Raw genomic sequence first — 183,024 nt, forward strand, 5'->3', positions numbered from 1 at the left:
ATAAAAACCAAAAAAAGGACTGTTCTCACAGTCCTTTTTTAATAAATAATCTAGACATTAAATAGTTCTCGATCTGCCTTTGCCGGCAGGCTACGCTCAAACAATTTTAAATGTCAATAGTGTTATAAGTTCACCGCAGGACAGTTACAACTCCATCTGTCTTTAGTACAAAGGAAATCGATACCTAAAGTAATCTGGTGGAATCCACCGCTTGCAAATTTAATATCACCAAACTGGTAACTATACGTGTAAGCAAATGTGAAATTCTTGTGTTTTATACCCAATAATGGAGATAGTAATGATAGGTTTTGCTCTTGAATACTTGTTCCATCCACATACTCTGCACCGTCAAAACTCTGGCGGTAAGAAGCTCCTAGATATAAAACGCTGTTATCGTTAAGGTCGTAATATGCTTTTGCATTGAAATCCATGAACTGCTCTTCTGTACGGTCTGTACGTTGATACAATACTGATGGTTCCCATTGCCACTTAGAATTACGTGGAGCAAATAAATATCCTAATGTTGCGATGTAACGACGCTGGTTTGTACTTTCAAAACCTTCGGAATAAATCTCACGGTTCTGGAAAATGGCATTCTTTACCGTTAAGTGTGCATAAAATTCCTTGTAGAAGTATGATGCACCAAAATCAACATTAAAGTAAGAGTCTGACCTCAATACTCCTGTGATAATAGGATCAAAATCTGTAAGGTCAAAGTCTGACTCATCAAGTCTACTCTGAACTAATCCTACATTTACACCAAATGAAAGTCTATTTAAATCTTCATATCCACCACCTACTTGTAAGTGATAAGCATAAGATAAATATCCACCTGTCTGTGAGTGATATCCATTTTTATCATTAAAAAGGATGGCACCTATACCACTGTTCTGACCTATTGCGGTGTTGAAACTAAGTGTTTGTAAGTTAGGAGCATCTTCCTGATCGAACCATTGTTGTCTAACAGTTGATCTTACTTTACCACAACTAGCGGCACCTGCCATGGATGGATGTAACAAATAATAGTTATCTGTTAAATAGTCCAGGTAAACTGGCACACCTTCTTGAGCTAACGCAAACTGACTGCTAAAAGCTACTGCCAGTACTATTAAAATTTTTCTCATGTTCTATTAAATCTATCTCTTTAACGCAAAATGACCGCCAAATGTTTTACTGCTTCCATTTTCTATATATTCAACTTGGAACCAATAATCTGATGAAGGTAGCGGTTGCCCGTTAAAAATTCCATCCCATCCTGGTCCATCAGGATTCATTTGCTTAAGCAATTTTCCGTATCGGTCAAATATATAAATTTTTGTAGTAGGTTCATCGTTTATTCCAATGATGTTCCAAGTATCGTGATATCCATCGTTGTTAGGCGTGAAATATCGTGGATAACCGATGACATCTACTGGCACTTCAACGGTATTACAACCATCTAAATCTTGAATAAAAACGGTATGTGGACCTGGACTTACATCGTTAAAGAACCCATTATATTGCCATGGACCGTCATCTACACTAAAAATATATTGCGTTGCAGGACCATTTGCAAAGGCTTCAATCCTATGAATTTCATCAAAATATCGAGTTGTTACAGTAGCTCCAAAGTTATCTGGCGGACCTAATTGTCTCACCTCAGTCGTTTGTGAACTGCTGCAACTTGTGGCAGAATTTGTAACTGTAACCGTGTACATTCCTACTGCAGTTGCGGTAAGTGTTGCTCCAGTTTCAGAAGGTAACGTCACATTATCAAGTGACCAGCTGAAATTTAATCCTGCTGCAGATAAAGAAGTATCCAGTGTAGGTGGAGAATTATCAGTACTTAAAATGTTTCCATTTTCATCCAGACATAAATAATACAAATCAAACAGTTGAGGAACCGGAACCTCATTTACTATAATGTCAAAACTTGTTGTATTAAAACAACCGGTAACATTCTCAACTCTTACATAAATAGTTTGCGTAGTTGAAGAATTATCAAAACTCGTCGGGTTTCCTATGGCATTTGAACTGCTATCAGCATCGGCTTGTGAGTTGTGATAGGTTAAGGTGATTCCAGATTGTCCATTAAGAATGGTTGCTTCATTATCTGTAAGATTAAAAGTCTCTACCAGATCTCCTGTATTATTATCATCACATAAAATAATCGCTTGTGCTGTTGCAGCCTGTGGTGCATCGATTACCTCAAGGTCTAGCGTTGTAAAGTTTTCACATCCAGTAGTATCATTTTCAACCACAACAAACAGCGTTTGCGGATTCACCGTATTTGTAAAAGAACCCGTCAACTCATTCATTCTATTGTCAGCATCGAGCTGTGTGGCATAATAGAAAACGGTAACACCAGATGTTCCACCGGTGATTTCGTTATCTTTTGTAGAAAGATCAAATGCTGTAAAACCATCAATCGTATTATCATCACATAAGTCATATAATGATGGTGCCGTTACCACAGGTAAATCGTTTACTATTAAATCAAAACTAGTGTCTGTATTGAAACAAGTGGTCGTGTTATTCTCAAGTCTTATAAAAATAGTCTGAGGATTTGAAGTATTATCAAATGCTGCTGGATTCATAATTGCCGCTAGATTCATATCGGCATCGTTTTGAGAAGTGTGGTAGCTTATTGTTACATCTGCAAAGTTTTGTGAACCTGTAATGGTTCCAGCAACCGCTGTTAAATCAAAAGTCTCTGTGCCATCTCCTGGATTATTATCATCACATAACTCTAGGTTTGCAGGCGCTGTTGCTGCGACTGGAGTTTCATTTAATATCAAGTCAAATGTTATCGTGTCATCAAAACAAGTGTCGTTCTGATCATTTTCTAATCTCACAAAAATAGTTTGTGGAGACGTCGTGTTTGAAAACATATCTGGTAATGATCCGGTATTTGCGGCAGCATCTCCAGCAGTTGGGTGAAATGTAACTATAAACGACGCTGGATTATTTGCTCCTATAATATCACTGCGCACTTGTGATAAGTCATACACCTCAGTTCCATCATTAGTCGCATCATCACACAATACCAGATCCGTTGTAGCATTTGCAACTGGCTGCTGATTCACTACAAGATTAAAAGTTCCCGTACTTACACAGTTTCCTATCGTGTTTTCTAGACGTACAAAAACAACTTCGGGATTTGAAACATTTGCATATCCATTAGGTAATGGGTTTGCACCTATGTCTGCATCCATTTGAGAGCTGTGATAACTTACTGCTACGTTAGCCTGTCCGTTTAAAATTTCTGTGTCTTTATCGCTTAAAGCGAAAATCGTTGTGTTAGCATCAATAGTGCTACAACCTACAAAATCTGTAATCGTAGGAACTACTGGAGTAGGATTAAGAATTAAATCAAAACTCGCGGTATCGTAACAACTCGTATCTGTAATCAATTCTACACGTCCGTAGATAGTTTCTGGCGACGTAGTATTAGTATAAATAGGACCTATCGCTCCAGTTCCTGCATCAGCATCTGCTTGTGATAAATGGTAGGTAATATTTACAGATCCAGCAGCATTAGTTCCTGCCATGTCTGCATCTTGTGTGCTTAGATCAAAGTCAAATAACCCATCATTATCTACATCACAAGCGATCATATCCATAGGAGTTCCTGCCGTAATGTTTGAAATGATTAAATCAAACGGCTCAATAGAAGCACAACCAAAAGTATTCTCTGACACACGAGCATATACCGTTTGAGGATTAACTGTGTTAGTATAAGCAGCAGGATTAGGAATAGGATTTATTCCAGCTTCAGCATCAGTTTGCGATTCGTGATAAGTGACTATGTGATTTGCAGGATTGAGTGCTCCTAGGACTTCGGGAGTTTTTGAAGACAAATCAAACACTGCTGATCCACCAGTGCCACAGGCTTGCATATCTGTAGGTGTAGTTGAGGCAGGACTTGTGAATTCTAGAAATACACTAGCAATCGTACTACAAGTAGCTGTATAATTAATGTTTACAGAATAATTACCAGTTGTAGTTGCTGTGTAGGTAGCATTTGTTGCACCAGCAATAGGCACCGCATTACGATTCCACTGGTAACTCAAAGCCGCTCCAGCTACTGATGCATCAAGTGTATAAGTATCTCCTTCACATAAAGGGTTTCCACCTACTAGCGTACGATCTAGACCTAGATCAGCTCCTACATCAAAACTACCACCAGCGATGAATACTGCGGAGTCGTAGATTTGATCAGTCGCATCGGCTATTACTAATTTAATGTTATAATTTCTATTTGTTATTACTGTACTTTCAGCTCTAAAAATTTTAGTTTGACCATTAAATTGAATTGGACTACTTGCCGCAGGTGAACCTACATTAGGAATAAATGCACCAAACGTATGGTTTAATAAATTATACTGTCCAAAAAATGTTGGATTTACCGGATTACAAGTGGCTGATGCCGGAGGATTACGCACAGTAGTCACTTGAATAGGGCTTGTTGTCCCAGGTACAATAGCAAGATTAGTAACCGTTCCAGTAATTGTATCTGTCAATATAAAAGCAAAAGCATCAGAAAAAGAACATTCAAAGTCGCCATTGTATTCTTCACTAGCAAATAAAAATTCAAAAGATATAAATCCAGCCTGTGGCACAAAATCAAAAGAAAGCCAAGTAACATCAGAATAAGTAGCTGCAGGCGAACCTGCCGCGGCCATTGCGGCAACTAAGTCTGGATCTGATGGAGTTCCAATAGTGTCTCCAGAATCAACATTATCATTGGGTCCAGCCGCATTTAATGCGTTTCCAGTAGATAAAATAATACCTTCTCGAATAGGAAATCCAGAAAAATTATGAGTAAAATAAGCGATACCGTTTTGATTTGCAGCAGCTCCTGTGCTCCAAGCAATATTCCTTACGCCAGCACAAGTACTGTTTACCAAGACGTCTTCAACTAATTCTGTATTTGTATAAGTGGTATTATCTACTATAATTTGAGCCTCAACTTGAGTATAAAAAAGAAGGAGTGTTATTATGAGGAAAGCTTTTTTCATTTCATCTATGCTTAAAAGAAAGTAAATATATGGTTTTAAGAATAACTTAACGATGGAATCATAGCACTATCAATAGAAACAATCATTTCTATGAGCAACTATCTATGGAGCGCATCGTATCTTTGTAATCTATAATAGAATTATCATGAATCCACATATTATTACCATTACTCCTACTACAAATGAGTCGATCATAAAATTTGAGAGTAATCATTTTCTAGTAAAAAACGAAAGCTACGAGTTCAAAAACATAGATGAGGCAAAACCATCTCCACTGGCACAACAATTATTCTATTTACCATTTGTAAAAACGGTTTATATCACTCAAAATTTTATCGCCATAGAACGCTATGATATCATTGAGTGGAGTGACGTGCAAGAAGAAGTAAAAGAACAAATTGAAAATTACCTCAACAGTGATGCACCATTATTAAATGTAGAAAGCACTCAAAAGAAAATTCCCGTAACTGTGTATGCAGAGGCTACTCCTAACCCAGCGGTTATGAAATTTGTTGCAAACAAGAAGTTAGTCGTAAACAGCACAGAATTCAAGTCTGTAGCAGATACGTTTGAGAACACACTCGCGCGTAAATTGTACAATTTCCCGTTTGTAAAAGAAATCTATGCCGACGAGAATTACATCTCTATTCAAAAGCATGATATCGCATCCTGGGATGAAGTGACTTTTGAGATTCGTTCTTTTATTAAAGAAGCGATTGAAAGTGGCGCTGTAGTAGGTGATTCAAAACATGAAGTTGGAACAGTAAAAAAAGAAGGAGAAAATATAGAGCTGCCTAAATTTGAGAATCTAGATGATGTTTCAAAAAAGGTCGTTGAAATCCTAGATGAGTATATCAAACCAGCCGTTGCTAGTGATGGTGGTAATATCGTATTTGACAGTTATAATGAAGAAACTAAAGAAGTGCGAGTGATTTTACAAGGAGCTTGCAGTGGATGTCCATCTTCAACTATGACGCTGAAAAGTGGTATAGAAACCATGCTACGTGATATGTTACCAGGTAAAGTAGATCGTGTGATGGCGATTAATGGGTAAGAATTAGCTTTTTATTGCTTATCTTTTCCTCTTAAATTAATTTATAAAATAAATATTATGGCAATCTTAAAAGTAATCGAAGTATTAGCAAATAGTGATAATAGCTGGGAAGAAGCTACAAACAAAGCAGTAGAGCACGCATCAAAAAGTGTAAAAAACATACGCTCAGTTTATGTAAACGAGCAAAGTGCACAAGTAAAAGACGGAAAAGTATCTGAATACCGTGTGAATGTTAAAATCACATTTGAGGTTAAATAACCTAAAAATTAATCTTTGAGGTTATTTCATACACATCTTACCTTATGGTATAATATTTGAAGTGTTTTACTTAACTTTAAAAACCATTATTATGAAAACAATTAAAATTTTAGCATTAGCAGTATTTGCTGTTCAATTTGCTAGCGGTCAGTCTAGTCTAACAGTTGATGATTTAGACTTATATCAAAATCAAAATGTTAGAATAGGAACGAAATCATTTTCTGATGATGTTGAAGGTTCACCTTATTATACAGAAGAATTTGTGCTTGCAAGCATGTCTATGGATGGTGCTGAGTCTAGCGGTAATGCATATGTGAGATATGATATCTACTCAGACGTTATGGAAATCGCTTCATTAAAAGATGGTAGCGATAAAAGTTTTGCAATGCAAGATTCACGTATTACAATTGACTTTGGCGATAAAACTTTCCGTTACATGACTTTTTCTAGAAATGGAAATGAAGTGAGTGGTTATCTAGAAATTCTTACTGAAACCAATGGTCAAACTCTAGCGGTAAGACACAGTAAAGAGGTTAAAACTACTGAACTTACTGGAGCTTCAGGATATCAGAGACAAAAGCCACCACGTTTTGCAGACACTATTGAGTTTTTTCTAATAGATGCCGATGGAAAAGCTGTGAAGTTTGAAAATCACAAAAAGAAAATCCTTAAAGGTTTAACTGACGATAAAGCAAAACAAGTTAAACAGTACATCAAAGAGAATAAAATCAAATTTGATGACTCTTACAGAGGTTTAATAGCTGTTGCAAAATATTATAGTGAACTATCGTAAGCGACAACTTTATCAACCAGCCTTAAATTCCTTAAGGTAAAAAGGTTCAAAATAAGCGACATCTACGGTGTCGCTTTTTTTATGCTTTGCCATTGCGATATCGCACATGGTTAAAGCTGTAGGATTTGAGGTGATGTAATTATGAGCCGTGTCGTTAATGAGTTTCTCAAGTTTATCTACTCCAGTTCCTATGAATGTGGTGGATACGCTTTCGCGAAAGCGTAAAAAATCATCATCATCAAGTATAACAGCTGCTGGCTTTTCTACAAGATCTTTCCCTTTATAAACTGCAGCATACACTTCCATGCGCCTGGCGTCTAACATAGCAATCGTGTAATCAGATGATGTGCTGTCCTGTAAACTTAAAGCCTCGAGAGTGCTCACCGCAATCATGGGAATATCAAGGGCATAACACATCCCTTTTACACTCGCCACACCTATGCGCAAACCTGTATAAGATCCAGGTCCTTCACTAACTGCAATTGCATCTAGATCTTGAACCGTAAGGTTATTGCGTTTTAATATAGTATCCATAAAGACGTGTAAACGCTCTCCATGAGAATAGTTATCACTATTATCCTCTAGAAGATCTATACAATGTTGAATTCCGTAAGGGTTTTCAAAGGCATTACCAGTATCACTAGCAAGCGCCACAGAACAGTTTGTAGAAGACGTTTCTACGCACAGGATTAAAGCCATGTTACTCTTCGTCTTTATCTGTTACCGCTTCCTTTTTAGTATTGATCAGATCTCCTGTTTTCAATTCTTTAGTAACCGTGCGGTAAGGACCGGTGATAATTTCTTCACCTTCTTTAAGACCTGTAAGAATCACGATGTTTTTATCGTCTTGAATTCCAGTTGTCACGACACGTAATTTTGCTTTGTCACCAGATTTTATATAAACACATTCAAATTTCTCTGCGTCTAGCTCAATGTCTGCACGTTTTTTATTCTCAGTGGTGTCGTTTTTAATAACGATAGAACTAATAGGCACAGCAATAGCGTCTTTCTTTTCACGAGTGATGATGTCAACTGTAGCCGTCATACCAGGTTTGAAAGGACTATAATTATCTGGTTTACCTTCTGTAAGATCTGTGTAAGACTCTGGAAGAATTCTCACTTTTACTTTAAAATTAGTTACCTGATCTGCTGTCAACTGCCCACTAGCAGTGTTTGCGATCTCAGTAACAGATCCTTCAAATTTCTTTTTTAAATAAGCATCAACCTCAACGACTGCTTTATCACCTACTGCGATTTTAACGATGTCGTTCTCATTAACATCTACCTCTACTTCCATTTGAGAAAGGTCTGCAACGCGTAGTAGTTCTGTACCAGCCATTTGTTGTGTACCTACCACTCGTTCTCCTAATTCTACTGCCAGTAAAGAAATAGTTCCCGTCATAGGAGCAAAAATACTCGTACGACCTAAGTTATCTGATGCTTCATTAACTGTTGCACCAGCACTTTGCACTGTAAAATATGCAGATCTTTCTTGAGCTTTGGCACGTTCATAAGCGGCAAGCGCTGTATCAAAATCTGATTGAGAAATCACTCCTTTTTCAAAAAGGGTAGCACTACGACCATAATTTGCTTTAGCCTCTACGAGAGATGCTTTTGCTTGCTCGTAACCAGCCTTAGAATTTGCAAGTCCTGCACGAGAACGACTCACACTAGATTGTAATAAATCTGGATTGATACGTGCTAGAAGATCACCTTTCTTAACAGCTTGCCCTTCACGGATAGGAAGTTCAATAATCTCACCAGGAACCTCAGGAGAAATACTTACCTCAAGTTCTGGTTTAATTTTTCCCGTTGCGCTTACCGTTTCAATAACATCCATTTTTTCAATGGTCATTACTTCCACTCGTTTACCTTTTTCTCCACCACCTATAAAACCAGCAGACTTGAGACCGAAATACCCAACGGCTCCTACTACCAGTAATACTAATATGATAATTAATGTTTTTTTCATGGAATTAGAATTTTAAATCTTCAGGTGCGATTCCAGTGAATAGCTCAAGAACTTTAAGTTTAAATATGTAATCGTATTTACTACGTAGTAAATTACTTTGCGCGTTTGTCCATTGTGCTTGAGATTGATTGAAATCAAATGCATTCATCAACCCTACATTATATCGTTCCTGTGCATATTCATAAGCAAGCTCACGAGCACTTAATGCCTTTTGAGCACTTTCATAAGTTAATCTAGAGCCTTGCGCATCATTATAAGCTTGATAGATGTTTTGTTTCAAATCTAATTTAGCTTGGGTTTCTTGTAGCAAGTTATTCTCTACGTTCAACTTACTTCTCTTCACATTATTTGTGACAGACCAACCATTGAAAATAGGTACTGATAAACTAAGTCCATAAGATATACCATCGTTTCTAGATAACTGGTCAAAGAAAGGATCTGGATTACCTATAGTTGTAGAGAAATTAGGTGCAACTACAGACTGGTTAGTACCTTCCACTATTCCTATTTGACGGGTAGGATTGTTAGGATCCAAGAAAGAGTTAAAACTACCTTGACCTGATTCACGTGTGTTATAATTAATAAACGCGTTTAACGTAGGCATTCTTGAAGACTTAGCAATTTTCAAGTCTTGCTCTGCTAGTGCGGTATTTTGCTCTGCGATTTTGATTTCGTAACGGTTTTCAGTTGCTGCGGCATAAATCCCGTCAGCACCTTGATCTAGAATAAAGGCACTCGGATCATCTAAGTCTGGATCTGCAATGTCAAAAAATTTAAAATCTTCAAGATTTAAAATTTGTGCTAGCGTAATGCGAGAAATGACGATATTATTTTGTGCAGCAAGGATTTGTTGTTCTTCATTTGCAAACGTGGCTTGAACCTCAAGAACATCTCCACGTGGAAGCGAACCAGCATCAACCAGTTGTTGAGTTTGCTCTAATTGTTTTCTAGTAACCTCATGTTGTGTTTCAAGTTGCTTTAAATTTTCCTTATTAAAAAGAACATTTAAATAACTATTTGCAACGTTAAGAAGAATATTATCTTCTAGCTGTTCAGCATTATATTGAGAAGCAAGAATACTCATTTTTGCGCGCTGTAAACGATACTGATTACGCATTCCAGCAAATAAGGTCACTCCAGAGCTTATTCCATAAGAAGAGTTACGAGTGGTTTGTGTTTGTAGAACTCCAGTAACTACGTTTTGAGTTAAACCTGTATTCCAGGAATTACTCGCACTCGCATTAAGAGAAGGGATAAATGCTCCTATAGCATCTTTCTTATCCAGTTCTGCTTGAGCGATATTAATATCAGCTTGTTTGATGTTGATATTGTTTTGTATTGCGTAGTCCACGCACTCTTGAAGTGTCCATTGTTTTGTTTGTTGCGCTTTCGCGAAAGCGAAACTCAAAACAGCAATACTACAAATGATAAATTTTTTCATCCTCATAATTTCCTATATGATATATGTGTATGTTTTTATTGAAATGTTACAAAAAAGTTTAACCGCCGTATCCACCGCGTCCTGTCGGAGCTTTTAAGGCATTCCAAACTTTAATGTCTTCACCTTCTTTCACACCAGAAAGCACCTCAACGTTTATTCCATTACTCAATCCTAGTTCAACATCACGTCGTTCAAATTGTTGATCGCCTGTTGCAACTTCTACAAATGGTTTTTGAGTTTTAGGATCATACTGCACGAGTGCTTCTTTAATACTTAATACAGAATCTCTTCTATCTAGAATAATACTCGCGTTTGCACTTAAACCAGCTCTTATAAATGTGGAGTCTTGTGCTTGTTTTAAGGTTCCTTTAATCTCAAATTGAATGGCACCATTCTCTGCAATACCTTTAGGCGCAACGTAGTCTAGTACAGCATCAAATTTCTTATTATCAAATGCTCCTACAGTAATTTCTAGTGGCAAGCCTTCTTTAATTTTCCCTACTTCGCTTTCATCAACCTTACCTTCAAAAATCATTTTATTTACGTCGGCAATAACGGCGATAGAAGTTCCTTCATTAAAGTTGTTTGCTTCAATAACCTGGTTTCCTTCTTTTACAGGAACATCGAGTACCATTCCAGAAACTGTCGCACGTATAGATGTTTGTGCATAATTCCCTAAACCAGCTGTAGTACCAGTTCTTATGATATCATAATTTTGTTGTGCACTAGTAAGGTTTACTTGCTCTTGCTTGTAACGTTGTTGTGCATTGTTATAAGCGTTTTGCGCAAGGTCAAACTCGTTTGCAGCGATAACTCCTTTATCAAATAGCGTCTTTTGTCTATCATAAATCGCTTTCTGATTATCTCGAGCAAGTCTTGCTGTTTCTACAGAGGTTCTTGCACCAGCAATATTATTTTTGGCATTTGTTAAAGAAGACACATTAGGCACCACTTTAATATCTGCAATAAGATCACCTGCTTTTACAAAATCTCCTGCTTCCACGTGAATTTTATCAATTACTCCAGATATATTAGGTTTGATATTCACTTCTTCCTTAGGAACAATACTACCGGTGGCTACCGTTTCTTTAATAATAGTTTGCTTAGAAGGCTGCTCTGTGGTGTAAGTAACTGGATCTGCTTGATCCTTTTGCCATATGTAATATATTCCAGCTGCTGCAAGTAATACAATGACTAATAAAGTAATTACGGTTCCTGTACGTTTCATTATAATTGGTTCGTTTTTATTCTGTTCTTAATGCGTCTACTGGTTTCATAGTAGTAGCTCTTGATGCTGGTATAAATCCAGCGAGTAATCCTGAAATGGTTAATATGATTAATGCAATGATGACTACCGTGATATTCACTGAAGGATTTGCAAAATTTTCAACGGGACCACTCAGACTGAGTAAATAATTCATGACCCATATCAATCCAGCTGCAAAGGCTATTCCTGCTAATCCTGATATCAAGGTTAATACAATAGATTCTTGTAAAATTTGTGCTTTAATGTTCCATGGAGTAGCTCCTAATGCACGTCGCACACCTATTTCGTTAGTACGTTCTTTTACTACAATTAACATGATATTGCTGATTCCAATTCCTCCGGAAAGTAGCACGAGTGCACCTACCACGTATCCTACCAGTGACAACACATCAAACAAACCTGTAAAACGCGCAAACATCTCAGCACGATCAAAGTTACCTATTGCTCGTTGATCATCTGGATGCACGCCTCGCTGATCTCTCATAATGGAGAGAATTTGTTCTTTTAAACTAGTAATGGTAACTTCATCATTTGCAGTAATAGCCATCCATCCTACATTATCTGCAGTATTGAAAGCCTTACCAAATGTCGTAAACGGAATAAAAATAGTATTAGCTTCTTCTTCACTATCGCCTTGAGTATTTGGGTTTTGAAAAACACCGACTACTTTAAAGTTCACGCCTTGAAGTTGAATATAAGTTCCTATAGGCTCTTCACCTATATCATATAAAGATTTTACAACGTCAGTTCCTATAACCGCGCTTTTCATTTCTTTTTGGATATCAGAATAGTTGAGCCATCTTCCTTTAATAATATCCATGTATTGTTGATAGATATACTCTGGATAATCACCATTAACTTGAAAAGCTCCAGTTTTCTCATTACGTGAAACATTATTTGCACCGCGATAACCACCTAATTGTAATCGAGGAGAAACATATTTGAGCTGTGGTAATTTTTCTTTAAGCACTTTAACGTCTGCAAGCTTGAATTGCACACGACGACCTTTATTCATTCCTTTATATGCCATTGAAGTACTTTGTCCCCACATGAACATAGAGTTTGTAGCGCTGTTTGCAAAGTTTGCTGTCGCTCCATTCTTTAGACCGTTAGTTAAAGCGAGCAGTGCTACCAGAATAAAGATTCCCCAGAATACTCCAAACGCCGTTAACAGCGTTCTCAATTTATTTGCATTGAGCGCTTCTATAATTTCGTTCCATCGATCTCTACTAAACATATTATTCGTCTCTTAAGGCATCAATAGGTTTAATATTTGCTGCTCTTCTAGCTGGAATAAATCCTGCCAGCGCACCCGACACTACTAATATAATTACGGTTGTAATTGAGGTTGTAAAATCTACTTTAGGGTTTTTAATAAAATCCATCTCTATATTAGGGCCTACTAGCTCTAATATTCCTACTCCTAAAAACAACCCTATTAATCCTGCTATACTTGTAATGAAAATAGATTCTTGAAGCACCATAATTATAATTTCGCTAGGCAATGCTCCAAGCGCTTTTCTTATACCTATTTCTTTGGTACGCTCTTTTACCACGATCAACATAATATTACCTACACCTACTACACCAGCTATAATAGTACCTATTCCTATAAACCAAAACACACCTCTAATAGTGTCTATTAAGCTATAAATCTTTTGAGCTTCTTCAAGCGTATCATCTACTCTCACCGCTATACGATCATCTGGTGCTACACTAAATCTTGTTCTTAAATCCTGATCTATTGCCTGAGAAAGCGCTGCACTCATAGAGACGGCTTCATCAAAATTATCGGCCATTTTAACGGTATAAGCAATACGATTGATGTTTTCTCCAGCGTTAAATACTTTTTGTGCTGTAGTCATAGGAATAAAAAGTCTAGACTCTTCTCTTGTTCCACCTGGATCTGTGTAAACTCCTACTACCGTAAAGTTGATGTTATTGTTGAGCAGAATAGTCTCACCTATAGGGTCTGAATCTGGAAATAAATCTTCCTTCATTTGATATCCTAGTATTCCAACTTTACGAGACTCATCAATATCTGATTGCGTTATGAAACGTCCTTGAGATAAAGTCGCGTTTTCAATAAGTTGCTGATCTGGAAAAGCACCTTCAATACGATAAGTACCTTGCTTCTCTTTATAGTTGATCTGTCCACCCCATGTGTTATAAAGGCTGGTCTTATACTCTATTTGATCTTCATACTTTCTATTAAGGTTCTCGTAGTCCTTATTAGTCATTTGTAATCTACGTCCAGGATTGAGTCCTTTAAAACCTTTGGTAGTCATTCTTGTACTTACCTGAATACGGTTAGTAGCATCTTGTTCAAATTGAGAACGCACACCATTTTCTATTCCTGAAGAAAATCCTAATAAGATTACAAGTATAAGTATTCCCGACGCTACTGAAAGGCTCGTCAAAAAAGTACGTAGTTTATTTTTACGTATAGTTTCAAATATTTCTTGCCAGCGCTCTATGTTAAACATATGAGCTTGCTTTTACTTGATTCACAAGAGTATCATCTATAATACGTCCATCCTTAAGGTTCACGATGCGTTTAGTCATTTCAGCTATATCCGGCTCGTGTGTTACGATAAGAATCGTTCTTCCTTCCTCATTAATTCCTTGGATAAGTTCCATTACTTCATAAGAAGTTTTGGTATCAAGAGCTCCTGTAGGCTCATCTGCGAGGAGAACTTTAGGGTCACTGGCAAGAGCTCTTGCTATAGCGACACGTTGTTTCTGTCCACCAGAAAGTTGATTAGGTAGATGATCTGCCCAGTCTGCAAGTCCTACTTTTTCAAGGTAATGCATGGCTTTTTCATCACGTTCTTTACGACCTACTTTTTGATAATATAAGGGCAACGCTACATTATCAATAGCGTTCTTATAATTAATCAAATTAAATGACTGAAATATAAATCCTAAAAATTTATTGCGGTATTGTGCTGCAATTTTTTCATTCAGGTTTTTAATAGGTGTATTATCTAGTGTATAAGAACCATGGTCTGCCTCATCTAGCATTCCTAGAATATTGAGCAACGTAGACTTTCCAGATCCTGACGAACCCATAATAGACACGAGTTCTCCTTCCTTAACAGAAAAATCGATTCCCTTAAGTACGTGTAATGAATTACTTCCTGTAGTATAGGATTTATGCAGGTCCTTTATCTCTATCATGGTTAGTGTTTCAAAACTGCCTCAAATGGAAACAGCTTAATTACTAAGACCCTAAAGTTCTATAGATGTTACAAGAAAGATTATAATTATTTGTTAATATGCTTCTTTTTTGTTGTAGAGCGATAGACTAAGTAGATAATCCCACCTACTAGTATATACGGGAAAATCATTAAATACACGATTCCGTCATTGAGGCCTTCGGCGGCTTTTGTATCTCCACCGCTTTCTATAACTGCTCGGCACATGGCACATTGCGCTTTCGCGAAAGCGGAATAAAGAAAACCTAACAGAAAAACAACTGACTTTTTCATACTTTAATAATATGGAAACATGAACAAATAAACGAGTACTCCTGTTATCGCCACATACATCCAGATAGGAAATGTCCAGCGCGCAATCTTTTTATGTTTTTGAAATTTTTGAGTCCACGCAAAATACATGGTGTATAATACTAATGGAAGTATGATTCCAGAAAGAACAATGTGCGTGAGTAGAATAAATAAATAAACAAATCGCAATGGAGCTTCTTCTGGATATGGTACTGGCTCGTTACTAATTTTAGAAATTACATAGCTCACTAAAAAAATAGCTGAAAGCACAAATGCAGTAGTCATCACTTTTCTGTGCGCTTGTTTATTTCCCTTTTTAATAAGTGTAAAACCCGTAAACAACAATAGAGCCGTCATTCCATTAATAACCGCATGGAATAAAGGGAATAATCCCGATTCTACATTCAGGAAATTGTAGCGCTCTGGCATGAACATCAATAAAACCACTACAAGTGGAACTATGATGGATAAAGTGATAATAATAGCAGGTCCTTTTTTTTCAAGCGTACTCATAATTACTTATTTAGAAGTGTTTGTGCGTCTTCAATGATTTCTTTTAATTGTGGTTCGAGATCAGTTCCAGCCACGCCATTATAAACCATCATCCAGTTACCATAAGCGTCTTTACGTGATCTGATGTTTCCTTCTCTATCTACCAGCGCAAAGTTACCGCTGTGCTCAAACTTGATTAAACTGTCCTGACTTTCTCCCACATAAGCACTGAATCCTTCTCGTGCCAGTTTAAAAGTTGCTTCATTATCACCACGCACAAAGTGCCATACACCATCTATGGCGTCGTGCCTGGTTGCATATTCTTTTAATACTTGTTGTGTATCATATTCTGGATCGATACTCACTGAGAGTATTTTAAAATCGCTATAATCTTTTAATTTCTCTTGAACTTTCTTCAAGTTATTACTCATAGGAGTACAAATGGTAGGACATGAGGTAAAGAAAAAATCTACGACGTATACTTTTCCCTTCATGGTTTCATTTGATATCGTGTCACCGTTTTGATCCACAAATTCAAATGCTGGTACAGTGTTAAATTTCTTCAGGAACTTGTCTGCTACTGGAGCACGATCTTCTGATCGATTGCTGTCTACTACTTTATCTTTATTTATGTAATGAATCACATTTGTCACTGCAAAGTATCCAAATATGATTATTATGATTCCTAATCCTATGTAATATGGAGTATCCTTAGATTTACTCATCTTTTTGAATTTTCTGGTCTCTATTCTTTTTAAATGCAAAACGATACTCAGCGAGCAAAACTCTCATATCGTCTATCATTCTTTTATTAAGTTGTGCAGCGGTTTTAGTGTTATAACCATAAACTACTCCATCTTCTTCTATTTCATCATCGTCTCTACCTCTCAAGTTGTTATTAACGTCTATTACAAACGCATAGTCTGAGGAAAGGTCATTATTAAGACGATCATTAGTTTTAAAGCTACTATAAAGGTCTTGCACTTGCTGATCAGTTCCTTTCAAGAAATGCCAGTCTTCTAGATCAGTGGTCTCAGCCATTTGTTCTAGGATTTGTTTAACATCATCAGCTCCAGATTCTGGAAGGATGCTGATCATTTGAAATGTATTAAAACCGTGAAATTTCTTGTAAATCTTTTCATTAAGATTTGATACATATCCTATTCTACCATAAGGATCTTTACCTAAAAATGTAATGATGGTCACACTATCCTTAAGTTGCGTTGCGGTTCCCTTTACGATTTTGAAATTATCGATTTCTTGAACATTCTCAGTCACCACAGGTAGTGTCTCAAAGTGATGCTCGCCATTTAAAAAGAATAGATAAGCTACTAGCGGCAAAGCAAACAAAACAATGATCACGAATTTTTTAGAAAACTCGCTGGTTTGTTTAATTCCTTCGGCCTGTGGGAAATCTGACATAATTGGGTATAAAAAAGGACGGAAAAACCGTCCTTAGTATTTTATGTATTAGTATGCACTAGAAGTCAAAGCTTACAGCTGCATTTTTATAAACTTCATAAATATAATCTCCTTCTACAAGTAGTATAGCAATTAGATAAATAATCAAGAATACTCCTGTCCATACCACAGCACGACGTAATCCACTTACCTCATCTCTCATGTGCATGAAATCCCAAGTAATGTAATATGCCTTAACTAATGTAAGGATGATAAATATCCAGTTTAATAATTTTAATCCTAACACATGTACATTCAACATATCTGGCTTTATATAACCTAATGCTACTTCTACAATTGTAATAAGTGATAGAAATATAAGAACACCCCAAATTTTTTGAGTGTTTGACTTGAATTTTACGAGACCTCTAAAGATCTCTAATTTATGCTCTGCGTGTGCGTTATGATGTGCTACGTGATCTGCCATTTTAATATCTTAAAAAATTATACTAGGTAAAAGAATGTAAATACAAATACCCATACTAAATCTACAAAGTGCCAGTAGAGACCTACTTTCTCCACCATTTCATAACTACCTCTTCTCTCATAAGTACCTAAAAGCACGTTAAAGAAAATGATCAAGTTAAATATCACTCCTGAGAATACGTGGAAACCGTGGAATCCAGTTATAAAGAAAAAGAAGTCTGCAAATAAAGGCGCTCCATATTCATTTTCAGTAAGGTTTGCACCTTCTACTACACCTACTGCTTGATTATTAATTTTAAACAGAGATTCTTCTCTAGACAATAATGTCTTGTGGGAAGCACCTGTTTCTTTATCAACTTGTAATACTTGTGTTCTAATTCTAAGGTCAGGATTTGCAGCAAAACCTTTTCTTACTTCATCAATAGTATAAGTGGCTCCTATAGGATCATCTGATTGATACCAGATACCTTCACTATCAGCAAGAGCATCTGCTGGACGCTCACCTACAGTTACAAATTCATTAAGAGCAACACGCTCACCATTTGCATCAGTAAATTGAAGTATTTTTCCTCCTTTAGTTTTTACAGCTCCGTACTCACCTTTGATGAAGTTTTTCCATTCCCAAGCTTGTGAGCCTACGAATATCAAACCACCTATTACGGTAAGTAATAAATAAAACGATACTTTTTTCTTATCCATGTGATGACCAGCATCCACAGCCAGAACCATAGTTACAGAAGAACCAATAAGAATAAATGTCATTAAAGCTACGTAGAACATAGGTGCATCAGTCCCGTGCATGAACGGAAAGTGATTAAAAACCTCGTCAGCGATAGGCCATTCTTCTATAAACTTAAATCTAGAGAAACCGTAAGCGGCAAGAAATCCTGAAAAGGTTAGTGCATCTGATAAGATGAAAAACCACATCATTAATTTACCATAACTAGCATTAAGTGGTCTTGATCCACCACCCCAAGTTTGTCCTTCGGTACCAGTAGGAGCTACTGTGTTATTCATAATCTTTTATTAAAAATAATGTCTTGCAAAAGTACTCTAAAAAATGTCTTTTGCAAACCCTAAAAACAATAGTAAATATATCCAAAGAATATCTACAAAATGCCAGAAAATAGCACCTAACTCAAACCCCAGAATATTCACCGGAGAATACTTACCTTGAACAGTACGTATAGTCATGATTAACAGCGCTATAAGACCAGCAGCAATATGGGCTAAGTGAGCGACTACAATCACATATATAAATGAGGCGTTAACACTACTACCTGATCCAGTTAAGAATATTTTTTCATTTACTAAACTCTCAAAACCGGCAAATTGCATAAAAACAAAAACACTTCCCAGTATAAAAGTGATTACCGTTAATATGGTGCCGCCACTTTTATTATTATTCAAAATGGCTTTTTTTGCCAAGAACAATGTTAAACTGCTTAATAGAATAACACCTGTGCTCCAGTAAAACTCCTGTGGCAATTCAATCTCCACCCAATCTTTACGACCACGACTTACCACATAAGCACTTGTCAATCCAGCAAACATCATGATGAGGCTTACAATTCCAAACCACAACATTTGTTTTTTGGAACGGCCTATTTTCTCCTCGTGCGTTAATTCTATTTCTTCCATCATTTATCTTAAAAATTTGTCGACCACATAAATTATTTGAATCAATGTGATATAACTTACACTCACTAACATTAACTTTTTAGCGACTTCATTAGACCGTTCCTTAAATAGTTTGATGGCATAATACAAAAACCACAAGCCTAAAAGACCTACTAAAACAGCACTTACCCAATTTATATAAAGACTACCTGTAATCCCAAATGCAGGAATGAGCGATATAGCAATAGTCCATATAGTGTACAGAATAATTTGTATCGCTGTTCCACGATCTGTATCTCCTGTAGGTAACATTTTAAAACCTCCAGCTTTGTAGTCGTCTTTAAGCATCCATCCTATCGCCCAGAAGTGTGGAAATTGCCAGAAAAACTGTAACATGAATAAAGTACCTGGTTCAATCCCAAAATCACCACTTGCAGCAACCCATCCTAACATGTAAGGAATCGCTCCTGGAAAAGCTCCAACAAACACACATAAAGGAGTGCGCGTCTTCAATGGAGTATATAATAGAACATATAAGAGAATACTAAGAGCCCCAAAAAAGGCCGTAGCAGGATTGATAAGATATAATATAACCACACCACTTATGGACATGATTAATCCATAGATCCATGCCGTAGAAACAGCTACACGACCTGTAGGCAAAGGTCTATTGCGCGTTCTCTTCATGAGTGCGTCTAGATCCTTTTCTATAATTTGATTAAATACGTTTGAGGAACCTACTAAGAAGTATCCTCCTACTATAAGCATGAGAATGATTTTCCAGTCATAAACAGTTGCTCCAAGAAAATATCCTGCAATAGATGAGAACACGACCACCACAGACAGTCTAGGCTTCGTGAGCTCGATAAGGTTCTTCACCATACTAGGTGACTTTTCTATGGCATTAACTTCAGTCAAAAAGCTTATTTAGTTAATTGATTCGTAGGGTTTGCAAAGATACCTTACAACTCCTATGTTACAAAGTAAAACAATTGCTTTGAGATAGAATTATGATTGTTGTGGATACGCTTTCGCGAAAGCGTGATTAAAAAAACGGTATATAAAAAAAGGGAATCCTTACGGATTCCCTTTTTAATATACAGTATTAAATAAATACTATTTGTTGCGCTTTAACTTTACAACACCTAATCCAATTGCAGCAGCAATTGCTAGAGCGATTCCTGGGATAGGAGCTCCTGTATCATCAAGTGTTGCTCCAAAACCTGGAGCAGTTTGAGCCATTGCAGTAGTAGATACTGTTAAAAAAGCTATTAAAGCTAATAATTTTATGTTTTTCATTTCCTTGTTTTTAATATTATTAAATGATGCTATTTTTTGATAATTCTACGAGTAACTGTTTCAGCACCAGCAGTAATATTTAGCAAATATACACCTTTCGTTAAACTTGAAAGATTTTCAACAATTAATTTTCCTCCAACTAATTGTATGTCATCCTTCTGAGTAATTAACTGACCTAAAGAATTGTAAAGAGCATAACTCACATCATTACTGAAATCGCTTCCAATTACAACCGTTACTGCATCACCAGATACAGGATTAGGATATAATTTAACTGCGCTCTCTAGAGATAAGTTATCATCAACACTTAGAGTAACATTCTGGAATACGATTTCAAAACGATCAAGTGCTGAGCTATTAGCATCATTAATGTCAACTGTTACATCTACTAGAGTAGTTCCTTGAGATAATGGAGATAAGTTACCTGTGAAATTATCTTTCAAGTAAACATCCATTCCTGGTAAACCATTCACAACTGCTTCAAAAGTGTAATTGCTTACAGTCTGGTTAGAGAAGTTCAATTCTATAACATCACTAACACTAGGTAAAGTTCTACGCTCAAATGCTAATCTATCACCAGTAGCATCATGAACTACAGATATGTTTTCATCTATGTTATTGAATTTGCGTGCATCACGAGTATCTAAACCTAGATTCTCAGTTGCTCCAAATTCAATAATCAACCCATCCTGTGCCGTTTGACCAGCAGTATATCTAGCTGCATCAAATACCGTTAATTCAATACTATTAGTTAATTGAGGTGTATTAAATATAATAGCATCATCTGCACTTAATCTATCTGCTAATTCAAAATCAACAGTACCAGCTGCAGTTGCTTCCATGAAGAAAGCTTGACCTGGCTCAATTACATTAGTCGCGTTACTACCTGCTGTAGCCGATCCTCCAGGAAGTGTTACCGTCGTATAAGCTCCTTGAGTTCCTAAAGTAGGATCCCAATAGTAAACAAATCCTGTTGTATTTGATGTACCAACGGTAGCCATATCCATAAATGATTGATAAGGATTTCCTAATAAATTAAAACCAGTGGTTGTAGGTAAAGATTTATCACCATTTTCCAATGCACCATTTGCTCTCAACGTAGTTGTTACGCCAGCTCCTGAAGCATTATCATTTAAATCAATATTTCTATCTCCACGCACCATCATACGATATCCATTACCGATTATATGATTGGTATTATTAGTATTTGCAACAGCACTCCAAGCAGCTCCTCCAAAAGAGAACATACTAGGATTACCAGAAGCTGTAAGATCTAATCCAGTAGCCGCGTCAGTCTCACCTGCATCACTAGCAGAAAGGTTGGTTACGTTAGCACTTTGAACACCTGTAATATGTGTACCGAAACCAGCTGGCTCTAATCCACCTTCTTGCCATGTATCAAATATAGAAGAACCTGATACAGGAGAAGCTAAGAATCTAAATGCTCTATTACCAGAAATATAACGCTGTGCTACAATATTAGGTTCTCCATTTGCAGCGTTTTCTACAGAACTAGAATCTAATGCAAATGCACCAGTGATATGAGCAGTCTCTGTAGCCGTACTAGCAAATACGATTCCTGTTAAAGGTCCAAAAATAGGACCTGTAGCATTTGTCATTCCACCACCTGCTAAATCTAAATTACCTGTAAAGGTTAAAATTGCTGGGACTGCTGGCTGGAAACCTGGAACTCCTTTAAATTCGCCAACTTGCACGCCTTGAGGATCCGTAATTCTGTAATTGTTCAATGTAGCATTTAAATTACCTACTGATAACTCCACTCCATTAGATTCGTTTGAAGTTCCAGCATTATTATGTATAATATAACCATCTCCAGAAGATGTAGTATTTAATGATACCTTTTGACGTACTGTTATATCTGTATTCAAAACTAATTCTGAAGCACCAAGATTGTTAAACCCTAAAGTTAAATCCTTAATTATAAAACCGTCATTAATGGTCGCTGTTCCTTCTTGGATTAGCACATCTTCTATACCTAAGATATAACCTTCTGGATTATCAATCCAGCCATTATTGTATGTAAAGTTAAAATCTCTCCATCTATAATCCCAGTCTCCATTGGCAGACGAACTAGCATTTCCAGCAAGACCGCTTGGACCTCCAGCTGCTGCCGTAGGAACAATGTTTCCATTAGGAGTATTATAGGCATCCATCATTGTATTTACTGCAAGATCTTCACTTGCGTCGTCAAGACCATTTCCATTAGCATCAGCCATTGCAGCTGTGATACCAGATTCTGTTCTATCGTCTGTACCATCACTATCTGCATCTAAGGTTAAGTAATCTAAATCTTCATCTCTAGCAAAATTAGGGAATTGCGACTCTGTATCTACAGGAACTAATCCAGTCCCATAGTTGCTTGCAAGACCTGCCTCAGTACCAGTTGCGTTTACTACCGCTGGAGCTAACCATCCTGAAGTTGTTTGTGCTTCAACGTTGTCTGGAATACCATCACCGTCAGAATCTAGATCCAACTGATTAGGAATACCATCCATATCTGTATCAACAAATACAGGTACTTCACAAATGTCTGTAAACCTTACTTTTTGTTCAGAAACAGATCCACCAGTTGCTGCCGTAAATCCTAAAAAGGCTTTATCACCACCAAAGTATGTAGTGGCAAAACTAGGAGTCGTCAAACTACCTGCTAAAACGCCATCTACTGTATAAAATAGACTCTCATTAGTTGCATCCCAGGAAATGAATACGGTGTGAGCAAGTCCGTCCTCTATTTCGCCAATTGGTTTTGCATCACTCAATAATACTCTACCAGCAGCTGAGTTATCATAAGTGTCTGTATCCCATATAGAACCATGATCTGCTGCGAGGTCATTCCATGACGCACCATTATTAAAAATATCCAATTCTAGTGCAATACCATTTTGAATAGTTTGAGCACCTAATCCTCCACCAGGGTTACCAGTAGCGTTTGCTCCAGCTGGATCGTTTTGAAAGACTATTGCGATACCGTCTGCTCTTTCACCAGAAACAGCGTTTTGTTCACTAAATGTTACTTCAAAACTAAAATCAAAATTACTTCCAAAATCAAACTGATTATTTGAGAAAGCAGAACCTAATTCAAATGTTGCTTCATTTGTCAAAATAAGCTCTTGATTATCCGTTGGGTTTATAACAGCATCACCATCTAGAACAAATAACTGATCGATTGATTTACCTTCTAATAATTTCTCTGTACAATCTGTAATACCATCATTATCGTTATCCACGTCCACGTTATCTAAAACACCGTCGCCATCTACATCTAAGGAATCATCATTTAAAATGGTTGCTGTAGCAGTATTAAGACTACCTATAGTATAAGCAGCATCGGCAGTTATTTCAATAGTAAAAAATTCGTCAGATTCAACGTCTGTATCGCTGTTTATGTTAACCTGTAATACAGCAGATGTTTGACTTGCAGGAATAGTTATAGATGTAAAGTTAGGAGTTCCACTAACGTCAGTAGCATTAAATCCTGCTCCATCTGTTTTAGTAAATTGAACCGTTAAACTATTTGCAGTACTTCCTGTACGAGCAAATGTAAAATCAAATACCGCACTATCTTCATCAGCACTTGTCGGGCTTAACGCCACATTTACTTCTCCAGGCGCAGCGCCAGTAACAATATCACCAGACGTACCACCGAAAGATTCAAAGGCAAAATTACCTCCTCCACAATCTGAGCGTATCGATAATGATGAATAACTCTCACCTTCTGGTAAACCAGTAATTGTAAAACTAGTTGCAGTTCCTACAGAAATACCTGAATAACCAGCAACATCGTTCCCAAAGTCGTCAACCAAAGTATATTGATAGTCGGTCGCTCCAGCACCTGCCGTATAAGCTACTGATATAGCAGAACTATTAGTATCTGGTATTACTGTAAGATTAGTTACAGGATCACAAGAAAGGGTTGTAAAACTTACAGGACCAGCCCAACCTGAAACAGTTGAAGTAGCTGGACAATTACCACGTACATAAGCATCATAAGTTGTACCTGCCGTTAAACCGCTTGCATTTACTGTAAAAGACGCAACCGAGCCAGAATCATAGGCCGCGGTAGCTACATTTGGAGGAACACCTGAATCCATAACGATAAATTGAGCACTTCCATTTAAAGCCCCACCGGCAGTAACAGATAAGTCTGAGCTTGTGAAATCAATATTTGAAGCCGCTAAACCTGTAGGTTCACCGCAGCCCGCAGTAACTGTCACTGTAGCAGGCGCAAAAACAAAACCAGCTTGAGTTGTAGCACTATTAGTGCTTGATGAAAATACTACTAAATTTGAGTTAAGAATAATATCTGCAACAAATGACCATCTAACGGTACCTGTAAACCCTGCACTTACAGGTATATTAAATTGATGATTCTGTGTAGCACTCGAGAAACCTCCGGCAGTGAATGGCGTTCCACCATTATCTAAATCACTTAATACTTGGTAGGTAGCAGATTGAGCATCGATAGCTGATAATAACTGCGCTTCCGTACATCCTTCACATGCATACAAATCTAAAGTATATTCAATATCTGAAAAACTGAACCCAGGATCATATGTTGCATCTGCAAGAAAAGTATTTCCTGCGGTGACCGGATCTGGTGTTGACGATATAGTTGTCCAACTTTGTGCATTTGAAAATTGGAACACTCCTATAAAGAGTAGTCCCAGTAATAGTAATTTGTTTTTCATAGTAATTTATTTAGATAAAGCACTTTCCCCTTGAAAAATACAGAACCACAAAGAAAAAGAAATTTTACCTTTGAATTATAAATTTTAACGAAGTATATCAAAAATAATAGCTTAAAGGTGTTTTTAATCGATAAAAAGCGAAATTGCAATAATTTAGGTCTTCAATCGTCTAAAAGCGTCGTTAACAATTATCACATATGTTAATTTAATAAGGGTGTTTTCCTACAAAATAAAACAGGCTAGCAACATAATTGTTCCTAGCCTGTTGATAAATAAGGTAATAGTCGTCTAATTAGTGAAATTGTCTTTTAGATTTAAAAATTCCCATCTTAAATACTTCCACTTCGACACAGCTCAGTGCATTGCCTAAGTGGAAGGACTTTTTTATCCTACCACAAAATTCACAATCTTACCAGGAACGATCCCATCCCTAGCCCTTCCCAACGGGAAGGGAACTTATTTTTCTCTTTAAAAAACGAAGTTTATGATTTTGCCTGGTACTACAATTGACTTCTTAATCTGTTTTCCTTCTAGTTGTTCTTGCACTTTCTCATTATCTAGTACCATTTTTTCTAGCTCGTCTTTTGAGATGTCTACTGGTAAGTCAAGTGTGAACTTCATTTTACCATTGAACGAAATAGGATAGGTTTTGCTGCTTTCTATGAGATGCTTCTCTTCAAACACAGGAAAAGGTGCTTCACTTATAGAATCGGTATGACCTAATAGTGACCATAATTCCTCTGCGATATGTGGTGCATATGGTGACACTAATATCGCAAGTGGTTCTAGCACTTCACGACTGTTGCATTTTTGAGCAGTCAACTCATTAACCGCAATCATAAAACTACTCACGCTGGTATTAAAAGAGAAGTTCTCTATATCATCTTGCACTTTCTTAATAGTCTTGTGCAAAGTCTTCATGCTGTCTGGTGACGCTTTTTCATCGCTTACTGAGAATCCATTATCGTTATGATACAGTTTCCATAGTTTTTTCATAAAACCATAAACTCCAGTAATTCCTGCCGTATTCCATGGCTTAGCTTGTTCTAATGGTCCTAAAAACATTTCATACAATCGCAAAGTATCTGCACCATACTGGTCACAAATATCATCGGGACTTACTACGTTGTACTTAGACTTGGACATTTTTTCTACTTCACGAGAAACTTTAAAAGTTCCGTCATCAGCAGTAATAAATTCTGTATTTGCATATTCTGGTCGCCAAGCTTTAAACGCTTCTATGTCGAGTTCATTAGAATGATTGACTAGAGCAACATCGGCATGTAATTTTCTTCCAGACTTTATATTTAAATCTTTTGCTTTTACACCTTGAGAAATAAATCGTTTCTCCATCTTTCCATCCACTTCAATTTCCAATTCTTTTACAAAAGCACTTTCACCCAAAATCATTCCTTGATTGATCATCTTTTGGAACGGCTCGTTTACGGTAACCTTTCCTAAATCGTGTAACAACTTCACCCAAAATCTGCTGTACAACAAGTGACCAGTTGCGTGTTCGCTTCCTCCTATATATAGATCTACATTTTGCCAGTATTCTTGAGCTTCTTTTGAAAACATCTCGTTTTCATTGTTAGCATCCATGTATCTAAACATGTACCATGAGCTTCCTGCCCAACCTGGCATCGTGTTTAGTTCTAAAGGGTAAACATTATTATCTCGACCTAAATCCTTCCCTGTAGAACTTTCACTTTCGTTTTCCCATCCTAAATCCTTCCCTAAGGGAAGGACCATATCTTCATTCTTAAAATATTCTGGTCTTTGGTTTACAGCCTCTGAAATTTTTAAAAGAACCTCGTTAAGGTTTGTTAGAACCTCATCATTGGTAAATCTAATAACTTTATAACCTAATTTTTGCTCTAGTTTTAAGGTTCTCTGATGATCTTGATCGATCTGAAATTCGTGATATTTCCCATCTAACTCAACAATTAGCTTTCGCGTTAAGCAAACGAAATCAGGTATAAATTCATCAATAGGATGCTGTTGCCTAAACTTAAATCCTAGTTTTTTTCCTTTCAATTCTTTCCAAAGAATTGCCTCTGCATCCGTTGGATTTTTGCGCATTTCTTGTGCACGCTCTAATAAAGTAGAAGCTATCTCAGGCTTAGCAGTAAAGTAGCCTGGGTTTTCTTGTTGATCCCATCCTAAATCCTTCCCTAAGGGAAGGACTTCCTCCGATTTGCTTCGCAAATCAGAAAAACTTGTTTTTTCTGCAATTCCCTTCCCTTTGGGAAGGGCTAGGGATGGGTTGGCTACCACACAATTATTCACCGCATCCCAATGCCATTTTTTTGCACGACCTAATGGTGGCGCGCCATCTTCTGTAGGTAAATATTCGTCCACTTCTGGCAACTCGATAGGCAAGTGCTTGCGATCTATCATTTGTGGCAATCCGTCCTTATAATATACTGGGAAAGGTTCACCCCAATAACGCTGTCGCGAAAACACCGCATCACGCAAGCGGTAATTGGTCTTTCCTTTTCCTGCGTTTACTTCTTCTAGTTTTTCAATCGCTGCTGCCATGGCACCATTCTGGTAGCTCATTCCATTTAAGAAATCACTGTTGCAAAGCGGTGTTTTGTCTTTTGCAGCATAAGCTTCTTTACTGATATCTATTCCTTCAAAAATATTTTTGATCGCAGGCATTCCTTCCTGACCTGCAAAAAAATTTGCAAATGTATGATCGCGCTCATCTCCACAAGGTACTGCCATTACGGCTCCAGTTCCATATCCAGCAAGTACATAATCGCCTATCCAAACTGGCACAGGCTCACCACTTAAAGGATGCGTCGCATAAGCTCCTGTAAACACTCCAGAAATGGTCTTCACATCGGCCATGCGTTCTCGTTCTGATCGAGCTGCGGTTGCTTTTTTATAAGCTTCAACGGCATCTTTTTGTGCTGGCGTTGTAATTTGATCAACTAACTCATGTTCTGGAGCCAGCGTCATAAAAGTTACTCCATAAATAGTATCGGGTCTGGTGGTAAAGACATCTATTTTAAGCCTCTCCTCAGTCCTCTCCAGCGGAGATGAAGCTTTTTCTAATTGAAACGAGACCATTGCACCAACCGATTTACCGATCCAGTTGCGTTGTATTTCTTTGATGGATTCTGACCAGTCTAAACCGTCAAGATCGTTTAATAATCGCTCTGCAAACGCACTTATTCTCATCATCCACTGGCGCATTTTCTTGCGCACCACTGGATGTCCACCACGTTCACTTACGCCGTTGACGATCTCATCATTTGCAAGTACCGTTCCTAGTGCTGGGCACCAGTTTACTTCTGTATTTGCAAGAAAGGTCAATCTGTAATCTAATAGTATTTCTTGTTGTTCTTCATCTGTAAATGCGTTCCACTCTGCGGCTGTAAATGCTCTCAAATCATCTTCAGTAGCAGCGTTGATGTTGTTGGTTCCGCTTTCGCGAAAGCGTACTACCAATTCCTCAATAGGTCTTGCACGATCTGCCTCTTTATCATACCAGCTATCAAAAAGCATGATAAAAATCTCCTGAGTATATTTATAATAATCTGGTGAAGAAGTTCTTACCTCACGATCCCAATCAAAGCTAAAACCGATGCGATCCATCTGGTTGCGGTAACCTGCAATCTTATTTCCAGACTTATCTGTTCCACCTTCTATATTAGTTAACGTAGTCGCTGCAGGATGCTGACCGGTTTGAATCGCATACTGCTCTGCAGGCAACCCAAAACTGTCATAACCCATAGGATGCAAGACGTTAAAACCTGCGTGGCGCTTATATCGAGACACAATATCACTCGCAATATAACCCAGCGGATGCCCTACGTGTAGCCCAGCACCACTAGGGTAAGGGAACATATCGAGTGCGTAGAACTTAGGCTTAGTAGAATTATTTACCGCTTTAAAGGTTTTATTCTCGGCCCAATGTTGCTGCCATTTTGCTTCAATAGATTTGTGGTCGTAATGCGTCATTATAGTATCTTAAGAAAGCGCAAAAATAGGGTGTTTACAACAATGCCGAAACTTATAGCGTTGTAATCGTCAGTAGCTCATTTACTTTATTATTTTTGTGATACGATAAATTACGTATTTCACTCTATGGCATCACACGAGAGATATCAAAAAAGACGATTGTTCAGCTCCTATTTTTGGGTGGTGATCAGTGTGTTTCTAGTATTGTTTTTACTAGGAATCATGGGCTTTTTCTTATTGAACAGTCAGCAAATCGCAGATCATTTCCGTGAGCAAGTTCCTATGTCGATTTACTTTAAAGAAAGTGCCAAAGAAGTAGAAATGCGCCAGCTAGAAAAAACTTTACAAATGGCAGAGTATACTAAAAGTGCCATCTACGTGCCTGCTGAGGAAGGCGCAAAAAAGCTTGTGGATGATCTAGGTGAAGATTTTATTGCAAATCTGGATGGGTTTAATCCACTGCCTAATTCTATAGATGTGCGATTAAATGCCAACTTTGTTACTGATGGTGAGATCGAACAAATCGCGCAGGATTTAACAGCCAAAGATTATGTGCAAGAAGTACAGTATGACAAACCACTGGTTTCTTTATTAAATGAAAACGTGAAACGCATCACCTTCTGGATGCTAGTAGTTGCAGGAATATTTGTTTTAATATCTTTCTTGCTCATTAACAGCTCCATACGACTGTCAGTTTATGCAAAACGTTTCACTATAAAAACTATGCAAATGGTAGGTGCGACCAAAGGTTTTATACGCAAGCCTTTTATATGGACGAGTGTTAAACTAGGATTGATAGGCGCTGTTCTCGCATTAATTGCCCTAGCTGGAGTGGTTTACTGGATGAATGGATTGATTCCAGAGTTAGAAATATTGAAAAATTACCAAATGCTGGCGATTCTATTTATAGGAGTCCTGGTTTTTGGAGTATTGATAAGCTTATTGAGTACGTTTTTTGCAACGACGAGGTATTTGAATTTAAGAACTGATGAGTTGTATTATTAAGGCCAAACCTTTTCCCCAGCCCTAAAGGGTGAGGTTTTGATAAAGGTTGAAAATGAATTTGAAATTTAAGTTTAAGTTTAAGTTTAAAAATCTGTTTATCATAACAATACAGTTAAGCGGAGCGAGAAAAAAAATTAAAATATTAAAGATGAAACAAGGAAAAATAAAAGCACCACAGAAAAACGTTCCGCATACTGAGGCGCAGCCAGTTGTAGAAGAAAATGTCAAACCACGTTTTGAATTTATCTTTAAGAAAAAGAACTACATGTGGATGATTATAGGACTTGTCGTGATCGTTGCAGGTTTTGCCTTGATGGCTGGTGGTGGAAGTGATGATCCTACTGTTTTTAACGAATCTATTTTCTCATGGCGCAGGATACGTCTTGCTCCTACTCTAGTTCTTATAGGTTTCGGGATTGAAATGTATGCGATTCTTTTAAATCCAGATAAATAATGGAGTGGCTCGATGCGCTCATCTTAGGAGTGATTCAAGGTCTTACTGAGTTTTTACCAGTTTCTTCAAGTGGTCATTTGGAATTAGGAAAAGCTGTACTAGGCGATAATTCTGTTCCTGAAGAAAGTTTACTATTTACAGTCGTGCTACATTTTGCTACAGCGCTAAGTACCATCATTGTTTTCAGAAAAGATATTTTTAATATCATCGCTGGAATATTTACGGGTAATAATGAGGACCTCATTTTTGCAGGTAAAATTGTTGCCTCTATGTTTCCTGCTGTGATTGTAGGATTATTTTTTGAAGAGCAGTTAGAATCTTTATTCAATGGAAATATAGTTCTTGTAGGTTGTATGCTTATAGTTACAGGATTACTACTGTTTCTTGCAGGTCGTGCTAAAAACACTGGTAAAAACATAAGTTGGAAAGATGCTGTACTCATAGGAATCTCTCAAGCGATTGCGATGTTACCTGGAATATCTCGCAGTGGAGCAACTATTTCAACGAGTGTTCTATTAGGTAATGATCGTACAAAAGCGGCACGTTTTTCTTTCTTAATGGTTGTTCCATTAATTTTTGGAAAAATAGCTAAGGATATTATGAGTGGAGATATCTCCATGGAAAGCAGTGCAAGCATGCCACTTCTCATAGGTTTTATCGCTGCGTTTGTAACAGGATTACTCGCTTGCACTTGGATGATCTCGCTTGTGCGCAAGGCAAAGTTGCATTACTTCTCTTATTATTGTTTTGCGGTAGGATTGATTGCTATTGCAGCAGGAGTTTTTAATGGATAAGCAGTACTATGGATCCTAATTTGCCACCTATTACAAATCCTTATTTACTAGGTAAAGTATTACTCATCGATAAACCACTTGGCTGGACCTCTTTTCAAGTGGTGAATAAAATAAGATGGTTGATCAAGCAAGAATTCAGGCTCAAAAAAATTAAAGTAGGTCATGCAGGAACTCTTGATCCACTTGCCAGCGGTCTGTTAATTATATGTACAGGAAAAGAGACTAAGAACATTGATCTTTATCAGGCACAAGAAAAAGTATATACAGGAACAATCACATTAGGAGCAACCACACCTAGCTATGATCTCGAGACCGAGATTGACCAGAGATTTTCAACTAGTGAATTGACACCAGAATTACTCATCAAAACAACCGAGCAATTCACTGGTGACATCATGCAAAAACCACCTATTTACTCGGCGCTTAAAAAAGACGGAAAACGACTATATGAAATAGCACGTGCTGGTCAAACGACAGAGATTAAAGAACGCCAGGTAAATGTTCAAGAATTTGAGCTGAGCAATTTTAGAATCCCTAAAGTGGATTTTAAAATCACTTGTGGGAAAGGAACTTATATAAGATCACTTGCGCACGACTTTGGTCAAGCGCTAGATAATGGTGGCCATTTAAGCGCATTAAGACGCAATAAAATAGGCGACTATGACGTTAAAGATGCTCTCAATATAGCCCAATTTGAGGAGTCTCTAAAAAACTAACTATGAAAAACACACTACTACTCCTGCTTTTAATTCCTTTTCTAGGATTAAGCCAAGACCTAAGCGTCAACAACTTGCCTAAAAAACTGGCTAAAAAAGCTCCAGGAACCATTAAAATTTCTGATCAACTATCTATCGATAAAAGACCTGTTGATGAATCTATGTATCAGGAATTTTTACAAAGCATTCAATCCTACTGGAACGATGAACGTTCAAAAGAAATACGCAGTAACAGCATTCAGGAAATATTAGGTTCTAGTAATAATGGTAAAATGAATCAACCATTATTTACAAAAATGCTGCCTACGGCCCTAAAATCATTAGATGTAGATAAGGCTTTTAAAGAAAATAATTCGTCTTTATTTGAGGTTGCAACTATGCACAATCCTGTAGTAGGAATCTCAAAAGAACAAGCAGCAACCTATTGCAAGTGGCGCACAGATATGCTATTCATTACTCAAAAGAATGATAAGAGATGGAGTGATGTAACTACACCTATTTACACCTACAGACTTGCGACTGAAGAAGAACTTACTATGGCTACAGCTCATTTTGAGGAAAAGAATAGAATCAATGTAATCCTAACATCACCTTCACAAATTGCTCCTACAAGTGCAAAAAGTTATTTAAGTAGTAATGATTACCAAGTCTTCAAAAACTCAAGTGTTGTCGAAATCACCTCTGAAAGTTCTGAGAACGAGTCTAATATATTTAGATGTGTTTGTGAAGTGAATTATCCTGAAAAACGCTAGTTAAAGATTTTTACAGGAACCTCAAGACTGTCCAGCACTGGTACTTGAAAATTCATCATTCCTTTTCCAGCTCTTATACTACCTTCATATTTGATAGCCACTTTCTGATTCACTAGAATTTGTAAAGTGGCATTTAACAATCCGCCACCTTTCTCTCCATAAAACTCCTTAGGAGACATTCTCGCAGTAAGCGGTAAAATAAACTCGCCACTAGCTGGCATTTCTATATCGAGATCTTGATTGATTTCGGCTGTTTTGCGTCCATCTACATAAACGTCAAATTTTGCTTGAGTAAGATCTAGTCCTACTGGATTAGGATTATACAACACACAATCACCAGTCAACTCTACATTATCAGTCGTGGCATTTTTGATTTTCACGTTTTTGATTTCCATAAAAACGACTTCTTCATAAGCATCTTCACATGATGTCATTAAAAATAGAATCGAGCATAATATTATAAAGGCACGCATAGTTGTGTATTTGTGGTAAAGATACTTGTAGTTATGCTTTCGCGAAAGCGTAATTAAAATTTCAAATAATTTTTACTAACTTTCTAACTACTAAAAACTTAACCCAACTATTATGAAAACACTTTTACTTTCCAGCATTTTACTGCTATCCACTATATCGCTCTCCGCTCAAACTCAAAATGGTCTAACCATGGATGGTACTAACGATTATGTGTCGACTACGTATAGTCCGCCATCGGGAAATGTAGCTCGTTCCATAGAAGCGTGGATAAAAACCACTGCAAATTCAGTTCCTAATGCTGGAGGAAGACAACAGATCATTGCAGATTTTGGGAGTTTTACCACTGGTGGTCGTTTTACCTTTAATGTTTTATGGGGCGGCGCCATACGTCTAGAAGTAGGTGGAAATGGTGTAAGCGGCACTGTGGCAGTAAATGATGGAAACTGGCATCACGTCGCTGTAGTTTATGATCCTGCAAACAGCGCTGGAACGGTTGCTTTATATGTAGATGGAAATTTAGATACGACTGGCACACCTACTGTAAGTGTTAATATAGGAAATACAACTCCTTTTACCATAGGTCGCCGAGTGGATGGTGTGAACAATTTTACAGGCTCCATAGATGAAGTAAGATTCTGGAACAGAGCACTTACTCCTAACGATCTAAACGTAGGTGGCGGCAGCGAAATTTGCCCTTCAAGCACTGGTTTAGGTGCTTATTTTCAGTTCAATGAAGGAATGCCGAGCGCTTCAAACAGCGGTATAAACTCACTTCCTGAATTAGTTAGTGGTAATGATGGAACCTTGAATGGATTCAGTCTTAGCGGTGGAACCTCTAACTGGACTCCAGGAGCTCCAGTGACTCGTTTTATCGATACTGATGTTTCTCAAAACGCTGGTGTCTTAACCGCAGCGCAATCTGGAGTTACCTATCAATGGATTGATTGCTCTACAAACATGCCTATTACTGGAGCAACAGGAATGACGTTTACACCTACTATGGTAGGCGATTATGCCGTTGATATCACTTCGCTAGGTTGTACTCAGCGTTCTGATTGTGAAACTGTGACTACATTAGGGATCGATGCGATAGCGTTAAGTGATGTTGCTCTTGTTCAAAATCCTTCTGCTTTTTTAAGTTTCAGTGGTTTACTAGCTAGTGATACTCAAGTTGCCATTTATACACTTTCAGGAAAAAAAGTTTTCACATCAACATTAAATAATTCCCAGTTGATCCAACCTAATATTTCATCAGGTTTATATATGGTTACCGTTTCTAAAAATGGTGCGAGTAAAAGGTTGAAGTGGATTAAGGAATGATATTTGTCCACCTTGTTATATGAGAAAAACTCTTCTAATTACTTTACTGATTTTTTCAAATCTGACTTTTAGTCAAATCAAAGATTGTAGTATTCAACAAATCCAATTAGAAACCTATGACTTTGTAGCTGAACATATTGAGATAATAAGTCCGCACATACTTAATAGAGATTCTCTTATTGAAGTGACCATTTATTTTAAAAAGAATTACGAGGAATACAAGTATGAATTCGAAATTAACTTTAAAGAAAATGAAGATTTCAGTCTCGTTTATTTTCTACTTCTACCAGAGAATAATTATAATGGTGAGAAAAGAATAACGCCAGTTATACATAAAAAATTAGATCAATTCATTACAAATAAAGTAAACGACTGCATAAAAAACAATACTGATTTTACCAATCAGGATTACGTTTCTATTGTTTTTAGAATTCCATTGTCTTTGAAGAATATTGAAAAAGCAAGAGAAGAAGTTTATGAAAGCTTAAAGAATCAATAACTACCTCATATTCCTCAACTCCTTCATTTGCGCCTCGAGAAATGCCATTTTATCTTCCATACTATCTGAGAAATCTGGAATGCGACGGAAGAATACATAACGCACACGCCATAATTCTTTAAGATCGTTAAGATGAATGGTTTGGTCCTCTATATTCTTATGATCTGCTCTCAGGACTAATCCATCTGCGGTGACATATAACCTGCGCAGTATCATTTTGCTCTCTGTCACGGCAAGAACTATAGTTCCATTATTGAGTTTCTTCACCACTTTATGAGGCACCTTTTCTCCTACAACGACATCATTAGGATATAATCCTTTATCATGTGAAGTCATTTCAAGGTTAGTGACCGTGTAAGCTCTAAAATCTTTATCTATATTAATAGGTAAGGATAATTTAGGTAAATCTTCTACAAATGATGGGTTATTGTAATACTCTAGGTAATCGTCTGCAAGTTTTTCTGTAATGCATGGCACTCGTGCAAATTGCTCTCGTTCCAGCTCTTCAGGAGTTAAAGTAAGCTTGTCATTAAATTTTAAAAGTTGATTCACGGTTAACTCGGCTGTAAGGATATCATCTATTGATATGCTAAAATAATTAGCAATTTTAATTATCGTTTCAATTTTAGGTTCACTTCTTTCCTCTTCATAAGCTCCTAAAGTACCTCTCTTTAAGTCAAATAGGTCTGCAAATGCCTGCTGACTCAAACTCTTAATCCCACGAATCTTTTTTATGTTTTTACCGAAAAATGACATTTATTTGCTAATTTTATTTGCAATTAAAAATAATTGTGTATATTTACACTAACAATATTAGCAAAATAGATTCTATTAAGCTAATATTTTGAGTAATACTTTATAATCCTAACCAATTATATCATAGACTTACTCAAATTTTGAGCATTTTAAATGATAGGCCGTTATTTAAAAGTTTAGGATGTTAAAAACAAATAAATCTATATGATTGTCTGGTCGAACGGACAGACAAATTAGATTTTAAACCATAACCTTAAAAACTTAAATGATGATACTAATAATGATTTACATCGCAGATGCCGCAGTGCACATTTTAGTGGGATAAGAAGTTCCTTTTTCGTAATATTAAACCTACCAATTAAAACCTATGAATAATTACTTCAACACCATAAAAGATTACTTACTAGAACTTGATTTTGATATCATTAGAGAAAATACCGCAGACGGTATTATGGTGATTGAAAAAGAAAGCGCTGGAGTAAAAAATATGATTTTAGGAATAGCACCGCCCATTTTAATTATGGAGCAGTACATTTTTAAAATCAATAATAAGAACGAAGAGGTTTTTAAAAGCCTCTTGCAAAAAAACCGTGACATCATTCACGGAGCTTTTGTACTAGATGAAAGTGGTTCTAAGGTCATCTTTAGAGACACACTTCAAATAGAAAACATAGACCTTAACGAGCTTGAAGGAACTCTCAACTCGCTAAGTCTATTGATGAGTGAATACTCAGACCAAATTATCAAATTTTCAAAATACTAACATAGGCGGATTCAATCCGCCGCAACGTAACGGCAGATCGCATCCGCCAATAAACCTAAAATCATGAACATATTTAAAAGAATATTTAAAATCGGTGAAGCACAAGCAAATAAAGCTGTAGATAACCTAGAAGATCCTATCACTATGACTGAGCAAGGAATACGTGATATGAAAACAGATCTTAATAAAAGTGTAGAAGCAATGGCTCAAGTAAAAGCACTCGCTATACGTTCTAAAAATGAACGCGATGAGTACGAGGCAACTGCCAAAGACTATGAATCAAAAGCGATGTTGATCCTTAAAAAAGCTCACGCTGGAGATATGGAAGTGGCCGATGCTGACAGACTTGCAAAAGAAGCACTTGCTAAAAAAGAAGAAGCTCAACAACACGCAAATCGTGCAGCTGCAGACACGGAGAAGTTTGACAAAAACGTTTCACAGTTAAAAGATACCATTGAAACTATCAAAGGAAACATCACAAACTGGGAAAACGAGTTAAAAACACTCAAAGCTCGTGTAAAAGTGAGCGACGCTACTAAAAATGTCAACAAACAAATGGCAGAACTAGACAGCGCAGGAACCGTGAGCATGCTCGAGCGCATGAAAGAAAAAGTCGCTCAAGACGAAGCACTTGCTGAAGCTTATGGAGATCTCGCAAAAACTACAAAATCTGTAGATGATGAAATCAACGCAGCTGCAGATACGACCGAAGCTAAACTAGATGATGACCTGGCTAAGTTGAAAGAGCAACTAGGGATTAAAAAAGATGAGGCATAAACCATTTACCTTTCCTAAGGGCAGACTTAAGTCTGCCCTTAGGAACCACTAACCATTAAATACTAACCTTCTTGGAAAACTATTTCAACATACTATTCTCTGAAGTGAACATCACGCTAACCGTGCTGTTGATCATACTCATCCTTTACTGGTGTGCCACGATGCTAACCGGAATCGATTTTGATTTAGATATCGATGTGGACATAGACGTAGATGTAGATGCAGACGTTGATCTGGACACAGGAATTGAAGGTGGAAATATGGATTTCCAAGACGTTGCAAATGCTGAGGTTGACCGCGAGCACGTCGTGAACAAACGCACTCGCAAACTCAAATGGTGGCAAATCTTTTTGATTTACTTCAACTTTGTGGGATTACCATTTATGTTCACATTTACATTTTGGGTATTTCTATGGTGGTTGATCTCCATATTAACTACTTCTATCACGGGTAGTTATGAAAACAGTTTTGGATTTGTGATCGTTCTCGCAGCAATCATTCCAGCATTAATACTGACTAAAATAATGACGACACCATTTAAATCATTTTTCAAACATTTGAATAAAGATGGCGATAAAGCTGTGGACTTTTTAGGTCGTAAAGCCTTACTTTTATCTTCCATTTCTGGAGATAAATTAGGAAATGCAGAGGTCATGGCAGACGGTAACGTGATGAGCATTTATGTAAAATCACTAGATGGATCAGAGTTACGCTTTCGCGAAAGCGTGCTCATCATCAAACAATCAGATGACAAAAATTATTTTTTAGTGAGTAAGGCCTAATAAGGAAAATTAACTATCAACTGTAAACTGTGGAAGGAATTTTACCCATTATCATTACCGGATTAGCCATTTTGATATTTCAGGTTTGTATGTATTTCTTGATTATTAAAATGTTCTACAAGAAAGTACGAACGGCAAAAGCTATCGTACGCAATGGTCTTGGAGGAACTAAAGTAGCTACTTCAAAAGGTATTTATATAATTCCATCATTTCATACTTATGAGATTTTGGACTTGTCTTCAAAAAGTATAAGAGTAAAACTTTTAGATGATAATAACTTGATAACAAGAGACGATCTGAGAATTGATATTAAAGCTTCATTTATGATGCGCATCAAATATGAATTAGAACAAATTAAACGAGTAAGTGAAACTATAGGAGCTACAAATGCTTCAAATTCAGAACATTTGAAAGAACTATTTTCATCAAAATTTATAGAAGCTCTTAAGACAGTGGCAAGAAAATATGAGTTTAAAGAACTATTAGACTCTCGCAGTGCGTTCCGCGATAATGTTATAGACATTATAGGAACAGATTTATATGGCTTTATTTTAGAAGATTGCGCCATTGATTATATAGAAAAACAATAAACCAAAAACAATAAACCAAACAACAACTATGGACGGAACATTAGGAATCATTGTAACAGGAGTAGGTATCTTTCTATTCCTTGTAATTGTTTACTTCGCTATCATCGCGATGTTTTACAAAAAAGTACATCAAGGCCAGGCACTCGTGCGTACCGGTTTTGGAGGTACTAAAGTCGCGACAGATAAAGGACTTTATGTCGTACCAGTTTTCCACCGTGTGGAGACTATGGATATTTCAGTGAAGAAAATCCAGATTGAGCGTATGGGCGTAGAAGGTCTTATTTGTAAAGACAACATGAGAGCCGATATAAAAGTCGCGTTTTTCGTTCGTGTGAATAATGAGGTAGAATACATCAAAAAAGTAGCGCAAACCATAGGTGTCGCTCGTGCTTCTCGTAAGGAAACACTAGAAGATCTATTTGAAGCAAAATTCTCTGAGGCATTAAAAACCGTAGGTAAGAAGTTTGAATTCATCGATCTTTATGAGGCACGTCGCGAGTTCCGTGATGAGATTGTGGACATTATCGGTACAGACTTAAACGGTTATACTTTAGAAGATTGTGCGATTGACTTCCTTGAACAAACAAGTGTTTCTCACTTAAAAGCAGATAATATTCTGGATGCAGAAGGTATCAAGAAGATTACTGAATTGACTGCCGCACAAAACATCAAGTCCAACTTGATTACACGTGATGAAGAAAAGACCATCCGCAAGCAAGATGTTGAGGCTCGTGAAGCCATTCTAGAACTGGACAAGCAACTAGCAGAAAAAGAAGAACAACAAAAACGTGAGATTGCAAACATAAGATCGCGTGAAGATGCAGAGATTCTTAAAGTAGCCGAAGAAGAACGACTCAAGTCAGAAACGGCACGTATTGCTACCACAGAAAAAGTAAAGGTTGCCGAAGAAAACATGCAACGTCAAATCATCGTAGCAGAGAAAAACAAGCAACGTACAGACGCTGTTGAGACAGAACGTGTAGAAAAAGACCGATTACTGGAAATGACCGAAAAAGAGCGCGTGGTAACACTAGCTCAAATCGAGAAAGAAAAAGTAGTTGAAGTTGAGAAAAAGAACATTCAAGACGTGATAAGAGATCGTGTGATTCTTGAAAAAGGAGTTGTTGAAGAGCAAGAAAATATGAAAGATATTGAAGCTTTCAAAACTGCTGACCGTTCTAAGCAAGTAGCCATCACAAATGCTGAGGCCAAAGCACAAGACGACTTGATACGTATCACGATTGCTGCCGAGGCTTCTAAACAAGCCGCAATTCAACAAGCTGAAGAAATTAACATCGAGGCACTTGCTCATAAAGAAGCCAGTATGAAACAAGCCGATGCTCGTAAGATCCTTGCTGAGGCAACTGCTAAGGAAGAAGCAACGGTAGGACTTTCTGAAGCACAAGTAATGCATGCTAAGGCTGAGGCTAGCGAGCGTCAGGGAATTGTAGATGCACTTATCATCCAGAAAAAGGCTGAGGCTGAAGCAAGCGGAATCACTGCAAAAGCTGAAGCAAAACGTCAAGATGGACTTGCTGAGGCAGAGGTTATCAAAGAAAAAGCCCTTGCAGACGCTGCTGGAATTGAGGAGAAAGCAAACGCTATGAAGAAACTTGATGGTGTAGGTAAAGACCACGAAGAATTCAAGCTACGTCTAGACAAAGAACTTCAAGTAGATCTTGCACAAATCAACATCCAAAAAGATATCGCAGACGCGCAAGCACAAGTGATAGGAGATGCATTGAAAGCTGCCAAGATTGACATTGTAGGTGGAGAGACTATGTTCTTTGAACAAATCATCGGTCAGATCACTAAGGCTAAAGGTTATGACAGACTCGTAAATCATTCTGAGACCGTAAGCGAAGTAAAAGATGCTATTTTAGGAAGTGATGACGTAAAAGGAAATTTACTTGATAAAGTAAAGGACTTTGCAGACAAGTACAATATCAGTTCTGAGGACATCAAGAACCTCACCATCGCAAATCTTTTGAGCAATCTACAAGGTAAATCTAAGGATGGCGACGAGCAAAACATGTTGAGCAACTTGATGAATATGGCTAAGGGAATGGGATTGAGCAACAAAAAACTCGGCAACATCTAGATCCAGTAAGGGCGGATGCGATCCGCCCAGTACTGTAAAGACGCATGCAATGCGTAAACAACACGCATGCGATGCGTCGCAAGGGCGGCGGATCGCATCCGCCATAGAGTAACAGATATGAAGCAACACAATCGTAAATCTATACGGCTCAAAGGATACGACTACACTCAAGTCGGTAGATACTTTGTGACTATAGTCACTCGAGGAAGGTTGCACCTGTTCGGTAATATAGTAGATGGTAAAATGAAGCTGAACGCGTTTGGGAAAATAGCAGCAAACGAATTGGCACATACTTTAAAACTCAGAGATAATGTTTCCTTAGGAGCATTTATGATCATGCCAGATCATGTTCACTTTGTTATACATATAGATCAACAGCCAGTACAAAAAGAATACACAGCTGAAGAGTTCGAACGTAGAGCAGGAGCCGTTGCTGGCAAACATATCAATAAACCTGGATCTCTAGGCGCAATTGTTAGAGGATATAAAGGTGCAGTGACGCGACAAGTCCTGGATAAGATAAATGAAAAATCGGATCCACCAGACAATCAACTTGCAGAGATCCACAAAGTTCTAAAAAATGCAAAAACCATATGGGTACGCAACTATAATGATGCGATCATAAAGTCTCAAAGACACTATGATAATGTAACTAAGTATATCAATGACAATCCTAAAAAGTGGGACGAGCAGCTCAAAGCAAAGCTGAAGCTGGAGTAGCAGTAGCTAGTAAGGACGGATCGCATCCGTCCACACAAAGTGGAGAGGCGCATGCGATACGCCGACAACCGGAGAGACGCATGCGATGCGTCCAAACAGATAGAGAAAACAAATGGCAGAAAAAAATACAACTAACACCACACAACTAGACTCAGGAACTTACGAGATCATCCAGAGCCGTTTGCTCAAGCAAAAAAATGACTTGCAGCAACGCCTGAGTGCTCTTAATGAAGAACGTAAAAAAGTCTTCGGTTCGCTGGAGACGCGCCTGATTGCAAACGATCGTGTGAATACAGAAAACAACTGTATCGCTCGTGATATCGTGACGATTGGCAAGTACAGCATTTTTGGTTATAACGTGCATTTTGGTCTGCGCACTGAGGTCCATTTAGGTGATGTTTTTAGTATCTATGAGTTTGATCGTGATGGTGTGGATGGTGATGCATTACGCTTTCGCGATCTGCCTGCCGGCAGGCAGGAAGCTGGTAATGGTTTAGATCTCATCACAGATCCTATCTTTCAAACCGATTTTGAAAATCTGTACAAATACTATCGCAACACGATTTTTACAAAGTTTGCGATTATGGGGAATTACCTGCACATGGTATTCCAGCTCAGTGATTCGGTTACTGATATCAAAACTTTCAAATGGTTAATTACCGATGATGGACTGCAATATGTAGATAATCGTAGTGAGCATGAATACCGTTATCCAGCGCAATATGGATTCCAATGGAAAGAAGCCGGACGTGATAATCAGCGAGCTGGTGTGCATGGACATGTATCGATATTGGACAAGGTTTTTGTAGAAACTATAGGCGGTGATTTAACCATAAAAGTTGAGGATAATACAGATGATGGTCAGGGAATTTACCGCGAAGACGTAGAACACCGCGACCAGACACTTGATGATGGTCAGTATCGTTATGCCGATTTAGGCAATCTCATCGTTCTGGAAATCAAGCCATTTCAAGAAGAGCCACGTTATTTTGTGTACAATCACAAGATTAAAGAAGTAGAGAAAATAGACAGTATTGCACAAGCTGCTGTGTTATTACCAGATGAGCAAGGAATTATTTTCCCGAGTGGCTATTACTTGCAAACTGGAGAATACAATGTATTCCCAAGCGATGCTGGAAAATTAAAATTCCAGCAAAAAATAGCATCGCCTAACGGTGAAGATCATCTGTACGTATTTTATAATCCTAATCAAGGATTGTATGTATTGATGTCTTATAACGTGATAGACCAAACGGTTAAAACACCTATCATTTGTAACGGGTTTACAATCTTGGAACAAGGTGAACTGTGTTATTTCCGTACCGAAGATGAGCAGACCAAGCATCACATGATGCAAATATGGCAAACTCCTTATTTAAAAGGAAACATCATGCCGTCTGAGCATCAAGATACGATGCTCTATAAAATAGGAAATAAGGATATTGTAAAGGCGATGGCCGAAGCAAATGAACTATTGACGCTTCTTAACAAAGAAGATAGTTATGGCGGTTTATATGACGATATCGCTCGTGCATCTAAAGATATTCTCGATGCTTATTACTGGTTGCCTGAAGAAGAAACCCAACAAATCAACTTACCACTTCTCGAAATCAACAAAGCGTCTAACGCTGCGATAGACGAGTTTGAGAAAGTCAAGCAAATGCGCAAGCAAGCGGCTGCCGACACTAAAGATATTTCTAAAAAGGCTGATGCGCTTTTCAGCAAAATAAAAAGCACTTCGTTTAAATCCATTAATGATTTTGTAGAGTTACTTACTCAGCTGCGCAGTTTGCGTGGTGAAGCGATAGGACTTTATGAAATACGCTATGTAGATACGGATTTTATCAAAGGAATTGAGGAACAAATCGTTGAACAAAACGAGTTAATCTCACGTCGCGCAGTAACTTTCTTACTGGACGATAAAGCACTAGCACCTTATCACGATGCAGTTGCCGAAAAGCAACAAGCGCTAGACGCTACTAAAAAAGTGATTGAGATTAAGAACCTTGAAAAAGAGGTCAATCAAATTGCCGAAGATCTAGAACTGCTCATAGAAATAGTTTCTAATTTAGATATTGAGGATACGTCACATTCTACAAAGATTATTGAGAATATCTCATTGATATTTGCGACTATTAATCAGGTGAAAGCTGCGATTAAAAACAAAGTAAAAACCGTAGGTAAAAAAGAAGCCCAAGCTGATTTTGCCGCACAGTTAAAGTTAATAGACCAGAGTATTATTAACTATCTGGATATTGCAAACACACCTGAAAAGTGTGATGAATTCCTCACTAAAGTTTCTATACAACTAGAAGAGCTAGAAGGAAAGTTTGCTGATTATGACGAGTATATTACTGAGATTATAGGCAAACGTGAAGAAGTTTATGCTGCCTTTGACAATCGTAAAAATAGCCTAGTAGAAGCGCGAAATAAAAAAGCGATTTCTTATCAAAACGCGGCAGAACGTATTATTAAAGGTGTTCAAAAACGAGCTCAATCTTTAGAAAGTGTAACAGAAATCAATGGTTATTTTGCCAGTGATTTGATGATTAATAAGGTGCGCGATATCGTGGCACAATTAAAAGAGCTGGACGACGCTGGAAAAGCCGAAGCTATTGAAACCGCTCTTAAAGTAGCTCGTGAAGATGCTCTGAGAAAGCTCAAGGATAAAAATGAGCTTTATGAAGATGGCGATAGTATCATTAAGTTGGGGAAACATAAATTTGGTGTTAATAAACAACAACTGGATCTTACCATTGTCTTCAAGGATAATGCGCTGTTCTACCACTTAACAGGAACCGATTTCTATCAAGAATTACATAACGAGATCCTAACGCAGTCCAAAGGAATCTGGAATCAAGAATTGGTTTCAGAGAACAAACAAGTTTATCGTGCGGCATACCTCGCCTACTCTATTTTCAAAACTGGAGATAAAGAAGCCTTGAGAATAATGAGCCCAGCAGATTTGCTTATTCATGTGCAAGAAATCGCTAGTGGTAACTATTCTGGCGGTTATGTAAAAGGAGTTCACGACCATGATGCTGCTCAAATTTTGGGCGTTTTATTGCACAAAGATCACGATTTAGGATTACTAACTTATGCGCCTCATGTACGTGCTCAAGCACAGTTTTTTTGGAATAATCTGGAAGATAAAAGACGCATCAACCTCAACCGTATTTTGAAAAGTGCTGGTGAGGTACTATCCGTTTTTCCAGACAGTAAAGAATATGACTTTATTGTTGAGGAACTGGCAAATGAGATCTATAATCGCAATGTCACGCTGAGCTTGTCGAAGCGCAGTGTTGATAGTTCTGAGTCTGTTACAAACACCGACTTCGACAAGCTCAGTCTGACAAATGGAAATGAATATCAAATCGCAAGTTATTTATTTAATGAGCTCAAGGATAACAATCATTTTACGGTAAGCACGAGCGCTATTCAGTTGAAAGAAGCATTTGAGAAGAAAATAAAAGCTCAAAATGCCGATTTGAAATTCAAGAAAAGCCTTGAAGCTTGTGAAGACGAGATCTCTAAAGTGGAACTGGTGAGGCATTGGATTGCTGCTTTCGCGAAAGCGCACTTCGACAAGCTCAGTGTGACAGAACGAAATTGGTTACCCTACATAGACGAATGCGTAGCAAAAATACTCTACGGAGAGTTAACTGCTGACAAAACCGTTGCTGTTTCACCAACTGAAAAAATAAGTAATTTAAAAGGTGCTCATCAAACGATTGAAGAAGGAGTTTTTGAATTCAATTACCATGAATTTGTAACTACTCTGGAACATTTTACTACGATCAAAGTTCCAGCTTATGATGCTTTTAGAAAAGCAAAACACGAGGTAACTGAAGAATTAAAAGAAGCCTTACGACTGGAAGAATTTAAGCCACGAGTGTTGAGTTCGTTTGTGCGTAATAAATTAATTGACCAAGTATATTTCCCATTGATAGGAGATAATCTTGCCAAACAATTAGGAACCGTAGGTGATACCAAACGTACGGACCGCATGGGATTATTGCTATTAATATCGCCTCCAGGTTATGGTAAAACCACCTTAATGGAGTACATGGCAAACAGATTGGGATTGATTTTTATGAAAATAAACGGTCCAGCGATAGGTCACGATATCACATCAGTAGATCCAGAAGCGGCGTCTAACGCAGCAACTAGAGAAGAACTTAAGAAATTAAACCTTGCTTTTGAAATGGGTGATAATGTGATGTTATATTTAGATGATATCCAACATTGTAATCCTGAGTTTTTACAAAAATTCATAAGTCTTTCTGATGGAACGCGTAAGATTGAAGGAGTTTATAATGGAAAACCGAAGACTTATGACTTGCGTAGTAAGAAGTTTTGTGTGATTATGGCCGGTAATCCATATACTGAAAGTGGTGATAAATTCCAGATCCCAGACATGCTAGCTAACCGTGCAGACATTTATAATCTAGGAGATATAATAGGAGATACGGCTCATTTATTTGAGTTTAGTCTGGTAGAAAATGCACTGACTAGCAATCCAGTATTGCAACAGTTGAGTAATAAACATTTTGATGATGTTTATGCGCTGATTGACCGAGTTCAAAATGGAGCGAGCGATAACGAATTAAAAGGAAATCACAGCAATCAAGAAATAGCCGATTATATTGCAGTACTTGAAAAGGTTTTGAAAATACGTGATACAGTTCTTAAAGTAAATGAAACCTACATCGCCAGTGCAGGAATGGAAGATGCCTATCGTACTGAACCTAGTTTTAAATTGCAAGGTTCTTATCGTGATATGAATAAATTGGTTGCCAAAGTAGTTCCTATTATGGATGATAAAGAATTACAAACACTACTATTGTCACACTATGAAAGTGAATCACAAACTCTAACCAGCGCTGCCGAAGCCAATCTTTTAAAATACAAAGAACTCGTAAAGACCATCACTCCTGAGGAACAAAAACGATGGGAAGACATCAAAGTGATTTTTGCAAAAAACAACAAACTCAACGGCCTAGGCGGACAGAATCAAATGTCTCAAGTATTGAGTCAGATGATGGATTTTACCGAAAATCTAGAAGGAATTAAAGAGGTGTTGCGGAAAGGGTTGTCGAAGTAGACACTGTTGGTTTTTCTAACATTTTAACACCGCAGCTACTTAATTGACATTGTAAAAACTTTAAAATCATCGTACAACTCAATATAATTGACCTAATTGTTAAAGTACTGGTTATAAAACGTTAAAGGCAATAATTAATGTACTTTTGGCGTTCTTATTGTTTATATTATAGTTGAACTCAAAATTTAAATAACTTTATGCTTTTAAAAGTGTCTACTTTATTACTCGTTCTTTTTACTTGTGTTGTTGACACAACTGAACGACCTCTACTAAATCTCGAAAATGCCAATCAAGAGGTTAGTACTTATCAAGACGCGATGCTTCAATTAAATCTTCAGGAGCAAATTTATTCTAATAAGAGATGGAAAAATTTAATAGATAATAAGCAATTGTCTGTGAGTCTAGTGGACTTATCAAATGATAATGTGAGGTATGCTAGCATCAATGGTGATTATATGATGTATGCAGCAAGTATGCCTAAAGTTGCCGTATTATATACAGCTATGGATGCCATAGAAAAAGGAGAATTAAAATACACACAAGAGGTTAAAACAGATATGTGGTTGATGATATCCAAATCAAATAATGCCGCATCTACTAGAATGATCGATAGAGTTGGGTTTCAACGTATAGAAGATTTAATGTGTGACTCTTCAAATCCATTTTATGATCAACATGGCAATGGTGGTCTATGGGTAGGAAAACGATATGCCGCTCAAGGAAAAAGAAACCCAGAACCTATACGTGGACTTAGTCATGCAGCTACTACCGAATCGGTTGCTAAACTTTACTACCAAATGGCAACTGGACAATTAATCAACAATAGACGTAGTAATGAAATGTTATCTTATTTAAAGGATCCTAGTCTACATCATAAATTTGTAAATACACTAGATCAAATTGCTCCAGACGCCGATTTGTACAGAAAAAGTGGTTCATGGAAGAACTGGCATTGTGATAGTGTGATTGTATGGGATGATGAGAGAAAAAAACATTACATTCTTGTAGCGATGGTTCAATCTCCAAATGGAGAAAAAATTATAAGAAATTTAGTAAAGCCTGCTGAAGTAGCACTAGGCAAAACACCTATCTTGCTGCAAGACATAAATTCAGTTGAAACAGTTAAGCCAGCTCATATCTAAAATATTTGATATTAAAAAAAAGGAGTTATCCATCGCTTTATGGATGCAACTATACCTTTTTCTTATCATCGGTGCATTATTAGTAGTTAAACCTACTATTAATGCACTTTTTTTATCCACTGCTGGAGCAGACGATTTATCCTTTGCTTTTATATTGACGGCTATTATCGCCGTAATAATTTCTTTTTCTTACCATAAACTTCTTGAAAGGTTTAGTCTCAAACTGATTATAAAATCGACGCTGTGGTTTTTTGCCATCTGCTTTTTTCTCATCGGTATTTTAGTCTTACTGAATGTTTCCAATATATTTTTAGTTTATACTTTCTACTTATTTGTTGGGATCTATGCTTTATTAGTTACCTCTCAGTTTTGGGTACTTGCAAACGTAGTATTCAACATTAGAGAAGCTAAACGATTATTTGGGTTTATAGGAGCTGGTGGAATAGCTGGCGGAATAGCTGGTGGATATCTCACCTCTATACTTGTTCCATGGACTGGAAATGGTCTATTGATTATTATGGCGAGTTTAATGATACTCAGTTGTTCTTTTATATATCGCAAAATCAGAAAATTAAGCCATAAAGGAAAAGTCAAGTTTGATGTGCGTAAGAGAGAAGAAGTTTCTAAAACACCTTCCATACAACTAATTCTAGATTCTAAACATCTTACTTATCTCGCAGGAGTAATAGGTATAGGCGTCATTGTAGCAAAGCTGGTAGATTATGAATTTAGTTATCTAGCAAGTGAAAGAATTAAAGACCCTATGGAGCTGGCTTCTTTCTTTGGGTTCTGGTTCAGTACATTTAATATTATCTCACTGGCTTTGCAATTGCTGGTTACTAAGAAATTTTTAGAACACTTCAATGTTGATACTAACTTAATGATTTTACCTGTAGGTATCATTGCTTGTGCTTTATTACTGTTTTTAGTCCCTGAACTATGGCTAGTAGTGATTTTAAAGGGTTTAGATGGCAGTCTTAAACAATCACTACACAAAAGCGCCCTAGAACTTCTAGCGTTACCTATTCCTAGTGATATAAAGAATAAAACCAAAACTTTTATAGATGTAGTTGTGGATAGTCTAGCAACTGGTATGGCAGGTTTAATTATCATTTTTGTGATTAAAGGACTGGATTTGCCTAACTATGTTATTACAATTTCTATTGTAGTACTTTCTATAGTCTGGATTGCACTTGTCTTCAAGGTAAAAGGTACCTATTTAAGCATTTTCAAGCACAGCATTGAAAAACGAGAAAAACTTCAGAAGGTTAAAACTAATTATGCGACTTTATTGAGTAACATGAAAATTATTTTTGAAACTGGTGGCTCTGAAGACATTATTACTATGTTGAACAAAATACCTGACCTCGACGCTACGGCCATAAAAAATCAAGTAGTGGACTTACTTAACCATCCTGATGACAAAGTAAAAGCTGCAGTGATTAATAATATAGATTATGTGAGCACAAAACCTATAGCAGAAATTCAAGATTTTATTTATAACGAGAATGACGCGTTAATTAATGCGTCAATGAGATACCTGTTGCGACATGAGGATATCTCTTATCAGTTTTTTGAAAATTATTTAGATGATGAAGACGAATCCATTTCTACAGCTGCACTACTAGCACTTGCTCAAGTATCTCAAGATAATCCTTTACTTGCAGAGAAATATAATCTAGGTTTAAGGATAGAGTTGTTTTCAAATGAAATTATCGGAAACGAATTGCAAACCATAGAGATGTGCAGACTAATTGAGGTTCTAGGTTATGCCTCTACTGATAATTATAATCCTATAATTAAGAAATTTCTAAACCATCCGAATATTAAACTACAAAGTGCAGCGATAAAAGCAGCTGGTCACACAAAAGACTTTGAGTTTCTATCCTTACTTCTAGGTCATTTAAATAATGAAAATCTTAGAAAACCATTATTTAAATCTATTAAGAAATTTGGAAATCGTTCTATTGAACTGATTGAACAATCATTTCATAAAAAGAATATTAATTCAAAACATCAAGTTGTTCTTTTAAACTTATTGAATCACTTAAAAACTAAAAAAGCAACTCGTTCTTTACTTAAACTAGCCCAGTTATGTGATATTTCAGTTAAAAAGCAGTCGTTTGAAATGCTCTTTGGCTTAAGGAAACAGGAGTCGAAGTCACTTTTAAAAAAGAAAAAATTGATGCAACTTATCGATAAAGAATCCAATTTATACAAGGATTTGATAAGAAGCTATTGGTCCATAAAAGTGCTACAGCGATCCATTGAAACGACTGAAGGGATCGTTTCGTTGCCAGAAAAAAACACTTTAGAAAAATTATTGAACTCCATTGATCAATGCATTACCGACCAACTAGAAATCATCTTCCATTTACTTTCTCAACAATACAATCCCGAAGATGTATTTGTCGCTTATAAAGGAATGACGAGTGAGGAAACTGTCTCAAGATTGCATGCCATGGAATACCTCAACGGCATACTGAGTAGGAACCTTAAAAATCTTTTATTTCCTTTATTTGAACTAGAATCAAGTACAATTAATAGTGACTCTTTTGAGTTTCAAGAGAAAATTAAACTATTTGATAGAACAAGATTGATTGGCAAGCTATTACTCATTCCTGAGAAAGCAGTTTTAGAGTCTACCGTACAATATCTAGATTTTAAAAATGAAAAAATAAGCGTCAGTATATTATCTAATCTGCCACCATATAGGGCTAAAGTAGTGTCTCAAGCAATTCAGTCATTTCATCAACGTAAAAAGAACAAAATAGCTTAATTAATCATTACTAGGATCAACATAATCCTCTGATGGAGCAGTAGGCGTATTAATAGCACGTATTTTTTTATCAATAGCAGTCGCTAGATACATATGTGCTCCCGCCGAATTTTTACTCAACACATTGCTCATTAAGCACACGATATAATTAGTGCCATCTTCATGTTCTACCATGATGATGCTATTCATATAATTATATCGATTTCCCATGTATTTACCACAAGGCGTAGATTTAGACTTGTCGCAACTGTATAAACTGCCCGATTTAAAATACACTGCCGCATTATTCAATTGTGGACTTTGAGCATAACGTATTCTACGATCTGTCATGTATAATAATTTTTTAATCTCTAAGCTACTTTCCTCATCAATAACGCATCCTTGCTCTAATTTAAGCATGTATTTCATCAATCCTTTAGGAGTTCCTATACTTCCACCTTTACTACCTACATAACGATCAGGTCCATTTGTGAAAAAACTACCTAATCTCCATTCATTATGAGCGATTCCTAAATCTCTCAAAGGATCATTTACTAGATTAATTGCAATGTCAGTAAGCTCTGATTTATTTGCATTGTCAAAATAATCATCTGCCTGTTGCTGTGTGAGGCCAAAATAATCATCTCCAAAAACACGCATCAATAATGCTTCTCTCCACACAATACTCGCTGCACCATTATTACTTACGCTCAGCATATGATCCATCCATTCATACAGACTAAATTCATCATTAAAAACAACAGTGCGTTTTACTAACTTATCTGTTTCAATATTTACAAAAGGAACTGTGTGATGATCGTAAAGACCCCAGTTTCCCGACTTCACCACTTTATTGCGCATTAAATTTTGACGTATACTCCAGTCTTCTGGACACAAATTACGTAGCTCATTAAAAAACGCTGTTGCAACCGCAATCTTACCAACACTACCTGGTTGAAAACCTGAATTCTCATTTAATTCAGCATACTTAGGATTATCGGTGTCAGTAATATCCATGACTGTGATTCCGTATCCTGAACTGTTTGGGAATAAACGCATCATACTTTTCTGAAAGTCTTGATCAACTTTCATTAAGGAATCCACTGGCTTTGTTGCTTCACATAACCACAAGTTGATCTCATCACTCATTTTAAAAGAACCAGGCTTTAAATAATACTCCACTAGAGAACTATCTAGCGTCTTTTCCAGCCTTTTGAGTCGTTTAATACCTGTAGATTTATAGCCATCTATAGGATACAGTAATGTGAGGACAAGAATTAATGATATGGAAACACTATATTTTAATACGTTCATTATAAGGCAATTTGTTTATTTAAAAGTAACTCTACTCCATAGTCCGTTTGTTGATCCATCTTTAGTAAATAACTATTTGTAATGGCGTTATTATTCTCCACAAATGGTCTTATTTGGAATAAGAATAATTGGTCATCTTTAAAACCTAGTTCAATGTCCCAAGCTCCAGTATAACTACCATCCTTAGAGCCAGGCATGGTTTCATGAGCTTTTTGGGCAAATTCTCTTATCTCTTTCAAGTTTTCAGGAGTTAGTATAGACTTATTAAAATTTACAAACTCCATAACTGAGCCACCAGTAACAGGCAGTTTGCGTTGTTTACTTTCTCTCGCTGGTGCAATTAAACTTCCATTTCCTTCTTGATCGATTATAAAAGTTTCAGCACTCTGACCATCTACGGCGCCACCAGCGCCACGACTCATTGCTATGGTTACACTGTTTTGATCTTGTTTTACAAAATCCTTTGTAATGAGAACACCGCTATAATCCACATCAATCGTAGGAATGACAAGAATAGATGGATATACGTTTTCTGGATTTTCTAGATATGCCTGTCGCCATTTGAAACTACGATCTGTATACGGACTTGCCCATACATCGCGTATACCTTTCATGATTTTCACTTCATCAACCACGTTAAAAACTGTTAGGTTTAATCCTGCTCCAGTGAACTCTTCAAGATCTTCCATATTTGTGTCGCTTCTCAAAAACACGGGAACTTTACCTAGATCATTACCGAGTATTTTTTTGAAATCCTTTTTTAAATCCAGTACAAATTCTTCTTTTAAAGGCATTACTTCTATCGCCTTACGCAGTATTGATAATTGCTGGAGCTGGTATTGTTCTACTTCTTCATGGCTAGAACCGTTAGCTTTTAATTGTCTCGCTTTCGCGAAAGCGGACTCCAAAAAATCCCAGTAACTACCTTCACTTCCTGGCATGGATTGAGACATGTGGTCCTTAAAAACTCCAAAAGGTATGATGATACCATTCACTACTTGTTCAGGAAAAAGCTGTTTTAACTGGCCTAAATTTGCAGCTTTGGGTCCACAAAGCACTCCGCTATCTTTACTATTAACACTAGCCATATCAATAGGCTTTATTATTTCTAGTCGAAGTTTCTCTTCAGATATTCTTATGGTTTTCTTTTCTTTTTGCTGCTGTTTATTAAAAAGAGAGTTCTCTTCATCATTCATCTCACTTGCTGGTTTTATAACTACCGCACCACGATCGCTCACTGCATAGAAAACTTGCTTACCATGATATTCTTTTAAATCAACTAGATTTTCTACGCTTATAGCACTATTAGGAATTCCTAAATTACGTGCGAGTAATTGTACGTGTGAAACTAAATTCCCTTCAGAAACTGTTGCTATTCCAGAAACTGGCTTCAAATCACTAGGTGGATGATCAAAAACATAGATTTTATTAGGATCTACGGTCATACCTTCTGCATTACCAGTAACTACGACCAGTTCTCCTTGTGCATATCCAGGATTGAGACCTCTTACAGTACTAGAATTAGTTAATACTGGAACATAAGTAGAACTACCTAATTGCCTAGAAATTAAACCCGAAAACTCACCGATCGAGGATCCTAATGGTAATAGTAGCGAACTGCGTATGCGGTCGTCATAAAACCCATAAGCTAGTGGTTCAAATCCTGTATAATCCTCCACTACATCTCCATAAATACTCGTAACCATTCCTGTTCCCCATGAAACCTGATTGCGAGCCACATTTATAAAATCCATTAACTGATTTGCCGTCATCGTCTTATTTGATTCCACTAATAACTGATCTTCCACAGCATCCCATTCCCATTGCTCCACGTATCCCGCCGAGGCAAGTGCTTCACTTAAAGCGTGAATTTTATCCATGTGTTCTCTTATCGTAGCTGGTTCCCATTGAGAAGCCTTCTGAAAAATAAGTTCTTCTAATCGCAAACTTAATTCAAGCGCACTGGTGCGACGAGTTCCTCGATTATCCTCAAGTATATTAGTGCGTATGTCACACATCAAACCTGATGTTGCTGGAATGATAATAGCAGGATCAGATTCTTGAGCGTAGGTTTTTGAAAACCAATCTGTTTGTTGCTTGATATAGCTTTCATCTTTCCAGTCTGCAACGAGCTTTACTAGTTCAGCGACGCTCACTGGCTTGAAAAACTCTGTCATATCTGCTTGAAGTTTTTCAAAATCTTGTAAAGTGTTCTCATTAAGCCTAGACTTATTATTCTCTACCCAATTACTTACATCTATAATATCTTTAGCCTCTGGATTTCCATGTATTTTAATGCGTATATCCATAAATTTAGGATACTTGTCTGCAATAATTTTACTTACACTTCTTATCTCTTGTGCTAGGTTAGTGTCTCCATCATGTGGTAAGTCTCTCAGGCTTTCTCGAGTTAAGAAAAAGTCTCTTTCCATGATTTCATTGCTGGACAGAATGGTATAGTAAAATTTACGTCCCCATTCTTCCTCATCTTCTATTTGTTTTGCGCCTCGATAGAATTTAGATTTTTCTTGGATCCATCCATTATCTACGCTTTCAAGGTAGCGCTGTAATTGATACTGTTTTAAACGGCTATGATTAAAAGGAGCGTCCCAAAAACCCCAAATATCATTGGACGCTAAGATTTCGCCTAGATAGACATGCCTTTTTTTTGCCAGTTGCATGACTTCGGTTTTATAGCTTGCATGTTGAATACCACCACCTAAGGAATCAGGACAAGGATCTTTAGCTGCTCTTATGGACCCATCTTCACAAAACCAGTTGATTTCTTTATAGGGTCCGCGATCAAGCTCTCTGTATGATTTTATGAGACTTGCTATTTTTGTATCACTGTGCTCTTGCGCATTTAGAGCATAAGAAAACATTAAAATAAATAACAATAAATGTTTAACCTTCATGGTGCTATTTTTACTCAAAGGTAAATAGCTGTATGGTTAAATAAATCAAAATTTACATAGGTTTAGTAAAATATTTTGGACTACACAAGCGCCTTCAACATCTCCACAAGATCATTCTCGGTATCTTTTCCTTTGTCTCTATTGTACCAGTTCTGTAATTCCTGCTTGAATTCTGGCGTCAATTCTCCTTTAGCAGCTTTTTCAGCAGCGACTAAGGCTGTTGCATTTGTAGGTCGTGGTCCCCAAGTGGTCACTGGCAATCCTGTGTTTTTATTTACGACAATAAGCTTTGCGATAGCACGACCACCGTTAGTTAAGAATTGATCCATTAATATGGGATTTTCATCACGTAAGAGTACTTTAAAGTCCACTCCTGCCGCTTGCGCCACTTTATTCATCATAGGCATGGTTTGCGCGGCGTCACCACACCAGCTTTCGGTAATGATTAAGAAATAAACTTCTTTATCAAAAGCTTCTAGAAACTCTTTATTCTCGGGTAAGATTTTTAAGGTTTTATCCAGGCGCTTCATGCGCTGGTTGTTGAGTTTAGTATATTCTGCAAGATCTTCTGTGATCTCATCACCGCTGTTTGTTCCGTTTGTGGTGTGTGCTTCTACTAGAGCTCTGTATTGCTCATATGAGATCGCCTTTTCGGTTGCGTCTTTAATGATTTGTTGTAATTCCATGACACAAAAATAAGCCTCTAGTCTTCAATAAAAAGATGACAAAAGTCACTAGGTATGTGATATTATTCCCTAATACTTAAAACGTCTGTTTTCTTTTTTCTCGCTGTGCTTTTTCTTGTCGTTCAATCTCTTGCGTTTTACAGAACGTGGTAAGGTTCTTTTCTTGCGCACTTTTTGAACCTGAGACGCTTCACGCAATACTGTGAGAAATCGTTTAAAAACCAATTCTTTGTTGGCCGCTTGACTTCTAGAATCTTGACAGCTCAATTGCAGTATGCCGTCTTTGGTCAATCGGTTTTGTAGTTTAGAAAGAATTCTTTGATGTTCAGCTTCCGCGAAAGCGATACTTGAAGTCGCATCCCATTCTAGCAAAATTCTAGTCGCTACCTTATTTGCATGTTGACCACCAGGACCACTACTAGTAGTTGCCTTATAACTTACTTCTCTATGGAGCTGATTTGTATCCATCTAGTTTTGATGAGCTGGCTTGAGTAAATCGTTTACTGTTTTTACTGGATTGAACGTAATGAGAGGTACTTCTACAAAAACACTGTTCCAATAAGCCATACCACCATTCCACAAACCAGGTAACTCTTGTGCTTTAATACTTCTACCCAATCTAGATTTGTGTGTGATAAAACCAGTTTGCTCATCACAAAATTCTAGTAAATCAAATTTATTTCCTTTGTAATCACGCACTGCACAAACTAAGTCCACTGGATTGAAATGGGTACTTGTTTTAGCAATAGCGACTTGTTTTTTATTTGAGGTATCTACTTGAGCTCCTTCAATTATTTCTATAGATAATTCTCCTTTTTGATTATAAACCCAGAATGGTCCACCACCAGGTTCACCTTCATTCTTTACCATTCCGCATACTCTTAGTGGTCTATTTAATCTATTATAAAGATATTCTAGCTGAAATTCTCTGGCGTATTTTTTATAATCGCTAGGTAAAACGGCGCATAGTTGACCCGTTAAAAACTCCTCTATCTCTAATTGTAATGCTGCATCAACTTTTTTATCATCTATTAATTCCAAGTAATCAAAGCACTGTTGTTGTAAATTAAGCAACAAGCCAGCTAGAGTTTTTTTATACGCTCCTACTTCTTGTTCCAGAGAAGAAACTGTGACGTTATCTATATTTTTAATAAATATGATATCTGCATTAATCTCATTAAGATTCATAAGCAACGCTCCATGACCCGATGGCCTGAAGAATAGTTCTCCATTTTCTGTAATGACAGGATTGTTGTTTTTATCTACAGCAATGGTGTCAGTAGATGTTTTTTGATGGGAGAACTCGATATCAAATTCGGTTCCTGTTTTATGCTCTACGATTTGTTCTATACGATTAAACTCTGCTGTAAAATGATCCTTAAAATCCTCTGCGATTGTGAAATGTAATCTTGCTTTATTATTAGTGGCAGCATATACACTAGCTTCAAACAGGTGTTCTTCAAACGCCGTTGCGCTGTGATCTTTATATTTATGAAAAGGAACTAATCCTTTAGGCATGTGACCATAATTGAGCCCATTATCTTGCAACATTTGTTTTACAAAAAGCAACTTTTTTTCACGGTCTGCTTTGGCATGCCAGTCAGGATAAGTTTCTTTAAGAGATTCCATAACGGCATCATAAAAAGGAAATTTTTCCAGTGCTATGAAAAAGGTAAATAATTCTCGCGCTTTATTTTTATTAATAAAGGAATTAATAGAGTCTTCGCTAGGATCATAATCTCTTATAAACTCATGTAAAAATTTAAACATGCGAGTTGCTGCACCACTTGCTGGGACAAATTTTAATAAAGCTAACTCACTCGATTTTTCATCAAAATGTTGTTGAAGCGAAAGAATCTCTTGATCTGAGAATTTTAAAATTCCATCATTCACTACCGCTGCACGATTCATTTTTACCATTGGAAAACCCGTTTGAAAGCGTTCAATTTGCTTTAAGATGGTTTCCTTTGTGATGTTTTTACGTTCTAGCTGGGCCAGTTGTACTGGAGTAAATTGGATCATATAACTTTCTCTTCTATGGCATTTATTGCATTTTCAAATCGCTTTTGATTTAGTCCATCAACGATTTTGTATGGTTTTTTAAATTTGAGCAATGCAGCTAGAAATAAATCAAACATTTCCTCGCGCTGCTCTGGGCGATCTCTTAAATCGTCTGGAGTCCAAGGCACATCCACTTGCAAAAGTAAATATAAGTCATAACTAGACTTCTCCACAGCATCCACAAGTTCTTGTGGTGCTCGATTAAAATATGCCATACAATACACATAAGTCTCCAGCACATCGGTGTCACAAAACAAATATTCACCAGCGTGTTGAACCGCTTCATTCTCTATGTTGCGCTGCCCTATGACAATAGGAATAATATCGTGATATTCACAGGCTTTTCCTTTTTTTTCAAACTTGTTTTGTAGATATTCTCGAGCAAACTCTTCGATTTGGGCAGTATGATAGTGTTGAGCTAGCTTTCGCGAAAGCGTGCTCTTACCAGTACTTTCTGGTCCATATAACACTATTCTTTTTCCAGAATAAGCTGCTTGTTGAGGTATTTTTTCCATTCTAAATAACCGAAGTAAGCAATAATAGCGAGAAATATATAAAGTAGCGCACTGAAGCTGTATCCTTTATAAAAATACAACGGTACCGAGATAACATTTCCTACTAAAAGCACAAGCCAATGCTCCAACTTGCGACGCGCCATCAACCACATTCCTGCAAAGAAAATTCCAGTAGTAAGCATATCCACAAAGGAAACTACATTTTCTAATCGATCTGTTTTATAATAAAGAAAAAAGATGGCGAGTGCTGCAGCGATTAGTAGCAACAGTCCAATAAGCCATTCTCTGACTGAGGTCAATGTGATAGGTGTCGCTTTATCTCTATCAACTCCTTTACGAGTCCATATATACCAGCCATAAACACTCATAATAAAATAATAGATATTGATAGTCATATCGCCTAACAAATTCCATTGATATAATAAATAAGAAAAAAGTAAGGTGCTTATAATTCCATATGGAAATACTAAAATACTATTACGTTTAGAATATAAAACACTAATCACAGCTGTGACAACAACGATTAGCTCGATGATAATATGTGTCGTGCTATATTCTCTGTACTGGCCAAATATGAATTCTATAATCTCATTCATCTAGAAAAACGCTTCATATTCACTACGGTCGGTTTTTACCACTTTCATGTAGAATAAAACAGCTTTGGTTTCTTCCATACTGCGTGCCATTTCACGAGTTAAAAATTCCATAAGTGGCACAAATTCTCCATATACTTGAGTCGCCAGTGGATTCTCTAATACCGTAAACTCAGATGTTCTAAGCCTTTTTATAAAGTCGATGATATGTTGTTCATAATCATCTTGTAATGGTGACATGGTGAGTTCTATAGATGCTTTCATAAGTATAATTTAATTCCAGTTTACGTTTTGCTCGAGCGCTGTTCCTACTACTAGCAAATTTGCGCCCGCACGATAACAAGATTCTAGTTGTTGCAAAGATCGCAAGCCACCACCGACTATAAGAGGAATGTTGATTTGATTTCTAACACTTTCTATGATTTGTTCATTTACTGATGTAATAGCGCCACTGCCTGCTTCTAAATAAATCAATGTATTTCCCATCAACTGACCTGCAAATGCTGTGTTCACTATTTGTTCAATGTCTTCTTGTAGTAATGGCTCTGTTTTTGAAACGCGCTGCACGGCACTTTCATGACCACCATTAATGAGCAAATAACCTGTAGGTATAATTTCTAAATTGGTGTTTTTTAAATGTGAAGCTGCAAGACGTTGATGGCCTATGAGAAAATCTGGATTGTCGCCTGAAATGAGGTTGAGGAACAATAATCCATCAGCATTTTCACTGAGCTGATGATGTGAACCAGGAAAGATAACAATCGGTATCTTGATGATTTCCTTTGCTGCTGTGATCCATAAATCTAAATCAACATCTAGCATCGTACTACCACCCACAAAAATGAAAAATTGAGTCACTTCTAGTTTCTCTTGAACTAGCAAGCGTAATTTATTAACCCTTTCAAAAACATCTATCAAATCCTCAATAGCTGTTTTCTCTGGATCGAGGAGAAAAGCCATAGATCGTTCTCCTAACTGAATCGTATTTAAAATACTATGCATTATGAGCTGGAAGTATATAAGCCATCATAAAATTTTCTAACTGATGGAAATAAACATCAAACTTAAGATTGTCATTTTCATAAACTATTCTAGCTATAGTGTGCTGCATATCTAGCTCAAAATCCTCGACATAACAATGTGCTTTAAAACCCAAGCCTTTTTTCCCGTAGAGTTTATACATAGACTCTTTAGCACCCCATATTACGGTAAGCGATTCTATAGGTTCTTGAACTTCTTTTACAAATTCCTCTTCATAACCTATAAATTTAGGAGCGATGCGTTGTATTTTTTCGCGCAGCTTTTCAATATCTATTCCTACAGGAACTTCACTGATGATAATGGCTGTAAATTCGTAGCTATGTGTAATTGAAATATACTTATCATCATCGAGATGCGGTTTTCCTTCTTCTGAATAATATAAATTTTGATCTGTATATCCAGCTTCTCTCAGTAAGTGTCTTATGCTTAAAAAACCACGTCTGTGCAGCTCTGAGCTCATGGTAAACAACCTGTTTCTAGAGTTTTCTGATAGGTCTAAACCTGTGCGCAACCACGCCTCGGACTCTGAAATTTTCCAGACGTACACTTGAGTATTGTTTCTATTTGTTAGGGTTTTGTAAAGAGGCACAAGAATCGATTAGTTTTTTGTAATTTTGCAGCCGCAATTTAAGCAAATAACGGCTTTTAATTTGTTGATTTTTAAACATATCAACGACTATAAAGCTAACACATTAAAATATATTATGAGCACAAAAACAATTCCTTACGTACCTTACAAAGTAAAAGACATTACTCTTGCTGAGTACGGTCGTCTTGAAATAGAACTTGCCGAAGCTGAAATGCCTGGTTTAATGGCACTACGTGAAGAGTATAAAGACTCTCAACCTTTAAAAGGAGCTCGTATTGCTGGTTGTCTTCACATGACTATTCAAACCGCAGTTCTTATAGAAACACTAGTTGCTCTAGGAGCAGACGTTACATGGTCATCTTGTAACATTTTCTCTACACAAGACCACGCTGCTGCTGCTATTGCTGCTGCTGGAATTCCAGTATATGCATGGAAAGGAATGAGTGAAGAGGAATTTAACTGGTGTATTGAGCAAACTCTTTTCTTTGGTGAAGATAGAAAACCATTAAATCTTATACTTGATGATGGTGGTGATTTAACTAACATGGTATTTGACGAGTTCCCAGAACTTGCAGAAGGAATCAACGGTTTATCTGAAGAGACTACAACTGGAGTTCACCGTTTATACGAGCGTATGAAAAACGGAACTTTAGTAATGCCAGCCATCAACGTAAATGATTCTGTAACTAAGTCTAAGTTTGATAACAAATACGGTTGTCGTGAGAGTGCTGTAGATGCCGTACGTCGTGCAACTGACACTATGCTTGCTGGAAAGCGCGTAGTAGTATGTGGATATGGTGATGTAGGTAAAGGAACAGCTTCTTCTTTTAAAGGTGCTGGTTCTATAGTAACTGTTACTGAGATTGACCCGATTTGTGCATTACAAGCTGTAATGGACGGTTTTGAAGTAAAGCAATTAGAGAATGTAGTAGGTAATGCAGATATCGTAATAACTACAACAGGAAATAAAGACATTATACGTGGTGAGCACTTTGAAGCTATGCGTGATAAAGTAATCGTGTGTAACATAGGTCACTTTGATAATGAAATAGATGTTGCATATTTGAACACTAAACATGGTGATACTAAGGTTGAAATCAAGCCACAGGTTGATAAATATACCATCAATGGTAAGGACATCATTTTACTTGCTGAAGGTCGTCTTGTTAACTTAGGTTGTGCAACTGGTCACCCTAGTTTTGTAATGAGTAACTCGTTTACAAATCAAACGCTCGCGCAGATTGAGCTTTGGAACAATAGAGACGCTTATGAGAATGAAGTTTACATGTTACCTAAGCATTTAGATGAAAAAGTAGCCGCTTTACACTTGTCTAGAATGGGTGCAGAACTTACGGTTCTTAAAAAGGATCAAGCAGATTATATAGGTGTGGATGTACAAGGTCCATTCAAGCCTGAGTATTACAGATATTAATATTTAGTCATTTGTTTGGGTATTAAGTTTTATTTTTTAACTTAACACTTTTTACAAATGGCGTGGATATTGCAACTACGCTTTTGCGAAAGCGTATTAAAAACAATTTATGGAGATTATTGAAGAAGCATTAGCTTTTGAAACTGAAACAATGAGTAACATGTCAACCAGTGATAGGGTTCACGCCTCAAGAAAGGCAAAGAGAATTATCCTAGGTTTAAATGATATTTACAAAGAGAACAAAGACGAAGAGATCATGGATCTCATGAAACGTCTCACTGCAAAAAAGCAGAAGATTGAGAAAAGATTGAAAGGTAGACCATAGGTCTATTTTCTAATCACTTTAAATAGCCAGTAAAACATTCTAACTAAATGGAATATTTTACTGGCTATTTTTATTTTTATACTTTAATAAGCCATAACGGCGTTTCTAATCACACAACTATTACCCTATGAAACATTTAAGCTTGAACTTAATACTTATCGCTGTATGCATAATAATCACCTCATGCTCTACGGATTTTGCTCATAAAGAAATCATTACTGATAATTTATCGGGCTTTATAGAAGGTGGAAACGCAGGTGGTATCTATGGCGACGCTGGTCTTAAAATAACGACCGACTCTATACAAATGACCGACTGGCCTGTTTCAAGACTTACTACAAGTCTAAACGGCTTACTAGACACCACGCTTACTGATCAAACTAGCTTTACAGACTTCTATACCATTCATATCGAGAATAAAGGATCACTCGCTCAAAGAGAGTTTGTAGATTCACTCGTAGTTGTTCTAAGTAAGAATGGATTGATAAAATAAATCATCTTCTTTGGTGAAGCAATTACCTAGCTTAATCTTCTACATTAAAACACAAAAATCCCAAGTCGCTTGAGCAACTTGGGATTTTTAATATGTGAAAAAAGGTTTCTTAAGCCTCTGCCGCCGGAACGATAGAAACATAAGATCTGTTATTTCTTTTCTTTGTGAACTTCACTAATCCGTCCACTCTTGCATGTAATGTAAAGTCCTTACCAGCATATACGTTTTCACCTGGATGGTGCTCCATACCGCGCTGACGAATAAGAATGTTACCAGCGATTGCCGCTTGTCCACCAAAAATCTTAACACCTAAGCGTTTTGATTGGGATTCTCTTCCGTTTTTCGAACTACCTACTCCTTTTTTGTGAGCCATGGTTATAAATTTTAAGGATATCTATAAAATGATATCGTGTTCTACTTTAATTTAACTAGGCATTACTCCGCCGTTAGCTTCGTCTTGCCATTTTTTTAATTCGTCCCATTTACCATCTGCAGCCATTTGAGCTTGCATAGGCCATGAATCTGTAACGTGATTTCCACGCACATTTGCAATGATTTCAGAAATCTTAGCAGCATCAGTTCCTGCAAGATCTGCAAAAGTCATGATACCAGCCTCATTAAGAGTACTTGCAATCTTTGGTCCGATTCCTTCAACTTTTTTCAAGTCATCACCTTTAGAAGTTGCCTTCTTAGCTGGTGCTTTTTTCTCTGCCTTAGGAGCTGCTGCTGGAGCCGCTTTTACTGCTGGAGCTGCTTCTTTTTTAGGAGCCGCTTTTTTGGCTGGTGCTTTCTTTTCTGCTTTTGGAGCAGATTTCTTACCACCACTTGCAGAAATGCTAGAGATCTGAATCTGTGTGAATGATTGACGGTGTCCGTTTTTCTTACGGTATCCTTTTCTACGTTTTTTCTTAAAAACGATTACTTTGTCACCTTTAAGGTGTCCCAGAACTTTTGCCTCAGCAAATGCTCCTTCTATAGCTGGGGCGCCGAGTGTGATGTCGTTGTCATTGCCTAAAAGAAGAACTTTATCGATAGAAACTGTCGCTCCTTCGTCTTCTTGTAAACGATGTACAAACAACTTCATATCTTTCTCGATCTTGAATTGTTGCCCTGCTATCTCTACGATTGCGTACATAATTGTAATTTAACTTTGTTAAAAAATGGACGCAAATATACTGCTATTCTGTTAATTAGCAAAGTTTTTTAATTTACGCTTTCGCGAAAGCGTAAAAACAAGTTCATTTCTCTCTAAATATCCTGATTTAAAGGCTTTTGCTCATTTCTCACCTGTCTCGTATTCCATGATCTTTTAAAGATAGGAATAATGATTAAAGATGAAACAACAGCAGTAGAAAGTCCAGAAAGGAAAATAAATATTAAAATAGCAAAATTCCCAGTTCCTGTAGCTATCGGAATTGTTGCTCCTAATTTTTCAACTAGATCAGGATTAATTTCCAATAAATAAACAGCCATGAAAATGGTAAACAATAAGGAAATTAAAAATCCACTAGCAACTCCAGTGGTAAATCCATCCATATAATTGAATTGTGATTGTTCCTCATTATATACATTCCTTATAATAAGGTAAAGTCCAATTGCCATGATGGGCGCATTGAGAAAGCTTAAATAAATTTGGTCTGCGGCTCCTGCAATTGCAATGATTGTAAAGTATATGATTAAGATAGCAGTGATTGCGAGTGATAATTTGATTGTATTTCTTGTAATTGACATATCGATATTTTTTTATTCTTAAGTTACTTAGTTTATATACTTCAAGCCCACTATTTGATATTTCTTTAACTCGTAGAGAAGACTTTAACTACTATTTTTGATATTCTATAAGATTTCTGTAACATTTCTTATATAAAAAACACTAACAGTAGTAACAATCGTAAAAATCACAAAATGAAAAAAATTGTATTAAGTCTTGCGGTAGCTTTTATAGCTGCGACTGGATTTGCACAAGAGGTAGAGTACACTGAGTACGATTTACCTAATGGACTGCATGTCATCCTACATCAAGAAAATGGTGCGCCAGTGGTAACAACTGCCGTAATGTATCAAGTAGGAGCAAAAGATGAAGAACCAGGAAGAACTGGTTTTGCTCACTTTTTTGAGCACCTTTTATTTGAAGGAACTGAAAATATCGAGCGTGGTAAGTGGTTTGACATAGTAAGTGCAAACGGTGGTAGCAATAATGCAAATACAACTCAAGATCGTACTTATTACTATGAAACGTTCCCTTCTAATAAACTAGAGACTGGTTTATGGATGGAAAGTGAGCGCATGCTTCACCCTAAAATCGAGCAAATAGGTGTAGATACTCAAAACGAAGTTGTTAAAGAAGAAAAACGCCAGCGTATCGACAACTCTCCATATGGAGCTATTATCTATAGAACTGGAATCGATAAGCACTTGTTTAAAAAACACCCTTATGGACAGAGTGTGATAGGTTCTATGGAAGATTTGAATGCTGCAAAGCTTTCAGAATTTCAAGAATTTAATGACAAATACTACAACCCTAATAATGCTACTCTTGTAGTTGCAGGTGATATAGATATCAAGGAGACTAAGAAAATGATCGAAGATTACTTCGGTCCTATTACTAATAAGGCACCTAGAAATGTACGTAAAGTAATAGTTGAAGATCCTATTACTAGCACTCGTTATGCGACAGAATATGATGCAAACATTCAAATTCCAGCAAAAATCTTCTCGTACATCACTCCTAAATCTGTAGATCGTGATGCTTATGTGCTAGATTATATCTCTTCAGTATTAACTGGTGGAGCTAGTTCTAGAATGCAAAAGAGAATGGTTGAAGAAGATCAAATCGCTTTACAAGTACTAGCTTTTAATCAAGCTAACCAGGATTATGGCACCTATACTATGGGTGCTCTAGCAAAAGGTGATGTTTCTTTAGACCAACTTGCAAAAGTTATGGACGAGGAAATCGTTAAGCTTCAAACTGAATTGATTTCTGAAAGAGAATATCAAAAACTTCAAAATCAATTTGAAACTAGATTTGTAAGTTCAAATTCAAGAGTAGAAGGTATCGCTGCATCTCTTGCAACATACAACATGCTTAAAGGAGATACTAGTCTTATCAATAAGGAACTAGATGTTTATAGAAGCATTACTCGTGAGGACATCAAACGTGTAGCAAATAAGTACTTAAAGACTAACCAAAGACTTGAGTTAGATTATCTTGCTGGTAGCGCACCTACCGCTGAGGAAATGGCCGCAGCAGCAAACGAAGTAAAAATAGTGGACAATAAGTTACAGATTAATAAAATCTACTTTGATAACGATAAAGCAACTATTACTTCTAGCGCTTCTAAAGAACTAGATCGTATCGTTAACATGATGATGAAGAATTCTTCTATGGAAATTCTTGCAGAAACTTACACAGACACTAAAGGAAGTGATGCTTATAACAAGACACTTTCCCAAAAACGTGCAGATGCTGTAAGAGGTTATTTGATCTCAAAAGGTGTTGCTGCAAGCAGAGTTAAAGCTGTAGGACGTGGAGAGCAAAACCCAGTAGTAGATTGTGAAAGCAAAAAATGCTCTGAAGATGAGTACGAGCAATCTAGAAGAACTGAATTTACCATTACTAAAAAATAATTATCAAAATGAAAAAGCAACTCATATTTTTAATGGTATTATTCCTTACTGGAGTTACTGCCGTTGCACAAATAGACCGATCTAAAGCGCCTGAATCTGGACCTACTCCAGAGATCAACTTAGGTAAGCCATATACATTTGAACTTAAAAACGGTTTAAAAGTACTTGTAGTGACTGATAAAAAGTTACCTACATTCAGCATGAGCCTGGACTTAAATAATCCTCCAATCTTTGAAGGAGATAAAGCAGGAGTTCAATCTTTAACTAGTGCTATACTAGGAAAAGGTTCTACAGAAACAGCAAAAGAAGAATTCAATGAAAAAGTTGATTTTCTAGGAGCATTCATTAGTGCAAGAACTGGTGGTGGTTTTGCATCAAGTTTATCTAAGTATAAAGATGAAGTATTTAGTCTTTTTGCAGAGGCGGCTTTCAAGCCTAACTTCACTCAAGAAGAATTAGACTTTGAAAAATCTCAATTACTAGAAGGCTTAAAATCTGGTGAGAACAGTGCTGCAGCGATTGCTGGTAAAGTACGTAGCGCATTAGTTTATGGAAAAGATCACCCAGCTGGTGAATTTGCTACAGAGGAGACTGTAAATAACGTAACACTAGATGACGTTAAAAAATTCTATGCAGACTATTTCAAACCTTCAAATGGTTACTTAGTAATCACGGGAGATATTGAGAAAAAAGACGCAAAGAAATTAGTGAAGAAATACTTCGGTAACTGGAAAAAAGGAACAGCTCCTAAACCTACTCTACCTACTCTTGCAGATGTTGATCAAACACAAATCAACCTAATTGATGTGCCTAATGCAGTTCAAACTGAACTTGCTATCTATAGTCTTTCTGACCTTAAAATGGATGATCCAGATTATTATGCAGCACTTGTCACTAACTATGTATTTGGTGGTTCTTTTGGATCTTACTTAAACATGAACTTACGTGAGAAAAACGGATATACTTATGGTGCTCGTTCTAGTATAGGAACTGGTAGAGATTACAAAGGTACTTTCAGAGCAACTGCAAAAGTGCGTAATGAGGTAACTGACAGTGCAATTGTTGAAACTTTTAAAGAACTGAACAGAATACGTGAAGAATATGTAGAAGATGAAATGCTTGCTACTGCCAAGGCTAAATTCCTAGGAAACTTCATCATGTCGTCTGAAGATAAGAGTGTTGTTGCAGATCGCTCTATCAGTGTTCAAAAGAACGAACTAGATAAAGACTTCTACAAGAACTTTATTGCAAACATCAATAAAGTAACTAAAGAAGATGTAAAGCGTGTAGCAAATAGATTTTTAAGTCCAGATAACATACGTATCATCGTAGTAGGAAAAGCTGGAGATGTCCTTGAGCCACTTGAAAAAATGACTATTAATGGACAACCGGTGCCTATTAAATTCTTTGATAAAAACGCAAACGCAACTGAGCGTCCTTCTACAGTAGAGATTCCAGCTGGATTAACTGCTCAAACTGTTCTAGATAACTACATCAAAGCAATAGGTGGAAAGAGTGCCGTTTCAAATGTGAATGAGGTTTCTCAGTTCTCTGTATTTACTTCACCTATGGGCGAGATAATTATGGATACTAAAAACCAAAAAGGTGATAACTGGGCTCTAACTATGAAAATGGGTGGACGCGAGATGAGCAAGCAAGTGTATAAAGATGGAAACGGATTAGTAAAAGCTCAAGGACAATCACAACAGTTGAGCGGTGAGCAATTAGAAGCCGTTAAGTCTGAAGCATTGTTCTTCCCAGAACTTTATCATGCAGACATGGCTGAGCTTGTAGGCGCAGAGCGTTTAGGTAGTCACAACGTTTTTGTGATTAAGTGGACAGATATGAGAAAATCATACTACGACACAGAAACTGGACTTCTTGTAGGATTAGAAAGAATGACTATGACTCCTCAAGGACCTACAATGTCTGTTACACAGTTTTCAGATTATAAAGAATTCTCAGGTGTAAAATTCCCAACCGCTATGGTAATTCCTATGATGGGACAGGAAATAACTTTTGAATTAAAAGATCTTAAAGTGAATTCAGGACTTACAGATTCAGATTTCTAGAAATTAGAATTTTAATAATTACGCTTTCGCGAAAGCGTGATTAAACAACCCAACTACTCAAAACCAGTATCTACTTAGATGCTGGTTTTTTTTTATCTCTAGTTACCAAGACCACTGCGAGGATAATGACAACTGTAGAAAGCCCTTGCCAGATACTAAAAGTCTCACCATCCATCGTTCCCCATGTTAATCCTACAACTGGCATTAAATAAGTGACCGAGCTTGCAAATACAGGTGAAGTGATTTGAACTAATTTGTTGAACATGATTTTTGCAGCAACAGTTCCAAAAATGGATAAGATCACGATAAAGCCTATACTGCGCATTACTGGTTCGCTTGTAAATTCAAGTGAAGCACCATCTGCACTAAAAAATACGATGATTGCAAGTGGTAGAATGAACACAAAGTTCCCAGTAGCAATAGCAAGCGGTTTTATATTTTGTAAGTAACGCTTAATGATGTTTACATTACTCGCATAACAAGTACAGGCAATAAAAACGAGCCCGGCAAACATATAATTCTGCTCTGGATTATTTTCCATTCCTGAGAACACTAGAGCAACTGCGCCGGCAAGTCCTATAATTACACCTAGTAACTGTGTACGAGAAAATGCTATCCCAAAAATTACAGATCCCATTATTAATGTAATCAATGGAACGGTTGAGTTAAGAATAGCACTTATAGCACTATCAATCTCTGTTTGTGCATAAGCAAAAAGAAAAGCAGGAAAAAAAGTACCTAGCAATCCTGATAGAAAAAGCCATTTCCAGTCCTTACGGCTTACTGAGGTAAAAGACTTCCACCCTATAGCTATGAGTATAAAACCCGATACAATAGTACGTCCTGCACCTACTTGTAGTGGCTGCATGACCAGGTTTCCAGATCCATCATCGCCTAAGGTTTTTTTAATAAGAATAAATGAAGTTCCCCAAATGAGACTAAGAATGACTAAGTAAACGTATTTGAGTTTTGAATTATCCATGGAGAATTTGAAAACTCAAAGGTCATTCTTTTTCTAAGATTAAATCTTAGTTATTTCATAAATGGAATACAAATCAGTAGGTAGTCTATTTCCAGGTCATAGATTCCATCATCTTGCGCATGTCCAGCTTGATATAATCTATCGCTGGATAAATAGAATCATAATTAGGTGTACGATCGAAGTAAAGCGATGCGGTAACAAAATTCTGCACACTGTCTGTGAGGTAGAATTGCACGTTTGACGCAGCATTTCCCTCAATAGAATACATCATTCCATAGGCAGATTTATCGGGATTGATGTAGATCTTATCATCTATAACATCGGCCATGCGGTTGTGGGAGAATGAGAGTTTTTGCCCATCTATGAGTAATTCTCTTATATTATCTTGAACAGGTGCATAATCCATGTAAACCGTAGCCTCCATAAATGGGTACTCGATTTTCATGGAGCAATCACTTTTTGCCAGCACACGAGCATAAGAGTTAATTTCAAAATTAAAAGGACAGTTATCTTTCTCCATCTTTTGATACTCTGGAGTAGGATATTGTAGTGCTAACTGAGCCTGTGGTTTAGGCTGTAGTTCATTATCACCGCAACTAGAAAGCACAGCAATTATTCCTATTATAAGTAAAGCTTTTAAGGTTTGGTACATTTGATTTGTTTAATGCGTTTCTTATCCATGGACTCAACAAGAAACGTAATTCCTTCAAAAGTTATTTTATCCAGCTTGCGTGGAAAATAACCTGTTTGCTCCAGTAAGAATCCAGCAACCGTTTCTGACTCGCCTTTTGCAGCGTCAAACAACTCTATTTGAGTTTCTTCTAGCTCTGTGATTCTATAGAAATCTTTAAGAGGAGTTTTCCCTTCAAACACAAAGTTCTTTTCATCCAGCTTTGAATACACGAGATTTTCATCATCAAATTCATCACTTATATCACCTACTATTTCTTCTATAATGTCTTCTAGTGATATTAAACCACTCGTTCCTCCATATTCATCTACGACTATAGCCAGGTGTTTCTTTTGCTCTTGAAACTCTTGTAATAAGTCATCCAGCTTTTTATTTTCTGGAACAAAGTATGCTTCTCGCAGCAACTTAGTCCATTCAAAGTTTTTGCGATCTATATATGGAAGTAAATCTTTTACATAAAGAACACCTGTGATTTGATCTATACTTTCTTTAAAAACAGGAATTCTTGAGTATCCATTTGAGATCACCTCAGCAATAATGTCTTTGAATTCCATATTCTCGTCTAGAGCAAACACATCTGTACGGTTGCGCATCACTGTTTTTGTGTCAGTGTTCCCAAAGCTTACAATACCTTGTAGCAATTGCTGTTCCTCGTCTGTGGTATCGTGATGATCTGTTAATTCAAGGGCTTGAGATAATTGAGAAACGGTAATACTAGATTTTTTAGTTCCTAATCGTTCATGAATTTGAATGGTGACATAACGCATGGGCAAACTTAAAAAGCTGAAGAGCTTATCGAGCACACTCAGTGGTATCGCCATAAAATTTGCAAACTTAACGGCATTACGATTTGCATATACCTTAGGAAGAATCTCTCCAAAAAGTAATATCAAAAATGTAACTACAATTACCTCTAGAATAAATCGTACACTAATTTGAAAACCAAAAAGATCAAGATCTTGAATATTTACAAACCAACTATTTGCAAGTATGCTGAATATTAAAACCGTGGTGATATTAATAGCATTATTTGCAATTAATATAGTTGCGAGTAATTTTTTAGGTCTTGCGAGTAATTTTGCAACTAACTCACGACGAGCAAATTCATCACGCTCTTCTTCTAGATCAGTAGTTTCTAGAGAAAAAAGAGCAACTTCTGCGCCACTAACCATGGCACTTAAAATAAGTAGTATTAAAAACACTATAAAATAAACTAGTTCACCAGAACCAGAAATTATAGCAAGAAACAAATGCGATGAGTCAGGATCCACTGGTTTCAATTAAAAGGGTAAATCATCATCATCACTGGCTTGAGATACCGGCGGTGCTGAATTAGTTTGTGTTACAGGTGGTTGTGCTGGTTGAGTAGGACGACCAGCCTGTTGAGGCTGCGCTGGACGCTGCGCTTGCGGTTGTGCCGGTGCGCCAGTGTTATCACCTTTAGGAGTTAAGAATGTAAATTCTTGAACTTGAATTTCAGTCGTGTAACGTGGTTGCCCATCGTCACCAGTCCATTGTCTATTCTTGATACGACCTTCAATATAAACTTTGTCGCCTTTTTTAAGATACTTCTCACAGACTTCGGCAGCTTTATTGCGTACCACACAGTTGTGCCACTCCGTATTAGAAACACGTTCACCAGTAGTTCTATTCACGTATTCTTCATTTGTAGCGAGCGGGAAACGACCTATACAATTACCACCTTCAAAATACTTCATTTTTACTTCATCACCGGTGTGTCCTATAAGAATCACTTTATTTACTGTTCCTGCCATTGTTCTACTTTTTGATATTTATCAAGCGTGTAAAGATAATTAATCTTAAAGATAAGAATTCCAGAAAGAACTCATAAATCGATGCATTAAAATATGTAAAGGTTTTTGAAAAGCATCAGCAATAGGAATGCTATTTTCTAGCTCTTCATCTACTTCAACGATCCAGAAATACGCATGTACTTTGCGATGAGATAGTTTGTGTATAATGGGTTGCTGGTTGAATACGCTTTCGCGAAAGCGGACTCCACTCCACCATTCCTGCTCCTCAAGTTGATCTCTAAATTCAACAGAAAGTAGTGCTCCATCACTCTCTATAAAAGGAAATTCATATAATCCTGCCCATATTCCAGTTTGTGGTCGTTCTTGAAGAATCGTTCTATCGTTAGGAGTTTGCAGTACTATATAATGATGATGAAGGTTTTTAACTTTAGTCTTTTTAATTTTCACAGGCAATTCCTCAATGCGCTGATCTTGAAACGCCACGCAACTGCGCTGAAACGGGCAAACGGTACAATCTGGATTTTTAGGAACGCATTGTAGCGCACCAAATTCCATGATTGCCTGATTATATATATGAGGAACTTTTTTATCCAGTAATTGAGCAGCGAGGTTTTTAAATTCTTTGATCCCAGCGGTTTCATTAATAGGAGTACTTATTCCATAAATGCGTGAAAGTACTCTATAAACGTTTCCATCTACCACAGGAACGGCTTCTTTAAAGCAAAAACTAGCGATCGCAGCAGCCGTATAATCGCCTACTCCTTTTAAATCGAGCAGTTTTTTATAAGAATCTGGAAAATTTCCACCCATTTCTACTACTTGTTGCGCAGCAGTATGAAGGTTTCTAGCACGTGAATAATAACCTAATCCTTGCCATAATTTAAGTACTTCTTCCTGTGGCGCAGCTGCCAACTCTTGTACTGTAGGAAAGGCCTCGACAAAGCGCTCATAGTACGGTAGTCCTTGATTTACACGGGTTTGCTGCAGGATCACCTCACTTAACCAGACGCGATAAGGATCCTGAGTCTCACGCCATGGCAGGTCTCTTTTATGTACTTCATACCATTTTATAAGTTGCTTATGAAAGCTCATTGCTCTATCTATTTAAGGGACTGCAAGATATATCTTCTTAAAATTTAATCAATTAGAGATTTGTATTTACAATATTACCGTATATTTGCGCCCTGTTTAACAAACCCTATTAATTAATTATTCAATTTAAACATGACGAAAGCAGATATCGTATCTAAAATTTCAGATAAGTTAGGAATGGAAAAGACTGATGTACAGGCAGCTGTAGAGTCTTTCATGAATGAAGTAAAAGGTTCATTAGAATCTGGTGAGAATGTATATCTACGTGGATTCGGTAGTTTTATCGTTAAAACGAGAGCAGAGAAAACTGGACGTAACATTTCTAAGAACACAACAATTAAAATACCAGCTCACAATATACCAGCATTTAAACCTGCTAAGGTATTTGTAGAAGGTGTGAAAACAAACGTAAAAGTTAAGTAAAAATATAAGAGATATGCCAAGCGGTAAAAAAAGAAAAAGACATAAGGTAGCGACTCACAAACGTAAAAAGCGTCGTCGCGCAAATCGTCACAAGAAGAAAAAGTAGTATTTCACTACTTTTTCTTTTTATATCAAAACTGGTTCAACTGTTACCTTATGAAAGGCACTCTTTATAATAAAGATGTGCAGCAATTCTGTATTGCATAAGGTAACGTTTTACTGTTTGATATAATTTAGAAACCTTGAGTTCATTGACATAGAGATATAGGGATATACCTCGCCTAGTTGCAGATATGATATCTGTAACATTATTTAAAGTATAACTGTTTCTATAACCTTTTCCGGTTATGGAACTAACAATTGGAATTATGGATAAAGAAATTATTATCCGTTCCGGTTCTACTAAAGTCGATTATGCACTCACCAAAGGTGGTAGGCTAGTCGAGTTACACCAAGATGAAGATGAAAATAAGTTTGCGGTAAGCGATATATTTATTGCAAAATCACGCAAGGTTTTATCTGGTCTTAATGCCTCATTTGTAAATGTAGGCTATGAGAAAGATGGTTTTTTACACTATCATGATCTAGGACCACAATACCTAACACAACTTAAATTCACCAAGCAAATTCTAAGCGGTAGACGCAAGAATTATGCGCTTAAAGATATTCAACTAGAAAAGGAATTAGAAAAATCTGGTAGCATTACTGATGTAATTGCACCACACCAACCTATTCTAGTACAGGTAGTTAAAGAACCTATCTCCACAAAAGGACCTAGATTAAGCGCAGAGCTTTCTATTCCTGGTAGATACGTGGTTCTCGTTCCTTTCTCAGATCGTATTTCTATTTCTCAGAAAATAGAAGATCGTGAAGAAAAGAGCCGACTTAAAAGACTTGTTAAAAGTATTAAGCCTGAAGGCTTCGGCGTTATCGTACGTACCGTTGCAAAGGACAAACTAGTAGCAGAACTGGATCAGGACTTACAGAACCTTATCACTAAATGGGAAAATATGTGTGCAAGATTGCACAAAGCAAATTTCCCTACTAAAGTAATGACCGAGGTCAGCCGTACGAACTCCATCATGAGAGATGTCTTTAATGACACCTACACATCAATAGTTGTAGATGATGAAGAAGTATATAATGAAATCAAAGATTACTTAAAAACCATAGCTCCTGAGAAGGAGTCCATTGTAAAATATCACAATCCACGTACACCTATTTTTGAAAAGTACGGTATCGAGAGACAGATTAAGACGTCTTTTGGTAAAACCGTATCTATGAGTAAAGGTGCATACCTTATCATAGAGCATACAGAAGCGATGCACGTGATAGATGTGAACTCTGGAAATCGATCAAATAAAGCAAACAGTCAAGAAGACACTGCCCTAGAAACTAATCTTATATCTGCTAGTGAAATAGCACGACAATTGAGATTACGAGACATGGGTGGAATTATAGTCGTTGACTTTATAGACATGCGCCAGGCAGACCATAGAAAAAAACTCTATGAACACATGCGAGACGAAATGGCTGATGATCGTGCAAAACACAAAATTCTACCACCTAGTAAATTTGGATTAATTCAAATCACTAGACAACGTGTGAGAAAAGAGATGGACATCAAGACTCGAGAAGAGAATCCTGATGGCAATGGAAATGAAATTCAAGCTCCTATTCTTATTATTAATAAAATAAAAGAAGAGCTGGAAAGACATTTAAAAAACGGTCATAAAAAAGTAACGCTGAACGCGCACCCTTTTATAGCCGCATTTATAACTAAGGGCTACCCATCAATCCGTTCAAAGTGGTTTATGAAACACAAGAAATGGATTAAAGTATCGCCTAGAGACGCTTACACTTACCTGGAATATAATTTCACAGATAAAGACGGCAAAGAGCTCTAAAATTCTTAAAACGCCTATAGACATATGTTTATAGGCGTTTTTTTGTGGGATTTATTTAAGTATCCACTATTGAGTTTACCACTATCTTTGCTCTATGCCACAAGAATCCTTCACCGTAGAACAAGCCACCAGAGCGATAGAACGTTATTGCGTCTATCAGGAGCGCTGTCATAAAGAGGTAGAAGATAAATTGCGCAAAATGGGAATGATTCAACTCGCTATCGACGAGATTATACCTCATCTTATTGAACACAAATTCTTAAACGAAACGCGTTTTTCACAGAGTTTTGCCCGAGGGAAATTCCGCAATAAACATTGGGGTCGCAACAGGATTGTACGCGAGCTCAAAATGCGTAAAATAGGCGAACGCAATATCAAAATTGCTTTACAAGAAATAACTCCTGAGGAGTATAATGCTTCTTTTGAGACGCTTTCGCGGAAGCGATATGAACAACTCCACAGTGAAAAGGATAAATACCGCAAACGTAAAAAACTGGCTGACTATCTTTTATACAGAGGTTGGGAAGGAGATTTAGTGTATGATAAAGTGAAGGAGCTTATTCCGTGATGAACTTGAACCTGAACTCGAATTTGAAATAAATTAAATCCCTAATTTTTTATGGGTTCTTATGATGGCTTGCTCGTTTTTATAATCGATCCAGTCTTGTCCTTTTCTACGTCTCATGAAGTTATCATAATGTCTCATAATTCCAAGATTATAAAGTGCTTTTCCTAAATTTTTAAATTTGCGTGGATAACTGCGCAAACTGATAGAAAAACCTGGAGTTAGGTAATGCATAAAATGCCAGTAACCTTCGGGCATGTAGAGCATCTCGCCGTGTTTTAAATTACAAACATAGCCTTGAGCCTGTTTTAATGCTGGCCATTTATCTAAGTCTGGATTTGTGAAGTCTATATCTTCTCTTGCAATTAACGAATGCGGTACTTTATATAAATACTTGGTCTGGTCTGGTGGGAAAATGACGCACCTTTTTTCACCATGAAAATGAAAATGCAATATGTTAGTAAAGTCTATATCATAATGCATAAAAACCTTAGATCCAGCGCCGCCAAAAAACATCATGGGCAACCCTTTAATCAATCGCATTCCTAGTTTGGGGAACTTGAAATCCTTTTGCATGGCAGGAACTTCTTGAAGAATATTATAAAGGAAAATGCGATAATTAGTAGGCTTTTCATTGAGAAGATCCACATAGTCTGCCATTTTCATTTCGGCATGGGCTTGATTAAAACCTTCCTCGTGTTTTACCGGTCGATCGTCATATAATGGTACCGTTTGATCTCCTGCTACATTCTTAATGTACTCAAGATTCCATTTTTTATAAGCAGGCCAGTCCTCAGTAATCTTTTCTATAACTACTGGGCGCTGTGGCTTGAGATAATTTTTTATAAAATCATCTTTACTTATGGAATTAATCCGCGGGATGTGTTCAAGATTAAGCGACATAGATCACTATTCTTTAACGATAAACTTTACTGACTATTATCTAAAGCTTAAGCCTTCAAAGCTTTTCCAGCCGCTTTAGCTTCCTCGTTACGTTCAATAGTATGACCTGGACGGCTCCATTTAGGCTTTTCTCCCATAGCCTTAAATTCAGAATATTGAGCTTCTACCGTTTCTGGTTGCGCCTTTTTCACAAAAGGTTTCATAGGCTCAAGACCTAATAATTTAAACATTTCCATGTCCTCATTTACATCAGGATTAGGCGTAGTTAATAGCTTGTCACCGGCAAAAATAGAATTTGCTCCTGCAAAGAAACACATTGCTTGTCCTTCACGAGTCATTTGAGTACGTCCAGCACTTAAACGCACCTGAGTTTCTGGCATCACGATACGAGTCGTTGCTACCATACGGACCATATCCCATATAGAAACTGGTGTTTGTTCTTCAAGTGGCGTTCCTTCTACGGCGACTAAAGCGTTAATAGGTGTGCTTTCTGGTTGTGGACTCAAACTTGCTAAGGCAACTAACATTCCTGCACGATCTTCAGCACTTTCTCCCATTCCTATAATTCCACCACTACAAACAGTTACATTAGTTTTACGTACATTATCAATCGTATCTAAACGATCTTGATAACCACGTGTAGAAATTACTTCTTTATAATACTCTTCACTGCTGTCTAGGTTGTGATTGTAAGCATATAAACCAGCCTCAGCAAGTCTGTGCGCTTGATTCTCAGTAATCATTCCAAGCGTACAACATACTTCCATATCCAGTTTGTTAATAGTACGTACCATTTCTAGCACTTGGTCAAATTCTGGTCCATCTTTAACATTTCTCCATGCTGCTCCCATACATACACGAGAACTACCGCTAGATTTTGCACGTAATGCTTGAGCTTTTACTTGTTGCACGCTCATCAAATCATTTCCTTCAATGTCTGTATGATAACGTGCGGCTTGTGGACAATAACCACAATCCTCTGGACAACCACCAGTTTTTATAGACAATAAAGTAGAAACTTGAACCTGATTAGGGTTATGTGATTCTCTATGTATCGTTGCTGCCTCATATAATAGGTGCATTAATGGCTTATTGTATATTTCTAAAACCTCTTCTTTAGTCCAGTCGTGTCTCATAATCGTTCAATGTAAAGGGTAAAAATAAGTATTCCTATAGTATTTGTTATGCAGAAAATGTTTTATTGAGTTCAATGTTCAATAGTTAAAAAACAAAATAGCAATTCAAATACAATTCGAGAACCGATTTATTTTTACAAAATTAATCACAACTGAAAACTGAGACTGAGACTGAAAACTAAAATTTCTCTAACAATAGGCTCACCGCATTACCGCCAAAACCTGTTGCATTAATTAAAATCTTTTGTGGAACCTTATTAATTCCTCGAGGATTGGTAAAGGTTGAATCTAAATATGGTATTTCAAATATGGTTGATTTCTCAAACATTTCCAGCGCCATTGCCATACTCATCGCACCGCTAGCACCTAGCGTATGACCTAACTGCCATTTATTATTACATAGTGCAGGATGATTGTCACCAAACACTTCTTTTATAGCAGCAAACTCTGCTTTATCACCTTTTATAGTTCCCGGTGAATGTGTAATAATCGCATCTACATCTTCAAACGCTGTGTTGACAAGTGCCATTTTCATAGAATCTTGTAAGCATTGACCATTTGTCGTTACGGAGGTTGCACTGCTCAATTTTTCAATAGCTATCCCATAACCTACGATTTTTGCCATTGTATGTTTAGTCTGTTCTTTAGATAATAAAAAACAAGCCGCTGCTTCTCCTAGAACCATGGTATTTTGAGATTTACTCAAGTCTAGTGGTTTACAAGGAAAGGAGTCTGTTTCTCTTGAATAAATACGTAAAGCTTGCATTTGAGATATGGTAAAATCTGTAAGTGGTGCTTCACTTCCACCAGCAATAAAACTAGTTGCCATACCGCTTTCTATCCATGCAATCGCATTAAGAATAGCATGAGAAGCTGTTGCACAAGTAATACTATGTGAGAATGAAACACCATTTAAGCCTAGATCCTGACTTACCCAACTAGATATATTCCCTAATGTAGTGAGAGGAGAAGTTATGATGGGAAGTGTACCGCTTTCGCGAAAGCGAGCATAAGAATTCTCCCATAAACCAGTAGCTCCACGACTAGAACCTATATTCACGGCCGTTTGCTCTGGAACATTTTTTAAAGATTGAGCGACAAATATGGCCAGCTGCACACTTCTATCTAATGCTTGATAAGGTTTATGGCTTTCAAGAAAAGTGTTGAATTTAATTTCATTCGTTTTTGAAATAGGTTTGATCCAGGCGTCATTTTTCTTTTCAAAAAAACAATCCAGGATTTGATTATCAAAGGAATCAACACCAGCAATAATTGCCGAATCATTAATGTAAATGGGGTTTCTCACGAGATGTTTTACTATCGCAAAAATGCAAAGAACATCTAGAGAAACCTATAATATTATAGAAGAATTTATAGCTCGTCATATTTTCTAATATTAATTCTAAATAAATGAAGACCAATAATTTATAATAATATTAATAGTTGGTGTACTAAAAATTTAAATATCTTTAAACTAATCTAACTAAAATGACTATTATGAAACAAATTACTCAACTAGGTAAGTACCTTTTCTTACTATCGATTTTATTATTGGGCACAGATGTGATTGCTCAAAGTCAATTTAACTCTGTAATTACTGGTGGAAGTACTTCACAAAATGGTAGAGCTCCTCAAGGATTAAGAGCCATAACCAGAACTGTTTTTATCGTCACAGATGCAGAAATGACTGCTGGAGGATTTGTATCAGGAGATCAAATCAGCGGTTTAGGCTTTTCCTATGAGACAGGTCAGGATATCACTACTACTGGGAACATTAAAATATACTTGCAAAACACAACAGCTACGACTAACAATAAAGGCACAAACTGGGCAACCATTATTACTGGAATGACACTTGCTAGTGACGCTACAACTACCATTCCTGCAGCCGTAGGAGACTATAATATCGAATTCAGCAACGGGAATACTTTTAATTACACAGGTGGAAATCTATTTGTAGCATTTGATTATCAAAATTTATCAAATCCAGTAGCTGGTACACCAAATGTCTCATACTGTAACAATTCACCTGTCGGCGGTGCTCAAGGAGTTTTTAGTGCGTTATCTGCATCTGGATCTACGGCTCCACCTACTACGCTTTCAGGCTCTAACTTTCGCCCACAAGTGAGATTAGGACTTCCTGTAGCTTGTGCAAGACCTACTAATTTAGGATTTACTAATCCTACCGCAAATACGGCAGATTTAACTTGGACTCCTAATGGAGGAACAGGAATAGAACTAGAATACGGTCCTCAAGGGTTTGATCAAGCAACCGCTGGAACTTTACTTACTGGCCCAACTGTTTCTTCTCCATATACACTAACTGGTTTAACTCCTAATTCTGTTTATGACTATTACGTAAGAACTGTTTGTGCAGGAAATGTGAGTAACTGGAATGGACCTTTTACATTTACTTCTCTTTTTGAACCTAGTAACCTTCCTTATAATACTAGCTTTGAAAATGATGAATTTTCTTATTACGGTTGGAGATTTGAAAGAGATCCATCTGGTACCGTAGGTAATTTTTGGCAGTCTGTAAATTTTGGTGCAGGAGATCCTAGTGTTCAAGATGGTGCATACTCTGCTCGTGTAGGTGCTGGAGTAACAACAGCTCAAGCAAATGACTGGATCATTTCTAGTGGAGTTAATCTTGCTGCAAACCAAACGGTGAACATTTCATTTTACACAGGAGCTATTCAAACAGGTTCCACTACTGATGCAGCCTACAATTTAACTGTAGGAACCGCTCAAAACTCAGCAGCACAGACTACTTCTATCGCCAGTGGAGTAAGTTTTAATAATACAGCATTTCAAATAAACAATCATAGCTACACAGCACCTAGTGCTGGTGTTTACTATTTTGGAGTTCAGAATGCAATTGCGGCAAATCCTGCAGGAAGTGTTTTCTGGGCACTGGACAATTTTACTATAGACACTACAGCAACAGTTGATGATATTGCTGCAAATACTTTTAGAATTTATCCAAATCCTGCAAACGATATCATTACGATTAATAGTGATAATCACACGATCAAAAATCTTTCAATCACTGATATGAATGGAAGAGAAGTAATGAACACAAACGTAGATGATAAACTAAGTACACAACTAGATGTAACAAATTTATCATCTGGATTATACCTTATGAGCATAAGTTCTGATCAAGGTAATGTGACTAAAAGATTCGTTAAGAATTAATAAATAGTATAAGCTACTTTTTAGAAACTTAAACGTGCAAAAATCCCTGTGAATTAATTTTCACAGGGGTTTTTTATTTGGCAGAATAGAATCTAGAGTTCATCTAGAAAAACCAGTAAAGCCTTATAAAGTAACTCTAGTTCTTGAGGTGTCGTGGTAAATGGTGGAACTATATAAACAGTCTTACCGAGTGGTCTCAGAAATATTCCGTTTTTCATAAACCATTGAAAGATTTCATTGCGTTTACTTCCATAACGTTCCATTTCAATGGCTAGATCTATGGCTAGAATAACACCAAAAGAACGCACTTGTGCCACAGCCTTATGCGATTGATAAACTTCTATATGTTGTTGATGAGATTTAGTTATGTACTGAATATTCTCTTGAATCGCGCTAGAGGTCAATAGATCAATACCAGCCGCAGCCACCGCACATCCCAGCGGATTCCCTGAATAGGTATGACCGTGGAAAAATCCACGTGCTAACTCGTCATCATAAAAAGCATCATAAACATCTTGCGTGCAAGTGGTAATCGCCATAGGCATGATTCCGGCAGTAAGCGCCTTAGATAAACACATGATATCTGGTTTGTTACCCATATAATCGCTTGCAAAATTCTTTCCTGTTTTACCAAAACCGGTCATTACCTCGTCTGCAATTGTGAGAACTCCTTTTTCTTTACATTTTCTAAGCAATTGACAGAGATGTTCTGGTTCATGCATTTGCATAGCAGCTGCTCCTTGAACTAGTGGTTCATATATAAAAGAGGCTACTTTATACTGGCTTGTTAACTCTTCAATCAGTTGTAAAACGATACTTAAATTTTCTTCTGTTGGAACTGGAATGCGTTTTACATCTATAAAGAAATCTTCAAAAGGACCGTTATATACAGATAAACCACTAGCACTCATCGCTCCAAAAGTATCACCATGGAATCCATTCTCTAGCGCAATAACTACATTACGTTTCTCACCACGATTAAAATGGTACTGAAATGCCATTTTTAAGGCAATCTCTACACTGGTAGATCCATTCTCTGAAAAGAATAATTTCTCCTGATTCTCTGGTAAGATACCAATCAGTTTCTTCGCAAGTCCTGCCGCCGGTTCATGTGTCATTCCTGCAAAAACTACGTGATGTAATTCGTCAACTTGTTTTTTTAAAGCTTGAGTAAGAACTGGATTTGCATGGCCATAACTGCAGGTGTACCAACTTGAAATAGCGTCAAAATAAGGCTTATCCTCCATATCATAGAGGTAATTACCTTGTGCTTTTTTAATCACCAGTGGATTACTTGCCGTTTTATGCTGTGTTAAAGGATGCCATATATGTTTTGCATCGAGTTCTTGAATTTCTTTTAAGGTCATAAATCCAATAATTTTTCTCTTATCGAGTCTGCTACTTTAAGAATAGCAGTAGCGTCTAGCGATTCTATATGTGATAAATGAGCAATAGTAGGAACTCCAGTCATTTTTTCAATAATTTCAATGGTTCCAGCCAGTTCTACCTGATTGTAAATAATACCAGCGCAATTTAAACCACGCGCCTTTAATACTTCAATACTTAATAAGGTGTGATTAATACTTCCTAGATAACCCGAGCTCACTAAAATTACTTTATCAGTAGGTTCTATTAAATCTATAATAGTATGTGTATTATTTAAAGGAACTAATAGTCCGCCGGCGCCTTCTATGACAAGATGATCTTCTGTTTGAGGTCTTTTTATCTCTTCTATATCTATAGTAATTCCATCAATCGCAGCTGCCTCATGCGGACTCATGGGCGTTTCTAGAAAATAACTTTCTTTATGAAATACAGTTTTATCATTATGAATGAGTCGCTGCACTTCCATACGGTCAGAATGTTCTATGCCGCCGCTTTGTATAGGTTTCCAATAATCTGCTTTTAAAGCTTGAGTAACCGCTGCAGCGACTAGTGTTTTACCTACATCAGTACTTATTCCTGTGATGAAATAACTATTCATTCAAGTCAAATTTATGTGAGCAGTTCATGCATTTGTAATGTTTGTCACTTGAAAACGGGAAAATACTCAAGAACACTGCTTTTAATCGTTCTGCAAATGTAGTCGCAGTGAGCACATCGCTCTGCTCTCGCACTTGTCTTTTTTTACAGTTGGGACACACGACTAGATCTGTAATGCTTTGAGTAATTTCGGGATTAGACTGTTCCACAAGGCCTATCGCCTTTATATAATCTTCCTTATAGACATCCATTTTTACGCCGCCTATCGCATTGGTCGCAAATGGATCTGTCGCGATGGTAAATTCATCTCTCAGAAACACGGCAATATTTTCACTTTCAAGCTTGGATTTAATCACTGCGGCTTGTGCAGGATATGGAAAAACCGCTATGGTTCTGAATTTACTCATTTGTTTTTCAGTGATTTAGCAATAATTTGAAGTACTTGCTCGCAATCCTCTAGATTATTATAACTGTGCAAACACAATCGCAATCGTTCTTGACCTTCAGGAACAGTCGGTGATAAAATAGCCCTTACATCATAACCTTTGCGTTGTAATTGAGTCGCAGTGTCTTTTACCTTTTGATTACCTGGTATGATGCACACTTGTATGGCGGTCTCGCTTTCGCGAAAGCGTAATCGCAATCCACTCTGCACCACAAGTCTATTAAATTTGTGAATCACATCCTGCAATTTCTCTATGTTTTCATGACCATTTTCTAGGCGTCCATAACCAGTATTTATCAATGCCAAAGCATGTGGAGGCAATGCCGTAGTGTATATAAATGGACGGCAAAAATTAATGAGGTATTGAGTCAAATCAAAACTACCCAAAACTGCCGCACCATGACATCCCATAGCTTTTCCATAGGTAACCACTCGAGCAAAAACTTCATTTTCTAGTCCTAGATGATGTACTAAACCTTCACCATGTTCTCCTATCACGCCTAGCGCATGTGCCTCATCTACAATAAGATGTGCGTTTTCAATATCTAGAGTTAGCCGCACTAGTTGATGCAACGGTGCTTGATCTCCATCCATGGAAAAAACCGATTCTGTAATGACATATACTTCTTGCTCGATCCCATCGCCAAACTTCTCAAGCAGTATTTTTAAATGCTCCATATCATTATGGCGGTACTTCAACGAGCGCGCCATAGAGAGTTGGATTCCATCTCTTATACTGGCATGAACTAGTTCATCATATAGAATCAAATCGCCACGCACGGCAACACTGCTTATTAATCCCAGATTTGCATCATAACCAGAGTTGAAGATGAGCGCATTTTCTGCTTTATGGAATGTTGCGATACGTTCTTCTAGTTGTTCAAAACCCTTGCTGTGTCCTGATAATAATCGAGAACCTGTAGCTCCATTTTTACTGTCTGGAGCGTGCTCTACGGGCATTTTTGCAAATCCTAGATAGTCGTTTGATGCAAAGTCTATTAAATTCTCATGCGCCTTGAGCTCACGCATACTTCCTGAGAAGTGGCGCATACCTAGTTTGCGTAAGAGTTTATCGGGTAGCATGTGGCAAAAGTAAGGAGTAATCGGTTATTGACTGCCTGTTAACTGCAGACTTCTTTAGTGAATATGTCGTAAAACTTTCATTCTAGGTTTTTGACTCATCTTTTCTACAAATTTATCCATTCTTAAAACTGGTAAGGCCAAAGCAGTCCGTTTCTCAACTCTTGAAGCGATTTGTGAGGTTCTAGATTGTCAACCTGGTGATATTCTTGAGTATCGTGCTGATTGATTTCGTAGATTTCAAAAGATAATCTTATATTAGCAACGTATTAATAAACAACACGATGAAAAAAGCAATATTTATAGTAGCATTATGTCTAGGAACTCTAGCTAGCGCTCAACAACTTAGTAAAGAGCTTACCATTGCTCTTAAGAACGATGATACTACCGCTATCAGCACTTTAGTAAGTGACAGTAATAAAGATACCTGTTATGAAGTGGGAAGATCTACATCATCTGTAGCTCATCTTGCTATTCAAATGGATAGCGCAGATGTTCTTGAGTTTTTAATAAATGATAAGAAAATCAACCTTAACAATACTTGTGGAAATAAAACACTTTTAATGACTGCTGTAGAAATGCAACAACCACATTTAGTGCGTGCACTTGTACAAGCTGGAGCAGATACTTCTATTGAAATAGATGGTAAGAAAGCTATTGATCTAGTAGCTGGATCACATGCTGCAACTATGAAGGAATTATTAAAGTAGATTCACAAACAACTCCAAAAAAAAGCCTCGATTCAATTGAATCGAGGCTTTTTTTATGTCTTGAAGTTTTCAGGTATTAGTCAGCTAATACGATAACCTTATTATCTTTTAATTCTATTACACCACCGGTAATAGCAAAATCTGTAGTTCCATCACCTGTTGTAAATAAACTTGCAACAGATTCATCTAATTCTACTTTACCAAAAATCTTTACAGCTCCTTTACCCAGTAATGAGACCACTGGTGCGTGATTATCCAGCATTTGGAATTGTCCATTGACACCTGGTACAGAAACTGATTCTACAGTACCACTAAAAAGTGTGTGCTCTGGTGTAACTATTTCTAAAATCATCTTAATTCAGTATTACAGTCTCAGTAATACAGTCTCAGTATTTTTACAACTGAGACTGTTACTGTTTACTAATTTATGCTTCAGCAAGCATTTTTTCTCCTGCCTCGATTGCGTCTTCAATAGTTCCTTTAAGGTTAAAGGCACTTTCTGGAAGGTGATCTAACTCACCATTCATAATCATGTTAAAACCTTTAATCGTGTCTTTAATATCAACTAGTACACCTTTAAGACCAGTAAACTGCTCTGCTACGTGGAATGGTTGAGATAAGAAACGTTGTACACGACGAGCACGACCTACAGCTAGTTTATCTTCTTCAGATAATTCTTCCATACCTAGAATGGCAATAATATCTTGAAGTTCTTTATAACGCTGTAAAAGCTCTTTTACATTTTGTGCACACTCATAGTGATCTTTACCTAGAATCTCAGCCGTAAGAATACGAGATGTAGAATCTAGAGGATCTACCGCTGGGTAAATACCAAGCTCTGCAATTTTACGTGAAAGTACTGTTGTTGCATCAAGGTGAGCAAACGTAGTTGCTGGTGCTGGATCAGTTAAATCATCTGCAGGAACGTAAACTGCTTGTACAGATGTAATAGATCCTTTCTTTGTAGAAGTAATACGTTCTTGCATCGCTCCCATTTCAGTTGCAAGTGTAGGTTGATATCCTACCGCAGATGGCATACGACCTAGAAGTGCTGACACCTCAGAACCTGCTTGAGTAAAACGGAAAATGTTATCAACGAAGAAAAGTACATCTTTCCCTTGTCCATCTCCAGCTCCATCACGGAAATACTCAGCAATAGTTAATCCTGAAAGTGCTACACGTGCACGTGCTCCTGGTGGCTCATTCATTTGACCAAAAACGAATGTCGCTTTTGACTCCTTCATGATTTCCTTATCTACTTGTTGTAGATCCCATCCACCTTCTTCCATAGAGTGCATAAATGCATCTCCATATTTTATAATTCCTGATTCTAACATCTCACGTAGAAGGTCATTTCCTTCACGTGTGCGCTCACCTACTCCAGCAAATACTGAAAGTCCACCGTGACCTTTTGCAATGTTATTAATCAATTCTTGAATCAATACTGTTTTACCTACTCCAGCTCCACCAAATAGTCCAATCTTACCACCTTTTGCATAAGGCTCAATAAGGTCGATTACTTTAATTCCTGTGAAAAGCACCTCAGTAGATGTAGATAAATCCTCAAATGCTGGTGCAGATCTGTGAATAGACATCCCGTCATCTCCAGTTTTAGGAAGACTTCCTAAACCGTCAATCGGGTCACCAATCACGTTAAATAGACGACCGTAAACGTCATCTCCAATAGGCATTTTTATAGGGTTCCCTGTAGATCTTACTGCTGTACCGCGAGAAAGACCATCTGTTGAATCCATTGAAATCGTTCTTACGGTGCTCTCACCTATGTGAGATTGAACCTCTAATACTAGAAGGTTACCCTTAAGCTCTACTTCAAGAGAATCATAAATTTTAGGAAGTGCGCCTTGTGCACTATCAAATGTTACGTCAACCACCGGACCGATGATTTGTGAAACGCTACCTGTAATTTGAGACATTGTATACTATTTTTAAACTTAAAAAGATACGGCTTTAAAAAGCCTTTTTTCAGTGGCGCAAAGATACTGCTTTCCTAATTATATCAACATCAGATTTTTCAATTTTTTTATGGTGTAAAATATTAATGTTTTTGCACTATAAATTGTTGCTATTTGCTTTCGCGAAAGCGTATAAAAAAACCACCTGATTTCTCAAGTGGTTCTGGATATTATAATAGTTATCTAATTGTTACTCAACCGTAACTGATTTTGCCAAGTTACGCGGCTGATCTACATTTTTTCCTAACATTACAGCTATATGATAAGACAATAACTGCAAAGGAATGGTAGTCAATAAAGGTGTCATAAACTCGATGGTGTGAGGTACCTCTATAACGTGATCTGCAAGCTCTCGCACATCCACATCACCTTCAGTAACAATACCAATAATCTTACCACTACGTGATTTAATTTCTTGAATATTACTTACTACTTTTTCATAATGACCTTTGCGAGTTGCGATAACCACGACTGGCATTTGTTCATCAATTAAAGCAATGGGACCATGTTTCATCTCTGCAGCTGGATAACCTTCAGCATGGATATAACTGATTTCTTTAAGCTTCAATGCTCCTTCAAGTGCTACTGGGAAATTAAATCCGCGACCTAGATAAAGACAGTTAGGTGCATCTTTGTAAATAGCTGCAATCTTCTCGATGTGATCATTAGACTTTAAAGCCTCAGCAACCTTATCTGGAATATTTTCTAGTTCTTGTAGATATCTATGGAAATCACTTGTTGAAATCTTCCCTTTTTTCTTTGCAAGTTGTAAAGCAATAAGTGTAAGAACTGTGATCTGGGTTGTAAATGCTTTTGTAGAAGCTACACCTATCTCTGGACCTGCATGAGTATAAGCTCCAGCATGAGTTTCACGAGATATAGAACTTCCTACTACATTACATACACCGAATACGAAGGCTCCTTTTTCTTTGGCCATTTTAATCGCAGCCATAGTATCTGCAGTTTCTCCACTTTGAGAAATAGCAATAAGAACGTCATCCTTATCAATGACAGGATTTCTATATCTAAATTCAGACGCATATTCTACCTCAACTGGGATTCTAGCAAGGTCTTCAAATATATACTCAGCTACAAGACCAGCATGCCATGATGTTCCACATGCCACAATGATAATACGTCTAGCATTTAAAAATTTATCGATATGATCATCAATTCCGGCCATTTTTATAAGGCCTTGATCAACTAGCATTCTACCTCTAAAGGTATCTCTAATAGCTTGAGGTTGCTCATAAATCTCTTTAAGCATAAAGTGATCATAACCACCTTTTTCAATTTGCTCAAGATTCATTTGTAGTTCCTGTACATAAGGATCAACTAGAGAATCATCATGTATTTTACGGATTTTCATGTCTTTGTGCGTGCGCACTACAGCCATTTCTCCATCTTCAAGATAGATGGCTTCTTTTGTAAATTCTATGAAAGGTGACGCATCACTCGCAATGAAAAATTCGTTCTCTCCTACTCCTATTGCTAGAGGTGAACCTAAACGCGCAACTACAATTTCATTAGGCTTTCTGCGATCAAAAACTGCAATAGCATATGCTCCGATTGTTTGATTCAAAGCAATTTGAACAGCTTTACCTAGTTTTACCTTTTCTTTATTTTTTACATCTTCGATTAGATTAACTAACACCTCTGTGTCAGTGTCTGATTGAAAAGTAAATCCTCTATTCTGCAACTCTTGTTTAAGAGGTTGATAGTTTTCTATAATCCCATTATGGATGATTACTAAATCTCCACTATTTGAAAAATGTGGGTGCGAGTTCACATCATTAGGAACTCCATGAGTTGCCCATCTAGTGTGACCTATAGCAATAGTTCCTGTGGTAGATATATCTTTTTCAAGTTTTGCTTCGAGATCAGCGACTTTACCTTTAGTTTTTGAAAACTTAAGGTCTTTACCATCATATATTGCTATTCCAGCACTATCATAACCTCTATATTCTAATCTTTTGAGACCATTTAACACTATAGGATAAGCGTCACGATGCCCTATGTAACCTACGATTCCGCACATAATTGTTTAGTTATTGATTTGTTTCAGTGTAGTAAATATCCAATTTCAAGCGCTTGTCTTGATCTGCAGGATCACTTACTATGTTCCCATAAATAATAGTTCCTTCATGAGAAATGGCAGCTCCAGTGAGAACTTTATCTGCCACATTAGGATTCTTTATTGCACCATTAGAAATAAGGTTCACATTTTGCGTTACTGCCAGCGCAAGTCTGACATTCTCAATATCACCATTTATAATGTTATTGACATGTTCAGTGATTCTAATTTTATAAATTTCTTTTGAAGAACTTTCATCATCAGTATCAACCCTAGATAAGCGACCTAAATGAGCAATGTTTGAGTTAAGCGCCTCACCACTTGGGTTTAGTGAAAAATCTGCTAAGATTGCATTATCATCAAAATTATATAAGATGATACGTTCAGGATCTGCGTCTCCTTCTGTTACAGCTGATCGATCGACATAAAAAGTTAGAGAGGCTTCATTAATCAACCACTCGTTTTCTATAACTTGAGTTAAAGCATCTGCCTCGCCATTCATGTCTAAATCTGGACCGAATAAGTCGATTAATACCATGGAACCTTCACCACCTTTAAGGTAGAGTCGTTCTTCTCCGTTTACATCATCATTTGCAGCTTGAATGTCTGCAATAACAGATTGATTTATCAAACTACTATCAATTAAGTTTACTCTATTAGCTCCAAATTGAAGTGTAAACTTACTATCAACTACATTGAATTCATCAACATCTCCATCATCATCAATATCATTAATATCTTGAATGTTGATTTTTAAATACAAATCAATTGTCGCTCCACTAATATCTACATGGACTAAACTACCATCTGCTAAAATGCTATTTACTTTAAAGTAAAGACCTCTAAAGTAGTCTTGAAAATTGCTGTTACTTTGTAAGTTAGAAGTTCCTGCTTGATTAAGGATAGTATTTTCCCAATAGGTCAATTGAGCCAGTTGTTCTGCGGTAGCATTAGCAGCAGCTGTTTTTCCTAAAACAACTCTTAATCTAGGTGTTAATCGCTCAGTTTCTACCGTTTCACCTGCCTCATTTTCTTCCTCAAGAATAATCTCTAAAGGATCCGGTATGAAAGAAGTGTTCTCATAAAGCAAATTACCTTTTTGAGCATCTATAGTGGCTCCTAAATCAGAATAATAGACTGCAGCCTCTTCTATATTAAGAGGATCAATATCACTTAAAAAGTAATTATTCTCATAAACTTGAAGGTGAAATCTATTTGAACCATAAAGTGAATCAATCTCATAAGTACGGTCATCACCATCAATCTCTAATAGTGATGTATAATAAGGAACATTCATCACAACACTATCGAGTACTGGGTTTATTCCAAATGACGGACTTGATGTAGGTATACTTACCTGCGTCACAAAACTATAGTCTGTTCTTCCATAAATAGGATCATCATAAGACCCCAATAACATGGAACTAAAATTATTAGTTTGAATAGGTCCTAGTAACTCATTAAAAGCAACCACATCAAACTCTTGCTTTTTAATACGATCGTTTAATTGATCTGCACCTAGTATATCACTACCTATGGTGTTTAACTCGTCGTCACAGGCTACAAAACCTAGCATTAAACCTGTAACAATAGAAGCGTTCCATATCGCACGCTTCAATTTACTCATTTTCATCTTCTTCTTTTTCATTTAAAATATCATTAAGATAGAATCCCTCATAAGCATCTGCAAATTCCTCGTGAGATTGAAAATCTAATGTAGGTTTATCGAGTGAATCGATATATGTATTCAATTCTGGGTCAAGATCCTCACTACCTTTGATTACAGCGTCACTAAATCTAACGGCATTCTTCATCAAATTGATGTAGTTAGGCTCTTCAAACTCTGCCACAGACTCATCATCTAATGCGTCAAACCTAAGTTTATCTATCATTTCAGTATCTAACGTTCCTTCAAAGGATTGATTATATACTGAGGTAACTATTTTACTATCTTCAAATAAAGGATCGTTACCATAGTAGTTTTTAATGTATAACGGAAGTAGACCAGCAAGCCATCCATGAACATGAATAATATCTGGAGCCCAGTTTAATTTTTTCACTGTTTCAATAACACCTTTTGCAAAAAAGATCGCACGCTCATCATTATCTTCAAACATATTACCATCCTCATCAGTAAGGGTAGCTTTACGTTTAAAATAATCCTCATTATCTATAAAATAAACTTGCATTCTTTCTTTAGGAATAGAAGCTACTTTTATAATCAAAGGCATGTCTAGATCATTAATAATCAGATTCATACCGCTTAGACGAATCACTTCGTGTAACTGGTGTCTACGCTCATTAATGTTTCCAAAACGCGGTGTAAATATTCTGATCTGACCACCACGATCATTCACCATTTTAGGACTAAAATAGGACATCGATGATGCTTCAGTTTCTGGTAAATAAGGGATAACTTCTGAGGATACGTACAAGACTCTTTTTTCCTTCATAAATTGTTTTATTGTTGCCTAACTTTTAGCAAGTTGCAAAAATACACAATTTCTTGCACTTTACTTCTTTAAGCTTATGTTTGTAACACTAGCAAAATCAATATCCTCATGGTATTTAAAACCCATAAAACTTTATCCACCCAAATCGAGAAACTCAAAAAAGAGTCTCTCAAAATAGGTTTTGTACCTACCATGGGCGCTCTACACCTAGGACATATATCCTTAATGGAACAAGCCAAAAAAGATAATGACGTACTCGTTGTTTCCATATTTGTCAATCCTACACAATTTGACAATGCTGGTGATTTAAAAAAATATCCTCGCACTGTAGATAAAGATATTGAACTCATCTATAAACAATTTGGCAAGACACAAGTCGTTATTTATACACCTAGTATTGAAGATGTTTATGGGAAACAGGCTGTTTCTAAACGATACTTTTACGACGGTTTAGAACACGTGATGGAAGGAGCAAATCGACCTGGCCATTTTGATGGAGTAGGAACTATTCTAGAATTTCTATTTGATAAAGTGCGTCCTGACCATGCTTATTTTGGTGAAAAAGATTTCCAGCAACTTCAAATTGTAAAGAAGCTCGTGGAAAAATTAAATTTACCTATTAAAATCGTAGGATGTTCTATTAAAAGAGAACCTCATGGTCTAGCCATGAGTTCACGTAACGAGCGATTAAGTAAACAAGCAAGAAAAGACGCAGCCTTTATTTATAATACACTTCAAAAAGCAAAAATTCATTTCCAATCCCACAGCATTCCATCAACCACAGAAATGGTACAGAAGTTGTTTCAACAACAACCAGACATGAAACTAGAATATTTCACTATTGCCAGTGAAGAAACTCTAGTTCCAGTAAAACGTAAATTTAAAAAACACACCTATCGCGGCTTCATTGTCGCACATTTAGAAGGTGTACGTTTAATAGATAACATGCGTTTATCATAAATAAGTTCATTAAATAGTTACAAATCGTATCTTTGCCTCATGTTAATTACCGTAGTAAAATCAAAAATCCACCGTGTTAAAGTAACCGGTGCAGACCTTAATTATATAGGTAGTATCACCATTGATGAAGATTTAATGGATGGTGCAAACATTGTAGAAGGTGAAAAGGTTCAAATCGTTAATAATAATAACGGTAACCGTTTAGAAACCTATGCTATTCCAGGACCACGCGGCAGTGGAGAGATTACTTTAAATGGTGCTGCAGCAAGAAAAGTATCACCAGGAGACGTGCTTATCCTTATATGTTATGCTCAAATGACTATGGAAGAGGCAAAAGCATTCAAGCCTACACTACTTTTCCCTAATGAAGAGGACAACACCTTATCATAAATAGCTTGAAAAAAGCACTCTTTAAAGCCTTAAAAATCATCCTACCATTAGGTCTAGGTGCATTTTTAATATATTATTCTCTATCGCAATTTACTGATGAACAACTCGACGAGATAAAATCTTATCTTATAGATGCAGATTATAGTTGGATTGTGCTAGGAGTGATTTTAGCCTTATTAAGTCATCTTTCACGTGCCTGGCGCTGGAACTATATGCTTAAAGCCATAGGGCACAAACCTACTTATATTACTAATGTGCTCGCCATAGGAGCTGGATATGCTATGAATTTGTTAATTCCTCGTAGTGGTGAAGTAGCTCGTGCCGTAGTTGTAAACCGTATAGATAACATTCCCGTTGATAAAGCCATAGGAACCATCATTGCTGAGCGAGTTCTAGATTTTATTATTTTACTTTTTATTACAGCTACCGCGTTACTCATTTCGGGAGACTTGATTATTGATTTCTTTGTGGAACGTTTGAATTCCGCTTTCGCGAAAGCGGACACCTCAACAATTACTCTTTATGCTATAATCATAGGTGTTGCTATCATCCTACTGCTGCTGTTGCTTAAATTCTTCAAACCATTTAAAAAAATTAAGAACTTCATTTCAGGTTTAAAAGACGGTTTTCAAACCATATGGACCATGGAGCAAAAATGGCTCTATCTAGCTCACACCATATTCATATGGAGCATGTATTTACTCATGTTTTATGTGAGCATATTTGCGCTCCCAGGAACTAATTTAATTCCAGTAAGTGGTATTTTGAGCGCCTTTGTAGCTGGTAGTTTTGCTGTCGCATTTACAAATGGAGGTTTTGGTGCATACCCATATTTTATCGCACAAGTGTTAATCCTTTTTGGAGTTGCAGAAACCTTAGGAACATCTCTAGGATGGATACTATGGACATCCCAAACAGCGTTAGTTCTTGTATATGGTCTAGTTTCGTTTTTAATGCTAGCTATTAAAAATAGTCTTTCGGCTAAATAATTGTAAATTCCGTTCCCAAATTTTTTGAAATGAAACACATTATCACGTTAATCATATTCCTATTTACCTGTAACACTATGTTTGCTCAGGCACTTTATAGAGCTTACCCTAGTGATGTACTAGGAACAGAACGCAACATAAAAGTGCTTAAACCACGTAACTATGTTGAGAACCCTGAAAAAACTTATCCTTTAATAATAGTACTAGATGGTGATTACCTCTTTGAGCCAGTTGCTGGAAATGTGGATTACTTATCCTACTGGGATCAAATTCCAGAAAGCTTTGTACTAGGAATCAATCAGCGCAAAAGCCGTTATGATGAGACCTCTATAGACCGAGAAAGCGGTTTACCTATGCCTCAAAGTGCAGAGTTCATGGATTTTATTATGGAAGTAGTAGCAACTATGAAAGATGAATATCGCATCGCACCATTTACGGTAATTGTAGGTAAGGATATCACAGCAAATCTTGCTACCTATTTTTTAATGCGTAAAAAAGTTCCCTTTGAAGCTTACCTGAATATAGATCCTGACTACTCAAATCTTATAACTGAGAATCTTACTAATAAAATATCCCAATTGGAAGGATATAAATATTACTATGTCGCAACACCAGAAAAAGCAAGTCTTACCGATGATATGTTTACAAAGTCAGTCGATTCTTTATTAAAAGGTCGTAAAAACATACACCTCAAGTATGACAAAATTGAAGGCGTGGACAAGTATGGCTTAGGAGCTCATGCTATACCACGTGGATTAAATTACATCTTTGAAGAATATAAACTCATAGATGAAGATGCGCTTGTAAATACTGCTGTGGCCTCAGACATGGCTGCTACAGGAAAAGAAATTAAAGATAAAGATGCTGCCACAGCGCTTGAAAAATTGCTGGAAAAATATAAATTTATAAAAGAAGTCTACGGCATCGACATGCGTGTGCGATTAGTAGATATTGTTACTGTTGCAGAGTATCTCATTGATAACAAGAAATATGATGAACTTATAGATGTAGCAGGACTTGCTTCAAGAGAATATCCAGAAAAGCTTTACGGTCCTTTTATAGAAGGAATAGGCTATGAAGGAATAGGTAGGCCAGCTAGAGCTCTTAGAGCGTATAACGCAGCATATGCACTAGATCCAGCTGTGGGAATTACTAAAGATGATGTGCTAGATAAAGTAGAAATGCTACAGGAGAAAAAATAAATGGCCAAAGTTAAAACCACTTGGTTCTGCCAGAATTGTGGTGCACAACACGCACGCTGGCAAGGACAATGTACGACTTGTAAAGAATGGAATACACTCGTTGAAGAGGTCGTTCAAAAAGAAAAAAAACCTTCTTGGGATAGTGCTGCTGGTGATACGCTTTCGCGAAAGCGTGTACCTCAACCACAACTCATTTCTCAAATAGATGTAACTGAAACACCTAGATTAGACACTACAAATGCAGAGTTTAACAGAGTTCTAGGTGGTGGACTTGTTCCTGGTTCTGTAACTCTTTTAGGTGGTGAACCTGGAATAGGAAAATCTACTCTTTTATTACAAGTTTGTCTCAATTTACCCTTCAAAACACTCTATGTAAGTGGTGAAGAAAGTGCGCAACAAATTAAAATGCGCGCTGATCGTATTAAGCAACATGCGACCAATTGTTACATACTCACAGAGACTAAAACTCAGAATATATTCCGTCAAATTACAGAGATGGAACCCGAGGTGCTCATTATAGATTCTATTCAAACATTACAAACTGAAATTATAGAGAGTACCGCTGGTAGTGTTTCTCAAATTAGGGAATGTACCAGCGAGCTCATAAAATTTGCAAAGGAAACCAATACGCCTGTGCTTTTAATAGGTCATATAACCAAAGATGGAAACATCGCTGGACCAAAGATTCTAGAACACATGGTGGATACGGTGCTACAATTTGAAGGCGATCGCAATCACACGTATAGAATTTTACGTGCGTTGAAAAACCGTTTCGGTAGTACGCATGAGATAGGAATTTATGAAATGTTAGGTCATGGATTGCGTGAAGTTATTAATCCTAGTGAAATATTAATTTCCCAGCGTGGCACTAGTTTAAGTGGTACCGCAATTGCAGCGACCATGGAAGGAATGCGACAATTAATGATAGAGGTTCAAGCGCTGGTAAGTACGGCAGTTTATGGAACACCACAGCGCAGTGCGACAGGCTATAACTTAAAACGTCTCAATATGATTCTGGCCGTGCTGGAAAAAAGAGCCGGATTTAAACTAGGTCAAAAAGATGTTTTCCTCAATATCACTGGTGGAATAACGGTAGATGATCCAGCAATTGATCTTGCTGTAGTAGCCGCTATTCTTTCCTCAAACTTTGATATTGAGCTTTCCTCGCAACACTGTTTTAGTGCAGAGGTAGGGTTAGGTGGCGAGATAAGACCAGTTTCACGTATGGAACAACGTGTGAATGAAGCCGCAAAATTAGGCTTTGAAAAAGTGTTTATTGCGCCTGCAAAACAGAAGTTTAATGATGTAGGAACTGATGTGCAAACCTTCTCAAAAATTGAAGAATTAGTAAAATATTTATTCTCTTAAAGAATATATGATTATGAAATGGACTTTATTAATACCTGTGTTATTCTGCTTGATTTCTTGCAAGAATGAACCAGCAGCTGTGGAAATTGATCTTTCTAATAATGACCTAATTCATTTAGAAGATCCGTCGGGAAATTATACCAACCTAGAAACCATTCTAGAGCAATATAAAGGTAAACTAGTTTATGTAGATTTCTGGGCGAGCTGGTGCAGACCATGCCGTGCTGAAATGCCTTCTTCTAGAATCCTTAAAGAAAAATATAAAGATGCAGACATCGTTTTTATCTATATATCTGTGGACCGAGATACAGAACTATGGCAAAAAGCTAATAAGCAAGAAGAATTAAAAGACGAAACTTATCTAGCTCTTAATTATCCTAAAGGAAAACTCTATCAACTGCGCAATGTGAGCAACATTCCACGTTATATGTTATATGGAAAAGATGGCCGCATGATTGATGATGCTGCCATGAGACCTAGTAACACTGGTTTAACTACTGTGATAGACGGTTTGTTATCCTTATAATTTGCAGTTTTTAAAGAAATACTGGATAACGCTAAGCATTTTATTGTTGCTTGCGGTCATGACTATTACATATATAGTTCATCCAGCATTTTTTGATTTCATTTTAAGACCATCGCAACGCACCATTTATGAGCGCAGCTTTGTTGAATTTCCAAAGAAACTAGAGCGCTGGAATAATCTTTTTACCATTGCAAGTAATGATAAAGCTATAGTAACAAGCTCCATAGCTGAAAAAGTCCTGACATCTAGGCAAACTCCTTTTACGGCTGGATATATAATAGAGCTTCAATTTGGTGAAACTCTTATTGCTCAAGTTGATGCCACTGATTCATGGATTCTCGAAGTATATGATTTAAATAAAAAACTTCTTGAAGATTCTAAGCTAGAAAACGATAAGCAAGTTCTTCGATTCATTCCAGAAAAGGATATGAAAGTACGTATTGTTCTTCAAGCAAAGTTAGAAACTGAATCCACGACAAATTTTAAAGTCTTTACCGCACCACGCTATGATTTTCCAGTAGCCGGAAAAGGAAATGCTGCAATACAGAGTTTTTGGGGTGCTTCTAGAGGTGGCGGAAGTCGCAGCCATGAGGGAAATGATATTTTTGCGCCCAAAAGACATCCAGTAGTTGCCATCACTTATGGAACCGTTTCCAGTATAAGGAATCGAGGACTAGGTGGAAAACAAGTTTGGGTGAAGGATTATGACACTGGCTATTTACATTATTATGCACACCTCGATGAATGGATTGTGAGTGAAGGCGATATGGTATGGTCTGGAGACACTCTAGGCTATATAGGAAATACCGGTAATGCTAAAAACACGCCTCCACATGTGCATTTTGGAATTTATAAAAACGGAAAAGCGGTAGATCCTAAACCTTTTATATGGCAAACTCAAGCTCCAGAAAACACACCGCAGTTACCTTTAATTAAAGAAGCCAAAGCCAGCGGTTTTGCAGCAAACCTACGCAAAGAACCATCCAGCAGTAGTGCTATTATTCAAGATTTAAAAACTGAACCTGTAACTATTATAGGGAATTCAGGTAACTGGTACCATGTAAGAACTGCAAGTGGTTTGGGTGGATTTATGCATCAAAGTGTGGTGGAGAAACAATAATTACATGGCTGTCAACTCAAGTGTTATTTCATAAAGCGGTCTGGACTGCATTTTGGCTTTAAGCCATGCATAAAAAGTCATCACAAAAATATCTTCTCGTTCTACTCCTATCCAGTTAAATGATTTTTCTACGGTATTAAAAAAGGCCTCAGTAGTGACCTCATGAGGCGCATCATAATATTTACGTAGTAACTTAAGATAGGCCAGTACTCTTATCTCATTTTTATCGAGCAATCGCTTCTTATATTTTTTATTGAAACTGCGCATTCTAGATTCCACTAGATCTGGCTGATTGCGTTCTATGAGGATGAGGATTTCTATGATATTACGTTTTATTACCCAAATGAAGCCAGCTCGTTTTTCATAAAAGTCATTGCTGTGAGAAAGGTCGCGCATGATAGAACTGCACTTTAAATAATCTTCTTTTTGAAAATGAGCCATTATAGCAGCTAGTTGACTTTCGGGAGATGGGTTTTTAATATGATCTAATTGTGTTATTCCATCATTTAATTTCCCTGTATAAATAGCAACTAAGGAACGTAGTTTTATATAAGATTCTTCAAAGGTTTTTTTATGCTTTCCTTTTTCCTGCTCTAGTTGAGCCTTCATAATATCAAGAAATACTGACGCTTTTTTAAAGTCCTTGTTTCTAAAATGAGTCATGCTCATTAAATTTAAGATGGCGATATGATAATAAAGATGACGACTAGCAAGGTCTTTTTTGGCACTTACTATGCGATAAGCCTCTTCCATAAAATGGCTAGCACTATAATAATCGGTTTTGATTCCAGCAGCATCTGCGGCGATGGTCATTAATGTGTATAAAGACTTGTAGCCAAAACTCGAATCTAACTTTATATCATTAACTTTTAAATGTCTAGCTATTACTTCTTCCACATCTTGACTTGTGTGTTGTAAATCTGCTTTTATAGAGGCATATGCTGTTATTAAATGAGCTTCGGCAAGATGGTTTTTTAAATTCTCTTGATAGTCTTGAATGATTAAGGGCAACTCAATGGATTCATCTTTATGAGCATATTGGAGTAAGGTGTGATAAATCTCGTTCAATAACGCATAGAGTTCTAGGTATTGAGCTTTTTGAAGTGCTTTTTTCAAAGTTTTAAAACCTAATTTATAAAGTCCTTTTTCAAAGAAAATTCGAGATGCGAGTAAACTTTTTAAAATTTGCATTTCTTCATCACTTTCGGTTTCCAGGCTGTGTGATGTTGTGAAATCTATCAAGCTATCGCGCAATCTTTTAGTTAATGCATAGAGCGCGTTATGATTCTCCTTACCATAAATCTTTTCAGCTAGTCCAGTAGTAACTCCTTTTTCTAGTAGATGGAAAAGAGTGATGTTCTTGACATCTGAGCGTCTGTTTTTTGCTTTCGCGAAAGCGTGAAAAGCCAGCCTTTCTTCTCCATTCATACTACTTATGATAGCAATAAGCTCTTTCATATCATCGTTTATTATATGCCTAAATTACTTTAAATAAAGTATATATGATTAATTTATCTTTTTTTAATCGTAAGAAATAGTTTGAAATGGAGTTTAGTAAACTTGATATGCGTCGCAGATTTGTCCCATCAAACAATCAAAACAAAACAAAATGGAAAATCAAACATTCAACCCAGTAAACGTAAAAACAGAAAAGAAAGAGAAAGAAGCATTCAACGGTAAACCTACTCCAGCATTTATAGCCGCATCATGGAGTGCCTTACTCATAGGTATGGTGTCTTATTGTATAGGACTATGGAATGCAGACATGTTGCTCAACGAGAAAGGCTACTATTTTGTCATCCTATTATTTGGCTTATTCTCGGTGATATCAGTTCAAAAAGCGGTGCGAGATAAACAAGAAGGCGTCGCAGTGACAGACATTTATTATGGTATCTCGTGGTTTGTGACCATAGCCTCACTGGTATTGCTAGTCATAGGACTATGGAACGCAGACTTACTTTTGAGCGAGAAAGGATTCTACGGTATGTCCTTTGCCCTTAGTTTATTTGCCGCAATTGCAGTGCAAAAAAACACGAGAGATGTTAAATTTATTGATGATCAAGAGAAGGCTTAATCATGGAATGGTTTATTAAAAAAAGAGGTTATCTGGTCTTGTTGGGACTTTTATCAGTTAGTATAGTATTTATAGGTATAATTGATATTGCAATATATGGCGTCGTGAAAACTAAAAGTATTATAACCGATTCTATACGGTTGCCAGTTATGATTATTCAAGTTGGCTCTACAATTATAGGCTTTACAATATCATTGTATATTCTTAATAAAAAAAAGAGCGCAAAAAATGGAATCGTAATTGTTGGATTAATTTTATGCTCTCCTTTATTCCTTTTTTATTTAGTCATGTTAATACTCGTGTTAATTAGTAATCTTAACTAGCAAAACAGGCTTGTGCGATTGCACAAGCCTGTTTTGATGTTTGAGAAACGGCCTCTTGAGAAAGAGGTCGTTTTTATGTTTTATATATACCTCTAATCAATCTCCACCACAACCGGACAATGATCGCTATGCACGGCACTCTGTAAAATCAAAGCTCTTTTTACGCGATCTTTCATGGTGTCATTTGCCATGTGGTAATCGAGTCGCCATCCTTTATTTCTTGCACGAGAACCGCCACGGTAACTCCACCAGCTGTACTGGTCTGGTTCATCGTTGAACATTCTAAACGTATCTACAAAACCACTGGCAACCAATCGATCCATCCACTCGCGTTCTTCTGGCAAGAATCCTGAGGTGTTTTTAAGTCCTTTGGGGTTATGGATATCAATCGCTTTGTGACAAATGTTATAATCACCACAGACAATCAAGTTAGGGCGTTCTTTGCGCAGCTCTTTAGAATATTCCAGAAACTGCTCCATGTATTCAAATTTGAAGCTCAAACGATCATCGTTTGTTCCGCTAGGTAAATACATACTCATAATAGAAACGTCGCCAAAATCTACTCGCAGATTTCTTCCTTCAAAATCCATGGACTCTATTCCAGTTCCATATTCTACGTGGTCTGGTTTCGTCTTAGAAATAATGGCAACACCACTATATCCTTTCTTTTGAGCGCTGTAATAATATTGATATTCATATCCAGCTTCTTTAAAAGCATCGGTATCTACTTGGTCTTCGGTAGCTTTTATTTCTTGTAAGCATAACACATCTGGATTTGCTGCTTTGAGCCACGTGATAAAGTCTTTTTTCATCGCCGCACGTATGCCGTTGACGTTATAGGATATGATTTTCATAAATGGATTTTATTATTTTACGAAGGTAATGATTGAACGGCATTTTGGTGGCATATGCAGTTTCCGCATCAAGTGCGGAAATTCAGTCTTCAAACTAATTAGAATGCTGTATTTACCGATTCCGCTCTACAACGGAATGACAAACTAAGGACTGCGGACTAAACGACTCCAGACTAATCCTTATACATCCCAACAACCAATTCATCTTTATCATTCATAGTCGCACGATACATTCCTGCGGTATTGAATTCCATAGAAACATTTCCTAAATGGTCTAATGCTACTACTCCACCAGTACCGCCTAAATTGACGAGCTTTTTCTGGATTACAGCGTCAGTAGCCTCTTGTAAAGTCATGCCTTTATATTCCATCATCGCGCTAATGTCATAAGCGACTTGTGCGCGTATAAAATACTCACCATGTCCCGTACTAGAAACACCACAGGTAGCATTATTTGCGTAAGTTCCGCTACCTATAATAGGTGAATCGCCTATACGGCCGTATTTTTTGTTGGTCATTCCGCCAGTGCTGGTTCCGGCAGCGATATTGCCATTTTTATCTAGCGCTACACAACCTACGGTTCCATATTTAGAATCCTTGATAAATGGATCTTCTAGTTCTAATTGGGCTACTTTTTTATCGTTTTGCGCTTCTTTTTCGGCTTCTCTTTTTAAGACACGTTGTAACGATTGGAATCTATTCTCGGTATAGAAATAAGAGTTAGGGACGATCTCTATGTTTGAATCTTGTAACGCTTTCGCGAAAGCGTCTCCACCAGCACCACTCAATAACACATGCTCTGAGTCTGTCATGACTTTACGAGCTAGTGAAATAGGGTTTTTAACCGTAGTGATTCCAGCAACAGCACCAGCATTGAGCGTTTTACCATCCATAAAACTAGCGTCGAGTGAGTTCACTCCATCATGCGTAAAAACAGCTCCTTTTCCAGAATTGAACAGTGGCGAATCTTCCATAATGCGAATGCTCGCCTCAACAGCGTCCATCGCGTCACCGCCATTTTTAAGAATGGTGTGGCCAGCTTTTATAGCCTCGGTAAGTTTTTCATTGTATTGCTTTTCCAACTCTGGAGTCATGTTCTCCTTTTTAATAGTTCCAGCGCCACCGTGAATCACTATAGCAAATTCGCTCGTTTGCTCTTGCGTTTGAGGAGTCTCATTATCTGGAGCGTTTTGAGAAGTTTCTTGACAAGCTGTTATGGCAATAGCTGCTATTAAAAAAAGTAGTTTTTTCATGAGGTAGAATTTGAGTTACAAGTTACTTAAAAAGAGAATACCGTTGTAGTTAAGAATTTGTTGAAAGTAGCCTTAGTCTCATTGTAAAGCTTGTTATAAAACCCTAACTTTATCTTTTAAACTCATTCAACATGGCAATTGCAAAACCGTTCAACCTCAACAAGTGGATCGAAGAAAATCGAGATTCTTTAAAACCGCCCGTAGGAAATAGAAATTTATATAAAGATGCTGGCGATTATATCGTTATGGTTGTTGCTGGACCTAATGCTCGTAAAGACTACCATTATAACGAGACCGAAGAGCTTTTTTACCAGCTTGAAGGTAATATTGAGGTTCATATTCAAGAAGATGGCGTGAAGAAGACCATGAAGTTAGGACCTGGAGATATGTATTTACATCCAGGGAAAGTACCACATTCTCCGGTACGTTTTGATAATTCCATAGGGTTAGTAATCGAGCGTAAACGCACGAGCAAAGATGATGTAGATGGACTGCTTTGGTTTTGTGATAACTGCAATAACAAATTGCACGAGACTTATTTCAAGCTCGACGATGTAGAAAAAGATTTCCAACCACGTTTTAGAGAATACTATGCTAGTGAAGAACTGCGTACTTGTGATATTTGCGGTGAAACGATGGAGACGGATGAGCGGTTTGTAGGGTAATGGCAGTTTCTAAATGGAAAATAGCAAAGTACCTGTTTCCACTCATAGTATTGATAGGTGTAGGTTTAGTTTCTAAATCTTGGAGTCCTCAGGTTATTGTTGGAGAAGCATCCATAATTCAATCAAATCAAGATTTTAAGCCTGAGAAACCAAATGATTGTATTGAAAAATGGCAATATCTATTTCCTAACGATAGTATTATATCAAAGATAACTGAACGTGAGATATGGAATCCTGATAGAGATGTCAAACCATTTGATCAAAACGAACGATTACTAAGCTTTCTTCCTAGAAACGAGAATAATATTCTAATTCAAGGACCATTAATGGGTGTATTTGATATTAACGGAATTAGTCCAGCAGTAGTAGATATAGGTGGTATTTATGGTAATTCTGGTTCAATTAGAAACACACCAGATGTTCAATTTTTAGTAGATTCAAAAGATTTTTCAGGAGAAAATTTAGAGTACGGAAAGATAACTAATTACCCTAATGTTCTAAATTCCTTAAGTCCAAATGAACCAATAGAACTATCTGTTCATACTAGCTCATATTCTTATACATCTGAATTGTCTCATATGGCTTACCTAACTGAGGCCTGTGATGATCTTATCTATTACGTTTTTAATACTAAAACTAATAAACAGACTAAAGACCCAATTCTTATAGCCGCTACCTTATCGATAAAAATTGAATTTAATTCATTTCCCGAGGTTGATAAAAAATTCCAAAATTATCTACCTAAAGAGAATTGTATGGATTGTCCTATTAGTTTAGAAAGAATGAAATCCTTTGGAAGACTTGAAGGGTTTGATAATCTATATTTCTTTTCTACCGATGATTTAACATCACAAGAAAGATTGAATGAGCCTGCAAGAGGACTAGTATACATGGAAGAAGGTAAGACTCCTAGATTTATTTGGTATCATGGTGTTGACCTATTCGGTTGTGCTTGTCTGTAGTAATATCGTTAAAACACCAGATTACCGCGTCGCGCGCTCGTTGAAATGCGTTTTAAAAACCTACTTCAACAACACACCTTTTTCACCCATGACTGGAACATCAGTAAAGTGATCAACTTTAATGCTGTGCGGTAATGCTGTATAGGTTTTATCATATAGCTTAGAACCTAAAAAGTATGTAAGGATGAACTCATTTGTAAAAGAGAAAACCTCTTCCATGATAAGTTCTACTTTAATGGCACTTTTTGCAGCAACTACTGGAAATGCCTGTCTAAAGGTAGTCGTCTTGCGTCCATCATTGTGTTTTCCTCTACTCATAACCATAACAGACTCAATAGCCTCTTTCCCATTATTAATAAGATAAATATTCCAATCGTTTGATGAGAAATCTTCATTCCATTCTTTCATTATGGCTATGTGAACGTCCTTAACTTCTGGTATAATGATGTCTTTTTTCATGACTATATTTTCTTGAACTATTTCTTAAAGGAAGACTTTAATCTGCCGTTAAGAAATGTTACCTTCTAATTATTTAACCTTTTTTCAATCTTTCCCATCAACTCTTCGATTGTTTCTATCGAATTCATATCGGTGGTACTCATAAAAATATCCAGACCAGAATTTGTGCCAAAACCATCATTATAATCCTGTACCGCATCACTCATACTCAGCACAATCGGGAACTCGTATTTAGGCAACCACTTGGACCAGTATTTTTTATTGAACTCGTCTTTATGAAGAAACTCTAGTTGTAAATCTGGATGATGTTGAGATATGCTTTCGCGAAAGCGTGACCATTCTTCATTTTCTTTAAAAACACCATAAGTCAACTCACATAACTTACAATCATAAGTCGCTGGGCTTACTATTTTATGTGCGCTATCCAGTAAGGAGTTGATCGCTCCCGAGTTAGCATTATAAACAAAAATGAGTTGCGTAATCACCTTTTAAATCGCGCTAGAAAACTGCTTTAAGAAACGCACATCGTTTTCAAAAAACAAACGAATGTCACCTATACCGTATAACAACATCGCGATACGTTCCACGCCCATACCAAAGGCAAAACCGCTATATTCCTCAGGATCGATACCACAATTAGTAAGTACCGCTGGATCTACCATACCGCAACCACCTATTTCTAGCCAGCCAGTTCCTTTAGTGATTCTATAATCGGTTTCATTTTCAAGACCCCAGTAAATATCAATCTCTGCACTAGGTTCTGTAAACGGGAAATAAGATGGACGCAATCTAATTTTAGACTTACCAAACATCTCTTGAGTAAAATGCAACAGTGTTTGTTTCATGTCTGCAAAACTCACGTCTTTATCTATGTATAATCCTTCTACTTGATGAAAAATACAGTGCGCACGAGCACTTATCGCCTCATTACGGAATACGCGACCTGGAGAAATTGTTCTAATAGGTGGCTTATTATCTTCCATATAACGCACCTGAACGCTTGAGGTATGTGTTCTTAGCAACACATCTGGATCAGTTTGTATAAAAAACGTATCCTGCATGTCTCGTGCTGGGTGATGTTCTGGTAAATTAAGTGCGGTGAAATTATGCCAGTCGTCCTCAATTTCTGGCCCTTCACTGACATTAAAACCTATACGTGAAAAGACTTCTATGATTTGGTTTTTTACAAGAGAAATCGGGTGGAGCGCACCTATCTCTAGTGGATATCCTGTACGTGTTAAATCACCATAGATTCCAGCTTCTTCTTGCTTGGACTCTATAGATTCCTTGAGTGCGTTTACCTTTTCAGTCGCTTTTTGCTTGAGCTCGTTAATAGCCTGACCAAAATCCTTCTTCTGCTCATTAGGTACTTCTTTAAAAGCAGCAAAAAAGTCATTCAATAACCCTTTTTTACCTAGATATTCAATTCTGAACGCCTCAATCGCGTCCTTAGAATCGGCCTTAAAGCTTTTTACTTTCTCAATATGTTCCTTAACTCGGTCCAGCATGGTGTTTATTTAATGGCTGCAAATTTAGTTATTTTTAAAATGCTATCCATCCTAATACTATTGTGAATAACATGTTAATTACTGCTGTGTGATTGTTTTAATTCCGCTTTCTTACCGCAACGAGTGCGGCATAAACTTTTCTTATAAACGCTTTCGCGAAAGCGTGTTAAAGAAAAAGTAAAACACCTATAAACCAAATCCTTTTGCAAATCAAACCGTTTCTTAATAACTACTGGGCTAGATCACATGGTGCCACTTATAATTTTTATAGATTTGTGATATGCAAATTGCTACTTACATATCTGATTTATTGTACCGCCATGAATGTGTGGTGTTACCTGGTTATGGTGCGTTTATCTCGCGTCGTGTACCGGCACAGCATTTTGTGAGTAGTCATACTATTTATCCGCCTAAAAAAGGGCTTACTTTTAATGCTCAAATCCAGCAAAACGATGGTTTACTGGTAAATTATGTAGCTACAGTAGAGTCCATTCCGTATCAAGAAGCCATGCAAGAAGTGCGTAACTATGTGCGTTTTCTAGATCATGAGCTTGACACTAATGGCGTTATTACCATTCACAAAATAGGTCGTTTTACACGTAATGAGGAACAATCATTACAGTTCACGCCTATGTATTTAGTGAATTACTTGCCTGAGGCTTTTGGCCTGGCGGCTCATGAGACCTATGCCGTTGATAGAACTCCAGTGGAGACTTTTATTCCTGCACCAGTTATTGAATCACCTGCTGTTGAAACTCCAGTTCTAAAACAAGAAGAAGAAACTCCAGTAGTTCCTTTACATGTTCCTGCTGCTCAAACGAGTAAAACACCATGGTTGCGCTATGCGGCTATAGGAGCAGTGCTCGTAGGTTTAAGCTACGTAGGTTTTAATACGTACACACGTCAAGAGGCTCAAAACGACATCGCTGTTCAACAAATGGCCGACGAGGAATTTACTCGTGGGATTCAAGAGGCGACGTTTATGATTAGCAATCCGCTGCCTAGTATTGAGCTGGAAGTTGCTCCATTAATTAAAAATTACCACATCGTTGCAGGTGCTTTTAGAGATCCCGCAAATGCTGATAAGAAAGTTCAACAGCTTATCAATAAAGGTTATGCAGCAGAACGTATAGGCGTGAACAAATACGGTTTACACAACGTAGCATTCTCTAGCTATGCTGACCGTAACGACGCGATTAATGAGTTGTACCGCTTGAGAAAAGAAGGTTTCTCTGGTGCGTGGTTACTTACTGGTTCTCTTGAGAAGTAATATTCTTTAAAGGCTTTTTTCTAATTTTAAAAACACCTTGCTCATAATAAGGATTGTTCATTTTTGCCATTGCCGCAAAAACGAACCAAACCTGCCGGCAGGCAGGCAGGAAAATCTAGGCTGTGGGACACCTGTCTAAAAATTTCAATACACTCGCTAAAGAAAAACTAAGATTGAGCTTATTAAAAAAATGCATTCACGAATCACTCTTTCACCAATAAATATTTGAGCCCACTTTTCTTCTTGACGCTTCACGCATTTTCATTTTATTACGACAGACTTCCCAATGCCTTCATTTATAAAAAGATTGTTAGTCCCTAAATCTTAATTATAGAATTAGATGAGTAAAAGCATTTCCATTCAGACGAAGGCTTGTGCTGAGCCTGTCGAAGTAGAAAACAAATACTTCAGCTTGCTGAATATCAAATGGGTTTGATTCACAGATGCTTTTAAATAACTTAAATCTATTTTTCCTAAATTCATCTTATGAAATACGTGCCTCAAAACTTGGAAACAGAACGATTGCGATTTCGCTTGATTGATAAAAGTGATTTTGAAGCTTGGTTGCCTTTTTTTAGTCCAGATTTGAACAGGCATTTTCTTTTCTTAGATCCTGATAAAACCGCACTGGAATTATGCGAGTTTTGGTTTGAGAAATGTCTCTTGCGTTATGAAGAAAACCGTGGCGGACTCAACGCTATAATTCTTAAGGAAACAGGTAAAATGATAGGTCAGTGTGGTATTCTAGTACAGAATATGGATAACGAGCCACGACTAGAAGTAGGTTATTCTATGCTGCCTAATCATAGAAATAAAGGCTATGCCACTGAAGCTGCTATCGCGGCAAAAAATTATGCGTTTAAACATGAATTTGATAAAGACTTTAACGATACTGTAGTTTCTATGCTCCACGTAGATAATCACGGCTCAGAAAAAGTGGCCATTTCTAACGGAATGACACTAGAAAAAACGTTTACCGATTTTGGCGACAATCGTTTTCATGTGTATAGTCAGTCTAGGGATGAGTGGTTGAAAAAATAATTTAGTAATGAAATACCTATTACCCAACTTAGAAACAGAGCGACTAACCTTTAGACTTCTTGAGGAATCTGATTTTGAAGAATGGTTACCGCTATTTGCTCGACCTGAGGTGGGAACTTATCTCTCTATGGATAAAAATTTCAACCAGCAGCAACGTTGTGAGAAATGGTTTGATAAAGCAATGACCCGTTACAAAGAACAAACTGGCGGAATGAACGTTCTCATTCATAAAAAAACGGGCAAAATGATAGGTCAAGCTGGATTACTAGTTCAGGATGTAGATGACACTAAACAATTAGAAGTAGGTTATTCTATTTTACCTGAATACTGGCAACAAGGTTATGCGAGTGAAGCTGCACAGTTTATTAAGAAGATTGGTTTTGAAAGAGCTTATGATAAAGATTTTGGCAATGCGCTTATTTCCGTCATACACAAAGAAAATATAGGGTCACAAAAAGTCGCTCTTAATAACGGAATGACAGTTTATGGACCTTATCCAGCAGAAAAAGATTTTGTTATCTACAAGCAGACTCGTGAGGAATGGGAAGTACCGTTAAAAAATAATTAGAATTCTAAAATGCAATATCGAGCTAGAGCCTGCCTGCCGGCAAAGGCAGGTCGAGATATGTTTTTAAATAATCTATGCTGTTTTAAAAAAAGCTTCTATTAAAAAACTTTTTATCGCTGTAATAATAAGAAGCTGAAATAAATTCAGCTTGACAGACTCTATATAATAAGATAGATATAAATAAGATCACGTTAAATAATCCTTAGCTTTTTGTGCATTTTAGTGAAATAGGAATCGGTAATAGTACCTTTGCACAAAATCACAAAAATGGAAGCCAAATCGCCTTCACAATCTTTTACTACAGTCACTGATATGGTCTTGCCTAGTGAGACTAATCCATTGAATAATCTCTTCGGTGGAGAATTACTGGCTCGTATGGATCGTGCGGCTAGTATTGCAGCTAGAAGACACTCTCGACGTATTGTGGTAACAGCATCTGTAAACCACGTAGCGTTTAATAGAATGGTTCCTTTAGGTAGTGTTGTGACTATTGAAGCAAAGGTTACAAGAGCTTTCAAGACTTCTATGGAAGTTCATATGAATGTATGGATTGAGGATCGAGAAAGCGGCGAAAAAACTAAAGCTAACGAAGGTCTTTACACCTTTGTAGCAGTAGATGAGACAGGACGACCTGTTCAAATTCCAGAGATCGTTCCAGAAACTGATGATGAAAAATTGCAATTTGCAGGTGCATTACGTCGCAAACAATTAAGTCTCGTTCTTGCTGGAAAAATGAAGGCTAAAGATGCTACAGAGCTAAAAGCACTATTTGAAGATTAAAAGCGCAACAACCAGCTTGCTGGATCTACAGTGTGACTATCTTCCATGAGCACAAAGCGTAGTTCTGTCACGCCAGAATTATCTGTAAACACGGTTCCTATAATGTCTTGTGTAGTAACTTGATCACCTTTTTGAACTGACACACTTTTCAAATGGTCATAAATCGAGGTGTAGTTACCATGTCTCACATAGACTGATAAAATTCCGTTTGCTGCCTTTTGAACTCGTACTACTTCACCGGTAAAAATAGCTTTGGCTGGTGAGTTAGCTGGTGCCTGAAATCTCAAACCATTTGAAGAGATTCTTATACCACCAAGAACTGGATGCGGTTGATCACCATATTTTCTTGAAATAATAAACTCATCTACTGGGTAAGGTAGTTTTCCTTTATTTGATTTAAAGTTGTTTGCAAGAGCTTTTGCCTCTGGAGAAAGGAAGAATTTTCCTTTAACAGCGCCTGTTTTCCCTTTGTTTGAAGCAGCGATATCAGCCTCGATGAGTTTTTGAATTTGGCGATTTATTTTTGCTCGTTCTTTACTAGCTTCTCTTATTTCTTTAGAATATTTCTTCTCGTCTTGCTTTACAACAGCGAGTAAATTTTCTTGTTCTTGCTTATCTTTTTGCAAAGCGATACGTTGTCGTTTATTAACTTTCAACACCTCTTGCTTTTGTTTCTTTTCAACTTCAAGTTCCTTATTGATTTCTTCTAGACGTACAGATTTTGCAGTGATTTCGTCAGCTTGTTTCTTGCGGTAGTCGGCATATGATTTTAAGTACTGAACTCTTTTATAAGCTTGTAAAAAATCCTCAGACGACAATAAAAACATCAATCTACTCTGCTCATTTTTAGACTTATATGCTTTTACAATCATGCGTGCATATTCATCTTTTTGAAGCTTAATTTCCTTTTTCAACTTTGCATTCTCGTCTGTATTTTTCTTAATACTACGCGTGATTAAGTTGGCTTGTTTATTTGTAATGTTGATTAGTTCTTGAGTACTTGCAATCTTTTTATCGATGGTCTCTACGAGCAGTACCATCGTTTTACTTTCCTTTTTTACGTTATTGAGCAGTCGTGAGAATTGGTTGATCTCCGACTGGATTTTTGCCTTGCGAGCTTCCAGCTGTGCTTTTTCTGATTGCGCTTTCGCGAAAGCGAAACTCAACAACAACACCACAAATAAGAGACCTTTTTTAATCATTACAGACTCATAGGTTTAGTGTTAGACGGCATGGAAAATGGGAATGATAAGTCCTGATTGAACTCTACGTTTCTAAACTCCAAATTCACTTGAGAAAAACGCTTACCACGTTTAGCTTCCACGTTTAATTCTAGCGGTATGATGCGCTTATCCACCACTTGATAATCGGGATAGGTGATGACTAGAAAACTGTCCTCAGCTGGTTTGCTTATGGATTGTTCACTTACCTTAAAGTCTGACGGGCGAAGCTTAAATAATTTTTCAATCAACTGACCTTGAGTAAATTGATACTGATTATTTGATACTGTAAACTGATGCGGTTGTAAGGATTCCACCGCTTGACCTAGTAATAAATCCTCTAACTGGTCATATTCTAGAGGTTCACCCAGGAAATTACTAATCAATGAGAAATCACCATCAAAAGAACGTTTCCCTAGCTTTTCATAAAACTGAACACGATCTGGGGTGATGTAAACTTTTGCCGCGGTAAAGCCTAGGAATTTTGCACTCATCCATATTTGCTTTCCTTTTTCAATGCGCAAATCTACCGTGACACTGCGCGATTGCTTCTCATCTTTATAATCTACAGATAGACGCGACTGCATGGTTTTAAAGTCTGTGCGAGCTGCTTCATGAGCTTTTACGACGCTGGCTTTTTTTGCAGTAGCGTTAGCATTATTTGCCGCTTTTTGAACACTACCACAGCTCATGACGAGTACTGCGAGTAAAACATAAAGTATTCTATATGCTTTCATTTATAATTTTTTAGAAAGTTCTTGAGCTTTTAATCTCATTTGAGAAGCCTTTGTGGTGTCTCCTTTTTTATCATAAGAAATAGCCAGTTGCTTATAGATATCTTGTTCTAGTTTTACCTCATCCAGTAGATAACTTTGTCCCATTTCTAAGCTCTCGATCGCTTTATCTGGTGCATTTAAATAGTTGTGTGCCACTGCGTTTAATAAATAGAATAATGGTTGTGCAGGAAACTTTTCAATGGCTGTATTTGTGAAAGAAACCGTTTTTTCATAATCTTTAATATCAATAGTTAATAGTGCCACACTTTTAATCAAGTCCACATTATTACTGTCCAGTTCTAGCCCTTTTTCATAAAATGAAATCGCTTGAGCGGTATCTTTCTTTTTTAAATAAAAATCTCCCATGGCACGATAAGCGTTAGGGTCTTCCACATCATCTGCCAGCCAGTCGATGGCTTGAGGAACTGCTGTTTCCAGTTCTAGATTACCGTCAGACATGGAAATGAAGTCTTGAAGGACTTTCATTTTAGTTTCTTTATCGATACTGTCAGAGGTTAAGATTTTTTCAAGGCTAGCAATTCCTTCATCTGTACTGCCGTTTTCTATGTAAATTTTATAAAGTGCTAAATGTGCTGCATCACTTTTAGGAACATTACGTTCAAAATCCTGGGCAACTTCAAAAACAGCATCTTTATCACCGTTACGACCATGCATGTAAATCAAATTGATGTATGCTTGCTCATTTTTGGGATTCTTTGCAATCTCTGCTTCCAGCGACTCGATATTATTCTCGTTACGTACTTCTTGCTGCTGCCTAGACTCTAGACTGCGACGTAGTGCATTCCTGCGAGAATCATTATTACCTTGTTTTGCATCTATATCATCCAGCGACTGTAAGGATTTATCATATTCACCTATTCTGTAATAAAGTGTAGGCAAGAACTCTTCATAGTTATCGTTCATTTGAGCAAGCTGTTCCATCACAGGAACGGCTTTTTCATAATCTTTTTGTGTATCATAAATCTCAAAAAGCAAGTCGAGCATCCATTCATTCTGGCCCGTTAATTCTAGTCCTTTTTTTATGGATTCTTCAGCTTTAGGATAGTCTTTATTTGCAAAATGATTCTTTGCGAGTTCAAATTGTATCGCTCCAGATGTAGGTTCCATTCTTGCGCAATTTCCTAGCATCTCAATCGCGCGGTCGTGGTTTCCTTTGGCTTTTTCGGCCAGTGCGTTAAAAAAGGCTTCTTTAAAACTACTTGAAACGTCTCCTAAATCATCTTGATTGATTTCTACTGACTCTACTTCTTCCTGGGCATAGCTCGTCGTGCTCCATGAAAGAGCAGCAAGCAGCAAGAAAATCGATATGTATTTATTCATGAGGTTTCAAGTTCAATAACTATTCCATTACGGTGTAATCACCTATGCTTACTTTCTTATAGTTTGCATCATACTTCACGTGATTTCCTATCATAGCTTCATCAAGTGTCGCATTTTTAATCACAGAGTTGGTCTGTATCAACGAATTCTTAATCGTAGAATTCTCAATAACTGTTCCTGCTCCTATAGAAACATGTGGTCCTACTGTTGAATTTTTTATCACAACCGATGAATCTATAACGCATGGCTCGATGATTTTAGCATTTTCAAGCGTAGGATTTGTGTTGATTTCATCACTTCCGTCCTTTTTCATGAATTCGATGATGCGCGTGTTAGTCTCTACAGTAACTACTTTATTACCACAGTCCATCCACTCGTCTACGGTTCCGGTTTTAAATACTTTACCGTTTTGCATCATGCGCTTGATACCATCGTTAATTTGGTATTCTCCACCGTTGATGATATTATTTTCAAGTACAAACTGTAATTCCTTTTTAAGATCGCCTACTTCTTTAAAATAGTAGATCCCTATCACCGCTTGGTCAGAGACAAATGTTTCTGGTTTCTCAACAAGCTCAACGATATCCTGATTCTCATTTAGTTTTACAACTCCATAAGCTTCTGGTTGATCTACTTGTTTGGTCCATATCACAGCGTCTGCTGTAGGATCTAGTTTAAAGTCTGCTCTTATCAATGTATCTGCATAAGCAACTACTGCTGGTCCTGAAAGTGAATCTGCAGCACTCATAATGGCATGTCCTGTTCCTAGAGGTTCACCTTGACGATAAATACTAGCTTTGGCATCTAAGCTTTGAGCAAGCTCTTCTAAACTACTCACGACATCATCTCCGAAGAACGCTGGATCACCAAGAATAAAAGCAACTTCAGTAACTGGTTCTTCCAGTATGCGTGCAATATCTGTCACTAATCTGTGAACGATAGGTTTGTTTGCAATAGGAATTAATGGTTTAGGTACGGTTAAGGTATGTGGTCTTAATCTGGATCCACGTCCAGCCATAGGTACAATTATTTTCATAAGCTTTATTCCCATGAAAATGGGAATCTGATTTTATAAGTGTGATTGATTAATGAATCACATTAGTTGTTGTTTCTTTTATTCCGCATGGTGTTTAACCTGCGATATATGCTGTATTGATTGAGATTCCCACTTTCGTGGGAATTAGTTTTTATTTCACTCCAGTACTTCCAAAACCGCCAGCACCGCGATCTGTGCTGCTTAGTTCTTCTACTTTATGCCACTCAGCTCTTTCATGCTTTGCAATCACGAGTTGGGCGATACGCTCACCGTTTTCTACGGTAAAAGTTTCGTTTGATAAATTTACAAGAATCACGCCTATTTCCCCACGATAATCTGCATCTACTGTGCCAGGTGCGTTGAGAACAGTGATTCCTTTTTTTGCAGCAAGACCACTTCTAGGTCTTACTTGTGCTTCATATCCTATAGGTAATTCTATAAATAAACCTGTTTTAATGATGGCACGCTCCATAGGTTCCAGCATTACTGCCGTTTCTAGGTTTGCTCTTAAATCCATTCCTGCACTTGCCTCAGTCTCATAATGTGGTAATGCGTGCGCTGATTTATTGATGATGTTTATAGTCATTATTTCTGAATCAAATTTTTAATAAATGTCTTTTCACGAGTCCAAATCAATCCTGCAAGAATTGCAGTCATCAGGATTCCCACAAGATAAAGACTCCAGCTTCCTATTCCCAATTCTGCTCTGAAAAAATAAAAGAATAAAAGAGTAAAACTAATGGATACGATTAAATACAGTAACATGTTTTTCAAGTCATATGGTATCGCAAAGTGTTTTCTACTCATCATGTACGAGGTCACCATCATTAATCCATAAACTGCACATGTAGTGATCGCACTTGCCATATAACCTATGTGCGGAATCAATATAATATTCATTCCTATAGTTAATGCAGCTCCTAGAACTGATATATAAGCTCCGTACTTCGTCTTATCAGTTACTTTGTACCAAACTGATATAGATTGATAAATACCGAAGAATAGGTAAGCCACAAGAACTAACGGAACAACATCCATAGCTTCATAGTACTCTTCATTAATTAATAACGGCTTTATTAAATCAACTAAAACGGTATAAACTAACAATGCGACAGAACCCAAAATCACAAACATCTTAGTAATTTGAGCATAGAGCTGTGGTGCTTTTTCATTTCCAGCTTCACTGAAGAAAAATGGTTCTACACCTAGTTTAAATGCCGTTGCAAATAATGTCATTCCTACCGCTAGTCTGTAACATGCCGTATAAACTCCTACTTGCTCAGTAGCATTATCTACCAGCAACCACTCTAATAGTATTTTATCAAAGGTTTCATTTATGGCAAATGCTAATCCTGCTATAAGAATAGGAAAACCATATCGCAGCATCTTTTTCCACAATTGCAGGTCAAATTTCCACTTGCTGAAATATGGTTTACAAACCATTAAAAACGTCAATGAACTAGCTCCAAAAAACGCAATGAAATACAACTCAATCTTATCACTAGGCAACCATTCTCTCAATCCAGGAATGTCCTGCAACCAGATTAAAAATAGCGCACTACAACCTACAGATATAATGACATTAATCATTTTAATCACAGCATATTTCATAGCTTTTCCTTGTGCTCTCATGTAAGCAAACGGCACAACTGCCAGCGTATCAAAAGCCAGTACACCTATCACCCATTTCCAGTAATCTGCAGATTTATCTGTCCATGCTTCTATATAATCAAGACTTAAATAAGCGATTAAAACAAATACTAATGTGCTACCTAGTAAGGTTCCTATAGCGGTTCCTAAAACTTTGGACTTGTCTTTAGTTTCTGTGAAATATCTAAAAAAGGCTGTTTCTGTTCCGTAAGTCAACAGTACATTAAAAATGATGATCCAAGAAAAAATGATGGATACCTCTCCAAAATCTTCTCGACTCGGTAAATACTCGGTTAATAATTTGGTGAGTAAAACGGTCAACAATCGCGGCAGTACCGTCGCTAGACCGTAAACAAAGGTGTGCTTAAAAAGACGATTGATAGAGCTCAAAAAAACCTTGTGATTATTACTGCTCAAAGGTAGTTATAATCACGAGGTTGTACAATGGAACGCTTTCGCGAAAGCGTAATTAAAACAATCTATCTACTCCACTCCGTTTTAATGCACGTGACAAGCTACGTCGTGCGTGTGATGGTGCTCACAAATGGTAATATGGTGTGTCGTGCAGGCTACCTGACTATAATCTGTAAATCCACCTGGCCAGGTGATGCTGCCGCCAGTGGTGCGTGCTAGTGTAATATAATCTGGAGTAACGTGGTCACAAAGAATTACATGCACTGGTCGCTTAATTTGATGAACAAGCGATATGTCTCTTATAGGCGTAGAGTCTGCGATGAGAACAAAATCGCTACCAGATTGATCCTGCGCTTGAGCAGCAATGATCGCTTCCACATCATTTTCTGGACCATCGCCGCCGCCGCCGTTATCAACAGCGGTTGCAACGGTTTTTAAAAAGTCTTCTATGTCGAGATGATCAGGGAAATAAATACCGCCGGTTTTACCTATTTGTTTGCCGTGACGACCTTGTCTGAGTTTATCATCGCCATCGTTGAAAAGCACCATGCTATTCATCAATTGCTTGTCTTTATTCACGTGTTGCCATCTTACAACCTGACCTACATAGCTGTACATACTACCAGTCCAGTCCACGACCACATTCATATTTTTCCATTCTGGATGCGCGTTAAACGCATCAAAAACTACAGTGTTTGTAGAAGTATTTTGCCCACCGATGTGGTGCGTGGAAGTGGTCGCAGCGCTACGTACATAATGTGTTTTACCAGCTTTATCTTTTACTTCAATCATCTCGTCGCTGGACTCTGCATTCATGTAACTTCTTATTTCCTCTGCAATGACAGCTCCTTGAGCATTTGCAAGTCCTGAAAAGGTCAAAGCTATAAGTGTAATTTTAAATAGATTTTTCATAGTTATAAATTTTATGTACCAAACATAAGCGCATAAAAAAGGCGCTCATAACTATAATGAGCGCCTGCTGTATTTCATTGAGTGAAATGTCTATTTCATTAAGTATTTAAAATCTATTGTGGCATAGATGGTAACGCAAGTTGCGAGCGTTCTTCAATGTTTATCAATTTCACATAGGTGATTTTTTCACTATTGGGTTTTTTAAGTGCAATTATAGCTTCATCATCTTTGAGTTCAAAAGGGAACTTCTCAAGATCTGGAGCTTCGTTTTGCATTTCGTTTTTTGAATCCAGATCCATGATAACGTCCTTGCGATTATTAAAATCTGTACGGAAACGTGAGACCATCATCAAACGATCGTCTGCCGTGTAGCTTACGTTTTTATTTATACTATTACGGAAATAAACCGCAACGAGATCATAACCAGTAGTAACTTCAGTAGGGAAATATAACGTGATTCCACTACCAGAACCTGGTGCTCCACCTGTCCATTGCTGTGCATAGGGTTGTTGAGATTTAGGAAAATCAGTATTCTTATAAGTTTGTTCCATTTTTTGTGCTCCACATGAGCTTATCGCTAGTGCTAGGATGATGTATAGTGCTTTCATGGGTGTAATTTAGAAAGTAATTTTCAAAAGCAGTGCCATAAACCAGTAAGTTAAACAGATTTGTTCCTTAAAGACTTTAAAAATCTTGTTTCTTTATGAATTTGGTTGATGATTATGAGACCAATGATTATTAAAGAAACAATTCCTGACACGATTAAATAAATATAAAAACCATTTGAAAATTCCCTTTTGAAAAAAGGATATAAAATATATAAACCGTAACAATAAAGGGTAAAACATATAGGAGTAAGTATGTAATTAATTTTCATACGCCATTGGTAATACTTCTCTAAATAAAGCGAATAGGATTTAGTATCCATAGAAGTTAATTTTTCTGTCTTTTTGAGTCTAGAATAAATCTCTACAATAACTCTAAAACTTAAAGATGCAATCATAAGTACAAGACCCAAACTGAAGTTATTAAATGAGCTAGGTAAATAAAATGCCGCATAAACCAACAAAATAACCACCGTAATTCCCATAACAATGATTCCTGTTTTTTGCTTGTTGCGTTGTTCGTTAGCTTTAGCTATAACAGTATCTGGTTTTTGAATGTCCTCAGAATTTGAGTTTTCATTCCATAGTTTGTTTAATATATCATTTTCCATTTTTAATACATTTTAAAAGTGATTTTCTAATTCGGCTTAATCTAGTTCTTAGAGTTCCGTGTTCTAAACCTGCCGTGCTTGCAATAGTCGCCTGTGGTATTTCTTCTAGTTCCATTAAGATGAGCGTTTTATTTTGAGGAGATAATTTATTAATGCAGCTGTGCATCTTTTGAATCATCAGAGAATTATCATCCACTACTTCCTGAGTAATTTCCTCATCTTTAATTGGGTTTGAGATCGCAGCTTTTCTTTTAGAGCTTCTCAAGTCACTTAAGCAAGTATTTACAGTGATTCGATAAATCCACGTGCTGATAGAAGCATTTCCCTTAAAGGATTTTCTATGATTCCAGACTTTAATAAAAGTCTCTTGATGCCAGTCTTTGGCTAAGTCTACATTACCGGAGGCATAACCTAAACATAGTCGATATACCTTATCTGTATGATTATTATATACCTCGTGAAATTCTTTTTCTGACTGAATCATTATTCGTTTAACGCTTTTAAAAGTTGATCCATAAACCATTCTTGTTGATCTAACATGATAAAGTGAGCCGCATCACTGGCCATGACTAGGTTATAATTCTTTAAATTAGCATATTGAGTTTCATAAGTCTTTCTTGCTAACTCTGCTCCATAAGGTAGGTCAGCAGCGAGAATTGTAACTGGTACAGTAATGTTTTTAAGCGCTTCTCTCATGTCTAATTTAAGATAATCTGTATATCCATAGACATAGGTTTTACGGTCTGCTTCAAGAATCCAGTTTTTTATTTGTGTTTGAGCTTCTGTATTAGTGCTCATTCCCATAGACATTCCAGTAGCAAGTTGTTCAAATGAAGTAGCATCCATTTCTAGTTGTTGTTTATTAAATGGACTCTCATATGCTAAATTATCTGGATTAAAATCAGGAAACATAATGGCTCCAGCAGCTGGTAAAGCATCAACAAGTATAATCTTACTAACTCTAGAATTTTCTCTACTAGCTAACCATGTGGCTATGGTTCCTCCTAAACTGTGTCCTACCACTATTACATTTTCTAAGTTGTTCTCTGAAAGGTAGTTTTCTAAAGATTCGTTCACCTTAGGTAACCAAGGAAACTCTATAGGTTCCTTAGCACCAAAACCAGCTAAGGTAACTACATGACATTGGTAATTATTTTTCAGTTTATCTACCACAGGATTCCATATTTCTCCTGGCACCGTAAATCCTGGAATAAATAAAATGGGTTGCCCATTACCCGATACTTCTACGTGAATTGCTTTGTTGTCATTGCTCGCATATAATGATGTAGATAAACATAAAGCGACAAAAAGAATGATAAATTTTTTCATGATTTCTAGTTTATAATTTCCCTTTAGATGATAAAATCAGATTATGTTACATCTAGAATGAAAAAAACTTTTGTGCATGAAAAAAGCCTTTCATTTCTGAAAGGCTTAGATATTCTTAAATGAGATGCTGAAATAAATTCAGCATGACAGTTTGAACTTAGTTGTTTAATGCCTCTGCTCCACCTACGATTTCAAGGATCTCGTTAGTAATGGCTGCTTGACGAGCTTTATTGTAAGTTAATTTCAACTGGTCTCTTAACTCTGTTGCGTTATCTGTTGCTTTATGCATTGCTGTCATACGTGCACCGTGCTCACTAGCCCATGAATCACGCACTCCTTTGTACAATTGCATCTTTAAAGACTTAGGTATTAACTCTTCAATGATTTCCTTCTTAGAAGGCTCGAAAATGTAATCCAGTTCTTTTTGATTTTCTAGTGCTGCTTCATCTTGAGCAACCGGCTTGAGTGGTAAAAAATCTTCAGTTCTTACGATTTGTGTTGCTGCGTTTTTAAAACTGTTATAAACGAGAACGATTTTATCAAATTCTCCTGTTATGAATAGTTCCATTAACTCTTCAGCAATTACCGCAACGTTATCGAAAGAGATATCATCAAAAAGATCACTCTTATTTGCGATCACATTATCTGTTTTCTTTCCAAAGTCGTTTGCTTTCTTACCTATAGTCATATAAGAAACTGCAACACCATTCAAATCTTCTTGATTTAAACGAACTAATTCTTTTATAATGTTTGAGTTAAAAGCTCCTGCAAGACCACGATTAGAAGTAATTGCGACAACAAGTGCTTTATTCACTTCTCGTTGCTCTGCAAATTTACTTCCACCTTCACCTTCCATGGTAGAACTTAGACTCTGTAAAATCTCAGTTAGCTTATCAGAATACGGACGCATAGCTGTAATAGCATCTTGTGCTTTTTTCAACTTTGCCGCACTCACCATCTTCATCGCAGAGGTGATCTGCATGGTAGAAGATACTGAGGATATTCTGTTTCTTATTTCTTTAAGATTCGCCATAACTTTTAAGAGAAAAGAAGAAAGATAAAAGAAACAAGACGTTCTTAAGTCTTGTTTCTTTCTTCTTTATTCCAAATTAATATCTACTAGAAAGGTCTTTTGCTACTGCTGTAAGTGTGTCAATCACTTCATCAGTAAGTTTTCCAGCTTTAAGAGTATCAAGAACTCCTCTATGCTTAGCATTAAGTAATTCTATATAATCTCTTTCAAATTCTTTTACTTTTTCTACAGGAACGTTTTTCAATAAGTTCTTAGAACCAGCGTAGATAATAGAAATTTGATCTTCAACAGTGTAAGGATCGTTTTCTGCTTGCTTTAAGATTTCAACGTTTCTTTTTCCTTTCTCAATAACACCTAATGTAGTTGCATCAAGATCAGATCCGAACTTAGCAAATGCTTCTAGTTCACGGAATGCTGCCTGGTCTAATTTTAAAGTACCAGAAACTTTCTTCATAGACTTGATCTGAGCGTTACCACCTACACGAGATACTGAGATACCTACGTTAATAGCTGGACGTACACCAGAGTTGAATAAATCTCCATCTAAGAAAATCTGTCCGTCAGTAATAGAAATTACGTTAGTAGGAATATATGCAGATACATCACCAGCTTGCGTCTCAATAATAGGAAGTGCTGTAAGAGAACCACCACCTTTTACAATAGGCTTTAAACTATCTGGTAAGTCGTTCATGCTTGCTGCAATAGCATCATTATTAATCACCTTTGCTGCGCGCTCTAGTAATCTTGAGTGCAAGAAGAATACATCTCCAGGATACGCCTCACGTCCTGGTGGACGACGTAATAAAAGAGAAACCTCACGGTAAGCAACTGCTTGCTTAGATAAATCATCATATATAATAAGCGCAGGACGACCAGTATCACGGAAGTACTCACCTATCGATGCTCCAGCAAATGGTGCATAAACCTGCATTGCTGCTGGGTCAGATGCGTTTGCTGCAACTATAGTTGTATAAGCAAGAGCACCTTTTTCTTCAAGTACTTTTGCAATGTTTGCTACTGTAGAGGCTTTTTGCCCGATAGCAACATATATACAATATACTGGTTCACCAGCATCATAAAATTCTTTTTGGTTCAGAATCGTGTCAATACAAACGGTAGTTTTACCAGTTTGACGGTCACCGATTACAAGCTCACGCTGTCCACGACCTACAGGAATCATCGCGTCGATTGACTTGATACCAGTTTGCATAGGTTCAGTTACCGGCTCACGATAAATAACACCAGGAGCTTTGCGCTCAAGAGGCATTTCATAAAGATCACCTTCAATAGCACCTTTACCATCGATAGGCTCACCTAATGTGTTTACTACACGACCTACAATACCTTCACCTACTTTAAGAGATGCGATACGTTGTGTACGTTTCACAGTGTCACCTTCAGCGATACCAGTTGATGGGCCTAAAAGTACCACACCTACGTTATCTTCCTCTAGGTTAAGAACGATACCTTCAATTCCTGATGCAAACGCAACTAGCTCACCATATTGAGCGTTAGAAAGACCGTAAACACGTGCGATACCATCACCTACTGTAAGTACGGTTCCCACTTCATCAAGTGATGCTGTTGCATCAAATCCTGATAATTGTTGCTTAAGTATTGCAGATACTTCTGCTGGATTTACTTCTGCCATGTTCTTGTTTTTATTCTTATTTATTGTCGCCGCACTTCGACAAGCTTAGTGTGACAGCTATATTTTATTGTTAATTACGCTTTCGCGAAAGCGTGAAACTAAAATTCACCTACTACTTAGTAGCAAATGTTCTTTTTAATTCTCCTAATTTGTTTGCTACACTAGCGTTAATCTCTTGATCACCTACTCTAAGGATAAATCCTCCTAAAATAGATGCGTCAATTTTCTTCTCCAGTGTTATTTCTTTTCCTGCTAATTCTTTTGCCTTAGCAAGAACTTTCTTCTCTAAGTCTGCTGTGATTTCTACTGCTGTTGTTACGGTAGCAATCTCGCGCTTATTCATATCTTCAAAAAGAAGAATGTACTTAGTAGCGACATCCATTAATATGTCTGCACGCTTGTTATCTACTAATAGGTCAAAAGAACTCATTGTGATAGCGCCAGCATCTTTAAAGATTTGTCTTAAAGCGCCACGTTTTTGCTCAGCCTTAGTTAAAGGACTGCTCATGAAATCACGTAATTCCTTATTACCATTAATAGTAACTAGAATACTTTTCATTTCTTCATTCACAGCAGCAGCCTCATTCTTATCTATGGCTAGACTAAGAATAGCGGTTGCGTATCGGGATGCAGCTCTAGATAATTTCATGTTCTTAAATATTTGCTTCGGCTAGAAGTTTTTCGATAAGTGCGTGTTGAGCATCTTTCTCAGAAAGTTCTTTGCGTGTCACTTTCTCAGCGATATCTACAGAAAGGTTTGCTACTTGAGACTTAATGTCTGCAAGTGCCGCTTTCTTCTCTCCTTCGATAGCTTCTTGAGCTTGAGCGATAATTTTATCTGCTTTTTCTTGAGCTTGATCTGCAGCGTCTGCGATCATTTTTTCTTTAATCTCACGTGCATCTTTAAGCATTTCGTCTCTTTGAGCACGAGCTTGTTGAGCAGCAGCTTGATTAGATGCCTCAAGGTTTGCCATTTCTATTTTTGCATTCTCTGCAGCAGCTAGTGCATTTTCAATCCCTTCTTCTCTAGCGGTTAAAGCATCAAGAATAGGTTTCCATGCAAATTTTCTCATCAATAAAATTAAGATGATGAGAATAATCGCTTGCATAAAAAACAAGCCTGGCGAAAAATCATTAATTAAATCTAACATAATAAAATGTTGTAATGTTTAAATTTTAATAATTAAACAATTCTTGTAACCAACCGTCACAAGAATTGTTTAAGCTTTTTACTCTTTTATTAGTTCTTACCTAATAATAGAGCTCCAAATGCAAGTCCTTCTAGAAGTGCACCGATGATGATCATCGCAGTTTGGATTTTTCCAGCTGCATCTGGTTGACGAGCAATTGCTTCCATTGCTTTTCCACCAATTTGACCAAGACCGATACCACCACCGATAACGATAAGACCTGCACCAATTAAATTATAAGCTGTTTCCATGATAATGGGTATTAAAAAAAATTAAACAAAAAATTAAATAAAACGTTCTCTTACTTCATCAACATCATCCTCGTCAGCGCCAGCATGCTCATGATGATCATGCTCTGCAACTGCCATCCCTATAAATAGAGCAGACAACATTGTGAAAATAAATGCCTGTAAAAAGGCTACTAATAATTCTATAACTGATAGGAACAAGGTAAGAAATACAGATAATCCTGTAGATCCTATTACTCCAAACTGTGCTTTAAGGGTAATCATTAATGCAACTAAGCCCATAACTACCACGTGACCAGCAGTAATGTTTGCAAACAATCGTACTAACAATGAGAATGGTTTAGTAAGTAAACCTATTAACTCAATAGGAATTAATGCTATTTTCATTAAAACGGGAACACCTGGCATCCAGAAAATGTGCATCCAGTAATCTTTATTACCACTAAACTGTACAATAAAGAATGTAAACAGAGCAAGACAAACCGTTACTGCAATCTGACCAGTGATGTTAAAGCCGAGAGGCGTTAATCCTAAAAGGTTTGCAATCCATATTAAAAAGAATACAGTAAGTAAATAACCCATGTATTTTCTATACTTAGTTTCTCCTATGTTAGGGCGAGCAATTTCATCTCTTACATATAAAACTAATGGTTCCAATACTCGACCAAAACCAGTTGGGATACTTTTAGTTTTGTATTGCTTTGCTAAACCACCAAAAATAAGCAGCATCAATAATCCAATACAAATCAGACCAAAAACTGACTTAGTAATAGAAAAATCAAAAACTCTATGAGCGTTTATAGGGTGATGCTCTGCATCAAAATTGATAGCAGTTGCACCATTATCTAATTCATAAATTTTACTGTGTAACTTAGTGAATTTTGCTCCACCTGACTCAACTATAACTTTACCATCATCATCGTGATGAAACTGAGAAGACATAAAAAACTGCAGTCCTTCACTAGACCAAACTATTACAGGAAGTGAAAAACCTACGTGCTTGCGCTCATTTGCATCATTTGTATATGAGAATAAATGAAAGTCGTGAGAATCTTTTAAGTGATGATCGATATAGGAATCGATCTCTGCTTTGGTATTAATTTTACCGCCATCAGCTTCAGTCTCATTATCAAAAGCATAGTCACCATGATCTTCTTGCGCTTGTGCAGTCGCAAAAGCTATAAAGATTAAAGCAAAAAAAGCTGTTTTAAAGTACGCTCTATACATGTAAATCACCTTAAAAAGTTAGGTCTTTTATTTCGGCTGCAAATGTATGACAAAAAAACGTGTAAAAAGTCTGCTTTAAAAGTTAATTTTTTATTGAATTTTATTAAGCTTTTAAAGTTGCAATTAATTCTTATTAAGCCAGTTAATAACAATTGCCGCTTCCATAAACAAAAAGATAAAGTATGGAGCTAGAAAGGCGAGTAGTTCTGTTTTAGAAAGTTTAGGGTCTTCACTTAATAATTCAGGGAATAAAAGAAGTACAACACCAAATTTTACAAATACTAATGCTAAAAATGCGAAGCCTAATTTATCTGGAACCAACCCAAAAATATATTTTAAGGCGCTCACTGTAATAAACGCAGCAGCTCCTAGGAAAGAATAGGTTTTTAATAGTGAAATAGCTGGATCCTCCACCATAAAATAATGAATACCAAGAAGTAATATTGACGATAATAGAATAAGTAAAAACGCCTTAAGATAGAAGTTCATATATAAATGATGTTATGTAAAATCTAAGCGCTTTTCCCTTTTTTATTACTATCGCTCAAATTCTTAACACCTGTATTCATAGAACACGTAGCATTAAAAGTAGCACCTGGATCTACTGCTAGTTTTGAGATAATTACTTCTCCTTCTATAACAGCACTTGATTTCAAAGTCAACAACCCAGTTACCGTTAGTTTACCTTTAAAGTTACCTTCTATATCTGCATTGCTGCATTGTAGAGAACCGTTTATGGCTCCATCTTTCCCTATCACTACTTTGGCAGGTGTTTCTAAGGTTCCGTTAATTGTTCCGTCGATTCTAAAACCGCCTTTACTTTTAATATCTCCTTCTATCACCGTTCCGTGACCTATTCTATTTTGTGATTTACCTGCTTCCATGTGTCCTTTTTTTGAACTTTTCTTATCGTTAAACATAATATATGTGTTTAAAGCATTTCTTTTTCATAATCGTCCAGGCTCTTATAAACTTGAATGATTTTATAATTTTCAGTCGCTATAGGAACTGATGGTGTGTTGATATTAAATCCATTGCTAGGATTTGACATAAAATCTCCTAATCCACGACTTCCTAACTTAGAAGTCAATCCATGAACTACTACTAAATTTTCTTGTGCTGAATAAACATCTACAGAAACTGTAAAGCCATATTTTTCTTGCGCGATCGCTTTCTCTAACTGCCCTTTTAATTGTTCTACAGCTTGATAATTTTCTTTAGGTATGCGATATATTAATTTAAAGTCTGAGAGTCCTTTTTCTGGTAAGAAAACCTCAGCAATCTTTAATTTCTCTGCATCTGCCACTAATTTTTGAGCGCTCTTCCCTACTTCAGTATTTGGGAAATTGAGAGCCACATAATCAATTCCTCTTTTATATTCTTTAAAGCCGAACAATCTACCACTGGCAAATGCCTTGAGTAACTCCAATCTTGGAACGATAGGATCTCCATTAAATAAGGTCACATATCGTTCAACATTTGTTACCACTAACTCATAGTTTCCTTTTTCATACTCCTTATAAAGTCTTTTGTAAACAGCGCTAGGGCTTGCGTTATCTTCGATTTTTGCATCGGGATTTAATAAAATCTGAGCATATCTAGTATCTGGAAACTCGTTAAGAATGCGATTTTTGTATAATTCTGCTTTCGCGGAAGCGCCATTCTCACTATAGATAAGGTATAAATTATATAATCCAGGCAGTAATAACTTCTCTGCTGGTTCAAATTTGAGCAAGTTCTCTAAGCGATGAATTGCTAGATCTTCACGTTTGAATTTCTCTTTATAAATAATTCCTAGTTGGTAGTAGGCAAAGTCACGAGCACTGGCAATGCTGTCTAGAACGCTCATTCCTTCAGGCAACTGATCTATGTAAAATTCTGGTGTAAATTCTGGTCTTGTTTCTTCAACTACATCTACTTTATCTTCTTCTATGACTATATCGCCACCAGCATCGTTCTTTTTATTCTTGCGTCTCCAGTTATTTTCTTGTTTACGTTTTCCCCATTTAGAACGGAAATCTTGCTTACCACGAGCCACCGTTTGTGGATTATAAAAATAAAAGGTAGGTGTTCCACTTATTGATGGTCCAGTAGGAGCTCCTATAGGTCCAAATGCTGGTCCAGCATTACCTCGCTTAGTGGTTTTATTATTTTTTATGGTTTGAAAAGCATTTTGATTTTGAGCTTCTTTTAACGCTTCAACCTCAGCTAGTTTTGCCAGTCGTTCTTCCTCTGCTTTTAGCTCTTCAATATATTCATTATAATAAGCCACTTGCTGATCTGGTGACATGTCGAGCACGTTAAAAATACTGTCTGCACTGCGGCGTCTTTCTTCATAGAGAATAACATCTTCTAGGTTATCTCTTTTCTTTTTAACCAGTCTGTGCTCTGGACTACGCTCTACATAATTTGCTATCGCACTATCATAGTACTTTCCTGCAGCAGCATATTTATTCTGGTCAAAGCTTATTTTACCTAGCGAACTGTAGTTATTACCACGCAAATAAGTGTCTTTCCCACCTTTTGCTCTAAGCGATAAATTATAAAACTCAACAGCATCATTTAACGAGTCTCTATTCTCAAAGTAAATCGCTTTGCGGGAATAAATATGATCTAACCATGGTCTGTTCTCTCGATTCTCTGCAAGATCATTTAAGGTTTCTAACAACTCAGCACTGCTATCTGTGTCTTTATTAAATAGCTTTACTTTTTCAATAAATGAATGCACGTAGTAACGACGTGGCACCTTGCGATGCATTTCAATAATCTGATCAAACTTTACAAAAGCACTGTCGCGCATTCCAGCCTTAGCAAATAACTGTCCTGCAATAAATTTATAACGAGCAATCGTTTCTTTATTCTTAGTCAGGTTTGCCGCACGATTCATATAAATGAGTGAGCTATCGATTTGTTCTAAATTTAAAAAGGCTTGAGACAGCGTCGCATTTGCATTTGCTAAATCTTCATTTTCAATAGTCTTGCTTTCCTCCTTTAGTAATTTGGTAAGATTAATAATGGCTGTTTCGTTGTTATCGAGACGCATATTTGTGCGCTCACGCCATATTTTTGCCTGATTCAATTGATCACTTTCAGGCATGAATTGCAAAATGTAATTAAACGCCTCAAGTGCTGGAACAAATCGCTGGTCGTAGTAACGAGCTTTTCCTAGAAGTAGATAAGCCTCATCAATTTGAGGATTTAACTCTTCCTCATTGATAAGCATAGAATGCTTTTGTACCGCTTTTACTGCTTTCTCTTCGGCTCTTTCAAAGTTAGGATTTGCAGGTTTTTGTCCTGGAAGAAAAACCTCTTGCTTTACTTGCATGCGCTCTACTGGTAGCACATCCCAATAATTCTCACTGTAGGTTGCCTCTAGTTCATCGAGTCCAGCCTGCAGAGCAAGATCACCATTATAAAGCACATTATACTCGGTTCCTACCGCGTGTAAATTGCGACTTATAAATGAGTTCTTTTTACGGCTACAACTGGTGACAGCTATGAGCAGTAATAGAAACGTTAAAATGTTAATAAGTATGGTTCTCAAATGTTCCTTTTTTATCTAGCTATGATAACTGCTTAAATAGCATAGATATTGTGAAAGGCCGTAAAAATAAGGATTTTTTATCCCTAATCTATGAAAATGAAAAAATGGAAGTTATGAACCGCTCCTTCTAGTCCTTAAAACGCACTATTTTTTTAAGAAAAATACTCTTTAAACCATATTGTCTTCCCGACTGTGTGTCTTCCACGTGTGGTTTAGGAGATAAGATAATGGATAGAACGATAGGAGTCAATTTACGGAACGTGCTGTCTTCTTCAAACAAATATCCAGCAATTACCCATAAACCTAAGAATAGAGCTAAAAACACTAATCCGTAAACTATATACATTTTAAATTTTGCGCTCATGTCATTTATTTTTACAAAGGTAACTACAACTTTATAATTTTATTAGAAAACACAATTCTCAATCCATACTGTGGTCCAGATTCTGTTTCTTCCACATGAGGTTTAGGAGCTAGCAACCATCCAGCACCTAGCGGTACAATGGTGGTCCACATAGTAGGATCTACGACAAATTGCGTTGTAATATAACGCGCTATTAAAAATATCGCAACAAAACTCACTACGTGAATCACATACATCTTCAGTTTAGAACTCATAATTACTCTTCTTCTAGAGTTGCTGTTACTGGCGCGTGACTTTCTGAGATTCCTATAAAGTAATCTTCCAGTTCTTTAAATGTCGCGCTACTCTTCTCTATATCTTTTACCACTTTACCTTTTTCAAGAAGCACAACACGTTTTGCAACCTCAGTTACGTGTATTAAATCGTGGCTAGAAACTAGAACAGTTACCTCAGGATCGTTTGCTAGTTCTGTGATAATTTTCTTTAACCTGATTTGCGTAGATGGATCTAGGTTTGCAAATGGTTCATCTAGAATTACCACCTTAGGCTTTCCTATTAATGCTGCAATGATTCCCACTTTTTTCTGGTTTCCTTTAGATAAATCACGCAGGTATTTTTTTTGACCTACTGCTTCACCATTAAAGAAGTCACTGTAACTAGCGATAAGCGCATCAATATCTGCTTTGTTTTGCCCACGTAATTCTCCTATGAAATAGAAATATTCCTCAGGTGTTAAGTAACCTATTAAGAAACTCTCATCTATAAAAGCGCTCGTGAAAGGTTTCCAGTCTTCGCTTTGATCGATTCTCACATCGTTTGAAACGATATGACCTGTGGACGGCTCAATTAAATCTAGTAATAGTGAGAATAAAGTAGTTTTTCCAGCACCATTGTTTCCTACCAGACCTATTGCCTGACCTTTAGGGATTTCAAGACTTTCTATGTCTAGAACTTTAGTACCGTTGTATTGTTTTGAAAGGTTATTTATGGTAATCATAATCGTTGTTTCTTAGTGGTTGTGTTAATTACGCTTTCGTACCGCATCGAGTGCGGCATAAACTTCTTTTGAAATACGCTTTCGCGAAAGCGAAATTTAAAAGAAAGCGTATAAAAATTAATCCCTATTCTACATTTAATTTTTTTGTGAATAAGCTTCTATAGTGTCATACTTCTCGTTCTTATAAATATCTTCAATCATATCAAAAATCTTATTACGGAAGAGCAATCCTAGCACTCCAGTAGCCGCAATCGCAATAAATCCAGCCGATTCATTGATGGTCAAGGCAAATGCATAATAAATCACGACTGGTAATACCAGTTTAGGGATCAATAGCAAAAGGGTTTTGGCATTAAAAGCTTTGGAATCGCCAAAAGCTTTTTTAGTAGTCATTAAATCGATAGGTGTTTTTACAAATGCGCCGCCCCATAAAACCACAGAGCTATTAAAACCGATGTTATAAACCGCACCAGCTAGTATTCCAAACCACCAGTCAAGTCCAAAGTAAAGATAGAATGTACAAAGAATCGTGCTCACCACAGTTGCGGCAACCATGAGCCACCATTTACTCAATAAAAATTCACGATAAGGAATGTTTTGTGCCATCATCAATTTATAATAACTACTGTCCCAACTAGGAACCAGTCCACCGAAGCTAAACAGGAATCCACCGGTACAAAATAATCCTGCAAAGACCTTCATACCGTTGATGCTAGAGTACAAATCATTCATAAAAAACAAGCCGTAAAGCACAAAAAAGAATCCCATGATAAAGGTCATTTTAGCTCTTTTATTACGCTTGATTAATTTAATATCGTTTTTTAAGTATGTAGATAGTTTACCGAAACGGTCTAGGAAACTTAAATCCTCGGTAGTTGCCTCTTGAGCTACGGCTTTTAATCCCTGATCTAGATAAAGTTGTTTTATGAAATAGTGATATGCATAATAACCAGCAGCAACGCATAGCAATAATGGAATTATAAAAGCCCATGCATTTTCATAGAAAAACATAAATACAGGTTGTGTGTAAAGAGTGATATCAAAGATTCCATAATACTGTGATAATCCTAAACCAGCGATCACAGCAAGAACTGGATAAAACACTCGGTCCATATTATTCATGAATACATTCAGGAAATTAACCGCAAGTGTAATAAATAACATCGCGAGGTGCCATCCTATTACACCTATCACACTATATCCTTGGATAATCAAAACAACGCTAAATGGGATAAAGAAAAAGGCTGGTAATAAGTTAAAAAATGAAGCCACCGTTTTACCCAAAGCATAATTTACAATCTTCCCTTTTTTAAATGGTAGATAAAGTAAAGGCTTAATATTTGCTACAGGCATTTTTTGCATCACATAACGATAACCTATGTCTGCAAATACCCAGTAGATTAAAAATCGATTCACGACTTCAAATGGGTTATTTGCAATTATTTTACCTTCCTCAATGGACTCCTCAATAAGAAAATAACTTCCTACTCCTAAACTTCCAAAAGCGACTATCATATAAAGTGCCCCAAAAGCCATTAGGATTTTTATAGCAAGGTTCTGTTTAAATGCTGCACTTCTAAAGAAGCTTTTCCATTCCAGATTGATAAAATGTTTGATCATGGTTAGTGAATTTGAAGTATTAGTTACAAAAGTTGTAAAAATGTTACAGGTCTATTTTCCTTTCTTATTTTTGCAGCCGCTAAAAGTACCCAAATGGATTTTCATAAACTCACTATACAACAAGTAACTAAGGTCACTCCACAAGCCGTAGAGATACGATTTGACATTCCAGAAAATTTACTGGAATCTTTCAGCTACCAGTCTGGTCAGTATTTAACCTTGAAGGCAACTATAGATGGAAATGAAGTGCGCCGTGCATATTCTCTATCTAGTGCGCCACATGAGAACCACTGGAGTGTGGTTATTAAAGCGGTTGAAAATGGAGTGTTCTCCAACTATGCGATGACCTTGCGTGCTGGAGATATTCTAGAAGTTGCCGCACCAGAAGGGTTGTTTTTACATGAAACCTCAACGAGTGCCCATACCTATCTAGGTGTTGCCGCTGGTAGTGGAATCACACCTATTATTTCTATTATAAAAACAGTGCTAGAAACAGAATCTGATAGCAAGTTTGCCCTAATCTATGGAAACCAGAGTGTTTCTCAAGCGATTTATTATGAGCAACTTAATGACTTAAAAGATCAATACGGCGATCGTTTCATCCTACGCTATAGTTTTTCTAGAGAAGAGCGTGATGGTGAGTTATTTGGCCGAGTGACTAAAGGAAATCTCAACTTTTTCTTGAAGCAGGATTGTGTGGATTACGCTTTTGCGAAAGCGTATTTATGCGGTCCAGAAGAAATGATTAGCATGACGACTGATAATCTCATTGAGAAAGAAATTCTTACCAAAGAACATATTCTCTTTGAACTGTTTGCCACAAAAGAAAACGAAATTGAAATCACAGAAGATTCTCATCTTACTGAAGTTACCGTAATCCTTGATGATGAAGAATTAAGCTTCACTATGAAACGTAGCGATAACTTACTGGACATCATGCTTAAGAATGACATCGATGCTCCATACAGCTGTCAGGGTGGAATATGCAGTTCCTGTATTTGTCAAATAGAAGAAGGAAGTGCACAAATGGCCAAAAACGCCATCCTCACAGACAGTGAAATAGCCGAAGGGCTTTCTCTAGCCTGTCAAGCTTATCCGACTAGTGCTAAGGTGAAAGTGAATTTTGATGAGGTTTAATTAATCCGATTCTTATATTTCCTAAAGGCAGACTTAAGTCTGCCCTTAGGAAAGGCTCTTTTAATAACCGCTATTCTCAAGTATCTTAATTATCGTGATGTTACGACTAGCTATCAAGTGAAATTTTTCCATAGAATTTTTTTCGTTGACTCCGCCTACGTTAAATATTTTCATATAGACATAACCTAAGAGTCCGAAATAATCGCTTGGATGTTTAACTCCTCGGTTATTATCTATAAAACCTTGAATTTCATTATGTTTGAGGTTAGGAATTGTAGAGACCAACTCTTTTACAAAATCATCATTATGTTTTTCCACATACTGATGAAGCATGTCCATGTTGCGAGTATGAATAGTTAAAAATTCGTCAGCAGTATTTATAGCGTGGCTGTTTTCTGTAAAAGCCGCAACCATTTTTAATGATTTCTTGAGAATATTATAATCCATACTAAATATAAACAGTTGCTTAGATTTTATTTTGAGAGCTTATTCTTTTTGTGTTCATCGTACAATAACTTATCTAAACTATAAAAGTTATATTTCAATATAATAGTTGAAATTGCAACTGGTGTGCCGTACATTTTCATACTAATTTTCATGAGTAGAGATTTAAAACCATTTCCTGCTTGTTCGACATATTTTAAGGGTTCAAAAAGTTCAATCATAAAGAATCTTTGAGAACCTATATTTTGACTTCTTATATGCTTTATATCTTTCCATTTAATTAGTCCAGCACTCATTAAGCTTGTGTTGTCAATAATACCTTCTGAACTAATCACTAGACCGGGCTTTGAGTCAAATAATTTAATAAGTCCAAATATGCCAGAGGCACCAAAAAATATAATAGATAAAATTCCGAAGACATTCCAAAGCATAAGATAACCACCAACTACAAACAAAAAAGAACCAACTATTATTAAAGCAATTTTCACTTTATTAAGCGGTACAATGATTTCAGGATACATATTCAATCTATTACTTAGACTCCACAATTAACGTAAAATCTCAGGATCATATCACCATCTCGGGAATATCGCCTTCTACAATTAGGTTACCTTCTGTAGCGGCTTTTATGTCTTCTACAGTCACGCCAGGCGCACGTTCTAGAAGTACAAAACCTTTATCAGTCACATCCATTACTGCCATATTTGTCACTACTTTAGTAATACAATTCACGCCAGTAAGTGGTAAGGAACATCTTTTTAAAAGTTTAGAAGCTCCAGCACGATTGGTATGCATCATAGCTACAATGATATTCTCAGCACTTGCAACGAGATCCATAGCACCGCCCATACCTTTTACCATTTTTCCTGGGATTTTCCAGTTGGCTATATCACCATTTTCTGCTACTTCCATAGCTCCTAGAATGGTGAGGTCTACGTGCTGTCCACGTATCATCCCAAAACTCATAGAGCTATCAAAAAAGCTTGCTCCTGGTAATGTGGTGATGGTTTGTTTTCCCGCGTTAATAACATCGGCATCTTCTTCTCCTTCAAATGGAAAAGGTCCCATTCCTAGTACTCCATTCTCTGATTGAAACTCTACATCTATTCCTTGAGGAACGTAGTTTGCAACCAGAGTAGGGATTCCTATTCCTAAGTTAACGTAGTATCCGTTTTTTACTTCTTGCGCTATGCGCTTTGCGATTCCTATTTTGTCTAACATAACATGAATGTGCTAATTTGTTAATGTGATGATGTGCTAATTTTTAAAAAACACGTAAAATGATAATATTAATTACCTCAATTACATTCTACTTTTAGTAGTGGCTATAATTCTAGATAATAGCTTTTCAATTGTTTCTAGCTGTTCCAGCAATTCGGGTTTAGGCGATATTAAACTGTCTGATTTTGTGCAGAGATATAGCCAGTATCTCGTTTCAGAAGCTTCTTTTGCTGCTATTTTTAATTTATGTACAAAGTCCTTTCTACTTTCGGCATTTTGTGATTCATTAACGTTTGCTCCTATACTTGTGCCACTTCTAAATAACTGACTGGATATTTCAAAATGCTTTTCTTTTTTCAAATTTGTTGTGAAAGAAATAATTTCTAATGCAAACTCAGTCGATTTTTCTACAATTACATTTTTCTGCATCATTCAATTATTAATCATCAGCACATTTTCATATCAGCACATTAAAAAATTAATCACGTTTGCGCACTGTTCTCTGCTCTATCCTTTTCTCATAACGTGCTCCTTGGAAAATGCGTTTTACAAATATTCCTGGAATATGAATTTGGTTAGGATCTAGAGTCCCAGCAGGAACTAATTCCTCAACCTCAGCAACAGTAATAGTTGCCGCGCCAGCCATGACTGGATTAAAGTTACGAGCCGTTCCTTTAAATATTAAGTTTCCAGCTTCATCACCTTTCCACGCTTTTACAAAAGCAAAATCTGCTTGAAAAGCATGTTCTAGAATATGAGGTTTCCCGTTAAAATCTCTTACTTCTTTTCCCTCGGCAACCTCAGTACCGTATCCTGCTGGTGTGAAGAAGGCAGGTATTCCAGTTTGTGCTGCTCTACAGCGCTCTGCCAGTGTTCCTTGCGGTATTAAATCTACCTCGAGTTCGCCACTTAACATTTGTCTTTCAAACTCATCATTCTCTCCTACATAAGAAGATATCATTTTCTTGATTTGCTTGCCTTGAAGCAATAAACCAAGGCCAAAATCATCTACTCCAGCATTATTTGATATACAAGTAAGACCTGTTACTCCTGTTTTTACCAATTGGGCAATACTATTCTCAGGAATTCCTGATAGGCCAAAACCACCTACCATTAAAGTCATGCCGCTTTTAACGCCTTCCAGTGCTTCTTCTACACCACTTACCGTTCTCTTAATCATGTCATCCTATTTTGCTTTAAAAATACCATTTTAATAATACCCAATCAAGATGGTATTTCGCTTCTTTTAAATAAATTGCTTTGTTTAATGCAACCTATGAATATTAAGAAACATCTCATTGATCCAGAACTAAGTAATAAAGGTTATTTCCCTATTAATTTATCAGTCTCAAATCCTTTCTGGGATGAAAATGATGTGAGTGATATTGCTATTTTTGAACAATATTTAAAAGAAAAACGTCAGGAATCTAGCTCTTTCGTGGCTCATGGTGGCTATCTAGAACAACGGGCACTTTACCGCAAAAACGCGCGTTTTCAAACTGGCATAACTCGCGATATTCATATGGGAATCGATTTATGGGCTCCTGCAGGCACGAGTGTTCATGCCGTAATGGATGGTGTGATTCATTCCTTTGCTCATAATAACGACGCCGGAAATTATGGTCCTACCTTAATTTTAGAACATGACTGGAATGGTAAGAAAATCTATAGCCTTTATGGACATTTGGCGATTAGTGATATGGAGCATTGGTCTGTAGGATTACGCTTTCGCGAAAGCGAGAACATAGCAACCCTAGGTACTCCACAAGAAAATGGTGGTTACTCACCGCATTTACATTTTCAGGTGATGACAGATATGAGGGAATATCGAGGTGATTTCCCTGGTGTTGCTGCAACAGAAGAGTTAGCGAGTTATAAGAATGTGATTTTGGATCCTTATCCATTTATAATAGATTAAATGCAAAATTGTTTTTAAAAAGTCTTTTTCATTTTTTCCTTGATGACGGCAAAGTATACTTTGAGCGAGATTGTGCGGCTGGGAAACAAACCTGCCTGCCGGCAGGCAGGAAAATCAAGACTTAAGAGCATTTTACTAAAAATTTCTATCGCTACAGCGCAAAAAAAAGGTTAGCTACTTTTAATAATCTATGAGATATTATCATCTTTTATATATTTAATCCAATCCGTTTCTAAATGATTTTTGCTTGACCTTTCGCTCAATTCATTTTTAACGTAAAACTCTCTTAGGTCATTTTTCTAAGGCATCTAATGGACTTTATAGAATTGGTCTTTAAAATACTAACATTAAATTAATCCTTTTATATATTTAAAGCATGGAAGAACAAGAACTGCTCTCAATTCTCGCACTTAAAAAAGCACCGCTCATAGGTGATATCATGGCCAAAAAGTTGATCAGAACTTTTGGTAGTGCGACAGGAGTTTTTGAACAATCCATGCGTGAAATTGCTGCTATTGAAGGAATAGGTGATAAAAAAGCGCAGTTTATTAAAGCCACAGATCTTTTTACCAAGGCCGAAAAAGAGCTGGAATTCATTCAAAAAGAAAATATCACAGCCAGAGTATATTATGAAGACGACTATCCGGAGCGATTGCAATACTGCGTGGATGGCCCGATCGTTTATTTTGAAAAAGGAAATATAGATTGGCATAATCCTTACACCATGAGTATAGTAGGTACGCGCCAAATCACTTCAACTGGCGCAGCATTTCTAGAAAAATTCATCGCAGAGATTGCGCCGCTTAAACCACTCATCATAAGTGGATATGCTTATGGAGTAGATATACTTGCGCATCAACTTGCTATAAAACACAACTTACAAACCATAGCCGTGGTTGCTCATGGACTCAATCAAACCTACCCAAGAAATCACGAAGCTTATAATGAGCAAATGATGGCAAATGGTGGTTTTGTAACAGACTTTTGGCACACGGCGACTTTTGATAGAAAGAATTTTCTAGGTCGCAATCGCATTATAGCAGGACTAAGTGAAGCAACGGTTGTTATAGAAAGTGCTTCAAAAGGTGGTTCTCTTGTAACCGCAGATCTTGCTGCTGGATACAATCGAGAAGTATTTGCCGTACCAGGACGCGTGTCTGATAAATATTCTGTAGGTTGTAACGAACTCATTAAACAATCCAAAGCACATCTTCTCACAAAAGCTGCCGATTTACCTTATATCTTAGGCTGGCAAGAACGCAATACTGGTGTGCAAAAACAGCTCTTTGTAGAACTCAACGATGATGAAAAACTGATTTACCGTTACCTAAAAGAAACCGAAAAAGAACTCCTCGACATCATAGCCATAAATATTAATAAACCCGTTCATCAAGTAGCTTCATTATTAATGAGTATGGAATTAAAAGGTGTGATTAAACCATTGCCTGGGAAAATGTTTATGCTGGCGTAAATTTTAATACCCCAACTTCTCTCTCACACGTTTCAACGTTGCATTTGCAACTATAGCAGCCTTAGCAGCTCCTTCTTCTAGTGCGGCGTCTATCTCGTGCTTGTTGTCCATAAAGTGGTTGTAACGCTCTCTGATAGAACCAAACTTCTCAAGAATCGCTTCAAAAAGTGCCTGTTTAGCATGACCATAACCATAGTTTCCAGCGGCATAGTTTGCGCGCATAGATTCTACTTGTGCTGGAGAAGCAATAATTTTATAAAGTGCAAAAACTTTACAAGTCTCTGTATCCTTAGGATCTTCTAGTGGAGTACTGTCTGTTTCTATAGACATGACTTGCTTGCGTAGTTTCTTATCTGCCAGGAAAATGTTGATAATGTTTCCTTTAGACTTACTCATTTTATCACCATCTGTTCCAGGAACGAGCATGGTGCTTTCTTGGATCTTACCTTCTGGTTCAATTAAAGTTTCTCCCATCGCATTATTGAATTTCCCAGCAACTTCTCTGGTGATTTCAATGTGCTGCATTTGATCTTTTCCTACGGGAACAACCTCAGCATCATATAATAAGATGTCTGCCGCCATTAACATGGGATAGGTGAATAATCCCGCGTTCACATCTTGTAAACGATCTGATTTGTCTTTAAAACTATGTGCTAGTGTCAATCTTTGATATGGAAAGAAACAATTCAAATACCAGTTCAATTCTGTTACTTGTGGTACGTCACTTTGTCTATAAAATGTAGTTTCATTAATGTCCAGTCCACAAGCTAACCATGCTGCAGCCGTAGAATAGGTGTTCTCTCTTAAAGTATCACCATCTTTAATTTGAGTGAGTGAATGCATGTCTGCAATAAAAAGAAAAGCATCGTTCTTTTTTTGAGCAGACATTTCTATAGCTGGTAAAATAGCGCCTAAAAGGTTTCCTAAATGTGGAGTTCCTGTAGATTGTACGCCGGTAAGTATTCTAGACATGGTAAATTAATTGAAGTGCAAAGGTAAATTGTTCTTGTTATTAGTGAAAGATATTAGGTGTTAAGTATTGAACCCTTAAAAGAATGAAAGATTTGTACAGTCATGGATAGTTCTCGACTGCGCTCGAACAGACATGACGAGCATTGAGGTTATTTTAAAAACTGAAATTTAAAAAGTCAAATTACTTCATCGCTGCGCTTTACATAATGACGATTAAGACCTATTAATCATCGTTACTTCATAAATTCTTCTATTTTTGATTTCTTGAAATGGACCCGTTACATATTATCTCCTTTATACAGAATATGGTTTTATATATTGATGGGTATTCCTATTATTATTCTATTTCCTATTCTAGTACTAGCGACCATTTCTGAAAAGACCTATCATATCTTTTTTGCGATTGCTCGGCTATGGTCGGCGATTATAATCTATGGAATGGGTTTTTGGCCAGTAATCAAGCGTGAGGAACCTATGGTAAAAGGGCAAAGTTATATGCTTGTGGCAAATCATACGAGTATGACTGACATAATGATGATGCTGTTGATTTCTAAGAATCCGTTTGTGTTTGTAGGGAAAGCTTCTCTTGCTAAGATTCCAATATTTGGTTTTTTCTATAAGCGTACTTGCATTCTTGTGGATCGTAGTAATCCTAGGAGTCGTAAAGCGGTATTTGATAGAGCACGCGCTCGACTGGATACTGGTGTAGGGATTTGTATTTTCCCTGAAGGTGGCGTTACTGAAGATGAAAATGTCCTGTTAGATCCTTTTAAGGATGGCGCTTTCAGACTGGCGATTGAGCACCAAATTCCTGTGTTACCAGTCACATTATTTGATAATAAAAAACGTTTTCCGTTTGACTTCTTTTATGGTAGTCCGGGAAAAATGCGAGCACTTACTCATAAATCTATTCCTACTGCTGGTATGAATTTGAAGGATGATAAAGTACGCTTCCGCGAAAGCGTGAGAAACATCATTCTTACTACTCTAGAAAATGATCAAAAATAGAAAACCGCTCCATGGCACTGGAACGGCTTTCTTCATCATTGCAAACCATTGAGTTCAATATTAACCAACCTCAATATTCTTCTTTTTCAACTTAACTAATTATGTCCTGCAATGACCTAATTAAAATTTATAGGTAATCCCACTGTAAACACCAACGTTAAATGGTTTAAAACCTGCAGTATTTTCTTTAAGTGCATTGAGCTGATACTTAAACATGGGCTCAACGGTAATTCCTAATTGATCTGTAAATAAATAATCGATTCCTATTCCAAAGTTTGCACTCTGATTAAAAGAATTAAAGTTGTCATCTTCTCCTAACTCAAGCTTTGCAGTACTGTTAGTTACTGCTATACTATTGTCAGTAAGAAATAAAGCACTCATTCCACCCATCACGTTAACGCTCAACTTACTATCTAAGACTTTATATTTCATTTCAAGTGGTACTTCTAGATAACCCAATCGCTGAGAAATCTCGCCTTGGAATCCATTAAATGTATTATCTGATAAGAATTCTTGTGAAAAGGAACTACCCAAATTGTCTGTAGATATACTACCAGGATTAGAAACTGCATTACTATCATAATTATCTACAGATAATAATTGAACATCACCAGGTTGTGTAGCAACACCGTAAATAATATCGTTTGTAGTGTAACTCACATTTACCTTATGAATTCCCGTACGTACTGATAATCGAGAAGTAAGGTTGTAGCCTACATTTACTCCATAGCTCAGGTTGAGTCCGGCGGCTTTATTATTATCTGCAAATTGTTGATCTATAGAAGATCCACCCATAGTGCTTGAGTACACAGGTGCAAGGACACTAGATGCATTCCATTTTTTAAATAAATTCTCGTCTAAGTTTTCTTCTTCCTTTTCTTTTTGCTGAGCAGCCATGTCCTCAAGCGAAGGTCCTAGTGTTATGGTAGAATCCTTATCCACTTGTGCTGCTGCCATATCAGAACCTGAAGATGATGGCGTCATGAACTTGTCGCTTTTCTTCACAGGAGTTGTTGAACTCTGAGTAGGTAATTGAGATTTATCATTACTATTCTCATTATCTAACCTAAGTTGACCTGCTGATGTATCTAAAGCAAATCCATCTTGCTTAGGCTTATCGATAGGTTGATTTACTTTTTTATAAGGATCTTTATTAGAATTTGAGGCATTTGCCGCATAGTTCTTTTGAGTATCAGCATTTTGATTGTTATCAATTTGCGCTGAACTAGCATATGAGCTGTTGTTGTTATTTACTCTTTTATCGTTTACTTCAGATTGATTTATGGTTCTAGTTCCAGATTGTGAACTTTTAAGATTTTTAGAGCTCGGTGATGATTCATTACTTTCCCCATGAGATTTCATATCATCATTTGAACTTGAAGTAACATCGCTATGAGTAGGATTGTTTCCTAAACTATGCGAATCTAATTCTGTATCACTATTGTTCTCGCTATTTACAAATTGATCGTTTGACGAATTATCGTTTTGAGATGGGATTGTATTAGTACTATTATCAGAATCGGCGTTTTTAGTTTCAGTAACGATTTGCTGATTCATATCAGTATCGTTATTTGCATTAGTATAACCAGTATATGCTAGCGTAGCTAACAATGCTATTCCAGCTGCGATACCTATCCATTTCATCCATAGTGGTAGCACAGCGACTGGTTTTTTACCATCGAGTTCTTTCTCAATATTATCCCAAGCTGCCATAGGTGGCGCTGCTTCAAAATCTTTGAAGCGTTCCTGAAATAATCTGTCTATGTTCTTTTTACTACTCATTCTATTCAGCTGGCGTTACTATTATTTTCACGCCATTTTATAATCATTTCTTTTAAATGTTGTCTAGCTCTTGCGAGATTAGACTTAGAGGTTCCTTCTGTGATCTCCATCATGCTAGCTATTTCCTTATGAGAATAACCATCTAGGACATACATAGAGAAAACCATTCTGTATCGCTCTGGTAACTGTTGTACCATTGCTAATAGACTTGTGAGGTCTATATCATCTGTTTCTTCTATTTCAACCTCTTCATCTTTAATCTGGTCTTCATTTACTAGATTAAAAACTTTCTTTTTACGGTAACGCTGTAACGCTGTGTTTACCGCTATTCTCCTGCACCATCCTTCAAAAGATCCATCATCTTTAAATTGATCTATTTTTTTAAAAATTACTATAAAAGTATCTTGTAGAATGTCTTGAGCCTCTTCATAATTAGGCGCATATTTTAAACAACTCGCAAAAAGGTTGCTAGAAAACCTGTCATAGAGTTCCTTTTGAGCCTTGCGATTGTTATTTCTACATTCATTTATAAGTTCTTTTAGAACCACATGGATACCATTAAAGTTATTCTAATACTTGTACATCATATTCTAAATATGTTGCTTCACCATTTGCACCAACTCCATTAAAAAATCTAAAAATATAACTACCATTACTAGCGGCTGTAAACCGTAGAGACTGTTCCTCGGGCAAATTACCATCTACACAATCACCGCCATCTAGACGAGCTAGTACTGTGGAAATATTACGAATATTCAGTTCAGGTGTTACATTAAAACCTTCAAATACGTGACAATCACTCGGTTTTTTATAAAAAACTGGAATATCATAGGTCTGACCAAAGTTGAATGTAGCCGGCATTTGCACGCTATCAACAGCTACTACATCATAAGACACTCTTAATCCTTCTTCAGGTAATTCACAGCTTGTAATCGAGATTGCGCTTAAAACAGCAATCATTATCCATAAATATTTCATGTAATCTTCTTTATTCTTAATAACTAGATGCTGTACTTATCAAAAGGTTGCGTGACAGCCATAAAAAAATCGCTTACTTATCCGGTTAGGGAACAAAAGTAAGCGATAGATATTTATTAAAATGATGTTTCTAGCTGTTAACCAGCTTTATAGCATCCATGATTTTTGCTTGCAATTCATCGGCAAGGTCTGGATTATCTTTAAGGATATTCTTAACAGAATCTCTTCCTTGACCTAGTTTAGTATCCTCATAAGAGAACCATGATCCAGCTTTATTAATAATTTCATATTCCACACCTAGATCTACAATTTCTCCTACCATAGAAATCCCTTCACCATACATGATATCAAACTCTGCCGTACGGAATGGTGGTGCTACTTTGTTCTTTACCACTTTTACACGTGTTTTATTTCCTAAAACAGCTCCAGATGTATCTTTAATTTGAGTTGACCTTCTTATATCTAAACGTACAGAGGCATAAAACTTTAATGCATTACCACCAGTAGTTGTCTCTGGATTACCGAACATCACCCCAATTTTTTCTCTTAATTGATTAATGAACATTACGGTACAGTTTGTCTTAGAAATTGTTCCTGTCATTTTACGTAATGCTTGTGACATTAAACGTGCATGAAGTCCCATTTTACTATCTCCCATTTCTCCTTCAATCTCACTCTTAGGAGTAAGAGCTGCTACAGAGTCAATTACTATGATATCGATAGCTCCTGAACGTATTAGGTTCTCAGCAATCTCAAGTGCTTGTTCTCCGTGGTCTGGTTGGGAAATAATAAGATTATCTATATCTACACCTAACTTCTCCGCATAAAAACGGTCAAATGCGTGCTCTGCATCAATAAAAGCAGCGATTCCACCAGCTTTTTGCGCTTGAGCGATTGCATGTAATGTAAGTGTGGTTTTACCAGAAGATTCTGGTCCATAAATCTCTACCACTCTACCTCTAGGGTAACCACCTACACCGAGTGCGGCATTAAGAGCAAGTGATCCAGTAGGAATACTATCTACATCCACTACCTGCTTATCTCCTAATTTCATAACGGCTCCTTTACCGTATGCTTTATCTAACTTATCTAGCGTTAACTTGAGTGCTTTTAATTTAGCTTCTTTTTCTTTATCGTCTTTCTTCTCTGCCATTTTTAAATCTATTTGTGGTAAAAATACAACCCATTATTTATTAGAACAATGAAAGTTGAAATGGGTTATTAACTTTATGAGATTACGCTTTCGCGAAAGCGTCATAAAACGAAAAAAGGAGCTCAAATTGAGCTCCTTTTTTAAAATAATATAATTAGTCTTATTTCTTAATGAAACGACGCGAAGTAGTTGCGTCACCACTTGAAACATTCATAATATAAACTCCATTGCTAAGACCTGATAAGTTGTCTAATGTAATCACTCCGTTTGAAACGTTGTCAAAATCATTAGTCATTACTTGTTGTCCTAGAGTGTTATATACTTGAACTGACACCATTTCATTTACTGTGTTTCCTAAGTTAATAGTGATTGCATCACCAGTTACTGGATTAGGATACACTGAAAGGTTAGTACCAAATACAGTATCATCATTACTTAAAGTAACCGTTTGGAAAACGATTTCAAATCTTAACGCGTCTAAACTAGCAGCATCATTCATATCTACCGTGTAATCAACTGCAGTAGATGTTCCTTGAATAAGCTCAGTCATAGTACCTGTAAAGTTATCTTTAAGGTAAGCTGTAAGCCCAGGAAGCACATCAACTGTTGCTTCAATAGTATATGCAGTCGTTAAGTAGTTAGAGATATTAAGGTTGATAGACTCTGCAGTTGTAGGAAGTGTTCTTCTTTCTACTGCAAGTGTTTCACCAGTTGCTTTAGAAATCGCAATGTTTGCATTTAAACCGTACAATTTCACAGCATCATTATAGTCAACGTTTAAGTTATGTGAAGCATTAAAGTGAACATACATACCATCACTTTCAGACTGTCCATTGTTAAAACGAGCCGTTTGATATAATTTCACTCTTAAAGCTTGAGTTAATGGAGTAGTATTAAATACACCACCATTATTATTTCCAGAAACTTTACTAGCTTCATTAATAGTAACTGATGCAGCTGCACTAGCGTCTGCAAAGAACACAGCTTGTCCAGCATCTAAGATGTTAGTTGCAGTTCCAGCAGTTCCAGTTCCTCCAGCAATATCAATTGCAGAGTAACCACCATTAGTACCTAGGTTAGGATCCCAGTAATACATATCTGCAGCAACACCATTAGTTGTAGCTGTTGCCATAGAAACTTTAGACTGGAAAGGATTTGCAAGAGCAAAGAACTCTCCAGAAGCTACTGCAGGAGTAACTGTCATTGATCCTAGCATTAAAGTACCTGTTGCTCTTAAAGTTGTTGCGGTATGAGCAGCAGCATTATTTGAAAGATCTGTTGTTCTATCACCTCTCACAAATAAACGATAGTAATCTCCTGCGCTCAGTACTTCAGTTTTCGTATTATCTACACTTACCCAAGCCTGGTTAGCAGCATCCCATTTGTACATACTCTTATTACCAGAAACTGTTTCATCATGTCCAGTAGTAGCGTTTACTGTTCCCGCAGTTCCTGCAGTTCCAGAAACTTGTACTCCAAAACCAGCAGCATTATTACCACCTTCTTGCCAGCTATCAAATACCGTTGGACCAGATACCGTAGATCCTATGAACCTATAAGCTCTGTTTCCAGCAGGAATATATCGTTCAACAGTTACATTACCTGTAATTGATACAGTATCAACCTCATCTACTCTTGCAGTTCCAAAAGCATTGGAAACTAATGTAAGACTACCGTTAGTATCTACAGATAAGAAACCACCTGATACAACATCTACTTGTTCAATTATAGATTGTTGACCAGCAACAACTACAGTTCCTGAAGCGGCAACTGTAAGGTTGTCCATTGTTCCAGTTCCCGTAATAAATTCAGTTCCACCTGTAAAGACAACTTCATTTGAACCAGTAATAGTACCATTATTAGATAAACTACCTGCTACTGTGATGTCTCCATTATCAGCTTCAAGTGTTGCACCAGATTCAATAGTTAAATCATTTACACTAATTGCAGCTGTTAAAGAAGGCATAGTTCCAGCTTGGATAGTCATGTTGTTAATTGAAGTTATTGAACCTTCTGGAGTATTATTCCAAGATGTACCGTCCCAAATGTACTCAAGTGGCGGAGCTTCATCAACTGTTATATCATCAATAAACCAACCTTCTCTGTTAGCAGAGCCATCTGAATCAAGGAAGAATCTAATTCTAACATTTGCGACTTTGTAAGCATCTAATGAAAATACTTCTTCTTGCCACCAAGTTGCATTATCAGGAGTATCATAAGCTGTTCCCCATACTGCATAAGAATCTTCATGGAAATAACCTGCCGTTCCATAATTTGTTGAACTACCACTGTATGCTGCTGCTGGTAAATTAATGTAAGTAGCACCACCATCAGTTGATATTTGAATGTAACATTTATCCCAAGTTCCTTCAGTTTTTGCTATTTGCCAAAATCTTAATTCAGGACTTGTAGCAGTCGATAAATCTAAAAGTCCCGTTTCATGTAGATAATTCAAGTCATTAGTACCATGTGCATTCTGAACAGATTGACTACCTGTGTGAAAATAAGCAGTAGATACTGCAAAATCAGTAGAATTACCTGTAGCATTCTCAAATAAATCAAATCCACTTTCAAAATCTTCACTTAACGGATAAGTATGAGCACCTGGCAATGTCATAAAGCTTAAAGGACCTGACCATTCACTAAATCCTGCACCACCACAACTTGCTCTTACATAGAAATCATAATTGGTATTTGAATTTAAGCTAGAAATACTAACTGGATTTGTTGCAGGAGCTACAGTTGTTCCTGCACCTTGTGTAAATCCAACAGCTCCATATTCTACTTCCCAAGAAGTTTCTCCACTTCCACCGGACACCCAATTAAGGTCTGCGGTTGTAGCAGTAACATTAGCCGTTCCTAAATTAGTTGGTTTTATACATGATGGTAATTCACTAAAACTAAAATCATCTAGGTAATACGAATCATAAGTACCCGTTTGCCCATGTCTTAAGGCAAGATAAGAATCTGTTCCTGCGACTACAATTAATTCTATATTTTCATAAGAAGAAGAAGTTAAAGAAACTGTGTTTAAAACTGTAAAAGTGGACGCGTCTGAAGGATCTGACATCGTACCTATTTCTAACTCTTGACCTGAAGCACCTTTAACACTAAAATTTACTTTAATACCATCAGTTGTTAATTCAGCTATTTCAGGAGAAATTAACATATAGTCTCCTGTAGTATCAGCACCATTGTATAAACGATAGTTTTGTAATCCAGATTGTGAATTAAAACTTGAATTAAAAATATAAGTCCATCCTGAACCTCCATCTATAAAACTCCAACAATTAGGTGCATTAGGTGCTGAAGTACTACCTGCAGCAGTTGTATCAAAATTTTCAGTAAAAGGTATATTAAATGTACTACACGCAGTCGTGAAACTATAAGGTCCTACCCATTCACTTAAATCTCCTCCAGTACAATCAGCTCTTACATAATAATCATAAGTTGTTCCAGAAGATAGACCAGTTAAATTATAAGGATTTGAATTTGCGTTAACAATAGTACCTGAGCCTTGAGAAAACCCTAAAGCTCCATATTCTATCTCCCATGCAGATTCTAGGCTACCACCAGATGTCCATGACAAATCAGCAGAAGAGATGTTCATATTTGCTGCGGTAAGAGCAGATGGCTCAATACAAGTAGGTAGCTCTTCCACTATTATATCGTCTATATAAAGATAGTAACCATCTAATCCTGCTGGAGGAACATGAAATGCTATGTAAACATTACCAGTATAAGTAGTTAAATCAACGATCGTCTCATCATAAGTAGTATTACTATAAGAGGCATTCGGTAGAATTGTAGTAGTAAAATCTGCTGGAGCAGTACCGGTTGTAGATAATAAGACTGTAAAATCTTGTGGTTCTGATGATGAACGAGCTCTATAATTAAATTTCAATCTTTCATTACCTGTTAATGCTAGCTGTGGCGTGATTAAGTAATCATCGTTAGAACCGTTATTGTAGTCAGTATACATTTGAAACGATTGAGATCCTGAATTTGCATAAGTAGAAGTTGTTTGTACACTCCATTGATCCGCATCAGCATTGTTATTAATTATAGTCCAACAAGATAGTGTTGCACTTGCTGATTCTACAGTTTCTTCCCAAGGAAATGTAGTAATAACATTACATAGAGTTTTAAATTGAACAGGACCGGCCCAAGGACTTTCATCACCAACACCACAATGAGCTCTAACATATACGTCATAAGTAGTATCAGGCGTAAGACCCGTTAAATTATAAGGTTTGTTAGATGTGTCATCTATAAGACTTCCTGAACCTTGTGCAAAACCAGTTATCCCATATTCAATATCCCATAACGTTTCGCTTCCTCCTACTGTCCAATTTATGTCTGCGCTTGTTTCATCGATGTTAGAAGTTGTCATTGCCGAAGGTGGTAAACAAGAAGGTGGAGCTATAACAACAATTTGGAATGAAGCTTCTAACTCATCGGCTGGGGTTTCCCAACTACCGTCTGTGTCATTAGTACTTGAATCGCTAGGACTAACACCTCCATTATCTCCTATTACTGACCCTAAAGATGTAACAGAGATTAACGTCCCATCCCATCCATCAGAGTAACGATCATAACAATTTACCCAGTACGTTCCTGGCGCAATAGATATGTCTTGATTAATAAGACCTTGACCATCACCATATGTACCGTTTCCTTGTCCCCAAACTTGAGTACCACCACCGTCAACTGCAGTAGTAATACTTACCCATTTTTCGGTGGTATAACTACCACCAGATGTAGTAATATTAATAGTAGACTGAGCCGAGGTTATGGCTCCTAGAATAACAGTAATAACAACCGTTAAGAGTAATTTAATTTTCATAATTAAAATATTTGGTTTTTTTTAACAGAAGGGCAATGTAATTTTAAATGTCGATTCAATCGGCATTTAACTTAATTATTTGTTAAAAAACAGATTATATCGATAACTTGCAATGACAAGATTTAAGCTAAACAGCTTTAAATAAAACAATTATATTTGCCGCCTCAACACATAAAATGTTTATAGCATGCAACTGTATAACAAATTAAGTGCTGAAGAAAGAAGAGAACTCATACGTGCCGCTGGAAAAGAGCGGTTAACCATATCTTTCTATCAGTACCACCAGATCGGTAATCCACAATTATTTAGAGACCACTTATTCTTGCACTGGCATCCCATGGATGTGCTGGGAAGAATTTATGTCGCTCATGAAGGGATTAATGCGCAACTCTCAGTTCCTGGAGATCGATTTGAAGAGTTCAAGGCTTTTGTAGATGGTATAGATTTTCTAGAAAATGTACGTCTTAATATCGCTAGAGAACAGGATAATGAGAGTTTCCTCAAACTCAAAGTAAAGGTGCGCAACAAGATTGTTGCAGATGGTTTGAATGATAACACCTTTGATGTAACTAATAAAGGAATTCACGTAGATGCCATCGCATTTAATGAACTAATAGCAGATCCAGATACTGTACTCGTAGATATGCGTAATCATTACGAATCTGAAATAGGTCATTTTCAAAACGCCTGGACTCCAGACGTGGATACCTTTAGAGATAGTCTCGACTACATAGAAGATAAACTTAAAGACCATAAAGAAGATAAAAAACTAGTCATGTATTGCACCGGTGGAATACGTTGTGAGAAAGCTAGTGCTTATTACAAGCACAAAGGTTTTAAAGATGTGTACCAGCTAGAAGGTGGAATTATAGAATACCATAGACAAGTGACTGAGCAAGGTCTTGAGAACAAGTTTAAAGGAAAGAACTTTGTATTTGACCACAGGCTTGCTGAGAAAATAAGTGATGAGGTGATCGCAAACTGTCACCAATGTGGTACTGCTTTTGACCTGCATACTAATTGTGCAAATGAGGCTTGTCATCTTTTATTCATTCAATGTGATAGCTGCAAAGAAAAGATGGAAAACTGCTGCAGTACAGAATGTCGAGAAATCATTCAATTACCTATTGAAGAACAAAAACAATTGAGAGCTGGGCAGTATAACAGTAACAAGATTTTTAAAAAAGGACGTTCAGAAAAGTTGACTTTTAAGAAGTAGTATGTTAATTTATCTCGCTTTCGCGAAAGCGTATAAAACAAAAAAGGAGCTCAAATTGAGCTCCTTTTTAATTGAATAGATATTATACTATTGCTTTATAAAACGTTTCACCGTAGTTGATGAACCGTTTGAAATATGAACTAAATAAACTCCAGTGGTAAGTGAACTTAAGTTGTCCACCACAAGAGTACTATTTGATACATTATTAAAGTTTCTGTACATCACTTCTTGACCTAAAGTATTATAGATCATAATTGAAGCATCACTTACAGGCACATTTCCTAAGTTAATAGTCATCGTGTCTCCAGATACTGGATTAGGGTAAAGTGAAACTGTATTTTCTAACACAGCGTCATTGTTACCTGCCGTAGCATCTACAACAAATCTACTAACGTGGAAATCAAAATCCTCAAGGTCATCTACAGCACCGTCACTTGCTAAGAAAGCAAACTGTACCGTACCAGTATAAGCCGCTAAGTCATAAAAATAACTATCTCCTATTACAGCTGGTTGGTTTGCAGCATTCCATGTGTCAAGCGACGTCCAAGTCACTCCATTATCTGTAGTGACTAGAAGATCTACTGTATCATCAGATCCCATTACACCTGTATCTGCAGCAGTAGATGTTCCACTAAAAGTATAGTCCGTAACAGCCACTTCTATAGTTAAAATCTTAGTAGTTAAACTAGATAGGTCATAAGTTTCAGAAATTAACCACTCACGATCTCCTTGTCTATATAGATTCATTACGTTACTAGGAACTACTGTACCTATACCATTAGTATATGCACGACCATCTTTCCACTCTGATGCTCCAACTCCTGTAGGTCCTGTTGCAATTTCTCCATCTCCAGCTTCACTCCAACAAGCGTTAGGTACGTTGTTAGTAAAGTCTGTCGCAGCTGGGAACATCGTTACGGCAGAACAATCTGTAGTGAATGAAACAGGTCCAGCAAAAGCAGTCGTGTTACAATCTGTTCTAACGTAAACATCATAAGATGTATTAGCCATTAAAGAACCAATAGTGAATGGATTTGCAGTAGCATTAGTAGTTCCAGCAGTTGGTGCTGGGTCTCCAGCAGGTACCGCTATAACTTCCCAAGCCGTTGCAGCAGGTACATTGTTTTCTGTCCAACTTATTGTTACAGAATCTGAAGTTGTTGAATCTACAGTTATACCAGTCACATCAACACAAGAAGGTAATTCATCAAAGTTTACATTATCAATGGCGATATCTCCTTCAAATGTTCCGGCACTAGTTGCTCTAAATGTTACTGATATCGTTTGACCTGCATATGCTGTTAAATCTACAGTTGCAAGCTCCCAAGGAGTAACATCTGAAGCTTGTTGCTGTCCACTTAATGTCCATACGTTAGTAGTACCGTTTACTAATACATCTAACGTTCCTATTTGCCCACCAAACATATGATAGTTAAAAGCTAAAGAAGGAGCCGTTAAGGCTGTTAAGTCTACTAAAGGTGATACTAAATCTGTTGTATCTCCTGCACTACCTGATGATGCTTCAGTATAGAAATAATTCCCAGTAGTAATCGATGGCGCTGGTCCTGTTCCTCCTGAACCTGTATCAGTCCCTGGAGCAGATTCCCAATAATAAGATCCACCAGTTCCAGACCAACAGTTTTCAATAGTAAAAGCAGCTGTTGACGTCGTAAACAATTCAAAATCTTCGGCATACGGCGCTGCAATTGGAGCACATGCAGTTGTAAAGTTCACTGGAGTAATGCTCCATGCACTTTCATCACCTACAGCACATACTTCTCTTACGTGAACAAAATATTCAGTTTGAGCGGTTAGACCAGTAATTGTGTATGTTACATTAGGTGTTGCTCCTGCAACATCTGTCCAAGCTCCACTAACTGCAGGAGCTGTTCCTGCAACTGTTGTTAATGAATATTCATAGTTACCAGCACTAGTTGGATTACCACTATCGAAGTTAATGGTAGCATCTACATCTGTAGTACCTACTACAGTAAGGTTAGACGTATCTGGACATGTTGGTGGAGTTCTCACTTGGAAGTTATCCATGTGGAAGTCAAGATCCTCAGCATCATCTACAGTTCCTTCAGTTGCATAAAATGCAAATTGAGTCGTAGCACCTGTTAAACCTGTTAATGGGTTATTATAAGTTTCCCCAGTAGCCGAAGGTGTGTTTGAAGCATCCCAAGTCACTAGTGTATTCCAGGTAGTTCCATCTTCTGTATAGAGTAATATTACTTGATCATCAGAACCCATAGCTATTGCTGCAGTAGAATTGTAAGCAGTTACTGCTACATCAACATTAAGTTCATAACCACCAGCAGATAAATCATAAAGTGGTGAAAGCACCCAATCAGATGTTCCTAAATTATATAAATTCACATTTACAGCTCCACCTCCAGAGGTAGTAGCATGAGCAAATTCCTCAGCACCCCAATCTCCTGAGCCCAAAGTCATAGGTCCAGTAGTTAGATCTCCAGTTGAAGCTTCTTCCCAACAATTAGGAACAAACGTATCAAAGGTCTCTATTGCATTTGGCACAATCACGGCACAATCTGTAGTTGCAGATATAGGTCCTACAAATGTCGTACTACAATCTGCTCTTACATAAATATCATATGTAGTTTCAGGTGTAAGTGCTGTTATCGTATATGGATTAACAGTTGCGTTTGATGTTCCAACAGCTGGTGCTGGATCTCCAGTTGGTACTGCAACAACTTCCCATGCAGTAGCAGGTGGAAGACTGTTTTCAGTCCAGCTTACAGTTGCAGAGTCAGAAGTAACAGAATCAACCATTACAGCAGAAACGTCGTTACAAACTGGTAATTCAGTAAAACTAATATCATCAATAGCAACATCAGCATCATAATTAAAACTTCCATTTGCATTATCTGCAGTAGTGTGAGAAAATCGTACTACAATCGTTTGACCTGCATAGGCAGATAAATCAATAATGTTTTCTGACCAAGCATCTGCACTTGCTGCTTGTTGTTGACCTACAATAGAATATACACTTGTAAATGCACCACCATTGGCGCTTACTAAAATATCAAAAGTTCCAATAGATCCACCGTAAAGATGTGATTGGAATATTAATGAAGGTACGGTCAGTGCGCTTAAATCAACAGCTGGAGATTGTAAAATTGCTGTATCACCGAATGCAGAACCAGAAGCCTCAGTAAAGAAGAAGTTTGTTCCACTATTAGCTCCTGAAGGTCCCGTATTTGTAGAACCAGTTCCACCACTACCATCAAGATCCCAAGCAAATCCACCAGGACTAACTTCTGACCAACAGTTTTCTAATGTAAAACTAGTCGTAGGAGTAAATCCTTCAAGATCATCAGTATATGGTGCTGCAATTGCTGCACATGCCGTAGTAAAGTTTAATGGAACAAATGTCCATGCACTTTCATCACCTACTGCACATACTTCTCTTACGTGTACAAAGTATTCTGTCTCTGCAGTTAATCCCGTAATAGTATAAGTTACATTAGGGTTTGCTCCTGCAACATCAGTCCATGCTCCTGTAACTGCTGGTGCAGTTCCTGCAACAGTTGTTAATGAGTACTCATAGTTACCAGCACTTGTTGCATTACCACTATCAAAGTTAATTGTTGCTTCAACATCAGTACTGCTAACTAATGTTAGATTTGCAGTGTCTGGACACGTAGGTGGAGTTCTTACTTGGAAATTATCCATGTGGAAATCTAGATCTTCAGGATCATCTACCGTTCCTTCAGTGGCATATAAAGCAAATTGAGTAGTAGCACTAGTTAATCCAGTTAATGGATTATTATAAGTGTCTCCAGTAGCTGATGGTGTGTTTGTAACATCCCAAGTTTCTAAAATATTCCAAGTCGTTCCATCTTCTGTATATAGTAAAAGAACCTGATCATCAGAACCCATTGCAGAGGCTGCTGTCGAATTATAAGCAGTAACTGCTACGTCCACATTAAGCTCATATCCACCAGCTGACAGGTCATATAAAGGTGAAAGAACCCAGTCTGAAGTATTTGCGTTAAATAAGTTCACGTTAACAGCTCCACCACCAGAAGTACTAGCGTGAGCAAATTCTTCAACGCCCCAATCTCCAGAGCCTAAAGTCATAGGTCCAGTAGTTAGGTCTCCAGTAGAAGCTTCTTCCCAACAGTTAGGCACGAATGTATCAAAAGTCTCAATCGTATCTGGAACTAACGCAGCACAAAGAGTAGTTGCGCTTGCAGGACCAATTTGAGGAGATAATCCATCTCCTGTCGCAGTACAATCTTGTGTAACATAAAAATCATATGCTGTTTCAGCCGTTAATCCAGTTACAGTAGCACTATCTGCTCCACCAGGGACAGTTGTTCCCGCTGTTAATGGATCAAAACCAGTAGGACCGTAAAGAATACTTGACGCAGCTGCACTTGCATTATTAGACCACGTAAGAGAAACCGCCGTATCTGATATAGCAGATGCTGCAAAAGCTGTTGGGTTAGAACAAGAAGGAATCGCTTCCCATACAATATCATCTAAATACATAGTATCAAAAGTTCCTGCAAACACGTGTCTGAAGGCGATGAACTGATCTGTTCCTGAATAAGTATCAAAATTTTGAATATACTCAGCATGAGTTGTAGTAGGAGAAAAAGTTCCTAAAGAAGTAAATGTTGAAGGATCTGTTTGATCTGCCATTGTACCTACTTCTAGAGTACTAGTTGTAGTACCAGCATCGGCAGAAAATCTAATTCTATAGGTTCCTGCAGCAAGGTTACTCAATTGTGGAGATATTAACATATTCTCTCCTTCATCAGTAGTACCACTACCTATATTCCCTGTTAAACTACCGCTATACATTCTTACTCCATTAGGTGCAGAGCTATCTCCAGCTGTGCTCGTTTGTACAACTGCAGCAGTAGTTCCTACTGGTGTAGTATTAAATGAAGTCCAACATGATGGTAAATCTGGTGTAGAAACTGCATCAAAATTTTCATTAAAATCAGTTACTGCAACACATAATGTTCTAAAGTTAAATGGTCCAGCCCATGCACTATAGTCACCACCACCACAGTCTGCACGTACATAGAAATCATATCCAGTATTTGCAGTTAAAGAAGTCGCAGTATATGGGTTAGTAACTCCAGGATCAGTAGGAGTTCCTGTAGGAGTAAATCCTTCAGCACCTAATTCAACATCCCAAAGCGTTTCACCACTTCCACCTGTTGTCCATGAAAGGTCAGCAGTATCAAAAGTTGTTGAAACAGCTCCTAAATTAGTAGAAGGTAAACAAGTTGGCGCTGTACCACCTGTATAAATCATTTGTGCTTGATAAAGTCTTGTGTTTCCTGTTGTTAAATTTCCAGTAATAGGAGATCCTGCACTTGTTCCTCGTCCTTGAACATCTGTAACCGTGTCATATGCAAATGCAAATCCACCAGTTGTAGGATTTCCAGTTGAAACACTTATGTCCCAATCCAGTCCTATTTCAATAGATCCACCTGTATAAGTAAATGGAGTATCTAATGTGAATACCACATATCCTGGAGTAGCTGAAATAATTGTTTCGTCTACTGCTGCGCTAGTATAAACATTTGTAAAACCAGTTGTAAGAGTTGCAAATGTGTCTGAAGTATCTAAACTATTACTACCAGAGTTATTCATTCCTATAGTCATACTTCCTGCTTCACCAGGTGCTACACCAAAAGCGTTAGTCTTATTAAATCCTATAGAAGAAATAACAGCTCCGTTATAGATTCCAGCTGCGCTTAAATCAGCAAAAGTATATAATAGGACGCTTTGAGAATAATCAAAACTACTTCCCGCAGTTGACCTATATATAGGTGATCCATTTGATCCAGTAGTTCCAGGAGAAGTTCCCGTTCCAATAATTGTTGTAGTTTGAGCACTACCGCAAATACTTAAAAGCATTGCAAAAGCACCCAACAAGAGTAATTTAAGTTTCATAAAAGTTTATTTAGGTTAAAAAGAATTCAATGAATTAACATTGGAAAATAAGACTTTATTGAAATCTAAATGAAATGTTAAAGATTTTTTAGATTAAATACTTCTTTAAACGCCCAATAGATATGAGTTGATTTATTATTGTAATGATAAACTTACAACAAACTCACCTTTAGGTTTCTTAACCTCAAAAAAGGTGATCGCGTCTTCCACAGTTCCTCTATAATGTTCTTCAAACATTTTAGTGATTTCTCTTGAAATAGAAATTTGACAATCTGCTCCGTAATGATTCTTAAAATCCCCTAGTGTCTTTAATAGTTTATGCGGTGATTCATAGAAAACAATCGTTCTCTTTTCATCTTTGAGAAATTCTAGTCTTTTTTGACGACCTTTTTTTACAGGTAAAAAGCCTTCAAACACAAATTTATCACATGGTAAACCACTAACAACCAGCGCAGGAACAAATGCGGTTGCACCTGGCAGCGCAATAACCTCAAGTCCATTTTCTATCATCTTACGAGTGATGAGAAATCCTGGATCGCTTATTCCTGGAGATCCAGCGTCTGTTATTAACGCCATAGTTTCTCCTGCTTTAATGCGATTCACCACATGATCCACAATTTTATGTTCATTGTGCATATGATAGGATAACATCGGTGTTTTTATCTCATAATGCTGTAATAATTTACCGCTTGTTCTGGTATCTTCTGCTAGAATAAGGTCCACTTCATTTAGTATATTCACGGCACGATAAGTCATATCGGCTAGATTCCCTATAGGTGTAGGCACTAGATAAAGTTTCATAAATGATATTTAATTATTTAGAATACAATTGTTTATGAGTTTACGCTTTCGCGAAAGCGTGAAAATAAAACCCTTACTCATCCAGAGTATTTTTCAAGAGTAAAATTAAGCATAATGATTTATTAAAATGGTACGCAACCAATGGTAAGAAAAGTCATCTTATCTTTATAGCACTAAATAGTCTTATGAAGTTTTTAGTTTCTCTCCTCCTGTTTTTTATCTCCATAACTACCTGTTATGGCCAGACTACAGATCTTGCCATTACTGTAGAGGCACAGGATTTTGCAGGAAGCCCTATTTCACAAGCTCACTTTTATGAACGATACAGTTATTTAATTACTATAAGTAACACTGGTGCACCAGTTGTAAATGCTGATTTCAACCTATCGCTCAGTTCTGTCAATAACATAGAAAGTGCTGTCGCTCAAAATAATCTAGGTGGTGCAGTGTCACCATCAACCATTAACATCGTTTCAAATACAGTTTCGGGTATTTTACCTAACATGCCTAATTCTTCAAGTTTTGAAATTTTAGTAACGGTGCGTGCATCGCCTATTTTTCTAGGTGGAGCAACCGCTACAGCGGTAGTAAATCCTCCAGCTGGAACTACAGACACTAATCTTTCTACAAACTCCTCTGTGATTAGTATAATCATGACAGAGCGGCCTATAGATTTTCAAATTTCTCAAACGCAAATTATACCTGCTGGTAATGGAAGTCTTGCTAGTTGGGGTGATTCTGTAACTTATGAGATAACTATTACTAACAATTCTGGAATCGAGTACCCGTTACAGAATTTTTCAATCGCTGCTCGCAATGTAAATAGCGCAGGAAGCACGTTAGTGACTTTAGAAAATTTTAGTTGTATCAATAGTAACGGAATGAACTGCCCAACTCTTGTTGCTACTAACCCTATGATTGCAGAGAATCTTACGGGTCAGTTTGAATACTATAATCACAGTCAAGTAGTCGTTTTCCCAGCTGGTGCTTCTTTTACTTTAAGAGCAACTTATAAAGTAGAAGAAGGTGATTGTAGCCGCAGGAATCCTAACGTACCATTGATAATAGGGAACTCAGTGATCATTGACACTTATATAAATAACACAAATTTCCTAGAAAATAATTCTATAAGCACAACTGCATTACTCAACACGCCATGTCCATGTACTGATTTAACTTCTCAAGTTACTAAGGTAAGTCCTATTGCAGGGACATTAAATGCTTGGACAGATATCGTTACATATGATTTTACATTTACTAATAATGGACCGCTAGATATTATAGGTGGTGCTTACCTTATTAATACAAGTAATTTAAATACTGGAGTTGAAGTATTAACCGCAACCTGCACGGGAACAACAGGAACTCTCAACTGTTCTGATATAAATATTGTTATCGCTCCAGATTTTAGATGGCTCACAGATGACTTTGTATTTCCAGCAAACTCAAGTGCTACAGTAAGAACCACGGTTAGGTTTATACCGCCAGAATGCACAACAGGTGGAGTTGCTCCAGTTTGTAGTATGCGCGGTATTGTTTTTGAAAATGATCCAGCTCTTATAGATTGTGATTTAACAAACGATTTTAACGGCGCTGCAATAGTAGGTTTACCTGTAACTCCATGTGTAGATATTCCTAACGATCCTATTATAACATTAACTGAAATTCAAACCATACCAGCACCTGGCGCTGGACCTTATCCTTATGGTGATATTACTTATGAAATAGTGATGAGTAATCTAGATACTATTCCTCATCACGTGAAGTTTAGAGATCGACAATTTTCTACTGGAACAGGAATTTTACAATCTATAATTTGTACAGGAACGACCGGTGGAGCAACCTGCCCTACTGTTCTTAATGAAAATATAGGAGTTGTAAATGTCGCAGGAGACACCTTTTGGGAAATTCTAGATACAGATAATTTTATCATGCCTGCAAGCAGTTCTATAACTTATGAAAAAGTGGTGAACTGGAAACCAGAATGTTCTGTAATGGTCGTAAATGTTCAAGATGATCTAGGATTGCAAGCCTTAGATTCAAGTCTTGCTACTATAGCCAGTGCGAGTGCTAGCGTTGCAACACCTATGGTTCCATGTGTAGATCTTGTGGTTCAAACCTACCCATCAGTCACGTCAGCTCCTATAAATGCTCCACTGGAATGGGTCATCGATATTACAAATTCTAACATAAGTGTGGACGCTAGTAATATCACATTTACAGATTTAATGCATCCCGATTTTACGATTACTGGATCGCCTACTTGTACGCTCATTACTGGAAATGCTACCTGTATTTCATCATTTAATGTAACTGGAAATCAGACTGATGCAATTATTCCCTTTATGGAATCGGGCGCTACCATTCAGGTGCGCATTCCTATTACATCACCTACTTATGGTGGTAGTTTTGAAAACAGAGCTGAAGCTCAACCCGACTTTACACAGCAAGGAGAAAACACTCCTGACTCAAATATCTCTACATCGAGCCTTTTTGTACTTACCACTCAAACTGCCAAAAGCTTTGAACCATCCATAATCAATACCGGAGAAACTTCTATATTAACCTTTACACTTACAAATTCTGTAGGTCTTCCTGCACAAAGCAACATCAGTTTTACTGATAATCTACCACCAGAAATCACACTTACTGGAAATGCAACATGGGTGAATCAAAATGGTGCCAGCGGTGCTTTTATAGACACCATAGGCTCTAATACTATAGGAATTCAGAACTTGAGTTTTCCCGCAGGAACACAAGAAATAAGTTTCTCTGTAGAGGTGACCAGTAGTGTTCCTGGTTTTTACGTTAACGATTTCCAAAACTTTACAAATCTCAATAATATAGATGTTTCTACAGCTTTTGCAACTCTTGAAGTGCTGCCTATTCTTGATTTGAACATAATTAAAACTGTTAATGAATTCAATCCTGATGTGAATGGCAGCGTTACTTTTACGATTATCGTAGAAAATTTAGGAACTGCTATTGCTACAGACGTGGTTGTGGAAGAATTTTTGCCTAGTGGCTATAATTATATTTCACATACCGAGACTGCAGGAACATTTGATAATTCTAGCGGTTTATGGCTGCTAGGCGATATGAATCCAGGCGACAGTGCTTCTCTAGAAATCACGGTTAGCTTTAATCTTCCTGGTGATTTTATAAATATAGTGAACGTTTACAGCGGCAATGCGCTAGATGATGTCAACCTAGAAAACAACAGCTCACAAGCTTTTACAAGACCCGATTGCCTTAAAATCCCTGAAGGTTTTTCACCCAATAATGATGGTGTTAACGACACTTTTGAAATAGAATGTATCGAGTTATATCCTGACAGCGAGCTCAAAATTTTCAATCGTCATGGCTCGATCGTTTATGAAGCGACCGGTTATCATAACGACTGGAATGGAATTCCTAATCGCGGTATATTACACAACAGCAGTGAATTACTGCCAGTTGGCACTTATTTCTGGCATCTGGATCTCAAGGATGGCAGTCCTGCGAGAGTGAGTTGGGTTTATATTAATTATTAAAATCACGCTTTCGCGGAAGCGTGATCAAAACAACTCTTCACATTCTCAAAATTCTCTAGTTGAACTATCCTTCAGGTAGTGATTTCCATTCCAGCGCTTTTTTAGAAATCCACCAAATAGTAAAAAACGCAAACACCATAAAAACTAGACTCCAGTAAGCTCCTAAGCTGTCCAAGAGTATAAAACAGTTCTCTTTGCGTTCCATATAATCTGAGTAACGTATTCTACAAGCATCTTGCTGGTGTGAGGTAATGATTCCTAATATTAATAGTATATAAGGTAATAAACCTATCATGGTAAGATTCAAGAATATGGAGCTTACTAGTTTGCTCATTTGAGGCATCCATAGAATGGTTCCTAGCAATATCATAGTTCCTATGAACAGCGTGAGATACATCACAAAGTATTCATTGTTTGAGTAGCTGCCAGCACTCATATATGCAAATACTGCAATCACTGCGATGATAATTCCTAACAAACCTGCAGCAATAATTGTAAATAAGACAGACTTAATACTAGTCAACCTAAACGCAAAAATCAATAAAGCGATAAAGAAAGAAATCCATAAAATCACATGAATTCCCACCTCTAGATATTCACTTTCTTTAATGTCTTGAATATTACCAAAAGAGGTTTCCAAATTCTCAGTATTGATAAAGAAATCTGAATTTATATCTTCGGCATAGACTTGTAAAGGAGTGAGTTCATCATTCTCGTCATACAGTCTATCATAACGCAAGTCAGTATTTCTTGAATTAATAAGTGCTTTTACCTGAAAATTTCCAGGATGATACACCGCACGGAACCACTCATCTACGGTTATATTATTTTTAATTTTATATTCCTTGGTTAGCTTTAAAAATGCAGTTAGTAAAGCTTTTATTTCCTGTGGATCGTTTCTATTTAAAAGATCATGATTCTCTTGAACCAGCCTCGCTTGTAGATCAGATATTTGAGGTTTATCCTTGCCATAACCATAATCATTATAACCTTCAACATAAGTATTATAAGAATTGTAACTGCTCGCACCTCGCTGGTAATACACCTTAGAGAAATGATAATAACTAGGTTGAGCTGTTTCAATAATTCCTCTTACATCAACTACTTCATCTTTAAAATAATACCTTTTTAAATCTTTTCCTGCAGACTCATTATAAACACTCGCGTCATATATAGAATCTATATATTCTGAGTTGATATCTCGTGTGATTGTTTTAAGAGAATAATATTGATACAGATTATCAAAACTGGACTTTACATGTGGTTTGTTTTCATCTATAAAAAATTCTGCGGTTTCACAATACAGCTCTTGAAATTCCAGTGGATACTTTTTATTATTTAGATTGTATTCAAAGATATTATGAGAGAAGAATAAAGCGGCTCTATTTGCTGTTTCTATATCTTGTTCAAAACGTGCCTCATCATAGGTCTGATTGATATATGTTTTAAGTCCTGTTTGAAATGAAAAAACAAAACTTATCGATACAAATATGATAAGTAAATAAGCGCCAAATTGCTTTACCAGATCCCAAGCTCTCGTAGGATAAAAACTCTTGAATGCGTTATTCTTGAACATCATGATGAGCCAGTACACAATCATTAAAACTGACGTGATGATGGAGATAAATATTCCACCTTTGGTGAAGAAAACATCTTCGGCATTATATTCTTGAAGTGAAACTGGATTTGCCATGGATAAAAATCCATAGAAAAAGAAAAGTATGTGTAATGCTGCTGCAGCAGCTAGCATCCATAGAAGTTTTGTATTCCATATAATAGGAAAGCGCTCCAGTAAATATTGATTGGTTTTATGTATAAAATTATTCATGTGATGCTGTTATTATGAGATGAAGAAACGACGAGTGGATGTAGATATATTACGTAAATAAGTGACTGGAATTTTATGATTTCCCAGTGCGGTCATGACTTCATAGAATTCAACATTTGAATCAAAATAAGCCATAAAAACACCACCATTAAATATGAGTTTCTCCATGTTTACCGCGGCAAAGACATTCATCAATTCTTCTCGGGTTGCGGTAGTATCTATTTCTATGATAAGTTGACGTGACTCATCTATAAGGTCTTCACTATTATCTGTGTATTTACCATTTTTAAGAAAAATAACTTTGTCAGACACTTTTTCAACCTCATAAAGCTGTTGTGAGCTCAATATCAAAGCAATCGGATTATTTACAGAACTACATATAGATTTTAAATCCTCTAGAATTACTTGTTGTGCCAGCACATCCAGGTTTGCAAGTGGTTCATCTAGTAATAATAATTCTGGTTGCCTTAATAAGGTTCTAGCGAGTTCAAATCGCATTTTATATCCAGAAGAGAGTTCACTCCATTTTAAATGCTTGTATTTCCACAAACCTAATCGGGCAATCATCATAAGCACTCGAGTCTCATTTTCCTCTGGCGCAATTCCATAGCTAGATAGTACAAATTTTAAATTATCCTTTAAGCTTCCATACCAGGTTGCTGTGCGCTGCGGTATATAAATAAGTTGGGTGCGTAGTTTGTAATCATCCTTTATAGTATTATCAAAGAGATAATTAATAGTTCCTTGAGATGGATCCAGCTCTTTGGCAAGGATTCTAAGTAAGGTTGTTTTTCCGTTTCCATTTTCTCCTACAAGTCCATAAACGTTTCCTTTCTTAATAGATAAAGAAACTGGTCCTAGTTTGAAACCGTTATTATTATAGCTTTTGGTAATTTCAATAGCGTCTATAACAGCGTTTGCCGTGTTATTTTCTTCCACGACTTTTCCTTTCAATTGCTCTATAATAGACTGCGATTTTTCAACGAGTCCATCCACATCTTCGGGATGATTTTCTTTCCAGTCCGTCAGTGCAATCACTTGATTATAAATACTCATGTCTTGAGTATCCATGGCGCAATCCATTAATTTACGATAGCCTAGTACGACATCTTTACTGTTAAAAAAGCCTTGGACTTCTTGTATTCTTGATTGAAATAATGTCATATATAAGATGTGATTATGAGAGTTAATGTGTTGAGCACGCTTAAGTGTAAACGTATTCTAAACCTTCCATTTCCTTACTTTATTGCCTGTAAAGTAAGAAATGAATAAAAGTACTATTCCTGCTATGGTAAAAATATATCCACCATCCATGGCGTCTAAATGTGCGCCCAAAGCTAGAATCATATCAAAGAAAAAGCCTGCATAAGCCCATTCTGTTAACCAGCGATTGCCACGCCATAAAATCATCGCAACTCCAGCAATTTTTAGAAAAGCTAACGGATAAATAATCCATGTAGGAAACCCAAAGGTTTCAAAAAAACCGGTGACCGTTTCATATTGCATTAAGTACATACTTGCTGACCATAGCATTAATGCACAAAGTAAACCGGTGGCAACCCAATAAAGATATTTCATATTATTTATTCAAATCGAGACTCAATGATTTGCATGAATCGCTCTTCATAAGCTTCTTTTCCTTCCCAGTCATTATAGTCTGGTTTTACCATGGTGAAGATAAAGTTCTGAGCCGTAATCTTAGTTTCCATCGTATTTAATTGTGATAACACGCGGTTGTAATCCTGATCGCTTCCATTAAATAAATGCTTGATAAAACCTAGTCGATCATTCATTCCTATTTTCAATCCTGATTTCATGCGGTCGTTAAGAGACTTAGGTTTTTCAGATTGATCATTCACTTTGCGTTCAAACTCTGGAAGATTTTCATAACCAGCTGTGAGTTCTTCCATGTCGTTTTTCTCATAGGTAGGTTTAGGAAAGTCTATTTCTATTTCTTCCTCTGGAAATTCATCTACCATTTTATGTATTGTAGAGATTCCAGGTAATTCTATTTCTTCTCTCATGTCCTCGTCTGCAGGGACAAAAAGTTCACTCAGATCTGGATTGTTAAAAGTTTCTTCGGCAGTAGATTTTGCTTCTTCCATAGCCTGTTCTACTTCTTGAGTCATGCTTTCTACATCTTCTTGTGCTGCGGTAAAGGCTTCTTCTATTTTCTCTTGAACCTCAGCAGTTCCTGCGGTAGGTTGTACATCGCCAAAATGCTTCTCAGTAAAAGAAAGAATAGTCAGCTTTTCATAGAGTTCCTTTGCTGCTGACTGTAACTCGTGGATATCTTCCTTATTCTTCATTTGTAGAATACGGTGTGCTAGGCTGGTAAGATCTGCTACTATTTTCTTTTTCATAATGCTTTAATATGCCGCTGGTTTTATTGTATTTTTGAGTCTGATTTTGCGAGAAACGCAGACTCCATTTTAAACGCTGTAAATTACAAAATGTTTCTAGAAAACACGGTAAATCATAAAGAGCAATTCGGCTGGATCGAAGTGATTTGCGGTTCTATGTTCTCAGGAAAGACTGAAGAATTGATAAGACGTTTAAAAAGAGCCCAGTTTGCACAGCAAAAAGTAGAGATTTTTAAACCTGCTATAGATGTGCGATATGATGAGGAAAAGGTCGTTTCTCACGATTCAAATGAAATCCAGAGCACACCAGTTCCTGCCGCCGCAAATATTCCACTGCTCGCAGCAGATTGTCAAGTCGTAGGAATAGATGAGGCGCAATTCTTTGATGATGAGATTGTTACCGTGTGTAATGATCTTGCTAATCGCGGTATAAGAGTCATCGTCGCTGGACTAGATATGGATTTTAAAGGAAATCCATTTGGTCCCATGCCGGCACTTATGGCAACCGCAGAGTATGTGACTAAAGTCCATGCCGTGTGCACCAGAACTGGTAACCTAGCCCAATTCAGTTACCGTAAAACCAGTAATGAAAACGTGGTGATGCTAGGTGAACAACAAGAATATGAACCACTCAGTCGTGGTGCTTACTATAAAGCGATGCTGGAACAGAAAGTTAACAAACTAGACGTTAAAGAAGCTGAACAACTTTCCCAAAAAAAGGAATCTTAATGCCATTACAAGGAACTAGACTTGAAGTAAACCTTGACGCGCTTGAACACAACTTTCATTACTTGAAAAGCAAGCTCCAGCCAGCGGTAAAATTTATGGCGGTCGTTAAAGCAAATGCTTATGGCCATGGCGCTGTTCCTATCGCTCAAAAATTACAAGAATTAAACGTAGATTACTTTGCCGTTGCTTACACTGCCGAGGCTGTTGAACTTAGAGATAACGGAATCATTAAACCTATTCTAGTTCTTCATCCACAGCAATTCATGCTTGAAAATTGCATAGAGCGATGTCTAGAACCAGTGATTTATAGTATGGAAATGCTGGATGCTTTTATCGCTTTCGCGAAAGCGAAACAACAACAATCCTATCCCATCCACATAGAATTCAATACTGGAATGAACCGTTTAGGGATCGATATAGAAGACCTAGATCAAGTCATTTCAAAACTAAATGCTAATCCTTGCATAAAAATGCGTGGATTGCAATCGCATCTCGCTGCCAGTGAAGATCTTAAAGAAAGAGCTTTTACAGAATCGCAAATTGCCACTTTTGAGAAACTTATCGAGCAGTTTGAGGCAGCACTATCATATCCTTTTTTAACGCATGAATCCAACACTAGCGGAATTCTAAACTTTAAAAAGGCTCATTTTACAATGGCAAGATCTGGGATAGGTCTTTATGGTTATGGAAACGACTCTAGATTTGATAAAGAATTAAAACCTATAGGAAGTTTAAAATCTGTGATTTCACAAACGCGCTGGATTGAGGCTGGAGAAACCGTGAGTTACAACTTTCAATTTACCGCTTCACAAAAAACTAAATATGCCGTCATAGCACTAGGTCATGGTGATGGAATCAACCGCATTTATGGAAAAGGTAAAGCAAGTGTACTTATCAATGGAAAACTCGCTCCTACCTTAGGTGTAATATGTATGGATATGTTTATGGTAGATGTCACTCATATAGAATGTCAACCAGGAGATGAGGTTGTTATCTTTAATCAAGAACACACCGCAAGTGAAATGGCCGAAAGAGCTGGAACGATTTCCTACGAGATTCTTACAGGAATTCAAAAAAGAGTACCTCGCGTTTATATAGATTAAGGCTTTCATCGTAGATATAAATCCGCTTATCGTTGTTTTATTGCCTTATGTTAAATTTGTTTAGATTTTTTTAACATAATTGGGCGACTATTTATAACTTGCGACCTAATTAACCATAACACATAAATACCATGTTAAAAGAATTTAAGAATTTCATCATGACGGGTAACGTCATCGATCTTGCCATCGCTGTTATACTTGCAGGTGCTGTAGGTCTAGTAGTAAATGGATTTGTAAAATTAATAATGATGCCTATCATAGGACATTTCGCTGGTGGAATGAGCTTTGAAGACATGAAAGTAGTGCTTAGTGAAGCTCAAATGGCTGCTGACGGAACTGTTGCAGTTCCTGAAAATGCAATCATGTATGGTGCATGGGTAAACACAATCATTAACTTAATCATTGTAGGTTTTGTTCTTTTCATGATTGTTAAAGCTTATAATAAAGCTAGAAAGCCTGAGCCAGTTGTAGAAGCTGCTCCAGCAGGACCTACTCAAGAAGAACTTCTTGCTGAGATCCGTGACGCCATCAAATTGCAAAAATAATTAAGCTATTTATCTTAACTAGCTTTTTAAAGCCGTTCTATTTATTTAGAGCGGCTTTTTTATTTGCGGCTTTTTGAAAAATTTAGGAGACTTCTCAAATTAAGAATATACTTTTACGTGTTTAAAACCAAATCTATGAAAATAGCAGTAGTAGGCGTTACCGGTATGGTAGGCCAGGTCATGTTGCAAGTTCTAGCAGAACGCAACCTTAATGTTTCCACTCTTATTCCTGTTGCCTCAGAGAAATCTGTAGGAACTGAAATCACTTTCAAGGGTAAACAGTTTAAGGTAGTAAGCATGAAACAAGCTATTGAAATGCGCCCTGATATTGCTCTATTTTCGGCAGGTGGTTCTGTGAGTTTAGAATTCGCTCCACAATTTGCTGCCGTAGGAACTACTGTTATTGATAATTCCAGTGCATTCCGTATGGATGCAGATAAGAAACTGGTCGTTCCAGAAATTAATGCGAGTTCTTTATCTCGTGAAGATAAAATCATCGCAAATCCTAATTGCTCCACTATTCAAATGGTTCTGGCTCTTGCTCCATTGCATAAAAAATACGGTATTAAAAGATTGATTGTTTCTACCTATCAGTCCATAACTGGAACTGGTGTAAAAGCCGTAGAACAATTAGAAAATGAATATAATGGTGTAAAAGGCGAAATGGCATATCCGTACCAAATACACAAAAACGCCATTCCGCATTGTGATGTTTTTGAAGAAAACGGATACACTAAAGAGGAACTCAAACTTATAAGAGAAACTCAAAAAATCCTCGACGACCGCACGATTGCCGTTACCGCAACAGCAGTACGCATTCCCGTAGTAGGTGGTCACTCAGAATCTGTAAACCTTGAGTTTGCAAATGAATTTGACGTCAATGATATCCGTAGGATACTGGCAAGTACTGATGGAATTACCGTTCAAGATAACGTAGATGTCAACCTCTACCCTATGCCGCTTATGGCTCATGGAAAAGATGATGTTTTTGTAGGTCGTATAAGAAGAGATCACTCTCGTGAAAACGCTTTAAACATGTGGATTGTGTCAGACAACTTACGTAAAGGTGCGGCTACAAATGCGGTGCAAATTGCAGAGTATTTGATAGCGCATGATTTAGTTGGGTAATTTTTACTTCACGCATTAGGTAAGTTTAATCTCATGAACTAACCGCTTTTAACTAACTTTACGTTTATTAAAAGCGGTTTTTCATTATTTCAAAATGAAAAATTAAGTTATGTCATAATGAATAAAACAATCTTAATTTTCTTATTTATTTCTCAATTCTCATTTTGTCAAGTTATGAGCATAGAGGAATATAGTAATTATGTCATAGCCAGTATTGATATACCTGAGAATATTACAGCAACTAAAGATGTAAATGGTGTATTTCATCCATATCTTGGTGAGTGGCAATCACAAGTGAATGGTAATTCCATTAAGCTTGTAATCTCTGAAAACACCTATAGTTATCCAGACGGATTACTTATTGATCAAATTGTCACAAGGTTTGAAATCAAAGATGCTAATGGAAATATTATTAAATCTACTTTGGCTCTAGCAGATGATTCTGTTCACCTTATTACATTTGATTTTATAGATCATACAGGCGTATTACAAAACATTTTTATAGAGGAAAGTAATTGCGGTATTGTAGAGCAGATTTATTATAAACTTAACCGGACTCCTGGCTCAATAAGCCATACATCGATGACTTTTCATGCAAGAAAAAATGAAAATTTTGATAATGGTGATAATTGTCCAAATGGTAATACTCCATCTACCTTTCCTTTAAATCAAGACATAGTATTTACTAAGATTTAAATTCTGTAGCTAAAACTATAATTTTAGTACAATTACTAACTAACCGCTTTTAACTAACTTTACGTTTATTAAAAGCGGTTTTCTTATGGTTTTACGTTTACTTACTTTATTTCTTTTCATAACGGCGAGCACTCAAGCACAGTTCTGGACTGAGAATGCCTCAGGTTTTCCTCTCACTACCACTGGACTTTCTAAAATTCATATCGTAGATGATAACGTAGCCTGGGCAACTGGTTATGATGGAACAAATCCTAATGTAAACGTACAGCGATTTACAACCACGAGCGATGCTGGTGCCACATGGACCGCTGGAACTATAGATGTAGGAAACACAACACTGGGAATTTCAAATATCTCTGGAGTAAACGCCTCAACGGCTTATGTAGCCGTACATCCTACTGCTGCTGGACAGCAAGGTGGCGTGTGGCAAACCACAGATACTGGAGCCACATGGACACGTCAAACTGGAGCAGCTTTTAATAGTACCAGCAGTTTTGCAAACGTGATTCACTTTTTTAACGCCACTGATGGTGTTGCCATAGGTGATCCTGCAGGAGGATTTTGGGAAATTTATGTCACCACAAACGGTGGAACGAGTTATACAAGAATGCCCAGCGCAAACATTCCTGCACCTGCCACAAACGAAGTAGGCTATCTAGCGCAGTACACACATTTAAACGATAACATCTGGTTCACGACCAGCACAGGAAGAGTATATCACAGCGCAGATAAAGGCGTGAATTGGTCTGTTTTTCAGTCGCCGTTGAGTGATTTTGGAGGAACTAATTTGAGTGGTGATATTTCCTTCAGTACTCCTAGTAAAGGTTTGATTCAAGATAATTCGGGTAATTTATTTATTACTCAAGACGCAGGAACTACTTGGAATGTCGTGAACGTTTCAGGAACAGGATTTCCTTATGGTGGTGCAATCGCATACGTTCCAGGTTCAAATCGCGTTGTGAGCACTGGTGGAAATACGGCATTTGCAGGAACTTCTTATTCTACAGATAATGGAACTACATGGACTAATGTGAGTACAGACCAGCACATTGATGTTGCTTTTCTCGATAAAGATACTGGCTATAGCGGTGGTTTTAGCACCTTAAGTACTCAAGATGGTGTATATGTTTATAGTGATAATGTGCTGTCCACTTTTGATGATCTTGCTACACAAGGTTTTTCCATCTATCCCAATCCTACTACAGATTTTATCAAATTATTAAGTATAAATGCCATAGAAAAAGTAGAGATTTATGACCTAAACGTTAGATTATTAATGAGTCCTGAAAATACAGATCAAATTAATATCTCTCATTTAGCTACTGGAGCTTATCTCCTTAAGGTAAGTTCAAACGGTACTACAAGTACACAACAACTATTAAAAAACTAAACCATGAAAAAAATCATATTTGCAGCCACAGCTCTAGTAGCACTGGCGTCCTGCAATGAAAAAAAAGAAGCATCCACACAAATGGCAGTTACCTATCCTACTACACAAGCCACTGATCACGTTGATAATTATCACGGGACAGATGTTCCAGATCCGTACCGTTGGTTAGAAGATGACCGCAGTGAAGAAACTGGTGCATGGGTAAAATCTCAAAATGAAGTTACTAACGGTTACTTGGATCAAATACGCTTCCGCGAAAGCGTGAAAAACCGTCTCACAGAATTATGGAACTATGAGAAAATAGGAGCACCATTCATAGAAGGTGATTACTCTTATTTCTACAAAAATGACGGATTGCAAAATCAATATGTCATCTATCGTTTTCCTAAAGATGGTGACATGAAAGATGCTGAAGTTTTTCTAGATCCTAACTCCTTTTCTAAAGATGGAACAACCTCACTAGGTGGAACTTCTTTTACTAAAGATGGATCGCTATTTGCTTATGCCATTTCTGAAGGTGGAAGCGACTGGAGAAAAGTAATCGTGCTCAATACTAAAGACTTAACTCAAGTAGGAGACACGATTCAAGATGTGAAATTCTCTGGAATGTCATGGAGAGGAAATGATGGATTCTACTATTCCAGCTATGATAAGCCTGATGGTAGTGAACTTAGTGCCATGACAGATCAGCACAAATTGTATTACCACAAACTAGGAACACCACAGAGCGCAGATCAAGTGATTTTCGGTGGTACACCAGAGCAAAAATACCGTTACGTAGGTGGTGGCGTTACTGATGATCAAAACTATTTAGTCATCTCTGCAAGCACATCTACAAACGGTGGCAAGATGTTTATGAAAGAATTGAATAAGCCTAATGCTCCTCTAGTCACTGTGCTAGATAATTTTGATACTAACTCATACCTTTTACACAACGAAGGTTCTAAATTATGGTTAGTAACAGACTATAACGCGCCTAACAAACGCATCGTCACGACTGATTTTTCTAAACCTACACAAGATACTTGGGTAGATGTGATTCCTGAAACTGAAAATGTACTTTCTCCATCTACAGGTGGTGGATATATTTTTGCTGAGTATTTGGTAGATGCCGTTTCTAAAGTGCAACAGTACAACTATGATGGAACACTTGTGCGCGATGTGGAATTACCAGGAATAGGAAATGTAGGCGGTTTTGGAGCAAAAGAAGAAGATAAAACATTGTACTACAGCTTTACAAATTACACGACTCCAGGAAGCACTTATTTATATGACATTGAAAAAGGAACTTCAGAATTATACCGCAAGGCCGAAGTAAAATTCAATAGCGATGATTATGAGTCCAAGCAAGTATTTTATACTTCTAAAGACGGTACAAAAATCCCGATGATCATTTCGCATAAAAAAGGATTACCACTTGATGGTAAAAACCCAACAATCCTTTACGGTTATGGAGGATTTAATATCTCATTAAATCCTGGTTTTTCTGTTTCAAGAGCCGCGTGGATGGAAATGGGTGGTATTTATGCCGTAGCAAACCTACGTGGTGGTGGAGAATACGGTAAAAAATGGCACGATGCAGGAACTAAAATGCAAAAACAAAATGTATTTGACGACTTTATCGCAGCCGGAGAATGGTTAAAAGAAAATAACTATACCTCAACTAAATATCTCGCTATTCAAGGTGGATCAAACGGTGGACTTCTGGTAGGAGCAACTATGACTCAACGTCCAGACCTTGCAGGAGTAGCGTTCCCTGCAGTAGGAGTTCTCGATATGTTACGTTATAATAAGTTTACCGCTGGAGCAGGATGGGCTTATGACTATGGAACGGCTGAGGACAGTCCAGAAATGTTTGAATACTTAAAAGGATATTCTCCGTTACACAACATTAAAGAAGGCGTTTCTTATCCAGCAACTATGGTAACCACTGGTGATCATGACGATCGTGTGGTACCAGCACACTCATTTAAATTTGCGGCAGAGTTACAATCTAAACAAGCTGGAGATGCTCCTACTCTTATACGCATAGAGACTGATGCTGGTCATGGCGCTGGAAAATCTACCGCTCAAGTGATTCAAGAACAAACAGATATTTACAGCTTTGCACTCTACAACATGGGATTTGAAGAACTTCCTGCGGTTGATGAGCGTGTGAAGATGTAATTGATGTTATATTTCGTCTACGCGAAAAGATAATTCTAAAAACCCATGTGAATCGCATGGGTTTTTTAGTTTCTAGCAAATACCTTTGTGCCATGCTTCAATTAAAAGACATTCAATTTTCTTATGCTCAAGGAAAAGCCTTGTATGATATCAATGTAAAGCTTGATCAAGGAACTCACGTTGCCCTTATAGGAGAAAGTGGTTGTGGAAAAAGCACGTTGTTGAACTTGATTTATGGATTATTACAAGAAGAAAATGGTCGTATTTCTTTTAATGGAGAAACACTAGAAGGCGCAGATTCACATCTCGTTCCTGGTCATCCTATGATGAAATATGTACCACAGGAATTTGACTTAATGCCATTCACCACCGTTTTTGAAAATGTAGGTGAGCATCTTTCTATCCAACTCGACAATCGTGGAAATCGTATTCTTGAACTGCTCGAGATAGTAGATATGAGCGACTTTAAAGACCGTAAGGTGAAAACACTTAGTGGCGGACAAAAACAGCGTGTAGCGATTGCTAAAGCACTTGCTCAACAACCTCAAGTTCTATTACTCGACGAACCATTTTCTAATATTGATAATTTTAGAAAAAACGATTTAAGACGTAGTCTATTCTCTTATCTCAAAAAAGAAAACATCACATGCCTCATCGCCACACACGATAAAGATGATATGCTCGCTTTTACCCATGAAACTATCATCATGCGTGATGGGCACATCATAGACCACAGAAAAACGATTGATTGTTATAACAACCCATTGAATATATATGGAGCTTCGTTATTTAATGAAGTAAATGTAATTCTGCCTAGCTGGTTTGAAAATGAAAAGGAGCTTATGTGCTATCCAGAACAACTACATCTCAGTAATAAAGGGATAGAAGCCGTTGTTTTAAATTCTTATTTTAAAGGTTCTTACTATTTGATAGAATGCATGTTTCAAGAAAAGACACTGTTCTTCAATGCTGCAAATACTTATGAGGCTGGGGAAAAAGTGATGCTTGATTTGGTGAAGTAAAGAGTAGACAATAGGCAGGTTCGTTTTTTGCGCTTCGCTTTAAAACGGTAGTAGGCAGTGAGTTTAGTTTGTTAACTGTGCGTATTTATTAAAATATAATTGAACCTGTCATTACGGTCTCGGCTGAGCCGAGAGAAGTAATCTACTGGTTATGGAACGCTGTGGATTGTTGATTTGCAAAGTGTCAAACCCTTTTGGTGGCTCCATCGACTTTGCCGATGTCGTCGCCCACCTGTTTTCCCTTTTCAAAGGGAAATGCTTTTTACAGTATCGAACTGAAAACGATGAGTTTATTACTTAAGCTGTCATTAGGAAAGGAGCGATAACGAAGTAGTCTGCTCGTTATGAAATAATGATTTTTTTGCTATTATAAACAGACTGCCTACTGACTCCCGATTTTAATCGGGATAACCTGACTACTGCTTACTCAAAAAACAACTCATCTCAAAAATTCTACAACTCAGTAAACGAGAATAGTTCTCAACTCATAATCGCCGCATGTTTGTATCATCAAACCAAGTATTATGAAAACTCTACTGACTACTCTAGCTCTAATTATTGTACTTATTTCTCAAGGTCAAACCACCATAAGTGGTCAAGTCCTTGATGAGAAAAACGTTCCAGTATTAGGCGCCAATGTTTATTTACAAGGAACTTATGATGGTGCTACCACAGACATCGATGGGAAATTTACTTTTGAAACGAGTGAGACTTCCTATGTGACATTGGTAGCGAGCTTTGTAGGATATGAGGATTTCCAGCAACAAGCTCTTGTAGAAAATATGAAGGATTTGAAAATACGCTTTCGCGAAAGCGTGAACAGTCTCAACTCTGTCATTCTTAACGCAGGAACATTGAACGCAGGCGATAGTTCTAAGGCAAGTGCACTGAAACCGCTCGATATTGTCACAACCGCTGGCGCCGTAGGAGATGTGTTAGGTGCGTTGCAAACCCTACCAGGAACTAGTGCAAATCCTGATGATGGTCGTCTTTTTGTACGTGGTGGAAGCGGCGATGAGACTCAGATTTTTATAGATAACAATCGTGTATTCCGTCCGTTTCTAGCAGTTACTGGTAACATACCTACACGTGGTAGATTTTCACCGTTCCTTTTTGACGGAATATCATTTTCTACCGGTGGTTACAGCGCAGAATATGGAGACGCACTATCTAGTGTTCTACTCCTCAACACTACTGACGTAGCCGTAGAGGAAAAAACAGATTTGCAAGTCATGAGCGTAGGTGGCGGCGTGGGAAACACACAAATTTGGGGTAAGAATAGTGTGAGTGTAAATGCAACGTATTTTAATCTTGGTCCTTATAATGATTTGATACCGCAGAATAATCAGTTTGAAGATCCTTATGAATTACTTAGTGGTGAAGCTGTTTATAGACATCAATTTGAAAAAGGATTGTTTAAAGCTTACAGTGCTTATTCTCATAGTAACTTCAGCATTATTCAAGAAGATATTAATGTAGAAGACGGTTTTTTCTTTGGACTTAAAAATGGAAACTACTACGGCAACTTGAACTATGATGGTCGTTTAGAAAACGATTGGAGCATAGAAACAGGATTGAGTCTTGCGCATGATCGCAACGATTTAAGAATCGCTGCAACTGATATAGATACACGTGAAAATGCCATGCATGCTAAGCTAAAACTGCGCAAGCGCTACAGCAACTATTTTAAAATCAATTATGGCGTAGAGCAATTCCTGGTCGATTATAAAGAAACCATTTTCACAGAAGACGATACCTTTAATACATCTATAAGTCCATCAAATACTGGAGCGTTTACTGAAGCTGAGGTATTTGTTTCTAAAGATCTCGCTTTTAAAGCTGGCCTGCGTGCCGATTATTATGGACTAAGTGAAGAGTTTCTAGTTTCTCCTAGATTAAGTGCTGCGATTAGTGTTTCAAAGAATTGGCAAGCATCAATAGCTTATGGACAGTTCTACCAGCAAGCACAAAATAATGTACTTCAATATGAAGAACACCTCGCTCCAGAAAGTGCAGAACACTACATTCTTAATTTCCTATTCCAAAAAAACGGCCGCATGCTACGTGCAGAGACGTACTATAAAAACTATTCTAGCTTACTCACTTATGATACAGAGCGACCGCAGTTTGATAGCAATTATGCCATTAATGGTGATGGTTATGCGACTGGACTTGATCTTTTTTGGAGAGATGAAACAAGTGTGAAAAATCTAGACTATTGGGTGAGCTATTCTTACCTAGATACAGAACGCAAGTCCCGCAATTTTGAAGAAAGAGCAACTCCTAATTTTGCGAGTGCGCACAACTTCAGTATTGTAGGTAAATATTGGGTTGAAGACTGGAAATCACAAATAGGTGCCACATTCAATTATACCAGCGGTAGAACCTTTACTAATCCTAATCAACCAGGCTTTTTAAATGATAAAACGGGTTCTTTTCAGAGCTTGAACTTCAACTGGGCGTACCTCATAGACCAGCAAAAGATCGTATTTCTATCAGTGACAAATGTTTTGGGCAGAGATAATATTTTCAATTATCAATACAGCAATACAGCAAACGCTATGGGCAATTTTGACCGCAGAGCGATAGGTCAGGCTGCAGATCGATTCATATTCGTGGGCTTTTTCTGGACACTAGGAAGCACTGATAACCAGCTGGATAATTTATAAATCATCACTTTCAACAACTCAGTATTGAAAAGTGACAGTTGGGTAGATTCCGCTTTCGCGAAAGCATCATTCTCAACATCTTTACACTATCAATAACAATTAAAACCACAATTATGAAAACTATATCTACCATTATCATCTTACTAATAAGTCTATCCATAACAGCACAATCGGGTTATGAAAAAGCTATGCTTAAAGGAATGGAACTTATGAAAACAGATTTGCTTGCTGCCTCACAACAATTTGAAAGAGTCGCTGCAGCCGAAAATGACAAATGGGAACCAGCCTACTACGTCGCGTTTTGTAACATCAACAGTTCATGGGGACAACATCCTAAAGATAAAACGGTCCTTTACATGAAAAAAGCACAAGATTATATCAATGACGCACAAGCCATTTCTCCTAATAATCCAGAAATCATGATTCTGCAAGGTCGATTAAATACGACATGGATAACCTATGACTCGAGTACTTATGGAATGAAACTGTCTGCTGCGACTACAGCACTCTACGAAAAAGCTCAAAAAATAGCACCAGAAAATCCACGAGTAATCTTCTCAAGAGCAGAATGGTTAATGGGAAGTGCACGATTCTTTGGAAAAGACATCACTCCTTATTGTGGTCTTATTGATGAAGCAATTATCCTTTTTGAGAAAGAAGAAACAACAGGTTTTGCTCCTTCATGGGGACATAAAAATGCGATTGAAGTACAAACTAATATGTGTAACAAGAAATAGATAATTGAATTAGCCTTCAAAAAAAAGCCCTTATCGTATGTTACGATAAGGGCTTTTTAAGTTTTATAGAAGCTACTAATCTTTTAATGGCTCCATTTTAAAATCATCCATAAATGCTGTAGTATAGTTACCAGCAACATAATCTGGATGATCCATTAATTGTCTATGGAAAGGAATCGTTGTTTTAATACCTTCAATTACAAACTCATCTAGAGCTCGTTTCATTTTATCTATCGCTTCCTGACGTGTACGTGCTGTTGTAATCAACTTAGCAATCATAGAATCATAGTTAGGAGGAATAGAGTAACCTGCATAAACGTGAGTATCTAATCGTACTCCATGACCACCTGGTGCATGTAATGTGGTAATCTTTCCTGGCGATGGACGGAAATCGTGATAAGGATCCTCTGCATTAATACGACATTCAATAGAATGTAACATAGGCTCATAGTTCTTACCAGAAATCTTAACTCCAGCAGCAACGAGAATTTGCTCTCTAATCAGGTCAAAGTCAATTACTTGCTCTGTAATAGGGTGCTCTACCTGGATACGAGTGTTCATCTCCATAAAATAGAAGTTACGGTGTTTATCCACAAGGAACTCTACTGTTCCAGCACCTTCATATTTGATATATTCTGCAGCTTTTACTGCAGCTTCTCCCATATCCTTACGTAACTTTTTAGTCATGAAAGGAGAAGGAACTTCTTCTGTCAATTTCTGGTGACGACGTTGTACAGAACAATCACGTTCACTTAAGTGACATGCTTTACCATAAGAATCACCTACAATCTGGATTTCTATATGACGTGGCTCCTCTATGAGCTTTTCCATATACATATCATCATTCCCAAAAGCAGCTTTACTTTCTTGACGAGCACTTTCCCAAGCGTTAAGTAGATCTTCTTCTTTCCATACAGCTCTCATTCCTTTACCACCACCACCGGCAGTAGCCTTAAGCATTACTGGATAACCAGTTTCAAGAGCAACTTTTTTACAATCGTCAAAATCTTCAATGATTCCTTCAGATCCAGGCACACATGGTACACCTGCTGCTTTCATGGTCTCTTTGGCAGTTGCCTTATCACCCATTTTAGCAATCATATCTGGACTAGCTCCTATGAACTTGATGTCGTGCTCACCACAAATGCGAGAAAAGTCTGCATTTTCAGAAAGGAAACCATATCCTGGATGGATGGCGTCTGCATTTGTAATCTCTGCGGCGCTTATGATATTAGATACTTTTAGATAAGACAAATTACTAGGTGGTGGACCTATACATACTGCCTCATCAGCAAATTTTACGTGAAGACTATCAGCATCAGCAGTAGAATAAACCGCTACCGTTTTGATTCCCATCTCCTTACAGGTTCTTATAACTCTTAGAGCTATCTCACCACGATTTGCTATCAATATTTTTTTAAACATGATAAGTTTTTTATGTTAGTGTAAATGTGGAGTTTACGCTTTCGCGAAAGCGTGTCCACAAAAAATCCTTCTTATAAAATTAAGAAGGATCTACTAAAAATAATGGTTGATCAAATTCTACTGGAGAAGAATCATCTACAAGTACTTTAACGATTGTACCAGAAACTTCACTTTCAATCTCATTGAAAAGCTTCATAGCTTCAATAATACAAAGAGTGTCTCCTACTTTAATAGAATCACCTACCTCACAGAAAAGTGGCTTATCTGGTGAAGGTTTTCTATAGAAAGTTCCTATGATAGGAGATTTTACAGTAACGTATTTACTGTTCTCGTCTGCTGCTGGTGCAGCAGCTTCAGGAGCTGCAGCCGCTGGTGCAGCTGCTGGCGCGGCTTGTTGTTGCATAGGTGCTGCCTGCATAGGCATAGCCTGTTGAACATAAGTCACGTCATTAGAATCTGATCCAGTTCTAATTGTGATTTTTACATCATCCATTTCTAGCTTTACCTCACTAGCTCCAGATTTTGCTACAAACTTGATTAAGTTTTGAATTTCTTTTATATCCATAATTTAGGTAGTTATGATTTGCTATTATAAGCCCATGTTAACAATATAGAGCCCCAAGTGAATCCACCGCCAAATGCGGCAAAAACCAACTTGTCACCCTTTTTTAATTGAGATTCGTATTCGTTTAGTAGTAGTGGTAAAGTCGCACTGGTCGTATTACCATAGCGTTCAATATTCATCATTACTTTCTCATCAGGTAAATCTACCCTACGAGCAGTCGCGTCTATGATACGCTTATTTGCTTGATGTGGTACTAACCAAGCTATATCCTTATTAGTAAGATTGTTACGTTTAACGATCTTCTCTGCAGCATCTGCCATTTTAGTAACGGCATATTTGAACACGTTTTTCCCGTCTTGAAAAACGTAATGTTGTTTATTATCTACTGTGTCGTGAGATGGTGGTAATAAGGAGCCACCAGCTTCAATTTTTAGAAAGTTTCTTCCTATTCCGTCAGATCTTAAAATTTCATCTTCATATCCTACAGATGGATCTGTAGAAGGCTCAAAAAGTGCTGCCCCAGCGCCATCTCCAAAAATGATACAAGTAGTACGATCCTCGTAATTAATGATGCTTGACATTTTATCTGCACCTATGACAAGTACTTTTTTATAACGACCTGATTCAATATAACTACTAGCAGTACTCATTCCGTAGAGGAAACTAGAGCATGCAGCTTGTAAATCATAAGAGAATGCGTTAACAGCGCCTATTTCACTAGCCACATATGCAGCTGTGGAAGCCACTGGCATGTCTGGTGTAACGGTTCCTACTATAACAAGGTCTATGGTTTGAGGATCTAAATCTCTCTTTTTAATAAGGTCAAGGGCTGCTTGAATGGCTAGATAAGAGGTTCCCTTATCGTCGTCTTTTAAAATCCGACGTTCCTTAATACCTGTACGAGAGGAAATCCACTCGTCATTAGTATCAACCATTGTGGCTAGGATAGCGTTAGTAAGCTTGTAGTCTGGCACGTAGCCGCCTACCGCAGTAATCGCCGCTTTGATGTTACTCATAAAGGTGATTCTAGTAATTATTAGAGCCGTGAAAGCTACTGAAAAACTAGCAGAAATAAATAAAAATGACACGTTTTTAATAAAAACGTGTCATTTTTTATGATTCTAGCAAGAAAAGCGCTGTTTTCTACTGAATTAATAATTCAGTGAATTATGCTTCTACTTCTTCTGATTTGTCTATTAATACATTACCGCGGTAATATAATTTACCTTCATGCCAGTGTGCTCTGTGGTAAAGGTGTGCTTCACCAGTTGTGCTATCTGTTGCAATTGTAGGAACACTAGCTTTGTAGTGAGTTCTTCTTTTATCTCTTCTTGTTTTGGAGATTTTTCTCTTAGGATGCGCCATGGCTATTTATTATTATCCGTTTTTAATTTTTTTAATGCGTCCCATATGGGATCGGTACTCTTTTTATTATCTTCTATGTTGTCAAGGTTTTTAGGCTTGAGTTCTTCTAGTTTATCAAGTAAGTCTGAATCTAATGATCCGTCCTCAACTCCTGGATGTACTAGTTTCAATGGGATCCCGAGAACTAACATTTCATAAACATACTGACTTATATTAAACTCATAAGCCCCATGTGGTAATATTAGTAACTCTTCGTTCTCATCATTAAACTCTTGTCCAAATTTTATAATGAGATCCATTTGTAATTCAACAGGCAAATCAAATGGTTCATTTGTAACATCACAATTGACGTTTACAGAACCAGAAGCTTCTAGATGCAATTCCATTAAAGTGGACTTTTTATCTAGAGTGGCTTCAATATTTAATTGAGCACTATTGAATTCCTCAAAACCAAAATTTTCAAAAAACGTATTATCGATCTCATATTGAAACTGATGTTTCCCTTGCTTTAATCCCACAAAGGATATAATGTAAGCTTTGAGTTCCATAATCTTCCTCGTTAAACGAGCGGGCAAAGATAATAAAAGTTATTAAAAATTCATTGTTAATATTATCTACGTTTTTTAGAAAGATTTTTTAGAGGATTTACAGACAGTTCTTCATACATCATTCTGTGTTTATAAATAGCAACAGCGGTATGAATAGCTTCCATAAATGAGGAAGGATTTGCTTCTCCTTTTCCTGCAATATCAAAACCGGTTCCATGATCAGGACTAGTTCTTACATGACTCAATCCAGCGGTATAATTGACACCAGCTCCAAATGCTATCGTCTTAAACGGGACTAAACCTTGATCGTGATAGGAAGCAAGAACAGCGTCAAACTGTAAGTGTTTCTTATTCCCAAAAAAACTATCTGCAGGATATGGACCAAATATTAATGTTCCATCTTTACGTAATTCTTCAAGTGCTGGAATAAGCTTTTCTTGATCATCAGTACCAATAACACCGTTATCTCCTACATGCGGATTGATACCTAAAACGGCGATTTTAGGTTTTACAATGCCAAAATCTTTTTTCAATGATTCCTTAATCGTACCTATTTTAGTTTTGATTAATTTCTCTGTGATTTGATCCGGAACTTCTTTTAATGGTACATGATCCGTAAGTAATCCTACACGCAAATCTTCAGCAACCATAAACATCAAACTTTCTCCTTCAAGTTCCTGATTTAAATAGTCTGTATGTCCTGGAAATTTAAAGTCGTCTGACTGAATGGATTCTTTGTGAATAGGTGCGGTTACTAAAACATCTATTTGATTTTCTTTTAAAGCAGTGGTTGCTGCTTTGAAACTCCTTACAGCTAGTTCACCAGCTACTGGATCAACCGTTCCCCAATTCACTATGAATGGTTCTTTAATTAATCGTACGACATTTACCTTTCCATCTACAATATCATCCAGAGATGTTATTCCATGAATTTTAATATTGAGATTAAAAGTTTTAATATAATAAGATAACAGTTTAGTGCTCGCAAAAATTACTGGTGTGTATAGCTCTAACATCTGGCTATCCTCAAACGCTTTCAAAATAATCTCTCCTCCTATCCCATTAGGATCACCTAATGAAATTCCTACTTTAATGTTTTGCTTTTTGTTCATGCGGTGCTGTGTTTTTCGCCGTATTTTTGAAAAGATAAAAGTAAAGGTTTTTCATCACTTATGTTTACAGGAATTATAGAGTCTGCTGCGAGAGTTATTGAACTCAAAAAAGAAAACACAAATCTTCACCTAACACTGGAGAGTAACATTACAAACGAGCTTAAAATAGATCAAAGCATCGCTCACAATGGTGTTTGTCTTACAGTGGTTGCAATTGATGGAAATAAATACGTCGTAACCGCTATTGAAGAAACATTGCAAAAAACCAACCTAGGTCAACTCAAAGTAAATGATATAGTAAATATAGAACGTGCTATGTTAATGAATGCACGATTAGATGGACACATAGTTCAAGGTCATGTAGATCAAACAGCAACTTGTACTGAAGTATTGAATAAAGATGGTTCTTGGATCTTTAGCTTTGAATACGACTCTCGTTTACAAAATGTCACCATTGAAAAAGGAAGTATTTGTATTAACGGTGTGAGTCTTACGGTAGTGAACTCTCAACTCAATAGTTTTTCAGTAGCGATAATCCCTTACACTTATGAACATACTGGTTTTAAGAGTATGAAAATAGGTGATACCATCAATTTAGAATTTGATGTAATCGGAAAATATGTAAAAAGGTTAATGAGCTTATAAGGCTTTTTGACGGTTGCGGTAAACCGCTGCTGCACCTAGTATTACAGCAAACAAAATAAGAATCCACAAATTTCCGTCTACAGGAACATCTCCTACTGGCGGCGGCGGCGCATCCATTTTAGGCACAGGTGGTCCATTTTGAGGACGCTGTACTAACACTGCTAGGGAAAGTGATAGAAAATTATTCATAGTTGTTATAACGGATGCGAAAGTAAAACTTTAATTGAATTGGCGCAAAAAAGTAGTGCGAACTTGTAGTAAAGATTTGTTTTAACGCTTTTCATCGATAAAAAGGGCTTTATAATCTGTAATTTGTCATTAATTTTCAACTTAAAAAGTTATTTAAATCAATTCCTCCACCATATTAACGATAAACTTCACCTAAAAGTGTCTTTTGAGAACTCAAGAAACGTCCAAATAAAAAAAGCTCCAGCGTTAACTGAAGCTTTTATGAGCCCACCTGGGCTTACCGCAACAAGTGCGGCACAGGCTTCTCGCCCATGTGATAAAAGATATTTTAATAATAAAATCAAAGAAATAAAAAAAGCTCCAGCGTTAACTGAAGCTTTTGTGGACCCACCTGGGCTTACCGCAACAAGTGCGGCACAGGCTTCTCGCCCATGTGATAAAAGATATTTTAATAATAAAATCA

General features: G+C 37.1%; 168 protein-coding genes. 62 read left to right on the forward strand and 106 right to left on the reverse strand.

Translation table 11 applies throughout. The features are described 5' to 3' along the window. Positions 1-122 precede the first annotated feature (122 nt). The gene (locus ACSHWW_RS04155) at positions 123-1,124 is read right to left on the reverse strand and encodes a PorP/SprF family type IX secretion system membrane protein (protein WP_435681152.1); all 1,002 of its coding nucleotides are present in this window, start codon (positions 1,122-1,124) and stop codon (positions 123-125) included. A gap of 12 nt (positions 1,125-1,136) precedes the next feature. Further along, positions 1,137-5,000 (reverse strand): choice-of-anchor L domain-containing protein, encoded by a 3,864-nt coding sequence (locus tag ACSHWW_RS04160; protein ID WP_435681153.1) that lies wholly within the window; start codon positions 4,998-5,000, stop codon positions 1,137-1,139. Positions 5,001-5,145: 145 nt separating this feature from the next. Between ACSHWW_RS04160 and ACSHWW_RS04165 the strand changes: the two genes are divergently transcribed. The 3 genes from ACSHWW_RS04165 (at position 5,146) to ACSHWW_RS04175 (ending at position 7,105) form a co-directional block, all read left to right on the forward strand. Next, positions 5,146-6,054 carry a NifU family protein gene (locus ACSHWW_RS04165; protein ID WP_435681154.1) on the forward strand — a complete coding sequence of 303 codons (909 nt, stop codon included), beginning with the start codon at positions 5,146-5,148 and terminating at the stop codon, positions 6,052-6,054. Between the two features lie 57 nt (positions 6,055-6,111). Then, the gene (locus ACSHWW_RS04170; protein WP_042286596.1) at positions 6,112-6,312 is read left to right on the forward strand and encodes a dodecin family protein; all 201 of its coding nucleotides are present in this window, start codon (positions 6,112-6,114) and stop codon (positions 6,310-6,312) included. Positions 6,313-6,403: 91 nt separating this feature from the next. Further along, positions 6,404-7,105: a hypothetical protein gene (locus ACSHWW_RS04175; protein ID WP_435681155.1), complete on the forward strand. Its 702-nt coding sequence runs from the start codon at positions 6,404-6,406 to the stop codon at positions 7,103-7,105. 12 nt (positions 7,106-7,117) lie between these two features. On the opposite strand, the gene tsaB is transcribed toward ACSHWW_RS04175, so the two are convergent. The 18 genes from tsaB to ACSHWW_RS04265 form a co-directional block, all read right to left on the reverse strand. Beyond that, positions 7,118-7,804, reverse strand: a complete 687-nt coding sequence (tsaB, locus tag ACSHWW_RS04180; protein ID WP_435681156.1) for a tRNA (adenosine(37)-N6)-threonylcarbamoyltransferase complex dimerization subunit type 1 TsaB — start codon at positions 7,802-7,804, stop codon at positions 7,118-7,120. A 1-nt stretch (position 7,805) separates the two neighbouring features. Beyond that, positions 7,806-9,077, reverse strand: coding sequence for an efflux RND transporter periplasmic adaptor subunit (locus ACSHWW_RS04185; RefSeq protein ID WP_435681157.1), 1,272 nt, complete (start codon positions 9,075-9,077; stop codon positions 7,806-7,808). Positions 9,078-9,081: 4 nt separating this feature from the next. Beyond that, complete coding sequence (locus ACSHWW_RS04190; protein ID WP_435681158.1) at positions 9,082-10,518, reverse strand: TolC family protein; 1,437 nt, start codon at positions 10,516-10,518, stop codon at positions 9,082-9,084. Positions 10,519-10,576: 58 nt separating this feature from the next. Continuing rightward, positions 10,577-11,746 (reverse strand): efflux RND transporter periplasmic adaptor subunit, encoded by a 1,170-nt coding sequence (locus tag ACSHWW_RS04195; protein ID WP_435681159.1) that lies wholly within the window; start codon positions 11,744-11,746, stop codon positions 10,577-10,579. A 16-nt stretch (positions 11,747-11,762) separates the two neighbouring features. Beyond that, a complete protein-coding gene (locus tag ACSHWW_RS04200; protein WP_435681160.1) occupies positions 11,763-13,022 on the reverse strand; it encodes an ABC transporter permease in 1,260 nt (419 codons plus the stop codon). Between the two features lies 1 nt (position 13,023). Beyond that, positions 13,024-14,271 carry an ABC transporter permease gene (locus ACSHWW_RS04205; RefSeq protein WP_435681161.1) on the reverse strand — a complete coding sequence of 416 codons (1,248 nt, stop codon included), beginning with the start codon at positions 14,269-14,271 and terminating at the stop codon, positions 13,024-13,026. Then, positions 14,264-14,965 carry an ABC transporter ATP-binding protein gene (locus ACSHWW_RS04210; protein WP_435681162.1) on the reverse strand — a complete coding sequence of 234 codons (702 nt, stop codon included), beginning with the start codon at positions 14,963-14,965 and terminating at the stop codon, positions 14,264-14,266. Before ACSHWW_RS04210 ends, ACSHWW_RS04205 begins: the two co-directional genes overlap by 8 nt. Before the next feature lie 86 nt (positions 14,966-15,051). Then, positions 15,052-15,276, reverse strand: a complete 225-nt coding sequence (locus tag ACSHWW_RS04215; protein ID WP_435681163.1) for a hypothetical protein — start codon at positions 15,274-15,276, stop codon at positions 15,052-15,054. A 3-nt stretch (positions 15,277-15,279) separates the two neighbouring features. After that, complete coding sequence (locus ACSHWW_RS04220) at positions 15,280-15,807, reverse strand: DUF420 domain-containing protein (protein WP_435681164.1); 528 nt, start codon at positions 15,805-15,807, stop codon at positions 15,280-15,282. Between the two features lie 2 nt (positions 15,808-15,809). Further along, positions 15,810-16,511: an SCO family protein gene (locus ACSHWW_RS04225; protein ID WP_435681165.1), complete on the reverse strand. Its 702-nt coding sequence runs from the start codon at positions 16,509-16,511 to the stop codon at positions 15,810-15,812. Then, the gene (locus tag ACSHWW_RS04230; RefSeq protein ID WP_435681166.1) at positions 16,504-17,208 is read right to left on the reverse strand and encodes a membrane or secreted protein; all 705 of its coding nucleotides are present in this window, start codon (positions 17,206-17,208) and stop codon (positions 16,504-16,506) included. Before ACSHWW_RS04230 ends, ACSHWW_RS04225 begins: the two co-directional genes overlap by 8 nt. Before the next feature lie 58 nt (positions 17,209-17,266). Further along, complete coding sequence (locus ACSHWW_RS04235; protein ID WP_435681167.1) at positions 17,267-17,674, reverse strand: cytochrome C oxidase subunit IV family protein; 408 nt, start codon at positions 17,672-17,674, stop codon at positions 17,267-17,269. Positions 17,675-17,691: 17 nt separating this feature from the next. Further along, complete coding sequence (locus ACSHWW_RS04240; protein WP_435681168.1) at positions 17,692-18,690, reverse strand: cytochrome c oxidase subunit 3; 999 nt, start codon at positions 18,688-18,690, stop codon at positions 17,692-17,694. 36 nt (positions 18,691-18,726) lie between these two features. Then, positions 18,727-19,317 carry a cytochrome c oxidase subunit 3 gene (locus tag ACSHWW_RS04245; RefSeq protein ID WP_435681169.1) on the reverse strand — a complete coding sequence of 197 codons (591 nt, stop codon included), beginning with the start codon at positions 19,315-19,317 and terminating at the stop codon, positions 18,727-18,729. Further along, positions 19,318-20,211, reverse strand: a complete 894-nt coding sequence (gene cyoE / locus ACSHWW_RS04250) for a heme o synthase (protein WP_435681170.1) — start codon at positions 20,209-20,211, stop codon at positions 19,318-19,320. It lies immediately after the preceding gene. Between the two features lie 198 nt (positions 20,212-20,409). Continuing rightward, entirely contained in the window at positions 20,410-20,592 is a 183-nt protein-coding gene (locus tag ACSHWW_RS04255) for a hypothetical protein (RefSeq protein WP_435681171.1), read from the reverse strand. Positions 20,593-20,621: 29 nt separating this feature from the next. Continuing rightward, positions 20,622-25,301, reverse strand: coding sequence for a lectin-like domain-containing protein (locus ACSHWW_RS04260; protein WP_435681172.1), 4,680 nt, complete (start codon positions 25,299-25,301; stop codon positions 20,622-20,624). Between the two features lie 468 nt (positions 25,302-25,769). Further along, complete coding sequence (locus ACSHWW_RS04265; RefSeq protein WP_435681173.1) at positions 25,770-29,273, reverse strand: leucine--tRNA ligase; 3,504 nt, start codon at positions 29,271-29,273, stop codon at positions 25,770-25,772. Between the two features lie 126 nt (positions 29,274-29,399). Here ACSHWW_RS04265 and ACSHWW_RS04270 point away from each other — a divergent pair, with 126 nt between their 5' ends. The 5 genes from ACSHWW_RS04270 to ACSHWW_RS04290 all read left to right on the forward strand — a co-directional run bounded on the left by ACSHWW_RS04270 (position 29,400) and on the right by ACSHWW_RS04290 (position 32,994). Beyond that, positions 29,400-30,278, forward strand: a complete 879-nt coding sequence (locus ACSHWW_RS04270; RefSeq protein ID WP_435681174.1) for a cell division protein FtsX — start codon at positions 29,400-29,402, stop codon at positions 30,276-30,278. Between the two features lie 148 nt (positions 30,279-30,426). Further along, positions 30,427-30,732, forward strand: coding sequence for a DUF3098 domain-containing protein (locus tag ACSHWW_RS04275; protein WP_435681175.1), 306 nt, complete (start codon positions 30,427-30,429; stop codon positions 30,730-30,732). Next, positions 30,732-31,526 (forward strand): undecaprenyl-diphosphate phosphatase, encoded by a 795-nt coding sequence (locus ACSHWW_RS04280; protein ID WP_435681176.1) that lies wholly within the window; start codon positions 30,732-30,734, stop codon positions 31,524-31,526. Before ACSHWW_RS04275 ends, ACSHWW_RS04280 begins: the two co-directional genes overlap by 1 nt. An 8-nt stretch (positions 31,527-31,534) precedes the next feature. Continuing rightward, positions 31,535-32,242 carry a tRNA pseudouridine(55) synthase TruB gene (gene truB, locus ACSHWW_RS04285; protein WP_435681177.1) on the forward strand — a complete coding sequence of 236 codons (708 nt, stop codon included), beginning with the start codon at positions 31,535-31,537 and terminating at the stop codon, positions 32,240-32,242. A 2-nt stretch (positions 32,243-32,244) separates the two neighbouring features. After that, on the forward strand, positions 32,245-32,994 hold the full coding sequence (locus ACSHWW_RS04290; protein ID WP_435681178.1) for an SUMF1/EgtB/PvdO family nonheme iron enzyme: 750 nt from the start codon (positions 32,245-32,247) through the stop codon (positions 32,992-32,994). On the opposite strand, the gene ACSHWW_RS04295 is transcribed toward ACSHWW_RS04290, so the two are convergent. Beyond that, on the reverse strand, positions 32,991-33,467 hold the full coding sequence (locus ACSHWW_RS04295) for an LEA type 2 family protein (protein WP_435681179.1): 477 nt from the start codon (positions 33,465-33,467) through the stop codon (positions 32,991-32,993). The two genes, ACSHWW_RS04290 and ACSHWW_RS04295, sit on opposite strands and share 4 nt — an antisense overlap. A gap of 112 nt (positions 33,468-33,579) precedes the next feature. Between ACSHWW_RS04295 and ACSHWW_RS04300 the strand changes: the two genes are divergently transcribed. Together ACSHWW_RS04300 and ACSHWW_RS04305 are read left to right on the forward strand one after the other, a co-directional pair. Beyond that, the gene (locus tag ACSHWW_RS04300; protein ID WP_435681180.1) at positions 33,580-34,788 is read left to right on the forward strand and encodes a LamG-like jellyroll fold domain-containing protein; all 1,209 of its coding nucleotides are present in this window, start codon (positions 33,580-33,582) and stop codon (positions 34,786-34,788) included. Positions 34,789-34,807: 19 nt separating this feature from the next. Further along, a complete protein-coding gene (locus ACSHWW_RS04305) occupies positions 34,808-35,287 on the forward strand; it encodes a hypothetical protein (RefSeq protein ID WP_435681181.1) in 480 nt (159 codons plus the stop codon). Here the strand turns inward: ACSHWW_RS04305 and ACSHWW_RS04310 are convergent, their stop codons facing one another. Next, entirely contained in the window at positions 35,288-36,043 is a 756-nt protein-coding gene (locus tag ACSHWW_RS04310) for a helix-turn-helix domain-containing protein (protein WP_435681182.1), read from the reverse strand. Positions 36,044-36,410: 367 nt separating this feature from the next. Here ACSHWW_RS04310 and ACSHWW_RS04315 point away from each other — a divergent pair, with 367 nt between their 5' ends. The 9 genes from ACSHWW_RS04315 to ACSHWW_RS04355 all read left to right on the forward strand — a co-directional run bounded on the left by ACSHWW_RS04315 (position 36,411) and on the right by ACSHWW_RS04355 (position 50,801). Further along, positions 36,411-36,806, forward strand: coding sequence for a molecular chaperone Tir (locus ACSHWW_RS04315; RefSeq protein ID WP_435681183.1), 396 nt, complete (start codon positions 36,411-36,413; stop codon positions 36,804-36,806). Between the two features lie 63 nt (positions 36,807-36,869). Continuing rightward, complete coding sequence (locus tag ACSHWW_RS04320) at positions 36,870-37,583, forward strand: PspA/IM30 family protein (RefSeq protein WP_435681184.1); 714 nt, start codon at positions 36,870-36,872, stop codon at positions 37,581-37,583. A gap of 71 nt (positions 37,584-37,654) precedes the next feature. Next, positions 37,655-38,365, forward strand: coding sequence for a hypothetical protein (locus ACSHWW_RS04325; RefSeq protein ID WP_435681185.1), 711 nt, complete (start codon positions 37,655-37,657; stop codon positions 38,363-38,365). A 29-nt stretch (positions 38,366-38,394) separates the two neighbouring features. Continuing rightward, a complete protein-coding gene (locus ACSHWW_RS04330) occupies positions 38,395-38,955 on the forward strand; it encodes an SPFH domain-containing protein (protein ID WP_435681186.1) in 561 nt (186 codons plus the stop codon). A 28-nt stretch (positions 38,956-38,983) separates the two neighbouring features. Next, positions 38,984-41,056 (forward strand): flotillin family protein, encoded by a 2,073-nt coding sequence (locus ACSHWW_RS04335; protein ID WP_435681187.1) that lies wholly within the window; start codon positions 38,984-38,986, stop codon positions 41,054-41,056. 117 nt (positions 41,057-41,173) lie between these two features. Then, positions 41,174-41,776 carry a transposase gene (locus ACSHWW_RS04340; RefSeq protein WP_435681188.1) on the forward strand — a complete coding sequence of 201 codons (603 nt, stop codon included), beginning with the start codon at positions 41,174-41,176 and terminating at the stop codon, positions 41,774-41,776. Between the two features lie 112 nt (positions 41,777-41,888). After that, positions 41,889-46,880 (forward strand): DNA repair ATPase, encoded by a 4,992-nt coding sequence (locus ACSHWW_RS04345; RefSeq protein WP_435681189.1) that lies wholly within the window; start codon positions 41,889-41,891, stop codon positions 46,878-46,880. Positions 46,881-47,077: 197 nt separating this feature from the next. Then, on the forward strand, positions 47,078-48,022 hold the full coding sequence (locus ACSHWW_RS04350; protein WP_435681190.1) for a serine hydrolase: 945 nt from the start codon (positions 47,078-47,080) through the stop codon (positions 48,020-48,022). Next, positions 47,994-50,801 carry an NTP/NDP exchange transporter gene (locus ACSHWW_RS04355; protein WP_435681191.1) on the forward strand — a complete coding sequence of 936 codons (2,808 nt, stop codon included), beginning with the start codon at positions 47,994-47,996 and terminating at the stop codon, positions 50,799-50,801. Before ACSHWW_RS04350 ends, ACSHWW_RS04355 begins: the two co-directional genes overlap by 29 nt. Here the strand turns inward: ACSHWW_RS04355 and ACSHWW_RS04360 are convergent, their stop codons facing one another. The 10 genes from ACSHWW_RS04360 to ACSHWW_RS04405 form a co-directional block, all read right to left on the reverse strand. After that, positions 50,802-52,094, reverse strand: a complete 1,293-nt coding sequence (locus ACSHWW_RS04360) for a serine hydrolase (protein ID WP_435681192.1) — start codon at positions 52,092-52,094, stop codon at positions 50,802-50,804. Beyond that, positions 52,094-55,009, reverse strand: a complete 2,916-nt coding sequence (locus ACSHWW_RS04365) for a PEP/pyruvate-binding domain-containing protein (protein ID WP_435681193.1) — start codon at positions 55,007-55,009, stop codon at positions 52,094-52,096. The genes ACSHWW_RS04360 and ACSHWW_RS04365 overlap by 1 nt, the downstream gene beginning before the upstream one ends. An 80-nt stretch (positions 55,010-55,089) precedes the next feature. Continuing rightward, positions 55,090-55,695, reverse strand: coding sequence for a thioredoxin family protein (locus tag ACSHWW_RS04370; RefSeq protein WP_435681194.1), 606 nt, complete (start codon positions 55,693-55,695; stop codon positions 55,090-55,092). A 69-nt stretch (positions 55,696-55,764) separates the two neighbouring features. Continuing rightward, positions 55,765-56,163 carry an alternative ribosome rescue aminoacyl-tRNA hydrolase ArfB gene (gene arfB, locus ACSHWW_RS04375; RefSeq protein ID WP_435681195.1) on the reverse strand — a complete coding sequence of 133 codons (399 nt, stop codon included), beginning with the start codon at positions 56,161-56,163 and terminating at the stop codon, positions 55,765-55,767. Continuing rightward, the gene (locus tag ACSHWW_RS04380; protein WP_435681196.1) at positions 56,164-57,717 is read right to left on the reverse strand and encodes a DUF4301 family protein; all 1,554 of its coding nucleotides are present in this window, start codon (positions 57,715-57,717) and stop codon (positions 56,164-56,166) included. Beyond that, complete coding sequence (locus tag ACSHWW_RS04385; RefSeq protein ID WP_435681197.1) at positions 57,714-58,271, reverse strand: AAA family ATPase; 558 nt, start codon at positions 58,269-58,271, stop codon at positions 57,714-57,716. The genes ACSHWW_RS04380 and ACSHWW_RS04385 overlap by 4 nt, the downstream gene beginning before the upstream one ends. Continuing rightward, positions 58,226-58,867 carry a nicotinamide riboside transporter PnuC gene (gene pnuC / locus ACSHWW_RS04390; protein ID WP_435681198.1) on the reverse strand — a complete coding sequence of 214 codons (642 nt, stop codon included), beginning with the start codon at positions 58,865-58,867 and terminating at the stop codon, positions 58,226-58,228. Before pnuC ends, ACSHWW_RS04385 begins: the two co-directional genes overlap by 46 nt. Further along, positions 58,868-59,128: a hypothetical protein gene (locus ACSHWW_RS04395; RefSeq protein WP_435681199.1), complete on the reverse strand. Its 261-nt coding sequence runs from the start codon at positions 59,126-59,128 to the stop codon at positions 58,868-58,870. 9 nt (positions 59,129-59,137) lie between these two features. Further along, on the reverse strand, positions 59,138-59,866 hold the full coding sequence (locus ACSHWW_RS04400; RefSeq protein ID WP_435681200.1) for a geranylgeranylglyceryl/heptaprenylglyceryl phosphate synthase: 729 nt from the start codon (positions 59,864-59,866) through the stop codon (positions 59,138-59,140). Beyond that, positions 59,859-60,452: a 4'-phosphopantetheinyl transferase family protein gene (locus tag ACSHWW_RS04405; RefSeq protein WP_435681201.1), complete on the reverse strand. Its 594-nt coding sequence runs from the start codon at positions 60,450-60,452 to the stop codon at positions 59,859-59,861. The genes ACSHWW_RS04400 and ACSHWW_RS04405 overlap by 8 nt, the downstream gene beginning before the upstream one ends. A gap of 157 nt (positions 60,453-60,609) precedes the next feature. Here ACSHWW_RS04405 and ahcY point away from each other — a divergent pair, with 157 nt between their 5' ends. The 3 genes from ahcY to ACSHWW_RS04420 all read left to right on the forward strand — a co-directional run bounded on the left by ahcY (position 60,610) and on the right by ACSHWW_RS04420 (position 62,744). Further along, positions 60,610-61,926: an adenosylhomocysteinase gene (ahcY, locus tag ACSHWW_RS04410; RefSeq protein WP_435681202.1), complete on the forward strand. Its 1,317-nt coding sequence runs from the start codon at positions 60,610-60,612 to the stop codon at positions 61,924-61,926. Positions 61,927-62,035: 109 nt separating this feature from the next. Then, positions 62,036-62,251, forward strand: a complete 216-nt coding sequence (locus ACSHWW_RS04415) for a hypothetical protein (protein ID WP_435681203.1) — start codon at positions 62,036-62,038, stop codon at positions 62,249-62,251. 127 nt (positions 62,252-62,378) lie between these two features. Further along, the gene (locus ACSHWW_RS04420; protein ID WP_435681204.1) at positions 62,379-62,744 is read left to right on the forward strand and encodes a hypothetical protein; all 366 of its coding nucleotides are present in this window, start codon (positions 62,379-62,381) and stop codon (positions 62,742-62,744) included. Positions 62,745-62,853: 109 nt separating this feature from the next. On the opposite strand, the gene rpmA is transcribed toward ACSHWW_RS04420, so the two are convergent. The 3 genes from rpmA to ACSHWW_RS04435 all read right to left on the reverse strand — a co-directional run bounded on the left by rpmA (position 62,854) and on the right by ACSHWW_RS04435 (position 64,475). Further along, positions 62,854-63,117, reverse strand: coding sequence for a 50S ribosomal protein L27 (rpmA, locus tag ACSHWW_RS04425; RefSeq protein ID WP_435681205.1), 264 nt, complete (start codon positions 63,115-63,117; stop codon positions 62,854-62,856). A 51-nt stretch (positions 63,118-63,168) separates the two neighbouring features. Further along, positions 63,169-63,879 carry a 50S ribosomal protein L21 gene (gene rplU, locus ACSHWW_RS04430; RefSeq protein ID WP_435681206.1) on the reverse strand — a complete coding sequence of 237 codons (711 nt, stop codon included), beginning with the start codon at positions 63,877-63,879 and terminating at the stop codon, positions 63,169-63,171. Between the two features lie 113 nt (positions 63,880-63,992). Beyond that, positions 63,993-64,475: a DUF4199 domain-containing protein gene (locus ACSHWW_RS04435; RefSeq protein ID WP_435681207.1), complete on the reverse strand. Its 483-nt coding sequence runs from the start codon at positions 64,473-64,475 to the stop codon at positions 63,993-63,995. A gap of 174 nt (positions 64,476-64,649) precedes the next feature. Here ACSHWW_RS04435 and ACSHWW_RS04440 point away from each other — a divergent pair, with 174 nt between their 5' ends. Beyond that, a complete protein-coding gene (locus ACSHWW_RS04440; RefSeq protein WP_435681208.1) occupies positions 64,650-66,371 on the forward strand; it encodes an insulinase family protein in 1,722 nt (573 codons plus the stop codon). 8 nt (positions 66,372-66,379) lie between these two features. Continuing rightward, positions 66,380-68,443, forward strand: coding sequence for an insulinase family protein (locus ACSHWW_RS04445; protein WP_435681209.1), 2,064 nt, complete (start codon positions 66,380-66,382; stop codon positions 68,441-68,443). Between the two features lie 70 nt (positions 68,444-68,513). On the opposite strand, the gene ACSHWW_RS04450 is transcribed toward ACSHWW_RS04445, so the two are convergent. From ACSHWW_RS04450 to mutY, 5 genes are all read right to left on the reverse strand, one after another. Beyond that, positions 68,514-69,425: a DMT family transporter gene (locus tag ACSHWW_RS04450; RefSeq protein ID WP_435681210.1), complete on the reverse strand. Its 912-nt coding sequence runs from the start codon at positions 69,423-69,425 to the stop codon at positions 68,514-68,516. A gap of 85 nt (positions 69,426-69,510) precedes the next feature. Next, positions 69,511-70,077 carry a gliding motility lipoprotein GldD gene (gene gldD / locus ACSHWW_RS04455; protein WP_435681211.1) on the reverse strand — a complete coding sequence of 189 codons (567 nt, stop codon included), beginning with the start codon at positions 70,075-70,077 and terminating at the stop codon, positions 69,511-69,513. Further along, positions 70,062-71,387, reverse strand: a complete 1,326-nt coding sequence (locus tag ACSHWW_RS04460) for a gliding motility-associated protein GldE (RefSeq protein ID WP_435681322.1) — start codon at positions 71,385-71,387, stop codon at positions 70,062-70,064. Before ACSHWW_RS04460 ends, gldD begins: the two co-directional genes overlap by 16 nt. 9 nt (positions 71,388-71,396) lie before the next feature. After that, complete coding sequence (locus ACSHWW_RS04465; RefSeq protein ID WP_435681212.1) at positions 71,397-71,891, reverse strand: single-stranded DNA-binding protein; 495 nt, start codon at positions 71,889-71,891, stop codon at positions 71,397-71,399. 45 nt (positions 71,892-71,936) lie between these two features. Then, entirely contained in the window at positions 71,937-72,983 is a 1,047-nt protein-coding gene (mutY, locus tag ACSHWW_RS04470; RefSeq protein WP_435681213.1) for an A/G-specific adenine glycosylase, read from the reverse strand. A gap of 132 nt (positions 72,984-73,115) precedes the next feature. Between mutY and ACSHWW_RS04475 the strand changes: the two genes are divergently transcribed. From ACSHWW_RS04475 to ACSHWW_RS04485, 3 genes are all read left to right on the forward strand, one after another. Next, positions 73,116-73,406: an HU family DNA-binding protein gene (locus tag ACSHWW_RS04475; RefSeq protein ID WP_435681214.1), complete on the forward strand. Its 291-nt coding sequence runs from the start codon at positions 73,116-73,118 to the stop codon at positions 73,404-73,406. Positions 73,407-73,774: 368 nt separating this feature from the next. Then, positions 73,775-75,313 carry an Rne/Rng family ribonuclease gene (locus tag ACSHWW_RS04480; RefSeq protein WP_435681323.1) on the forward strand — a complete coding sequence of 513 codons (1,539 nt, stop codon included), beginning with the start codon at positions 73,775-73,777 and terminating at the stop codon, positions 75,311-75,313. A 94-nt stretch (positions 75,314-75,407) separates the two neighbouring features. After that, positions 75,408-75,881, forward strand: coding sequence for a regulatory protein RecX (locus tag ACSHWW_RS04485; RefSeq protein ID WP_435681215.1), 474 nt, complete (start codon positions 75,408-75,410; stop codon positions 75,879-75,881). A 33-nt stretch (positions 75,882-75,914) separates the two neighbouring features. Here the strand turns inward: ACSHWW_RS04485 and ACSHWW_RS04490 are convergent, their stop codons facing one another. From ACSHWW_RS04490 to ACSHWW_RS04500, 3 genes are all read right to left on the reverse strand, one after another. Beyond that, positions 75,915-76,781 (reverse strand): cupin-like domain-containing protein, encoded by an 867-nt coding sequence (locus ACSHWW_RS04490; protein ID WP_435681216.1) that lies wholly within the window; start codon positions 76,779-76,781, stop codon positions 75,915-75,917. A 47-nt stretch (positions 76,782-76,828) separates the two neighbouring features. Then, complete coding sequence (gene bioB, locus ACSHWW_RS04495) at positions 76,829-77,917, reverse strand: biotin synthase BioB (RefSeq protein WP_435681217.1); 1,089 nt, start codon at positions 77,915-77,917, stop codon at positions 76,829-76,831. Between the two features lie 178 nt (positions 77,918-78,095). After that, positions 78,096-79,223, reverse strand: coding sequence for a beta-ketoacyl synthase N-terminal-like domain-containing protein (locus ACSHWW_RS04500; RefSeq protein WP_435681218.1), 1,128 nt, complete (start codon positions 79,221-79,223; stop codon positions 78,096-78,098). A gap of 191 nt (positions 79,224-79,414) precedes the next feature. On the opposite strand from ACSHWW_RS04500, the gene ACSHWW_RS04505 reads away from it, so the two are divergent. Further along, on the forward strand, positions 79,415-81,115 hold the full coding sequence (locus ACSHWW_RS04505; RefSeq protein ID WP_435681219.1) for a T9SS type A sorting domain-containing protein: 1,701 nt from the start codon (positions 79,415-79,417) through the stop codon (positions 81,113-81,115). A 92-nt stretch (positions 81,116-81,207) separates the two neighbouring features. On the opposite strand, the gene bioA is transcribed toward ACSHWW_RS04505, so the two are convergent. Genes bioA through ACSHWW_RS04525 form a run of 4 tightly spaced genes read right to left on the reverse strand, consistent with a single transcriptional unit; the run spans position 81,208 to position 84,626 of the window. Next, a complete protein-coding gene (gene bioA, locus ACSHWW_RS04510) occupies positions 81,208-82,482 on the reverse strand; it encodes an adenosylmethionine--8-amino-7-oxononanoate transaminase (RefSeq protein WP_435681220.1) in 1,275 nt (424 codons plus the stop codon). Further along, positions 82,479-83,099: a dethiobiotin synthase gene (gene bioD / locus ACSHWW_RS04515; RefSeq protein WP_435681221.1), complete on the reverse strand. Its 621-nt coding sequence runs from the start codon at positions 83,097-83,099 to the stop codon at positions 82,479-82,481. Before bioD ends, bioA begins: the two co-directional genes overlap by 4 nt. Then, positions 83,092-83,505 (reverse strand): hypothetical protein, encoded by a 414-nt coding sequence (locus tag ACSHWW_RS04520; protein WP_435681222.1) that lies wholly within the window; start codon positions 83,503-83,505, stop codon positions 83,092-83,094. Before ACSHWW_RS04520 ends, bioD begins: the two co-directional genes overlap by 8 nt. Next, a complete protein-coding gene (locus tag ACSHWW_RS04525) occupies positions 83,502-84,626 on the reverse strand; it encodes an aminotransferase class I/II-fold pyridoxal phosphate-dependent enzyme (RefSeq protein ID WP_435681223.1) in 1,125 nt (374 codons plus the stop codon). The genes ACSHWW_RS04520 and ACSHWW_RS04525 overlap by 4 nt, the downstream gene beginning before the upstream one ends. Before the next feature lie 97 nt (positions 84,627-84,723). On the opposite strand from ACSHWW_RS04525, the gene ACSHWW_RS04530 reads away from it, so the two are divergent. Both ACSHWW_RS04530 and ACSHWW_RS04535 read left to right on the forward strand, forming a co-directional pair. Beyond that, positions 84,724-84,852, forward strand: coding sequence for a helix-turn-helix domain-containing protein (locus ACSHWW_RS04530; protein ID WP_435681324.1), 129 nt, complete (start codon positions 84,724-84,726; stop codon positions 84,850-84,852). 55 nt (positions 84,853-84,907) lie between these two features. Beyond that, positions 84,908-85,333 (forward strand): ankyrin repeat domain-containing protein, encoded by a 426-nt coding sequence (locus tag ACSHWW_RS04535; RefSeq protein ID WP_435681224.1) that lies wholly within the window; start codon positions 84,908-84,910, stop codon positions 85,331-85,333. 76 nt (positions 85,334-85,409) lie between these two features. Here ACSHWW_RS04535 and ACSHWW_RS04540 read toward each other — a convergent pair whose 3' ends face one another. The 5 genes from ACSHWW_RS04540 to ACSHWW_RS04560 all read right to left on the reverse strand — a co-directional run bounded on the left by ACSHWW_RS04540 (position 85,410) and on the right by ACSHWW_RS04560 (position 91,833). Further along, positions 85,410-85,685 carry a F0F1 ATP synthase subunit epsilon gene (locus tag ACSHWW_RS04540; RefSeq protein ID WP_435681225.1) on the reverse strand — a complete coding sequence of 92 codons (276 nt, stop codon included), beginning with the start codon at positions 85,683-85,685 and terminating at the stop codon, positions 85,410-85,412. A gap of 73 nt (positions 85,686-85,758) precedes the next feature. Then, on the reverse strand, positions 85,759-87,267 hold the full coding sequence (gene atpD / locus ACSHWW_RS04545) for a F0F1 ATP synthase subunit beta (RefSeq protein ID WP_435681226.1): 1,509 nt from the start codon (positions 87,265-87,267) through the stop codon (positions 85,759-85,761). Positions 87,268-87,496: 229 nt separating this feature from the next. After that, positions 87,497-89,344 (reverse strand): glutamine--fructose-6-phosphate transaminase (isomerizing), encoded by a 1,848-nt coding sequence (gene glmS, locus ACSHWW_RS04550; RefSeq protein ID WP_435681227.1) that lies wholly within the window; start codon positions 89,342-89,344, stop codon positions 87,497-87,499. A gap of 10 nt (positions 89,345-89,354) precedes the next feature. Further along, a complete protein-coding gene (locus ACSHWW_RS04555; RefSeq protein WP_435681228.1) occupies positions 89,355-91,028 on the reverse strand; it encodes a DUF4270 domain-containing protein in 1,674 nt (557 codons plus the stop codon). After that, entirely contained in the window at positions 91,000-91,833 is an 834-nt protein-coding gene (locus tag ACSHWW_RS04560) for a glycogen/starch synthase (RefSeq protein WP_435681229.1), read from the reverse strand. Before ACSHWW_RS04560 ends, ACSHWW_RS04555 begins: the two co-directional genes overlap by 29 nt. A 108-nt stretch (positions 91,834-91,941) precedes the next feature. On the opposite strand from ACSHWW_RS04560, the gene panC reads away from it, so the two are divergent. The 7 genes from panC to ACSHWW_RS04595 are packed head-to-tail and all read left to right on the forward strand — an operon-like array spanning position 91,942 to position 98,388. After that, complete coding sequence (gene panC / locus ACSHWW_RS04565) at positions 91,942-92,793, forward strand: pantoate--beta-alanine ligase (RefSeq protein WP_435681230.1); 852 nt, start codon at positions 91,942-91,944, stop codon at positions 92,791-92,793. Between the two features lie 39 nt (positions 92,794-92,832). After that, positions 92,833-93,183 (forward strand): aspartate 1-decarboxylase, encoded by a 351-nt coding sequence (gene panD / locus ACSHWW_RS04570; protein WP_435681231.1) that lies wholly within the window; start codon positions 92,833-92,835, stop codon positions 93,181-93,183. 5 nt (positions 93,184-93,188) lie between these two features. Continuing rightward, positions 93,189-94,172: a lysylphosphatidylglycerol synthase transmembrane domain-containing protein gene (locus ACSHWW_RS04575; RefSeq protein ID WP_435681232.1), complete on the forward strand. Its 984-nt coding sequence runs from the start codon at positions 93,189-93,191 to the stop codon at positions 94,170-94,172. 29 nt (positions 94,173-94,201) lie between these two features. Further along, positions 94,202-95,374, forward strand: a complete 1,173-nt coding sequence (locus ACSHWW_RS04580) for an alpha/beta hydrolase (protein WP_435681233.1) — start codon at positions 94,202-94,204, stop codon at positions 95,372-95,374. Beyond that, entirely contained in the window at positions 95,375-96,742 is a 1,368-nt protein-coding gene (gene radA, locus ACSHWW_RS04585) for a DNA repair protein RadA (RefSeq protein WP_435681234.1), read from the forward strand. A gap of 13 nt (positions 96,743-96,755) precedes the next feature. Then, positions 96,756-97,268 (forward strand): TlpA family protein disulfide reductase, encoded by a 513-nt coding sequence (locus tag ACSHWW_RS04590; protein ID WP_435681235.1) that lies wholly within the window; start codon positions 96,756-96,758, stop codon positions 97,266-97,268. A 58-nt stretch (positions 97,269-97,326) separates the two neighbouring features. After that, positions 97,327-98,388, forward strand: a complete 1,062-nt coding sequence (locus ACSHWW_RS04595; RefSeq protein WP_435681236.1) for a peptidoglycan DD-metalloendopeptidase family protein — start codon at positions 97,327-97,329, stop codon at positions 98,386-98,388. On the opposite strand, the gene ACSHWW_RS04600 is transcribed toward ACSHWW_RS04595, so the two are convergent. Continuing rightward, positions 98,389-99,846 (reverse strand): hypothetical protein, encoded by a 1,458-nt coding sequence (locus ACSHWW_RS04600; protein ID WP_435681237.1) that lies wholly within the window; start codon positions 99,844-99,846, stop codon positions 98,389-98,391. Positions 99,847-99,997: 151 nt separating this feature from the next. On the opposite strand from ACSHWW_RS04600, the gene yiaA reads away from it, so the two are divergent. After that, positions 99,998-100,462, forward strand: a complete 465-nt coding sequence (gene yiaA, locus ACSHWW_RS04605; protein ID WP_435681238.1) for an inner membrane protein YiaA — start codon at positions 99,998-100,000, stop codon at positions 100,460-100,462. Positions 100,463-100,877: 415 nt separating this feature from the next. On the opposite strand, the gene ACSHWW_RS04610 is transcribed toward yiaA, so the two are convergent. Both ACSHWW_RS04610 and ACSHWW_RS04615 read right to left on the reverse strand, forming a co-directional pair. After that, a complete protein-coding gene (locus ACSHWW_RS04610) occupies positions 100,878-101,639 on the reverse strand; it encodes an exodeoxyribonuclease III (protein ID WP_435681239.1) in 762 nt (253 codons plus the stop codon). Between the two features lie 173 nt (positions 101,640-101,812). Then, entirely contained in the window at positions 101,813-102,892 is a 1,080-nt protein-coding gene (locus tag ACSHWW_RS04615) for an isoaspartyl peptidase/L-asparaginase family protein (RefSeq protein WP_435681240.1), read from the reverse strand. Positions 102,893-103,023: 131 nt separating this feature from the next. Between ACSHWW_RS04615 and ACSHWW_RS04620 the strand changes: the two genes are divergently transcribed. Both ACSHWW_RS04620 and ACSHWW_RS04625 read left to right on the forward strand, forming a co-directional pair. Continuing rightward, on the forward strand, positions 103,024-103,557 hold the full coding sequence (locus ACSHWW_RS04620) for a 3-hydroxyanthranilate 3,4-dioxygenase (RefSeq protein ID WP_435681241.1): 534 nt from the start codon (positions 103,024-103,026) through the stop codon (positions 103,555-103,557). Continuing rightward, positions 103,557-104,519, forward strand: coding sequence for a hypothetical protein (locus ACSHWW_RS04625; protein WP_435681242.1), 963 nt, complete (start codon positions 103,557-103,559; stop codon positions 104,517-104,519). Before ACSHWW_RS04620 ends, ACSHWW_RS04625 begins: the two co-directional genes overlap by 1 nt. Before the next feature lie 60 nt (positions 104,520-104,579). On the opposite strand, the gene ACSHWW_RS04630 is transcribed toward ACSHWW_RS04625, so the two are convergent. The 3 genes from ACSHWW_RS04630 to pheS form a co-directional block, all read right to left on the reverse strand. Further along, the gene (locus ACSHWW_RS04630; protein ID WP_435681243.1) at positions 104,580-104,978 is read right to left on the reverse strand and encodes a hypothetical protein; all 399 of its coding nucleotides are present in this window, start codon (positions 104,976-104,978) and stop codon (positions 104,580-104,582) included. Positions 104,979-105,043: 65 nt separating this feature from the next. Further along, complete coding sequence (locus tag ACSHWW_RS04635) at positions 105,044-105,463, reverse strand: GTPase (protein ID WP_435681244.1); 420 nt, start codon at positions 105,461-105,463, stop codon at positions 105,044-105,046. Between the two features lie 3 nt (positions 105,464-105,466). Beyond that, positions 105,467-106,486 carry a phenylalanine--tRNA ligase subunit alpha gene (gene pheS, locus ACSHWW_RS04640; RefSeq protein WP_435681245.1) on the reverse strand — a complete coding sequence of 340 codons (1,020 nt, stop codon included), beginning with the start codon at positions 106,484-106,486 and terminating at the stop codon, positions 105,467-105,469. Between the two features lie 280 nt (positions 106,487-106,766). On the opposite strand from pheS, the gene ACSHWW_RS04645 reads away from it, so the two are divergent. The 4 genes from ACSHWW_RS04645 (at position 106,767) to ACSHWW_RS04660 (ending at position 110,145) form a co-directional block, all read left to right on the forward strand. Continuing rightward, on the forward strand, positions 106,767-107,756 hold the full coding sequence (locus tag ACSHWW_RS04645; protein WP_435681246.1) for an SPOR domain-containing protein: 990 nt from the start codon (positions 106,767-106,769) through the stop codon (positions 107,754-107,756). Between the two features lie 486 nt (positions 107,757-108,242). Then, positions 108,243-108,797, forward strand: a complete 555-nt coding sequence (locus ACSHWW_RS04650; RefSeq protein WP_435681247.1) for a GNAT family N-acetyltransferase — start codon at positions 108,243-108,245, stop codon at positions 108,795-108,797. Between the two features lie 7 nt (positions 108,798-108,804). Then, the gene (locus ACSHWW_RS04655; protein WP_435681248.1) at positions 108,805-109,365 is read left to right on the forward strand and encodes a GNAT family N-acetyltransferase; all 561 of its coding nucleotides are present in this window, start codon (positions 108,805-108,807) and stop codon (positions 109,363-109,365) included. A gap of 267 nt (positions 109,366-109,632) precedes the next feature. Further along, positions 109,633-110,145: an acyl-CoA thioesterase gene (locus ACSHWW_RS04660; RefSeq protein ID WP_435681249.1), complete on the forward strand. Its 513-nt coding sequence runs from the start codon at positions 109,633-109,635 to the stop codon at positions 110,143-110,145. On the opposite strand, the gene ACSHWW_RS04665 is transcribed toward ACSHWW_RS04660, so the two are convergent. The 24 genes from ACSHWW_RS04665 to ACSHWW_RS04780 all read right to left on the reverse strand — a co-directional run bounded on the left by ACSHWW_RS04665 (position 110,142) and on the right by ACSHWW_RS04780 (position 131,913). Further along, entirely contained in the window at positions 110,142-111,347 is a 1,206-nt protein-coding gene (locus ACSHWW_RS04665; protein ID WP_435681250.1) for a murein hydrolase activator EnvC family protein, read from the reverse strand. The two genes, ACSHWW_RS04660 and ACSHWW_RS04665, sit on opposite strands and share 4 nt — an antisense overlap. Further along, complete coding sequence (locus ACSHWW_RS04670) at positions 111,347-112,102, reverse strand: DUF4292 domain-containing protein (protein WP_435681251.1); 756 nt, start codon at positions 112,100-112,102, stop codon at positions 111,347-111,349. Before ACSHWW_RS04670 ends, ACSHWW_RS04665 begins: the two co-directional genes overlap by 1 nt. Next, complete coding sequence (locus ACSHWW_RS04675) at positions 112,103-113,482, reverse strand: tetratricopeptide repeat protein (protein ID WP_435681252.1); 1,380 nt, start codon at positions 113,480-113,482, stop codon at positions 112,103-112,105. A 19-nt stretch (positions 113,483-113,501) separates the two neighbouring features. Continuing rightward, positions 113,502-114,518 (reverse strand): sugar phosphate nucleotidyltransferase, encoded by a 1,017-nt coding sequence (locus tag ACSHWW_RS04680; RefSeq protein ID WP_435681253.1) that lies wholly within the window; start codon positions 114,516-114,518, stop codon positions 113,502-113,504. A 151-nt stretch (positions 114,519-114,669) separates the two neighbouring features. Continuing rightward, positions 114,670-115,104 (reverse strand): dUTP diphosphatase, encoded by a 435-nt coding sequence (gene dut, locus ACSHWW_RS04685; RefSeq protein ID WP_435681254.1) that lies wholly within the window; start codon positions 115,102-115,104, stop codon positions 114,670-114,672. Further along, the gene (locus tag ACSHWW_RS04690; RefSeq protein WP_435681255.1) at positions 115,104-116,558 is read right to left on the reverse strand and encodes a lipopolysaccharide biosynthesis protein; all 1,455 of its coding nucleotides are present in this window, start codon (positions 116,556-116,558) and stop codon (positions 115,104-115,106) included. The genes dut and ACSHWW_RS04690 overlap by 1 nt, the downstream gene beginning before the upstream one ends. Positions 116,559-116,666: 108 nt before the next feature. Further along, positions 116,667-117,494 (reverse strand): hypothetical protein, encoded by an 828-nt coding sequence (locus ACSHWW_RS04695; protein ID WP_435681256.1) that lies wholly within the window; start codon positions 117,492-117,494, stop codon positions 116,667-116,669. A gap of 113 nt (positions 117,495-117,607) precedes the next feature. Continuing rightward, the gene (locus ACSHWW_RS04700; protein WP_435681257.1) at positions 117,608-118,102 is read right to left on the reverse strand and encodes a hypothetical protein; all 495 of its coding nucleotides are present in this window, start codon (positions 118,100-118,102) and stop codon (positions 117,608-117,610) included. A 50-nt stretch (positions 118,103-118,152) separates the two neighbouring features. Next, complete coding sequence (locus ACSHWW_RS04705; protein ID WP_435681258.1) at positions 118,153-118,710, reverse strand: hypothetical protein; 558 nt, start codon at positions 118,708-118,710, stop codon at positions 118,153-118,155. Then, complete coding sequence (locus tag ACSHWW_RS04710; RefSeq protein ID WP_435681259.1) at positions 118,700-119,194, reverse strand: RNA polymerase sigma factor; 495 nt, start codon at positions 119,192-119,194, stop codon at positions 118,700-118,702. Before ACSHWW_RS04710 ends, ACSHWW_RS04705 begins: the two co-directional genes overlap by 11 nt. After that, positions 119,194-120,039, reverse strand: coding sequence for an alpha/beta fold hydrolase (locus tag ACSHWW_RS04715; RefSeq protein WP_435681260.1), 846 nt, complete (start codon positions 120,037-120,039; stop codon positions 119,194-119,196). Before ACSHWW_RS04715 ends, ACSHWW_RS04710 begins: the two co-directional genes overlap by 1 nt. 157 nt (positions 120,040-120,196) lie before the next feature. After that, positions 120,197-121,072, reverse strand: a complete 876-nt coding sequence (gene atpG / locus ACSHWW_RS04720) for an ATP synthase F1 subunit gamma (protein ID WP_435681261.1) — start codon at positions 121,070-121,072, stop codon at positions 120,197-120,199. A gap of 76 nt (positions 121,073-121,148) precedes the next feature. Next, positions 121,149-122,723 carry a F0F1 ATP synthase subunit alpha gene (atpA, locus tag ACSHWW_RS04725; RefSeq protein ID WP_435681262.1) on the reverse strand — a complete coding sequence of 525 codons (1,575 nt, stop codon included), beginning with the start codon at positions 122,721-122,723 and terminating at the stop codon, positions 121,149-121,151. A gap of 112 nt (positions 122,724-122,835) precedes the next feature. Then, positions 122,836-123,372, reverse strand: a complete 537-nt coding sequence (gene atpH / locus ACSHWW_RS04730; protein WP_435681263.1) for an ATP synthase F1 subunit delta — start codon at positions 123,370-123,372, stop codon at positions 122,836-122,838. Between the two features lie 4 nt (positions 123,373-123,376). Next, complete coding sequence (locus ACSHWW_RS04735) at positions 123,377-123,874, reverse strand: F0F1 ATP synthase subunit B (RefSeq protein ID WP_435681264.1); 498 nt, start codon at positions 123,872-123,874, stop codon at positions 123,377-123,379. An 89-nt stretch (positions 123,875-123,963) separates the two neighbouring features. Beyond that, positions 123,964-124,164: an ATP synthase F0 subunit C gene (gene atpE / locus ACSHWW_RS04740; protein WP_435681265.1), complete on the reverse strand. Its 201-nt coding sequence runs from the start codon at positions 124,162-124,164 to the stop codon at positions 123,964-123,966. A gap of 33 nt (positions 124,165-124,197) precedes the next feature. Next, positions 124,198-125,388 (reverse strand): F0F1 ATP synthase subunit A, encoded by a 1,191-nt coding sequence (gene atpB, locus ACSHWW_RS04745; protein WP_435681266.1) that lies wholly within the window; start codon positions 125,386-125,388, stop codon positions 124,198-124,200. Positions 125,389-125,511: 123 nt separating this feature from the next. Then, positions 125,512-125,877 (reverse strand): hypothetical protein, encoded by a 366-nt coding sequence (locus ACSHWW_RS04750; protein WP_435681267.1) that lies wholly within the window; start codon positions 125,875-125,877, stop codon positions 125,512-125,514. Positions 125,878-125,900: 23 nt separating this feature from the next. Then, positions 125,901-126,308 carry a bactofilin family protein gene (locus tag ACSHWW_RS04755; protein WP_435681268.1) on the reverse strand — a complete coding sequence of 136 codons (408 nt, stop codon included), beginning with the start codon at positions 126,306-126,308 and terminating at the stop codon, positions 125,901-125,903. 11 nt (positions 126,309-126,319) lie between these two features. Beyond that, positions 126,320-128,932 carry a tetratricopeptide repeat protein gene (locus tag ACSHWW_RS04760; protein ID WP_435681269.1) on the reverse strand — a complete coding sequence of 871 codons (2,613 nt, stop codon included), beginning with the start codon at positions 128,930-128,932 and terminating at the stop codon, positions 126,320-126,322. 127 nt (positions 128,933-129,059) lie between these two features. Then, positions 129,060-129,296: a hypothetical protein gene (locus tag ACSHWW_RS04765; RefSeq protein ID WP_435681270.1), complete on the reverse strand. Its 237-nt coding sequence runs from the start codon at positions 129,294-129,296 to the stop codon at positions 129,060-129,062. 23 nt (positions 129,297-129,319) lie between these two features. Continuing rightward, positions 129,320-129,550 carry a hypothetical protein gene (locus ACSHWW_RS04770; protein ID WP_435681271.1) on the reverse strand — a complete coding sequence of 77 codons (231 nt, stop codon included), beginning with the start codon at positions 129,548-129,550 and terminating at the stop codon, positions 129,320-129,322. A gap of 2 nt (positions 129,551-129,552) precedes the next feature. Next, entirely contained in the window at positions 129,553-130,293 is a 741-nt protein-coding gene (locus tag ACSHWW_RS04775; RefSeq protein WP_435681272.1) for an ABC transporter ATP-binding protein, read from the reverse strand. Positions 130,294-130,428: 135 nt separating this feature from the next. Continuing rightward, positions 130,429-131,913 (reverse strand): DUF5687 family protein, encoded by a 1,485-nt coding sequence (locus ACSHWW_RS04780; protein ID WP_435681273.1) that lies wholly within the window; start codon positions 131,911-131,913, stop codon positions 130,429-130,431. Between the two features lie 93 nt (positions 131,914-132,006). Here ACSHWW_RS04780 and ACSHWW_RS04785 point away from each other — a divergent pair, with 93 nt between their 5' ends. Further along, positions 132,007-133,050 carry a 2Fe-2S iron-sulfur cluster-binding protein gene (locus ACSHWW_RS04785; RefSeq protein WP_435681274.1) on the forward strand — a complete coding sequence of 348 codons (1,044 nt, stop codon included), beginning with the start codon at positions 132,007-132,009 and terminating at the stop codon, positions 133,048-133,050. 60 nt (positions 133,051-133,110) lie between these two features. Here the strand turns inward: ACSHWW_RS04785 and ACSHWW_RS04790 are convergent, their stop codons facing one another. From ACSHWW_RS04790 to ACSHWW_RS04810, 5 genes are all read right to left on the reverse strand, one after another. Beyond that, the gene (locus ACSHWW_RS04790) at positions 133,111-133,497 is read right to left on the reverse strand and encodes a hypothetical protein (RefSeq protein WP_435681275.1); all 387 of its coding nucleotides are present in this window, start codon (positions 133,495-133,497) and stop codon (positions 133,111-133,113) included. 26 nt (positions 133,498-133,523) lie between these two features. Continuing rightward, the gene (locus ACSHWW_RS04795; protein WP_435681276.1) at positions 133,524-134,015 is read right to left on the reverse strand and encodes an STM3941 family protein; all 492 of its coding nucleotides are present in this window, start codon (positions 134,013-134,015) and stop codon (positions 133,524-133,526) included. A gap of 46 nt (positions 134,016-134,061) precedes the next feature. Then, entirely contained in the window at positions 134,062-134,715 is a 654-nt protein-coding gene (locus ACSHWW_RS04800) for a CoA transferase subunit B (protein ID WP_435681277.1), read from the reverse strand. A gap of 81 nt (positions 134,716-134,796) precedes the next feature. Next, on the reverse strand, positions 134,797-135,144 hold the full coding sequence (locus ACSHWW_RS04805; RefSeq protein WP_435681278.1) for a four helix bundle protein: 348 nt from the start codon (positions 135,142-135,144) through the stop codon (positions 134,797-134,799). A 49-nt stretch (positions 135,145-135,193) separates the two neighbouring features. Next, positions 135,194-135,895 (reverse strand): CoA transferase subunit A, encoded by a 702-nt coding sequence (locus ACSHWW_RS04810; protein WP_435681279.1) that lies wholly within the window; start codon positions 135,893-135,895, stop codon positions 135,194-135,196. A 96-nt stretch (positions 135,896-135,991) separates the two neighbouring features. Here ACSHWW_RS04810 and ACSHWW_RS04815 point away from each other — a divergent pair, with 96 nt between their 5' ends. Both ACSHWW_RS04815 and dprA read left to right on the forward strand, forming a co-directional pair. After that, positions 135,992-136,633: a peptidoglycan DD-metalloendopeptidase family protein gene (locus ACSHWW_RS04815; protein ID WP_435681280.1), complete on the forward strand. Its 642-nt coding sequence runs from the start codon at positions 135,992-135,994 to the stop codon at positions 136,631-136,633. Positions 136,634-137,009: 376 nt separating this feature from the next. Beyond that, positions 137,010-138,104: a DNA-processing protein DprA gene (dprA, locus tag ACSHWW_RS04820; protein ID WP_435681281.1), complete on the forward strand. Its 1,095-nt coding sequence runs from the start codon at positions 137,010-137,012 to the stop codon at positions 138,102-138,104. Positions 138,105-138,107: 3 nt separating this feature from the next. Here the strand turns inward: dprA and trpS are convergent, their stop codons facing one another. Then, entirely contained in the window at positions 138,108-139,076 is a 969-nt protein-coding gene (gene trpS / locus ACSHWW_RS04825; protein ID WP_435681282.1) for a tryptophan--tRNA ligase, read from the reverse strand. Positions 139,077-139,340: 264 nt separating this feature from the next. On the opposite strand from trpS, the gene ACSHWW_RS04830 reads away from it, so the two are divergent. After that, positions 139,341-140,084: a lysophospholipid acyltransferase family protein gene (locus ACSHWW_RS04830; RefSeq protein WP_435681283.1), complete on the forward strand. Its 744-nt coding sequence runs from the start codon at positions 139,341-139,343 to the stop codon at positions 140,082-140,084. A gap of 120 nt (positions 140,085-140,204) precedes the next feature. Here the strand turns inward: ACSHWW_RS04830 and ACSHWW_RS04835 are convergent, their stop codons facing one another. The 5 genes from ACSHWW_RS04835 to ACSHWW_RS04855 form a co-directional block, all read right to left on the reverse strand. Further along, the gene (locus ACSHWW_RS04835; protein ID WP_435681284.1) at positions 140,205-141,866 is read right to left on the reverse strand and encodes a hypothetical protein; all 1,662 of its coding nucleotides are present in this window, start codon (positions 141,864-141,866) and stop codon (positions 140,205-140,207) included. 5 nt (positions 141,867-141,871) lie between these two features. Beyond that, positions 141,872-142,414 carry an RNA polymerase sigma factor gene (locus ACSHWW_RS04840; RefSeq protein ID WP_435681285.1) on the reverse strand — a complete coding sequence of 181 codons (543 nt, stop codon included), beginning with the start codon at positions 142,412-142,414 and terminating at the stop codon, positions 141,872-141,874. 16 nt (positions 142,415-142,430) lie between these two features. Beyond that, positions 142,431-142,844: a hypothetical protein gene (locus tag ACSHWW_RS04845; protein ID WP_435681286.1), complete on the reverse strand. Its 414-nt coding sequence runs from the start codon at positions 142,842-142,844 to the stop codon at positions 142,431-142,433. A 130-nt stretch (positions 142,845-142,974) separates the two neighbouring features. After that, positions 142,975-143,997, reverse strand: a complete 1,023-nt coding sequence (gene recA / locus ACSHWW_RS04850; RefSeq protein WP_435681287.1) for a recombinase RecA — start codon at positions 143,995-143,997, stop codon at positions 142,975-142,977. A gap of 160 nt (positions 143,998-144,157) precedes the next feature. Continuing rightward, positions 144,158-148,843, reverse strand: coding sequence for a choice-of-anchor J domain-containing protein (locus ACSHWW_RS04855; protein ID WP_435681288.1), 4,686 nt, complete (start codon positions 148,841-148,843; stop codon positions 144,158-144,160). Between the two features lie 187 nt (positions 148,844-149,030). Here ACSHWW_RS04855 and ACSHWW_RS04860 point away from each other — a divergent pair, with 187 nt between their 5' ends. Beyond that, on the forward strand, positions 149,031-150,062 hold the full coding sequence (locus tag ACSHWW_RS04860) for a rhodanese-related sulfurtransferase (RefSeq protein ID WP_435681289.1): 1,032 nt from the start codon (positions 149,031-149,033) through the stop codon (positions 150,060-150,062). An 87-nt stretch (positions 150,063-150,149) separates the two neighbouring features. On the opposite strand, the gene ACSHWW_RS04865 is transcribed toward ACSHWW_RS04860, so the two are convergent. Both ACSHWW_RS04865 and rsmI read right to left on the reverse strand, forming a co-directional pair. After that, the gene (locus tag ACSHWW_RS04865; RefSeq protein WP_435681290.1) at positions 150,150-156,002 is read right to left on the reverse strand and encodes a choice-of-anchor J domain-containing protein; all 5,853 of its coding nucleotides are present in this window, start codon (positions 156,000-156,002) and stop codon (positions 150,150-150,152) included. A gap of 135 nt (positions 156,003-156,137) precedes the next feature. Further along, on the reverse strand, positions 156,138-156,803 hold the full coding sequence (rsmI, locus tag ACSHWW_RS04870) for a 16S rRNA (cytidine(1402)-2'-O)-methyltransferase (RefSeq protein WP_435681291.1): 666 nt from the start codon (positions 156,801-156,803) through the stop codon (positions 156,138-156,140). Positions 156,804-156,988: 185 nt separating this feature from the next. Here rsmI and ACSHWW_RS04875 point away from each other — a divergent pair, with 185 nt between their 5' ends. Continuing rightward, entirely contained in the window at positions 156,989-160,336 is a 3,348-nt protein-coding gene (locus tag ACSHWW_RS04875) for a gliding motility-associated C-terminal domain-containing protein (RefSeq protein WP_435681292.1), read from the forward strand. 64 nt (positions 160,337-160,400) lie between these two features. Here ACSHWW_RS04875 and ACSHWW_RS04880 read toward each other — a convergent pair whose 3' ends face one another. Genes ACSHWW_RS04880 through ACSHWW_RS04895 form a run of 4 tightly spaced genes read right to left on the reverse strand, consistent with a single transcriptional unit; the run spans position 160,401 to position 164,527 of the window. Then, positions 160,401-162,164 carry a hypothetical protein gene (locus tag ACSHWW_RS04880; protein ID WP_435681293.1) on the reverse strand — a complete coding sequence of 588 codons (1,764 nt, stop codon included), beginning with the start codon at positions 162,162-162,164 and terminating at the stop codon, positions 160,401-160,403. Positions 162,165-162,176: 12 nt separating this feature from the next. Continuing rightward, positions 162,177-163,328, reverse strand: coding sequence for an ABC transporter ATP-binding protein (locus ACSHWW_RS04885; RefSeq protein WP_435681294.1), 1,152 nt, complete (start codon positions 163,326-163,328; stop codon positions 162,177-162,179). A 57-nt stretch (positions 163,329-163,385) separates the two neighbouring features. Then, entirely contained in the window at positions 163,386-163,742 is a 357-nt protein-coding gene (locus tag ACSHWW_RS04890; protein ID WP_435681295.1) for a DoxX family protein, read from the reverse strand. Positions 163,743-163,747: 5 nt separating this feature from the next. Next, positions 163,748-164,527 carry a hypothetical protein gene (locus tag ACSHWW_RS04895; RefSeq protein ID WP_435681296.1) on the reverse strand — a complete coding sequence of 260 codons (780 nt, stop codon included), beginning with the start codon at positions 164,525-164,527 and terminating at the stop codon, positions 163,748-163,750. Between the two features lie 90 nt (positions 164,528-164,617). On the opposite strand from ACSHWW_RS04895, the gene ACSHWW_RS04900 reads away from it, so the two are divergent. From ACSHWW_RS04900 to ACSHWW_RS04945, 10 genes are all read left to right on the forward strand, one after another. After that, a complete protein-coding gene (locus ACSHWW_RS04900) occupies positions 164,618-165,256 on the forward strand; it encodes a thymidine kinase (RefSeq protein WP_435681297.1) in 639 nt (212 codons plus the stop codon). Further along, a complete protein-coding gene (gene alr / locus ACSHWW_RS04905; protein WP_435681298.1) occupies positions 165,256-166,359 on the forward strand; it encodes an alanine racemase in 1,104 nt (367 codons plus the stop codon). The genes ACSHWW_RS04900 and alr overlap by 1 nt, the downstream gene beginning before the upstream one ends. 131 nt (positions 166,360-166,490) lie before the next feature. Then, on the forward strand, positions 166,491-166,904 hold the full coding sequence (gene mscL, locus ACSHWW_RS04910; RefSeq protein ID WP_435681299.1) for a large conductance mechanosensitive channel protein MscL: 414 nt from the start codon (positions 166,491-166,493) through the stop codon (positions 166,902-166,904). 135 nt (positions 166,905-167,039) lie between these two features. Beyond that, entirely contained in the window at positions 167,040-168,032 is a 993-nt protein-coding gene (locus ACSHWW_RS04915; protein WP_435681300.1) for an aspartate-semialdehyde dehydrogenase, read from the forward strand. Positions 168,033-168,149: 117 nt separating this feature from the next. Next, on the forward strand, positions 168,150-168,728 hold the full coding sequence (locus tag ACSHWW_RS04920; RefSeq protein ID WP_435681301.1) for a hypothetical protein: 579 nt from the start codon (positions 168,150-168,152) through the stop codon (positions 168,726-168,728). An 85-nt stretch (positions 168,729-168,813) separates the two neighbouring features. Next, the gene (locus ACSHWW_RS04925; protein WP_435681302.1) at positions 168,814-170,118 is read left to right on the forward strand and encodes a T9SS type A sorting domain-containing protein; all 1,305 of its coding nucleotides are present in this window, start codon (positions 168,814-168,816) and stop codon (positions 170,116-170,118) included. 3 nt (positions 170,119-170,121) lie between these two features. Further along, entirely contained in the window at positions 170,122-172,284 is a 2,163-nt protein-coding gene (locus ACSHWW_RS04930; RefSeq protein ID WP_435681303.1) for a prolyl oligopeptidase family serine peptidase, read from the forward strand. Positions 172,285-172,376: 92 nt separating this feature from the next. Beyond that, positions 172,377-173,306 (forward strand): ABC transporter ATP-binding protein, encoded by a 930-nt coding sequence (locus ACSHWW_RS04935; protein WP_435681304.1) that lies wholly within the window; start codon positions 172,377-172,379, stop codon positions 173,304-173,306. A gap of 524 nt (positions 173,307-173,830) precedes the next feature. Next, a complete protein-coding gene (locus ACSHWW_RS04940) occupies positions 173,831-175,975 on the forward strand; it encodes a TonB-dependent receptor (RefSeq protein ID WP_435681305.1) in 2,145 nt (714 codons plus the stop codon). A 113-nt stretch (positions 175,976-176,088) separates the two neighbouring features. Beyond that, a complete protein-coding gene (locus ACSHWW_RS04945) occupies positions 176,089-176,712 on the forward strand; it encodes a hypothetical protein (protein WP_435681306.1) in 624 nt (207 codons plus the stop codon). Between the two features lie 75 nt (positions 176,713-176,787). Here ACSHWW_RS04945 and accC read toward each other — a convergent pair whose 3' ends face one another. The 6 genes from accC to pdxA form a co-directional block, all read right to left on the reverse strand. Next, on the reverse strand, positions 176,788-178,137 hold the full coding sequence (gene accC / locus ACSHWW_RS04950; RefSeq protein ID WP_435681307.1) for an acetyl-CoA carboxylase biotin carboxylase subunit: 1,350 nt from the start codon (positions 178,135-178,137) through the stop codon (positions 176,788-176,790). 79 nt (positions 178,138-178,216) lie between these two features. Further along, on the reverse strand, positions 178,217-178,702 hold the full coding sequence (gene accB / locus ACSHWW_RS04955; protein WP_435681308.1) for an acetyl-CoA carboxylase biotin carboxyl carrier protein: 486 nt from the start codon (positions 178,700-178,702) through the stop codon (positions 178,217-178,219). Positions 178,703-178,713: 11 nt separating this feature from the next. Then, positions 178,714-179,718 carry a beta-ketoacyl-ACP synthase III gene (locus ACSHWW_RS04960; protein ID WP_435681309.1) on the reverse strand — a complete coding sequence of 335 codons (1,005 nt, stop codon included), beginning with the start codon at positions 179,716-179,718 and terminating at the stop codon, positions 178,714-178,716. A gap of 151 nt (positions 179,719-179,869) precedes the next feature. Next, the gene (gene rpmF, locus ACSHWW_RS04965) at positions 179,870-180,067 is read right to left on the reverse strand and encodes a 50S ribosomal protein L32 (RefSeq protein ID WP_435681310.1); all 198 of its coding nucleotides are present in this window, start codon (positions 180,065-180,067) and stop codon (positions 179,870-179,872) included. A 2-nt stretch (positions 180,068-180,069) separates the two neighbouring features. Beyond that, a complete protein-coding gene (locus ACSHWW_RS04970) occupies positions 180,070-180,615 on the reverse strand; it encodes a YceD family protein (protein ID WP_435681311.1) in 546 nt (181 codons plus the stop codon). Positions 180,616-180,677: 62 nt separating this feature from the next. Then, positions 180,678-181,727, reverse strand: coding sequence for a 4-hydroxythreonine-4-phosphate dehydrogenase PdxA (gene pdxA, locus ACSHWW_RS04975; protein WP_435681312.1), 1,050 nt, complete (start codon positions 181,725-181,727; stop codon positions 180,678-180,680). A gap of 60 nt (positions 181,728-181,787) precedes the next feature. Here pdxA and ACSHWW_RS04980 point away from each other — a divergent pair, with 60 nt between their 5' ends. Then, positions 181,788-182,372: a riboflavin synthase gene (locus ACSHWW_RS04980; RefSeq protein WP_435681313.1), complete on the forward strand. Its 585-nt coding sequence runs from the start codon at positions 181,788-181,790 to the stop codon at positions 182,370-182,372. Here ACSHWW_RS04980 and ACSHWW_RS04985 read toward each other — a convergent pair. Further along, the gene (locus ACSHWW_RS04985) at positions 182,367-182,561 is read right to left on the reverse strand and encodes a hypothetical protein (RefSeq protein WP_435681314.1); all 195 of its coding nucleotides are present in this window, start codon (positions 182,559-182,561) and stop codon (positions 182,367-182,369) included. The genes ACSHWW_RS04980 and ACSHWW_RS04985 overlap by 6 nt on opposite strands. 261 nt (positions 182,562-182,822) lie before the next feature. Here ACSHWW_RS04985 and ACSHWW_RS04990 point away from each other — a divergent pair. After that, positions 182,823-183,024 (forward strand): hypothetical protein (locus tag ACSHWW_RS04990; protein ID WP_435681315.1); only part of this gene is annotated, 202 nt, incomplete at its 3' end.

Source organism: Nonlabens sp. (assembly GCF_051251825.1).
Classification (GTDB): domain Bacteria; phylum Bacteroidota; class Bacteroidia; order Flavobacteriales; family Flavobacteriaceae; genus Nonlabens.

Excerpts from the sequence above, each read along its gene's own strand:
- pheS (WP_435681245.1), bottom strand. The coding sequence starts at position 106,486 with ATGCTGGACCGAGTTAAGGAACATATTGAGAAAGTAAAAAGCTTTAAG.
- atpB (WP_435681266.1), bottom strand. The coding sequence starts at position 125,388 with ATGTATAGAGCGTACTTTAAAACAGCTTTTTTTGCTTTAATCTTTATA.
- ACSHWW_RS04930 (WP_435681303.1), top strand. The coding sequence starts at position 170,122 with ATGAAAAAAATCATATTTGCAGCCACAGCTCTAGTAGCACTGGCGTCC.
- dut (WP_435681254.1), bottom strand. The coding sequence starts at position 115,104 with ATGACTATAAACATCATCAATAAATCAGCGCACGCATTACCACATTAT.
- ACSHWW_RS04795 (WP_435681276.1), bottom strand. The coding sequence starts at position 134,015 with ATGTATCCTGAAATCATTGTACCGCTTAATAAAGTGAAAATTGCTTTA.
- ACSHWW_RS04275 (WP_435681175.1), top strand. The coding sequence starts at position 30,427 with ATGAAACAAGGAAAAATAAAAGCACCACAGAAAAACGTTCCGCATACT.
- ACSHWW_RS04865 (WP_435681290.1), bottom strand. The coding sequence starts at position 156,002 with ATGAAACTTAAATTACTCTTGTTGGGTGCTTTTGCAATGCTTTTAAGT.
- ACSHWW_RS04195 (WP_435681159.1), bottom strand. The coding sequence starts at position 11,746 with ATGAAACGTACAGGAACCGTAATTACTTTATTAGTCATTGTATTACTT.
- ACSHWW_RS04845 (WP_435681286.1), bottom strand. The coding sequence starts at position 142,844 with ATGAAATATTTATGGATAATGATTGCTGTTTTAAGCGCAATCTCGATT.
- rplU (WP_435681206.1), bottom strand. The coding sequence starts at position 63,879 with ATGTACGCAATCGTAGAGATAGCAGGGCAACAATTCAAGATCGAGAAA.
- gldD (WP_435681211.1), bottom strand. The coding sequence starts at position 70,077 with ATGTACCAAACCTTAAAAGCTTTACTTATAATAGGAATAATTGCTGTG.
- ACSHWW_RS04165 (WP_435681154.1), top strand. The coding sequence starts at position 5,146 with ATGAATCCACATATTATTACCATTACTCCTACTACAAATGAGTCGATC.
- arfB (WP_435681195.1), bottom strand. The coding sequence starts at position 56,163 with ATGGATACAAATCAGCTCCATAGAGAAGTAAGTTATAAGGCAACTACT.
- atpE (WP_435681265.1), bottom strand. The coding sequence starts at position 124,164 with ATGGAAACAGCTTATAATTTAATTGGTGCAGGTCTTATCGTTATCGGT.
- panC (WP_435681230.1), top strand. The coding sequence starts at position 91,942 with ATGGTATTTAAAACCCATAAAACTTTATCCACCCAAATCGAGAAACTC.
- ACSHWW_RS04835 (WP_435681284.1), bottom strand. The coding sequence starts at position 141,866 with ATGAGTAGTAAAAAGAACATAGACAGATTATTTCAGGAACGCTTCAAA.
- ACSHWW_RS04380 (WP_435681196.1), bottom strand. The coding sequence starts at position 57,717 with ATGATCCAATTTACTCCAGTACAACTGGCCCAGCTAGAACGTAAAAAC.
- ACSHWW_RS04695 (WP_435681256.1), bottom strand. The coding sequence starts at position 117,494 with ATGAAAAATCTATTTAAAATTACACTTATAGCTTTGACCTTTTCAGGA.
- ACSHWW_RS04920 (WP_435681301.1), top strand. The coding sequence starts at position 168,150 with ATGAATAAAACAATCTTAATTTTCTTATTTATTTCTCAATTCTCATTT.
- ACSHWW_RS04800 (WP_435681277.1), bottom strand. The coding sequence starts at position 134,715 with ATGTTAGACAAAATAGGAATCGCAAAGCGCATAGCGCAAGAAGTAAAA.
- ACSHWW_RS04450 (WP_435681210.1), bottom strand. The coding sequence starts at position 69,425 with ATGGATAATTCAAAACTCAAATACGTTTACTTAGTCATTCTTAGTCTC.
- ACSHWW_RS04525 (WP_435681223.1), bottom strand. The coding sequence starts at position 84,626 with ATGCTACCCGATAAACTCTTACGCAAACTAGGTATGCGCCACTTCTCA.
- ACSHWW_RS04615 (WP_435681240.1), bottom strand. The coding sequence starts at position 102,892 with ATGAAAAAACTACTTTTTTTAATAGCAGCTATTGCCATAACAGCTTGT.
- ACSHWW_RS04770 (WP_435681271.1), bottom strand. The coding sequence starts at position 129,550 with ATGAGTTCTAAACTGAAGATGTATGTGATTCACGTAGTGAGTTTTGTT.
- ACSHWW_RS04855 (WP_435681288.1), bottom strand. The coding sequence starts at position 148,843 with ATGAAAATTAAATTACTCTTAACGGTTGTTATTACTGTTATTCTAGGA.
- ACSHWW_RS04400 (WP_435681200.1), bottom strand. The coding sequence starts at position 59,866 with ATGCATAGTATTTTAAATACGATTCAGTTAGGAGAACGATCTATGGCT.
- ACSHWW_RS04360 (WP_435681192.1), bottom strand. The coding sequence starts at position 52,094 with ATGAACGTATTAAAATATAGTGTTTCCATATCATTAATTCTTGTCCTC.
- dprA (WP_435681281.1), top strand. The coding sequence starts at position 137,010 with ATGGAAGAACAAGAACTGCTCTCAATTCTCGCACTTAAAAAAGCACCG.
- ACSHWW_RS04600 (WP_435681237.1), bottom strand. The coding sequence starts at position 99,846 with ATGAAAGAGCTTATTGCTATCATAAGTAGTATGAATGGAGAAGAAAGG.
- ACSHWW_RS04295 (WP_435681179.1), bottom strand. The coding sequence starts at position 33,467 with ATGCGTGCCTTTATAATATTATGCTCGATTCTATTTTTAATGACATCA.
- ACSHWW_RS04540 (WP_435681225.1), bottom strand. The coding sequence starts at position 85,685 with ATGATTTTAGAAATAGTTACACCAGAGCACACACTTTTTAGTGGTACT.
- mutY (WP_435681213.1), bottom strand. The coding sequence starts at position 72,983 with ATGAGCTTTCATAAGCAACTTATAAAATGGTATGAAGTACATAAAAGA.
- ACSHWW_RS04395 (WP_435681199.1), bottom strand. The coding sequence starts at position 59,128 with ATGAAAGCATCTATAGAACTCACCATGTCACCATTACAAGATGATTAT.
- ACSHWW_RS04235 (WP_435681167.1), bottom strand. The coding sequence starts at position 17,674 with ATGGCAGATCACGTAGCACATCATAACGCACACGCAGAGCATAAATTA.
- ACSHWW_RS04345 (WP_435681189.1), top strand. The coding sequence starts at position 41,889 with ATGGCAGAAAAAAATACAACTAACACCACACAACTAGACTCAGGAACT.
- ACSHWW_RS04805 (WP_435681278.1), bottom strand. The coding sequence starts at position 135,144 with ATGCAGAAAAATGTAATTGTAGAAAAATCGACTGAGTTTGCATTAGAA.
- ACSHWW_RS04875 (WP_435681292.1), top strand. The coding sequence starts at position 156,989 with ATGAAGTTTTTAGTTTCTCTCCTCCTGTTTTTTATCTCCATAACTACC.
- ACSHWW_RS04555 (WP_435681228.1), bottom strand. The coding sequence starts at position 91,028 with ATGAAAAAGAAGAAGATGAAAATGAGTAAATTGAAGCGTGCGATATGG.
- ACSHWW_RS04245 (WP_435681169.1), bottom strand. The coding sequence starts at position 19,317 with ATGATGGAAGAAATAGAATTAACGCACGAGGAGAAAATAGGCCGTTCC.
- ACSHWW_RS04505 (WP_435681219.1), top strand. The coding sequence starts at position 79,415 with ATGAAACAAATTACTCAACTAGGTAAGTACCTTTTCTTACTATCGATT.
- ACSHWW_RS04940 (WP_435681305.1), top strand. The coding sequence starts at position 173,831 with ATGAAAACTCTACTGACTACTCTAGCTCTAATTATTGTACTTATTTCT.
- ACSHWW_RS04560 (WP_435681229.1), bottom strand. The coding sequence starts at position 91,833 with ATGAAGGAAAAAAGAGTCTTGTACGTATCCTCAGAAGTTATCCCTTAT.
- ACSHWW_RS04160 (WP_435681153.1), bottom strand. The coding sequence starts at position 5,000 with ATGAAAAAAGCTTTCCTCATAATAACACTCCTTCTTTTTTATACTCAA.
- ACSHWW_RS04480 (WP_435681323.1), top strand. The coding sequence starts at position 73,775 with ATGGATAAAGAAATTATTATCCGTTCCGGTTCTACTAAAGTCGATTAT.
- ACSHWW_RS04625 (WP_435681242.1), top strand. The coding sequence starts at position 103,557 with ATGGCAGTTTCTAAATGGAAAATAGCAAAGTACCTGTTTCCACTCATA.
- ahcY (WP_435681202.1), top strand. The coding sequence starts at position 60,610 with ATGAGCACAAAAACAATTCCTTACGTACCTTACAAAGTAAAAGACATT.
- ACSHWW_RS04270 (WP_435681174.1), top strand. The coding sequence starts at position 29,400 with ATGGCATCACACGAGAGATATCAAAAAAGACGATTGTTCAGCTCCTAT.
- ACSHWW_RS04225 (WP_435681165.1), bottom strand. The coding sequence starts at position 16,511 with ATGAGTAAATCTAAGGATACTCCATATTACATAGGATTAGGAATCATA.
- ACSHWW_RS04220 (WP_435681164.1), bottom strand. The coding sequence starts at position 15,807 with ATGAGTACGCTTGAAAAAAAAGGACCTGCTATTATTATCACTTTATCC.
- ACSHWW_RS04280 (WP_435681176.1), top strand. The coding sequence starts at position 30,732 with ATGGAGTGGCTCGATGCGCTCATCTTAGGAGTGATTCAAGGTCTTACT.
- ACSHWW_RS04675 (WP_435681252.1), bottom strand. The coding sequence starts at position 113,482 with ATGAATAAATACATATCGATTTTCTTGCTGCTTGCTGCTCTTTCATGG.
- ACSHWW_RS04660 (WP_435681249.1), top strand. The coding sequence starts at position 109,633 with ATGGAAGCCAAATCGCCTTCACAATCTTTTACTACAGTCACTGATATG.
- ACSHWW_RS04520 (WP_435681222.1), bottom strand. The coding sequence starts at position 83,505 with ATGAGTAAATTCAGAACCATAGCGGTTTTTCCATATCCTGCACAAGCC.
- ACSHWW_RS04440 (WP_435681208.1), top strand. The coding sequence starts at position 64,650 with ATGAAAAAAATTGTATTAAGTCTTGCGGTAGCTTTTATAGCTGCGACT.
- panD (WP_435681231.1), top strand. The coding sequence starts at position 92,833 with ATGTTAATTACCGTAGTAAAATCAAAAATCCACCGTGTTAAAGTAACC.
- ACSHWW_RS04205 (WP_435681161.1), bottom strand. The coding sequence starts at position 14,271 with ATGTTTAACATAGAGCGCTGGCAAGAAATATTTGAAACTATACGTAAA.
- ACSHWW_RS04210 (WP_435681162.1), bottom strand. The coding sequence starts at position 14,965 with ATGATAGAGATAAAGGACCTGCATAAATCCTATACTACAGGAAGTAAT.
- ACSHWW_RS04300 (WP_435681180.1), top strand. The coding sequence starts at position 33,580 with ATGAAAACACTTTTACTTTCCAGCATTTTACTGCTATCCACTATATCG.
- ACSHWW_RS04610 (WP_435681239.1), bottom strand. The coding sequence starts at position 101,639 with ATGAAAATCATATCCTATAACGTCAACGGCATACGTGCGGCGATGAAA.
- ACSHWW_RS04985 (WP_435681314.1), bottom strand. The coding sequence starts at position 182,561 with ATGAATAATTTTCTATCACTTTCCCTAGCAGTGTTAGTACAGCGTCCT.
- rpmF (WP_435681310.1), bottom strand. The coding sequence starts at position 180,067 with ATGGCGCATCCTAAGAGAAAAATCTCCAAAACAAGAAGAGATAAAAGA.
- ACSHWW_RS04415 (WP_435681203.1), top strand. The coding sequence starts at position 62,036 with ATGGAGATTATTGAAGAAGCATTAGCTTTTGAAACTGAAACAATGAGT.
- ACSHWW_RS04885 (WP_435681294.1), bottom strand. The coding sequence starts at position 163,328 with ATGACATTATTTCAATCAAGAATACAAGAAGTCCAAGGCTTTTTTAAC.
- bioB (WP_435681217.1), bottom strand. The coding sequence starts at position 77,917 with ATGAGACACGACTGGACTAAAGAAGAGGTTTTAGAAATATACAATAAG.
- ACSHWW_RS04475 (WP_435681214.1), top strand. The coding sequence starts at position 73,116 with ATGACGAAAGCAGATATCGTATCTAAAATTTCAGATAAGTTAGGAATG.
- accB (WP_435681308.1), bottom strand. The coding sequence starts at position 178,702 with ATGGATATAAAAGAAATTCAAAACTTAATCAAGTTTGTAGCAAAATCT.
- ACSHWW_RS04465 (WP_435681212.1), bottom strand. The coding sequence starts at position 71,891 with ATGGCAGGAACAGTAAATAAAGTGATTCTTATAGGACACACCGGTGAT.
- ACSHWW_RS04810 (WP_435681279.1), bottom strand. The coding sequence starts at position 135,895 with ATGATTAAGAGAACGGTAAGTGGTGTAGAAGAAGCACTGGAAGGCGTT.
- ACSHWW_RS04445 (WP_435681209.1), top strand. The coding sequence starts at position 66,380 with ATGAAAAAGCAACTCATATTTTTAATGGTATTATTCCTTACTGGAGTT.
- atpG (WP_435681261.1), bottom strand. The coding sequence starts at position 121,072 with ATGGCGAATCTTAAAGAAATAAGAAACAGAATATCCTCAGTATCTTCT.
- bioA (WP_435681220.1), bottom strand. The coding sequence starts at position 82,482 with ATGACCTTAAAAGAAATTCAAGAACTCGATGCAAAACATATATGGCAT.
- accC (WP_435681307.1), bottom strand. The coding sequence starts at position 178,137 with ATGTTTAAAAAAATATTGATAGCAAATCGTGGTGAGATAGCTCTAAGA.
- bioD (WP_435681221.1), bottom strand. The coding sequence starts at position 83,099 with ATGAATAGTTATTTCATCACAGGAATAAGTACTGATGTAGGTAAAACA.
- tsaB (WP_435681156.1), bottom strand. The coding sequence starts at position 7,804 with ATGGCTTTAATCCTGTGCGTAGAAACGTCTTCTACAAACTGTTCTGTG.
- ACSHWW_RS04935 (WP_435681304.1), top strand. The coding sequence starts at position 172,377 with ATGCTTCAATTAAAAGACATTCAATTTTCTTATGCTCAAGGAAAAGCC.
- ACSHWW_RS04925 (WP_435681302.1), top strand. The coding sequence starts at position 168,814 with ATGGTTTTACGTTTACTTACTTTATTTCTTTTCATAACGGCGAGCACT.
- ACSHWW_RS04265 (WP_435681173.1), bottom strand. The coding sequence starts at position 29,273 with ATGACGCATTACGACCACAAATCTATTGAAGCAAAATGGCAGCAACAT.
- ACSHWW_RS04580 (WP_435681233.1), top strand. The coding sequence starts at position 94,202 with ATGAAACACATTATCACGTTAATCATATTCCTATTTACCTGTAACACT.
- yiaA (WP_435681238.1), top strand. The coding sequence starts at position 99,998 with ATGGAAAATCAAACATTCAACCCAGTAAACGTAAAAACAGAAAAGAAA.
- ACSHWW_RS04900 (WP_435681297.1), top strand. The coding sequence starts at position 164,618 with ATGTTTCTAGAAAACACGGTAAATCATAAAGAGCAATTCGGCTGGATC.
- ACSHWW_RS04670 (WP_435681251.1), bottom strand. The coding sequence starts at position 112,102 with ATGAAAGCATATAGAATACTTTATGTTTTACTCGCAGTACTCGTCATG.
- ACSHWW_RS04170 (WP_042286596.1), top strand. The coding sequence starts at position 6,112 with ATGGCAATCTTAAAAGTAATCGAAGTATTAGCAAATAGTGATAATAGC.
- ACSHWW_RS04350 (WP_435681190.1), top strand. The coding sequence starts at position 47,078 with ATGCTTTTAAAAGTGTCTACTTTATTACTCGTTCTTTTTACTTGTGTT.
- ACSHWW_RS04595 (WP_435681236.1), top strand. The coding sequence starts at position 97,327 with ATGACTATTACATATATAGTTCATCCAGCATTTTTTGATTTCATTTTA.
- ACSHWW_RS04385 (WP_435681197.1), bottom strand. The coding sequence starts at position 58,271 with ATGGAAAAAATACCTCAACAAGCAGCTTATTCTGGAAAAAGAATAGTG.
- ACSHWW_RS04960 (WP_435681309.1), bottom strand. The coding sequence starts at position 179,718 with ATGAGTAACATCAAAGCGGCGATTACTGCGGTAGGCGGCTACGTGCCA.
- ACSHWW_RS04755 (WP_435681268.1), bottom strand. The coding sequence starts at position 126,308 with ATGTTTAACGATAAGAAAAGTTCAAAAAAAGGACACATGGAAGCAGGT.
- ACSHWW_RS04710 (WP_435681259.1), bottom strand. The coding sequence starts at position 119,194 with ATGATTCAGTCAGAAAAAGAATTTCACGAGGTATATAATAATCATACA.
- ACSHWW_RS04775 (WP_435681272.1), bottom strand. The coding sequence starts at position 130,293 with ATGATTACCATAAATAACCTTTCAAAACAATACAACGGTACTAAAGTT.
- ACSHWW_RS04790 (WP_435681275.1), bottom strand. The coding sequence starts at position 133,497 with ATGGATTATAATATTCTCAAGAAATCATTAAAAATGGTTGCGGCTTTT.
- ACSHWW_RS04420 (WP_435681204.1), top strand. The coding sequence starts at position 62,379 with ATGAAACATTTAAGCTTGAACTTAATACTTATCGCTGTATGCATAATA.
- glmS (WP_435681227.1), bottom strand. The coding sequence starts at position 89,344 with ATGTGCGGAATCGTAGGTTACATAGGGCATCGTGACGCTTATCCTATA.
- atpD (WP_435681226.1), bottom strand. The coding sequence starts at position 87,267 with ATGTCTCAAATTACAGGTAGCGTTTCACAAATCATCGGTCCGGTGGTT.
- atpH (WP_435681263.1), bottom strand. The coding sequence starts at position 123,372 with ATGAAATTATCTAGAGCTGCATCCCGATACGCAACCGCTATTCTTAGT.
- atpA (WP_435681262.1), bottom strand. The coding sequence starts at position 122,723 with ATGGCAGAAGTAAATCCAGCAGAAGTATCTGCAATACTTAAGCAACAA.
- rsmI (WP_435681291.1), bottom strand. The coding sequence starts at position 156,803 with ATGAAACTTTATCTAGTGCCTACACCTATAGGGAATCTAGCCGATATG.
- ACSHWW_RS04305 (WP_435681181.1), top strand. The coding sequence starts at position 34,808 with ATGAGAAAAACTCTTCTAATTACTTTACTGATTTTTTCAAATCTGACT.
- ACSHWW_RS04590 (WP_435681235.1), top strand. The coding sequence starts at position 96,756 with ATGAAATGGACTTTATTAATACCTGTGTTATTCTGCTTGATTTCTTGC.
- ACSHWW_RS04860 (WP_435681289.1), top strand. The coding sequence starts at position 149,031 with ATGCAACTGTATAACAAATTAAGTGCTGAAGAAAGAAGAGAACTCATA.
- ACSHWW_RS04980 (WP_435681313.1), top strand. The coding sequence starts at position 181,788 with ATGTTTACAGGAATTATAGAGTCTGCTGCGAGAGTTATTGAACTCAAA.
- ACSHWW_RS04655 (WP_435681248.1), top strand. The coding sequence starts at position 108,805 with ATGAAATACCTATTACCCAACTTAGAAACAGAGCGACTAACCTTTAGA.
- ACSHWW_RS04490 (WP_435681216.1), bottom strand. The coding sequence starts at position 76,781 with ATGTCGCTTAATCTTGAACACATCCCGCGGATTAATTCCATAAGTAAA.
- ACSHWW_RS04190 (WP_435681158.1), bottom strand. The coding sequence starts at position 10,518 with ATGAAAAAATTTATCATTTGTAGTATTGCTGTTTTGAGTTTCGCTTTC.
- pdxA (WP_435681312.1), bottom strand. The coding sequence starts at position 181,727 with ATGAACAAAAAGCAAAACATTAAAGTAGGAATTTCATTAGGTGATCCT.
- ACSHWW_RS04945 (WP_435681306.1), top strand. The coding sequence starts at position 176,089 with ATGAAAACTATATCTACCATTATCATCTTACTAATAAGTCTATCCATA.
- ACSHWW_RS04780 (WP_435681273.1), bottom strand. The coding sequence starts at position 131,913 with ATGATCAAACATTTTATCAATCTGGAATGGAAAAGCTTCTTTAGAAGT.
- recA (WP_435681287.1), bottom strand. The coding sequence starts at position 143,997 with ATGGCAGAGAAGAAAGACGATAAAGAAAAAGAAGCTAAATTAAAAGCA.
- ACSHWW_RS04915 (WP_435681300.1), top strand. The coding sequence starts at position 167,040 with ATGAAAATAGCAGTAGTAGGCGTTACCGGTATGGTAGGCCAGGTCATG.
- radA (WP_435681234.1), top strand. The coding sequence starts at position 95,375 with ATGGCCAAAGTTAAAACCACTTGGTTCTGCCAGAATTGTGGTGCACAA.
- ACSHWW_RS04680 (WP_435681253.1), bottom strand. The coding sequence starts at position 114,518 with ATGAAAATAATTGTACCTATGGCTGGACGTGGATCCAGATTAAGACCA.
- ACSHWW_RS04485 (WP_435681215.1), top strand. The coding sequence starts at position 75,408 with ATGCCACAAGAATCCTTCACCGTAGAACAAGCCACCAGAGCGATAGAA.
- ACSHWW_RS04700 (WP_435681257.1), bottom strand. The coding sequence starts at position 118,102 with ATGAAAGCACTATACATCATCCTAGCACTAGCGATAAGCTCATGTGGA.
- ACSHWW_RS04230 (WP_435681166.1), bottom strand. The coding sequence starts at position 17,208 with ATGTCAGATTTCCCACAGGCCGAAGGAATTAAACAAACCAGCGAGTTT.
- ACSHWW_RS04620 (WP_435681241.1), top strand. The coding sequence starts at position 103,024 with ATGGCAATTGCAAAACCGTTCAACCTCAACAAGTGGATCGAAGAAAAT.
- ACSHWW_RS04200 (WP_435681160.1), bottom strand. The coding sequence starts at position 13,022 with ATGTTTAGTAGAGATCGATGGAACGAAATTATAGAAGCGCTCAATGCA.
- ACSHWW_RS04370 (WP_435681194.1), bottom strand. The coding sequence starts at position 55,695 with ATGGAATTACAACAAATCATTAAAGACGCAACCGAAAAGGCGATCTCA.
- ACSHWW_RS04155 (WP_435681152.1), bottom strand. The coding sequence starts at position 1,124 with ATGAGAAAAATTTTAATAGTACTGGCAGTAGCTTTTAGCAGTCAGTTT.
- ACSHWW_RS04290 (WP_435681178.1), top strand. The coding sequence starts at position 32,245 with ATGAAAAACACACTACTACTCCTGCTTTTAATTCCTTTTCTAGGATTA.
- ACSHWW_RS04630 (WP_435681243.1), bottom strand. The coding sequence starts at position 104,978 with ATGAAAAAAGACATCATTATACCAGAAGTTAAGGACGTTCACATAGCC.
- ACSHWW_RS04340 (WP_435681188.1), top strand. The coding sequence starts at position 41,174 with ATGAAGCAACACAATCGTAAATCTATACGGCTCAAAGGATACGACTAC.
- ACSHWW_RS04310 (WP_435681182.1), bottom strand. The coding sequence starts at position 36,043 with ATGTCATTTTTCGGTAAAAACATAAAAAAGATTCGTGGGATTAAGAGT.
- ACSHWW_RS04715 (WP_435681260.1), bottom strand. The coding sequence starts at position 120,039 with ATGAAAAAATTTATCATTCTTTTTGTCGCTTTATGTTTATCTACATCA.
- truB (WP_435681177.1), top strand. The coding sequence starts at position 31,535 with ATGGATCCTAATTTGCCACCTATTACAAATCCTTATTTACTAGGTAAA.
- ACSHWW_RS04260 (WP_435681172.1), bottom strand. The coding sequence starts at position 25,301 with ATGAAAAACAAATTACTATTACTGGGACTACTCTTTATAGGAGTGTTC.
- ACSHWW_RS04435 (WP_435681207.1), bottom strand. The coding sequence starts at position 64,475 with ATGTCAATTACAAGAAATACAATCAAATTATCACTCGCAATCACTGCT.
- ACSHWW_RS04645 (WP_435681246.1), top strand. The coding sequence starts at position 106,767 with ATGCAAATTGCTACTTACATATCTGATTTATTGTACCGCCATGAATGT.
- ACSHWW_RS04970 (WP_435681311.1), bottom strand. The coding sequence starts at position 180,615 with ATGGAACTCAAAGCTTACATTATATCCTTTGTGGGATTAAAGCAAGGG.
- ACSHWW_RS04240 (WP_435681168.1), bottom strand. The coding sequence starts at position 18,690 with ATGAATAACACAGTAGCTCCTACTGGTACCGAAGGACAAACTTGGGGT.
- ACSHWW_RS04735 (WP_435681264.1), bottom strand. The coding sequence starts at position 123,874 with ATGTTAGATTTAATTAATGATTTTTCGCCAGGCTTGTTTTTTATGCAA.
- trpS (WP_435681282.1), bottom strand. The coding sequence starts at position 139,076 with ATGTCTAGAATACTTACCGGCGTACAATCTACAGGAACTCCACATTTA.
- ACSHWW_RS04315 (WP_435681183.1), top strand. The coding sequence starts at position 36,411 with ATGAATAATTACTTCAACACCATAAAAGATTACTTACTAGAACTTGAT.
- ACSHWW_RS04815 (WP_435681280.1), top strand. The coding sequence starts at position 135,992 with ATGAATATTAAGAAACATCTCATTGATCCAGAACTAAGTAATAAAGGT.
- ACSHWW_RS04365 (WP_435681193.1), bottom strand. The coding sequence starts at position 55,009 with ATGAAGGTTAAACATTTATTGTTATTTATTTTAATGTTTTCTTATGCT.
- ACSHWW_RS04665 (WP_435681250.1), bottom strand. The coding sequence starts at position 111,347 with ATGATTAAAAAAGGTCTCTTATTTGTGGTGTTGTTGTTGAGTTTCGCT.
- ACSHWW_RS04705 (WP_435681258.1), bottom strand. The coding sequence starts at position 118,710 with ATGGAAAATGATATATTAAACAAACTATGGAATGAAAACTCAAATTCT.
- ACSHWW_RS04185 (WP_435681157.1), bottom strand. The coding sequence starts at position 9,077 with ATGAAAAAAACATTAATTATCATATTAGTATTACTGGTAGTAGGAGCC.
- ACSHWW_RS04650 (WP_435681247.1), top strand. The coding sequence starts at position 108,243 with ATGAAATACGTGCCTCAAAACTTGGAAACAGAACGATTGCGATTTCGC.
- ACSHWW_RS04215 (WP_435681163.1), bottom strand. The coding sequence starts at position 15,276 with ATGAAAAAGTCAGTTGTTTTTCTGTTAGGTTTTCTTTATTCCGCTTTC.
- pnuC (WP_435681198.1), bottom strand. The coding sequence starts at position 58,867 with ATGAATGAGATTATAGAATTCATATTTGGCCAGTACAGAGAATATAGC.
- ACSHWW_RS04880 (WP_435681293.1), bottom strand. The coding sequence starts at position 162,164 with ATGAATAATTTTATACATAAAACCAATCAATATTTACTGGAGCGCTTT.
- ACSHWW_RS04535 (WP_435681224.1), top strand. The coding sequence starts at position 84,908 with ATGAAAAAAGCAATATTTATAGTAGCATTATGTCTAGGAACTCTAGCT.
- ACSHWW_RS04255 (WP_435681171.1), bottom strand. The coding sequence starts at position 20,592 with ATGAAAAACATAAAATTATTAGCTTTAATAGCTTTTTTAACAGTATCT.
- ACSHWW_RS04765 (WP_435681270.1), bottom strand. The coding sequence starts at position 129,296 with ATGAGCGCAAAATTTAAAATGTATATAGTTTACGGATTAGTGTTTTTA.
- ACSHWW_RS04785 (WP_435681274.1), top strand. The coding sequence starts at position 132,007 with ATGGATTTTCATAAACTCACTATACAACAAGTAACTAAGGTCACTCCA.
- ACSHWW_RS04175 (WP_435681155.1), top strand. The coding sequence starts at position 6,404 with ATGAAAACAATTAAAATTTTAGCATTAGCAGTATTTGCTGTTCAATTT.
- alr (WP_435681298.1), top strand. The coding sequence starts at position 165,256 with ATGCCATTACAAGGAACTAGACTTGAAGTAAACCTTGACGCGCTTGAA.
- mscL (WP_435681299.1), top strand. The coding sequence starts at position 166,491 with ATGTTAAAAGAATTTAAGAATTTCATCATGACGGGTAACGTCATCGAT.
- rpmA (WP_435681205.1), bottom strand. The coding sequence starts at position 63,117 with ATGGCTCACAAAAAAGGAGTAGGTAGTTCGAAAAACGGAAGAGAATCC.
- ACSHWW_RS04335 (WP_435681187.1), top strand. The coding sequence starts at position 38,984 with ATGGACGGAACATTAGGAATCATTGTAACAGGAGTAGGTATCTTTCTA.
- ACSHWW_RS04895 (WP_435681296.1), bottom strand. The coding sequence starts at position 164,527 with ATGAAAAAGAAAATAGTAGCAGATCTTACCAGCCTAGCACACCGTATT.
- ACSHWW_RS04890 (WP_435681295.1), bottom strand. The coding sequence starts at position 163,742 with ATGAAATATCTTTATTGGGTTGCCACCGGTTTACTTTGTGCATTAATG.
- ACSHWW_RS04750 (WP_435681267.1), bottom strand. The coding sequence starts at position 125,877 with ATGAACTTCTATCTTAAGGCGTTTTTACTTATTCTATTATCGTCAATA.
- ACSHWW_RS04320 (WP_435681184.1), top strand. The coding sequence starts at position 36,870 with ATGAACATATTTAAAAGAATATTTAAAATCGGTGAAGCACAAGCAAAT.